Source organism: Nocardioides sp. NBC_00368, from assembly GCF_036090055.1.
Classification (GTDB): Bacteria; Actinomycetota; Actinomycetes; order Propionibacteriales; family Nocardioidaceae; genus Nocardioides.
This window is the reverse complement of the sequence record NZ_CP107970.1, coordinates 117844-343034: the sequence shown is the minus strand read 5'-3', so window position 1 is coordinate 343034 and position 225191 is coordinate 117844. Positions and strand designations below refer to the sequence as shown.

The 225191-nt window shown below is 69.7% G+C and carries 223 protein-coding genes, 1 tRNA gene, 1 other RNA gene and 2 riboswitches (2 of these 227 only partly in view); of the genes, 99 read left to right on the top strand and 126 right to left on the bottom strand.

What is annotated here, in order from left to right:
• The 3 genes from OG984_RS01625 to OG984_RS01615 all read left to right on the top strand — a co-directional run.
• Positions 1–22 carry the 3' portion of an AraC family transcriptional regulator gene (locus OG984_RS01625; protein ID WP_328529937.1) on the top strand. The gene continues 1004 nt to the left of window position 1, outside the view, so 22 of the gene's 1026 nt are visible here — the last part of the coding sequence; the start codon falls outside the window, past its left edge; its stop codon occupies positions 20–22.
• Between the two features lie 83 nt (positions 23–105).
• On the top strand, positions 106–1245 hold the full coding sequence (locus tag OG984_RS01620) for a hypothetical protein (RefSeq protein WP_328529936.1): 1140 nt from the start codon (positions 106–108) through the stop codon (positions 1243–1245).
• A complete protein-coding gene (locus OG984_RS01615) occupies positions 1242–2081 on the top strand; it encodes an SDR family NAD(P)-dependent oxidoreductase (protein WP_328529935.1) in 840 nt (279 codons plus the stop codon). The genes OG984_RS01620 and OG984_RS01615 overlap by 4 nt, the downstream gene beginning before the upstream one ends.
• Before the next feature lie 7 nt (positions 2082–2088).
• Here OG984_RS01615 and OG984_RS01610 read toward each other — a convergent pair whose 3' ends face one another.
• From OG984_RS01610 to OG984_RS01595, 4 genes are all read right to left on the bottom strand, one after another.
• Positions 2089–2700 (bottom strand): flavodoxin family protein, encoded by a 612-nt coding sequence (locus tag OG984_RS01610; RefSeq protein ID WP_328529934.1) that lies wholly within the window; start codon positions 2698–2700, stop codon positions 2089–2091.
• A 149-nt stretch (positions 2701–2849) separates the two neighbouring features.
• Positions 2850–3146, bottom strand: a complete 297-nt coding sequence (locus OG984_RS01605) for a muconolactone Delta-isomerase family protein (protein ID WP_328529933.1) — start codon at positions 3144–3146, stop codon at positions 2850–2852.
• Positions 3147–3161: 15 nt separating this feature from the next.
• Positions 3162–3779, bottom strand: coding sequence for an NAD(P)H:quinone oxidoreductase (wrbA, locus tag OG984_RS01600; RefSeq protein WP_328529932.1), 618 nt, complete (start codon positions 3777–3779; stop codon positions 3162–3164).
• 126 nt (positions 3780–3905) lie between these two features.
• The gene (locus tag OG984_RS01595; protein ID WP_328529931.1) at positions 3906–4526 is read right to left on the bottom strand and encodes a TetR/AcrR family transcriptional regulator; all 621 of its coding nucleotides are present in this window, start codon (positions 4524–4526) and stop codon (positions 3906–3908) included.
• A gap of 63 nt (positions 4527–4589) precedes the next feature.
• On the opposite strand from OG984_RS01595, the gene OG984_RS01590 reads away from it, so the two are divergent.
• Both OG984_RS01590 and OG984_RS01585 read left to right on the top strand, forming a co-directional pair.
• Entirely contained in the window at positions 4590–5300 is a 711-nt protein-coding gene (locus OG984_RS01590) for an SDR family NAD(P)-dependent oxidoreductase (RefSeq protein ID WP_328529930.1), read from the top strand.
• Positions 5301–5331: 31 nt separating this feature from the next.
• Positions 5332–5703 (top strand): SgcJ/EcaC family oxidoreductase, encoded by a 372-nt coding sequence (locus OG984_RS01585; protein ID WP_328529929.1) that lies wholly within the window; start codon positions 5332–5334, stop codon positions 5701–5703.
• A 5-nt stretch (positions 5704–5708) separates the two neighbouring features.
• Here the strand turns inward: OG984_RS01585 and OG984_RS01580 are convergent, their stop codons facing one another.
• Positions 5709–6191 carry a hypothetical protein gene (locus OG984_RS01580; protein ID WP_328529928.1) on the bottom strand — a complete coding sequence of 161 codons (483 nt, stop codon included), beginning with the start codon at positions 6189–6191 and terminating at the stop codon, positions 5709–5711.
• A 21-nt stretch (positions 6192–6212) separates the two neighbouring features.
• Positions 6213–7214 carry an NAD-dependent epimerase/dehydratase family protein gene (locus OG984_RS01575; protein WP_328532307.1) on the bottom strand — a complete coding sequence of 334 codons (1002 nt, stop codon included), beginning with the start codon at positions 7212–7214 and terminating at the stop codon, positions 6213–6215.
• A 140-nt stretch (positions 7215–7354) separates the two neighbouring features.
• On the opposite strand from OG984_RS01575, the gene OG984_RS01570 reads away from it, so the two are divergent.
• Positions 7355–8533, top strand: a complete 1179-nt coding sequence (locus OG984_RS01570; protein WP_328529927.1) for an alcohol dehydrogenase catalytic domain-containing protein — start codon at positions 7355–7357, stop codon at positions 8531–8533.
• Here the strand turns inward: OG984_RS01570 and OG984_RS01565 are convergent.
• From OG984_RS01565 to OG984_RS01555, 3 genes are read right to left on the bottom strand one after another with little or no spacing between them, the layout of a single operon-like run.
• Complete coding sequence (locus tag OG984_RS01565) at positions 8523–9863, bottom strand: NAD(P)/FAD-dependent oxidoreductase (RefSeq protein WP_328529926.1); 1341 nt, start codon at positions 9861–9863, stop codon at positions 8523–8525. The two genes, OG984_RS01570 and OG984_RS01565, sit on opposite strands and share 11 nt — an antisense overlap.
• Positions 9847–10596, bottom strand: a complete 750-nt coding sequence (locus OG984_RS01560) for a hypothetical protein (protein WP_328529925.1) — start codon at positions 10594–10596, stop codon at positions 9847–9849. Before OG984_RS01560 ends, OG984_RS01565 begins: the two co-directional genes overlap by 17 nt.
• A gap of 59 nt (positions 10597–10655) precedes the next feature.
• A complete protein-coding gene (locus OG984_RS01555; RefSeq protein ID WP_328529924.1) occupies positions 10656–12125 on the bottom strand; it encodes an MFS transporter in 1470 nt (489 codons plus the stop codon).
• Positions 12126–12320: 195 nt separating this feature from the next.
• Here OG984_RS01555 and OG984_RS01550 point away from each other — a divergent pair, with 195 nt between their 5' ends.
• Positions 12321–12929 carry a TetR/AcrR family transcriptional regulator gene (locus OG984_RS01550; protein WP_328529923.1) on the top strand — a complete coding sequence of 203 codons (609 nt, stop codon included), beginning with the start codon at positions 12321–12323 and terminating at the stop codon, positions 12927–12929.
• Positions 12930–12946: 17 nt separating this feature from the next.
• Here the strand turns inward: OG984_RS01550 and OG984_RS01545 are convergent, their stop codons facing one another.
• From OG984_RS01545 to OG984_RS01515, 7 genes are read right to left on the bottom strand one after another with little or no spacing between them, the layout of a single operon-like run.
• Complete coding sequence (locus tag OG984_RS01545) at positions 12947–14407, bottom strand: aldehyde dehydrogenase family protein (RefSeq protein WP_328529922.1); 1461 nt, start codon at positions 14405–14407, stop codon at positions 12947–12949.
• Between the two features lie 25 nt (positions 14408–14432).
• The gene (locus tag OG984_RS01540; protein WP_328529921.1) at positions 14433–15533 is read right to left on the bottom strand and encodes a Zn-dependent alcohol dehydrogenase; all 1101 of its coding nucleotides are present in this window, start codon (positions 15531–15533) and stop codon (positions 14433–14435) included.
• Entirely contained in the window at positions 15530–16312 is a 783-nt protein-coding gene (locus tag OG984_RS01535) for an enoyl-CoA hydratase/isomerase family protein (protein WP_328529920.1), read from the bottom strand. The genes OG984_RS01540 and OG984_RS01535 overlap by 4 nt, the downstream gene beginning before the upstream one ends.
• 2 nt (positions 16313–16314) lie before the next feature.
• Entirely contained in the window at positions 16315–17922 is a 1608-nt protein-coding gene (locus tag OG984_RS01530) for a class I adenylate-forming enzyme family protein (RefSeq protein WP_328529919.1), read from the bottom strand.
• Positions 17919–18731, bottom strand: a complete 813-nt coding sequence (locus tag OG984_RS01525; protein WP_328529918.1) for a gamma-glutamyl-gamma-aminobutyrate hydrolase family protein — start codon at positions 18729–18731, stop codon at positions 17919–17921. The genes OG984_RS01530 and OG984_RS01525 overlap by 4 nt, the downstream gene beginning before the upstream one ends.
• Positions 18728–20071: a glutamine synthetase family protein gene (locus OG984_RS01520; protein WP_328529917.1), complete on the bottom strand. Its 1344-nt coding sequence runs from the start codon at positions 20069–20071 to the stop codon at positions 18728–18730. Before OG984_RS01520 ends, OG984_RS01525 begins: the two co-directional genes overlap by 4 nt.
• Positions 20064–20714 carry a hypothetical protein gene (locus tag OG984_RS01515; protein ID WP_328529916.1) on the bottom strand — a complete coding sequence of 217 codons (651 nt, stop codon included), beginning with the start codon at positions 20712–20714 and terminating at the stop codon, positions 20064–20066. The genes OG984_RS01520 and OG984_RS01515 overlap by 8 nt, the downstream gene beginning before the upstream one ends.
• 226 nt (positions 20715–20940) lie before the next feature.
• Here OG984_RS01515 and OG984_RS01510 point away from each other — a divergent pair, with 226 nt between their 5' ends.
• The 8 genes from OG984_RS01510 to OG984_RS01475 all read left to right on the top strand — a co-directional run bounded on the left by OG984_RS01510 (position 20941) and on the right by OG984_RS01475 (position 30945).
• The gene (locus OG984_RS01510; protein WP_328529915.1) at positions 20941–22383 is read left to right on the top strand and encodes an APC family permease; all 1443 of its coding nucleotides are present in this window, start codon (positions 20941–20943) and stop codon (positions 22381–22383) included.
• Positions 22384–22398: 15 nt separating this feature from the next.
• Entirely contained in the window at positions 22399–23919 is a 1521-nt protein-coding gene (locus OG984_RS01505; protein WP_328529914.1) for a flavin-containing monooxygenase, read from the top strand.
• A complete protein-coding gene (locus OG984_RS01500; RefSeq protein WP_328529913.1) occupies positions 23916–24977 on the top strand; it encodes an alpha/beta hydrolase in 1062 nt (353 codons plus the stop codon). The genes OG984_RS01505 and OG984_RS01500 overlap by 4 nt, the downstream gene beginning before the upstream one ends.
• 4 nt (positions 24978–24981) lie before the next feature.
• Positions 24982–26337 carry a flavin monoamine oxidase family protein gene (locus OG984_RS01495; protein ID WP_328529912.1) on the top strand — a complete coding sequence of 452 codons (1356 nt, stop codon included), beginning with the start codon at positions 24982–24984 and terminating at the stop codon, positions 26335–26337.
• Between the two features lie 40 nt (positions 26338–26377).
• Positions 26378–27613, top strand: a complete 1236-nt coding sequence (locus tag OG984_RS01490) for an acyl-CoA dehydrogenase family protein (RefSeq protein WP_328529911.1) — start codon at positions 26378–26380, stop codon at positions 27611–27613.
• On the top strand, positions 27610–28434 hold the full coding sequence (locus OG984_RS01485; RefSeq protein WP_328529910.1) for an SDR family oxidoreductase: 825 nt from the start codon (positions 27610–27612) through the stop codon (positions 28432–28434). The genes OG984_RS01490 and OG984_RS01485 overlap by 4 nt, the downstream gene beginning before the upstream one ends.
• A 56-nt stretch (positions 28435–28490) precedes the next feature.
• Positions 28491–30107 carry a long-chain-fatty-acid--CoA ligase gene (locus OG984_RS01480; protein WP_328529909.1) on the top strand — a complete coding sequence of 539 codons (1617 nt, stop codon included), beginning with the start codon at positions 28491–28493 and terminating at the stop codon, positions 30105–30107.
• A 181-nt stretch (positions 30108–30288) separates the two neighbouring features.
• Positions 30289–30945 carry a GGDEF domain-containing protein gene (locus OG984_RS01475; protein WP_328529908.1) on the top strand — a complete coding sequence of 219 codons (657 nt, stop codon included), beginning with the start codon at positions 30289–30291 and terminating at the stop codon, positions 30943–30945.
• Positions 30946–31055: 110 nt separating this feature from the next.
• Here the strand turns inward: OG984_RS01475 and OG984_RS01470 are convergent, their stop codons facing one another.
• The 3 genes from OG984_RS01470 to OG984_RS01460 all read right to left on the bottom strand — a co-directional run bounded on the left by OG984_RS01470 (position 31056) and on the right by OG984_RS01460 (position 33230).
• On the bottom strand, positions 31056–31898 hold the full coding sequence (locus OG984_RS01470) for an SDR family oxidoreductase (protein ID WP_328529907.1): 843 nt from the start codon (positions 31896–31898) through the stop codon (positions 31056–31058).
• Complete coding sequence (locus OG984_RS01465) at positions 31895–32362, bottom strand: peroxiredoxin (protein WP_328529906.1); 468 nt, start codon at positions 32360–32362, stop codon at positions 31895–31897. Before OG984_RS01465 ends, OG984_RS01470 begins: the two co-directional genes overlap by 4 nt.
• Positions 32363–32474: 112 nt before the next feature.
• The gene (locus OG984_RS01460) at positions 32475–33230 is read right to left on the bottom strand and encodes a hypothetical protein (protein WP_328529905.1); all 756 of its coding nucleotides are present in this window, start codon (positions 33228–33230) and stop codon (positions 32475–32477) included.
• A gap of 221 nt (positions 33231–33451) precedes the next feature.
• On the opposite strand from OG984_RS01460, the gene OG984_RS01455 reads away from it, so the two are divergent.
• Both OG984_RS01455 and OG984_RS01450 read left to right on the top strand, forming a co-directional pair.
• The gene (locus OG984_RS01455) at positions 33452–34783 is read left to right on the top strand and encodes an MFS transporter (protein WP_328529904.1); all 1332 of its coding nucleotides are present in this window, start codon (positions 33452–33454) and stop codon (positions 34781–34783) included.
• Positions 34780–36210 (top strand): pyridoxal phosphate-dependent decarboxylase family protein, encoded by a 1431-nt coding sequence (locus tag OG984_RS01450; protein ID WP_328529903.1) that lies wholly within the window; start codon positions 34780–34782, stop codon positions 36208–36210. Before OG984_RS01455 ends, OG984_RS01450 begins: the two co-directional genes overlap by 4 nt.
• Here OG984_RS01450 and OG984_RS01445 read toward each other — a convergent pair.
• Genes OG984_RS01445 through OG984_RS01430 form a run of 4 tightly spaced genes read right to left on the bottom strand, consistent with a single transcriptional unit; the run spans position 36197 to position 37811 of the window.
• Positions 36197–36484: a DUF3618 domain-containing protein gene (locus OG984_RS01445; protein WP_328529902.1), complete on the bottom strand. Its 288-nt coding sequence runs from the start codon at positions 36482–36484 to the stop codon at positions 36197–36199. The genes OG984_RS01450 and OG984_RS01445 overlap by 14 nt on opposite strands.
• Positions 36481–36903, bottom strand: coding sequence for a phage holin family protein (locus tag OG984_RS01440; RefSeq protein WP_328529901.1), 423 nt, complete (start codon positions 36901–36903; stop codon positions 36481–36483). The genes OG984_RS01445 and OG984_RS01440 overlap by 4 nt, the downstream gene beginning before the upstream one ends.
• The gene (locus OG984_RS01435; protein ID WP_328529900.1) at positions 36900–37220 is read right to left on the bottom strand and encodes a hypothetical protein; all 321 of its coding nucleotides are present in this window, start codon (positions 37218–37220) and stop codon (positions 36900–36902) included. Before OG984_RS01435 ends, OG984_RS01440 begins: the two co-directional genes overlap by 4 nt.
• Positions 37221–37280: 60 nt before the next feature.
• Positions 37281–37811, bottom strand: a complete 531-nt coding sequence (locus OG984_RS01430) for a GNAT family N-acetyltransferase (RefSeq protein ID WP_328529899.1) — start codon at positions 37809–37811, stop codon at positions 37281–37283.
• A 64-nt stretch (positions 37812–37875) separates the two neighbouring features.
• Between OG984_RS01430 and OG984_RS01425 the strand changes: the two genes are divergently transcribed.
• Positions 37876–38337, top strand: coding sequence for a winged helix-turn-helix transcriptional regulator (locus tag OG984_RS01425; protein WP_008357627.1), 462 nt, complete (start codon positions 37876–37878; stop codon positions 38335–38337).
• On the opposite strand, the gene OG984_RS01420 is transcribed toward OG984_RS01425, so the two are convergent.
• From OG984_RS01420 to OG984_RS01395, 6 genes are all read right to left on the bottom strand, one after another.
• Positions 38334–38984: a TetR/AcrR family transcriptional regulator gene (locus tag OG984_RS01420; protein WP_328529898.1), complete on the bottom strand. Its 651-nt coding sequence runs from the start codon at positions 38982–38984 to the stop codon at positions 38334–38336. The two genes, OG984_RS01425 and OG984_RS01420, sit on opposite strands and share 4 nt — an antisense overlap.
• Complete coding sequence (locus OG984_RS01415) at positions 38984–39838, bottom strand: esterase/lipase family protein (RefSeq protein WP_328529897.1); 855 nt, start codon at positions 39836–39838, stop codon at positions 38984–38986. Before OG984_RS01415 ends, OG984_RS01420 begins: the two co-directional genes overlap by 1 nt.
• A gap of 75 nt (positions 39839–39913) precedes the next feature.
• Positions 39914–41383 (bottom strand): sodium:solute symporter, encoded by a 1470-nt coding sequence (locus OG984_RS01410; RefSeq protein WP_328529896.1) that lies wholly within the window; start codon positions 41381–41383, stop codon positions 39914–39916.
• Between the two features lie 13 nt (positions 41384–41396).
• Positions 41397–43022: a thiamine pyrophosphate-binding protein gene (locus OG984_RS01405; RefSeq protein ID WP_328529895.1), complete on the bottom strand. Its 1626-nt coding sequence runs from the start codon at positions 43020–43022 to the stop codon at positions 41397–41399.
• The gene (gene speB, locus OG984_RS01400; protein ID WP_328529894.1) at positions 43019–43966 is read right to left on the bottom strand and encodes an agmatinase; all 948 of its coding nucleotides are present in this window, start codon (positions 43964–43966) and stop codon (positions 43019–43021) included. Before speB (OG984_RS01400) ends, OG984_RS01405 begins: the two co-directional genes overlap by 4 nt.
• Positions 43967–44029: 63 nt before the next feature.
• Positions 44030–45613: a purine-cytosine permease family protein gene (locus OG984_RS01395; RefSeq protein ID WP_328529893.1), complete on the bottom strand. Its 1584-nt coding sequence runs from the start codon at positions 45611–45613 to the stop codon at positions 44030–44032.
• A 193-nt stretch (positions 45614–45806) separates the two neighbouring features.
• On the opposite strand from OG984_RS01395, the gene OG984_RS01390 reads away from it, so the two are divergent.
• A complete protein-coding gene (locus OG984_RS01390) occupies positions 45807–46760 on the top strand; it encodes an Lrp/AsnC family transcriptional regulator (RefSeq protein WP_328529892.1) in 954 nt (317 codons plus the stop codon).
• Here the strand turns inward: OG984_RS01390 and OG984_RS01385 are convergent.
• Both OG984_RS01385 and OG984_RS01380 read right to left on the bottom strand, forming a co-directional pair.
• Positions 46696–48186, bottom strand: a complete 1491-nt coding sequence (locus OG984_RS01385) for a glycoside hydrolase (protein ID WP_328529891.1) — start codon at positions 48184–48186, stop codon at positions 46696–46698. The genes OG984_RS01390 and OG984_RS01385 overlap by 65 nt on opposite strands.
• Positions 48186–49190 carry a LacI family DNA-binding transcriptional regulator gene (locus tag OG984_RS01380; RefSeq protein WP_328532306.1) on the bottom strand — a complete coding sequence of 335 codons (1005 nt, stop codon included), beginning with the start codon at positions 49188–49190 and terminating at the stop codon, positions 48186–48188. Before OG984_RS01380 ends, OG984_RS01385 begins: the two co-directional genes overlap by 1 nt.
• A gap of 182 nt (positions 49191–49372) precedes the next feature.
• Here OG984_RS01380 and OG984_RS01375 point away from each other — a divergent pair, with 182 nt between their 5' ends.
• Genes OG984_RS01375 through OG984_RS01360 form a run of 4 tightly spaced genes read left to right on the top strand, consistent with a single transcriptional unit; the run spans position 49373 to position 53969 of the window.
• Positions 49373–50764, top strand: a complete 1392-nt coding sequence (locus OG984_RS01375) for an ABC transporter substrate-binding protein (protein WP_328529890.1) — start codon at positions 49373–49375, stop codon at positions 50762–50764.
• Positions 50764–51726 carry a carbohydrate ABC transporter permease gene (locus OG984_RS01370; RefSeq protein WP_328529889.1) on the top strand — a complete coding sequence of 321 codons (963 nt, stop codon included), beginning with the start codon at positions 50764–50766 and terminating at the stop codon, positions 51724–51726. Before OG984_RS01375 ends, OG984_RS01370 begins: the two co-directional genes overlap by 1 nt.
• The gene (locus tag OG984_RS01365; protein WP_328529888.1) at positions 51723–52577 is read left to right on the top strand and encodes a carbohydrate ABC transporter permease; all 855 of its coding nucleotides are present in this window, start codon (positions 51723–51725) and stop codon (positions 52575–52577) included. The genes OG984_RS01370 and OG984_RS01365 overlap by 4 nt, the downstream gene beginning before the upstream one ends.
• Before the next feature lie 54 nt (positions 52578–52631).
• A complete protein-coding gene (locus OG984_RS01360) occupies positions 52632–53969 on the top strand; it encodes a glycoside hydrolase family 32 protein (RefSeq protein ID WP_328529887.1) in 1338 nt (445 codons plus the stop codon).
• Positions 53970–54027: 58 nt separating this feature from the next.
• Here OG984_RS01360 and OG984_RS01355 read toward each other — a convergent pair whose 3' ends face one another.
• Positions 54028–54948, bottom strand: coding sequence for a sulfite exporter TauE/SafE family protein (locus tag OG984_RS01355; RefSeq protein ID WP_328529886.1), 921 nt, complete (start codon positions 54946–54948; stop codon positions 54028–54030).
• Positions 54949–55640: 692 nt separating this feature from the next.
• Here OG984_RS01355 and OG984_RS01350 point away from each other — a divergent pair.
• The 5 genes from OG984_RS01350 to OG984_RS01330 all read left to right on the top strand — a co-directional run bounded on the left by OG984_RS01350 (position 55641) and on the right by OG984_RS01330 (position 60645).
• The gene (locus OG984_RS01350) at positions 55641–56933 is read left to right on the top strand and encodes an HNH endonuclease (protein ID WP_328529885.1); all 1293 of its coding nucleotides are present in this window, start codon (positions 55641–55643) and stop codon (positions 56931–56933) included.
• A 125-nt stretch (positions 56934–57058) separates the two neighbouring features.
• Positions 57059–57394 (top strand): DUF1048 domain-containing protein, encoded by a 336-nt coding sequence (locus tag OG984_RS01345; RefSeq protein WP_328529884.1) that lies wholly within the window; start codon positions 57059–57061, stop codon positions 57392–57394.
• A 323-nt stretch (positions 57395–57717) separates the two neighbouring features.
• On the top strand, positions 57718–58602 hold the full coding sequence (locus tag OG984_RS01340; protein ID WP_328529883.1) for a hypothetical protein: 885 nt from the start codon (positions 57718–57720) through the stop codon (positions 58600–58602).
• A 610-nt stretch (positions 58603–59212) separates the two neighbouring features.
• A complete protein-coding gene (locus tag OG984_RS01335; protein ID WP_328529882.1) occupies positions 59213–60100 on the top strand; it encodes a bile acid:sodium symporter family protein in 888 nt (295 codons plus the stop codon).
• A gap of 53 nt (positions 60101–60153) precedes the next feature.
• Positions 60154–60645 carry a hypothetical protein gene (locus OG984_RS01330; protein WP_328529881.1) on the top strand — a complete coding sequence of 164 codons (492 nt, stop codon included), beginning with the start codon at positions 60154–60156 and terminating at the stop codon, positions 60643–60645.
• Between the two features lie 48 nt (positions 60646–60693).
• On the opposite strand, the gene OG984_RS01325 is transcribed toward OG984_RS01330, so the two are convergent.
• From OG984_RS01325 to gabT, 4 genes are all read right to left on the bottom strand, one after another.
• Positions 60694–61959, bottom strand: coding sequence for a prolyl oligopeptidase family serine peptidase (locus tag OG984_RS01325; RefSeq protein ID WP_328529880.1), 1266 nt, complete (start codon positions 61957–61959; stop codon positions 60694–60696).
• A gap of 222 nt (positions 61960–62181) precedes the next feature.
• On the bottom strand, positions 62182–65634 hold the full coding sequence (locus OG984_RS01320) for an indolepyruvate ferredoxin oxidoreductase family protein (protein ID WP_328529879.1): 3453 nt from the start codon (positions 65632–65634) through the stop codon (positions 62182–62184).
• 165 nt (positions 65635–65799) lie between these two features.
• Complete coding sequence (locus tag OG984_RS01315; RefSeq protein ID WP_328529878.1) at positions 65800–67269, bottom strand: NAD-dependent succinate-semialdehyde dehydrogenase; 1470 nt, start codon at positions 67267–67269, stop codon at positions 65800–65802.
• A complete protein-coding gene (gene gabT, locus OG984_RS01310) occupies positions 67266–68603 on the bottom strand; it encodes a 4-aminobutyrate--2-oxoglutarate transaminase (RefSeq protein WP_328529877.1) in 1338 nt (445 codons plus the stop codon). The genes OG984_RS01315 and gabT overlap by 4 nt, the downstream gene beginning before the upstream one ends.
• Positions 68604–68674: 71 nt before the next feature.
• Here gabT and OG984_RS01305 point away from each other — a divergent pair, with 71 nt between their 5' ends.
• The gene (locus tag OG984_RS01305; protein ID WP_328532305.1) at positions 68675–69565 is read left to right on the top strand and encodes a LysR family transcriptional regulator; all 891 of its coding nucleotides are present in this window, start codon (positions 68675–68677) and stop codon (positions 69563–69565) included.
• On the opposite strand, the gene OG984_RS01300 is transcribed toward OG984_RS01305, so the two are convergent.
• The 4 genes from OG984_RS01300 to OG984_RS01285 all read right to left on the bottom strand — a co-directional run bounded on the left by OG984_RS01300 (position 69538) and on the right by OG984_RS01285 (position 74076).
• Entirely contained in the window at positions 69538–70134 is a 597-nt protein-coding gene (locus tag OG984_RS01300) for an adenylate kinase (protein WP_328529876.1), read from the bottom strand. The genes OG984_RS01305 and OG984_RS01300 overlap by 28 nt on opposite strands.
• 85 nt (positions 70135–70219) lie before the next feature.
• The gene (locus tag OG984_RS01295; protein WP_328529875.1) at positions 70220–71578 is read right to left on the bottom strand and encodes a flavin monoamine oxidase family protein; all 1359 of its coding nucleotides are present in this window, start codon (positions 71576–71578) and stop codon (positions 70220–70222) included.
• A gap of 1 nt (position 71579) precedes the next feature.
• On the bottom strand, positions 71580–72632 hold the full coding sequence (gene speB, locus OG984_RS01290) for an agmatinase (RefSeq protein ID WP_328529874.1): 1053 nt from the start codon (positions 72630–72632) through the stop codon (positions 71580–71582).
• Positions 72633–72687: 55 nt separating this feature from the next.
• Positions 72688–74076, bottom strand: a complete 1389-nt coding sequence (locus OG984_RS01285) for an APC family permease (RefSeq protein ID WP_328529873.1) — start codon at positions 74074–74076, stop codon at positions 72688–72690.
• A 146-nt stretch (positions 74077–74222) separates the two neighbouring features.
• Here OG984_RS01285 and OG984_RS01280 point away from each other — a divergent pair, with 146 nt between their 5' ends.
• Both OG984_RS01280 and OG984_RS01275 read left to right on the top strand, forming a co-directional pair.
• A complete protein-coding gene (locus tag OG984_RS01280) occupies positions 74223–74819 on the top strand; it encodes a TetR/AcrR family transcriptional regulator (RefSeq protein ID WP_328529872.1) in 597 nt (198 codons plus the stop codon).
• A gap of 5 nt (positions 74820–74824) precedes the next feature.
• The gene (locus tag OG984_RS01275; protein ID WP_328529871.1) at positions 74825–76090 is read left to right on the top strand and encodes an alpha-L-fucosidase; all 1266 of its coding nucleotides are present in this window, start codon (positions 74825–74827) and stop codon (positions 76088–76090) included.
• 10 nt (positions 76091–76100) lie between these two features.
• Here the strand turns inward: OG984_RS01275 and OG984_RS01270 are convergent, their stop codons facing one another.
• The 6 genes from OG984_RS01270 to OG984_RS01245 all read right to left on the bottom strand — a co-directional run bounded on the left by OG984_RS01270 (position 76101) and on the right by OG984_RS01245 (position 81988).
• Positions 76101–77015, bottom strand: a complete 915-nt coding sequence (locus tag OG984_RS01270; RefSeq protein WP_328529870.1) for an ABC transporter substrate-binding protein — start codon at positions 77013–77015, stop codon at positions 76101–76103.
• A 59-nt stretch (positions 77016–77074) separates the two neighbouring features.
• Positions 77075–77887 carry an ABC transporter ATP-binding protein gene (locus OG984_RS01265; RefSeq protein WP_328529869.1) on the bottom strand — a complete coding sequence of 271 codons (813 nt, stop codon included), beginning with the start codon at positions 77885–77887 and terminating at the stop codon, positions 77075–77077.
• The gene (locus OG984_RS01260; protein WP_328529868.1) at positions 77884–78942 is read right to left on the bottom strand and encodes a FecCD family ABC transporter permease; all 1059 of its coding nucleotides are present in this window, start codon (positions 78940–78942) and stop codon (positions 77884–77886) included. Before OG984_RS01260 ends, OG984_RS01265 begins: the two co-directional genes overlap by 4 nt.
• A complete protein-coding gene (locus OG984_RS01255) occupies positions 78939–80396 on the bottom strand; it encodes a FecCD family ABC transporter permease (RefSeq protein ID WP_328529867.1) in 1458 nt (485 codons plus the stop codon). Before OG984_RS01255 ends, OG984_RS01260 begins: the two co-directional genes overlap by 4 nt.
• A gap of 10 nt (positions 80397–80406) precedes the next feature.
• Positions 80407–81387: an ABC transporter substrate-binding protein gene (locus tag OG984_RS01250; protein ID WP_328529866.1), complete on the bottom strand. Its 981-nt coding sequence runs from the start codon at positions 81385–81387 to the stop codon at positions 80407–80409.
• 109 nt (positions 81388–81496) lie between these two features.
• On the bottom strand, positions 81497–81988 hold the full coding sequence (locus OG984_RS01245) for a MarR family winged helix-turn-helix transcriptional regulator (RefSeq protein WP_328529865.1): 492 nt from the start codon (positions 81986–81988) through the stop codon (positions 81497–81499).
• A 98-nt stretch (positions 81989–82086) separates the two neighbouring features.
• On the opposite strand from OG984_RS01245, the gene OG984_RS01240 reads away from it, so the two are divergent.
• On the top strand, positions 82087–82998 hold the full coding sequence (locus OG984_RS01240; RefSeq protein ID WP_328529864.1) for a dioxygenase family protein: 912 nt from the start codon (positions 82087–82089) through the stop codon (positions 82996–82998).
• Here the strand turns inward: OG984_RS01240 and OG984_RS01235 are convergent.
• The 4 genes from OG984_RS01235 to OG984_RS01220 all read right to left on the bottom strand — a co-directional run bounded on the left by OG984_RS01235 (position 82956) and on the right by OG984_RS01220 (position 87358).
• The gene (locus tag OG984_RS01235; protein WP_328529863.1) at positions 82956–84191 is read right to left on the bottom strand and encodes an AGE family epimerase/isomerase; all 1236 of its coding nucleotides are present in this window, start codon (positions 84189–84191) and stop codon (positions 82956–82958) included. The genes OG984_RS01240 and OG984_RS01235 overlap by 43 nt on opposite strands.
• 7 nt (positions 84192–84198) lie before the next feature.
• Positions 84199–85068 (bottom strand): carbohydrate ABC transporter permease, encoded by an 870-nt coding sequence (locus OG984_RS01230; protein WP_328529862.1) that lies wholly within the window; start codon positions 85066–85068, stop codon positions 84199–84201.
• Positions 85065–86003 (bottom strand): carbohydrate ABC transporter permease, encoded by a 939-nt coding sequence (locus OG984_RS01225; RefSeq protein WP_328529861.1) that lies wholly within the window; start codon positions 86001–86003, stop codon positions 85065–85067. Before OG984_RS01225 ends, OG984_RS01230 begins: the two co-directional genes overlap by 4 nt.
• An 83-nt stretch (positions 86004–86086) precedes the next feature.
• Positions 86087–87358 carry an ABC transporter substrate-binding protein gene (locus tag OG984_RS01220; protein WP_328529860.1) on the bottom strand — a complete coding sequence of 424 codons (1272 nt, stop codon included), beginning with the start codon at positions 87356–87358 and terminating at the stop codon, positions 86087–86089.
• A 165-nt stretch (positions 87359–87523) separates the two neighbouring features.
• On the opposite strand from OG984_RS01220, the gene OG984_RS01215 reads away from it, so the two are divergent.
• The 4 genes from OG984_RS01215 (at position 87524) to OG984_RS01200 (ending at position 93817) form a co-directional block, all read left to right on the top strand.
• Entirely contained in the window at positions 87524–88699 is a 1176-nt protein-coding gene (locus OG984_RS01215; RefSeq protein ID WP_328529859.1) for an ROK family transcriptional regulator, read from the top strand.
• Complete coding sequence (gene nemA / locus OG984_RS01210; RefSeq protein ID WP_328529858.1) at positions 88696–89814, top strand: N-ethylmaleimide reductase; 1119 nt, start codon at positions 88696–88698, stop codon at positions 89812–89814. The genes OG984_RS01215 and nemA overlap by 4 nt, the downstream gene beginning before the upstream one ends.
• A gap of 63 nt (positions 89815–89877) precedes the next feature.
• A complete protein-coding gene (locus OG984_RS01205) occupies positions 89878–92307 on the top strand; it encodes a GH92 family glycosyl hydrolase (protein ID WP_328529857.1) in 2430 nt (809 codons plus the stop codon).
• Positions 92308–92347: 40 nt separating this feature from the next.
• Positions 92348–93817 carry an NCS2 family permease gene (locus OG984_RS01200; RefSeq protein WP_442940942.1) on the top strand — a complete coding sequence of 490 codons (1470 nt, stop codon included), beginning with the start codon at positions 92348–92350 and terminating at the stop codon, positions 93815–93817.
• A gap of 23 nt (positions 93818–93840) precedes the next feature.
• Here the strand turns inward: OG984_RS01200 and OG984_RS01195 are convergent, their stop codons facing one another.
• The 13 genes from OG984_RS01195 to OG984_RS01135 all read right to left on the bottom strand — a co-directional run bounded on the left by OG984_RS01195 (position 93841) and on the right by OG984_RS01135 (position 104599).
• Positions 93841–94866: an Atu2307/SP_0267 family LLM class monooxygenase gene (locus OG984_RS01195; protein ID WP_328529855.1), complete on the bottom strand. Its 1026-nt coding sequence runs from the start codon at positions 94864–94866 to the stop codon at positions 93841–93843.
• A 12-nt stretch (positions 94867–94878) separates the two neighbouring features.
• Positions 94879–95631, bottom strand: coding sequence for an urease accessory protein UreD (locus OG984_RS01190; RefSeq protein ID WP_328529854.1), 753 nt, complete (start codon positions 95629–95631; stop codon positions 94879–94881).
• Positions 95606–96361: an urease accessory protein UreG gene (gene ureG / locus OG984_RS01185; RefSeq protein WP_328529853.1), complete on the bottom strand. Its 756-nt coding sequence runs from the start codon at positions 96359–96361 to the stop codon at positions 95606–95608. The genes OG984_RS01190 and ureG overlap by 26 nt, the downstream gene beginning before the upstream one ends.
• Entirely contained in the window at positions 96354–97016 is a 663-nt protein-coding gene (locus OG984_RS01180) for an urease accessory UreF family protein (protein ID WP_328529852.1), read from the bottom strand. The genes ureG and OG984_RS01180 overlap by 8 nt, the downstream gene beginning before the upstream one ends.
• 5 nt (positions 97017–97021) lie before the next feature.
• Complete coding sequence (locus OG984_RS01175) at positions 97022–98713, bottom strand: urease subunit alpha (protein ID WP_328529851.1); 1692 nt, start codon at positions 98711–98713, stop codon at positions 97022–97024.
• Positions 98714–98715: 2 nt separating this feature from the next.
• A complete protein-coding gene (gene ureB / locus OG984_RS01170; RefSeq protein WP_328529850.1) occupies positions 98716–99051 on the bottom strand; it encodes an urease subunit beta in 336 nt (111 codons plus the stop codon).
• A 9-nt stretch (positions 99052–99060) separates the two neighbouring features.
• Entirely contained in the window at positions 99061–99363 is a 303-nt protein-coding gene (locus tag OG984_RS01165) for an urease subunit gamma (RefSeq protein ID WP_328529849.1), read from the bottom strand.
• A gap of 12 nt (positions 99364–99375) precedes the next feature.
• Positions 99376–100053, bottom strand: a complete 678-nt coding sequence (locus OG984_RS01160; RefSeq protein WP_328529848.1) for an ATP-binding cassette domain-containing protein — start codon at positions 100051–100053, stop codon at positions 99376–99378.
• Positions 100053–100811 (bottom strand): urea ABC transporter ATP-binding protein UrtD, encoded by a 759-nt coding sequence (gene urtD / locus OG984_RS01155; protein ID WP_328529847.1) that lies wholly within the window; start codon positions 100809–100811, stop codon positions 100053–100055. The genes OG984_RS01160 and urtD overlap by 1 nt, the downstream gene beginning before the upstream one ends.
• Entirely contained in the window at positions 100808–101944 is a 1137-nt protein-coding gene (gene urtC / locus OG984_RS01150; RefSeq protein WP_328529846.1) for an urea ABC transporter permease subunit UrtC, read from the bottom strand. The genes urtD and urtC overlap by 4 nt, the downstream gene beginning before the upstream one ends.
• Positions 101941–102825, bottom strand: a complete 885-nt coding sequence (gene urtB / locus OG984_RS01145; RefSeq protein WP_328529845.1) for an urea ABC transporter permease subunit UrtB — start codon at positions 102823–102825, stop codon at positions 101941–101943. Before urtB ends, urtC begins: the two co-directional genes overlap by 4 nt.
• Positions 102826–102829: 4 nt before the next feature.
• Positions 102830–104071 (bottom strand): urea ABC transporter substrate-binding protein, encoded by a 1242-nt coding sequence (gene urtA, locus OG984_RS01140; protein WP_328529844.1) that lies wholly within the window; start codon positions 104069–104071, stop codon positions 102830–102832.
• A gap of 129 nt (positions 104072–104200) precedes the next feature.
• The gene (locus OG984_RS01135) at positions 104201–104599 is read right to left on the bottom strand and encodes a MarR family winged helix-turn-helix transcriptional regulator (protein ID WP_328529843.1); all 399 of its coding nucleotides are present in this window, start codon (positions 104597–104599) and stop codon (positions 104201–104203) included.
• Between the two features lie 95 nt (positions 104600–104694).
• On the opposite strand from OG984_RS01135, the gene OG984_RS01130 reads away from it, so the two are divergent.
• On the top strand, positions 104695–105813 hold the full coding sequence (locus tag OG984_RS01130; RefSeq protein ID WP_328529842.1) for a substrate-binding domain-containing protein: 1119 nt from the start codon (positions 104695–104697) through the stop codon (positions 105811–105813).
• Between the two features lie 31 nt (positions 105814–105844).
• On the opposite strand, the gene OG984_RS01125 is transcribed toward OG984_RS01130, so the two are convergent.
• Both OG984_RS01125 and OG984_RS01120 read right to left on the bottom strand, forming a co-directional pair.
• Positions 105845–107140: an HNH endonuclease gene (locus OG984_RS01125; RefSeq protein ID WP_328529841.1), complete on the bottom strand. Its 1296-nt coding sequence runs from the start codon at positions 107138–107140 to the stop codon at positions 105845–105847.
• A gap of 287 nt (positions 107141–107427) precedes the next feature.
• Positions 107428–107985, bottom strand: a complete 558-nt coding sequence (locus OG984_RS01120; protein ID WP_328529840.1) for a GNAT family N-acetyltransferase — start codon at positions 107983–107985, stop codon at positions 107428–107430.
• 387 nt (positions 107986–108372) lie between these two features.
• On the opposite strand from OG984_RS01120, the gene OG984_RS01115 reads away from it, so the two are divergent.
• Positions 108373–108543 (top strand): hypothetical protein, encoded by a 171-nt coding sequence (locus OG984_RS01115; protein ID WP_328529839.1) that lies wholly within the window; start codon positions 108373–108375, stop codon positions 108541–108543.
• Positions 108544–108576: 33 nt separating this feature from the next.
• On the opposite strand, the gene OG984_RS01110 is transcribed toward OG984_RS01115, so the two are convergent.
• Positions 108577–110280, bottom strand: coding sequence for a hypothetical protein (locus tag OG984_RS01110; protein WP_328529838.1), 1704 nt, complete (start codon positions 110278–110280; stop codon positions 108577–108579).
• Between the two features lie 268 nt (positions 110281–110548).
• Between OG984_RS01110 and OG984_RS01105 the strand changes: the two genes are divergently transcribed.
• A complete protein-coding gene (locus OG984_RS01105) occupies positions 110549–111253 on the top strand; it encodes an SGNH/GDSL hydrolase family protein (protein ID WP_328529837.1) in 705 nt (234 codons plus the stop codon).
• Here OG984_RS01105 and OG984_RS01100 read toward each other — a convergent pair.
• Genes OG984_RS01100 through OG984_RS01085 form a run of 4 tightly spaced genes read right to left on the bottom strand, consistent with a single transcriptional unit; the run spans position 111250 to position 115208 of the window.
• Positions 111250–111570 (bottom strand): DUF4387 domain-containing protein, encoded by a 321-nt coding sequence (locus tag OG984_RS01100; protein ID WP_328529836.1) that lies wholly within the window; start codon positions 111568–111570, stop codon positions 111250–111252. The genes OG984_RS01105 and OG984_RS01100 overlap by 4 nt on opposite strands.
• On the bottom strand, positions 111563–112957 hold the full coding sequence (locus tag OG984_RS01095) for an acyclic terpene utilization AtuA family protein (RefSeq protein WP_328529835.1): 1395 nt from the start codon (positions 112955–112957) through the stop codon (positions 111563–111565). Before OG984_RS01095 ends, OG984_RS01100 begins: the two co-directional genes overlap by 8 nt.
• Positions 112954–113916, bottom strand: a complete 963-nt coding sequence (locus OG984_RS01090; RefSeq protein ID WP_328529834.1) for a phosphoglycerate dehydrogenase — start codon at positions 113914–113916, stop codon at positions 112954–112956. Before OG984_RS01090 ends, OG984_RS01095 begins: the two co-directional genes overlap by 4 nt.
• Positions 113913–115208, bottom strand: coding sequence for an MFS transporter (locus tag OG984_RS01085; RefSeq protein ID WP_328529833.1), 1296 nt, complete (start codon positions 115206–115208; stop codon positions 113913–113915). Before OG984_RS01085 ends, OG984_RS01090 begins: the two co-directional genes overlap by 4 nt.
• Before the next feature lie 108 nt (positions 115209–115316).
• On the opposite strand from OG984_RS01085, the gene OG984_RS01080 reads away from it, so the two are divergent.
• The 4 genes from OG984_RS01080 (at position 115317) to OG984_RS01065 (ending at position 118625) form a co-directional block, all read left to right on the top strand.
• Positions 115317–116030, top strand: a complete 714-nt coding sequence (locus tag OG984_RS01080) for a GntR family transcriptional regulator (protein ID WP_328529832.1) — start codon at positions 115317–115319, stop codon at positions 116028–116030.
• Positions 116031–116951, top strand: a complete 921-nt coding sequence (locus OG984_RS01075; RefSeq protein ID WP_328529831.1) for an AEC family transporter — start codon at positions 116031–116033, stop codon at positions 116949–116951.
• Between the two features lie 191 nt (positions 116952–117142).
• Positions 117143–117550: a DUF1707 SHOCT-like domain-containing protein gene (locus tag OG984_RS01070; RefSeq protein WP_328529830.1), complete on the top strand. Its 408-nt coding sequence runs from the start codon at positions 117143–117145 to the stop codon at positions 117548–117550.
• Between the two features lie 94 nt (positions 117551–117644).
• Positions 117645–118625, top strand: a complete 981-nt coding sequence (locus OG984_RS01065) for an ABC transporter substrate-binding protein (RefSeq protein ID WP_328529829.1) — start codon at positions 117645–117647, stop codon at positions 118623–118625.
• A 40-nt stretch (positions 118626–118665) separates the two neighbouring features.
• Here the strand turns inward: OG984_RS01065 and OG984_RS01060 are convergent, their stop codons facing one another.
• Positions 118666–120288 (bottom strand): glycoside hydrolase family 13 protein, encoded by a 1623-nt coding sequence (locus OG984_RS01060; protein ID WP_328529828.1) that lies wholly within the window; start codon positions 120286–120288, stop codon positions 118666–118668.
• 324 nt (positions 120289–120612) lie between these two features.
• Between OG984_RS01060 and OG984_RS01055 the strand changes: the two genes are divergently transcribed.
• Positions 120613–120816, top strand: a complete 204-nt coding sequence (locus tag OG984_RS01055; RefSeq protein WP_008357755.1) for a cold-shock protein — start codon at positions 120613–120615, stop codon at positions 120814–120816.
• A gap of 71 nt (positions 120817–120887) precedes the next feature.
• Here OG984_RS01055 and OG984_RS01050 read toward each other — a convergent pair whose 3' ends face one another.
• Both OG984_RS01050 and OG984_RS01045 read right to left on the bottom strand, forming a co-directional pair.
• Positions 120888–121370: a YbaK/EbsC family protein gene (locus OG984_RS01050; protein ID WP_328529827.1), complete on the bottom strand. Its 483-nt coding sequence runs from the start codon at positions 121368–121370 to the stop codon at positions 120888–120890.
• Positions 121371–121379: 9 nt separating this feature from the next.
• Positions 121380–122078, bottom strand: a complete 699-nt coding sequence (locus OG984_RS01045; RefSeq protein WP_328529826.1) for a spermidine synthase — start codon at positions 122076–122078, stop codon at positions 121380–121382.
• 188 nt (positions 122079–122266) lie between these two features.
• On the opposite strand from OG984_RS01045, the gene OG984_RS01040 reads away from it, so the two are divergent.
• Entirely contained in the window at positions 122267–123505 is a 1239-nt protein-coding gene (locus OG984_RS01040; protein ID WP_328529825.1) for an MHYT domain-containing protein, read from the top strand.
• A gap of 45 nt (positions 123506–123550) precedes the next feature.
• Here the strand turns inward: OG984_RS01040 and OG984_RS01035 are convergent, their stop codons facing one another.
• The 6 genes from OG984_RS01035 to OG984_RS01010 form a co-directional block, all read right to left on the bottom strand.
• Positions 123551–126523, bottom strand: a complete 2973-nt coding sequence (locus OG984_RS01035; RefSeq protein ID WP_328529824.1) for a bifunctional [glutamine synthetase] adenylyltransferase/[glutamine synthetase]-adenylyl-L-tyrosine phosphorylase — start codon at positions 126521–126523, stop codon at positions 123551–123553.
• A 27-nt stretch (positions 126524–126550) separates the two neighbouring features.
• Complete coding sequence (locus OG984_RS01030; RefSeq protein ID WP_328529823.1) at positions 126551–127327, bottom strand: type 1 glutamine amidotransferase; 777 nt, start codon at positions 127325–127327, stop codon at positions 126551–126553.
• A gap of 112 nt (positions 127328–127439) precedes the next feature.
• On the bottom strand, positions 127440–128777 hold the full coding sequence (gene glnA, locus OG984_RS01025; RefSeq protein ID WP_328529822.1) for a type I glutamate--ammonia ligase: 1338 nt from the start codon (positions 128775–128777) through the stop codon (positions 127440–127442).
• Positions 128778–128826: 49 nt separating this feature from the next.
• Positions 128827–129018 carry a hypothetical protein gene (locus tag OG984_RS01020; protein WP_328529821.1) on the bottom strand — a complete coding sequence of 64 codons (192 nt, stop codon included), beginning with the start codon at positions 129016–129018 and terminating at the stop codon, positions 128827–128829.
• Positions 129019–129039: 21 nt separating this feature from the next.
• Positions 129040–129801, bottom strand: coding sequence for a hypothetical protein (locus OG984_RS01015; RefSeq protein WP_328529820.1), 762 nt, complete (start codon positions 129799–129801; stop codon positions 129040–129042).
• A 79-nt stretch (positions 129802–129880) separates the two neighbouring features.
• Positions 129881–130516, bottom strand: coding sequence for a SatD family protein (locus OG984_RS01010; RefSeq protein WP_328529819.1), 636 nt, complete (start codon positions 130514–130516; stop codon positions 129881–129883).
• Between the two features lie 164 nt (positions 130517–130680).
• Here OG984_RS01010 and OG984_RS01005 point away from each other — a divergent pair, with 164 nt between their 5' ends.
• Positions 130681–133266, top strand: a complete 2586-nt coding sequence (locus tag OG984_RS01005) for an alpha-glucuronidase family glycosyl hydrolase (protein ID WP_328529818.1) — start codon at positions 130681–130683, stop codon at positions 133264–133266.
• A 1-nt stretch (position 133267) separates the two neighbouring features.
• On the opposite strand, the gene OG984_RS01000 is transcribed toward OG984_RS01005, so the two are convergent.
• The 4 genes from OG984_RS01000 to OG984_RS00985 all read right to left on the bottom strand — a co-directional run bounded on the left by OG984_RS01000 (position 133268) and on the right by OG984_RS00985 (position 137712).
• Positions 133268–133882 (bottom strand): maleylpyruvate isomerase family mycothiol-dependent enzyme, encoded by a 615-nt coding sequence (locus OG984_RS01000; protein WP_328529817.1) that lies wholly within the window; start codon positions 133880–133882, stop codon positions 133268–133270.
• Between the two features lie 58 nt (positions 133883–133940).
• The gene (locus OG984_RS00995; RefSeq protein WP_328529816.1) at positions 133941–135965 is read right to left on the bottom strand and encodes an NAD(+) synthase; all 2025 of its coding nucleotides are present in this window, start codon (positions 135963–135965) and stop codon (positions 133941–133943) included.
• 65 nt (positions 135966–136030) lie between these two features.
• Positions 136031–137146, bottom strand: coding sequence for a 3-keto-disaccharide hydrolase (locus OG984_RS00990; RefSeq protein ID WP_328529815.1), 1116 nt, complete (start codon positions 137144–137146; stop codon positions 136031–136033).
• A gap of 92 nt (positions 137147–137238) precedes the next feature.
• Positions 137239–137712, bottom strand: a complete 474-nt coding sequence (locus OG984_RS00985; protein ID WP_328529814.1) for a GNAT family N-acetyltransferase — start codon at positions 137710–137712, stop codon at positions 137239–137241.
• A gap of 54 nt (positions 137713–137766) precedes the next feature.
• Here OG984_RS00985 and OG984_RS00980 point away from each other — a divergent pair, with 54 nt between their 5' ends.
• Together OG984_RS00980 and panB are read left to right on the top strand one after the other, a co-directional pair.
• Positions 137767–138303, top strand: coding sequence for a GNAT family N-acetyltransferase (locus OG984_RS00980; protein WP_328529813.1), 537 nt, complete (start codon positions 137767–137769; stop codon positions 138301–138303).
• A gap of 98 nt (positions 138304–138401) precedes the next feature.
• The gene (gene panB, locus OG984_RS00975; RefSeq protein WP_442940941.1) at positions 138402–139283 is read left to right on the top strand and encodes a 3-methyl-2-oxobutanoate hydroxymethyltransferase; all 882 of its coding nucleotides are present in this window, start codon (positions 138402–138404) and stop codon (positions 139281–139283) included.
• A gap of 336 nt (positions 139284–139619) precedes the next feature.
• Here the strand turns inward: panB and OG984_RS00970 are convergent, their stop codons facing one another.
• Positions 139620–140276: a potassium channel family protein gene (locus OG984_RS00970; RefSeq protein WP_328529811.1), complete on the bottom strand. Its 657-nt coding sequence runs from the start codon at positions 140274–140276 to the stop codon at positions 139620–139622.
• A gap of 43 nt (positions 140277–140319) precedes the next feature.
• Between OG984_RS00970 and OG984_RS00965 the strand changes: the two genes are divergently transcribed.
• Positions 140320–141537 carry a PQQ-dependent sugar dehydrogenase gene (locus OG984_RS00965; protein ID WP_328529810.1) on the top strand — a complete coding sequence of 406 codons (1218 nt, stop codon included), beginning with the start codon at positions 140320–140322 and terminating at the stop codon, positions 141535–141537.
• 20 nt (positions 141538–141557) lie between these two features.
• On the opposite strand, the gene OG984_RS00960 is transcribed toward OG984_RS00965, so the two are convergent.
• The gene (locus OG984_RS00960; protein ID WP_328529809.1) at positions 141558–141767 is read right to left on the bottom strand and encodes a hypothetical protein; all 210 of its coding nucleotides are present in this window, start codon (positions 141765–141767) and stop codon (positions 141558–141560) included.
• Between the two features lie 75 nt (positions 141768–141842).
• Between OG984_RS00960 and OG984_RS00955 the strand changes: the two genes are divergently transcribed.
• From OG984_RS00955 to OG984_RS00945, 3 genes are read left to right on the top strand one after another with little or no spacing between them, the layout of a single operon-like run.
• On the top strand, positions 141843–143339 hold the full coding sequence (locus OG984_RS00955) for a circularly permuted type 2 ATP-grasp protein (RefSeq protein ID WP_328529808.1): 1497 nt from the start codon (positions 141843–141845) through the stop codon (positions 143337–143339).
• Positions 143339–144268, top strand: coding sequence for an alpha-E domain-containing protein (locus tag OG984_RS00950; RefSeq protein WP_328529807.1), 930 nt, complete (start codon positions 143339–143341; stop codon positions 144266–144268). Before OG984_RS00955 ends, OG984_RS00950 begins: the two co-directional genes overlap by 1 nt.
• A 14-nt stretch (positions 144269–144282) precedes the next feature.
• Positions 144283–145026 carry a transglutaminase family protein gene (locus OG984_RS00945; RefSeq protein ID WP_328529806.1) on the top strand — a complete coding sequence of 248 codons (744 nt, stop codon included), beginning with the start codon at positions 144283–144285 and terminating at the stop codon, positions 145024–145026.
• 6 nt (positions 145027–145032) lie between these two features.
• Here the strand turns inward: OG984_RS00945 and OG984_RS00940 are convergent, their stop codons facing one another.
• Together OG984_RS00940 and OG984_RS00935 are read right to left on the bottom strand one after the other, a co-directional pair.
• Positions 145033–145344, bottom strand: a complete 312-nt coding sequence (locus tag OG984_RS00940; RefSeq protein WP_328529805.1) for a 4a-hydroxytetrahydrobiopterin dehydratase — start codon at positions 145342–145344, stop codon at positions 145033–145035.
• A gap of 23 nt (positions 145345–145367) precedes the next feature.
• Positions 145368–145793 (bottom strand): tetratricopeptide repeat protein, encoded by a 426-nt coding sequence (locus tag OG984_RS00935; RefSeq protein ID WP_328529804.1) that lies wholly within the window; start codon positions 145791–145793, stop codon positions 145368–145370.
• Between the two features lie 87 nt (positions 145794–145880).
• Between OG984_RS00935 and OG984_RS00930 the strand changes: the two genes are divergently transcribed.
• From OG984_RS00930 to egtD, 5 genes are all read left to right on the top strand, one after another.
• Positions 145881–146072 carry a DUF1918 domain-containing protein gene (locus tag OG984_RS00930; protein ID WP_196873524.1) on the top strand — a complete coding sequence of 64 codons (192 nt, stop codon included), beginning with the start codon at positions 145881–145883 and terminating at the stop codon, positions 146070–146072.
• A gap of 15 nt (positions 146073–146087) precedes the next feature.
• Positions 146088–146441, top strand: an RNA gene (gene rnpB, locus OG984_RS00925) — RNase P RNA component class A.
• A 159-nt stretch (positions 146442–146600) separates the two neighbouring features.
• The gene (gene egtB / locus OG984_RS00920) at positions 146601–147857 is read left to right on the top strand and encodes an ergothioneine biosynthesis protein EgtB (protein ID WP_328529803.1); all 1257 of its coding nucleotides are present in this window, start codon (positions 146601–146603) and stop codon (positions 147855–147857) included.
• The gene (locus tag OG984_RS00915; protein ID WP_328529802.1) at positions 147854–148324 is read left to right on the top strand and encodes a hypothetical protein; all 471 of its coding nucleotides are present in this window, start codon (positions 147854–147856) and stop codon (positions 148322–148324) included. Before egtB ends, OG984_RS00915 begins: the two co-directional genes overlap by 4 nt.
• On the top strand, positions 148321–149328 hold the full coding sequence (egtD, locus tag OG984_RS00910; protein ID WP_328529801.1) for an L-histidine N(alpha)-methyltransferase: 1008 nt from the start codon (positions 148321–148323) through the stop codon (positions 149326–149328). The genes OG984_RS00915 and egtD overlap by 4 nt, the downstream gene beginning before the upstream one ends.
• Before the next feature lie 100 nt (positions 149329–149428).
• Here egtD and OG984_RS00905 read toward each other — a convergent pair whose 3' ends face one another.
• From OG984_RS00905 to OG984_RS00880, 6 genes are read right to left on the bottom strand one after another with little or no spacing between them, the layout of a single operon-like run.
• Positions 149429–150013 carry a hypothetical protein gene (locus tag OG984_RS00905; protein WP_328529800.1) on the bottom strand — a complete coding sequence of 195 codons (585 nt, stop codon included), beginning with the start codon at positions 150011–150013 and terminating at the stop codon, positions 149429–149431.
• Positions 150010–150609, bottom strand: a complete 600-nt coding sequence (locus OG984_RS00900) for a DUF6286 domain-containing protein (protein ID WP_328529799.1) — start codon at positions 150607–150609, stop codon at positions 150010–150012. Before OG984_RS00900 ends, OG984_RS00905 begins: the two co-directional genes overlap by 4 nt.
• The gene (locus OG984_RS00895; RefSeq protein ID WP_328529798.1) at positions 150606–151016 is read right to left on the bottom strand and encodes an Asp23/Gls24 family envelope stress response protein; all 411 of its coding nucleotides are present in this window, start codon (positions 151014–151016) and stop codon (positions 150606–150608) included. The genes OG984_RS00900 and OG984_RS00895 overlap by 4 nt, the downstream gene beginning before the upstream one ends.
• Positions 151009–151185: a DUF2273 domain-containing protein gene (locus OG984_RS00890; protein ID WP_328529797.1), complete on the bottom strand. Its 177-nt coding sequence runs from the start codon at positions 151183–151185 to the stop codon at positions 151009–151011. Before OG984_RS00890 ends, OG984_RS00895 begins: the two co-directional genes overlap by 8 nt.
• Complete coding sequence (locus OG984_RS00885; protein ID WP_328529796.1) at positions 151182–151544, bottom strand: hypothetical protein; 363 nt, start codon at positions 151542–151544, stop codon at positions 151182–151184. The genes OG984_RS00890 and OG984_RS00885 overlap by 4 nt, the downstream gene beginning before the upstream one ends.
• 2 nt (positions 151545–151546) lie before the next feature.
• A complete protein-coding gene (locus OG984_RS00880; protein ID WP_328529795.1) occupies positions 151547–152026 on the bottom strand; it encodes an Asp23/Gls24 family envelope stress response protein in 480 nt (159 codons plus the stop codon).
• 180 nt (positions 152027–152206) lie between these two features.
• Here OG984_RS00880 and OG984_RS00875 point away from each other — a divergent pair, with 180 nt between their 5' ends.
• Together OG984_RS00875 and OG984_RS00870 are read left to right on the top strand one after the other, a co-directional pair.
• The gene (locus OG984_RS00875) at positions 152207–152794 is read left to right on the top strand and encodes an RNA polymerase sigma factor (protein WP_328529794.1); all 588 of its coding nucleotides are present in this window, start codon (positions 152207–152209) and stop codon (positions 152792–152794) included.
• Complete coding sequence (locus OG984_RS00870; protein ID WP_328529793.1) at positions 152785–153258, top strand: hypothetical protein; 474 nt, start codon at positions 152785–152787, stop codon at positions 153256–153258. The genes OG984_RS00875 and OG984_RS00870 overlap by 10 nt, the downstream gene beginning before the upstream one ends.
• An 11-nt stretch (positions 153259–153269) precedes the next feature.
• Here the strand turns inward: OG984_RS00870 and OG984_RS00865 are convergent, their stop codons facing one another.
• Positions 153270–154949 carry an alpha/beta hydrolase gene (locus OG984_RS00865; RefSeq protein WP_328529792.1) on the bottom strand — a complete coding sequence of 560 codons (1680 nt, stop codon included), beginning with the start codon at positions 154947–154949 and terminating at the stop codon, positions 153270–153272.
• Positions 154950–155132: 183 nt separating this feature from the next.
• Between OG984_RS00865 and OG984_RS00860 the strand changes: the two genes are divergently transcribed.
• Positions 155133–156131: a trypsin-like peptidase domain-containing protein gene (locus tag OG984_RS00860; protein ID WP_328529791.1), complete on the top strand. Its 999-nt coding sequence runs from the start codon at positions 155133–155135 to the stop codon at positions 156129–156131.
• A gap of 25 nt (positions 156132–156156) precedes the next feature.
• Here the strand turns inward: OG984_RS00860 and OG984_RS00855 are convergent, their stop codons facing one another.
• Positions 156157–156408 carry a hypothetical protein gene (locus OG984_RS00855; RefSeq protein ID WP_328529790.1) on the bottom strand — a complete coding sequence of 84 codons (252 nt, stop codon included), beginning with the start codon at positions 156406–156408 and terminating at the stop codon, positions 156157–156159.
• A 157-nt stretch (positions 156409–156565) separates the two neighbouring features.
• Between OG984_RS00855 and OG984_RS00850 the strand changes: the two genes are divergently transcribed.
• Both OG984_RS00850 and arcA read left to right on the top strand, forming a co-directional pair.
• Positions 156566–158020, top strand: coding sequence for a basic amino acid/polyamine antiporter (locus OG984_RS00850; RefSeq protein WP_328529789.1), 1455 nt, complete (start codon positions 156566–156568; stop codon positions 158018–158020).
• A 33-nt stretch (positions 158021–158053) separates the two neighbouring features.
• On the top strand, positions 158054–159304 hold the full coding sequence (gene arcA, locus OG984_RS00845) for an arginine deiminase (protein ID WP_328529788.1): 1251 nt from the start codon (positions 158054–158056) through the stop codon (positions 159302–159304).
• 42 nt (positions 159305–159346) lie between these two features.
• Here the strand turns inward: arcA and OG984_RS00840 are convergent, their stop codons facing one another.
• A complete protein-coding gene (locus OG984_RS00840) occupies positions 159347–159901 on the bottom strand; it encodes an LURP-one-related/scramblase family protein (protein ID WP_328529787.1) in 555 nt (184 codons plus the stop codon).
• 462 nt (positions 159902–160363) lie between these two features.
• Between OG984_RS00840 and OG984_RS00835 the strand changes: the two genes are divergently transcribed.
• A complete protein-coding gene (locus tag OG984_RS00835) occupies positions 160364–161686 on the top strand; it encodes an LPXTG cell wall anchor domain-containing protein (protein WP_328529786.1) in 1323 nt (440 codons plus the stop codon).
• Positions 161687–161764: 78 nt separating this feature from the next.
• Here the strand turns inward: OG984_RS00835 and OG984_RS00830 are convergent, their stop codons facing one another.
• The gene (locus OG984_RS00830; protein ID WP_328529785.1) at positions 161765–163234 is read right to left on the bottom strand and encodes a peptide MFS transporter; all 1470 of its coding nucleotides are present in this window, start codon (positions 163232–163234) and stop codon (positions 161765–161767) included.
• A gap of 70 nt (positions 163235–163304) precedes the next feature.
• Entirely contained in the window at positions 163305–164000 is a 696-nt protein-coding gene (locus tag OG984_RS00825; protein WP_328529784.1) for an SDR family NAD(P)-dependent oxidoreductase, read from the bottom strand.
• Positions 164001–164157: 157 nt separating this feature from the next.
• Here OG984_RS00825 and OG984_RS00820 point away from each other — a divergent pair, with 157 nt between their 5' ends.
• A complete protein-coding gene (locus tag OG984_RS00820; protein ID WP_328529783.1) occupies positions 164158–165012 on the top strand; it encodes a helix-turn-helix domain-containing protein in 855 nt (284 codons plus the stop codon).
• 9 nt (positions 165013–165021) lie between these two features.
• Here the strand turns inward: OG984_RS00820 and OG984_RS00815 are convergent, their stop codons facing one another.
• Positions 165022–165402, bottom strand: coding sequence for a winged helix-turn-helix transcriptional regulator (locus tag OG984_RS00815; RefSeq protein WP_328529782.1), 381 nt, complete (start codon positions 165400–165402; stop codon positions 165022–165024).
• Between the two features lie 85 nt (positions 165403–165487).
• On the opposite strand from OG984_RS00815, the gene OG984_RS00810 reads away from it, so the two are divergent.
• The 3 genes from OG984_RS00810 (at position 165488) to OG984_RS00800 (ending at position 167811) form a co-directional block, all read left to right on the top strand.
• Positions 165488–166372, top strand: a complete 885-nt coding sequence (locus tag OG984_RS00810) for an NAD(P)-dependent oxidoreductase (RefSeq protein WP_328529781.1) — start codon at positions 165488–165490, stop codon at positions 166370–166372.
• 159 nt (positions 166373–166531) lie between these two features.
• Positions 166532–167122, top strand: a complete 591-nt coding sequence (locus OG984_RS00805) for a DUF6980 family protein (RefSeq protein ID WP_328529780.1) — start codon at positions 166532–166534, stop codon at positions 167120–167122.
• Complete coding sequence (locus OG984_RS00800; protein WP_328529779.1) at positions 167119–167811, top strand: DUF3885 domain-containing protein; 693 nt, start codon at positions 167119–167121, stop codon at positions 167809–167811. The genes OG984_RS00805 and OG984_RS00800 overlap by 4 nt, the downstream gene beginning before the upstream one ends.
• Before the next feature lie 86 nt (positions 167812–167897).
• On the opposite strand, the gene OG984_RS00795 is transcribed toward OG984_RS00800, so the two are convergent.
• Positions 167898–168758, bottom strand: a complete 861-nt coding sequence (locus tag OG984_RS00795; RefSeq protein ID WP_328529778.1) for an alpha/beta hydrolase — start codon at positions 168756–168758, stop codon at positions 167898–167900.
• 355 nt (positions 168759–169113) lie between these two features.
• Entirely contained in the window at positions 169114–169524 is a 411-nt protein-coding gene (locus OG984_RS00790; protein ID WP_328529777.1) for a hypothetical protein, read from the bottom strand.
• A 101-nt stretch (positions 169525–169625) separates the two neighbouring features.
• On the opposite strand from OG984_RS00790, the gene OG984_RS00785 reads away from it, so the two are divergent.
• The 8 genes from OG984_RS00785 to OG984_RS00750 all read left to right on the top strand — a co-directional run bounded on the left by OG984_RS00785 (position 169626) and on the right by OG984_RS00750 (position 177565).
• Entirely contained in the window at positions 169626–170015 is a 390-nt protein-coding gene (locus tag OG984_RS00785; RefSeq protein WP_328529776.1) for a DUF7660 family protein, read from the top strand.
• A gap of 135 nt (positions 170016–170150) precedes the next feature.
• On the top strand, positions 170151–170531 hold the full coding sequence (locus OG984_RS00780; protein ID WP_328529775.1) for a hypothetical protein: 381 nt from the start codon (positions 170151–170153) through the stop codon (positions 170529–170531).
• Between the two features lie 140 nt (positions 170532–170671).
• A complete protein-coding gene (locus OG984_RS00775; RefSeq protein ID WP_328529774.1) occupies positions 170672–171253 on the top strand; it encodes a carboxymuconolactone decarboxylase family protein in 582 nt (193 codons plus the stop codon).
• Between the two features lie 176 nt (positions 171254–171429).
• The gene (locus tag OG984_RS00770; RefSeq protein WP_328529773.1) at positions 171430–173673 is read left to right on the top strand and encodes a hypothetical protein; all 2244 of its coding nucleotides are present in this window, start codon (positions 171430–171432) and stop codon (positions 173671–173673) included.
• 163 nt (positions 173674–173836) lie between these two features.
• Entirely contained in the window at positions 173837–174193 is a 357-nt protein-coding gene (locus OG984_RS00765; protein ID WP_328529772.1) for a hypothetical protein, read from the top strand.
• Positions 174190–174930, top strand: a complete 741-nt coding sequence (locus OG984_RS00760; RefSeq protein ID WP_328529771.1) for an HAD family hydrolase — start codon at positions 174190–174192, stop codon at positions 174928–174930. Before OG984_RS00765 ends, OG984_RS00760 begins: the two co-directional genes overlap by 4 nt.
• Complete coding sequence (locus OG984_RS00755; RefSeq protein ID WP_328529770.1) at positions 174911–175507, top strand: NUDIX hydrolase; 597 nt, start codon at positions 174911–174913, stop codon at positions 175505–175507. The genes OG984_RS00760 and OG984_RS00755 overlap by 20 nt, the downstream gene beginning before the upstream one ends.
• Positions 175508–175903: 396 nt before the next feature.
• Positions 175904–177565, top strand: coding sequence for an IS1634 family transposase (locus tag OG984_RS00750; RefSeq protein WP_328527560.1), 1662 nt, complete (start codon positions 175904–175906; stop codon positions 177563–177565).
• Here the strand turns inward: OG984_RS00750 and OG984_RS00745 are convergent.
• Complete coding sequence (locus OG984_RS00745) at positions 177516–178556, bottom strand: helix-turn-helix domain-containing protein (protein WP_328529769.1); 1041 nt, start codon at positions 178554–178556, stop codon at positions 177516–177518. The two genes, OG984_RS00750 and OG984_RS00745, sit on opposite strands and share 50 nt — an antisense overlap.
• Positions 178557–179014: 458 nt before the next feature.
• Here OG984_RS00745 and OG984_RS00740 point away from each other — a divergent pair, with 458 nt between their 5' ends.
• Complete coding sequence (locus OG984_RS00740) at positions 179015–179224, top strand: DUF397 domain-containing protein (RefSeq protein ID WP_328529768.1); 210 nt, start codon at positions 179015–179017, stop codon at positions 179222–179224.
• Positions 179225–179530: 306 nt separating this feature from the next.
• Here OG984_RS00740 and OG984_RS00735 read toward each other — a convergent pair whose 3' ends face one another.
• Together OG984_RS00735 and OG984_RS00730 are read right to left on the bottom strand one after the other, a co-directional pair.
• Entirely contained in the window at positions 179531–180145 is a 615-nt protein-coding gene (locus OG984_RS00735; RefSeq protein ID WP_328529767.1) for a hypothetical protein, read from the bottom strand.
• A gap of 159 nt (positions 180146–180304) precedes the next feature.
• Positions 180305–181183 carry an SDR family NAD(P)-dependent oxidoreductase gene (locus tag OG984_RS00730; RefSeq protein WP_328529766.1) on the bottom strand — a complete coding sequence of 293 codons (879 nt, stop codon included), beginning with the start codon at positions 181181–181183 and terminating at the stop codon, positions 180305–180307.
• A 136-nt stretch (positions 181184–181319) separates the two neighbouring features.
• Between OG984_RS00730 and OG984_RS00725 the strand changes: the two genes are divergently transcribed.
• Entirely contained in the window at positions 181320–181769 is a 450-nt protein-coding gene (locus OG984_RS00725) for a MarR family winged helix-turn-helix transcriptional regulator (protein ID WP_328529765.1), read from the top strand.
• 12 nt (positions 181770–181781) lie between these two features.
• Here OG984_RS00725 and OG984_RS00720 read toward each other — a convergent pair whose 3' ends face one another.
• Entirely contained in the window at positions 181782–182393 is a 612-nt protein-coding gene (locus OG984_RS00720) for a TetR/AcrR family transcriptional regulator (protein ID WP_328529764.1), read from the bottom strand.
• Between the two features lie 58 nt (positions 182394–182451).
• Between OG984_RS00720 and OG984_RS00715 the strand changes: the two genes are divergently transcribed.
• Entirely contained in the window at positions 182452–182937 is a 486-nt protein-coding gene (locus OG984_RS00715; RefSeq protein ID WP_328529763.1) for an FBP domain-containing protein, read from the top strand.
• A gap of 196 nt (positions 182938–183133) precedes the next feature.
• Here the strand turns inward: OG984_RS00715 and OG984_RS00710 are convergent, their stop codons facing one another.
• The 12 genes from OG984_RS00710 to gcvT form a co-directional block, all read right to left on the bottom strand.
• Entirely contained in the window at positions 183134–183760 is a 627-nt protein-coding gene (locus OG984_RS00710) for a hypothetical protein (RefSeq protein ID WP_328529762.1), read from the bottom strand.
• Between the two features lie 262 nt (positions 183761–184022).
• A tRNA-OTHER gene (locus OG984_RS00705) sits at positions 184023–184117 on the bottom strand.
• Positions 184118–184362: 245 nt separating this feature from the next.
• Positions 184363–184512, bottom strand: coding sequence for a hypothetical protein (locus tag OG984_RS00700; protein ID WP_328529761.1), 150 nt, complete (start codon positions 184510–184512; stop codon positions 184363–184365).
• Positions 184513–184586: 74 nt separating this feature from the next.
• Positions 184587–185234 (bottom strand): hypothetical protein, encoded by a 648-nt coding sequence (locus OG984_RS00695; protein ID WP_328529760.1) that lies wholly within the window; start codon positions 185232–185234, stop codon positions 184587–184589.
• Entirely contained in the window at positions 185231–186823 is a 1593-nt protein-coding gene (locus tag OG984_RS00690) for a phytoene desaturase family protein (protein WP_328529759.1), read from the bottom strand. The genes OG984_RS00695 and OG984_RS00690 overlap by 4 nt, the downstream gene beginning before the upstream one ends.
• A complete protein-coding gene (locus OG984_RS00685; RefSeq protein WP_196873494.1) occupies positions 186820–187254 on the bottom strand; it encodes an SRPBCC family protein in 435 nt (144 codons plus the stop codon). The genes OG984_RS00690 and OG984_RS00685 overlap by 4 nt, the downstream gene beginning before the upstream one ends.
• Complete coding sequence (locus tag OG984_RS00680) at positions 187251–188219, bottom strand: SDR family NAD(P)-dependent oxidoreductase (protein WP_328529758.1); 969 nt, start codon at positions 188217–188219, stop codon at positions 187251–187253. Before OG984_RS00680 ends, OG984_RS00685 begins: the two co-directional genes overlap by 4 nt.
• A gap of 84 nt (positions 188220–188303) precedes the next feature.
• Positions 188304–188864, bottom strand: a complete 561-nt coding sequence (locus OG984_RS00675; RefSeq protein ID WP_328529757.1) for a DUF6036 family nucleotidyltransferase — start codon at positions 188862–188864, stop codon at positions 188304–188306.
• Complete coding sequence (locus OG984_RS00670; RefSeq protein WP_328529756.1) at positions 188864–189391, bottom strand: helix-turn-helix domain-containing protein; 528 nt, start codon at positions 189389–189391, stop codon at positions 188864–188866. The genes OG984_RS00675 and OG984_RS00670 overlap by 1 nt, the downstream gene beginning before the upstream one ends.
• Positions 189392–189430: 39 nt before the next feature.
• On the bottom strand, positions 189431–190843 hold the full coding sequence (locus OG984_RS00665) for an L-serine ammonia-lyase (RefSeq protein WP_328532304.1): 1413 nt from the start codon (positions 190841–190843) through the stop codon (positions 189431–189433).
• Positions 190844–190874: 31 nt separating this feature from the next.
• Positions 190875–191246 (bottom strand): glycine cleavage system protein GcvH, encoded by a 372-nt coding sequence (gene gcvH, locus OG984_RS00660; RefSeq protein ID WP_328532303.1) that lies wholly within the window; start codon positions 191244–191246, stop codon positions 190875–190877.
• Positions 191247–191254: 8 nt separating this feature from the next.
• The gene (gene gcvT, locus OG984_RS00655; protein WP_328529755.1) at positions 191255–192358 is read right to left on the bottom strand and encodes a glycine cleavage system aminomethyltransferase GcvT; all 1104 of its coding nucleotides are present in this window, start codon (positions 192356–192358) and stop codon (positions 191255–191257) included.
• Positions 192359–192414: 56 nt separating this feature from the next.
• A riboswitch (glycine riboswitch) is annotated at positions 192415–192514 on the bottom strand.
• A 1-nt stretch (position 192515) separates the two neighbouring features.
• Positions 192516–192612, bottom strand: a riboswitch (glycine riboswitch).
• 114 nt (positions 192613–192726) lie between these two features.
• Here gcvT and OG984_RS00650 point away from each other — a divergent pair.
• A complete protein-coding gene (locus tag OG984_RS00650; protein ID WP_328529754.1) occupies positions 192727–193764 on the top strand; it encodes a CobW family GTP-binding protein in 1038 nt (345 codons plus the stop codon).
• On the opposite strand, the gene OG984_RS00645 is transcribed toward OG984_RS00650, so the two are convergent.
• From OG984_RS00645 to OG984_RS00635, 3 genes are all read right to left on the bottom strand, one after another.
• Entirely contained in the window at positions 193726–194544 is an 819-nt protein-coding gene (locus tag OG984_RS00645; protein WP_328529753.1) for a hypothetical protein, read from the bottom strand. The two genes, OG984_RS00650 and OG984_RS00645, sit on opposite strands and share 39 nt — an antisense overlap.
• A 31-nt stretch (positions 194545–194575) precedes the next feature.
• A complete protein-coding gene (locus tag OG984_RS00640) occupies positions 194576–195256 on the bottom strand; it encodes a Crp/Fnr family transcriptional regulator (RefSeq protein ID WP_328529752.1) in 681 nt (226 codons plus the stop codon).
• A gap of 142 nt (positions 195257–195398) precedes the next feature.
• Positions 195399–196424, bottom strand: coding sequence for a LacI family DNA-binding transcriptional regulator (locus OG984_RS00635; protein WP_328529751.1), 1026 nt, complete (start codon positions 196422–196424; stop codon positions 195399–195401).
• A 182-nt stretch (positions 196425–196606) separates the two neighbouring features.
• Here OG984_RS00635 and OG984_RS00630 point away from each other — a divergent pair, with 182 nt between their 5' ends.
• From OG984_RS00630 to OG984_RS00610, 5 genes are all read left to right on the top strand, one after another.
• Positions 196607–197914 carry an ABC transporter substrate-binding protein gene (locus OG984_RS00630; RefSeq protein WP_328529750.1) on the top strand — a complete coding sequence of 436 codons (1308 nt, stop codon included), beginning with the start codon at positions 196607–196609 and terminating at the stop codon, positions 197912–197914.
• A 2-nt stretch (positions 197915–197916) separates the two neighbouring features.
• A complete protein-coding gene (locus tag OG984_RS00625) occupies positions 197917–198873 on the top strand; it encodes a carbohydrate ABC transporter permease (RefSeq protein WP_328529749.1) in 957 nt (318 codons plus the stop codon).
• 3 nt (positions 198874–198876) lie between these two features.
• The gene (locus OG984_RS00620) at positions 198877–199728 is read left to right on the top strand and encodes a carbohydrate ABC transporter permease (protein WP_328529748.1); all 852 of its coding nucleotides are present in this window, start codon (positions 198877–198879) and stop codon (positions 199726–199728) included.
• Between the two features lie 35 nt (positions 199729–199763).
• Positions 199764–201401, top strand: a complete 1638-nt coding sequence (locus OG984_RS00615) for a glycoside hydrolase family 13 protein (RefSeq protein ID WP_328529747.1) — start codon at positions 199764–199766, stop codon at positions 201399–201401.
• Positions 201402–201464: 63 nt separating this feature from the next.
• Positions 201465–202433, top strand: coding sequence for an LLM class flavin-dependent oxidoreductase (locus tag OG984_RS00610; protein WP_328529746.1), 969 nt, complete (start codon positions 201465–201467; stop codon positions 202431–202433).
• Positions 202434–202437: 4 nt separating this feature from the next.
• On the opposite strand, the gene OG984_RS00605 is transcribed toward OG984_RS00610, so the two are convergent.
• Positions 202438–203424, bottom strand: a complete 987-nt coding sequence (locus tag OG984_RS00605; protein ID WP_328529745.1) for a sugar-binding transcriptional regulator — start codon at positions 203422–203424, stop codon at positions 202438–202440.
• Between the two features lie 163 nt (positions 203425–203587).
• Here OG984_RS00605 and OG984_RS00600 point away from each other — a divergent pair, with 163 nt between their 5' ends.
• The 9 genes from OG984_RS00600 to OG984_RS00560 all read left to right on the top strand — a co-directional run bounded on the left by OG984_RS00600 (position 203588) and on the right by OG984_RS00560 (position 213796).
• Complete coding sequence (locus tag OG984_RS00600) at positions 203588–204649, top strand: alcohol dehydrogenase catalytic domain-containing protein (protein WP_328532302.1); 1062 nt, start codon at positions 203588–203590, stop codon at positions 204647–204649.
• Entirely contained in the window at positions 204646–205491 is an 846-nt protein-coding gene (locus OG984_RS00595) for a triose-phosphate isomerase family protein (RefSeq protein WP_328529744.1), read from the top strand. The genes OG984_RS00600 and OG984_RS00595 overlap by 4 nt, the downstream gene beginning before the upstream one ends.
• Entirely contained in the window at positions 205488–206147 is a 660-nt protein-coding gene (locus OG984_RS00590; protein WP_328529743.1) for a DUF2291 family protein, read from the top strand. Before OG984_RS00595 ends, OG984_RS00590 begins: the two co-directional genes overlap by 4 nt.
• Positions 206144–207748, top strand: coding sequence for a sugar ABC transporter ATP-binding protein (locus tag OG984_RS00585; RefSeq protein WP_328529742.1), 1605 nt, complete (start codon positions 206144–206146; stop codon positions 207746–207748). The genes OG984_RS00590 and OG984_RS00585 overlap by 4 nt, the downstream gene beginning before the upstream one ends.
• Complete coding sequence (locus tag OG984_RS00580) at positions 207745–208884, top strand: ABC transporter permease (RefSeq protein ID WP_328529741.1); 1140 nt, start codon at positions 207745–207747, stop codon at positions 208882–208884. The genes OG984_RS00585 and OG984_RS00580 overlap by 4 nt, the downstream gene beginning before the upstream one ends.
• 68 nt (positions 208885–208952) lie before the next feature.
• Positions 208953–209918, top strand: a complete 966-nt coding sequence (locus OG984_RS00575; RefSeq protein WP_328529740.1) for a D-ribose ABC transporter substrate-binding protein — start codon at positions 208953–208955, stop codon at positions 209916–209918.
• A gap of 4 nt (positions 209919–209922) precedes the next feature.
• Entirely contained in the window at positions 209923–211674 is a 1752-nt protein-coding gene (locus OG984_RS00570; RefSeq protein ID WP_328529739.1) for a dihydroxyacetone kinase family protein, read from the top strand.
• On the top strand, positions 211671–212219 hold the full coding sequence (locus OG984_RS00565) for a ribose-5-phosphate isomerase (RefSeq protein ID WP_328529738.1): 549 nt from the start codon (positions 211671–211673) through the stop codon (positions 212217–212219). The genes OG984_RS00570 and OG984_RS00565 overlap by 4 nt, the downstream gene beginning before the upstream one ends.
• Before the next feature lie 80 nt (positions 212220–212299).
• Entirely contained in the window at positions 212300–213796 is a 1497-nt protein-coding gene (locus OG984_RS00560) for an FGGY-family carbohydrate kinase (RefSeq protein ID WP_328529737.1), read from the top strand.
• Here the strand turns inward: OG984_RS00560 and OG984_RS00555 are convergent.
• Positions 213783–214571, bottom strand: coding sequence for an IclR family transcriptional regulator (locus OG984_RS00555; RefSeq protein WP_328529736.1), 789 nt, complete (start codon positions 214569–214571; stop codon positions 213783–213785). The genes OG984_RS00560 and OG984_RS00555 overlap by 14 nt on opposite strands.
• Before the next feature lie 125 nt (positions 214572–214696).
• Between OG984_RS00555 and OG984_RS00550 the strand changes: the two genes are divergently transcribed.
• From OG984_RS00550 to OG984_RS00530, 5 genes are all read left to right on the top strand, one after another.
• On the top strand, positions 214697–215461 hold the full coding sequence (locus tag OG984_RS00550; RefSeq protein ID WP_008358026.1) for a CoA transferase subunit A: 765 nt from the start codon (positions 214697–214699) through the stop codon (positions 215459–215461).
• 1 nt (position 215462) lies between these two features.
• Positions 215463–216092 carry a 3-oxoacid CoA-transferase subunit B gene (locus OG984_RS00545; RefSeq protein ID WP_008358027.1) on the top strand — a complete coding sequence of 210 codons (630 nt, stop codon included), beginning with the start codon at positions 215463–215465 and terminating at the stop codon, positions 216090–216092.
• 86 nt (positions 216093–216178) lie between these two features.
• Positions 216179–216700: a cell division protein FtsQ gene (locus OG984_RS00540; RefSeq protein WP_328532301.1), complete on the top strand. Its 522-nt coding sequence runs from the start codon at positions 216179–216181 to the stop codon at positions 216698–216700.
• A 65-nt stretch (positions 216701–216765) separates the two neighbouring features.
• Complete coding sequence (locus OG984_RS00535; protein ID WP_328529735.1) at positions 216766–217476, top strand: YcnI family copper-binding membrane protein; 711 nt, start codon at positions 216766–216768, stop codon at positions 217474–217476.
• Positions 217473–219176: a copper resistance CopC/CopD family protein gene (locus OG984_RS00530; RefSeq protein WP_328529734.1), complete on the top strand. Its 1704-nt coding sequence runs from the start codon at positions 217473–217475 to the stop codon at positions 219174–219176. Before OG984_RS00535 ends, OG984_RS00530 begins: the two co-directional genes overlap by 4 nt.
• On the opposite strand, the gene OG984_RS00525 is transcribed toward OG984_RS00530, so the two are convergent.
• Together OG984_RS00525 and OG984_RS00520 are read right to left on the bottom strand one after the other, a co-directional pair.
• Entirely contained in the window at positions 219166–219993 is an 828-nt protein-coding gene (locus OG984_RS00525; protein ID WP_328529733.1) for a hypothetical protein, read from the bottom strand. The genes OG984_RS00530 and OG984_RS00525 overlap by 11 nt on opposite strands.
• A 24-nt stretch (positions 219994–220017) precedes the next feature.
• Positions 220018–221400, bottom strand: coding sequence for an FAD-binding oxidoreductase (locus tag OG984_RS00520; RefSeq protein WP_328529732.1), 1383 nt, complete (start codon positions 221398–221400; stop codon positions 220018–220020).
• Positions 221401–221601: 201 nt separating this feature from the next.
• Between OG984_RS00520 and OG984_RS00515 the strand changes: the two genes are divergently transcribed.
• Complete coding sequence (locus OG984_RS00515; protein WP_328529731.1) at positions 221602–222534, top strand: TerC family protein; 933 nt, start codon at positions 221602–221604, stop codon at positions 222532–222534.
• 24 nt (positions 222535–222558) lie between these two features.
• On the opposite strand, the gene OG984_RS00510 is transcribed toward OG984_RS00515, so the two are convergent.
• Positions 222559–224943 (bottom strand): ABC transporter permease, encoded by a 2385-nt coding sequence (locus tag OG984_RS00510; RefSeq protein ID WP_328529730.1) that lies wholly within the window; start codon positions 224941–224943, stop codon positions 222559–222561.
• A protein-coding gene (locus tag OG984_RS00505; protein WP_328529729.1) for an ABC transporter ATP-binding protein crosses the window boundary here: on the bottom strand, positions 224943–225191 show its 3' end. 462 nt of this gene lie beyond the right edge of the window; 249 of the gene's 711 nt are visible here — the last part of the coding sequence; the start codon falls outside the window, past its right edge — the gene reads right to left on this strand; it ends in the stop codon at positions 224943–224945. The genes OG984_RS00510 and OG984_RS00505 overlap by 1 nt, the downstream gene beginning before the upstream one ends.

Below are 225191 nucleotides of genomic sequence, written 5' to 3'. Positions count from 1 at the left end.
CGCGACAGCGGCGATCGGCTGACCGCCTCCCCTGTCGCGCTGGGACAAGTTCTTGCGTCACCAGCGCGTCACACTCGTCGAGTCACCGACGAGAAGGAGAGCATCATGACCGGCACCGACACGCGACCCGACAGCGGTGGCCTCGCCGCCATCGGAGCCCGCACGATCCCCGAGTTCGAGGGGGTGCACGACGTCTGGCCACGCGGTGCCCGGCTCGCTGCCGTGCGCGAGGCTGCGGCGGCGTACAAGACGCGCTTCAAGGCCCAGGGCCAGATCCATGCGGTGAAGTCGGTCGACATCGCCGCCGCGCCCTACCCGGTCCACTACGCCTTCCACGACGCCGTGTCGGTGCCGACGCTGCCGCTGATCTCCATGATCAATCGCATGATCGTGGTGCAGTACGCCGACTGGGACGGCCGCGCCCGCACACTCGTCTTCGAGCCGACGGTGCCGGACGGCTCCGCCGAGGCGCCGTTCTACCGCAACCTGCAGAGGCTGACGAACAGGCTTCCCGGCGGCCGCCTGATCGAGAAGGCCATCGTGAGGTACTACAACGAGCCCGGCGACGTGCTCGAGCAGCTCGGCCTCGCGCCCGAGGACATCGACTTCTGCACCTTCGACCACCTGCACGTGCAGGACCCACGGATGATCCTGGGATCGACCGCGGTGGTCGAGGGTGAGACCGAGCCGCGCGAACCCCTCTTCGCAGGCGCCCGCATGCTGGTCCACGCGCGGGAGCTCGCGACGCTGCAGTCGCTGCACCCGATGCAGTGGGCCTGGTACGTCGAGGGCGGCCTGGACGGCGTCGACCCGGACAAGTTCGTGACGTTCGACGGCGACATCGAGCTCGGCCCGGGTATCGCGCTGCTGTGGACGCCGGGTCATACCGACGGCAACCACTCCCTCGTGATCAACACTCCCGACGGCGTGTGGGTCTCCAGCGAGAACGGCATCTCCCTGGACAACTGGCAACCGGAGCTCTCCAAGATCCCCGGGGTGCGCCGCTACGCCGAGCAGCTCGGGCGGGAGATCTGCCCGAACGCCAACACCCTGGAGGACTCCCTGGACCAGTACGACTCGATGGTCAAAGAGAAGACGCTCGCCGACCCGTGCAAGGACGACCCCCGTTGGCTGCAGATCCTGCCGTCGACCGAGCTCGTCGCCTGGAAGCGGTTCTGGCCCGTCGTACCCACCTACCTCCACGGCGGGATCGAGTACGGCACGCTGAAGGGCAGCCGCTCGTGACCCGCCCAGCTTCCGGCGCCGTCGTCACCGGCGCGGGCCGAGGTCTCGGCAGGCAGATCGCCGGCCTGCTCGTCGAGCGTGGTCATACCGTGCTGGTCACCGACCTCGACGAGGCCGCCGCACGGACCGCCGCCGAGGAGCTCGGCCCCAACGCGATCCCGCGGGCGCTCGACGTACGCGACGCCGACGCGGTCGACGCCGCCCGGGACGCCCTGCTCACCCACGCCGACCGGCTCGACGTCTGGGTCAACAACGCCGGCGTGCTCGTGAGCGGCCCGGCCTGGACGCAGGCACCCGACACGCGCCGGCTGATGCTCGAGGTCAACGCCCTCGGCACGATCAACGGCACCGTCAGCGCGATCGACACCATGCGTACCGGGGCCGGCGGCCACATCGTCAACATCGTCTCGCTGGCCGGCATCACCGCGGTCCCCGGCGAAGCCGTCTACGCCGCCTCGAAGCACGCAGCCATCGGCTTCAGCCTCAGCACGCTCGCGGACCTGCGGCTCGCCGGCGTCGAGAACGTCGACATCTCCTGCGTCTGCCCCGACGGCATCTGGACCCCGATGCTCTACGACAAGCTCGACGACCCCGCGGCGGCACTCTCGTTCTCCGGCAGGCTGCTCCGGCCCGAGGAGGTCGTGGCCGCGGTCGGCGCTGTGCTCGACAAGCCACGGCCGGTCAAGACGGTGCCCGGGTGGCGCGGGATCCAGGCGCGTCTGGCCGATGCGATCCCCCGGCTCGGGCTGAGCGCGGCGCCCGTCGTCGTGGCGCAGGGACGCCGCGCCCAGAAGCGGCTCCTCGCCCGGGCGACGCGAGGCGAGGACGTGGGCTGAGGCAGCTTCACCCGCCTGCCGGATACGGCGAGCTGGCCAGCAGGCCCGCGAGGTGGGCCAGGTTGCGGGCCAGAGTCTTCGTGGTTCCGGCGGTCGCCTCCGGGGTCGGCGTCTTGTCCTTGTAATCCACGCCCTGCATTGCCTCGCCGACCCAGTACGTCGACCCGCCGGCGGGGATGGTGAAGCCGACGTCGCTGAGGGCCTGGCAGAGCTCGGCGGTGACGTGGTGGGCGCCGTCCTCGTTGCCCACGACGCCGATGCCGGCGACCTTGTCGTAGGTCAGCATCCGGCCGTCCTCGTCGGTCTCGCTGAGCTCCGCGTCGAGCCGCTCGAGCACCATCTTGCACACCGAGGACGGTTGGCCCAGCCAGATCGGGGTGACCAGCACGAGGGCGTCAGCGGCGAGCATCCGCTCGCGCAGCTCCGGCCAGGCATCACCGTCGCCCTCGTCGGTGCTCACCCCGAAGCGGACGTCATGGTCGACGACGCGGACCATCTCGCCCTTCATGTCATGGTCCATGAGCGCCGAGAGGATCTGGGATCCCAACAGCGCGGAGCTGGACTCGTCGGGCGAGCTCTTGAGGGTGCAGTTCAGGATCAGACAGGTCAGTGGCGTCATGCCAACCGGTAACCCGCGTGCATCACCCTCATGCCCTGACCACGGTGTGCACCACCCGCAGACGCCGTCGCCGCGCCTGCCTCGTCATCGCCGTCGTGGAGAACGGTGAGGGCGCGACGAGGTGCAGCGCGGCGACGGACGCGTCTGGTTCAGCGGCCGCGAGCGGCCGGGTCGTTCGGATGCGATGCCACCGCGGTGACGTCGAAGGTCATCCACGGGGACAGCGGCAAGGTCTCCAGGACGTCCGCCCGCAGGGCCGCCTCATCGGCGGCGACCCACAGGCCGATGCTCCGCATCTCGCCGATCGGGCGCCAGAGACGAACGAGGTGACCGCCCGCCGCCAGCTCCGCAGCCCGAACCGCCTCTGCGGTCCGACGTCGATCGACCTCGGCCTGCGGGGTCCCGTCAGGGATCACGGTCGTGATCTCAACGATGAATTCAGCCATCGGTCCACTCCTTCCTCAGGCTGCCTGTCCGGCCTTGAGGCGCCGGGCGATCTCGACCACACGCTGGGCCTGGTGCTTGGCCGAGGCCCGGGTGACGTCGCCGACCGGGTTGGCCCCCTGGGCGTCGACGTGCGAGGTTCCGTACGGGTTGCCGTCGTCGTACTTGACCGGGTCGGTGAAACCGGGCGCGACGAGGATCCCCCCGAAGTGGTGCACCGAGGTGTAGAGCGACTGCAGCGTCGTCTCCTGGCCGCCATGGAGGCTGGAGGACGACACGAAACCGCTGTAGACCTTGTCGACCAGCTTGCCCTCTGCCCACAGCCCACCGAGCGTGTCGATGAACTGCTTGAGCTGGGCGGAGACGTTCCCGAACCTCGTCGGCGTGCCGAAGAGGATGACGTCGGCCCAGGCGACGTCATCCGGCGACGCCTCCGGGACGTCGGAGGTGGTGGCGTGGTTCGCTGCCCACGCCGGATTCGACTCGATGGCGGAGACCGGAGCAAGCTCCGGAGCCTTGGTCAGGCGAACCTCGGCGCCGGTGGCCAGCACTCCCTTCTCGAGCTCGCGTGCAACCTCAGCCGTGGTGCCGGTCGAGGAGTAGTAGACGATCGTGACCTTCACGTTCTCAGACATGGGGTGAGTCCCTTCTCTTGAGGCCGGTTCATAGTTGACCGACCGTCTACTAAACACCGGAGAGACGCACCTATTCCCACCACGCTCCCTCGGCGGCAACCGAGCGAGGACCAGAGGGGCGACCCTTTACAGCGGCGCCGGCTGCCCGGCCGGCAGGGCAATGCCCATCAGTCGCAGGCTGTTGCCCCAGAGGGCGTCCAGCTCGCCGGGGTCGTTGAACAACTTGGCGAAGAGAACGAGTCCCTCGAGCTGAGCCACGATCGACTTCGCGGCCATCCGCGCGTCCACGAGCTCGATCTCGCCGTCGTCGACCGCCGCGGTCAGGTGCTCGGCGATGATCTGGACCTGCTCCTCGAAGATCTCCTGGAGCCTCGTCTGCAACGACGGGTTGATCGAGCTGACTTCGAGGGCGAGGTTGCCGAACAGGCACCCGGTGACCGCTCCGGTGCCGCGCAGCGCCGACGTCTGCATCTGTGCGGTTGCATCGAAGATCCCTCGAAGGCGCTCGAGAGCCGTGCCCGGCCTCGCCAGGATCGCCGTCCATTCGCCACGCTGCCACACCCAGTGGGCGTCGATGACAGCCAGCGCCAAGGCCTCCTTCGACGGGAAGAAGTAGTAGAACGAGCCCTTCTGCACCCCGGCACGGGCGGCGATCTCCGCCACGCCGACCGAGCTGTAGGCCCGCTCACTGAACAGCTCGGTGCCGGCGGCGACAAGCCGCTCGCGCGCATCTGAAGTCCGTCCCACGGTCTCGATTGTAGACCGATCGCCCAGCGGAATAGTTGACCGACCGTCTATGTTCCCAACGGCATGAGCACACGAAAGGTCGCCGTCATCACCGGCGCTTCACAGGGAATCGGAGCCGCGCTCGTCGCGGCCTATCAGGACCTCGGCTACGCCGTCGTCGCCAACTCTCGATCCATCGAGCCAGCCTCGTCCGAGACCATCCAGACCGTCGCCGGCGACATCGGCGATGCCACGGTCGCACGGCGCGTGATCGCCACGGCACTCGACCGGTTCGGCCGGGTCGACACGCTGGTCAACAATGCGGGCATCTTCGTCGCCAAGCCGTTCACCGACTACACCGTCGAGGACTACGAGGCGATCAAGAGCACCAACCTCGACGGCTTCTTCCACGTCACGCAGGCGGCGCTCGGACAGTTCCTCGAGCAGGGCGAGGGCGGCCATGTCGTCAGTGTGACCACGACGCTGGTCGAGAGCGCATCTGCAGCGGTGCCCTCGGTCCTGGCCTCACTCAGCAAGGGTGGGGTCGCGGCGGCGACCAAGTCGCTCGCCGTCGAGTACGCCGGCCGAGGCATCCGGGTGAACGCGGTCTCGCCCGGCATCATCAAGACACCCATGCACGCTCCGGAGACGCATGACTTCCTCGCTGCGCTCCACCCCATGGAGACGCTGGGCGAGGTCGAAGACGTGACCCGCGGCGTGCTCTACCTGGAGCAGTCCCCCTTCGTCACGGGCGAGTTCCTCCACATCGACGGCGGCCAGAGCGCCGGCCACTGACTCATCCCATCTCACCCGAAGGAGAACTTCCATGACCAACGAGACCATCAGTGTGGAGCAGGAGCTGCGCACCGTACTCGACCAGTGGGCCACTGCCATCGCCGAGCACCGACCGGCCGATGTCGCCGCCCTCTTCACCGAGAACGCCCTCTTCCAGGGCTTCGACCCCACCCCCGGCTTCGGGCGCGACTACATCAACGCCTACTACGCCAAGCAGCCGATCGGCCTCCGGGCGGAGTACGAGCTGCTCTCCACACGCGAGATCGCCCCGGACGTCGTCGCGGGATATGCCCGTGTGCTGTTCGTGCGGCCCGACGGGAACGTGACGGTCCACCTCACCGTGATCGCCCAACGTGGACGCAGCGGATGGGCGTTGAGCCACTACCACGTCTCCAGGATCTGACCCGGTCAGGCGTCGATGACCGCACGGGCCACGCGCAGGTGCAGGTCCTCGAGGCGGGCGAGCTGATCGTCGGCGCGACGCACGAGCTCGTCCAGCTGCTGTGGGTCCAGGCGTACGTCGTCCTCGCTGACCGCCCGCAGCAGCTGCCACCCGGCCCGCTTCCCGAACACCGCATCGCGCAGGGCTTCCAGCTCGAGCAGGTCCGAGAGCGGTGAGCGCCGCACCACGCGGCCGTTGGGCTTCAACCGGCCGGCGAGCTCCATGGCACGCCCCGTCGTGGCGGCGACGCGCGACGGGGCTGCCCCGGTCGCGACGATGATCTGACGCAAAGCCTCCCGATCGTCGTTCACCTCGATGGACAGCCGTCGTACCCGAGCGGCGACGTCAGGATCGGAGTGCGAGCGTCCGACACGCTGGAACAGCGCAGCCCCCGCGCTGGAACCAACCCAATGGTGCTGCAGGTAGGCGTGCAACATCTCGTCGTTCATCGGTGCTCCTTCTCGTGGCCGTCAGGGACGTAGCGGCGGGAGGTCGCTGCCGGCCTTCTCCGGGATCCCGGAGATGACCGCCTCGAGAGCGTCCACGGCCGAGTGGCGTGGCTGCCAGCCCAGCTCCAGCTCGGCGCGGGCGGTCGACATCAGCGGCAGCTGCATGACCGCGTCGAGCAGGTTGCCGGGGACCGGCGCCAGCCGGGCGTGCCAGGCCGTGTCCAGGCCGTGGCGGGCAAGATTCGGTGGGATCTCGACCGTCCGAGCATCCAGCAGCTCGCCGATCTGCTCGCGGCCGATGACACCGGCTCCGGCCAGGTTGAACGCGCCCGTCACGTCGGTGGTCGCCGCGGCGGCAAGGGCCCGGCCGACATCGCCGGCATGCACCGCCTGGAACCGCAGCCCGGCGGGCAGCGGGACCACGGGAATCCGCCGGCGGTCCACGAAGGCGGGCCGGAGCAGCGGGCCGCCGAAGATACGCCGCTGCTCGCTCGCCGCGGAGCGCTGGAAGACGAAGGCGGGCCGGACCCGGACCAGGCGGACCTCGGGATGGTTGCAGGCGAAGGCGTCCAGGGCACGCTCGACGTACGCCTTCTCCCGGCAGTACGCAGCGGCCGAGGCGCCGTCGGTCTCCCAGGTCTCGTCGACCGGGTCGTCGTGATGCGCCGGCGAGTAGGCCGCCACCGAGGAGACGCACACGAGCGCCGGCACTCCTGCCCGCGCCACGGCCTCGAGCACCCTGCGGGTTCCGACGGCGTTGGTGGCCCAGGTCTCCTCGGGACGATGGGTCGGCTGGAACTTCCAGGCGAGGTGGACCACCGCGTCGGCGCCCTCGACCAGCGGCTCCAGGTCGTCGGTAGAGACATCGGCCTGACGCCACTCGACGGACGCATGGACGTTGGACCGTGGGCCTCGCGGGGCTCGGCGCGCGACCCCCACGACCATGGCGGCGCCGTCTGCGGTCAGCGCCCGGATCGCGGCGGTGCCGAGGTTCCCCGACGCGCCGATGACGACCACCTTCATGTTGTCCACGCCCTCCCTGCGGCCTGATCTGCGATGTGCCCCACCGGTACCCACCTCCGCCGGGTTCAGCACTGCCCGACAGGCTGGACAGGCCGGATCGGGGTACCGCAGGGGTGACCCGAAACCGAGGAGGCACATCCATGAAGGCGGTCACCTGGCAAGGCAAGCGCGACATCCGAGTGGAGGAGGTCCCGGACCCGCACATCGTCGAGGACGACGACATCATCGTCGAGATCACCTCGACCGGACTGTGCGGTTCCGACCTCCACCTCTACGAGGTGCTCACCGGCTTCATGACGCCCGGCGACGTGGTCGGGCACGAGCCGATGGGCGTCGTCGCGGAGGCAGGCCCCGGGGTCAGCGAGGTGAGCGTCGGCGACCGGGTCGTGGTGCCGTTCAACATCAGCTGCGGCACGTGCTGGATGTGTCAGCACCGCCTGCACTCGCAGTGCGAGACCACCCAGAACCGAGACCAGGGCACCGGCGCCAGCCTCTTCGGCTACAGCTCGCTCTACGGCCAGGTCCCCGGCGGACAGGCGGAGTATCTGCGCGTTCCTTTCGGCAACCAGCTGCCGATCAAGGTGCCCGACGGTCCTCCCGACGACCGGTTCCTGTTCCTCTCCGACGTCCTGCCGACCGCCTGGCAGGCGCTGCAGTACGCCGATCCCGACCCGCACAGCACCGTGCTGGTGCTCGGAGCCGGTCCCATCGGCGACATGGCGAGCCGCTTCGCCCTCGCCGCCGGCCACCGGGTCATCAGCGTGGATCGAGTCCCCGAGCGCCTCGCCCGGGTGCGGCAGCGTGGGGCGGAGACGATCGCCCTCGAGTCCGGCGACATCGCCGAGCAGGTGCGCGACCTGACCGACGGACGCGGGGCCGACGCCGTGATCGACGCCGTGGGCATGGAGGCCCACGGCTCGCCGATCATCGAGGGGATGACCAAGATGGTGTCCCGGATGCCCGCAGCCGCCGGCCGTGCGGTGATGCAGACGGCCGGGGTCGACCGGATGGCCGCACTCCACACCGCCTTCGACGCCGTACGCCGCGGGGGCAACGTCTCCATCTCCGGCGTCTATGGCGGCGCGCTGGACCCGTTCCCGATGATGCAGCTCTTCGACAAGCAGGTCAGCATCCGGATGGGCCAGGCCAACGTACACGCCTGGACCGAGGACCTGCTGCCGTTCCTCGTGGGCGAGGACGACCCGCTCGGTGTCGACTCCTTCGCCACCCACCACCTCCCCCTCAGCGAGGCTCCGGAGACCTACAAGTCCTTCCAGGAGAAGGCCGACGGGATGGTCAAGGTCGTCTTCAACCCCTGACCCGGGCCTTGCGCCTGCTGCCGTTGACCATGTCGTTGAAGCGGTCCACGGCCCAGATCGTCCTGAGTCCGGCGCGGCTCATCATCATCGGTCGCGGGAACCGGGGCCTCTCCTGCCATACGGTGCGGAGGTCCTCGTGCAGCTCCCCGTCGACGATCGCGTCGGCGATGAGCGTCCCGATGTAGGGCGCCTGGGCCAGGCCATGACCGTTGCAGGCGATCGAGTAGTAGATGTCGTCCCGCATCCGGCCGGCGAGAGGAAGCCAGGACGAGGTGATCGCGATCCATCCGCCCCAGGCGCGGTCGATCGCGACGTCGGCCAACGACGGGAACCGGGTGGCGAATGCGCCGGCCAGCTCCTCGACCAGGCCGGGGTCCGGCACCTTCTCCGGGAGCGGGTAGCTCGTGCCGCGTTCGAGGCGGCGTACGCCGAAGACGATGGTGTTGCGCGGCGTCAGCCGGTAGTTCTCCATGATCGCGTGCTGCGTGACCAGACCCATGCCGCTGGTCCAGCCCAGCGCGGCCAGACGCTCGGGAGCGATCGGCTCGGTCTCCACCTCGATGACGTAGATGGGCACGGAGAGGTGCTTCGGGGTGATGTCCCACTCCCCCGCGAAGGCGTTCGTGGCCAGCACCACCCGGTCTGCCCGGAGCCTGCCGCGCGGGGTCGTCAGGACGACCCGGCCGCCCTCGCGGCGGACATCGGTGACCTTCGTCTGCTCGAAGACTCGCGCGGACGAGTCGAGCAGGACCTCGCGCATGCCGAGGCTGAACTCGCCGGGGTTCATCCTCCCTCCGACGACCTCCCGCATGCCGCCGACGAACCCGCGTGGGATCCCCAGCTCAGCAGCCGTGCCGACCTCCACGTGGCCGCCGGCTCGGGTGATGATCTTGGCGACCCGGCGAACCCGGCCCATCTGACCACGCGAGACCGCGGCGAACGCGTTGCCGGTGGCCTCGTACTCGCAGTCGATGTCGTGCTTGGCGATGAAGTCCTCGACATGGTGCGCGGCACGCTCGGCCAACCGCATCATCCCCGGCATCTTCTTGCGCGAGAGCAGGTCGAGCAGCTGGATGTCGCCGCCGGGGGCACCCGCCAGCTGGCCCGCGTTGCGCGAGCTGGCGCCGTGGCCGCAGAACTCGGCCTCCAGCAGGACCACGTCCTGGCCGCGCTCGGCGAGCCGCAACGCGGTCGACATGCCGTTGATGCCGCCGCCGATGACGGCGACCCGGCACTCCAGGTCGGCGTCCAGGGCCGGGCGTACGTCGGTGGGCGGGTCGACCCAGCCGCTGAAGGCCGCGTACTCGACGTTGTCAGTGGGCGCGGGCATGGGTCACCTCGCGCTGGTCGGTGCGCTCGTTGTGCTCGTGCAGTGCGCGATAGGCGAAGAGGTAGATGAACAGCTGCAGGCCCCACACCGTGAGCGCGAGCGCGTAGAACAGCGCACGGTCCTGCAGCGGGTCGACGGTGGCCGGGAACGGGAAGAAGTCGTAGCCCAGGGCGATGCCTGTCGCGGCCAGGCTGACCAGCAGGGTGGCGACGGCGACCTTCGTCGCGCCGATGTTCCACAGTCGCTTGGTGACGTACGCCAGGAAGACGAGCGTCAGCAGGTTCACGACGAGATAGATCGTCGCCGGGCCGGGGTAGAGGATGTGGTGGCCGGCGTCGTCGACGTGGTCCTGGAACTTCGGTTGCCCCAGGTAGAGCCCTGCGCCGATGCCGATGGCGAAGATCGCCACGTCGACCGCCTTGCTCGACCTGTGGCGGTGGGTCACCGCGAGGAATCCGACCACCAGCAACAGCGTGACGCCGACCGAGCGTGAGAAGGCATCGAGGAAGAAGGCGAACGAGTACTGCAGGCTGGCCTCGCCGGCCTTCTTGTCCTCGGGGAAGCGGAGCGCCCAGATCAGGAAGTTCACGCCTGAGGTGGCGATGATGAACCACTCGATGCCGAGCAGGTAGTTGCGGTACTGCCTGATGAACTTCCAGCCGGCCCAGTAACCGCCGGCGATCATGATCACGTCCCCGATCAGGAATGCCAGGGCGTAGATGTCGTCTCTCATGTCTGTCTTCTTTCACTCATGCGGACGTGCTTGTTCGATTCGGCTCATGCCGCTCCGGGCTAGGACCCGATGGCTCCGTGCCGCCGACGCGAGCGGGCGCTCGAGACCAGGACGGTCACGACGACGAGCAGGGCAAGAGCTCCGGAGATCCAGTAGCCGGTGCCGTAGAGGCCCTCGGCGGCGACCTCGAGCGTCGTGCCGGGCACCGGGACCATGGAGGCACTGAGGTCTGCGCTGACGAGCGCCGTGCCGAACGCGAAGCCGACCGCCATGAAGGTGCCGGCGACACCTGCTGCCATGCCGGCCTTCTCCTCGGGGACGGCGGCCTGGACCACCGTGAAGCCGGCTGCGTACCCGATGCTGCAGCCCAGCCCCATGACCGCGGCGCCGACCAGGTAGTGCCACTGCTGCTCGTGCATCATCGCCAGCCAGGCCAGGCCGGCGGCGCTGATCAGGGCGCCGAGGATGAAGACGGGCACACCGCGACCATTGGCCACCGGACGATCCACCACCGCGCCGCCGACCAGGAACGTCACCGCGAAGGGCACCATCAGCCAGCCGGTCTGGAGGGCGGAGAGCCCGAGGCCGTACGCGTCGACCGGTCGGAGCGCCTCGGGAACGATCTGAGCGTAGGTGCTGAGCAGGAGCAGGAACGCCGAGTTCACCGCCGCGAACAGCGCGATGCACAGGCAGGAGGCGGTGACCAGCGGCGTACGCATCAACGCCACGTCGAAGACGGCCGTCGACGACCGGCGCTGGGAGCGCGCCCAGGCGACGCCGCCGACGACACCGACCACCAGCGGGATGAGCGCTGCGTTGCCCCAGACCAGCCCCTGGGTCAGGGTCAGCAGGATCGCCGCGACCCAGCCGACCATCCACACCGTGCCGACCACGCCGAGCCGACCGGATCGCTCGGCCGGCGGGGCGTGCGGGACCATGAGGTACGTCGCGAGGGTGGTTGCTGCGCAGGCGGCGGTGAGAACGACGAAGAAGCTGCGCAGGGAGAGGTTCTCGACGATCAGGCCGCCGCCGATCATGCCGGCGACGATGCCGGCACCTGTGGCGATCACCAGAACGGCGACGCCGATGGTGATGCCGGACTCGCCGAGGTTGCGCCGGAGGAAGCCCAGCGGCAGCAGCTGGGCCGCGCAGCCGAAGCCCATCAGGGCACACCCGGCGAGGAGCGTCGGGTAGGAGTCGCCGACCGCCGGGACCGCCGCACCGACCGTGAGGAAGACGGACGCGGCGACGGAGGCGTTCCGGTCGCCGTGCAGATCGGCGAGGCGCGGCAGCAGGATGAAACCCGCTCCCCCACCGAGGGTCAGGGCGGTGTAGAGCCACGTCGTCTCGGCGACCGTGGCGAGCCCGTACTGCGCCTGGATCACCGGCAGGAGCGGCGGAAGGATGAAGATGACGGCGTTGGTCAGTACGACCATCAGCGCGCCGATGCCGATGAGCGGACCTCGGCCGGGTCGGCGTCCTGCTCTCGTCCGGCGGGCTGCTCCCGCTTCCTGGTTGGTCTGTGCCATGCGTCGTCTCCGATCCGGGGCGATGTGATCTGGCTCATACGCTAAGCCAGAGTTAGTCATATGATCAAGATCGATGACTTAGATGTTTGGCTAAGTTTTCACAGGCGAAACGTCTATGCCAAGCACTGATATAGTCGCCATGACTTAATCAAGCGCCCAACTAAGCTGGGCGTGCCCGCTCCTTGGGAGGACCTGATGGCACGGATCCCCGTCGCACAGCGACGTCGCGACTTCATCGAGGCCGCGGTCGAGGTCATCGCAGCCCACGGGATCGACGGCGCGACGACGCGGCGCATCGCCGAGCAGGCCAAGGCGAACGTGGCGATGCTGCACTACTGCTACGACTCGAAGGAGGACCTCTTTGCCGACGTCTACACCTTCGTGTCCGGCAAGTACCGCGAGGTCATCGAGGGCAGCGACCCGCACACAACGCTGCCCGAGGCAGCCCGGGAGATCTTGCGCGGCGTCATGGCGTGCTATCTCGAGTCCCCGAGCTTCACCGCCGCGACCTTCGAGCTCGTCAGCTGGGCCCGGCGTCAGCACGGCGACCGCGGCATCGAGGTGTACGACCAGGCCTTCGACACGGTGCGCAAGGCGCTGCGGGAGGCATCCGCCGCCGACCCTGTCACGCTGGAGGTGATCGACGAGGTCGCCTACGTCCTTGCCACCCTCGCCGACGGCTTCGGCGTCAACTGGCTGACCTACGGCGACGCCGCTGTCGCGCGGGCGCAGATGGAGATCAACTGCTCCGTCCTCGACACCTGGCTCACGACGCGGCTCGCGGCGGCGCCGGCCGAGGCCTGAGCGCCGCCGCGCCGGTGTCACAGCGGCAGGTCCGGGGAGTCCACACCGACGACCCGGTCGCCGCAGAAGACGCGCACGGACTCGGCCGGCCCGTGGCCGCCGATGCCGGCCGGGCCCCAGAAGCTCTGCGCCGAGTCGTCGCCGAGATCGGCGACCTTGGCGCCGTTGACCCGCACCTCCCCCGCCACGATGCGGGCACCGACGTCGATCGCGCGGTCGGTGTCGGTGCCGAACACGTACGCGTCGAGTCCGGAGGGATGGGCGTTCGCGATCCGCAGCGCCTCCTCCTGGGAATCCACGGCGTGCAGCGAGACGAGCGGACCGAACAGCTCGGCGGTCGCCCGGCGCGGGTCGGCACCAGAGGCGATCGTGGGTGAGAGGAAGTAGCCGCCCAGTTCTGGGAGAGCCGCCGGCTGATGGATCGACGCTCCGAGCTCACGCAGTCCCTCGATGCGGCTCCGGAGCGTCTGGAAGTGCGGCCCGTTGGAGATGGGTCCGACGTGGGTGTCCTCGTCCAGGGAGTGACCGACGGTGAGCTTGGAGACCCGCTCGGCCAGCGCGTCGAGCAGGGGGTCGACCAGGTTGCGGTGGGCGAGGATCTTGCCGGGCCCCTCACACCACTGACCGTTGAGCTTGGTCATCCCGTCGAGAATGCCGTCGGCGGTGACGTCGAGGTCGGCGTCGTCGAGCACGATCACCGGGTTGTTGCCACCGAGCTCGAGCTGCAGCACCTTGAAGTCCTCCGCCGCGGCACGGGCGATCGCGCGCCCCGCCCCGGGTCCGCCGGTGAACGAGACGATCTTGATCCTCGGATCGGCGGTGAGTCGCGCGCCGACCTCACCGGCGCCGTGGACCAGCTGCAGCGCACCGGACGGGAGACCCGCCTCCACGAAGCACTCGACCACGATCTGGGCGCTGCCCGGCGCGTGCTCCGAGGGTTTGAGGATCACCGGACATCCGGCCGCGACCGCGCTGACGACCTTCGCGGCCGGGATGAAGCTCGGCCCGTTCCAGGGGGTGAGGATCGCCGCCGGCCCCCACGGCACCTTGTAGAGGCGTACGTCCCGGCCACCGGCCTCCAGGGCGGTGACCCGCTGGATCTCGCGAAGGTCGGCCGCCGTGGCCCGGATGCGGAAGGGCAGGAAGGACGCCACCGTGCGGGTGGCACTGATGGGTGTGCCGCTGGTGAGCGCGTCGGTGCGCGCGATGTCCTCCGTCCGGCTCTCGAGGAGATCGGCGACACGCTCGAGCATCTCGGCCCGCTCGATCCGGGCCTCCTCGTCCCAGCGGCCGACGTCGTACGTCTGCTCCGCATGCCGCAGGGCGCGCTCGACGTCGTCGGGCGGGGTGGTGACGGTCCGGTGGACGGGCTCGAGGGTGTTGGGGTCGAGGTTCCAGGCGTCGACCGTGGCGCACTCGCTCCACTCGTCGGCGACGTAGTTGACCGGCTGGGCGATCGTGATCTCGTTGCTGGACATCAGGCTTCCTCTACGGATTCGTGGGTCAGGACTGGAGGTCGACGACGATGCGCGTGACGTCCCCGGACTTCATCGCCTCGAAGCCCTCGTTGATCTCGGCGAAGGGGACGACCCGGGTCACCATCTCGTCGAGCAGGAGGCGTCCCTGCTGGTAGAGCCGGGCGAACTGGGCGATGTCCTCGCGGGCCTGGCCCGATCCCATGTAGGAGCCGATCAGGCGCTTCTCGAGGAAGAAGAAGTCGTGCGCAGGGACACTGATCTCCGAGCCCGCCGGCGCGATGCCGACCAGGCAGGCGGTGCCCGTCGGGCGCACCAGGGCCAGGGCCGTCTGTGCCGTGCGCGCCGAGCCGACCGCCTCGAAGGCGTAGTCCACCCCGTCACCCAGCAGGCGGTGCAGCTCCTCGACCGTGTCACCCTCTCCGCCGTTGATCACATGGGTGGCACCGTACGTGCGCGCGGCCTTGAGCCGGTCCTCGTCGAGATCGATCGCGACGATGGCCGAGGCGCCGGCGAGCCGCGCCCCCTGGATGATGGCCGACCCCACGCCACCGCAGCCGATCACCGCGACGGTGCTGCCCGGCCGCACCTCCGCGCCACGGAACACCGCACCCACGCCCGTGACGATGCAGCAGGAGAGCAGGCAGCCGACGTGCAGCGGCACGTCCTCAGGCAACTTCACCAGCGCGTTCTCGCGGAGGAGGGCATGCCGGGAGAACGCGCCGACGGCGCCGAGCCTGTCGATGGGGTCACCGTCAGTGGTCTGGTAGGCCGACCGTGGACGCTGCCGGATCTCCTGGACGCGCTGGCACTGGGTCGACCTGCCGGCCGAGCAGTTGGCGCACAGGCCGCAGGAGGGGGTCAGCGCCCCCGTCACGCGATCACCAGGCCTCAGCTGGGTCACCGCCGAGCCGACCGCCTCGACGACGCCGGCCACCTCGTGCCCCACGACGACCGGAAGATGGTCCGGTGGCACCGTGCCGGTCATGTAGTGGAGGTCGCTGTGGCAAAGGCCGACGTTGGTGACCGCGACGCGCACCTCGTACGGCTCCGGGTCGTCCACCCGGATGGTGGTGAGCTCGAGCGGCTCGTTGATGGCGGTCAGAACCGCCGCCTGGGTCTCGATCATGCGGTCGTCTCCTTGTTGGTCCAGAAGCCGGCGACGCCGGCAGTGAGCAGTCCGCTCGCCCAGGCCTCGTGGGCGGCGTGGTCCTCGCGCTCGAAGGCGGCCTCGACCTCAGCGACCAGGGGCCGCAGCAGCGCGAGATGCAGCGCCGTGGTGTTCCCCTCGGGGGTCCACGCGTGCACGGTGTCGACGGCGCGCTCGAGGAGCTGGTCGGGCTCGACCACCTCGTCGAGCAGGCCGATCCGCAGGGCCTCCGCAGAAGAGACCCGCGGGGACCCCAGCACCATGCGCGTCGCGTGGTTGCCGACCAGCCGCCGGAGCAGCAGGCTGGTCGCGTTGGAGATGGTGAGGCCGCGGGCGTTCTCCGGCTGGAAGTACTCGGTCGCGGGCATGCCGATCCGGGTGTCGCAGCACAGCGTGATCTCGGAGGCACCGCCGACGGCGATGCCGTTGACCGCCGCGACCACAGGGACCCGGGTCTGCAGGATCGCGCGGGTGACGTCGTGGAAGCTCTCGAAGGCCTTGTGGACCTCGGCCTCGGTGGTCGGCGCCTGCTTCAGGTCCTCGCCGGCGGAGAAGGCACGGCCACGTCCGGTGAGGACGATGCCACGAACGGCCTCGCCGGTGCCGAGCTCCCGAATCAGGGCAGCCAGGCGCAGCCGCATGGCCACGGTGAGTGCGTTGAGCTTGTCGGGACGGTCGATCGTGAGGACCGCGACGTCGCGCACAACGGCGACGTCGATGCGGTCCTCACCCGTCGTAGGGCCGGTAGGGGTGGTCATGGTCAGCTCCTCGGTCGGGCGAAGTCGTAGGTGGTGCCGGGCTCGGCAGCGGCCCGGGCCTTGAGCGCGGGCTTGGAGACCCGCTCAGAGGGGGTGCGCGGGAAGTCGGCGACGAACTCGACGTAGCGGGGCACCTTGAACCGCGCGAGTTGAGCACCGGCGCTTTCGAGGAGGTCCTGGGCGGTGGCCCTGTCGTCCGGCACGCCCTCCCTGAGCTGGACGAAGGCCTTGACCTCCTCACCCATGAGCTCGTCGGGTACGGCGACGACGGCCGCAGCGACGATCCGATCGTCTCGTTCGAGAACCGCCTCGACCTCGGCACAGGCGATGTTCTCGCCGCCGCGCCGCACCATGTCCTTGATCCGGCCGACCAGCTGGATGCCGCCGTCGGGACGGCGGACGACGAGGTCGCCCGTGTGCAGCCACCCCTCACGCAGCACGTCGGCCGTGGCGTCGGGGCGATTCCAGTAGCCGTTCATCATCGGCACTCCCGAGATGACGAGCTCACCCGGCTCACCGGGCGGGACCTCCTCCCCCGGAGTGGCGGGATCCTCGACGCGTACCTGCTTGGACGGCACCGGTAGGCCCAGGCTCCCGCTGCCGACAGCGGCGGTGTCTGCGAACGGGCTGAACAGGTCGATCCCCGACTCGGTCATCCCGTAGACCTCACGCCACGGCGCACCCCACCGTTCCTCGAGCTGGGCATGGAGCGCGACCGGGATCCCCGAGCAGAGCACCATGCGGAGGTCGTTCTCCCGGTCCTCGGCCGTCGGCGGCTGCTTGAACAGCAGGGTCGGCATCGAGCCGAGGACGTAGAAGAAGGTCGCCTGGTGGCGGCGTACGTCACTCATGAAGGTCGACGCGGAGAAGCGCGGCAGCACCACGAGAGGAGCGCCGAGCGTCAGGGCGAGCGCCGTGTTCCACTGCGGGTCCATGTAGGAGAACGGTTGCGAGGTGAGGAGTACGTCCTCGGCCCCGAGACCGGTGGCGGCAGCGCAGATCCACCCCAGCCGGGCCCAGTAGTCGTGGCTGAGCATGCATGCCTTCGGAAAGCCGGTCGTGCCCGAGGTGTACTGCAGGTTCGCGAGGGTCTCCCCCACGACCGGGACACCCGGGGCCGTGACCGGGAACGGCTCCGACCCGTCGTCGGGGACCTCGACGATACGGACGCCGGTCAGGCCGGGCTCGTCCGCCAGCACCTCGGCGACCAGGCCGGCGCGCTCGGCATCGGTGAAGACGACCCGGGCCCCCGAGTCCGTCAGGACGAAGGCGAGGTCGGCACGCTGGTACCCACAGTTGATCGGGACCGCGACCGCCCCGGCCTTCAGCACCGCCAGCCAGGTCACCGGCCAGTGCACGACGTTCGGGAGCATGATCGCGACCCGGTCGCCCGGGCGGATGCCGTCGACCTCGATGAGCCGGTGGGCCAGCCTGGAGGTCCAGGCATCGATCTCGGCGTAGGTCCACGACCACTCGCCGAAACGAAGGAACTCCCGATCTCCCGAGTCCTGTGCGCGCTGCGCCAGGAGCTGGCTCAGCGTCGAGACGTCGGGATCGTCCATCATCCGTTCGGCCGGGACGGCGGGTCCGGCCGTGACACGCGTGCTCACCGGGGGCTCCTCTGCTCTTGCCCGACAGGTACCTGGCTCGTGAGCCGCTGCATCGCCTGCTCGACGATCCACATCAGCGCCGGGTCGTTGCTCTTCATCCATTCCGGGTGCCATTGCACGCCCAGGACCGGTTGCCCGGGCAGCTCGATCGCCTCGACGACCCCGTCAGAGGTACGTCCGGTCACGACCAACCCCGCACCGCATCTGGCGACGGCTTGGTGGTGCCAGGAGTTGGTGAGCGCGTCGGTGCTGAACAGGTCGGCAGCGACCGAGCCCTGCTCGAAGGTGACGACGTGGTCGACGGTCCCGTCGGTGGGCGCGATCTCGTCCGAGAGGTGGCTCACCGGGCCGTCTGCAAGATGGGGCACGAGGGTGCCGCCGAGGGCGACGTTGAGCACCTGCATCCCCCGGCACACACCGAGCACCGGGATCCCCCGCTCGATCGACGCGCGGACGAGCGCGATCTCGTACGCATCCCGCTCGGTGTCGTGCACCATCGGGTTCGTCCGCGGGTCGATGTCGCGCACCACCGAAGTGTCACCGCCCCAGCAGGCAGGGTGGACGTCCTGGCCTCCGGTGATCACGACGCCGGAGAGCCAGGCGCAGACCGCCTCGGCGTCGGTGTCGTACGACAGGTGCACTGGGAGTCCGCCGGCCTCGGCGATCCGGGTCGCGAAGTCGGACATGGAGGCGTCGATGCAGCGGTCGCCGTAGCGTGGGTCGGCTCCGGTCAGCACCGACAGCTGGAAACGGCGTCCGGTGATGCCGACCAACGGCCGCATCGCTTCGGCCTTGTCGCGCGCGCTCACGGGAACTCGAAGTATCGCTGGGACTCCCACGCGGAGAGCTCGACGAACGGATCGCCACCCTTGGTGTGGAACTCCATCCACTCCCATCGGCGCGAAGCGACCCAGAAGTCCACGAACTCGTCGCCGAGGTACTCCCGCAGCAGCGGATCGGCGTCGAGCGCGGCCCCGGCTTTCGACATGGTGTCGGGGATCCGGCGTACGCCACAGCTCTCGGGCAGACACCAGGCCATGTCCGTGACCTCCTCCGGCGGATCGATGCGTCGCTCGATGCCGGCGAGCACGCCCGCCAGCACGCCGGCCAGGGCGAGGTAGGGGTTCACGTCGGCGCCCGGCAGCCGGTACTCGAGCCGGGAGTACCTGGGGTGGCAGGTGATCGCACGCACCGCCGCGGTCTTGTTGTTGACTCCCCAGCTGACCGTGGTCGGCGGCCCGGTGAGATCGACGAGCCGGCGGTAGGAGGTGATCTGGGGGAACGCGATCGAGGTGTTGCCCTCCATGGTGGCGAGCAACCCGCCGACCGCGTGCCGCATCAGCGGCGATGGGCCGTCCTCGGCGAAGAACTGGTTCACGCCGTCGCTCTGGAGCGAGATGTTGATGTGCGCGCCCTGGCCGAAGCCCGCGGTGGGCTTGGCCATGAACGAGACGGTGTGACCCAGCTCGTGGGCCACCTCGCGCATCACCTGCCGGGTGCGGGCCCAGCTGTCGGCGAGCCGGACCGGGTCGGTCGGCGCGAGGTTGAGCTCGGTCTGGCCGGGCGCCGCCTCGTCGGTCCATGCCTCCCATCCGATACCGACGTGGTCGAGCCGCTCCACGACAGCCTCCATGTAGGCGACCCAGTCGCTCGACCGGGCGAGGTGGTACGTCGCCCCGGTGCTGCCGCCGAGCGGCGTGAGGTCGCGGTAGCCGCGCGCACGCGCCTCCTGGACCGACTCCTCGAAAAGGGTCGCCTCGATCTCGACGGCGACGGTGGCTGCGTACCCGTGGCCTGCCAGCCGGGTCACCAGCTTCCGCACGAGGTTGCGCGGACAGATCGGTACGGGCGTGCCGTCCTTGAGCCAGTAGTCCCCGATCACCGAGTCCAGGCCGGGCTTCCACTCCACGAGGGTCGACATGTCCGGGACCATCTGGATGTCGTAGATGTTGCCCCGCCAGTCCGGAAAGGCGTCGCCGAGGACGATCTCGTTGTTGAGGTCGATGGCGAACAGGATGTCGGCGAAGGCGAAGCCGGTCTTCTTGCCGGCCTCGAACTTCTGCGGCGAGACGTTCTTGCCCAGGAGGCTGCCCTCGTGGTTGGTGGCCTCGAGGCGTACGGCCTTGCGGGCTTGGGCGAGCTCAGACATCGAATCGGACCCTCCAGGAGGCTGCCGTCATGACGGACAGCTGGGACAAGGTGCCCTGAACCTGCACGCCGGCGGCCAGGGAGGCGAGGAAGTCGTCGGCGCCGCTGAAGACGCCGGCCAGGATGTCGGCGGGGCCTGCGATCCGATAGCTGGTCGGACCTGCGCCGAAGCGACCGTGCTCGGTGCCCTCGGGTGCGTCGGCTTCCACCACGAGAACGTCGGGGATGCCCGGGATGTCTCGGGTGACCTCCCAGAACCGGGCGGCAGCCTCGCGCCAGCCGGGCAGTGGCGGGCGCAGCGCTCGCAGCACGCGGGCCGCCAGCTCGACGTCGCCGGTCATCTCCTGCCTGGGCGCGAAGCGGGCGTCGAGGTCGACGACGACCGTCGCATCGGGCTCGGCGAGGGCGCCGGCGGTGACGCTCACGACGTCCGGCGCGAAGGCCAGCGTCGCCGCCTGCGGGGTGGCGTGGGAGCGAACCACCACGGTGCCCACAAGGCCTTCCGCCTCCTCCGGGGCGTGGACTGAGGCGTCGCGCAGGGTCCGCGCGAGGAGGCGGACGATCGGGATCGGATCGTCCTCGACGGCGATGCCAGCCGCCCTGAGGCCCGCGGGCGGCGCCTCGATCGTCGTGCTCTCAGTCATTCTTCGGCCCTCCGGGGTGGGGTTCTGATCGTTCTTAGTCATTTGACTGAATCGTTTGACCAACGATAGTGCGACCCAGATCACGGCTTGTCAACCGCCCCGTCCAGATCCGCGAAACCACCGAGACATCTCCCGGACACCTCTTGACGCGGCATGAGACCTGGCACACACTTAGTCATCCGACCCAATCAAATGACTAACTTTGCTTTCGCCAGAAGGGACAGCCATGACGACCAGCAGCCCAACCCCCGGCGGGCCGGTCGCACCGGTGGACGCTCCTCCGGTCGCCGGCCTCGACCGGGGCCACCTCAGCCGCAACCAGCTCGTCGGGCTGGCGCTGGCTTCGTACGTCCCGCCCGTCGGGCTGGCCTCGGTCCCGGCTCTGGTGTTGGTCACCGCCGGCAACGGCAGCTGGCTCGGGGCGCTGATCGCCGCTGTCGCGACGAGTCTCGTCGGCCTCTCGGTCATCACCTTCGCCCGGCGCTACGTCGTCACCGGATCGCTCTACTCCTACATCCCGCACGTCTTCGGCGCTTGGGCACGCATCCTGGTGGGTGCGACTCTCTTCCTCGGCTACGTCGCGCAGATCGGCGCGATCGCGTTCCTGGTCGGCCTCTTCTCCGGCAGCTTCCTGCTCTCCCTCGGCTTCGAGGCGAGCTTCGACATCGGCGTACAGATGCTGATCTACAGCGCCGCCGTGCTGATCGCCGGCACCATCGCCTACCGGGGTCTGGACACCTCGGTCCGCACCGCGGTCACGCTGGCCGTCGTCTCCGTGCCGCTGATGCTGGTCATCACCATGGCCGCGGCCGCGCGCGCGGGCCTCGACCTCGGTGCCCAACTGTCCCTCGAGGGAGCCACCCCGAGCGGCATCTTCCAAGGGGTCGCCGCCGGCGCCGTGTTTCTCGTCGGCTTCGAGAGCAGCACGGCGCTCGCCGCCGAGACCCGCGATGCCCGACGCTCCGTGCCGCTCGCCGTGATGTGCGTGCCGGTCGGCCTGGGTGCGCTGTACGTGGTGGCAACCCTGCTTCAGGTGCCCGCCCTCGTCGCCGCGAGCGACGCACTGGCGGCCGGCACCTCTCCCGCTGCCGCCCTGGCCGTCGAGGGCGGGCTCGGCAGCACGGTGGCCAGCGCGACCGACCTGGTGCTCGCGGTCGCGACGTTCGCGGCCCTCATCGGGTTCGTCAACTACGGCTCGCGCTTCGTCGCGACCCTCGCAGCCGACGGCCTCCTTCCCGCGCGCGCCGGCCGGATCCACTCACGCCACCGCAGCCCCGCGGCCGCCGTCGTCACGATCTGCGTCCTCGGGCTGGGGGCGATCCTGGTCATGGTCGCCCTCAACCCCGACAACATCGTCGGCGTCTACAACTCGGTCGCGACGCTCATCGTCTACTTCTGGGTCGTCCCCTACCTGCTCATCAGCGCGGGCGCGCTTCGGCTGCTCAGCCGCGAGGGACGGCTCGGTCCGATCGCCGTCGTCGGCGCGGCCCTGGGCGCGGCGGCCATGGCCTGGATGTACCTCAACGGGCTCGTCAATCCGCCCGCCCCGCCGCTCGACGCGATGTCGTACGTCGCGGTCGTGGCCGTCGCCGTGGTGTTCGTGGCGTTCCTCGCCGTCGACCGACTCGGCCGCCGCCGTCGTGCCGCCCATCAGCAGACCCATCACTGAGAAGGAAGTGCAGCAATGAACCAGACCATCGCGACGGAGTACGCCGACATCGTCGTCATCGGCGCCGGCCTCTCCGGCATCGGCGTGGCCAAGCACCTGACCGAGGCCTTTCCCGACAAGGACTTCCTCCTGCTCGAGGCCCGCGCCTCGGTCGGCGGCACCTGGGACCTCTTCCGGTATCCGGGCATCCGCTCGGACGACTCGGTGCACACCTACGGCTACGACTTCAAGCCGTGGCTGCACAAGGAGGCGATCGCCGGGGGCGACCTGATCCGTGAGTACATGGAGGAGACGGTCGACGAGTTCGGCCTCGACAAGATCCTTCGCCTCGGTCACAAGGTGACGGCCGCCGACTGGTCCAGCGAGGACGCGGAGTGGACCCTGCACGTGACCGTGACCGACGACGCGGGCAATGAGTCCGGGAAGGTCGTGCGGACCAAGTTCGTCTTCAGCGGCACGGGCTACTACAACCACGACGAGGGCTTCGAGCCGCGGTTCGAGGGCCGCGATGACTTCCGGGGCGACATCCTCCACCCGCAGCACTGGCCCGAGGACTACGACTACAGCGGCAAGCGCGTGGTGATCATCGGCAGCGGCGCGACCGCCGTGACGATGCTGCCCGCGATGCTGACCGGTGATGGCGCAGCCGCCCACGTCACCATGCTGCAGCGCACCCCGAGCTACGTCGCCTCGATGCCCAAGGTGGACAAGATCGCCCAGTGGCTCTTGAAGGTCTTCGGCAACAAGGTCGGCTACGCCCTCACCCGCTTCAAGAACATCTGGCGCGACCACCTCCTCGTGACGGTGCTCGTCAGGTACCCGCGATTCGGACGCAAGCTCCTGCGCAGCATGACCGCCAAGGAGCTGCCGAAGGGATTCGACGTCGACACCCACTTCGCGCCGCCTTATAACCCGTGGGAGCAGCGCCTGTGCGCTTGTCCCGACGGCGACTTCTTCAAGGCGATCCGCGACGGGAGCGCCGATGTCGTGACCGACCAGATCGAGCGGTTCGTCCCCGAGGGCATCGAGCTGGTGTCGGGCAAGAAGCTCGAGGCCGACATCATCGTCACGGCGACCGGACTGGTCATGCAGATGCTGGGCGGCATCCAGCCGACCGTGGACGGCGCCCCGGTCACGATGGCGGAGCGGGTGCTCTACCGCGGGTCCCTGATCTCCGGCGTGCCCAACTGGGCGATGATGCTCGGCTTCACGAAGGCGACCTGGACCCTGCGCATCCGCAACGTCGCCCGCCTCGCCATCGAGGTGATCCGCGAGATGGACGAGAAGGGCTACGACATCGCCCTGCCCGTCGCGCCGGAGGGCATGCCCACACAGGGCCTGTTCGACCTCTCGGCCGGTTACATGCAGCGGGCCCGGGCCGAGCTCCCGCGTCAGGGCACCGGCCTCCCGTGGCAGATGCACACGACCTTCGTCAAGGACAACCGACTCTTCAAGGGGAACCTGCTCCACGAGGACATCCACTTCTCCGAGAAGGCCTCGGCCCCGTATCTGACCAGCGTCGAGGTGGCCTCATGAGCGCAGAACACTTCACGTCGAGCCAGCGCTTCCAGAGAGCCTTCCTCGTCTTCCTGAGCCGTCTGCCCGCGAGCCTGCAGCGGATGCTGGCGCGACCGGCGATCAACACGTCGGGCGACAGCATGGCGCCCGACGTCGCCCTGTTGATGAAGCTCGGCGAGTCCGGGCCGGACTACAGCGACCTTCCTCCCGCCGAGGCCCGGGCCACGACGGAGCGCGACCTGATGCTCTTCGCGTCCCGTATCGAGCCCTGCGCCGTCGAGGAGGAGATCGCGGTCTCGGACGAGGTCCAGCTCACCCGCTACAGCAACGGCACCCCGTCGCGAGGGCTGATCCTCTTCTTCCACGGTGGTGGCTTCGTGATCGGCAGCCGCGCGAGCTACACCGCGCCGGCGCGCATGCTGGCGCACGGCACCGGGGCCGACGTCGTGTCGGTCGAGTACCGCCTGGCGCCGGACGCCCCGTTCCCGGCCGCGCAGGACGACGCGGTCGTGGCCTGGCGCCACGTCGTCGAGCACGCTGCGGCCTGGGGCGTGGACCCGCACCGCATCGTCGTCGCCGGTGAGAGCGCCGGTGGCAACATCGCCGCCGTCCTGTGCCAGCAGGTGCGCGGCGAGACGGTGCAGCCCATGGCCCAGGTGCTCATCCAGCCGGTGACAGACCTGGTGGAGCACCGACCCTCGCAGGACGAGTTCGCCGGATCGCCCGCCCTGTCTGCCAAGCAGGTCGCCTGGTTCGTCCAGAACTACCTGCCGGAGGGGACCGACCCTGCGGACCCGCGGGTCTCGCCGTACCGGGCCGCCAGCCTGGCCGGGCTTCCGCCAGCGATCGTCAACCTGGCCGGGTTCGACCCGCTCCACGACGACGGAACGGCATATGCGACCGCGCTGCTCGAGGCCGGCGTACCGGTCGAGGTCACGCGCGAGGCCGGTCTGGTGCACGGCTACATCTCCTACACCGCGGTCAGCCCGACCTGCCGGAAGGCAACCGAGCGACTCGTCGCCTCGGTCGCGGCGGCGCTCGACCGCGCCGAACACACCGCTACGAAAGCGAGCTGACGACATGTCCGCATCACCTGAGCTCCGCGAGGAGACCCATGAGGTCGTCGTGATCGGCGCCGGCATCGCCGGCCTGATGGCCGCGACCACGCTCGCCGACCATGACGTCGTCGTCCTCGAGGCGTCCGACCGTGCGGGCGGCCGCGTCGACACCGTCCGCAAGGGCGACTACTGGATCAACGTCGGCACCCAGTTCACCGAGGGCACAGGTCCGCTGATCGAAGCCCTCCACCGGCACCGGGTCCCGCTCGGGACCCTGGAGGGCAAGTCGGTCGCCCTGCACCTGGGCGGCAAGCAGGTCGACACCTCCAACCCCTTCGCCCTGATGTTCCGGTCGAAGATGACCTGGCCCGACCGCTGCGGTCTCGCCATGGTCGGTACGCGCATCCTGGCGAACGTGCCGTTCCTCGAGATGAGCGAGCACAACCGCTGGGCCAACCGCGTCCGCGCCAGGCTCGACCGCCGGCGCGCGGACTTCGTCCTGCGGGGCGTCTCCTCCGACCTCACCCGCGAGATGGTGCGGTCCTGGTCGGGTCAGTGGATGGGCTGCGAGCCCGAGGAGACCGCCGCCCGGCAGTTCGTCTTCTCCATGGGCATCCTGCTCACCGACCCGGAGAAGGTGCCGAACCTGACACTGCCGGAGGGCGGCAACCAGACGCTGACCGACATCCTCGCCGAGGACCTCGGCGACAGGATCCGGCTCAGCTCACCGGTGAACACCGTGGAGTGGACCGGTGACGGTGTGGTCGTCGACTACCAGGACGCGGACGGGCCCGCCCGCCTGCGGGCGCGCCGGGCGGTCGTGGCGGTGCCCGCGGACGTCGCGGTCAAGATCATGCCCGGGCTGCCGGCGGCGTACCGGAGAGCCTTCGAGTCGATCCACTACGGCCGCTACGTGGTGGTGGGCTTCTTCACCCACGAGGACGGCGAGCCACAGCGCTGGGACGACTTCCTCGCCGTCTCGACCCCGGGTCGCTCGTTCCAGGCGATCTTCAACCACGCCGCCGCCGTACGCCGCGGGGACGTCCGCAAGCCCGGCGGCGCGCTGGCGTGCTTCGCGGGCGGAGCCGAGGCCGACAAGCTCTTCGAGCTCACCGACGAGGAGATCGTCGCGCGGTTCACCGCGGACCTCCTCGCGGTCTACCCCGAGCTCGAGGGCAAGGTCGACGCGGGCATCCTCCGTCGGCATCCGCGGGTCGTGCCGTTCTGGGGACCCGGCGGCCGGGCGTCGCTCGAGACCCTCAAGCAGAACCTCGGGCCGGTCCATCTCGCCGGCGACTACGCCCTCGACATGCCCTCGCTGGCCGACGCCGCCGCCTCCGGCGAGCAGGCCGCGCACAAGGTGCTGGCGAGCCTCTAGACGACCTCCAGCCATCTCCGACGAACCACACCGAAAGACGATGATGCCCACCACCCAGAACCCCGTCCGCCAGGCGGACCGGCTCTACCGCGACCTGCTCTCCCCCTCCGAGACCCTCGAGGTCCGCGACCGCGTGCGGAAGATCGCCGCTGACGTGGTGGCGCCGGCCGCACGTCAGATCGCCAACGGCGACGAGCGCGTCGACGGCTTCCCCCGCGAGGTCTTCGACGGCCTCGCCGCCGCCGACCTCTTCCGGGTGCCCTTCTCCGCCGAGGTCGGCGGCGAGGGGCTGGAGCACCCCGTCACCGCGACGGCGGTGGCGATCGAGGAGCTCGCCTACCACTCCAGCAGCATCGCGGCCGTCTTCGACGTCCACTGCATCCTCGCGGGCAACGTGCTCACCCACGGCACGCCGGATCAGCAGCAGCGGTGGCTGCGACCGGTCGCCGACGGCAGCCTCGTCGGCGCCTTCGCGACCACCGAGCCCGCCGCCTCCTCCGACCTGAGCCCGCAGGCGGTGCAGACCGTCGCGGTCCGGCACGGCGACACCTGGGTGCTCAACGGTCGCAAGCGCTGGATCTCCAACTCCCCCGTCGCCGGGTTCATCGTCACCCTCGCCCGCACCGAGGACCGACTCTCGATGTTCATCGTCGACACCTCGCTGCCCGGCGTACGGGTGGGCGAGCCGGACCAGAAGATGGGCAACCGTGGCCAGCTCACCGCCGACGTCTGGTTCGAGGACGTCGAGCTGACCGACGACGACCTCCTCGGCGGCGCGCCCGGACAGGGCCTTCGCCACGCCCTCGCCACCCTGACCCTCGGCCGCATCGGCATCGCCGCGGCCGGTGTCGGGATGGCACAGGCGGCCTTCGACCACGCCGTCGGGCACCTCAAGTCGCGGGAGGCGTTCGGCCGCAAGCTGGGCGCCAACCAGCACTGGCAGTTCCTGATGGCCGAGCGCGCCACCGAGATCGAGAACGCCCGCACCCTCTACCTCAAGGCAGCGCTGCGCCGAGACGCCGGCGAGATCTTCCCCGAGCCGGAGGCCTCGATGGCCAAGTTCTACGGCAGCCGCCTCGCGGTCGACATGGCCCGCGACGCCATCCAGGCCTTCGGGGGCCTCGGCTTCGCCCGCGAGCTCAGCGCTGACGCGACACCGGGACCGGTCGAGGCGATCTACCGCGACAGCAAGATCGGCGAGATCTACGAGGGCACCAACGAGATCCTCAAGTGGGTCGTCGCCCGCACCATCTTCGGCAAGGAGATCACCGGATGAGCCTCGCCGGACGCACCCTGCTCATGTCGGGCGGCAGCCGTGGCATCGGTCTGGCGATCGCCGTCGCAGCCGCACGGCGCGGCGCCGATGTGGCCCTGCTGGCCAAGACCGACACCCCCGATCCCCGCCTGTCGGGCACCATCCACACCGCCGCCGCGGAGATCGAGGCCGCCGGAGGCGGCGCGCTCGCGGTCGTGGGCGACGTACGCGATGAGGGATCGGTCGAAGCGGCCGTCGCCAAGACCGTCGAGCGGTTCGGCGGCATCGACATCGTGGTCAACAACGCCTCCGCACTCGCCGTCGACGGCACCGACACCCTGACCATGAAGCGGTTCGACCTGATGACGGGCATCCAGCTGCGCGGCACCTATCTGCTGACCAGCAAGGCACTGCCGTACCTGCGCAAGGGCACCGACCCGCACATCCTCTCGCTCAGCCCGCCGCTCAACCTCTCCCCCGCCTGGCTCGGCGCCCACCCGGCGTACACGATGGCCAAGTACGGGATGACGCTGCTGACCCTCGGGTGGGCGGCGGAGCTCGCGGAGCACGGCGTAGCCGCCAACTGCCTGTGGCCGGAGACCTACATCGCCACCGACGCCGTGCGCAACATCCTCGGTGGCGACGCCGCCGTGGATCGGTCGCGCTCACCACAGATCGTGGCGGATGCCGCCATGGCGATCCTCGAGCGGCGGGCCGGCGAGTGCTCGGGCAACACGTTCCTCGACGTCGAGGTGCTCCGCGACGCCGGAGTCACCGACCTCTCGCCCTACGGCGGGACCGGCGACCTCGAGTACGACATCTTCGTCGACCGGCCGCACTGACTCGCGCCGCCCAGCATCGCCCCCGTCACCCACCCGAAGCCACCTAGGAAGTCACCATGCTGAATCTGTCGATCCTGCTCGAGGAATCGGCCCGCACGTATCCCGACCGCGACGCCCTGGTCCTGGGCGCCACGCGCCTGACGTACAGCCAGGTGGACGCCGCGGCCAACCAGGTCGCGAACCTGCTCGTGGAACGCGGGGTCGAGCCCGGCGACAAGGTCGCCCTGATGTGTCCGAACCTGCCGTACTTCTCGATCGTCTACTACGGCATCCTCAAGTCCGGCGCCGTGGTCGTCCCGCTGAACGTACTGCTCAAGGCACGCGAGGTCGCCTACCACCTCGACGACTCCGACGCGAAGGCGTTGTTCGCCTTCGAGGGCACCGCGGAGCTGCCCATCGGCAGCGAGGCCAAGGCCGGTTTCGATCAGGTCGACGCCTGTCGGGAGCTCTTCGTCATCACCGCCGACCCGGCCGCGTCCTCGCCGATCGCGGACACCTTCGCCCAGGCCGTGGCCGGCCGGCCGACCGCCTTCGAGACAGTGGCCACGGACGAGGACGACACCGCCGTGATCCTCTACACCTCCGGAACGACCGGGCAGCCGAAGGGTGCCGAGCTGCGGCACCGCAACATGCGTGACAACGCGCTGGCGAGCAAGGATCTGTTCGGCTGCGACGTGACCCGGCCGGACACCTACCTGTGCGTACTGCCGCTGTTCCACTCCTTCGGCCAGACGGTCATCCAGAACGGTGGCTTCGCCTTCGGCGGAACCGTCGTGATGCTGCCCCGGTTCGAGCCGGCTCCCGTGATCGAGACGATGCTGAGGGAGTCGGTGACCGTCTTCGCAGGAGTGCCGACGATGTACTGGGGGTTGCTCGGAGCCCTCGACAGCGGCACCGAGGTGAAGACCCTGGCGAAGAACCTCCGCATGGCTGTCTCCGGAGGCGCCGCGCTTCCGGTCGAGATCCACCGCGAGGTCGAGAAGCGGCTCGGCGTGACGGTCGCAGAGGGGTACGGCCTGTCCGAGACGTCCCCGGTGGCGTCGTTCGCACCGTACGGCGAGGCGCCGCGCCCCGGCTCCATCGGCAAGCCGATCCCCGGCGTCTCGATGAAGCTGATCGACCCGGCCACCTGGGCGGAGATCGAGTGGACCCCGGATGCGATCGGCGAGATCGCGATCAAGGGTCACAACGTGATGAAGGGATACCACCAGCGCGAGAAGGCGACCGCCGAGGTGATCGATCAGGACGGCTGGTTCCGCACCGGCGACCTCGCCCGACGCGACGAGGACGGCTTCTACTACATCGTCGACCGGTCCAAGGACCTCATCATCAGGGGCGGGTTCAACGTCTATCCCCGCGAGGTCGAAGAGATCCTCGTGACGCACCCGGACGTCGGCCTGGCCGCGGTCATCGGCGTACCGCACGAGAGCCACGGCGAGGAGATCAAGGCATTCGTGATCCTTCAGCCGGGTTCCACCCTCACCGCAGCCGACCTCGTCTCCTGGGCCAAGACCCAGATGGCCTCCTACAAGTACCCGCGCCTCGTCGAGTTCGTTCGCAGTCTGCCGATGACCGCCACCGGCAAGATCCTCAAGCGTGAGCTGGCGCGGACGAGCGCGACGGCTTCGACCGCAAGGTTCCGGGGTGGTGCTGCAACCCCCGTCGACTCATGACGCCAACACGACGGCAACGGCACCGAAACCATGCTCCAACGTCGTCGTAAACCGTGCTGCCGTCCGGTCAGAAGGACGCCAACCACAGCGATCTCATCGGTACGCTGCGACGCCGCTGGCGGGTGGTCGAGTGTCCCTTCCAGTCGGTCCTGACAACGACACGCGCGAGGGATGATGCCCGATGGCAAGGCTCCCGATCGCCTTGCTCGCAGCAACCGCCGGCGCAATCGGCTACGGACTCTGGCAGAGGCAGCGCCGACACCTCGAGACCCGCAAGATGAACGAGGCGAGAGAACGGACTCTCGAGTTCCAAGCCGAGGTCGGCAAGCTCATCGCGCAGGTCGAGGCTTCGCACCGCGACAGCCTCACCGGTCTCCTGACGCGCGATCGTTGGGGCGCGGAGGCCGCCGTACGGCTGGCCACAGGGGAGCCGCAAGCGATGCTGTTGATCGACCTCGATCGATTCAAGGATGTGAACTCGACGTTCGGGCATCTGGCCGGAAACGCAGTCCTCGCGGAGATCGGCAAGCGACTGCGGACGCGAGACGACGGCAGTCTCGCCGGTCGGTTCGGAGGCGACGAGTTCGTCGTTCTCCTCCCGTACGAGCCTGCGGCGGCAGATCTCGAGCAGTTCTCGGGGCAACTGTGCAAACCGATGATGATCACAACGCCCCTTGACCCGACTCCGAAGACGGTCATCCCGACGGCGTCTATCGGCGTCGCAGTGTGGTCCTCTGCGGCGCGCCCTGGGTTGCCTCTCCTGTTGGACCTCGCAGACCGTGCGATGCGTGAGGCCAAGAAGTCGGGCGGCTGCGTGACCATGACCCACGACGCCTGATCCGTCGTGAGTCCCGCCATTGGGGCCGGGCTTCGTGCCTGCACAACGTGCCATCCGTTGTCGAGACACCACCAGGAATGAGAACGTCGGGCCGACCCCGGCGCCTGGACCTACTCGCTCGCCGCGAGATAGTCGCGAAGCCCGAGGGGCTCCCGGCCGGTGAGCGTCGCGACCGCGCTGCTCACTCCGTCGAGCTCCCCGGCGGCGATCGCGGTGTAGGTGGAGACCCAGGCGTCGTACTGCCAGTCGGGCGCCTCCCATCGGCGACGCGAGGCGTAGGCCTCCTCGATCGTCTCGTCGTGGTAGCGCACCTCGTGCCCACGATGCTCGGCGAGGATGTCGGCGACCTCGCTCATCGTGAGCGCCTCGGGCCCGGTGAGGTCGTAGGTGAGTCCTCGGTGGCGCTGTGGGGCGGTGAGCGTCGCCACGGCGGAGCGCGCCACGTCGGCCCGGGCGACCGGTGCGAAGCGTCCATCGGCGGCCGGACCCCGGATGACGCCGTCCTCACCGACCAAGGAGGGGAGGAAGTCGAGGTAGAAGTTGTCGCGCAGCAGGGTGTAGCCCATCCCGCTCGCCTTGATCCGCTCCTCGGTCGCGAAGTGGTCGCGCGCGAGCGTGAAGACAGCATCCGGCGCGGCACCGAAGAAGGACGTGTAGACGATGTGCTCGACCCCGGCCGAGGCGGCGGCGTCGACGAAGGTGAGGTGCTGTTCCAGGCGGTCCGCCGACTCGGAGGCCGAGACCATGAGCACGGTCTGAACACCGTCGAGGGCCGCCAACGCAGCCTCTCTGTCGCCGTAGGTCACCGCGAACGCATCGGCTCCGGGGATCTCCGGAGCCCTGGCGGTGTCACGTACGAGAAGACGGAGGGTGGCGCCGGAGCCGCCCAGCGCCTGGGCGACGGCACCTCCGATGAAGCCGGTGGCGCCGGTGACGGCGATGGTGGTCGTCATTCCATGTCGTCCCTGAGCGCGGCAAGAGCCTCGTCGGCATGGATCTCCGCCTTGAGCATCCCCTCGACGACGGCCTTGATCCGGCCGTCGGCACCGATGGCGAAGGTCGTACGCTGCAGCGGGCCGAGCTTGCCGAGGATGCTGGGCTTGACGCCGTAGAGCCCGGCGACCGACCCGGTTGGGTCGGAGAGGACGGGGTAGTCGAGGTCGTGGTTGGCGGCGAACCCGGCCTGGGCCTCCACGCTGTCCTTGCTGATCCCGAGCCGTTGCGCGCCGAGCGCCTCGAACTCCCCCGCGAGATCGCGGAAGTGGCAGGCCTCCTTCGTGCACACCGGCGTCTCGGCGGCCGGGTAGAAGAACAGCACCACCGGACCCTTCTCGAGGAGCGGGGCGAGGGAGACGGACGTACCGTCCTGGGCGGGGAGCGTGAAGTCGGGCGCGAGGGCACCGGTCTCGAGCGGCATGGCGTCAACCTACTCGGCACCTCCACGCCCGCAGGCGGAGCCCGCCGACGACGGACCTGGGAGTCCCGAGGTCAACAGGTAACCCCAAGACTCCCAGGTCGCCCCGATCGAGCTAGCGGTTTCGGAGCCAGAACGTGCCCGAGGCGTCCGCGTACGTGTACGCGTCACCCGCGTAGTACAGGCGGTAGTTGCGCGAGCTCGGCGGGTCCCAGACGATCGCGACCGTGCCACGCCTGCCGGCCTGGCCCGAGGTCTTCGCCGACTTCACGGTGCGCCAGGCGCCGTCCTTCCTCACCTGCAGCTTGACGGTCTTGCCTACCTGCCGGACACCGTTGCGGGTGAGGGTGCCGGTGACCTTCCACGAGTGGTTGCCGTACGCGGACTTGCCGGTGTAGGCAATCTGCGACGCGAGGCGGGTGTTCGAAACGGTAAACCTCTTGGTGGCGGTCCGTTTCGTCTCGCCGAACGTCTCCCAGTCGAGGACGGTCACGATGGCCGTGGCGGTGTAGGTGCCGCGCCTGTCGGAGTAATGGCAGAAGAGGGAGCCGTCGAACGTGAAGGTGTAGGTGCCGTTGCCGCCGTCGCGGAAGTCGTAGTCGGAGTCGAACACCGACGTGTCAGGGGCGGTGATACGGAGCTCGACGTCGATCGCGCCGCCCTCGACGCCAAGGCCGCTCACCGGGACCGTGACCTTGTAATCCTTGCCGTAGTAGCAGCCCGTCCCGTAGGAGGGGAACTTGAACGAGGGCGCCGACACGGTGACGGTTCCGATCGTCGCGGCCGACGCTGCAGGCACGAGACCGGGGGTCGCGAACGAGGCGATGAGTAGTGCGGTGATGGCGATGAGTCCACCGAGAATTCTTCTCATAGGGAGCTCCGGCTTTCATGATGTTGGTTCGGGTCTCGCCGGCCCGAGGGGCGAGTGCGTCGACCGGCATCGGACCACCCATCGACCGTGAGCAGTTTCTTTACCTTGCTTGCCCCCATGGCGCGGTTCGGCAAAGACGTACCCAACGCGGGGTATGAGCCGTTCGGCCGAATTCCGGCGTTCCCAGGCGCCGAAAGGCGGGCCACGGCACTATGGCGGGCATGCCAGCCAGCCCGACGCTTCCGCTCGGGGTGCGCATCGGCTACGGCTCCGGGTCCGTGGCCACCGGGACGTTCGGCACGATCCCGGGTCTGATGCTGCTCCCCTACCTGACCGACAGCCTCGGGATCGCCGCGCTCGCGGCCGGGTTCATCGTGTTCGCGCCGAAGGCGTGGGACGTCGTGCTCAACCCGATCGCCGGCCGGATCAGTGACCGGACGGTGGATCCGCGGGGCCCGCGGCGGCCCTGGCTGCGTCGCGCCGGGATCGCGCTGGCGGTGACGTTCGCGTTGCTGTTCGCGGCACCGTCGATGGCGACCGGGCTCGAGGCGCTCTGGGTGCTGGCGATGTTCCTGGCCTGCGCGACGGCCTACGCGTTCTTCCAGGTTCCCTACGTCGCGATGCCCGCCGAGCTGACCGAGTCCTACGACGAGCGCACCCGGCTGATGACCTGGCGGGTCGCGATCCTTGCGCTGACCATCCTGCTCGCCGGCGCCACCGCGCCGATGATCCGTGACGCCGTCGGCGGTCGCGACGGCTACCGCGTCATGGGCGTCGTGATGGCGGTGCTCATCCTGATCGGGGTGCTCAGTGCGTACGCCGGCACGCGCCGGGCTCCGGTCCGCACCGTCCAGCCGGGCGCGGGCAGCCTGCGCGACCAGCTCCGGATCGTGGCGGCGGCGCCGGACTTCCGGCGGCTGCTCATCACGTTCGTGATCCAGGCCGTCGCCTTCGGCGCGATGCTCGCCGGGGTCGACTACCTGGCCGGCGACGTGCTCGGTCGCGCGGGCGCGGCGACGGTGCTGTTCGTCTGCTTCGTCGGTCCCGCGCTGCTGCTCACGCCCGCGTGGGCAGCCCTGGGCGCCAGGATCGGCAAGAAGGCCGGGTACGTCGCGGCGTCCCTCGTCCTCGCCGTCGGCGCTCTCCTCGCCGCGACCGCCCAGATCGCGCCGGTGGCCCTGGTCTACGCCGCGGTCGTGCTGGTCGGGGTCGGGTACGCCGGGTGCCAGGTCTTCCCGATGGCGATGCTCCCCGACGCGGCCGCCGTCGACGCCCGGCGCAGCGGCTCGAGCCGGATCGGCGTCTACACCGGCGTCTGGACGGCCGGTGAGACCCTGGGACTGGCACTGGGTCCCGGTGTCTTCGCCGTGGTGCTCGCGCTCGGGGGCTACCGCTCCTCGGTCGTCACCGACATCATTCAGCCCGAGTCGGCCCTGACGGCGATCACGCTCGGCTTCTCGGTGCTTCCGGCGGTCCTGGTCCTCCTCAGCCTGCTGTGGCTGCGGCGCTACTCGCTCACTGCCGACGACGTGGAAGGAACCGTGACCGTATGACCGACGCCCTGACCCGACTCCGCGAGATGCGGTCCGCCGACCTGCCCGTGCACGGAGGCCGCACACTGGCCTACGTCTACGACTCCGGCCTGCCCGACATCGACCGGATCGGCCGCGAGGCGGTCGCGGCCTACGCTGGCTCCAACGGCCTGGACCCGACCGCCTTCCCGAGCCTGCTCCGGATGGAGAACGAGGTGGTCGGGATGGCCGCCGACCTGCTCGACGCACCCGAGACCGTCGTCGGCACGGTCACCTCCGGCGGCACCGAGTCGGTGCTGCTGGCGGTGCAGACCGCACGTGACGCGCGACCGGACATCGAGCGGCCGCGGATGGTGCTGCCGACGACCGCGCACGCCGCGTTCCACAAGGCCGCGCACTACTTCGGGGTCGAGCCGGTGCTGGTGCCGGTCGGTCCCGACCTCCGGGCGGACCCGGCCGAGATGGCCGCCGCGATGGACGAGCGCACCGTGCTGGTGGTCGTCTCGGCCCCCTCCTACGCGCACGGGGTCGTCGATCCGGTCACCGCGATCGCGGCGGCCGCGGCCGAGCGCGGGATCCGCTGCCATGTCGACGCGTGCATCGGGGGTTGGGTGCTGCCCTATGCCGCACGGCTGGGGCGCGACGTACCGGCCTGGACGTTCGCGGTCGACGGTGTCACCTCGATCTCCGTCGACCTGCACAAGTACGCCTACGCCCCTAAGGGCACCTCGGTGCTGCTGCACCGCACCCGGGAGCTGCGGCGGCCTCAGTTCTTCGCCTCGGCCGCCTGGCCGGGCTACACCATGCTCAACTCCACGATGCAGTCGACGAAGTCGGGCGGTCCGCTGGCCGGCGCCTGGGCGGTGATGCGGTCGCTGGGCGATGCCGGTTACGAGCGGCTCGCCCGCGACGTCTTCGACGCGGTGGACCTGATCCGCGCCGGCGTCGGAGACATGAAGGAGCTCGCCGTGGTCAGCACGCCAGACTCCACGCTCCTCGCCCTCACCACCGACGAGACCTGCGACCCGTTCACGGTCTGCGACGAGATGGCGGCAAGGGGCTGGTACGTCCAGCCGCAGATGTCCTACGCCGGCTCCCCCGCCACGATCCACCTGTCCGTGAGCGCCGCGACGCTCCCCCACGTCGAGGACCTGCTCGAGGCTCTGGCCGAGGCGGTGGCGGCGGCGGTCGCCTCGGGTCCGGTCGCCGTCGACCCCGGGGTCGCGGCCTTCATCGAAGAGCTCGACCCGCTCGCCCTCTCCGAGGACGACTTCGACGGCCTGCTGCTCGCCGCCGGGCTCATCGGCGCCGACAGCGAGCAGGGCGACCTGGCCCTCCCGCAGCGGATGGCCGAGGTCAACGCGATGCTCGACCTGGCCACCCCTGCGCTGCGTGAGGCGCTGCTCGTCGCCTTCCTGGACCGGTTGACCCGGCCTAGCCGGACTTGAGCCGGCGCTTGCGGCGGGCCAGCATCAGGATCATGCCGACCACGACGGCGGCGATGATGCCGCCTCGGATCTGCACGTCCCGTGAGCGGGCCGCCACCTGCGTACGCTGCTTGACCTCGTGGGCCTTCTCCTTGCCGCGCGTCTTCACGTCCAGCCGAGCGGCGAGCTCGTCCAGGGTGTCGGCCAGCTCGTGACGCGTGGTGTCCAGATCGGCCTCCACGTCGGCGATCGTGTGGTCACCGGCCTCGACGGGCCGGGAGGTGTTGTGCGTCATGGCGTCCTCCTCACGATGCGGTCCTCGGCTCGGTGGTGCCGGACGGCCTCCACGTCTCGCCGGATGTTCTCGGTGGCGCGTTCGGGCTTCATCGGGACCCCCTCGGAGACCTGCTTCTTCCCGAACAGGGCGATGCCGCCGGCGATGGCCAGGAGCACGACTCCGACCAGCAGCGCGGCCAGCCAGGCGTCCATGACCAGTGCCAGGGCGAGGATCGCGGTGGCGATCAGTGCCCCGACGCCGTACAGCGCCACCAGTCCGGCGGCGCCGAACGCCCCGGCCCCCTTGCCGGTGTGCTTGGCCTTCTCGGTCAGCTCGAGCCGGGCGAGCTCCAACTCGCCGCGGACGAGGCTGGACATCTCCTCCGAGAGCCGTGAGACCAGCTCACCCATCGATGCGTCGGTGTGATGAACCGTCACGACTCCCACCCCTTCGGCATGGTCGTCACCGGGTCGGTGGTGGTGGGGTGCGGTCCTCCCGGCGTCGTCTGGGGTGTGGGGGTCGATGCCGAGGACGGTGTGGTGTCGCCGGGCATCTTGTCCTGGACGGTGTGCTTGGCGGACGCCGCCTTCTCCTTGGCCACGAATCCGGCACGGTGCGCCTTGTCCTGCACCCGCGGGTCGTGCCACAGCTCCTGTGCCTTGCCCACGATGGCGTCGTAGCGCTCGCGTCCCGCGCGGGCGCCGAGGACGTAGCCGATGCCGAAGGCAGTCATCAATGCTGGTTTCTTGAACATGTGCTCCTCCTCGTCGCGTACAACTGGCCGGTACCCACGCGACGCGAAGTTAGACAGGGCTCATGCACAGGGGGCGGAGGCTCCCGCTCGGAACGGCTCCTGATAGCTCCCGCGGACGTGGACGAGATCCCCCTGCGGCTCGAGGGCCGCGATGCCCAGGAGGGATCGCGCGACCTCCAGCATCCGGAGGTTGTCGGCCTGCACGTCGCCGGTGAGGACATCGATGCCGCGCCGGCTCGCCAGGCCGGCCAGCTCGCGCAGCATCCGCGCTCCCAGCCCCCGGCCCTGCCAGGCGTCCTCCACGAGCACCGCGACCTCCGCGGAGGCGGGGTCGTCGGCGCACCGGTGATAGCGGGCCACGGCGATCACCTCACCGTCGGCGACCGCGACCAGGGCCTCGTGGTCACGGTGGTCGACGTCGACCAGGTAGCGCCGCAGCTTGAGCGAGAGCCGCTGGATCGGGGCGTGGAATCGTCGGTAGATGGTCTCCTCGGACAGGCGCCCCCACATCCGCTCGAAGGCGGCCAGGTCCTCGGATCGCACCGGCCGCGTGGCAACCGCCGGCATCACGACAAGGCGTTCTGAGTTCATATTTCGAACTCTCCTCTCGGCACTCTGAGTTCGTCAAACGAATTCAGCGCCGTACGCTGGTGCCGTGATCACCGATGAGATCGACCGCACCCGATGCTCGGTCGCCGGCACCCTGGCGGTCGTCGGCGAGAAGTGGAGCCTGCTCGTGCTCCGCGAGGCCTTCTTGGGCGTACGCCGCTTCGCCGACCTCCAGCAGAACCTCGACGTCTCCCGCGCAGTGCTCACCGACCGGCTGAACACCTTGGTCGACCAGGGCGTCCTCGCCCGCGTGCCGTACCACGCCGAGGGGCAGCGACAGCGGCATGAGTACCGGCTGACCCAGAAGGGCCTGGACCTCTACCCGACACTGGTGGCCATGATGGAGTGGGGAGACCGCTACGTCGCCGACGCCCGCGGATCTGCCCTCACGCTCGAGCACCGCGACTGCGGAGGCGAGGTGCACCTGACGCTGACCTGCGAGGACGGCCACCGGCTCGGCGGCCCGCGAGAGGTGCGACCCGTCGCGCTTCCCGTCGCCTCTCGCTAGGGCGCCTCGCCCCGATCCACGGGGTCGGAGGTCAGCAGGACGAGCGCGAGCTGGGCCAGCTGGGCCTCGAGCGCCTCGCGGCTGGAACGAGGCTGGTGCAGCGCCCAGTCGTAGACGATGGCGGTCACCGCGCCCACCAGCGCCAGCGCGGCGAAGCGCCAGTCGCGGTCGACGATCTCGCCTCTGGCCACGGAGGCGGAGCACTCGGTGCGTACGACCTCGACGAGGGTCTCGCGATAGTCGAGGCGGAGCTTCTCGATCCGCGGGCTCGCACCCATGATCTCGACGAAGGCGATCCGGGCGACGCGGGTGTCCTCGAGCATCGGGTCGAGATAGGCCAGAACCGCTGCCTGCACCCGGCGCGAGATCGGCTCGCCGGCGGTCGCCTTCAGCGACTCCGCCACCCGCTCGTAGGAGTCGGCGGTGATCCGGTCGTAGAGGTCGACGAAGAGATCCTCCTTGCCGGGATAGATCTCGTAGAAGTGCCGCGTCGACACCTTCGAGGCGGCGCAGACCCCCGGGATCGTGGTCGCCGCATAGCCCTGGGTGCCGATGATCTCCGTGGCGGCCCCGAGGAGCCGTTGGCGCCGCTGGGCGTCACGCTCCTCTCGGGTCAGTCCGCCGTAGGAGCGCCCCTCCGGTGCCATCAGCCGGGCGACCCGACCGAGCAGGCGAACGTCGTGGCGTCGGCCGGGTCGAGCGCGTTCTTCACCAGGTGCCAGACGTTGGTGTCGTAGGCCTCGCCGATGTGACCGACCGGGTCGTAGGGACACACGTCCTGCACGTAGGTGTTGGTGACGCCCGGCTCGCGTACGAACGAGGTCTCGGTGGGCGTGACCAGCTCGTCGTACCTCGACTGGATGATCGTGTACGTCACGCCGGGCTGCGCGATCGGCCCGCTCGTCAGGGTGCGCACGGCGCTACCGTCGGTGACCAGCTGGGTGCAGGCGATGCACCCGAAGGCGGTCAGGACCTGCCCGGCGAGCTCGTCGGCGCCCAGCGTCATGCCGAGGCGGTAGAGGCCGGCGAAGGTCGTGCCGTGCGTGGGCGGCGCGATCGCGACGACCTTGTCGATCCGGTCGGAGATGCCCTGCGTCTTGGTGACGTAGAGCGTCTGGAACCCGCCCTCGGAGTGGCCGACCAGATCGACCTTCGCCGCGCCGGTCCGGGCCAGGACATCCTGCACGAAGGCCTTGATCTGCACCGCGGACCTGGCGATGTCACCCACCCCGCCGACGAACGGGCCGTACGCCCCGGCCCCGTAGGTCAGGCTGTAGGTGCAGTAGCCCTGCGCCGCGACGTCGGCCTGGAGGAGGTTGAGGTCCTCGTCCTTGTTCGCCCCCAGCCCGTGCAGGAAGACGACCGGGTTGGGGTGATCGGCCGATGGTCGGCAGGAGGCGTCGTTGACGCCTCCTGCCGCGTGCGCCGGCGCCGCGGCCAGCAGGGTCGTGGCCGTCGACAGCAGCACGGCAACACAGATGACAGCGGAGCGCAGAACCATGACAGACCACTCTCTCTCCCGGCGAACGGATAGACCGACCTTAGGACGAGGTCATCAATTTGACAATGCTCATTTTCAGATGGCGTCGACGGTCCTGGCCTGCGGCTTCTCGTCCGCGAGCCGGCTGGTCCACTCCCGCATCACCGCGGGGTCGGTCGGCCGGGTGAGCAGGCTGACCAGGACGTACGCGACGGCGCTGACGGCCAGCCCCGCGTAGACGGGCTCGTTGGCGAGCACGTCACCGACGACCGCCATCGTCCCCAGCGTGGCGAGGGTGCCGGCGGCCATCGCGACCACCGCGCCGGCCCCGGTCGCGCGGCGCCACAGGAACCCACCCAGGATCGGGACGAGCAGGCCACCGACGAGGATGTCGTAGGCGATGGTCAGCGCGGAGACGACGTCGGTCAGCAGGGAGGCGATGACCACGACGGCGATGCCGATGGCGACGACGTAGATCCGGTTGGCGAGCACGTCGTGCTCGGGGTCCTCGGCCTCGTCCTGGACCCGCGCCGGCGTACGCCCGACCAACCGGGCCAGGAGCGGCTGCACATCGGTGCGAGCCACCGTCGCGGTGGCGATCAGGGCGCCCGAGGCGGTCGACATCATCGCGGCCACCGCGGCGGCGAGAACCAGGCCGCTGATCCCCGCCGGGAGGATCGACTCGGCGATGGTGGCGTAGACGTCGTTGCGGTCCTCGACGGTGACGAAGGTGGAGGCCGCCGCCCCGATCAGCGCACCGGCCACGCCGTAGACCAGGCAGTAGACGCCGGACGCGGTGCCACCCCAACGGGCGACCTGCGGGGAGCGGGCGGTGAAGACGCGCTGCCAGATGTCCTGCCCGATCAGCATGCCGAAGGTGTAGACGACGATGTAGGTGATGACGGTGCCGGTGCCGATCGCGCCGAGGTCGAAGACCGAGTCGGCGGCGCGCGCCCTGATCCCGTCCAGGCCGCCGGCGTGGTTCCAGGTGAAGGGCAGGAGCAGGAAAAAGATGCCGATGGTCTGCAGCGTGAACTGCACCATGTCGGTCAGGGTGATCGACCACATCCCGCCGATGGTCGAGTAGAGCACCACGATCACGCCGCCGATCAGGACCGAGACGATGCGGTCGGTGCCGAAGAGCACGTTGAACACCGTCGCGTACGCCATCGTGGAGGTGACCGCGAGCATCAGCGTGTAGGCGACCATGACCAGACCCGAGGCGGCGGTCGCGCCGACGCCGTAGCGCAGCTTCAGCATCTGGGCCACGGTGTAGATCCGCAGGCGCTGGATCCGGCCGGCGAAGAACAGGCTCAGCGCGAGCACACCGAGGGCGATCGCGGCCACGAGCCACGCTCCGGAGATGCCGTACTCGTAGCCGAGCGCGACGCCGCCGACGGTCGAGGCGCCTCCGAGGACGAGTGCGGACATGGTGCCGGTGTAGAGCACCGGGCCGAGCCGGCGGCCGGCGACGAGGAAGTCGGCGCTGTCGCTGGTGCGGGACTTGCCCCACCAGCCGAAGGCGACCATGGCGGCGAGGTAGATGACGATGATCGTGAGATCCATGAGGGGCTCCTGCTTATGTGGGGGCGAACATGCGGAGGGTTGTCGGGAGGACCACGACTGCGGGGCCGCCGGTGGCGAAGGTGCCGGCGACGATCTGGCCGACGGTCTCGGGGGTCGCGGCATGCACAGCGATGCCGAACGCCTCGGCGAGGCGGACGAAGTCCGGCCGGGCGAGCTCGGTGGCGGTGGCGGCACCGAACGCGTCGGTCATGTACTCGCGCAGGATCCCGTAACCGCCGTCGTCGATCACCAGCCAGGTGACGTCGGCGTCGTGCTGGCGGGCGGTGGCGAGCTCGGCGATGGAGTACATCGCGCCGCCGTCCCCCGAGACCGCGAACGTACGCCGACCGGTCCCGACCGCGGCGCCGATCGCCGCCGGGAACCCGAGCCCGAGGCCGCCGGAGGCCTGGGCCGTGTGGAAGCCGCCGGAGCGCGGGTCCCAGGCCGACCACGCCCAGTACGCCGCGATGGTCATGTCCCAGAACGTGTCGGCGTCGTCGGGCACCGCCGCGCGCAGGTCGGCGAGCAGCCGCCGCTCCGCGGCGAGGTCCTGTTCGTCGAGCCGCTTCTCGACCCGGCCTCGCAGGGCGCGGGCGACCTCGGCGCCGGACCGCCTGCCCCCGGACGGTGGGCCGGCCTCGCCGAGCACGTCGGCGAGGTCGGCCAGGGCCGCGGCGGCGTCGGCGTGGACGCCGAGGACGTCGTGGTTGGAGCCGAGCACGCGGGCCTCGGCGTCGACCTGGATGACCCGGCCGCGCGGGGCGAAGGTGCCGTAGTTGCTGGTCACCTCGCCGAACGAGGTGCCGATCGCGAGCAGGACATCGGCGTCCTCCAGCAGGTCGGTGGTGTGCCGGTCCTCGATCCAGGCACCGGCGCTCAGCGGGTGCGCGAGCGGGATCGCCCCGTTGCCACCGGAGGTCGAGACCACCGGCGCGTCGAGGAGATCGGCGACGGCGAGCAGGGCCTGCGGGGCGCCGGCGGAGCGGCGTACGCCTCCTCCGGCGAGGATCACCGGGCGCTCGGCGGCGGCGAGCAGCCGGACCGCCTCGGCGGTGACCTCCGGCCGGGGCCGCCGGGGTGCGCGCACCTCGGCCTCCAGTCCCGTCACCGGCGGCACGGTGACCTCCTCGAGGAGGACGTCCTGCGGGATCTCGACCCAGACCGGACCGGCCGGCGCCTCCTGGGCGGTGGCCCACGCGTCGGCGAGGACCCCCGGGATGGCCGCCGCGTCCCGGACCACGACGGTCGACTTCGTGACGTTGCGCGCACTGGCCTGCTGGTCGTCCAGCTGGTGCAGGTAGCCCTTGCGGGCCCCGCCGAGCCCGTCGCGCGGGATCTGGCTGGTGATCATCAGGATCGGGACGCACGCGGCGTACGCCTCCTGGAGCGCGCCCAGCGCGGTGAGCGCCCCGGGCCCGGTGGAGCAGAACACGACCCCGACCTGGCCGGTCGTGCGGGCGTACCCGTCGGCGGCGAAGACCGAGTTGTTCTCCACCCGGGAGGAGACGAAGGTCAGGTCGCTGCGGCGGATGGCGTCGAAGAGGCCCAGGGCGTGCTGCCCCGGGATCCCGAAGACGTGGGTCGCGCCGAGCGCCGCCAGGCTCTCGACGGTGACGTCGCCGCCGTTGCGTCCGGTCATGCCTGCTCCGCGTGCCGCATCGCGAGCAGCGACACCAGGTCGTAGGCGACGTGCGAGGCGGCGACCCCGGTCAGCTCGGCGTGGTCGTACGCCGGAGCGACTTCGACCACGTCGGCGCCGATCAGGTTCAGGCCGGCGAAGCCGCGCAGGATCTCCAGCAGCTCCCGGGAGGTGAGCCCGCCGGCCTCGGGGGTGCCGGTGCCGGGTGCGTGCGCCGGGTCGAGGACGTCGATATCGACCGAGACGTAGACCGGACGGTTGCCGACCCGCTGCCGGAGCTTGTCGACGACCTCGTCGACGCCCTGGCGGAAGACGTCGGAGGAGGTGACGATCCCGAAGCCGAAGCGGCGGTCGTCCTCGAGGTCCTTCTTGCCGTAGAGCGGGCCGCGGGTGCCGACGTGGCTCAGCGCCTCGGTGTCGAGGATGCCCTCCTCGACCGCCCGTCGGAACGGGGTGCCGTGGGTGTACTCGGCGCCGAAGTAGGTGTCCCAGGTGTCCAGATGGGCATCGAAATGGATCAGCGCGACCGGGCCGTGCTGCTCGGCGGCGGCCCGCAGCAGCGGCAGCGCGATGGTGTGGTCACCGCCGATCGTCACCAGCCGGGCGCCGTCGGCGGTCAGGTCGAGCGCCGAGGCGTGGACGGTGTCGATCGCCTCGTCGATGTGGAACGGGTTGGCCGCGATGTCACCGGCGTCGACCACCTGGGCCGAGTCGAACGGAGCGACGTCCAGCGCCGGATTGTAGGGCCGCAGCAGGCGCGAGGACTCCCGCACGTGCGCCGGACCGAACCGGGCGCCCGGCCGGTAGGAGACGCCGGTGTCGAACGGAACCCCGACGACCGCGATGTCGGCGTGCTTCACCTGGTCGAGGCGGGGCAGGCGCGCGAACGTGGCGAAGCCGGCGTAGCGGGGGTTCTTGGAGGCGTCGATGGGCCCGATGGGCATGGGGTGGTTCTCCTTGGTGATGCGGATGGTGCGGATGGTGCGGATGGTGCGAGGTGGTCGGCCTCAGCCGATGACGGCGGCCGCAGGGGTGGGCCCGTCGTCGACCGAGGTCACCGGGGTGTTCGCCGGTGGGCCGGTCGGCACCAGCCGGGCTCCCTCGGGGCCGTAGGCGTCGCGCGGCTCGGGGAAGGCGAAGAGCAGGCCGAGGTAGAGCAGCGCACCGAGCCCCATACCGAGAGGGATCGAGACGTCGACGCCACCCGGGACGAGCGAGGCGAGCGGGCCGACGAACTGACCGGGCAGGTTCACGAAGGTCAGTGCGACCGCGGCCGCGATCAGCCAGGCGGCCAGGCCGCGCCAGTTCCAGCCATGGGCGAACCAGTAGCGGCCACCGCGCTGGCGGCGGTTGAAGACCTGCAGCGAGTCGGAGTCGTACCAGCCGCGCCGGACGTACCAGCCGATCATCATCACCATCATCCAGGGGACGGTGCAGCTGATGATCAGGACGGCGAAGGCGGAGATGCTGGAGACGACGTCGAAGACGAACCTGCCGATGAAGATGACCCCGATCGCGAAGACGCCGATCAGCACCGTGGACTGCACCCGGTTGAAGCGCGGGAAGACGCTGGAGAAGTCGAGCCCGGTCCCGTAGAGCGCCGTGGTGCCGGTCGACATGCCGCCGATGAGCGCGATCAGCGCGACCGGGGCGAAGTACCAGCCCGGAGCGATCGCGAGCAGCCCCGAGGCGTACGCGCCGCTCTCGAAGATCTCCGGCTCGCGGATGGCGATGATCGTCATCGTGACCAGGCCGAAGCAGAACGGTACGAGAGTGGCGATCTGCGCCAGGAAGGCGGCCGCCATCGAGGACCACCCGGACGTCTCGCGCGGGATGTAGCGGGCCCAGTCACCCAGGAACGCACCGAAGCTGACCGGGTTGGACATCACGATCAGCGCCGAGCCGACGAAGGCCGCCCAGAAGCCGGGCTGGCCGAACGCCCCCGAGCCGGAGCCGAACACGCCGGCGTAGCCCGGGTCGAAGTCGCCGGCGAAGGCGAGGATGCCGAGCAGGAAGAGCAGCGTCGCCGCGATGACGGCGATCTTGTTGACCAGCAGCATGAACCGGAAGCCATAGATGCACACGATCAGCACGAGCACCGCGAACAGCCCGTAGGCCAGCGCCAGGGTGAGGTCGTTCTCCGGCAGCCCGACCGCACGGTGGGCGCCGCCGACGAGTACGTCGCCAGAGCTCCACACCGAGATCGAGAAGAACGCGAGCGCGGTGAGCAGGGAGAGGAACGAGCCGACGATCCGGCCGTGCACGCCGAGGTGGGCCGAGGAGCTGACCGAGTTGCTGGTGCCGTTGCGCGGGCCGAACAGGGCCATCGGGGCGAGGACCACGGCGCCTAGCAGCAGGCCGAGCAGGGTGGCCATCAGGCCGTGGACGAAGGAGAGCCCGAACAGGATCGGGAAGCTGCCGAGCACCACGGTGGCGATGGTGTTGGCGCCGCCGAAGGTGAGCCGGAACAGGTCGAGCGGCCGGGCGCTGCGCTCGGGGTCGGGGATCGGCTCCACGCCGTGCTGCTCGACCTCGGTGACCCTGGGCGGGGTCAGCGTGCCTGATGGGATGGTGATCGGTTCCGTGGACACCGGGCCTCCTGGGTCTGTGGGTCGGCCGAGATCTGCGTCACTCTAAGAGCATCCCGAGAGCCTCGGCAATCGTTTCGTTCTTAACCTGGCCGTAATAGGTATCGATATACCGGTGAAGTCCGACAGATCCGTCATAATGGCACCAGATCCCTGGCCCAGAGGATCGATCCGACCTTGGAGACGCTCCCAAAAAATGTCGAACGAATTCACGTCCGCCGTCCTCGACGGCACCGATGAGGCGATCCTCGTCCTGCTCGAGGAGGACGGTCGCCTCACCCACCGTGAGATCGCCGCCCAGGTCGGCCTCTCCCGATCAGCGGCGGCCACCCGGGTCCAGCGGCTCCTGACGGAGGGCCACATCGACGTCCGGGGAGTCGTTCATCCCGCGGTCCTAGGCCACGACGTGCTCGCGCACGTCTCGGTCACGGTGAACGGCTCCGCGAGCCACGTCGCGCAGGCGGCGGCCGCGCGCGAGGACACGACGCTGGTCTCGATGACCAGCGGCCACCACGCCCTGGTCCTGGAGATCCGGGCGAAGGACATCGGCCGGATCGACGACGCCCTCGCGGAGGTGCGCGCGATCGACGGCATCGTCACCACCGAGACGCTGCTCTACACCGAGGTCATCCGCGACGTCGCCGCCCCGGTCGGCCCCGCACCCGCCGCCGGGTCGCTCGACGAGACCGACTACGCACTGCTGCGCGCGCTGCAGGCCAACGGTCGCGCGTCCTTCGTCGACCTCGCCGCGAGCGTGGGCCTCTCCCCCGCCGGCACCCGCCGGCGCGTGGTCCGCCTGTTCGACGGCAACGTCGTCCGGGTCGGCGCGGTCGTGCGCCACTCGGGCCAGGAGCGGCGTACGGCGACCGGGATCGGTCTCCGGCTCGACGGTGCCGCCCACCGCCCGATCGCCGAACAGCTCGCCACCCTCCCGTCGGTCACCTTCGTGGCCCGGACCCTGGGGCGCTACGACGCCCTGCTCACGGTCACCACCGCCACCTCCGGTGACCTCGTCGGCGTGCTCGACCACATCCGCGAGCTCGACGGCGTCCGCGAGGCCGAGACGTGGAGCCACCTCCGGTTCGTCAAGGAGACGTACGCATCCCTGCGTCTGGGCGAGGGCGCCGGATCTCCAGCCGTTCCAGGGTGATCTCCCCGTCGGTCACGAAGACGCCGACCCGCCCGGTGGTGAGGTCGTACATCCGCGCACTCATCGTGACGCTCCCGTCGAGCACCGCCGTGCACAGCGAGCCGTCGAGGAGAACGCGCACCGTGTGCCGACCGGGCGCGAGGTCGGCGAACCGCTCCAGCTCGACCGCGTGCGGTACGTCGCCCTGGATCTGCCACTGCTCGCCGCCGGTGCGGGTACGTGGCCAGCGGTCGAAGACCATCCGGCCCCGCTGCGGCTCGAGCCGGATCTCGTATCCCGACTCCTCGCTCGCCCGGAGCAGCAGCCCGCACGCCTGGGTGCCGGGCGCGATCTCGAGCTCTGCGGTGACCAGCGCCCGGGCGGATGTCTCCGGGCCGAGCCAGGCGCTGTGCCTGGTCCGGGCGCCGGCCCCGGGCACGGCGTCGGCGCCGTCGACGGGCTCCAGCGCCCCGGCGACATCGGCCACGTCGGGGAAGAGCGCCGCGGTCTGGTGCGGCAGGTCGAAGGTCAGGCTCCCGTCGGGCCGCTGGCCGGCCTCCAGGACGGCCATGTCCCCGGCCCACTGCCAGGCTCCGGAGTCGCTCTCGTGCTCACGCGAGGCGATCCAGCCGATGAAGTAGCGCCGCCCGTCGTGCTCGACGGTCTTGGCGGCGTAGAACGCACGACCCTCGACCGTGTCGTCGGCGGGCGCCAGCCACGGCCCCTCGGGCGAGGCCGCGATCCGGTAGCGCGTCTGGAACGCGTCGGAGAACTCCGAGTAGACCAGGTACCAGTGCTCCCCCATCCGGAACACGTCTGGGCACTCCTGGGTGATGAACCGGCGCGGGTCCCAGACCGGGGCATCCGGACGCCAGGTGACCAGGTCGTCGGAGGTCAGCGTGGCAACCACGCCGCGGCGGCGGTCCGGGCCGCCGTCGCGACGGGCCGCGAGCAGCATCTGCCAGGGCCCGTCCGGATCGGGCCGGTGGACGAACGGGTCTCGCCAGTCCTCGGGCAGATGACCGGGCGGCGCACCGAAGGACCACTCCGGGTGCCTCGTCCAGCGTGCCGGATCGCCCTCGCTGGTCGCGTGGCAGACGATCTGGAGGTCGCCGTCGGCGGAGCGTACGCGGGGGTTGTGGCCGGTGTAGAAGAGATGGAGTGTGCCGTCCTCGTCGGTGACGACGCTGCCGGTGTAGCAGTCGAAGTCCTCCGCGTCGGCACCACCCGAGGGCAGCACCACGCCGCGGTCCTCGAAGTGGACGAAGTCGGTGGTGGTCACCGCGGCCCAGGGCATCCCGGTCCGCCGCACGCCTTCGTCGTCGACAGCGGGGTCACGGCCGTCCAGGAGGTAGTAGAGCCACACGACCCCCTCGTGCGCGAACGGGATCACGTCGCCGACGTAGGCCCCCTCGGGACGGAAGTGGACCGTGGCCTCCTCCCCCATCAGGCACCTGCTCGCGGTGCGGCCAGGGAGTTGCGCACGACCAGCTCGCAGTCGACCAGGTGGCGGCCGGGGTCGGGGTCTCCGTCGGCGAGCATCAGTCGTCCGGCCAGCGCGCCCATCTCCAGGTGGGGCAGCCTGACCGTGGTCAGGGCAGGGTGCACCTGGTCGGCGATGTCGGGCTGGTCGTCGTAGCCGATGATGCTCACGTCGCGCGGACACTCCAGGCCCAGCGAATGGACGGCGAGCAGAGCGCCCACCGCCATCCGGTCGTTGCCGCAGACGAGGGCGGTCGGCGCGCTCTCGCGCAGGATGGCGAGCGCGAGCTGATAGCCGGAGCCGATCTGGTAGCCCCCGTACACCCGCCGCAGCTTGTTCGGGTCGAGACCGGCTCGGGTCGCCGCGTCGACGAAGCCACGCTCGCGTTCGTGACAGGCGTAGTCGTCGCGGAACCCACCGAGGAAGACCACGTCGCGGTGGCCCGCCTCGAACGCGGCGGTCGCCGCCAGCGCACCACCTGCGTACTCGTCGGCGAGCACGACGCAAGCCTGCTCGCCGTCGACGTGGGGCCAGCAGTTGACGTAGACCGAGCGGGTGTCGCGCGCCCCACGGCTGGCGCGGATCGGGTTCGCGCCGTGCGACGCGTAGATGACGCCGGCGACCCCCTGGGCCAGCAGATTGCTCACCGCGTCGTCGCGGGTCTCCGCCGTGCCGGCACGCTCGACGACGTAGCAGACGTAGCCGGAGGGCTGGACGGCCTGCTGGATGCCGAGCAGGATCTGACCCGCGTAGGGCTGCGACACGATCTGGTCGGTGATGACGCCGATCGTGTAGGGCCGGTTGGAGCGCAGCGACTGGGCGGCCCGGTTCGGACGGAAGTTCAGCTCGGCCGCGGCCTCCAGAACGCGAGCGCGGGTCTCCTCCGCGACCGAGACGTCGCGGCGGTCGTTGAGCACGAACGAGACGGTCGGCTGCGAGACCCCGGCTCGCTTCGCCACGTCCTTCATCGTCACCCTGCGTCCTTCGGGGCGCGGGCCGGCAGCTGACGTCACAGGATCCTCCACAAGCTCATGATGACACTTTACCAATACGTATTGCTATCACATTCTGCCGGTGTTACCGTCGTCACACCAATACGTATTGGGTGCCGGTCGAGCTGCCGCCACCCACACATGAGGAAGGGGCGAAGATGACCCACATCATCGGCGCCGGGATGGATCGTCGCGCACTGCTCAAGCTCGGTGGAGCCGGCATCGCCGCGCTCGGACTGGGACCGCTCTCAGCCTGTTCGGGCAGCGGCTCGGGATCCGACACGATCAAGATGCTCTACTTCGGCCAGCAGAGTGCCGCCACGGCCCTGCAGAAGAAGCTCCAGCCCCAGGTGACCAAGCTCGACAAGGCGATGAAGCTCGAGGTCACCGGCATCAACGGCACCGACTGGAACGACTTCCTCGCCAAGGTGCTCACCCAGATCGCCTCCGGTTCGGCGCCCGACCTCGTCAGCGTCGCGACCGAAGGTCTGCAGCTGATGGCCTCCAAGGAGCTCCTGGTCCCGCTGGACAGCTACGTGACCAAGGACCTCGACTCGCTGCAGAGCTACTTCGACGACATCCATCCGGCGCTGGTCGAGTCGATGATGTACGAGGGCCACCTCTACGAGCTCCCCGACAGCTTCAACGCCGGCAGCATGTTCTACAGCACCGACCTGCTGAAGAAGGCGGGCCTGGAGGCCCCGGCTGAGTCGTGGACGATGGACGACTTCCACACGTACGCCACGAAGATCGCCGCGACCGGACCGAAGGTCTACGCGTTCGACTGGGTGGTGCGGTTGTGGGGCAGCTGGACCTCGTTCCTCTACGCCAACGGCGGCAACCTCCTGGAGGAGGGCAAGTACACCGGTGGCGACTGGCTGTGGAAGAGCGCCTACAAGAACAACCCCGCCGCTGCCGCGGGCCGGGGCGGCGGCTGGAAGTGGGGCCAGCCGACGGCGAACTCGGCGGCCGCGGTCGAGGCGTTGGACTACCTCATCGACCTGCAGCGCTCCAACCTCTCGCCCTCCCCCGACGTCGGCGGTGGCGGCACCCTGCAAGGGCTGTTCTCCTCGGGCCGGATCGGGATGACCATCGGCGGCGGGTTCTGGGCAGGTGGTCTGCACAACGCCGGCATGAAGGACGGCAGCTTCGACGTACAGCGCTTCCCCACCTGGAAGAGCAACAAGTCGCTGTTCGGCGCCGGCGGCTACGGCATCTTCAACTCCTCGGAGAAGAAGGACCTCGCCTGGGAGATCGTGAAGATGATGGTCCAGCCCGAGAGCTTCGACATCATGTTCCCGGGCAACGTCACCACGCCGGGCCGCAAGTCGCTGATGACCGCCGAGCGGTATGCGAGCACCGGACCGGCCAACTGGTCGGTCTTCTACGACCAGCTCGACGGATCGGTCCCGATCTCGGCGCCGCCCTACTACAACGCGCTCGCGACCTCGCTCAACCAGCGCACCACCAAGGCGATCTCGTCCGGGAACGCGAAGGCGGCGCTCGACGGCATGCAGGCCGACTTCGAGAAGGCCGTGAAGGGCGTCTGATGTCGACGTTGGCTCCTCCCCGGAGCGGGCACTCGCGCCCGCCTCGTACCGATCCGGAGCGCCGTCCGCGCCGCGGCACCCGCCGGCTCGCCCGGCGGGAGGCGGGGTTCGGGTTCCTGATGATCTCGCCGGCGGTGCTGTTCGTCGCGGTGTTCACCCTGGCCCCGATGGTCGCCTCGGTCGCACTGTCGTTCTTCTCCTGGGACGTCATCACCCCGCCGAGGTTCGTCGGGCTCGACAACTTCGAGCGCATCGTCGGCGACGACGCGGTCGTGAGCTCGTTCGGGACCACCCTGCTGCTCGCGTTCGGGATCGTCGTCGTGCAGCTCGTGGTGGGACTCGGGCTCGCCGTCCTGGTGAACCAGCGCCGCCGGCCGGCCGCCAAGACGTTCTTCCGGACGACGTTCTACCTGCCCCTGCTCGCCTCGACGGCGGCCGTCTCGATCTTCATGGGCTACATGTTCGACATGAAGTTCGGGGTCATCAACTACTACCTGAACGCGGTCGGCCTGCCGTCGGTCCCCTGGCTGACGAGTACGTGGGGCGCGATCGTGACGATCATCCTGATCGCCGCCTGGCAGCAGGTCGGGTTCACGTTCGTGATGTTCGTGGCGGCGCTGACCTCACTGCCGACCGACGTCCTGGAGGCGGCCGCGATCGACGGCGCCGGGCCCGTCCGCACGCTGTTCGGGGTCAAGATCCCGCTGATCAGCCCGACGATCCTGTTCGCCGCCGTGGTCGCGATGATCAACGCCCTCCAGCTCTTCGACCAGCCGTTCATCATGACCAAGGGCGGGCCTGGCACGGCGACCACGACCGCGACGATCGTGATGTACCAGACCGGATTCCAGAACCTCCAGTTCGGCTACGCCTCGGCGATCGCGACCGTGCTGCTCGTGATCATCCTGGCCATCACCGGGCTCCAGTTCCTCGCCGCGCGAAAGTGGGCGTTCTACCGATGAGCAATCAACTGATCCTCAACGGCGGCGGGCTCGCCGGCCGGTTCTGGCGGGGCGTGGGCCTCGTCGTACTCCTGCTGGCGGCGGTCGTCGCCCTCGGTCCCCTGCTGTGGACGCTCACCACGTCGCTGCGTACTCCTGCCGAGGCGTTCACCAACCCGCCCAAGTGGCTGCCGGTGAACCCCGACTTCGGGAACTACTCGGCCGTCTTCCAGCAGGTGCCGATCGGCACCTTCCTTCTCAACAGCACGATCGTCACGATGCTGATCGTGGTCGGCCAGACGATCACCTGCACGCTGTCGGGCTACGCGTTCGCGATGATCCGGTTCCCGGGCCGCAACGCCATCTTCGGGATCTTCCTGGCCACGATGATGGTGCCGCTGCAGACGATCATCATCCCGGTCTTCGTGATCGTGAAGACGCTGGGCCTCACCGACAGTCTCGGCGCGCTGGTGATCCCGGCGCTGGGCAGCGCGTTCGGCACCTTCCTGATGCGGCAGTACTTCATGCAGATGCCGCTCGAGCTGGGCGAGGCGGCCCGGATCGACGGCGCCTCGCAGTTCCAGATCTTCACCATGGTGTACGCCCGGATGGCCGCACCCGCCGTGGCAACCCTGGCCATCCTCAACTTCTCGGCCTTCTGGGCGGAGTTCTACCGACCGCTGATCTTCCTGCAGTCGCAGGACACCTTCACCCTGCCGCTCGGCCTGGTCGGCCTGCAGGGAAACCTCGGCACCGGGTCGATCTCGGTGGTCCTCGCCGGCGTCGTGCTGGCGATGGTGCCCAGCGTCCTGCTCTTCGTGTTCGCCCAGCGCTACTTCATCGAAGGCGTCACCGCGGGTTCGTTCCGCTGACCCTTCTCCTCTCCCTCCTCGTCTCGCTTCACCGACCCCAGAAATGAGTGCGCCTTGCCCACGGACCACCTGCTTCCGCGATTCCACATCCGCCCGCCGCGCGGCTACCTCAACGACCCGAACGGACCGATCCAGGTCGGCGACACCACCCACCTCTACTTCCAGTACCGCCCCAGCACGGACACCGAGGTGCCGGTCGAGTGGGGCCACGCCAGCAGCACAGACCTCGTCAGGTGGCGGCTGCACCGGCCGGCGATGGCACCCGAGCCGGGTGGCCCCGACACCGACGGCTGCTGGTCCGGCAACACGATCCTCGAGGACGGGAACGTACGCGCCTTCTACTCCGGCCGCCGCAACGACCTGGAGTTCCAGCCCGTGATCACCTCCCTCTCCCGCGACGGCGGCGCGACCTTCGACGCCCCGCAGCTGATCGGGCTCGACCCCGAACCGGAGGAGGGCATCACGATGTTCCGCGATCCCTTCGCCTGGCAGGACGACGACGGCCTCCACCTCGTGGTCGGGGCGGCTGGCCCGGACCGGACGGCGTCGATCCGGCACTACCGCCGGACCGAGGCCGGCTGGACCTATGTCGGTGACCTGGCGTCCCTGCCCCGGCAGGACGTCGACGGCAACGACACCGGCGAGGGCTGGGAGTGCCCGCAGGTCTACCATCTCGGCGGGCGCGCCCTCGCCGTCGTGTCGTCCTGGTCGCATGCCGACGGCCCGGGGAACGTGCTCGCCTTCTTCGCCGACCAGCCCGAGCGCGCCGTCCGGGTCGACGACGGCCCGAGCTTCTACGCCGCCTCGGCGATGCGGACCAGCCCCTACGGTCCGCTGATGTTCGGCTGGATCACCGAGCGGCGCTCGCCGGACTGGTGGGACGAGGACGGCTGGGCCGGGACGATCTCGCTGGCCCGCACCGTCGCGCTCGGCCCCGACGGCGGGCTCCGGTTCGCGCCGGTGCCGACGGTCGACGGCCTACGCGCCGGCTCTGCCGTGGCGGTCGACGGTGGCGGTGTGGAGATCGGCGCTCAGGCCGAGATCTCGGTCCCGCACGTGAACGGCACGGTGCTTCTCGAGTTCGGCGAGGCAGAGTCGGTCGAGATCACGGTCGACACCGGCGCCGGGACGCTCGTCCTCGACGGGCGCCACGCCAGTCGCGACGATCGTGCCGAGCCCTGGCGGATCGTGGTCGACGATGCGTACGACACCTCTGCCGGGGCGCCGCCCGCGCTCCGGTTGTTCCTGGACGGCTCGGTCATCGAGGCGTTCACGAGTGCCGGCCGGGTGGCCACGGCGCGGGTCTACCCGACCCAGCCTCCACCGTGGCGGCTGGAGGCGCCTGCTGGTGCGCTGACCTGGCAGCTGCGCGGCGCCGCCGACGCGCGGTAGCGCCGCCGACGCGCGGTAGCGCGGCGGGCGCGCGGTGGCGCGGCGGGCGGCGGCCCTGTCAGGCGTTGGCGGACTCGGACGTGGGCTCGGACGTCGGCGCCGTCGTCGGCTCCGGTTCCTGGGCGTCGGTGAGCCTGCCGCCGGTCTTGCGCACGGCGATGGTGACGATGACGGCGGCGAGGGCGAAGAGGACGCCGTAGGCGGCGACGGACTCGGCGTCGAAGTTGCGCAGCAACGTACGTCCGTTGGTGATCAGGATGATGCTGCCGACCAGGCCGCCGAGGATGGGCAGCGAGAGGTGCTTGACGAGGTAGGCGGCGAACGGGGCCGCGATCACGCCACCGACGAGGAGGCCGCCGATGATCCGCCAGTCGAGCGCCTCCCCTGCCAGCCCGACCAGGAAGCCGACGCTCGCCGAGAGGGTGGTGACGAACTCGGCGGTGGAGACCGAGCCGATCACCTTGCGCGGGTGCAGGGTCCCGCTGGAGATCAGGGTCGGCGTGGTCACGGGGCCCCAGCCGCCGCCACCGGTGGCGTCGATGAAGCCGCCGAAGAGACCCAGCGGGGCGAGCAGGCCGAGGCCCGGGCGCCGGCCCGGGATGAAGACCGGCGGCTTGCCGAAGACGAAACGGGCGATGATGTAGACGCCCAGGAGGAGCAGGATCCCGGCCACCCAGGGCGTCGCGCTCTCCGTCGAGATGCTGGAGAGGACGGTCGCGCCGGTGAAGGCGCCGATCCCGCCGGGGACCGCGATCTTCGCCACGACCTTCCAGTCGACGTTGCCGAGCCGCCAGTGCGAGACGCCCGAGGCGAGCGTCGTGCCCACCTCGGCCAGATGCACCGATGCCGACGCGACCGCCGGCGCGACCCCGGTCGCGACCAGCAGCGTGCTCGAGGTGACGCCGTAAGCCATTCCCAGCGACCCGTCGACCGCCTGGGCCGCGAGACCGACGAGCGCGAAGATGATCAGCCGCTCCATGCGAACCTCCTGTGTAGGGTCGAAGATCGTGAGATAGTCATGTAACTCGATTTACTATAAATGGTCGAATCAACGGGGTTGGTGGTTGTCTCGGGGGTTGGTCCGGACAGGCCGGTTCAAGGCGCTTCGGTGGGCTGTTGCGTCTGCCTCGGGGGCCGCTCGCCGCGCTGGTCGACGCCGGAGCCGCTGGGCGGAGGCGTGTCGAGACCCGGCACACCGGTGGTCGAGCTTGTCGAGACCCGGCCCACCGGTGGTCGAGCTTGTCGAGACCCGGCCCACCGGTGGTCGAGCTTGTCGAGACCCGGCCCACCGGTGGTCGAGCTTGTCGAGACCCGGCCCACCGGTGGTCGAGCTTGTCGAGACCCGGCCCACCGGTGGTCGAGCTTGTCGAGACCACCCGTGAGGAAACCTCGCTTAGCGACTGCTTCTTCGATTCAGGGTTCGCCGCCGACCCTTGCTTTGAGTGTTTCTCGATCGCGCGCCGCGTCAAGGACGGGCTTCGCCCGCCGGCTTCGCCGGTGGCCTGCGGCCATCCTTGACCCGGCACCCGATCGAGAAAGATTTCGCCTATATCGGGGCGGCGGCGAGAGTGTGGCGCAGCACTCACGTGACTTGTTCGCAGACTGCTTAACTGGCTACTGACCAGCAAAAATAGGTGGCACTATGGTGCTCGATAGCATATAATAAGCACTATGTACGAGACCATCGACCGCCTCCTCGACGGGCCACCACCCGGTGCGCCCGAGGGTGAGCTGGTCGACTGGATCTCCCGCCTCGAAGCGGTCAAGTGCCGCGCCGAGGCGGTCCAGGCAGAGGTCTCGGTACGTCTCGAGGAAGCTGTTCGGGCACGACAGACCAAGGCCGGGGTTCCTGCCCGGAAGCTCGGCGAAGGGGTGGCCTCGCAGGTCGCGCTCGCGCGGCGGGTCTCACCAGCCAAGGGTGCGAAGCTGCTCGGGCTGGCGAAAATCCTCCTCACCGAGATGCCCCACACCTTCGCTCTGATGAAGGCCGGGGTGTTCTCGCAGTGGCAGGCCACCATCCTCGCCCGCGAGACCGCCTGCTTGTCCCTGGAAAACCGTCGGGTCATCGACCACGAACTCTGCGCCACCGGGACGAACGGTGAACCCGCCCGGGCGGTCTCGATGGGGCTACGGCAGCTCGAGAACGCCGCGAAGAAGCTTGCGATCAGCCTCGACCAGGCCTCCGTCGTTGCGCGCGCCGCGAACGCCGAGAAAGACCGGCGAGTCAGCGTCCGGCCGGCACCCGACACGATGACCTGGCTCGGCGCCCTGCTTCCGGTCAAGGACGGCGTCGCCGTGTTCGCCGCATTGGATCAGGCCGCCAATGCCGCCCGTGCCGCCGGGGACGAACGGACCCGGGGTCAGGTCATGGCCGACACCCTGGTCGACCGGGTCACCGGCCGCGCGGCCGGTGGGAAGCCGCGGATCGAGGTCAAGATCGTGATGACCGCCGACTCGCTCGCCAACACCAGCGACCAGCCTGCGTTGGTCGAGGGCTACGGCCCCGTTCCCGCCGGCTGGGCTCGGGAGGCGCTGGCTGAGGCCGAGGTGTTCGTGCGCCGTCTGTTCGCCGACCCCGCCGGGCACCTGGTCGCGATGGAAGCCCGCTCCCGCAAGGCCCCCGACGGCCTGGCCGAGTTCATCACCACCCGCGACGGCGGGATCTGTCGGACCGTCGGGTGTGACGCCCCCATCCGCAACATCGACCACATCCAACGCCACGCCGACGGTGGCGAAACCAGTGCCCAGAACCTCCAAGGTCTCTGCGAACGCTGCAATCAGGCCAAGGAAGCGATCGGCTGGCAGGCCAGACCCGGACCCGACGGCAGCATCACCACGATCACACCGACGGGCCACGTCTACACCAGCCCACCACCCGACACCTGGGCACCGGACCCACCACCCCTGTCCCGGGCAGAGTTCACGCTGCGCGACGTGCTCCTGGACCACACCCTCGCGGCCTGAGATTCCAAGCCGCCGAGAACTTTCTTCGGATCGGTGCTTGACCCTGACGCTACGTCAGCCCTGCACGCTTCTTCCACAGCCCCAAACCGAGGGCCCAGAACAAGCATCGAAGAAGGAGCACCACCATGAACAACATCCTCACCCGCCTCATCGGCGACAAGAAGGACTGGAAGCGCATGGAAGCCCGCGCCGCCGCACTCCCCGCCGACTACCGCACCGTCTACACGGAGATGAAGAACTACATGTGGCGCTTCACCACCAGCGACGGCATGGACATCGTCGCCATCCTGCGCGACATCCTGGATCTGTTCGACACCGAGGCCGCCGCCGGCCGCAGCGTCGTCGAGGTCACCGGGCCCGACCTGGCCGCGTTCTGCGACGCCAGGCTGCCCGAACAGCAGGACATCTACCGCGCCAAGCTGCGCGCGAACCTCAACAAGGTCGCCGACAAGCTCGCCTGAGCCCGGCGATGCTCACGACCAGCCGACTGGGTTCAAAGGCCGACATGTTCTCGCCGCGAGCCGGGCTGACCGTTTCGCGGCGGGGATATGTCGTCCAGCGGTGGCGTGATCCTGGTGCAACGCCACAGGGCGCAAGCCCGGCGACTCATCATTGACCGGTACACCGAACGCATCTGCGAAGCAGCACAGAGGATCAGCCGCTATGCGTTGGCGTGCTTCCTTGTCTGCAATTCTCGGAACATCTGGCCCATTCCAATGAACTTGCAGAGCTCTTCATTCATTTGACTCACATTGACCTTCGGGTCGGCGTAGCGTCATGACCTATGTCCGAGGAAACCTGGCATGAAGCACGCTTGATCCCGACCTCTGGAATCAGCGGCACGGAAGAACAAGAAAGACGAGCCACCTCCGCGGTCCTGGCAGTGATGAGCGTCGTGAAGGAGTTCGGAAAGGCCTTAGTTGGCCATCTCGGCGCACCAGCCGGACAGATCGAAACTTACATCGAGGTCCCATTCATGATTGGCGACAAACGCTGCTATCCAGATGGCCTCATTCGCGCAACCCGTGGAACGAAGTCTTGGACGGCACTGGTTGAAGTGAAGACAGGCAAGAACGAACTCCAACCAGAGCAATTGGAGAGCTACCTCGATATCGCGCGGGACGAGGGTTTCGATGCACTGATTACGATCAGCAACGAGATCCCGGGCATTGCTGGCCAACATCCCACCAAGGTGGACAAGCGCAAGCTGAAGAAAGTCGCGCTTCACCATTGGTCATGGTCCTACGTCCTCTCGACAGCCGTGATGCAGAAGGAACACCGAGGAGTTTCCGATCCCGAGCAGGCGTGGATACTGGGCGAGCTGATCCGGTACCTCGAGCACCCTCGCTCCGGAGCCATGGAGCTCGAGGACATGGGGGCGAACTGGGTCGCAGTTCGGGACGCAGTAATTGCCGGCACCCTTCGTGCATCTGACAAGAGCGCACCGGAGGTCGCGGCTCGGTTCGACGCGCTGCTTCAGTACGTCAGCCTTCGGCTCGGCCAGAAGCTCGGCACCGATGTGCTCCCGATCCTGACCAGAAAGGAGCAGGCAGATCCCGTCACTCCGCGCACAAGCGGTCCTCACGCGAATGGTCAACGGAGCCGAGCTCGCTGGATCAATCCGTATTCCGAACGCAGTTGGCCCGATCAACATTCTTGCCGATCTTAGAGCAGGGCGAGTCACTTGCTTCATCGACCTCGACGCACCTCGCGAAGGTCGCCCGACGACGCGGATCAACTGGATTGCCCGGCAACTCAAGCATGCTCCAGACTCAACGCGAGTCGAGTCGTTCGTCGCCAACTCCCGAGGCACGGGGGCGGCGGAGCTCCTAGGAAAGGTCCGGGAAGAACCGACCTGCCTCATCACAGATCCGAAGAAGGAGATCAGAACCTTCCGCGTTGCATTGTCAGCACCGATGGGCACCAAGCGCGGGCGTGGCCGCGGAGCTTTCATTGACTCGGTGATCGACCTCTTGGACACCTTCTACGGCGACGTTGTCCAGCACCTCAAAGCATGGTCGCCGGCAGCACCGAAGCTTCGCGAGCCAGCCCCGGTGCCAGATGAACGACCCGCGCTGACCTCGACGGCGATCTCCTCGCAAGACGGGCCCGAGACGGCCGCACCATCCGAGTCGCCCGTGCCCATGCCGTAACCAAAGACTTCATGGGTCGAGACGATTGTCCGGATATGGCTGTAGTCCGGGCCCTCGGCATGGTCCACTGTGACGCACGTCTCCTTGGCCGATCGCGGCGGCCGTCCCGCACATCGGAGGAACACAGTGAATGACTCGGCCCTGCTCTCGGTCGGCCTCCCCATCGCCCTGGCCATCATCATGTTCGGCCTGGGCCTGAGCCTGACGCCCGGCGACTTCCGCCGCGTCGTACGCACGCCGCGAGCCGTCGTGGTCGCGCTCACCCTTCAGATCCTGGTCCTGCCGCTGATCGCGTTCGGACTCGTGGTGGTCGCGGACGTGGACCCGCTGATCGCCGTCGGGGTCATGCTGCTGGCGGCCTCACCTGGTGGGACGACGGCGAACCTGTTCAGCCATCTGTTCCGCGGCGACGTCGCCCTCAACGTGACCCTCACGGCCGTCAACTCGGTGCTCGCGGCCGTCTCGATCCCGCTGATCACGAACGCGGCGATCGGCTACTTCGGCGCCGGAGACACGCTGGGGCTGCAGTTCGGCAAGGTCGTCCAGGTCATCGCGATCGTGCTGGTCCCGGTCGGGATCGGGATGCTGGTGCGGCAGCGGTCCGCCACCTTCGCCGCCCGAGCGGACCGTCCGGTCCGGATCTTCTCGATCGTGGTGCTGGTCATGGTCTCGGTCGGCGCGATCCTCGGTGAACGGGAGAACATCGCCGACTACCTCCGCGAGATCGGCGTGGTCGTGACATTGTTCTGCTGCGCGAGCCTCTCCCTGGGCTACCTCGGCGCGCGGGTGCTCCGGCTCAGCCAGGAGCAGGCGATCGCCACCTCGATGGAGGTGGGGATCCACAACACCACCATCGCCCTCACGATCGCGCTCAGCGTGCTCGACAACACGACCGTGGCCATCCCGGCCGCGGTCTACAGCATCGTGATGTACGTCCTCGCGACCGCCTTCGGCTTCCTGATCACCCGCTCGCGAGTGACCCGGCCGGCCGAGCCTCATGACGTCACGACCTGACGATCCCGCGTCCGCTAGGTTGCGTGTCGTCACCTGTCGATGAGGAGTCTCAGATGCCCACACCCGTCCTGCGCTCGGTTCAGATGCTGGCACTCGCCTTCATGAGCATGATCGTGGTGCTGGGGTTGGTCGTCTACCTCAGCGTCCCCGACGCCGACCTGGCACTGCCCTCGACGTACGTCATCGGCGGTCAGGTCGTGGCCGGGGTCGTCGTCGGCCTGATCCTGTCGACGATCGGGTTCCGGGTCGCCCCGATCACCCCGGGCACGGACCCGGAGAAGGCGAAGGGCGAGGCGCTGCAGAGGCACCAGATGTCGGTGATCCTCCGGCTCGTGCTCAGCGAGCTGGTCGCGCTCGTCTCTCTCGCCCTCGCGTTCGTCCTCACCGAGGGCCAGGTGATGACGTACGTCATCGGCGGGGTCATCTCGCTGGCACTGATGGCCTTGTTCGCCTACCCATCGGCCGGCAACATCCGCCGCGTGGAGGCCAGCCTCGACAGCGCAGGAGCGCAGTCGAGGCTGGCAGACACGTTCGGCGTGCTCTAGACGTCAGGTCGATCCCCTCGGCGGCGAGCTCGCCCGGGACACCGCCGGTCACCGCTTCGTCGTCGCCATCCACTCCCAGATGCTCCGGCCGTCGTGGCTCGGGTCGTTGCGCGCGACGTAGATCCACGACCAGTGGCCGGGGAAGGTGTTGCCGTCCCAGGTCACCCCGTCGTAGAGGCTCATGATCGAGCCGTCGATCCGCTCGTGGGCGTAGACGGTGTTCGCCTGCGGGTCCAGCGTGGTGTCGTCGGCTGAGGCGACCAACCAGGTCGGGGTTGTCATCGCCTCGAGCTCGGCGTCGGAGATGAAGTAGGTGCTCGACCCGTCGCGCGCGCCGATGCCACAGCAGATCGGCGTCGAGGTCGCGAACACCTCCGGATGCTCGGCGACCATCTTCAGCGACATGTAGCCACCGTTGGAGCAGCCGACCACGTGGATCCGTCGCCGGTCGATCCGGCGGGTGGCGACGACCTCCTCGATCGCTTCCATGACGAGCGGTGCGAATCGGTCACCGTCCAGCATCCAGGCGGACGTCGACTGCGGCGCGAGCACGTACGCTCCGCCGAAGTGAGACTGCGCCTCCGGTGTGGCGAACCCGAGCGCACCCCGGTTGGCACGCAGCTGTGTCTCGTTGTCGTAGTAGTCGTAGCCGTCGGTGAGCAGGCCGCCCTCACCGCCACCGTGCAGCCAGACGACGAGCGCCGCACCTTCGGGGCCGCCGGCCCCGGCAGGCGAGAACAACCGGTAGTTCAGGCCCGACGCGGTCGCGTGATGGCCGAACGCGTCGACTTCTGGGTCGGACAGCCGGCCCTGCCGGAAGGAGTCGATCACGATCCGACCACTTCCCCGGACGCCCTGCAGAGGCTCGACCTGGGTGACCGTGTAGTCGAGGTCCAGGAGGACGTTCCGCAAGTACGCCCCCATATAGCTCAGCGTGCCCCCGCCGGCGACGCCCCAGCCGTGCTCGAGCTCCAGGGTGACCTCGTCGCGGCGGGACCATCCTGCAGCTCTGACCACCCGGTCCTGCTCGTAGGCGATCTCGCCGGTCAGCGGGTTGGTGGCCGCGACGTGCACCGCGAACGTGTTCGCCGTGAGCGACGACCGCTCGGCACGGGCCAAGGCTGCCGACGAGATCCGCAGCGACGTCACCTGCTCTCCGCCGTCGAGCACCTCGGCGACCGGCGTCACCCATGCCCCGCCCCCGGCGCTCGAGGCGTTCACGGCGGCCCTGGCCGCGGGCGTGCCCAGCAGTGCCGAGGCCCCGGCTGCGGCACCGGAGACGAGAACGGAACGGCGGGTGATCGAGGTGCGCATAGGAGCTCCTTCGGCAGTGACCGGCCATGCGGTGTGAACGACATCACATCGGCACTGGACGCTAGTGACCTGCCGATGTGAACGTCAACATTTTCGTGCCGGTCAGGGGTCCGCGCGTCTCCTTCGGCAGGGCTGCGTCTCGGCCGGCAACATCCCCCGGACAGACGCCAGCCTCGACAGCGCCGGAGCGCGGTCGAGGCTGGCAGAGACGTTCGGCGTGCTCTAGACCGTCAGGTCGATCCCCTCGGCGGCGAGCGCCTCGCGGTAGGCCTCGACGTTGCGCATCTTCACGTTCTCGTAGCCCCGCACCATGTCCGGGAGCTCCGCGAGGCGGACGGCCCGGGCGTACGACTCCTCGGTGAGGTCCGCGGCCAGGCCGGTGACGAGCTCGGTGTAGTGCGCGAGGAGGGCGCGCTCGGTGCGGCGTACGTGGGCACGACCGAACGGGTCGAGGGCCGTGCCACGGAGGAACTTCATGGTCGCCAGGAGGCGGAGCATGAAGTGGGAGCGCGGGCCGAAGGTCATCTTGCGACCCTTCAGGAACGCCCCGAACACCGGCGGGGAGAGCTTGAAGCTGATCGTGCCCTGGACCTCGGCACGGACGCCGTCGAGGGCGGCCGGAGCGGTGAGCAGCCGGGCGACCTCGTACTCGTCCTTGTAGGCGGTGAGCTTGAACAGGTAGCGGGCGACCGCCTCGGAGAAGCGGGTGTCCTCGGTCACCGTGCGCTCGGCGTTCCAGATCCGGTCGACGACCTCGACGTAGTCGCGGGCGGTCTGCTGGTTCTGGAAGGCGACCAGCTTCGGGGCGCGGAACTCCGCGAGGCGGCGGACCTCACCGTCGAACTCGGCCTCGTCGAGGGCGGGGACGGCGATCTCCTCGACCGGAGCGGTGGCCGTTCCGGTGACCTTGGCGAACTCCTCCGGCGCGGCGACCGAGGCACGGCCCCAGCGGAACGCGGCGACGTTGGCGCTGACCGCGACACCGTTGATGCCGATGGCCTCCTCGATGGCCTCGGCCGGGATCGGGAGGGCGCCGGCCTGGTAGGCGGCGCCGACCAGCAGGAAGTTGGCCGCGGCGGTGTTGCCGAAGAGGGCGTCGGCGGCCGAGAGCGCGTCGAAGGCGCGCAGCGAGGACGTCGCGCCGTTCACCCGGGTGAGCAGCTCGTCGTCGGCCGGGTAGGCGATGTCCTTGTCGTAGACCATCGGGCCTGTCGGCGTCTTCGACGTCGACACGACCGCGCGGGTGCGTGACGGGTCGCCATAGGCGAGGTTCTTGCCCTCGGCGAGGGTGAGCAGGTCGAAGCCGAGCAGCGCGTCGGCCGAGCCCGGAGTGACCCGGTTGGAGGGATCGATCGCGCCCGGACCGAACCGCAGGTGGCCGGTCACCGGACCCGCCTTCTGGCTCATCCCGACCTGGTCGAGCGACTCGACGCCGTAGCCGGCGCGGAGCGCCGCGGTCGCCAGCACCTGGTTGACGGTGACGATGCCGGTGCCGCCGATGCCGGCCATGAAGACGCCGTAGGTGCGGTCGAGCTCGGCGTAGCCCGGGTCCGCGACCGTCGGCGGCTCCGGCGTCTTCTTCTTCGCGGTCTTGACCTTCGGGTCGGTCTCGACGGCCATGAACGAGGGGCACTCGCCCTCGACGCAGGTGTAGTCGGTGTTGCAGGAGGTCTGGTCGATGCGGGTCTTGCGGCCCAGCTCGGTCTCGACCGGCTGGACGGAGAGGCAGTTGGACTTCACGCCGCAGTCGCCGCAGCCCTCGCAGACGGCCTCGTTGATCACGATCCGGGTGTTGCGGGGCTCGAGCTTGCCGCGCTTGCGCTGGCGGCGCGCGTCGGCGGCACAGTGCTGGTCGTAGATCAGCACGGTCACCCCGGAGATCTCGCGCAGCTCGCGCTGGGCCTCGTCGAGGCGGTCGCGGTGCCAGAGGCGTACGCCTGCGGGGAAGTGAGCACGACGGTAGCGCTTCGGCTCGTCGGCGACCACGATGATCGCCTTGACGCCCTCGTTCATCAGCTTGTGGGTCAGCTGGGCCATCTCGACCTCGCCCTGGCGCTTCTGGGCACCGGTCATCGCGACGACGTCGTTGTGGAGCAGCTTGTAGGTGATGTTGACCCCCGCCGCGACGCACGCCTGGATGGCGAGCTGCGCGGAGTGGAAGAACGTGCCGTCACCGACGTTCTGGAAGGTGTGGCCGGCGTGGCTGTAGGGCGCCTGTCCGATCCACTGCGAGCCCTCGCCACCCATCTGGGTGATGCCGACGACCGCGCTGTCCTCGCGCTGCGAGGCGGTGACCAGGGTGTGGCAGCCGATGCCGCCGCCGCCCAGGCTCCCCTCCGGGAGCGCGGTGGAGCGGTTGTGCGGGCAGCCGGAGCAGAAGTACGGCGTGCGCGAGGTCGACAGCAGCGGCAGGTCGATCCGGGCCGGGCCGGCGGGCTTGAGGTCGGCGTACCCCTTCAGCGCACGGCGCAGCGGCGCGAGCAGGCGACCGGCGGTCAGCTCGCCGTCGAGCGGCACCAGCGGGACACCGGCGCGGTCCTTCTTGCCGATGATGACGGCGGCGGTGGGCTCGCCGTAGAGGATCTCGCGGATGCCCTGCTCGATGAAGGAGGTCTTGTCCTCGACGACGACGATCTCGTCGAGCCCCTCGGCGAAGGTCTCCACGATGGTCGGCTCGACCGGCCACATCATGCCCAGCCGCAGCACCCGGATGCCGGCGGCCATCAGCTCGTCGTGGCCGAGGCCGAGGTCCTTCAGACCCTGGCGCATCGAGTCGTAGCAGGAGCCGGAGGCGACGATGCCGATCTTGGCGTCGGGTGCCTTGACCTCGATCCGGTTGAGGTGGTTCTCCGCGGCGTACGCCTTGACGACGTTCATCCGGGGGCCGTAGAGCTTGGCCTCGGCGCCGACGATCCGGTCGGGGAAGAGCTCGATCTTGGTCGGCTCGTAGGTGTAGGGGACGCCGTCCCACTGCGTCTTCGGCATGACCGGGTCGAGGACGCCGATCTCCGGGTTGACCACCCAGGCGCCGTCGGCGACGTCGGCCACGATCTTGAGCGCGACGACACAGCCGGAGGCACGGGAGAGGGCGATGCCCTCCATCCCGTACTCGACGATCTCGGAAGCGTTGCGCGGGAACAGCACCGGGATGCCGAGGCTCGCCAGGGTCCGCTCGCTCACCGCAGGCACGGTCGAGGACTTCGCGGCCGGGTCGTCGCCGACCAGCATCAGCATGCCGCCGCTGGGGTGGGCCCCGTACATGTTGGCGTGGCGCATCGCGTCCAGCGCCCGGTCGACGCCGGGACCCTTGCCGTACCAGACGCCGGTGACGCCGTCGTAGCGCTCGGTGTCGAGGGTGACCGCGGACTGCGAGCCCCACACGGCGGTGGCGGCGAGCTCCTCGTTGAGGCCGGGAACGACGGTGATGTCGGCGTCGGCCATCTCCTTCGGCAGCCCCAGCAGGAGCTGGTCGAGACCGCCGAGCGGGCTGCCCGGGTAACCGGAGATGAAGGTGCCGGTCCGCAGGCCGCGGCGCTGGTCCAGTGCTCGCTGCTCGACGAGCATCCGCGCGATCGCCTGGATCCCGGTCAGCAGTACGGGGCCGGCCCCGACGCGGTAGCGGTCTGCCAGGTCGTAGGCCTCGAACGATGTCCCAGGCTCGAACACTGCGGTCATAGGGTGACTCCTCAATCTGCCGGGCGGCACTGGTGGTCCGTCTGGAGTGTTTGCCGGGACCGCCGGGGTGAGGCTGTCCCGAGGAACCACCCGCAGGGTGTGCGGGTGGCCTGGGTCACATCATCATGGATGGTGCCTACGTGATGCCAATCACCAGCGGCACCGTCACCAGGCGACGCTGAGGTACTGCGTCTCGAGATACTCCTCCAAACCGGCCCGAGCCCCCTCGCGCCCGATGCCGCTCTGCTTCACGCCACCGAACGGCGCCGACGGGTCGGAGACGAGGCCGCGGTTGACCCCGACCATCCCGGCGTCGATCCGCTCCGCCACGTGCAGCGCCTCGCCCAGCTCACCGTAGACGTACGCCGCCAGGCCGAACTCGGTGTCGTTGACGGCCGCCAGCAGCTCCTCGGTGTCGTTCCAGACCACGATCGGGGCCACCGGTCCGAAGATCTCCTCGCGCAGCAGCGGGGAGTCGGCAGGTACGCCGGTGAGGACCGTCGGCGCGTAGAAGTAGCCCTCCGAGGCGGGCACCTCGGCGCGGTGGGCGATCACGGCCCCTGCCGCCACGGCGGCGTCGACCAGGCCGGTGACGGTGGCGTACGCCTTCGCGGAGATGAGCGGGCCGATGTCGCTGCCCTGATCGGCGGGACCGACCTTCAGCGCCTCGACGGCGGCACCGAGACGCTTGGTGAACTCCGAAGCGACGTCGGCGTGGACGTAGAGCCGGTTGGCGGCGGTGCAGGCCTGTCCCCCGTTGCGGAACTTGGCGACCATGGCGCCCTCGACCGCGGCCTCGACATCCGCGGAGGACGTCACCACGAACGGCGCGTTGCCGCCGAGCTCCATCGAGGTGTTCACGACGCGGTCGGCGGCCTGGCGGAGCAGGACGCGGCCGACGCCGGTCGAGCCGGTGAAGGAGATCTTGCGGACCCGCGGGTCGGCGAGCCAGGTGCTGACGATGCCGGCGGCGTCCTGGCCGGGGACGACGTTGACGACGCCGTCGGGCACGCCCGCCTCGGCCATCAGCCGGGCGACCGCGAGCGCCGTCAGCGGCGTCTCGGAAGCCGGCTTGAGCACGACCGTGCAGCCTGCCGCGAGGGCGGGGGCGATCTTGCGGGTGGCCATCGCGGCCGGGAAGTTCCACGGCGTCACGAGCGCGGCCACGCCGACCGGCTTGTGGGTGACGATGGTGCGGGTGCCGCCGGCCGGCGAGGGACCGAAGTCGCCGTGCGGGCGGACGGCCTCCTCGGCGTACCAGCGGAAGAACTCGGCGGCGTAGCCGACCTCGCCGCGGGCGTCGGTGAGGGACTTGCCGTTCTCGAGCGCGATCAGGGCGGCCAGCTCGTCGGCGTCGCGCAGCATCAGGTCGCGTACGCGGCCGAGGAGGTCGCTGCGGGTGCGGGGCGGCAGCGCCGACCACGCGGGGAGCGCCGCGGCGGCCGCGTCGACGGCGGCCGTCGCGTCCTCGGTGGTGCCGTCGGCGACGTCGGCGACGTGCTCGCGGGTCGCGGGGTTCTCGACCGCGAAGACGCCGGCCGCGCCCGGACGCCACCGGCCGCCGACCAGCACGCCGCTGCCGGGCTCGAGGGCGTCGAGGTAGCCGGTCTTCACAGGCTCGGTGCTCGTGGTCACTTGGTCTCCTCCAGTGCGGTCGTGAGTACGTCCAGGGCGTCGTCGAGCAGCTCGTCGGAGATGCTCAGCGGCGGCAGGAAGCGGATGACGTTGCCCCAGGTGCCGCAGGTCAGGGTGATGACGCCCTGGCTGTGGGCGTAGGCGGCGACCGCCTTGGCGACCGCGCCGTCGGGGTCGCCGGTGGCCGGGTCGACGAACTCGGCGGCGATCATCGCTCCCCGGCCACGTACGTCACCGATGCGCGGGTCGTTCTTCTGCAGGTCGCGGAGTCTGCCCAGCAGGCGCGTCTCGATCTGGCGGGCCCGGGTGAGCAGGTCCTCGGCCTCGATGGTCTCGATCACGGCGAGCGCGGCGGCGCAGGCCAGCGGGTTGCCGCCGTAGGTGCCGCCCAGGCCGCCGGGGTGGACGGCGTCCATGACATCGGCGCGACCGGTCACCGCGGAGAGCGGCAGGCCGCCGGCGATGCCCTTGGCACTGACCACGAGGTCGGGGACGACGCCGTCGTGCTCGACGGCGAACCAGGTGCCGGTGCGGCCGAAGCCGGACTGCACCTCGTCGGCCACGAAGATCACGTCGTTGGCGCGGCACCACTCCGCCAGCGCGGCGAGGAAGCCGGGGGCCGGGACGATGAAGCCGCCCTCGCCCTGGACCGGCTCGATCACGACGGCCGCGAGGTTCTCGGCCCCGACCTGCGTCTCGATCAGGGAGGTCGCCCGGGCCGCGGCGAGCTTGCCGTCGATCTCGTCGGCGTCGCGGAACGGGTAGGACATCGGGGCCCGGTAGACCTCGCCGGCGAACGGCCCGAAGCCGTGCTTGTAGGGCATGTTCTTCGCGGTCATGGCCATGGTGAGGTTGGTGCGCCCGTGGTAGGCGTGGTCGAAGACCACGACGGCGTCCTTGCCGGTGAACGAGCGGGCGATCTTGACCGCGTTCTCGATGGCCTCGGAGCCGGAGTTGAACAGCGCGGTGCGCTTGTCGTGGTCGCCGGGGGTGAGCCGGGCGAGCTGCTCGGCGACGGCCACGTAGCCCTCGTAGGGCGTGACCATGAAGCAGGTGTGGGTGAAGGCGGCGACCTGCTCCGAGACCGCGTCGACGACCCGGGCGGCGCTGGAGCCGACGGTGGTCACCGCGATGCCGGAGCCGAGGTCGATGAAGCGATTGCCGTCGACGTCCTCGACGATCCCGCCTGCCGCGCGGGCGGCGAAGACGGGCATGGTGGTGGCCACGCCCTGGCTCACGGCCGCGACCTTGCGGGCCATGAGCTCCTGGGAGCGCGGGCCGGGCAGGGGCGTACGCAGGAGGCGGGACTGTTCGAGGGTGGAGAGCTCGGTCATGGGTTCAGCATGAGCCTCCGCGACACATGTCGTCCAAGACCTTTTGACTACTAGAATCATGTCTCGTGAGCATGGATCTGCGCCTGCTGCGCTACTTCGTCGCCACTGCCGACGCGGGCTCCGCGACCCGCGCCGCCGAGGTGCTGCACGTGACCCAGCCGGTCCTGTCCCGACAGCTGCGCCAGCTCGAGGCCGGCCTGGGCGTGCCGCTGTTCGCCCGGGAGGGGCGACGGCTGCGGCTCACCCGCACGGCCGAGGACCTCCTCCCCCGCGCCCGCGACCTGCTCGCGCACGCGGACGACCTCGAACGAGCCGTCGGCGTGCTCGCCTCCGGGCGGCTCGACGAGCTGCATCTCGCGGTCCCGTCCACGACGCTCACCGACGTGCTCGCGCCGTTCCTGGCGACCCTGGGACCCGACGACCCGGTCGCGATGGTCCGTGAGATCGACCCGCGCGGCGCGGCTGCCGCCGTCCGGGCCGGCGCAGACCTGGCGATCGTCACCCGGCCGCCGGGCCGGTCCCTGGCCTCCCACGCCCTCGCCGTGCTGCCGGTGTGGGCCTACGTCCGGCCCGACGACCCGTGGGCGGCGCGAGGCGCCGTGGACGTACGCGATCTGGTGACCCGACCGCTCGTGCTGCTCACCGAGGACCTGCGGCCCCGGCCCTTGCTGGACGCAGCGACCGAGGACGCCGCCGTGGGCTACGGCGACGTCCTCGAGGTGTCCAACGCCCAGGTCGCGCAGGCGCTCGCTGCGTCGGGCCGCGGGGTCGCGGTCGTCTCCGACGACCCGCGCTTCGGGCTCGTGCCGCTGCACATCGAGGCGCCGGCCGGGCGTGTCCGGATCAGGCTGTACGCGGCCTGGGACCCCCAGCACCATGCCGCCGAGGCCATCGCCGCCCTGGCCGAGCGCCTCTCGGCCTTCTGCGTCGAGCGCTACGGCGCCGAGGTCGCCGTCCGCTGAGCGGCCGCCGACGTCAGCACGGTCAGGATCCGCTCGGTGACCTCGTGGACCTGGCCGAGGCCGTCCACCCGTGCGAGCAGGTCGCGCTCGGCGTAGTGGTCGGCGAGCGGACCGGTCTCGGCGGCGTACACCTCGAGCCGCCGGCGGACCACCGACTCGGTGTCGTCGGCGCGACCCTGCTCCTGGGACCGGGCGAGCAGGCGGCCGACCAGCTCGTCGGTGTCGGCCTCGAGCAGCACCACCGCGTCGAGTCCGACGCCGACGCGGTCCAGGATCGCGTCGAGCTCGGCCACCTGCTGCGGCGTGCGCGGGTAGCCGTCGAGGAGGAAACCGTCGGCGCAGTCACCGCCGGCGAGCCGGTCGGCGACCATGGCGTTGGTGATCTCGTCCGGCACGTACTCGCCCGCGTCCATGTAGGCCTGTGCCGCCACCCCCAACGCGGTCTGCTCGGCGACGTTGGCCCGGAAGATGTCGCCGGTCGAGATCGCCGGTACGGCGAAGCGTTCGGCGATGACGGCAGCCTGGGTGCCCTTGCCGGCACCGGGCGGTCCCATGAGGAGGAGGCGCATACGGGGGTGGACCTTTCTCGAGGTTGGCGCGCTCATCCCCACGATGAGCGCGCCCGGTGTGACGCTAGGCCCGGCCCCGCTGCGATCACGTTGCAACCGTGAGGATGCGTCCCGCGATCTCGTCCCCGACACGTACGGCCCCGTCGACGTGCTGGAAGCCGTGACCGGCGACGTCGCTGCTGCCGAACTCGATCGGCCCGAGCGGCTCGCGCAGCACGGCGCCCCAGCGCGTCAGCCCGCCGAGGTCGAAGCTCGTCCCGTACGCACCGCCGGTCAGCTCCTGGTGCTGCCAGTCACTCTCGACGTAGGTGAGCGGCTGCAGCGCGGCGTCCCCGAAGTAGGACGCCAGCGACTCCAGCACGCGGCGACGCCGCTCCTCCTCGGAGAGCCGGCCGACGGCGTCGGCGCGCTCGTCGGAGACGAAGCCGACCAGGGTGCCCCTCGGCTCGCCCTCGGGGGTGTTGTCGTAGACCTCATGGACCAGCTGCCACGGCGCGAAGCCGGTGCCGCTGAGGCCGTCGGCACGCCAGAAGGGCGTGGCGTACTGCGCCTGGACCTTGATCACCAGACCGAAGGACTGGTGCTCGCGGGCGATCCGGTGCTCGGCGGGGAGCTCCGGGCTGAACCGGATCCGCTTGACCAGGGTCGGCGGGACCGCGAGGACCAGCCGGCGCGCGGCGTGGATCTCGGTGCCGACGTGGACGACGGCACCGTCCTCGTCCCACTCGATGTGCGTGACGTCCTGGCCGAGCCGGACCCGGTCTCCCAGCCGCTCCGCGAGGGCGAGCGGGACCCGCTGCAGGCCACCGACGACCCGGCGGTCCAGGATCACGTCGGCGTCGACCAGGTTGCTGAAGGACCCCGCGCTGGCGGCCATCTGCACCGCCTGGAGCGCGGAGAACGAGTGCGCGGGCTTCGTCAGCATCGCCGGCCCGATGTAGAGGGCGATGTTGTCGATGGCGACCGGGTCGTCGCACTGCTGCTCGAGCCAGGCACGGAAGGAGACGCTGTCGAGGTGGTCGGCGTCGTCGAGCTCCCACGGCCGGGCCGGGTCCATCGCGCCGGCCAGCGCGTCGAGCGTCTTGGTCAGCTGCGCGATCGCGGCCGAGGTGGACTCCCCGACCGGGAGCTCGTCACCGAAGCGGTGTGCGACACCAGTGCTGTCGACGTAGAGGGACTCCCCCTCGCGGAAGCGCGGGTAGGTCGGCAGCTCGAGCTCGTCGAGGATCCCGAGCAGGGCGTCCTGGTCCGGCGAGACCCACTGGCCGCCGATCTCGAAGTCGGCCTCGGCTCCGGGGGCGCCGTGCGCCTCGGTGCGCAGGCGGCCGCCGACGCGGTCGCGCGCCTCCAGGACGAGCACGTCCTGGCCCGCCTGGGCCAGTCGCCAGGCCGCGGTCAGGCCGGTCACGCCGGCGCCGACCACGATCACGTCGTGGGTGGTCATGTCAGTTCTCCTGGTTGTCGGTGTCGGTGGGGCGCCGGTCGGGGCGCTGGGCGAGCAGCGGGAGGCTCGGGTCCCAGCGGGTCCCGTCGGCCTGGTCGCGCTTGCGCCGGGCGATGCCCGAGAGCGCCTCGAGGACGACTCGGTTGGCGAGGAACGAGGTGATGTCGGCGTGGTCGTAGGGCGGCGAGACCTCGACCACGTCGATGCCGACCACGGGCAGCTCGTAGGCGATCCGGCGGACCGAGTCGAGCAGCTGGCGGGCGGTCAGTCCGCCCGGCTCGGGGGTGCCGGTGCCGGGGGCGTGCCCGGGGTCGCAGACGTCGATGTCGACCGAGAGGAAGACGCCGTCGCACTCGTCGGTGGCGATGGTGAAGGCCTCGGTCAGGCACTCCTCCAGGCCACGGTGCACGATCTCGGTCATCTCGTAGGAGCGCATGCCCTGCTCGGCCATCCAGTCCAGCGTCTCGGGCTCGGGCCAGTAGCCACGCAGCCCCATCTGCAGGAACCGGTCGCCGCGCAGCGCCCCGGACTCGATGAGCCGGCGCATCGGCTGGCCGTGGCCGATCAGCGAGCCGAACTCGATGTCCCCGGTGTCGGCGTGTGCGTCGAAGTGGATCATCGAGACGCGTCCCTGGCCGATGTGCTGGGCGACGCCGGCGGCGTCGGGCCAGGCGATCGTGTGGTCGCCGCCCAGCACCAGCGGGATGGCGCCGTTGCTCGTCACGGCGTGGACGGCCTCCTGCAGGTCGCGCACCGAGCGTTCGGCGTCGCCGGAGAACATCTCCACGTCACCCGCGTCCAGCACGCGGATGTCCTGCAGCGCGTCGACCCGCATCGCCAGCGACGGCCGTGAGCCGTCGTGAGCCAGGTAGCACGTCTGCCGGATGAACTGCGGGCCGAACCGGGTGCCCGACCGGTGCGACGTACCTCCGTCGAAGGGGGCACCGAGGATGACCACGTCGGCACCCTCGTACGTCGCGGGGTCGGCCCAGTCACACCGGTCGACACCCAGGAAGGTGATGTCGGGGCCGAACTGGGTTCCGTAGCGAGCCATGGCGTTCTTCTCTCTCGTTCGATTCGTCGGGTCGAGCCGGGTTCGGGTGATGTGCTCAGTCCTCGGTCGGGTCGACGACCAGGAACCGCTCGCCCGGCCGGCGGGCGAGGTAGACGTAGTAGTAGGCGAGGGCGGCGACCACGATGGCCACCGTGATCAGGATGTCGGTCCGCGCGGAGCCGGCCAGCGCGTAGCCGATCGCGCCGATCACGACCAGCGGCGGCAGCGGCCACAGCGGCATCCGCCAGCCTTCGGCGGCCGGGCCCTGCCGGCGGGCACGGAGTGCGGCGATCGCGACGACGACGTACATCGTGGAGATGACCACCGAGGTCACCCCGAGGAGCGCCTCGATCTCGACGGCGCCGGCGAGGATCGCTCCGGGGATGCCGATGACGAGGGTGGCCAGCCACGGGGTGGCGTAGCGGGGGTGCAGCTTGGTGAGCACCGCGTTGACCGGCGAAGGCCAGGAGCGGTCGCGCGCGGAAGCGTAGACGACCCGGGCGTTCTGCAGCACCATCACGATGACGGCGTTGAGGATCGCGATCGCGATGGCGACGTTGACCGCGACGGCGACGCGCTCACCGCCCCAGGCGGCGACCCACTGGGAGAAGTTGCCGGAGGCGAGGTCGCTCAGGTCGTCGACCGCCAGGACCGTGGTCACGGTCGGGACGAGGATGACCAGGCCGCCCAGGCCGAGGGTCCAGAAGACCACGCGGGCGACGTTGCGACGCGGGTCGACGATCTCCTCGGAGAGGTAGACGGTGGTGCCGAAGCCGCTGACCAGGAACGTGCTGACGGCGAGGCCGGAGACGAGGATCGCCAGGGTGAAGGGCTCCAGGCCGTTCTCGCCGATGACGTGCGGGGTCACCAGCTCGCCGGGTCCGCGCTGGACGTGGCCGAGGCCGAGCACGGTGACGACGACGGCGGCGACGATCTCGAGTGCGAGGAAGGTGCCGGTGACGACCGCGTTGGCCTTGATGTTGAGGATCGCGGTGGCGGTCGAGAGGAGCATCACGATCGCGCCGGTCGCCGCTCGCGGCAGCTCCACCAGGTCGGCCAGGTAGTCGGCGGTGCCGAGGGCGAAGATCGGCGGGATGAGCCAGAGCAGTACGCCCGCCAGGGAGAACGTCAGCCAGCCCATCGACTTGCCGAGCGTCTGGGTGACCATCGCGTACTCACCGCCGGAGCTGGCCGTACGGGTACCGAGCTCGGCGTAGCAAGCGGCGATGGCGACCGAGACCGCGAAGCCGGCCACGACGGCCAGCACCGCGCCGCTCCCCTGGGTCGCGAACAGCTCCGGGACGATGATGAAGAGGCTCGAGGCGGGCGTGATGCACGAGAGCACCAGCAGAACCGCCGCACCGGGTCCGAGCACCCGTGCGAGCCGGCGCCGCTCGTGCGTCGGCGCCACCTCTTCCGGGCTCACCTTCATGGATTCGATCATCGCGGTTCTCCTTGGGGATGAGGGTACAGCGAGTTTTGAACGCCGTACAAAACTTTGAACGGCATTCAAAGTGACCCACATCACCGCTAGAGTCAAGGGGTGGGACCGAAGATTTCACCCCGCGAGCACAAGGAGACACTGTCGAGGTGACGCGCACACGCTCCAACAGACGCCTGGAACGACCGCGCGAGCAGGTGCTCGCGACCACCCTCGAGATGGTGGCCGAGGAGGGGCTCGCCAAGGTGACGATGGCCTCGCTCGCAGCCCGGCTCGGCACCAGCGGCGGGCATCTCCTGTACTACTTCGGCACCCGCAACGGCCTGCTCCTGGAGACCCTGCGCTGGAGCGAGAACGAGTACGCCGCCCAGCGGGCCCCGATCCTGGAGAAGGTCGAGAAGGACCGCTCAGGAGGGATCGAGGCGCTGCTGTCCTTCGTCGACGTCTACCTCGCCCTCGACGAGCGCGACCCGCGTTGGCTCCTCTGGCTCGAGCTGTGGGCACGGGCGCCGTACGACGCCGAGCTCGCCGCGGCGCAGCGCGCGATGGACGACGAGTGGCACGCCGACCTGGTCCGGCTCTTCGCCGCCGCGCTCCCGCAGGTGCCCGACCGCGAGGCCGTCTCCGAGCGGCTGCGGGCGATGTGGGACGGCTTCAGCATCGGCATCGTCACCGGCGGCGGCACCACGCTGCGCGAGCGCGCCCTCGAGCACACCCGCGCCGCCGTCGCGGGACACGTGGGGTGAGGGACGTGCCGATCGCCTCCTGGTTCCCCGAGGCGCAGCTGGGGATCTTCGTCCACTGGGGCATCTACAGCGTCGACGGCGTCGCCGAGTCCTGGTCGTTCTACGACGGCCGGGTCCCCTACGCCGACTACATGGCCCAGATCGACCGCTTCACCGCCGCCGAGTTCGACGCCGACGCCTGGGCGGAGCTCTTCGAGCGGGCCGGGGCGACCTACGCCGTGCTCACCGCCAAGCACCACGACGGCGTCGCCCTCTACGACACCGCCGCCAACGACCTCTCCGTGGTCCGTCGCGCTCCCGCCGGGCGCGACCTCGTCGCCGAGTTCGTCGAGGCCGTACGCCGCCGGGGGCTCAAGGTCGGCATCTACTTCTCCCACCTCGACTGGACGCACCCGGACTACGCGACCGTGCGCCCGGCCGTGCAGCACCCCTCGGTCCAAGACAATCCCTACGCGGTCCCGCGCCCGGGCGAGGAGGAGCCCGAGCGCTGGGAGCGCTACCTCGAGTTCCACCGCGCCCAGATCCGCGAGCTGGTGACCCGCTTCGCACCGGACCTGCTCTGGTTCGACGGCGAGTGGGAGCGCGACGAGCGGCAGTGGCGGATGCGTGAGCTGCGGGCGGAGCTGCGCGAGCTCGCGCCGGAGATGGTCGTCAACGGCCGGATGCTGGGCCACGGCGACTACGTGACACCGGAACAGGGTGTTCCGGTGGAGCCGCCGGAGGGTCCGTGGGAGCTGTGCCTGACGATCAACGACTCCTGGGGCTGGCAGCCGCAGGACGACAACCACAAGTCACCGCGCCAGATCGTGCGCACCTTCGTGGAGACGATCGGCGGTGGTGGCAACCTGCTCCTCGACGTCGGCCCGCGCGAGGACGGCACGATCACGCCCGAGCAGACCGAGCGTCTCGAGGCGCTCGGCGACTGGGTCGCCCGCCACTCCCCCGCGGTCCGCGGCATCCGCCGCGGTCTCCCGCACGGCCATTTCTACGGTCCGACCGCCGTCTCCGACGACGGCCGGACCCTGTTCCTCTACGTCCTGGACCGGCCCAACGACTACGTCGTGGTCCGTGGCCTGCGCAACCAGGTCCTGAAGGCCTACGTCCTCGGGACCGGCACCGAGCTCGAGCACCAGCGCATCGGCGGGCTCCACGAGGTCCCCGGCTGGGAGTACGTCTTCACCACCGACGACGACCTCGACCCGCTGTGCACCGTGATCGCGCTCGAGCTCAACGGCGAGGTGTCGCTGCACCGGCCGCACGAGGACGGCTGAGGACTACACCTCAGCTGAGCTCCTTCTCGAACTGGGCGAGGATCTGCTGGGCGGCCTGGATGCCGATGCCGCTGAGCAGGTCGTCGTTGATGTCGTGGACCTGACCTGCCTCGACCGCGGGGATGCGCTGCCACAGCGGCCCGCCCAGCACCTTGGCCTTGTCGGTGTCACCCTCGGGGCCGTAGGTGCTGACGTAGACGTGGTCCGCGTCGGCGGTCGTGACCTGCTCGGGTGAGATCTCCAGGTAGGTGTCCTCGCCGACAGCCTGCTCGGGGACGGTCAGGCCCATGTCGTCGAGGATGACGCCGCTGAACGACTTGTCGGAGTAGAGCCGGATCTGGCCGGGGAGGAACCGGACGATCGAGAGGGTCTTGCCGGTGCCGACGGTCTCGCCGAGGGCGGCCGCGTCGCTCTCGAAGTCGGCGAGCATCTTCTTCGCCTCGGCGGTCTTGTTGAGCGCGTCGGCGTAGAGCAGGAAGTTGTCCTTCCAGGTGTCGCCGAGGTCGGGGGCGAGCACGGTCGGGGCGATCGCGTTCAGCTGCTCGTAGATCGCCTCGTGACGTACGGTGCTGGACAGGATGAGGTCGGGGTCGAGCCCCGCGATCTTCTCCAGGTTGGGCTCGGAGATGGTGCCCACCTCCTCGATCCCCTCGGTCTGGTCGCCGAGGTAGCTGAGGAAGTCGGTGGCCACGTCGACGCGTACGGCACCGACCGGCTTCACACCGAGTGCGAGGGCGTCGTCGAGCTCGCCGGTGTCCAGGACCACGACCCGCTTCGGAGCGACGGGGACGTCGGCCACACCCTTGGCGTGCTCGACCTCGCGGGTCTCGGCGGTGGCCTCCGAGTCCGAGGAGCTGCCGCCACAGGCGGTGAGGACGAGGGCGGCGGCGAGCATGGCGGCGACGCCGGACAGGTGCTTGCGCACGATGTTTCCTTTCATGGTGGAGTTCCCCCGGACGCCGGGGGCCGTTCAGCGCTGGAGCTTCAGTGCTGGACGGTGGGCGCCGAGCGGCGTACGCCGATCGGCACGATCATCGGGCGACCCGAGACCGGGTCGGCGAGCACCTGGCTGTCGAGCCCGAAGACGTCACGGAGCAGCTCGGCGGTGATGAGCTCCTCCGGCGGACCGGAGGTGACGATGCGCCCCTCGCGCATGACGATCAGGTGGTCGCTGTAGCGGACCGCGAGGTTGAGGTCGTGGAGGACCATCACGACGGTGCGGTCCAGGTCGGCGTGGAGCTTGTCGACGAGATCGAGCACCTCGACCTGGTGGGCCAGATCGAGGTACGTCGTGGGCTCGTCGAGCAGCAGGATGTCGGTCTCCTGCGCCAGCGCCATCGAGATCCACGCCCGCTGGCGCTGACCACCGGAGAGCTCGTCCACGGGGCGCGCCGCGAGCTCGTGCATCCCGGTCAGCCGCAGCGCCGCCTCCACCTCGGTCTCGTCGTCGCTGGACCACTGCCGCAGCCACGACTGGTGCGGGTGACGGCCCTTGGCCACGAGGTCGGCGACGGTCAGGCCCTCGGGGGCGGTCGGCGACTGCGGCAGCATGCCGAGCACCTTCGCCACCTCACGCGTACGCATCGAGGTGATCGCCTTGCCGTCGAGCAGCACCTGCCCGGACCTGGGCCTGAGCAGCCGCGCGACCGCGCGCAGGAAGGTCGACTTGCCGCAGCCGTTGGGGCCGATGATCGTGGTGACCTTGCCCGAGGGGATCTCGGTGGTGAGACCGTCGGCGACGACCCGGTCGCCATAGGCGAGCACCAGGTCCTCGGCCGTGATCTGGTGATCGCTCATCGCGACAGCCTCCGGTTGGTGCGGATGATCAGATACATCAGGAAGGGGCCTCCGATGGCGGTGGTGACGATCCCGACCGGGAGCTCGACGGGCAGCAGCACGCGCGCGACGTAGTCACTGCCGACGACGAGAGCGGCGCCGGTGAGCGCCGAGGCGAGCAGCGGCGGCCCGGCGGTGCGGGCGACGCGGAGCGCGACCTGGGGCGCGACGAAGGCGATGAACCCGATCGGGCCCGCCGCGGTGACGCACATGGCGGCCAGCAGGACCGAGGCGATCAGCAGCACGGACTGGCTCAGCTGCACCCGCACCCCGAGCGCACGAGCGGTGTCGTCGCCCAGCTTGAGCGCGGAGAGCTGGAAGGTCGAGGCCAGGGCGACCGCGCCGATGGCGCCGAGAGCGATCGCGGCGGGAAGCGCATCGCTCCAGCCCCGGCCGTTGAGCGACCCGTTGAGCCAGACCGTCGCCTCCTGGGCGTCCCAGATCTCGCCGACGACGAGCATCCAGTTGGTCAGCGCCAGGAGGATGCCGTTGACCGCCACCCCGATCAGCACGAGCCGGAAGCCCTCGATCCCCCGCCGCCAGGCGAGCAGGTAGATCACCATCCCGGTGAGCAGGCCGCCCGCCATCGCCGCCGCCGGCACCCCGATGGTGCCGCCCAGGAAGGCGGTGCCACCGAGGACGATCACGGCGACCGCGCCGGCGCTGGCGCCCGCGGTGATACCGAGCAGGTCGGGACTGGCGAGCGGGTTGCGGGTGATCGACTGCCAGATCGCCCCGGACATGCCGAAGCCGGCACCGACCAGGAGGCCGACCACGGAGCGTGGCAGGCGCAGGTCCCAGACGATGAAGTGCTCGGCGTCGGTCCCACCGCCGAGGATCACCGCGGCCGCGTCGGGCAGGCTGATCGGGTAGTCCCCCTGGCCGACGTTGAGGCACACCAGCAGGAAGACCAGCGCCAGCAGGCCCAGGTCGACCGCGACCAGGCGCGGCCGCCAGACCAGCGTCAGCGGGCCACGCCCGAAGCGCGGGCGCCCGGGCACGAGTGTCGTCGTCACAGGGTCACCAGCTTCCGGCGGCGTACGAGAGCGATGAAGAAGGGCGAGCCCACCAGCGCCAGCACGATGCCGACCTGCAGCTCGCCGGGTCGCGCGGCGACGCGGCCGAGGATGTCGCAGGTGATGAGCATGATGGCGCCGACCAGCGCCGAGCACGGCAGCAGCCACCGGTAGTCCGGGCCGGTGAAGGCGCGGGCGATGTGGGGTACGGCGAGGCCGATGAAGGCGATCGGGCCGCAGGCCGCGGTGGCCGCGCCGGCGAGCAGGGTGATCGCGGCGACACCGACGATCCGGTTGAGTGCGACGCTCGTGCCGAGGGAGCGGGCGACCTCCTCGCCGAGGCTGAGGACGTTCAGGCCGGGCGCGTTGACCAGGGCGAGCACGAAGCCGAGGGCGAAGAAGGGCAGCAGCGGCAGCAGGATCTCGAGTCCCCGGCCGGCGACGGAACCGACGATCCAGAAGCGGTACGCGTCGAGCGTCGTCTGGTCGAGCAGCACCACGGCCGAGGTGACGGCCGAGAGGAAGGCGGCCACCGCCGCACCGCCGAGGACGAGCGAGACCGGTGAGGGGCTGCCGCCACCGGCCGCGGAGAGCCCGAAGACCACGAGGCTGGTGATCAGCGCACCGGCGAGCGCGAACCAGATGTAGCCGACCGCGCTCGTCACGCCGAGGAACGTGATCGCCAGGACGACGGCACAGGCGGCACCGGCGCTGACGCCGAGGATGCCCGGGTCGGCGAGCGGGTTGCGGGTGTGCCCCTGGATGAGCCCGCCGGCGAGCCCGAGCGCGATGCCGGTGACGAGGCCGAGGAGGGTTCGAGGCGTACGCAGGTCGCGGACGATCAGGTCGGCCTCGGTCGGGATCGTGTCGTAGGGCGGGATCAGGCCGTGCCAGATCTCGCCGAAGCTCAGCGGCCGCGAACCGACGGCCACGCTCGCCAGGAGCAGGACGACGAGGAGGACCAGCAGCGCGAGCAGGCCGGTGACCCGGCGCAGCCGCAGCTTCGCCGGAGGGAGATCGACCTCGATGGCAGCGAAGCCCTCGTCCATGGCGGTCACCCGGCGCACGACCTGTCGCGGCGCGAACAGCAGGCTGCGGCGTACGCCGAGGGGCCGGCCGTCGTGGCCTCGGGCGATCAGCCCGAGCCAGGCCATGCCCGTCGAGGCTCCGCGTCGACCTTGGGCGAGGCCGCGGTTCCAGACGAGGACGGCCGCGGCGACGGCGAGTGCGAAGCCGCCGAAGACCACGCGGTCCACCGTGCCGCCGCCGTTGGCGTCGCGCAGCGAGTGGACGACCAGCGCGCCGACGGCCAGCGGCAGCGCCACCAGAGCCAGGTCGACGATCGCCGCTGCCGCACGGAGCCCGAGCGGCGCCGGCCCGCGCGGGACCTGCACCCTGGTGTGATCCGCGCGCGCCGAGACGGCCTCGCCCGAGGCGAGGTCACTGAGACGCACGACGTGCCCGTCAGCCCTGCTCGAGGACCTGGGCGGCCTCGAGCTGGTCGGCGTAGCCGCTGAGGACCTCGGCGTAGGCCTGGTAGCTGTAGGGCGCGGCGGGGTACCAGAGATCCTGCTGGCCGGCGGCGACGGCGGGCAGGCGCTTGAAGATGTCCTTCGTCTTCAGCTCGTCGAGGCCGCCGGTGTCGCGAGCATCGACCAGGAGCACGTCGGCGTGGTACTTGCTGATGTTCTCCAGGCTGACCGGCTCGAAGATGCCCTGCTCGTCAGGGGTCACCTCGGGGAACTTCACACCGAGCTCGGCGAGGTAGGCGAGGTCGGGGTGCTCGGGCGCGTTGGCGAAGTAGATCTCCTCGCCGTAGCTCGACACCGCGAGGACGGTGAGGTCGGGGTTCTTCTTCACCGCCGCCTCGATCCGGGCGACGGCGTCCTCGAACTCCGCCTTGGCCTCGTCGATCTCCGGATCGGCGCCGAGATCCTCGGCCAGCTCGTGGAACGCCTCGATCTGCTCGGTCACCGAGAGCCCGGTGAGCTGCATGGCGAGCGTCGGAGCGAGCTTGTCGACCTGCTTCTCGACCTCGCCGGCGTACCAGAGGGTCTTGCCGTCGAAGGTCATGTCGATCAGCAGGTCGGGGTTCATCGCGGCGTACTCCTCCACGTTGAACTCGCCGAAGGCCTTGCCCAGGACCTTCGTCTCGGAGACGTCGAGGTCGCCGGTCAGGTAGTTCGGCGGCTCGGGCAGGTCGCCGTAGACGCCGGCGACCCGGTAGCCGTTGTCCCACAGCGCCGCGGCGGCGCTCGCCTGGGCGACCACGGTCTTCGGGGTGCCCTCGACCTCGATCGTCTTGCCGCGGGCGTCCTCGTGCACGAAGCCGGATCCGGTGTCCTCCCCCTCGGAGGCGTCGGTGGAGGCACCGCACGCGGCGAGAGCAAGGGTGGCGGCGGCTGCGGCGGCCGCGAGTGGGGCCATGCGGAGGCGACGGTTCACGGCAGTTCCTTCAGTTTGGCTCAGGTCGTCGGTCGGCGCCGAGCCGCCAACCAAGGTTAGGGTAACCTAAACCGATTTCACCGTCGGACACCATCCCGGGAACCGAGCCTCACCCCGCCTCGGGGTCGAGCGGCGGCCTCTTCGCGCCGGTCGGATCGAGTCGCTCGAGCATGTTCCCGGCGATCTCGGAGAGCTGGTCGACCTGCTCGGGACTCAGCGCGTCGAAGACGTACTCCCGCACCGCGTCGACGTGACCGGGAGCCGAGGCGACCATCTTCTGGTGGCCGACCTCGGTGAGACGTACGTTGGTCGCCCGACGGTCGCCCGGACAGGTGAGTCGCTCGATGAGGCCACGGTCGGCCAGGCGCTTGACGACGTTGGAGAGCCGCGGCAGCGTCGCGTTGGTGTAGCCCGCCAGCTCGGTCATCCGCAGGGTCTGCTCGGGCGCCTCGGAGAGCATGGCCAGCACCCCGTAGTCGAAGTGGGTCATCCCGGCGTCGCGACGCAGCTGGGAGTCGAGAGCGCCCGGGAGCAGCTCGAGCACGGCGATCAGGCGCACCCATGCCGCCCGCTCCGCCGGCGACAGCCAGTTGCCCTCCACGCCCACGGAGTTTGCCGTAGAAAGTTGCACGGAACAAACACCGGTCGCCTAGAGTTAGTTCAAGCAACAACTATTGGCCTGAGCCGCAGGAGACCGCCATGACCACCGCACCCGAGAGCACGACCGCCGCCGCGGACGCCCGCCTCCCCGAGACGCATCCGTTCGCCCAGCACCTGCGCGCGGTCGAGGCTCGCGAGGCGGCCGACCCGCATCGTGTCTGGACGCCGGCGGACGGGCCGCTGCCGAGCCTCTATCTGTCCCACGGCGGCGGCCCGCTGCCGCTGCAGAGTCCCGAGTGGCTCGACCCGCTGCACGCCTGGGCCCGCTCGCTGCCGCGACCGAAGGCGATCCTGGTGATCTCCGCGCACTGGGAGTCGGCGCCGCTCTCGATCAGCGCGACCCGCCCCGACGAGCTGGTCTACGACTTCGGCGGCTTCGACCCGATCTACCACTCGGTGCGCTACGACACCCCGGACGCGAGCGAGCTCGCTCGCACCACCGCGGCGCTGATGCCCGACACCGAGACCGCCCATCAGCACACCCGTCGCGGCCTGGACCACGGCGCCTGGGTGCCGCTGAAGATCATGTACCCGGCCGCCGACATCCCGGTCGTGCAGCTCTCGCTGCCCACCGAGGACCCGGACAGGCTGCTCGCCCTCGGCGAGCGCCTGCGGCCGCTGCGCGAGGAGGGCGTGCTCGTGGTCGGCTCGGGCCACATGACCCACGGGCTCCCGTTCATCACCCGCGAGATGATGACCGAGAACAAGCCCGCCGGCTGGTCCTCCGACTTCGACTCCTGGGCCGCCGAGGCCCTGGACCGCGGCGACGTCGCCGAGCTGGCCCGGTTCCGCACCGCCGCCCCCGGGATGCCGTACGCCCACCCGACCGTCGAGCACTTCACCCCACTCTTCGTCACCCTGGGCGCGGCCACGGACCCGACGGCCCCGGTCACCACGACCCTGGACGGCTACGGCCTCGGGCTCTCGCGGCGCTCGTTCCAGGCGGCCTGAGCCTCGTCGCGCAGCTGCACCGACAGCACCGGGGCCAGCGGCATCCGGGCGAGCAGCAGGGCCTGGTAGGCGTGGTAGACGTCGGGCTTGCCGTGCCAGATCACGTGCGAGGGACGGTTGTGCTCGTCCAGCTCGTGGTGCCAGCTGCCGAGCTCGCGGTCGACGAGGTGGGTCTCGATGTAGGTCTCGAACCGCTCACCCCACTGCGCATAGACGGCCTCGCCGGTGCGGGTGTGCAGCGCGCCGGCCGCGGCCAGCGCCTCCGCGGCCACCCAGTGCAGCCGCAGCCGGGTGACCGGGGTGCCGTCCCACGAGGTGGTGTAGACGAAGCCGGTCTCGCCGTCGGCGGACCAGCCGACCTCGACCGCGCGCTCGAAGAGCGCCCGGGCGTCCTCGACCAGCCACGCCGGCGCGTCCGGCACGGTCGCCTCGAGGTGCAGCAGCAGCCGCGACCACTCCAGCAGATGTCCCGGGGTGCAGCCGAAGGGGCGGAACGGGTCGCCGGGACGGTCCGCGTTGTAGTCGAGCAGGGGCGACCAGTTCAGGTCGAAGTGCTCGGGCAGGTCGTAGCCGTGCGCGCGGGCGACGCCGTGGATCAGGTGCTCGGCGATCGCCAGCGCGCGCCGGTGCCAGGCGGTGTCGCCGGTGACGTCGCCCGCGGCCAGGAACGCCTCGACGGTGTGCATGCTCGAGTTGGCCCCACGGTAGGCCTCCCCCGTACGCAGGTCGCGCTCGAGGCTGTCGACCACCCGGCCGGAGTCGTCGAGGAAGTGCTGCTGCATCACGCCCAGCGCCTCGTCGAGCAGCGCGTCCGCGCCCGGCACCCCGGCCGCGACACCGCTGCTCGCGGCCAGGACGACGAAGGCATGGGCGTAGGCCTCCTTGAGGGTGCCGACCGGCTCTCCCTCCCCCGACACCGAGGCGAACCAGCCGCCGAACTCGGCGTCGCACAGCGCGCCGTTCAGCGCGCGGACGCCGTGCTCGGCGAGCTCGACCGCCGTGTCGCCCGGGAGATCCCCTCGCAGGTGAGCGAGCGCGAAGACATGGGTCATCCGGGCGGTGATCCAGGTGTGCACCGGCTCGGCCGGGTCCGGGCGGCCGGACTCGTCCAGCCACCAGAACCCGGCGGGCGAGGCCGCCGACGCCCGGGCGAACCCGGCCAGCCGGCGGCACTCGCCATCCGGATCGATCATCGGTCGATCATCCCTTGACCGAGCCTGCCATCAGGCCACCGACGAAGTAGCGGCCGAGCAGGATGTAGATGATCAGCGTCGGGACGGACGCGATCAGTGCACCCGCCATGCTGGCGGAGTAGTCCTGCAGCTGACCGCTCGCCAGGAAGTTGAGCGCGATCGTGACCGGCCCGTTGCGCGAGGTCGAGAAGAACAGCGCGAACAGGTAGTCGTTCCAGGCGGAGGTGAACTGCCACATCAGCACCACCACGAACGCCGGCGCCGAGATCGGCAGGATGATCGAGGCGTACGTCCGGAGCATGCCGGCGCCGTCGACCCGAGCGGCCTCGACGAGCTCGACCGGGACAGCGGCGTAGTAGTTGCGGAAGATCAGCGTGGTGATCGGCAGGCCGTAGACCACGTGCAGCACGATCAGGCTCGGCACGCCGTTCGGGACACCGAGGTTGCCCATCAGCTGGACCAGCGGCACCATCACCGCCTGGTAGGGGATGAACATCCCGAACAGGATCAGCGTGAACACCACGTCGGCGCCCGGGAAGCGCCACTTGGAGAGCACGAACCCGTTCATCGACCCGAGCACCGAGGAGATGATCGAGGCCGGGATGACCATCGCGAAGGTGCGCCCCAGCGCCGGCCCGAGCTGCTCCCAGGCACGCGACCAGCCGGCCGTCTCCCAGGACTCGGGAAGCTTCCAGGCGTTGGCGGGCGTCGCGTCGCCGAGCCCCTTGAAGCTGGTCACGAACAGGACGTACGCCGGGAGCAGGATGACCAGGGCGAAGACGATCAGCAGGACATACTTGACGGTGCGCCAGATTCCGCGCGAGCGCTCGCCCGGGATCCTGCTCGCGACGGCTGCCGGGATGGCATCGGTGGTCATCGGCGACGCTCCTGACGGTAGGTGGAGACGAGGTAGGGAACGATCAGGATGGCCACGATGACGAGGAGGATCGTCCCGATGGCGGCCGACTTGGCGTAGTCGCCACGGGTGAACTCGATCCACATCTGGGTGGCGGGCACCTGGGTCGTGTAGTTCGTCTGGCCCGCGATCGCCATGATCAGGTCGAAGACCTTCAGCGACATGTGGCCGATGATGATGATCGCGGAGAGGGCGACCGGGCTCAGCTGCGGGAAGATGACGTGGCGGTAGAGCTGCCACTCCGAGGCGCCGTCCATCCGGGCCGCCTCGCGCAGCTCCTCGGGGATCCCGCGGAAGCCGGCCAGGAAGAGCGCCATCACGTAGCCGCTCAGCTGCCAGATGGCGGGGACGGCGATCGCCAGGATGCCCCACCGCTCGTTGGTCCACCACGGGTTCTGCAGGAAGTCGAGGTGGAGGGTCCCGAAGAGCCGGTTCAGGCCGGAGGCACGGTCGCCCTCGGCGTTGTTGAGCAGCCAGCGCCACACCACACCGGAGGCGACGAACGAGACCGCCATCGGGAACAGGTAGATGGCCCGGAACAGCGACTCGCCGCGGGCCTTGCGCTCGAGCAGCCACGCCCACAGGAACCCCAGGCACAGGGTGCCGACGAGGAACGTCGCGGTGTAGAGCAGCAGGTTGCGCAGGGAGTAGATGAAGTCGTCGTCGGTGAACAGGTCGCGGTAGTTCTCCAGACCCGCGAAGCCCTGGGACGGACCGATGTTGTGGCGGTCCTGCAGGGAGGTGTGGATGTTGGACCCGATGAGGCCGTAGACGAAGACGCCGATGACGATGACGGTCGGCAGGATCAGGAGTACCGGGGCGACCCACCCGTGGCCGCCGATGCGGCCCCTTGCCCGTCTGGGTCGCCTGACGGCGCTGGGCACCGTGGAGGACATGTGTCCGTCCTTTCACAAAGGGCGGCCGAGGGGCTGCGACCCATGGGGGCAGCCGCAGTCCCTCGGCCCAGATGATGAATCGCTTACTCGGGCTTGTTGTCCTCGGCGGCCTCGACGAGGCCCTCCTGGAGCTCGGCGACGTCGTTGTTGCTGCCGAACTTCGCGACCGCGGCGGTGACGTCGGTCAGCCAGTTGACCGAGGTCGCGGCACCGTGGGCGAGCGAGGAGACGATCTCGTCCTCGCTCCACGACTTGATCGCGGTCTGCTGGTACTCACCGAAGTCGGCGGTGTCGGCCGTGGTGCTGGCCGGGATCGAGCCCTTCGCCTTGTTGAAGGCGACCTGGCCCTCGTCGCTGGCGATGGTCTCGAGCCAGGCCTCGGTGCCGGCGGCGTTCGGGCCGTCGACGGGCATCGTGAACGAGTCCGCGAGGAAGTCGAAGACGCCGTCGGTGCCCGGGACCGGGACCGCGGTGTAGTCGGTGTTGAGCGTCTTCTTCTGCTCCTGGAAGGCCGCCTCAGCCCAGTCACCCATCACGTTGTACGCGGCCTGGCCGTCGATGACCAGCTGGGTCGCGTCCGGCCAGTCGAGACCCTGGCGGTCGGTGTTGGTCAGCGAGAGGAGCGTGCTGTAGTCCTCGAGAGCGGCCTCGACCTCGCTGCCGCCCCAGTCGGTCGTGCCGTCCCAGAGCCCGTTGTACGCCTCGGCGCCCAGATCGGCGAGGAGCACGGTCTCGAGCAGGTGGACCTGGGTCCAGTCGGTCGCGATCGAGAGCGGGATGATGCCCTTGGCCTTGATCTTCTTCAGGTCGGCGATCCAGGCGTCGAGCGAGTCGTAGGTCTTGTTGGCCTCGATGCCGGCCTTCTCCAGGACTGCCGGGTTGGCCCACATCACGTTGGCGCGGTGGATGTTCGAGGGGACGGAGTAGATGCCGCCGTCCTGGGTGAGCCGCTCGAGGAGGCCCTCGGGGAACTGCTCGTTCCAGCCCTTCTCCTCGTAGAGGTCGGTGAGGTCCTCGATCTGGCCGGCGTTGATGTAGTCGGTCAGCTCAGCACCCGCGTGCGCCTGGAAGGTGGCCGGGGGCTCACCGTTCTGCAGGCGGGACTGAAGCACGTTCTTCGCGTCGCTACCGGCGCCACCGGCGACGGCCCCGTTGACGAACTTCAGGTCGGGGTTCTGCTCGTCGAACACCTTGACCAGGGCGTCGAGCCCGGCCTTCTCACTACCCTCGGCCCACCAGGTGAAGACCTCCACCTCATCGGTGCTGCCGCTCTCGCTGTCGCTCCCGCAAGCGGAGACCGCCAGCAGGCTCAGGGCGGCCAGGCCGGCGGCCAGGGCCTTACGCGTTGCGTTCATCTTTGTCCTCCGGTTGCGCGACCGCCACGTCGGTGTGATCTGGGTTACTCGCGGTCGCGTGCCGGGACAACGTACGCCTCTCCATTCTGTCGAGTCAACGCATAACGCAGGACGTTTTCAACCTGAGATCTGTCGCAAATCGACATAATCCCCTACAGTCACGGCATGACCACTCCGGAGTCGCGGTTGCGCGCCACCAATCGATCCCAGGTTCTGGACCTCCTGGGACGGTCGGCGCCGGTCAGCCGCGCCGAGCTCGCCCGGCGCACCGGGCTCTCCCGCAGCACGGTGTCGAGCATCGTCCAGGAGCTGCTCGCCTCCGAGCAGATCGTGGAGACCACCGGCGCGGGCCTGGCCCGTGGTGGCGGCCGCCCGCCCTCGCTCCTCACCGTCAGCGGCGCTCCCGGCACGCTCATCGGGGTCGACATCGGCCATCGTCACGTCCGGGTCGCGGTCGCCGACCTCGCCACGAATCCGCTGGTCGAGCAGGAGATCCGTCTCGACGTGGACAACTCCGCGGTCGAGACCATCGACCGCGCGGCGGCGCTCGTGCGCGACTGCCTGGCCCAGGCGGGTGTCGACCCGAGGAACGACCGGGTCCTCGGCGTGGGCATGGGGATCCCGGGCCCCGTCGACCCGCACAGCGGCATCGTGGTCTCCCCCATCCTCGGCAACTGGATGGACCTCGCCCCGGGCGAGGAGCTCGCCCGGCGCATCGGGCTGCCCGTCCAGATCGAGAACGACGCCAACCTCGGTGCCCTCGCCGAGATCGAGTACGGCGCGGCGCGCGACGTCGACGACGTCATCTACGTCAAGGCCTCGAGCGGCATCGGCGCCGGGCTGGTGCTCGCCGGCAAGCTCTACCGGGGCATCACCGGGATCGCCGGCGAGATCGGCCACGTACGTTTCGAGGACAACGGCCCGATCTGCCGGTGCGGCAACCGCGGCTGCCTGGAGAAGGCGTTCGGCGGCTCCCGGCTGGTCGAGCTGTTGCAGCCGGCCTACGACGAGACGCTCAGCGTCGAGCGGCTGCTCGAGCTCGCCCAGGAGGGCGACATCCGGGTCAACCGGATCCTCGACGACGCCGGCCGCGCCGTCGGCCGGGTGCTGGCCGACCTCTGCAACCACCTCAACCCGGCCCTGATCGTGGTGGGCGACACGATGCGCCACTCGGAGTCCTTCGTCCTCGGGATCAAGGACTCCATCGACCGTTTCACCCAGCCCGACACCGCCGCCGCGCTCGACGTCGTCCCGAGCGAGCTCGGCGACAAGGCGGGCGTGATGGGGGCGCTGGTGATCGCAGGCTCGGTCGCTCCGGCACCGGAGTCGGGAACAATATGAGCGAGCGCTCAGTTCAGCGCCACATGACCTCACTGTTCTCGCCGCTGAGCCTGGGTTCGACGACCCTCCCCAACCGCGTCCTGATGGCGCCGCTGACCCGAATGCGCGCCAGCCGCCCGGGCGACGTACCCAACCCGCTGATGGCCGACTACTACCGCCAGCGCGCCTCGGCAGGCCTCATCGTCTCCGAGGGGACCCAAATCTCGCCGCAGGGCAAGGGCTACATGGACACCCCCGGCATCTACTCGGCCGAGCAGGTCGAGGGCTGGCGTCACGTCACCGACACCGTCCACGAGGCGGGCGGCCGGATCGCGGCGCAGCTGTGGCACACCGGCCGGGTCTCCCACGAGTCCTTCCACGACGGCGACCTCCCGGTCAGCGCCTCCGCGCTCCCCTACCGCAACCGCACGACCGTACGCGGCGAGGACGGCACCCCGACCCGGGTCAACTGCCCCACGCCCCGTGCCCTGGAGACCGCCGAGATCGCGGACGTGATCGACGACTACCGTCGCGCCACCCGCAACGCCCGCGAGGCCGGCTTCGACCTGGTCGAGATCCACGCCGCCCACGGCTACCTGCTCCACCAGTTCGCCAGCGCGAGCAGCAACGAGCGCACCGACTCCTACGGCGGCTCCCTGGCCAACCGCGCCCGGCTCACCCTCGAGGTGCTCGACGCGGTCATCGCCGAGTGGGACGCCGAGCACGTCGCCATCCGGATCTCCCCGATCGGCTCGTTCAACGGCCTCGAGGACCCCGAGGGCGCCGAGATGGGCCTCTACCTGGCCGAGGAGATCGGCAAGCGCGACATCGCCTTCCTGCACCTGTCCGAGCCCGACTGGGCCGGTGGCCCGGAGCTGACCGACGACTACCGCAAGCAGCTGCGCGCCGCGCACCCCGGTCCGATCGTGGCCGCCGGCGCCTACACCTCGGAGAAGGCCGCGCGCCTGCTCGAGGCCGAGCTGATCGACGCCGCCGCGTTCGGACGCACCTTCATCGCCAACCCGGACCTGCCCCGACGCCTGGAGCAGAGCCTGCCACTCAACGAGCCCGACCTGGCGACCTTCTACGGCGGCGGCGAGGCCGGCTACACCGACTACCCCGAGTGGACCGCCTGAGTTCAACTGCTTCTCACCCGAACCCGCACGGCGGAGGGCCTTCTTCTGGAATCGTCCTCCGCCATGCGGGTTCTCGCGACTTGTGCCCTGTCCCTCGCGCTCCTCGGCAGCGCGCTCACCTCGCTCACCGCGGCTCAGGCCGCCGCACCCCCGGTCGGTGACCCGGTCGCGCTCGTCGACCCGCTGATCGGCTCGGCGAACGGCGGCAACACCTACCCCGGAGCGGTACGTCCCTTCGGGATGCTCTCCTTCAGCCCGACCTCCACGGCGGGCGACCAGACCAACACCGCCGCGTCGAACGGCTACTCCTACGACACCACCCGGCTGCGCGGCTTCTCGCTGACCCACGTCAACGGGGCCGGCTGTCACCCGGGCGCCGCCGGCGACGTGCCGATCTTCCCGCACACCGGTGCGATGACCGGGTCGCCGACCGCGGACGTGACCGATGCGACGTACGCCTCGGACTTCAGCCACGCCGACGAGCTGGCCGAGCCGGGGCGCTACCGGCTGGGACTGGCCAACGGGGCCGAGGTCGACACCGCGGTGACGACCCGGGCGGCGGTCAGCGATCTGACCTTCCCGGCCGACAAGCCCGCGAACCTGCTCTTCCGGACCTCCAACTCCCTCAACGGCAGCGAGACCGCGGTGACGCGGATCGACGAGGCGCGGCGGACGGTGAGCGGCTCGGTGCTCACCGGCGCGTTCTGCGGCCGGCGCGGCAACGGCGGCGGGAGCAACAAGCGCTCCTACTACCGCCTCTACTTCACCGCGCAGTTCGACCGCGCCTTCTCCGGCCACGGCACCTGGGTCAACGGCGAGCTCCAGCCGGGCTCGACCGAGGCGCGGGGTGGTGAGGGCTACGAGACCGGCGCGGCCCGCCAGGGGCAGGGCTCGGGCGGCTACGTCTCCTTCGACCCCAGCCGCGACCAGAGTGTGCGGATGCGGATCGGGATCTCCTACACCAGCCAGTCGGCCGCAGAGGCCAATCTCGCCGCCGAGATCGGCCGGCGCGACACCGTCTCGACGGTCGCCTCGGACGCTCGCGCGGAGTGGCGCCGGGCGCTCTCCTCGATCGAGGTCGCCGGCGGCACCTCGGCGGAGCGGACCGCGTTCTACACCGGGCTCTACCACTCCTACCTGCAGCCCAACGTCATCTCGGACGTGGCCGGCACCTACTGGGGCAGCGACCAGGAGGTGCACCGGATCGAGCGAGGCCAGCAGGCGCAGTACGGCAACTTCTCCGGGTGGGACCAGTACCGCGCCCACACCCAGCTGCTCGCCCTCCTGGAGCCGCGCGTGGCCGGCGACTTCGCCCGCTCGCTGCACGCCTACTCCCGCCAGCACGGCGGAGTCTGGGACCGCTGGATCCACCTGAGCGGCTGGACGCACGTGATGACCGGCGACCCTTCTGCCCCGACTCTGGCCGGGTTCTACGCCCTGGGCGTCCGCAACTTCGACGCCGCCGGCGCCTATCGGTCGCTCGTCCGTCAGGCGACGGTACCGCACCCCGACGGGCTCTCCAGCTACGGCTGCCCCGGGCAGTGCATCGGCCAGCGGCCGAACCTGGCCGACTACCTCGCCAAGGGGTATGCGCCCCAGGACACCTGCCGCTGCTGGGGCGGTGCCGCGGAGACCCTCGAGGACTCCGTCGCCGACTACTCGCTCGCCGACTGGGGCCGCCGGCTCGGCGCCCCCTCGGCCGAGACGGATGCGCTGATGGACCGGGCCGGCTGGTGGCAGCACACCTTCAACCCGGCCGCCACCGACCCCGCCACCGGGACGGCCGGCTACCAGCAGGCCCGCAACGCCGACGGGAGCTGGGTCGCCGGCTTCAGCCCGTCGACCCAGACCGGATTCGCGCAAGGGAGCAGCGCGACGTACACCTGGATGGTGCCGCACGACGTGGCCCGGCTGGCCGTGGCCGTCGGCGGGCGCGAGCGGGCGATCCAGCGGCTGGACTCGTTCTTCCACAAGGCCGACGGCTCCTGGCAGTACACCGGCGGCGACGCGTTGCGCTACGACCCGACCAACGAGCCCGGCATCCACGTGCCCTGGATGTACAACGCCCTCGGCGCACCCTGGAAGACCCAGGAGACGGTCCGCGCGATGGCCTCGCTCGCCTACGGCACGGGACCGCGGGGTCTGCCCGGCAACGACGACCTCGGCACGATGTCGGCGTGGTACGTCTTCTCGACGATGGGCATCTACCCGCAGGACCCCACCCGCGCCGAGATGCTCCTCTCCAGCCCGGTCTTCGAGCGCGTCACCATCCACCGCGGCAACGGCGTCGACATCGTCATCGAGTCACCGCAGGCGAGCGCCGAGAACATCTACGTCCGGGCGGTCACCCTCGACGGCAAGCCCCTCACCCGGTCCTGGCTGCCCGAGTCGGTGATGACCCGCGGCGGCACCGTCCGTATCGACGTCGGTGCCCAGCCCGACCGGGCCTGGGGCACCGCCGAGGCCGACCTGCCGGTCTACCACACCGACTGACCAGCGCCCTTCCCCGAGCGAGCGCCCCGCATCTGCGAAGATGCGGGGCGTGAGCACTTCGACCCCGGCACGTCCCCATGCTCTTGACCGGTTCTTCCAGATCAGCGCTCGCGGCTCGACGGTCGGGCGCGAGGTGCGGGGTGGTGTGGTCACCTTCTTCACGATGGCCTACATCGTCGCCCTCAACCCCCTGATCCTCGGGTTCGCGGAGGACATGAACGGCGACCTCCTGGGCGGCACGAGCGGCGACAACCTGGCCGCGATCGCGGCCGGGACCGCGCTGGTGGCGGGCGTGATGACGATCCTGATGGGCGTCGTCGCCAACTACCCGCTGGCGCTGGCGACCGGGCTCGGGCTCAACGCGTTCGTGGCGTTCTCGATCGCCGGGCAGATGACCTGGGCCGACGCGATGGGCCTGGTGGTGATCGAGGGTCTGGTGATCCTGGTGCTGGTGCTGACCGGGTTCCGGGAGGCCGTCTTCCACGCTGTCCCGCGCGAGCTCAAGACCGCGATCTCGGTCGGTATCGGCCTGTTCATCGCGGTGATCGGCTTCGTCGACGCCGGGTTCGTACGCCGCATCCCCGACGCCGCGAACACCACCGTTCCGGTGCAGCTGGGCCCGACCGGGCAGCTCGCGGGCTGGCCGGTGCTGGTCTTCGTGATCGGTCTCGTCCTGCTCATCACCCTGTGGGTGCGCAAGGTGCGCGGCTCGATCCTGATCTCGATCGCGGCGACCACGGCGCTGGCGATCATCGTCGAGGCCATCGCGGACCTCGGCAGGGGCAGCGCCGAGAACCCGACCGGCTGGGCGCTCAACGTGCCGGCGATCCCGGACAGGATCATCGACTGGCCCTCGTTCGCGACGCTGGGCGAGTTCAACCTGCTCGGCTCCTTCGAGAACGTCGGCATCGTGACCGCCGTGCTGCTGATCTTCACGCTCATGCTCGCCGACTTCTTCGACACGATGGGCACGATGACCGCGATCGGCTCCGAGGCCGGGCTGCTGCGGCCGGACGGCACCCCGCCGCGTACGCGCTCGATCCTGGTCGTCGACTCGCTGGCCGCTGCCGCCGGTGGCGCCGGTGGTGTCTCCTCCAACACCTCCTACGTCGAGTCCGCCTCGGGCGTCGGCGAGGGCGCCCGGACCGGTCTGGCTGCGGTGGTCACCGGTGTGCTGTTCCTGCTCACCACGTTCCTGGCTCCGCTGGTGACCGTGATCCCGTCGGAGGCGGCGGTGCCCGCCCTGGTGCTGGTCGGCTTCCTGATGATGCAGCAGGTCAAGGACATCAACTGGGCCGACCCGGACATCGCCCTCCCCGCGTTCCTGACGATCGCGCTGATGCCGTTCACCTACTCGATCTCGGTCGGCATCGGCGCGGGCTTCCTGGCCTACGTGCTCATCAAGATCGTCCGTGGCAAGGCGAAGACCGTGCACCCGCTGATGTGGCTGGTCGCGGTCATGTTCGCCGTCTACTTCGCGATCCACCCGATCTCGAGCTGGCTGGGCTGACGGGCTGGGCTGATCGGGTCAGATCAGCCCAGCATGTCCTTGACGAGCGGCACGACCCGGGTGCCGTAGAGCTCGATCGAGCCCATCAGGTCCTCGTGGCGCACCTGGCCCTGGTCGTACTTCAGGTCGAACCGGTCGACGCCGAGCACCTTGATGGTGCCGGCCAGCTTCCGGGCGACCGTCTCGGGCGAGCCGACGTAGAGGGACCCGCCCTCGATCTCGCGCTCGAAGTCGCCGGGCCGCGGCGGCGGCCAGCCGCGCTCGCGGCCGATCTGGGTGCGCATCGCCAGCCAGCCCTCGTAGACCGTCTCGCGGGCCTGCTCGTCGGTCTCGGCGATGAACCCGGGCGAGTGGACGGCGACGCGTTTCCGCGGCTCGCCGAACTCGTCCTGGGCGCGCTCGAAGAGGTCGATGTAGGGCGCGAACCGGTCGGCCGGTCCGCCGATGATGGCCAGGAAGAGGCCGAAGCCGTGACGGGCGGTGCGTACGACCGACTCCGGGCTGCCGCCGACGCCGACCCAGGCGGTCAGGCCGTTCTCGGTGCGCGGGAAGACCTCCTGGTCGGTGAGCGCCGCACGGGTGCGGCCCTCCCAGGTGACCTTCTCCTCCTTCAGGAGCGCGGCGAGCAGCTCGAGGCGCTCCTCGAAGAGCTCCTCGTAGTCGGCGAGGTCGAAGCCGAACAGCGGGAACGACTCGGTGAACGAGCCGCGCCCGGCGACGATCTCGGCACGGCCGTTCGAGACCGCGTCGAGGGTGGCGAACCGCTCGAAGACCCGCACCGGGTCGTCGGAGCTGAGCACGGTCACCGCGGAGCCGAGACGCAGCCGCTCGGTGCGGGAGGCGACCGCGGCGAGCACCATCTCCGGGCTGGAGACGGCGAAATCACGGCGGTGGTGCTCCCCCACCCCGAAGAAGTCGAGCCCGACCCGGTCGGCGAGCACGCCCTCCTCGACGATGTTGCGGATCACCTGCGCGTGGTGCTGCGGCTTGCCCTCGGCGTCGCGGGTGACCCCGCCGAAGGTATCCAGGCCGAACTCGATCTCAGTCACGCCGTTGAAACCTCAACCAGTCCTGGCGCATTCCCAGGGGTGTTCCGGGATCTCGTGGGTCTGGCTCGCCAGATGGCGCCACAGCGTCCCGCCGTGCTCGAGGTCGAGCCTGCCGTCCGGGCAGGCGTCGGGCGGTACCTCGCACCCGAGCGCCGTGACCGACGCGAGCACCCGGTGCGGCCCGAGGAGCCCGGGGGCCAGCGAGTCCGCGTCCAGGTCGAGGGATTCGACCAGGAACGGGCGACCGTCATGGTCGTAGGCCTCCCAGGTGGTGCTCGCCCGACCCGGGCGCTCGCCGTGGCGGCCGAGGACCAGGGTCTCGCGGAGGGCGAGCCTCGCACCGTGAGCGAGGGTGACCCGGGTGTCACGGGTGACATCCGCACCGGCGGAGACGACGAACGGCTCGCCGGCCCAGACCAGGCCGGCGCCCGCCGCGAGGGTGATCCGGACCGACCAGGACGCGTGGCCGCCGTCCATGTCGTACGCCACCGTCCCGGCTGGCTCGACCAGGGTCAGGCGCGCGCCCTCCCCCACCTCGACCTCGATCGTGACGTGGTCGCCGGCCAGCAGCATCGCGCCGTCGGGGACCAGCGAGATCCGCGCCGACCGGTCGTCGCTGGCGATCAGCATCGGGCGCAGCGCCGGCGCGGTCGCCGGGCCGGCGACCTCGGTCTGCACCCGCACCCGGCCGCCGTCGACCGCCCCGACCCGCACCCGGGTCAGGGAGCCGTTGGCCAGCTCAGGCGTGCTGATGGTCGTGGACATGCTCGGCGTCGTGCTCGTGGGCGTGGCTGGTCCCGTCGGCGTGGAAGTGCGGCGCCATCGGACCCGGGTCGGCGGGGACGAGGGACCCGCCACGGTGTCGGGTCAGCTCCGACCTCACCCAGGCGATCAGCTCCTCGACGGAGGCCGGGTCGGTGCGGGAGAGGGCGATGACCGGACGGCCCTCGCGCACCGACCCCGCGTCGGAGACCATCGCGGCCGGGTCGACACCGACGTACGGGGCCAGGTCGGTCTTGTTGACCACCAGCAGGTCGGCGCGCTCGATGCCGGGGCCACCCTTGCGGGCGACGTCGCCGCCGCCGGCGACGTCGATCAGGAAGATCTGGGTGTCGACCAGGGCCGGGGAGAACGTCGCGGTGAGGTTGTCGCCGCCCGACTCGACCAGGACCACGTCCAGCGGCGCGAACTCCTCCTCGAGCTCCTCGACGGCGATCAGGTTGGCGGTGACGTCGTCACGGATCGCGGTGTGCGGGCAGGCGCCCGTCTCGACGGCCCGGATGCGGGCCGGGTCGAGCACACCGGCGGAGCGGAGGAAGCGGGCGTCCTCGTCTGTGTAGATGTCGTTGGTGACCACGCCGATCTCCAGGTCGGCGGAGAGCTCGCGGCACAGCAGCGCGATCAGCGAGCTCTTGCCGGTCCCGACGGGGCCGCACACCCCGACGCGCAGTCCCCTGCCGTTCGTCGTCCCATCCTTCTTCACAGTTTCAGGCACTGAACAACCTCCTGGTCGTGTCGGCGTGGGCGAGGGCCCACAGGTCGAGCTGGGGCGCGCTGGGCGCCGGGATCTGGTGAGGGTCGGTGAGCGGCGCGACCTCGGCGGCGACCCGCTCGGCCTCGGGGAGCAGGTCGTGCACCCACGAGGTGGCGTCGAGCGGGTCGAGGGGCAGCAGCTTGAGGGCTGCCGAGGCGACGGTCTGCAGGTCGTCGTACGCCACCAGCCGGCCCAGCGACGCCGGCGCGAGGCCACCCTCGGCGGCCGCCGCGGCCAGGACGAGCGGACGGCACGGCCGCTCGAGAGCGGCCACCTCGGCGACGTGCGCCGAGTCCGGGAACAGCCGCCTGACCAGCCGCAACAGCGCCCGACCGAGGGTGCGCGAGGTGTCCCGCATCGGCGCCGCCGGGGTGCGGGCCGCCCAGGCGTCCAGGACCGCCTCCAAGGGCAGACCGGCGCGCAGCCGGTGCAGCGCCACCGCGGCCGTCCCGGCCTCGACCCGTACGACGCTGGCCAGTCGCGACCGCATGAAGACCGGCACCTGCTCGGCGGTGAGGCCGGAGCGTACGGCCGCCTCCAGCTGGCCCGACTGGGTGTGGCCGGCGACCGGGAGGCGGGCGTCGGCCAGCAGCATCATGAGCAGGTTCTCGGACATCGCGCTCAGAACATCGAGTAGAGCTGCGTCAGCGGCAGCTCGGTCGCGGGGGCGGGCTCGATCAGCTCGCCGTCGACGTGGATGCGGAACGTCTCCGGCTCGACCCGGATGTCCGGGGTCGCGGAGTTGTTGATCATCTGCGCCTTCCCGATCTCCCGGGTCGGCTCGATGCCGACGAGGCGGCGGCGCAGGCCGAGCCGCTCGGCCAGCCCGGCGTCGAGAGCCGCCGGGGAGACGAACGAGATCGCGTGGTCAGCGCCCGGCCCGACCAGCGTCGGCCGCATGAGCACCGGCTGCGGGGTCGGGATCGAGGCGTTCGGGTCGCCGAGAGCGCCCCAGACCAGGACGCCGGCCTTCATCACGACCTCGGGACGGATGCCGAAGAACCGCGGGTCCCACAGGACCAGGTCGGCCATCTTGCCGGGCTCCACGGAGCCCACCTCGGCGGCGATCCCGTGAGCGATCGCGGGGTTGATCGTGTACTTCGCGACGTACCTCTTCGCTCGGATGTTGTCCGCGGCACCGCCCAGCGAGCCGAGCCGGGCCTTCATCGCGTGGGCGACCTGCCAGGTGCGGCAGATGACCTCGCCGACGCGGCCCATCGCCTGGGCGTCGGAGGAGGTGACCGACAGTGCTCCGAGATCGTGGAGCACGTCCTCGGCGGCGATCGTGGTCGCCCGGATCCGGGACTCGGCGAAGGCCAGGTCCTCGGGCACCCGCGGGTTGAGGTGGTGGCAGACCATCAGCATGTCGAGGTGCTCGGCGACGGTGTTGACGGTGTGCGGCAGGGTCGGGTTGGTCGAGCCCGGGATGACGTAGGGCAGCGAGGCGACCGAGAGGATGTCGGGCGCGTGCCCTCCCCCGGCGCCCTCGGCGTGGAAGGCGTGGATCGAGCGGCCGGCGATCGCCGCCACGGTCGACTCCAGGTAGCCCGCCTCGTTGAGCGAGTCGGAGTGCAGCGCCACCTGCAGGCCGTGCTCGTCGGCGGCCTTGAGAGCGGCATCGATCGCTGCCGGGGTCGAGCCCCAGTCCTCGTGGACCTTGTAGGCGGCGGCGCCCGCCAGCGCCTGCTCGGCCAGCCCGGCGGCAGAGACGGTGTTGCCCTTGCCCATCAGCAGGAGGTTGACCGGCAGGTCGTCGAGGGCCCGGTGGATGGTCTCGAGGTGCCACGGCCCGGGGGTGACCGTGGTGGCCTTGGAGCCCTCCGAGGGCCCGGTGCCCCCGCCTCCGATCGTGGTGATCCCGGTCGAGATCGCCTCGACGATCTGGGACCGGGAGAGGAGATGTACGTGGATGTCGATCGCCCCGGCGGTGAGGATCTTTCCCTCGCCGCTGACCACGTCGGTGCCCGGCCCGATGACCAGGTCGGGGTGGACGCCGTCGGCGATGTCGGGGTTGCCGGAGCGGCCCAGGGCGACGATCCGGCCGCCGCGGATCCCCACGTCGGCCCGGACGATGCCCCAGTGGTCGAGCACGAGAGCGTTGGTGATCACCGTGTCGAGAGCACCCTCCGCCCGAGGCACCGTGGACTGGTTCATCGACTCACGGATCGACTTGCCACCGCCGAAGACCGACTCCTCGCCGCCGGCGGTCAGGTCGTCCTCGACCTCGATCCACAGATCGGTGTCACCGAGCCGCACCTGGTCGCCGGTGGTGGGGCCGTAGAGCGCGGCGTACTCGGTCCTGCTGATCTCCACCGTCACGCCTCCTTGGTCTGGCTGTGCTTGATCTGCAGGCCGGGCACGCGACGCGCGCCCTTGAGCGCGACGATCGCGACCTCGCGGGACGCCCCCGGCTCGAACCTGCGCGAGGTGCCGGCGGGGATGTCGAGCCGGAACCCTTCGGCGGCCTCCCGGTCGAAGGAGAGAGCCGAGTTCACCTCGGGGAGGTGGATGTGGGAGCCGATCTGGACCGGCCGGTCACCGGTGTTGAGGACGACCAGGGTGCGCCGCTCCGACTCGCCCCGATCGGCGTTGAGGTGGATGGTGCCCTCGGCGACGCGTACGGCTCCGGGTCCTCTGGACTGCACAGACATGGGGCCGCCTCAGGCGATGGGCTGGTGGATGGTGACGAGCTTGCGCCCGTCGGGGAAGGTCGCCTCGACCTGCACCTCGACGAGCATGTCGACCACGTCGGGCATGACCTGCTCGCGGTTCAGCACGGCACGCCCCTGCGTCATCAGGTCGGAGACCGAGGCGCCCTCGCGGGCCCGCTCGATCACCCAGGTGGACAGCAGCGCGACCGACTCGGGGTAGTTGAGCAGCACCCCTCGGGCCAGGCGGTCACGCGCGACCATCCCGGCCACGGACAGCAGCAGCTTCTCGGTGTCGGACGGGGTCAGATGCATCTGTGGATCCTTCTAGACGGCCAGCTGGGATCGGACGTGCTCGTGGGCCCCGGAGCCGCCGTCACCGCGGGCGGTGATCCGGCCGGACTCGAGGATGTAATAGGCAGAGGCCGTACGCAGCGCGAACCCGACATGCTGCTCGACCAGCAGCACGGTGAGGTCGCCGCGCCCGGTGAGCTCGGAGATCACCCGCTCGATCTCGGCGACCACGTTGGGCTGGATGCCCTCGGTCGGCTCGTCGAGGATGAGCAGCCTCGGCCTGGTCAGCAGCGTACGCGCGATCGAGAGCTGCTGGCGCTGACCGCCGGAGAGCAGCCCGGCGCGTCGCCCGAGAAGCTCCTTGAGGGCCGGGAACAGGTCGAGCATCTCGCTGATCCCGGCCCGGTCGCCGACCAGCTGGAGGTTCTCCAGCGCCGTCATGTCGCCGAAGCTCTGCTGCCCCTGCGGGACGTAGCCCAGACCGCGCTTGACGCGTGCGCTCGGCCGCAGCACGGTGACGTCCTCGCCGTCGAGCAGCACCCGGCCGCTCTTCGGCCGGACGAGTCCGGCCGCAGCCTTGAGCAGCGTCGTCTTGCCGGCGCCGTTGTGCCCCATCAGCGCCACCGCGGCGCCGGTCGGGACCTCGAGGCTGACCTCGTGGAGCACCGTGGTGCGGCCGTAGCCGCCGGTGACCGACTCGATCCTCAGCATCAGGCGTCCTCCTCCGTGGTTTCGGTGACCGCGGCGACGGTGTCTCCCAGGTAGACCCGCTGCACCTCGGCGTCCTCGCGGATCTCGGCGGCGGTGCCCTCGGCGATCACCTTCCCGGCGTGCAGGACGGTGACGACGTCGGCGAACCGGCGGACGAAGTCCATGTCGTGCTCGATCACCACGACGGTGCGCCCCGGGCTGATCCGGCGGAGCAGCTCACCGGTCTCCTCGCGTTCCTCGGCCGACATCCCGGCGACGGGCTCGTCGAGCAGCATCACCGACGAGTCCTGCACCAGGAGCATGCCGATCTCCAGCCACTGCTTCTGCCCGTGCGAGAGCACCCCGGCCTGCCGCTCCGCCAGCTCGGTGAGCCCCACCGTCTCCAGCACCTCGGCGACCCGCTCGGGCGTACCCCGCCGCGGCAGCATCAACCGCCACCGCGCCCGGTGCACGCCCGCGGCGATGTCGAGGTTCTGCAGCACGCTCAGCTCCTCGAAGACCGTCGCGGTCTGGAACGTACGTCCCACCCCGAGGCGGGTGATCCGGTGCGATGCCAGCGAGAGCAGATCGCGTGTGCGATAACGCGCTTCACCACTCCCCTTCGCCAGGCCGGTCAGGGCGTCGACCAGGGTCGTCTTTCCGGCTCCGTTGGGGCCGATCAGGAAGTGCAGCCGGCCGGGCTCGAGGGTCAGGGACACCCCGTCGATCGCGACGAACCCGTCGAACTCGACCCGCAGGTCGCTCACCGTCAGGGTCATCGTGCTGCCGCCTCCTCGGATGCTGACCGAGCAACCTCGGTCGGCGCCTGCTTCCCTCGTGGAACTCCGCGAGGAGAGTGATCGCTCGCCGAGTCACCTCGGTGAGCATTCAGCCGGCCGACCAGCCCCAACAGCTGCGCCAGCCCACCCGGCAACAGCAGGATGACGAGCACGAACAGCGCTCCCTGGAAGTAGGACCACGACCCCGGGAACGCCTCGGAGAGCGAGGTCTCGGCATAGCCGACCAGGAGCGCGCCGACGGCGGGGCCGAGCAGCGAGGCCCGCCCGCCCAGCGCGACCCCGGCGAGCAGCCCGATGGAGGCGACCACGCCGACGTCGTCGGGCGAGACGATCCCGGCGATCGGCACGAAGAGCGCGCCGCCGATCGAGGCCAGGACGGCCGCGATGACGTACGCCGCCAGCTTCACGTTGGCCGGGTCGGTGCCGAGGAAGCGGACCCGCTCCTCGCCGTCGCGGACGGCAACCAGCAGCTCGCCGAAGCGGGTGCGGTAGAGCCAGGCCATCGCCAGGATCGAGACCAGCAGGATCCCGGCGGCGATGAAGTAGAGCATCCGCTTGTTGGCCGGGTCGAACAGGGCGTACCCGAAGAAACCCTGGAAGTTGTTGAGCCCGTTGGCGCCGCCGGTGGTCTTGACCTGACCGACGAGCAGGATCGCGAAGGCGGCGGCCAGTGCCTGCGACAGGATGGCGAAGTACGCCCCCTTGATCCGTCGCTTGAACACGGCGAGGCCCAGCAGGCCCGCGACGAGTGCCGGCAGGACGAGGATGACGGCGAGCGCGAGAGCGCCGCTGCGCAGCGGCTCCCACCAGCCCGGCACCGTGGCGTCGCCGTAGAGCGCCATGAAGTCCGGCACCCCGCCCGGGCCGGCGTCGGCGAGCTTGAGGTGCATCGCCATCGCGTAGGCGCCGATGCCGAAGTAGAGCCCCTGCCCGAGCACCAGCATCCCGCCACGGCCCCAGGCCAGGCCGATGCCGACCGCGGCGATGGCGTAGCAGCAGTACTTGGCCAGCAGACCGAGCCGGAAGTCCGACAGCACGGCCGGGGCGAGGACGAGCAGGGCGACCGCGAGCAGCAGCCAGCCGACGTACGGATAGAGCTTCTTCATGCTCATGCCAGGCTCCTGGTCCGGACCGAGAGGATGCCCTGCGGACGCAACTGCAGGAACGCGACGATCGCGAGGAAGACGATCACCTGGGCGACCGACCCGGTCAGGGCGTGGGCGAGGAAGGCCTGGAGGAGACCGATCCCGAGAGCCGCCACGATGGTGCCCTTGAGGTGCCCGATGCCACCGACCACGACCACCAGGAACGCCTGCACGATGTAGGACGTGCCGAGGTTGGGGCCGGTCGAGCCGAGCAGCGTGAGCGCCACCCCGGCGACGCCGGCCAGGCCGGAGCCGATGAAGAAGGTGGCCTGGTCGGTGCGGCGGGTCGAGATGCCGATGGTCTCGGCGAGGTCCCGGTTGCCGACGGTCGCCCGGATCTGCCGCCCGAGCGCGGTGAACCGGAGCACGGCCAGCAGCGCCGCCACGCAGAGCCCGGCGAGGATCAGGATGAAGAGCCTGGTCAGCGGGAAGTCGTAGCCGAGGATCGGGATCGAGCCGTCGAGCCAGCCCGGCGCGGGTACCTCCTTGGCCGGAGCCCCGAAGATGTCGCGCGCGACCTGTTGCAGGACGAGCCCGACGCCGTAGGTGACCAGCAGCGTGTCCAGCGGACGGGCGTACATCCACCGCAGCACGCTCGCCTCGAGCGCCAGCCCGAGCAGGCCGCCGATCACGAACCCCGCGGGGAGCGCGATCAGCAGGCTCAGCTCGGTGCTGGCGACGATCGTCGAGACGACGTAGGCGGTGTACGCGCCGGCCATGATGAACTCGCCGTGGGCCATGTTGATCACACCCATCTGACCGAAGGTCAGGGTGAGCCCGAGAGCGATGAGGAGCAGGACCGCACCGGCGGAGACGCCGGTGAAGACCTGGGCGAGCAGCGCGTCCAACGGACTAGTTCTTCCACCAGTCGTAGGACTTCAGGTAGGGGTCCGGCTCGATCGGCTCGTCGCTGGACCAGACCGCGTCGATCAGGCCCTCGGAGTTCACCTGCCCGATGAGCGCGGTCTTGGCGATGTGGTGGTTCTCGCCGTTCACCTCGACAGTGCCTTCGGGCGCGTCGTAGGTGACGCCGTCGGAGGCGTCGATGACGTCCTCGACCGCGAACGAGTCCGCCTTCTCGACCATGCCCTTCCACAGGTGCAGCGAGGTGTAGGCCGCCTCCATCGGGTCGGAGGTGACCGCCTTGGCGCCGTTGGCCGCCTTGAAGTCGGTGACGAACTTCTGGTTCGCCGGGCTGTCGATGGTCTGGTAGTAGTTCCAGGCCGTGTACTGCCCCTCGAGGTTGCCCACGCCGACGCCCGGGACCTCCTCCTCGGCGATCGAGACCGAGAGTACCGGCATCGCCGAGGCGGTCAGGCCCTTGCCCTTGTACTCCTTGAAGAAGGCCACGTTGGAGTCGCCGTTGAGGGTGTTGAAGACCGCGTCCGCGCCGGCGGCCTTGACCTTGTCGACGACCGTGCCGAAGTCGGTCGAGCCCAGGGGCTGGTACTCCTCACCGAGGACCTCGATGCCGTTGGCTGCTGCGTACTGCTTGATGATCTTGTTGGCCGTGCGCGGGAAGACGTAGTCGGAGCCGACCAGGAAGATCGACTCGATCTTCTTCTCCTGCTTGAGGAAGTCGAGAGCGGGGATGATCTGCTGGTTGGTGGTCGCGCCGGTGTAGAAGATGTTGTGCGAGGACTCCAGGCCCTCGTACTGGACCGGGTAGAAGAGCAGCGCGTCGTTGCCCTCGAAGACCGGCAGCATCGCCTTGCGCGAGCTGGAGGTCCAGCCGCCGAAGACGGCCGCGACGCAGTCGTCCTGGATCAGCTTGGTCGCCTTCTCGGCGAAGACGGTCGGCTCGGACTGGCCGTCCTCGCTGACGATCTCGAGCTTCTTGCCGAGCACTCCGCCGTCGGCGTTGATCTCCTCGGCGGCCATGGACAGGGACTTGAAGACGGTCGTCTCGCTGATCGCCATCGTGCCGGACAGGGAGTTGAGGAAGCCGATCTTGACGGTGTCGCCGCTGGTGTCGACGCAGCTCTCGCTGGTCGCCGCGTCACCGGTCTTCGCGCCGCCGCACGCGGTCGCGGTCATGCCCAGGGCGAGCACCGAGCTGGCCGCGAGGACGCGGCTCGAGAATTTCGTACGCACGGGATGGGGGTCCTTCCATCGGACAATTGCTCTCGAATGGAAGGAATCTAGGGACGGGTTGTTTCGCCGATGTGTCAGGCCCGGCGACGATTTGTTTCCAGACGGAAACGTCTTCTCAGGCCGTCGGGCTCAGTCGAGCCGGTCGAAGGCGGCCTTGAGGTCGCGGACGACTTCGGCGACGGGCTCGGCCTGCTGCCGGGAACGGATCTCGCGGGCGACCGAGGCGCCCACCGGTGAGAGTGCGACGACCGCGCGACGCTTGTCCTCGGCGTGCACCTTGCGCAGCACCAGCCCGCGCTCGGCGAGCCGGTCGACGTGGCGGGTCAGCGTGCCTGCCGGGAGCGCGGCGCCGTCGGCCAGCCGCGACATCGTCTGGCCGGGCTCGTCGAGCAGCACGCTGAGGATGCGCCACTGCTCCGCGGTGAGGTCGAAGTCGGCGTACGCCTCGGCGAGCGCGCGTTCGATCCGGCGCTGCGCCCGGGCGAGCAGCACGGCCAGATCCGTGCCGGCCGTCTCGGCAACCTCCATGAGTCCTCCCCAAGATCGCTGTCTGCCGTACCCTAACCACCCAACGGCTCAATGGTGAGTCATCAGGACAACATTCCGTTCGGGAGCAGGTGTCGATGACCCCACCGTCGTTCACCCCGTCCTCCCATGCCCTCCTGGGTCTCGCACCCCGCCCGCACGGGGCGGTCTCGATCGCCTTCGTGGTGCCGATGCAGGGCCCGACCGGCATCTACGGTCCCGGCTGCCTGGCCTGCGGCGAGCTGGCAGCCGACGAGCTCAACACCGGAGGTGGGATCGCCGGCCGACCGGTCGAACTGGTGGCGGTCGACGCCGGGCGCACACCTGAGGAGGTGGCCGCCGAGGTGGCCCGGCTCGTCGAGCTCGGCCGGGTCGACGCCATCGCCGGCTGGCACATCTCCGCCGTACGCCAGGCGATCACCGCCCGCGTCGGCGGCCGAGCCCTCTACGCCTTCGCCGCCATGCACGAGGGCGGCGACGACACCCCAGGCGTCTTCATGATCGGCGAGCGCCCGGTCAACCAGCTGCTCCCCGCCGCCGCCTGGATGCGGGCCAACCACGGCGTCTCCCGCTGGGCCGTGGTCGGCAACGACTACGTCTTCCCGCGGGTCACCGGATCGACGGCGCGCGCGGCACTGCACGGCTCGCCCTCGCAGGTCGTGAGCGAGACGTACGTCCCGTTGGGGACGCGCGACTTCGCCGGCGTGCTGCGCGGGCTCGAGGGCAGCGAGCAGGACGGCGTGATCATGCTGCTGATGGGGCAGGACGCAGTGCACTTCAACCGCCAGTTCGCCGCCGCCGGGCTGAGCTCCTCGCTGACCCGGCTGAGCCCCGCGGTCGAGGAGAACACCCTGCTCGCCGGCGGTGTCGGCGCCAACGCCAACGTCTTCGCCGCCGCTGCCTACTTCGATGGCCTCACCACCCCCGAGTCGGCCGGACTGGCCGAGCGCTACTACCGCCGCTTCGGCGAGTACGCGCCCTCCCTCAACGCGGTCGGCGAGTCCTGCTACGAGTCGCTGATGTTCCTGCGCCAGGTCGGTGACGCCTGCGGCTCCCTCGAGGTCGAGCCCGCGCTGCACCTCGCCGAACGCCACAGCTACTCCAGCCCCCGCGGCCTCATGCGCATGCACGGCAACCTCGTCGACCAGGACGTCTACATCGCCGCCGCCGACGGCCTCCGCTTCGAGATCCAGGAGCAGATCGCGTACGCGTCCTAGTGTGCCTCGCGCGCCTGATCGCCATCGTGCGTCAGGCGGCGAAGGCATGGTCGAGCAGTACGTCGCGCAGCGTGAACTCTGCCCGGGACAGGGGCGGTGGGGCTTGGCCCCAGGTGTCGGGTGGTGGGCTGGTGTAGGTGTGGCCGGTGGGTGTGATGGTGGTGATGCTGCCGTCGGGCCCTGGTCTGGCCTGCCAGCCGATCGCTTCCTTGGCTTGATTGCACCGTTCGCACAGCCCTTGGAGGTTCTCGGCGCTGGTTTCGCCACCGTCGGCGTGGCGTTGGATGTGGTCGATGTTGCGGATCGGGGCGTCGCAGCCGACGGTTCGGCAGGTCCCGCCGTCACGAGTGGTGATGAACTCGGCCAGCCCGTCGGGTGCCTTCCTTGACCGGGATTCCATCGCCACCAGTTGACCGGCAGGATCGGTGAACAACCGGCGCACGAACACCTCGGCGTCGCTGAGGGCGTCGCGGGCCCAGCCGGCAGGGACGGGGCCGTAGCCCTCCACCCGGGCGGGCTGATCACTGGCGCTCGCGAGGGCGTCGGCGGTCATGACGATCTTGACCTCGATCCGCGGCTTCGCCCCGGCGCTGCTGCGGCCGGTGACCCGGTCGACCAGGGTGTCTGCCATGACCTGACCCCGACTTCGCTCGTCCCCGGCGGCACGGGCGGCGTTGGCGGCCTGGTCGAGTGCGGCGAACACGGCGACCCCGTCCTTGACCGGGAGTAGCGCTCCGAGCCAGGTCATGGTGTCCGGTGCCGGTCGGAGGCTGACCCGGCGGTCTTTGGTCGCGTTGGCGGCTCGGCTGACGACGGCTGCTTGGTCGAGGGTGATGGCGAGTTTCTTGGCGGCGTTCTCGAGCTGCCGTAGCCCCATCGCCACCGCCCGGGCGGGTTCACCTGCGGGCCCGGTCGCGCACAGTTCGTAGTCGATGACGCGGCGGTCCTCCAATGAGAGGCACGCGGTCTCGCGGGCCAGGATCGTGGCCTGCCACTGCGAGAACGACCCTGCCTTCATCAACGCGAAGGTGTGCGGCATCTCGGTGATCAGGATCTTCGCCAGCCCGAGCAACTTGGCACCCCGATCGGGCGAGACCCGTCGCGCCAGCGCGATCTGGGAGGCCACGCCTTCACCGAGCTTGCGGGCAGGGACCCCGGCCTCGGCCTGCCGGACGCGGGCAGCCTCCTCGAGGCGTACCGACGCTTCTGCCTGGACGGCCTCGGCGGTGCACTTGACCTCTTCGAGGCGAGCGATCCAATCAACCAGCTCCCGCTCGGACGCACCCGGAGGTGGCCCGTCAAGGAGGCGGTCGATCGTCTCGTACATGTGCTTTATTATATGCGACCGATCACCATATAGCCACTCATTTCTGCTGGTCAAAGGCCAGTTACGCAGTCCGCGAACAAGTCACGTGAGTGCTGCGCCACACTCTCGCCGCCGCCCCGATATAGGCGAAATCTTTCTCGATCGGGTGCCGGGTCAAGGATGGCCGAAGGCCACCGCGAAGCGGCGCCCGAAGGGCGTCCTTGACGCGGCGCGCGATCGAGAAACACTAGAGAACGGGTCGGCGGCGAAACCCTGAAACGAAGAAACAGTCGCTAAGCGAGGTTTCCTCACGGATGGTCTCGACAAGCTCGACCACCGGTGTGCCACGCCTCGACACCCACAGAGAACGAGAGCCACGTATCGACCACTCCCCCAACCCCCACGGTCTCAGACCACGACCGATCACACCCCGCGGTGACCCGCTCCCAGAACCGCGCTGCGGCACGATTTTGCTCCTGATAGGCGACCTTCCACTCCCCCGGCGCATCAGAGACGACAGCCCGAGCGAACTGGAGCCCGAGCCCACCTCGGCGGGCACCGGCGACGACGAAGAAGCTGTTCAGGACGCGTACGGGCTGATCGGCGTCCCGGACGAGCGCGAACCCGATCGGATGGACACCAGCGGTGAGGATCCAGGTGCGCCAGCCGGGATCGGAGCGGAGGGAGGCGTCGAGGCGCTCGGTGCGGAAGGTGCCGTCGGCGAACGGGAGGGTCGAGCTGAAGCCCGACATGTCGTGGCGGAAGAGCAGCCAGAGATGGCGGAGGGCGAGATGGTCCTCGGGCCGAGCGAGGCGGGCGATGACGGGGTGCGGGATGTCGTCGAGGTCGGTGTGAAGAGTGGTCATACGCGAAAGCCTCGAAGCGCGGTGCGCTCCGAGGCCTGATGACATTCTCTCATGGCCCGCGGGGCGGGGTCCCGAAAAATCGACGGCGGCCGATCGAGGCGGGTCACTAGAGTCGTCCGCGATGATCACCGAGGCCGGTTCGGGTGACGAAAGCCTGACGTTGATCCACCCGGACGCCGACCACACGGAGGCGGAAGCCGCGCTCCTCGAGGCGGGATGGAGACGATGCGGAGCAGGCGACTGGGCCGTCGCGCTGAGCTCGCCGGACGGACGCACAGCGGCCCGGATCAGCCCGTTCGATCCGGCCGGGGCCTACAACACGGCCTTCTACCGCGATGCGGAACCGACCGGTCAGGTGCCGGCACGGCGGCGACGAATCCCGATCTCGTGGCCGCACGGGTCCCGGAGAGCGAGCGGCGATTCATCGCCGAGATCCCGCTCGCCACGACGGGCGGGCGGGAGGACGATCAGATGCGCGCGATCGCCGCAGCCCTCGACGGGGCGGACGCCCGCAGGCGCGCTCGGCAGTCACGACGTACGGCGCCTCGGCCTGGGTGATCGCTCACCCGGGCCGAGGCGCCGCCAGCAGGGTCAGGCGATGTGGAAGTCGCTCACGTTGACGTCCACGGCCTCGACGTCGATGTCGAAGTAGTCCTCGACCGCCTCGATCACCTGGGTACGGATGGCGACGGCGTTGGCCTTGGCCGGGGTGCCGTACGCGATCACGTAGGACACGGTGATCTTGGCGACGCCGCCGGCGATGTCGACCACGGTGCCCTCGTCGTCGATCGCGTGCACGCCCTCGACCTTGGCCGCGATGTGGTGGACCAGGCGCTCGACGAGACCCTCGCTCACCGTCGACTTGCCGCGCTGCTCACGAGCGACGCGGAGCACACCGGTCAGCGTCGACTCGGCGCTCGGCTCGGCCTCGACGATCGGCTCCGGCGCGAAGCCCGGTGCGGGCGCCTCGGTCTCCTCGACGGTCGCGTCGGAGTCCTCGGCGCCGACCTCCACCTCGGTCGCCTCGCCGGTCTCGGGAGCCACGAGGACATCCTCGGTCTCCGGCTGGTCCTCGTCCTCGACGACGTAGACGGACTCCGCGTCGGCCTCGACAGGCTCGGTGACGTCGACGGGCTCGATGACGTCGACGGTCTCGGTGACGTCGGCGGCCTCCTCGGCAGCCTCCTCGACGGGCTCCTCGGCGGGCTCGACCGGAGCCTCGGCGACCTCGCCCGACTCGGTCAGGTCAGCCGGCTCGAACGCCTCCTCGGCCTCGGCGTCGCTCAGCTCGTCCACTGCCTCGACGACGGCCTCCTCAGCGACCTCCTCAGCTACCTCCTCGGCTACCTCCTCGACTACCTCCGCGTCCGGCTCGACCGCTCCGGCGATGTCAGTCGACTCGGTGACCTCCACGACCTCCACCTCGGAGGTCTCGCCGTCCTCCGTCGCCACCACGGCGGCCTCGATCTCGTCCGCCCCCTCGATCACGGCCTCCTCGGCGAGCAGTTCACCCTCCGGCTCGACGACGGTCTCCGCGGTCTCGGTTGCGGCGTCCTCGGAACCGTTCTCGACGACCTCGGCCGCCTCGGCGTCGGACTCGTCGGAAACGATCGCGCCGGCGACGAAGGTGTCCTCGGCGTCGACCTCGACCTCGGTCGCCTCGCCCGTCTCGATCGCCTCGGGAGCCTCCTCGATCGCACCCTCAGCTGCCACGTCGGTCTCGACCGGCGCCTCCTCAACGATGGCCTCCTCGACAGCGGTCTCCTCGACGGCGGTCTCGGCAACCGTCTCCTCGACAGCGTCCTCCTCGACCTCGTCGCTGGTCTCGGCAACGGGGGCTTCGGCGTCGGCGCCCTCGAGCGGCGCCTCGTACGTGCCCTCGGTCTCGACCACCTCGGTCGCGACCTCGTCGGTGGCCTCGGTCTCGGTCGCGACGGTCTCGGCCGGGGCGACCTCGCCGACGACCTCGCTACCGACCTCGACGGCGAGCTCGGCCACCTTGGCTGCCGGGGACTCCTCGACGTCGGTGACGACGTGCTCGGGGTCGGAGAGCGGGTCGATCGCCGGAACCTCGGCGATCGGCTCGATCACGGCCTCGGCGACAGGCTCGGCGACCGGCTCGGCGACCGGCTCGGCGACCGGCGCCGCGGGAGGCTCGGTGACGTACGCGCTGGCCTCGGGGGCGGCCAGATTCTCGCCGTAGACAGGGGCGGAGGCGGCGATCGACTCGCCCTCCCCGGCCTTTGGCTGCTCGTTCTTGTGACGGTTGAAGATGCCGCTGATGAAGTCGGACATGGCGTCGCATTCCTTCGAGTGGAGGGAGGGGATTCGGTCGAGCGCTCACAGCTGGGCGTGATGCTAGGGCTGGCACGCGGTGAGTCGGGTCACGTGCCTTGGATTCCCATGTCTTGTACCCCAACGGTGACCGGGATGAGGAGCGTCTGTGTCAAACCTTCCGGGGAGATTCGCCCACCGTTCAGCCAACGTCGGAGACCCGCCGGAGCACGCGCTGTAGAACGACGGAAGAGCACGTACGTCACGACATCTCGAGCCGGGAGAGACGATGAATCCACTGCTGCTCCCACTGGTCGCCGCGCAGGCCGCGTACGTCCACCGGACCATCGGCAAGGAGCCCCGTCCGGAGGGTCCGACGAAGGGTCTCGTGCCGGGCCCGGCGACCGAGGAAGGAGCCGTCCCGCTGCGTCTGCTGGTGATCGGCGACTCGTCCGCGTCGGGCCGCGGCGCGCCGACGCACGACCTCGCCTTCGCCGGGTCGATGGCACGTGCGATCGCGACGCGGACCGAGCGTCCGGTCGAGTGGCGGGCGCTGGGAAAGTACGGCGCGACCAGCGAGCGGATCCGGCACGGCGTCCTCACGAAGGTCGCCGGCCAGTGGGATCTCGCGGTGCTCCTCGTCGGCGTCAACGACATCCTCGCGCGCCGCTCGGTCGAGGCCTGGACGCAGGATCTGACCGCGATCGTCGAGACCCTCCAGGAGCACGCCGCCCACACCGTGCTCCCCGGGATCCCGGAGTTCGGCGCGTTCCCGTCGCTCCCCCGGACCCTGCGGCGCTACCTCGCCGAGCGCGGGAAGGCGCTCGACGTGGCAGCGCGGCTGGTCTGCGCAGGGCGTACGTCGGTGCAGTGGGTCAGCTCGGCCGACCTCGGCCCCGCCGAGCCGTCCTTCTTCGCCGCCGACGGGTTCCACGCCTCACCGGCGGGCTATGAGCGGTGGGCGCAGGCGATCTGCGACCACGTCGATCTCTAGGTCACCGGGACCACGAGCTGGGCCAGCGGCACGTGGTGCTGCCCGGCGTGGACGTCGCGGTCGCGCAGCGAGCCCTGCGAGACCGGGCGCGGATAGGAGATCTTGACGACGTTGAGCGACGGGATCCGGAAGATCTGGACCGCCCCGGGATCGACCCGGTAGAGATCGGCGACGACGCCCTCGTGGAGGAAGGTCTCGTCGGCGGCGATCCGGTAGCCGTCGGCATCGCGCATGAACAGCTCCATCGTGATCCAGAACGGCCCGGCGTTCTTGGAGCGGACCTCGATCGCGAGGTCTCCCAGGGTGGTCTCAGGCATCGTGCTCGTCTCCCATGTCGTCATCGATCTCGGTGCGGAACATCGCGGTCGGGGTGAGGCTGTCCACGGCGTGGTTGAGCACGAACTCGTACGCAGCACCCCGCTCGACCTCGGCCGGCGACCCGGGGAACGCCAGGCTGGGCAGGTAGTCCATGTCCTGCGCCGGCAGGTGCAGCATCAACGGGTTGGCGACCTTGGCCACGGCGGTGGCCAGCGCCTGGTCGGCGGCGCGGACGAGGAGCATCACGCCGACCTCGCGCGGCGGCTCGGTGGCCGGGTCGAGATCCCCGAGGACGGCGTTGTAGCCGTAGAGACGCAGGTCGTAGTCGTAGTCGTCCCTGGTCAGGCCCAGGGTCTGCTCGACCCGTTGGGTGAACACGGCGTGCATCAGCGTGGCCCAGCCCTCGATGTCCTTCAGGATCAGCGGGTCCCGGATCGCTGAGAAGGACATCGTCTCGTAACCGGTGATCCGGGCGCCCTCGAGCTTGATCGTGTGCTGCTCGGCGTGGTGGAACAGCGAGCCCTCGACCCGCACGCGGCGCTCGTCGAGCGCGGTGTAGACGGCGTCGCGGACATCCAGGGTGCCGTCCGGCTCTCTCATCAGATACGGGTTGGCGGTCTCGTACAGCATGTGGGCGGCCACCGAGATCGGCGTGCACGCGGCGCTCTCGTCGAGCGGCTCGATGGTGAACCCGGTGCGGTCGACGGTCGCGAAGACCCCGCCCGCGCGTGGATTGGTCGTGCACTGACCGCCGCACTCGACGATCTTGGCCGCGTGCCAGCTGGGCCCGGCGGGCATCCCCTTCAGCAGCGCGTACGCAGCCGCGTTGGCCGTGTCGGTCGCCCGCCCGGCCAGCACCACCTGAGCTCCGGCGGAGAGTGCCTCGGCGATCGGCTCGTGGCCCATCATCGCGACGATGTGGGTGCAGTCCTCGAGGGTCGCCCCGTCGAGGTCGCCCAGCGGTGGGAGCGGATGGATCCGCCCGGCCTCGAGCGGCTCCTTCAGCTCGGCCGCGCGCTGCTCGCTGTAGATCCTGGCGACCTTCATCGACAGGCCCTCCTCGGCGAGCAGGTCGGCGACGATGCCGGCGACCCAGTCGACGCCGTCGTCGGTGCCGCTGGTGCCGCAGGAGCCGACGACGAGCGGGATCCCGGCCCCCGAGGCGGCACGGAGCAGGATGCGTAGATCCCGGGCGACCGCCGCGGCGGTGGTCTTCGGCTTCGAGGCGCCCAGGTAGTAGGGGCCGGAGTCGGTGGAGCCGCCGTCGACGGCGATCACGTCGGCGCCCAGGGCGATCCCGCGCGTGATCGTCGACTCCGGGAATCCGGCGCCGAGCATCCCGCTGGGCACCAGGATGCTGACGGAGTCAGCGTTGTCGCTGGTCATCTGTTGTCTCTCTTCTCGATCAGGTGGGCGTTGACAGCGTGTTGCGGGCGGCCGGCCAGCGCGTCGAGGAGCTCACGGGCTCCCTCGATGCCGGCGGCCCGACGGGCCTCGGCGGTCTGCCCGGCGAGGTGGGAGTGGACGTAGATCCCGGGCACCCCGCGCAGCGGGCTCTCGGCCGGGAGCGGCTCCTCGCCGACCACGTCGAGCGCGGCCCCCGCGATCCGACCCTCCCGTACGGCGGCGGCGAGCGCGTCCTCGTCGACGATCGCGCCCCGGGCGGTGTTCACGAGCACCGCGCCGGGCTTCATCAGCGCGAACGCGGCGCCGTCGAGCAGCCCGCGGGTCCGCGGGGTGAGTGCGGTGTGGACCGACACGAAGTCGGCCTCGGCCAGCAGCTCGGGCAGCTCCACGAAGCCGACATCGGCGTCGGCGCGCTCGGCGGCCGGGACACCCGTCGTGCACAGCACGCGCATCCCGAACGCCCGGGCCAGCGGCATCACCGCGCGGGCGGCCGCGCCGTAGCCGATCAGTCCCAGGGTCGAGCCGCGCAGCTCGCGGCCGTCCCCGCGCGGCCAGCCGCCGGCGGCGACGCCGGCCGCGCTCTCGACCAAGCGCCGGGCGGAGGCGAGGAGCAGCCCCATCGTGTACTCGGCGACGGCGTTGGCGTTGATCCCGGGCAGGTTGCTGACCGTGATCCCGGCGCGCGCGGCCGCCTCGACATCGATCGCGTCGTAGCCGACCCCGGTGCGTACGACCGCTCGCAGACGGTCCGCGGAGGCGAGGACCTCGGCGGTCAACCGGTCGTGGCCGACCAGGGCGCCCTCGACCCCGGCCAGGTCCGCGACCAGGTCCCCGGACGGGTAGCGGGTCTGATGACCCCGGGAGCGGAGGAGCTCGTCGACCTCGTCGCCGGGACGCAGGTAGTCGGTCGTGATCAGGATCCGGGGCACGGCGATCACACCACCTTCTCGGCGTCGCTGCGCCGCTGGAGCCGGTCGATCCGCACCACGATGACGACCGCGACCGCGGCGACGACGGCGATGTCGAGCAGCATCGTCGGCCAGCCCAGCACGTCCACGGCCCCGCCGATCAGCGCCGGCCCGAGGAAGGCGCCGGCCTGCCAGCCCACCGCATAGAGCGCCGCGTACGTCCCGAAGACCCGTGCCGAGGGCGCCAGGTTCCACAGCACGACGACGGCGTTGACCAGGAACGCCGAGGCACCGGCCGCGCCGATGCAGAAGGCCACGACGGTGCCGGTCGGGGTCTGCACCAGGGTGCCGAGAAGCATGGCGGCCGCGAAGACCGCCATCCCGGCGATCATGGTGCGCAGCCGGCCGAAGCGCTCGGCGAACAGGGCCGTCGGATAGGCGGCGAGCAGGAACGCGACCCCGCTCGGCAGGGTGAGCCCGCCGGCGTCACCGCGCGACATCCCGAGAGTCTCCATGCCGTAGGGCGTGACCAGCGCACGCGAGCCGGCCCAGGCGCTGCCGAAGACCAGGATCGCCACGATCAGCAGCAGCCGGCTGCGGTCGGGGTCGCGCACGATCTCGCGGACGGTGTCGCGGATGCGCGCCTGTCCGACGGCGGTCGACTCCTCTGCAGCGACCTCGGCCGCGTCCTCGGCCACCGCTGCCCGGTAGCCGGGCGAGGAGCTGTCCCGGATCGAGAGGCACAGCACGGTGACCGAGACGAGGGTGATCAGCGCGACGACGGCGAAGGCGAGCGCCGGGTGGTCGTCGACCAGCAGGATGCTGACCAGCGCGGCCACGATCACGGTGAGGCTGGAGGCGATCTTGACCGCGGCGTTGGCCCGGCTGCGGCGTTCCGGAGCGATGAAGTCCGGAACCAGCGCCTCTCCGATCGGCTTGAACGAGTTCGACACCAGCGCGAACGCGACGATCACGACGATCAGCAGCGGCAGTGCGTCCGCGGTGTGCGGCAGGATCACGAACAACAGCGCCGCGAGCGGCATCCCGACGGCGAGGTAGGGCATCCGCCGTCCCCAGCGTGTCCGCGTCCGGTCGGACCGGTTGGCCATCCACGGCTGGATGAAGATGCCGAGCAGGTTGTCCATGCCCATGATGAAGCCGACCAGGGCGGCGCTGGCCAGGTGCTCGCGCAGCAGCGGCGGCACCTGACTGTCGTAGAAGTTCCACATCGACTCCTGGGCGAAGACCGCCAGCGCGACGAGGAGGGTGATCCGGCGAGGCCCGAGCTGCCGTGGTGCTGCGGTGGGGATGGTGGTGCTCACGTGAGGGACCTCCGTGATCTCTGGTCTGTGGCGGCGCTCACAGTAGTTTTGCTACAGCAAAACAGTCAAGAGGTGGCACCGCTGGAAAAGTGTCCTAGTATCAGGACCATGTCGCTCTCCTCCCCCGAGACCACCCCGGAGACCACGACCATCGCCGAGCGCGTCTACCAGGCGTTACGCAGCCAGATCGGCTCCGGTGAGCTCGAGCCGGGCGCCAAGGTGACCGAGCGCGGGATGGCCGAGCGTCTCGGCGTCAGTCCGACCCCGGTCCGCGAGGCGATCCGGCGGCTCGAGCTCGACGGCCTCGTGGAGCGGGTGGGGCCGCGTACGACCCTGGTGGCCCGGATCGAGGAGGACGCCAGTCACGACCTGGCCGAGGTGGAGGTCGCGCTGCGTGGCCTGGCCGCCCGGTTCGCCGCGAGACACGCCACCGACGAGGAGCTCGACGAGCTCGACCTGCTGCTCGACGAGGCCGACGACCTGGTGATCCTGATCCGGGCACGCCACCGCGACGGCCGGCCGGTCGACAAGCACGCCGACCGCTTCCTCGACGTGCTCGGCCGGTTCAACGAGCAGGTCAACGCCGCGGCCCACAACCCGGTTCTCGTACGCCTCCTGGAGCAGTCCCGCTCGCTGACCCGGTCGCGCCAGCGGGAGATCTCCCGGGCGCACCTGCTCGCCGGCGACGAGTTCGGCGCCGACCGCTACGCCGAGCACCGCGCCCTCGTGCTCGCCCTGCGCGCCCGCGACGCCGTCGAGGCCGAGCGCATCGTCACCGAGCACGCCGCCCGCGGACTCCTCGACCTGCGCCGCGAGCAGTAGATGGCGGGAGTCTTCACCGGCTTCGCCACGATCAGTGTCCTCATCGCTCTCGGCGCCCTGCTCGCCCAGCTGAAGATCCTCGACCAGCACGGCCAGCGCACCCTCTCGACACTCGCGTTCTACGTCGCCAGCCCCGCCCTGCTGATCACGGTGATGGACGACAGCGATCTCGGCTTCGTCTTCTCCGGCAACCTGGTCGCCGTCGCCGGCGCGGTGCTGGTCTCGGGCACGCTGATCGTCGTCGTCGCACGCCTGCGCCGCCGCGACCTGGGCACCACGGTGGTCGCGACGCTGTGCGGCTGCTACGCCAACGCCGGCAACCTCGGCCTCCCGATCGCGTCGTACGTCCTGGGCGACCCGGTCCTGGTCGCACCCACGCTGCTGCTGCAGATGCTCGTGCTCCAGCCGCTCGCGCTGGTGATCCTCGACGCCGACGCGAGCACGACGAGGCTCTCGTTCTGGGCGGTCCTGCGCCGCCCGCTGACCAACCCGATCACGGTGGCCTCCCTGATCGGGGTGGCGCTCTCGGTCACCGACCTCGACCTGCCGACTCCGGTCTCCGACCCGCTGGACCTGGTCGCCGGGATGGCGGTTCCGTCGATGCTGATCGCCTACGGGGTCGCGCTCCGGCTCGGCCCGCTGCCCGGGCGCGGGGTGCCGCCGCTGGACCTGGCCGCCGTCGTCGCGACGAAGCAGGTGGTGCAGCCGGTGGCGGCGTACGTCATCGGGCGGTTCCTGCTCGGGCTCGACGCCGAGGCGCTGCTGGCGGTGACGGTGCTCTCCGCACTGCCGACCGCCCAGAACGTGTTCGTGGTCGCGCAGCGCTACAACCGGGCGGTGCTGCTGGCCCGCGACGTCATCTTCGTCAGCACTCTGGCCACCGTGCCGGCGATCCTGCTGGTCGTCGTGCTGCTGACCTGAGGCCTCGAGCCCCGACGAAAGTCCCTTGCGACCACATCCCTTCAGGCGTACCCTCGCGATATATCGGGACACTACGCCGACAGTCGATGCAGCTTTCACAAGGGAGACGACATGAGCGAGCGCAAGCGAGCGACAACAAGCCTCAGGCCGCCGCGTCCGTATGACGGCGCTTGCGCTACGGAGGCGGCGGCATGAGCAACCTCGACAACCTGCGGGTGAGCGAGGCCGATCGGGAGGAGGCGTCGGCGAGGCTCGCCGAGCACTACTCGACCGGCCGGCTCTCCGACGACGACTACTACGAGCGCCTCGACGCGGTCTGGTCCGCGCGCGTCCGCGCCGACCTGGAGATGCTCTTCACCGACCTGCCGAAGAGTGCACCGCAGCCGCCACAGGTCGTCCACCGCCCGCGCCGAGGCGGGCCGCGTCCCTTCCCGCTGATCGCCTGCTTCCTGCTCGTGGCGATCGGGCTGATGGTGATGGGCGTGCCGTGGTGGGTCTTCGCCGCGACCGCGGTCGGCGCGCTCGTCTTCCGCAACGGCCGCCACCACGGGCACCACCACGGGCACCACCACCGGCATTCCCATCGTTCCGTGCACTGAATCCGGTATTTCATGGTCTCGCCCCGGGCTCATCACTAGGTTGTGCCGCGGTCGCTGCGGCGGCCGCCACCCCACAGCCCACGAGGAGTCCCCCATGAACCGCTCCCCTGCCCCCACCGTGCGCCCCGGCCTGGCAGCCGCCCTCGTTCTCGCCCTGCCGCTCGCGCTCGGCGCCTGCGGCGGTGGCGACTCCGCCGACGACGCCGCCGACGGCACCACCGAGATCACGGTCGGCGTGATCCCGATCGTCGACGTCGCCCCCATCTATCTGGGGGTGGAGAAGGGCTTCTTCAAGGAGGAGGGCCTCGACGTCACGCTCGAGCTCGCCCAGGGTGGCGCGGCGATCATCCCCGCGGTGGCCAGCAGCCAGTACCAGTTCGGCTTCTCCAACACGACCTCCCTGCTCCTGGCCCAGACCCAGGACGTGCCGGTCGAGGTCGTCACCGCCGGGGTGAACGCGACCGAGGACCCGGCCGCCGACATGGCCGGTGTCCTGGTCGCGGCCGAGAGCGACATCGAGTCGCCCAAGGACCTGGAGGGCAAGAAGGTCGCGGTCAACACCCTCAAGAACATCAACACGACCACCACCAACGAGCTCGTCCGTCAGGACGGCGGCGACCCGACCACGATCGAGTACGTCGAGCTGGCCTTCCCCGAGATCGGCCCGGCCGTCGAGAAGGGTGACGTCGACGCCGGCCAGGTCGTCGAGCCGTTCCTCACCATCGGCACCCAGGCCGGGATGACCGACCTCGGCTCCAACTTCGTCGCCGCCGACCCGGGTCTCGCGGTCGCGGAGTACTTCACCTCGACGGCCTACGCCGACTCCGACGCCGACACCGTGGAGGCCTTCACCGCCGCGATGAACGAGTCGCTCGACTACGCCCAGCAGCACCCGGGCGAGGTCAAGAAGATCCTGCCGACCTACACCGACATCGATGCATCAGTCCTCGCCGAGCTCAACATGCCGCGGTGGACCTCCGAGATCGACACCGAGTCGGTCCAGAAGCTGGCAGACCTCTCCGAGGCCGACGGCCTGTTCGAGAAGGACCCGGACATCGACGCCCTGCTTCCATGAGCGTCGCCGACCCCGAGCCGATCGCCGTCTGGGTTCTCGATCACCCGACCGCGGGTGCAAGGATCCAGACCGCTGAGTCGGTGGGCAGGTCACCCACGACCGGGTCGCCGCTGTACATCACGATCTCTCCCTCGGGCAGCGGCGTCGGCTCCATCCCGCAGTTGAGGATGACGATCAGGTCGCTCCGCGTGTCCTCGGTTCCGCCGACTCCACCCCGCCGGAACGAGACGACACCCTCTGGCGCGTCGAGGATCTCCACCTCCTCGTCGGCTCCGAGCGCGAAGGTACGCCGCGCCGCCAGCGCCGCCCGGTAGAACTCCAGCGTCGAGTCGCGGACGCCGTTCTGGGCGGCCACGGTGAGGTCCACCCACTCGGCGGGCTGCGGAAGCCACGGCTGCGTCGGCAGGTCCTCGTCGGGCACGATGCTGAACCCGAAGGGCGGCTCGAACCCGCTCCACGGCAGCGGCACCCGGCAGCCGTCGCGACCACCCTCACCGGTCTCCGACCAGGGGTCCTCCTGGTACTCGGGCGGCAGGTAGACCTGGGGCAGACCCAGCTCCTCGCCCTGGTAGAGGTAGGCAGACCCGGGCAGCGCCAGCATCGTCAGCGTCGCGGCCCTCGCCCGGTGGAGCGCCTGCAGGCCGTCGCCGTAGCGCGAGCGGTGGCGGACGACGTCGTGGTTGGAGAGGACCCAGGTCGGCGCCGCCCGCGACGGACCGAGCGCCTTCAGCGTCGACTCGATGACCTCGGTGAAGGCCTCGGCGGACCAGGGCGCCTGCAGCCAGGAGAAGTTGAACGCCTGGTTGAACTCGTCGGCACGTACGTAGCGCCGCAGCTCGGCCGGGCCCGGCGTCCAGGCCTCGGCGACCATCATCCGGTCACCGTCGAAGGAGTCGATCAGCTTGCGCCAGGCGCGGTAGATCTCGTGGACCTCTGGGTTGTCCCACATCGGCGCGTCGGTGACCCCGCGCTGGTACATCACCGCGGCGTCGGAGGTGAGCGCGAGCCCCTCGGGGACCACCTGGTCGCGCAGGTCCTTGAAGAGCCCGTGGGCGATGTCGACCCGGAAGCCGTCGACGCCACGGTCGAGCCAGAAGGTGAGGATCTTGGTGAACTCCTCGACCACCTCGGGGTTGTGCCAGTTGAGGTCGGGCTGGTCGTCGTCGAAGAGGTGCAGGTACCACTGCCCGTCCGCGACCCGGGTCCAGGCCGGACCCCCGAAGACCGAGCGCCAGTTGGTGGGAGGCTCCTCGCCCGCCTCGCCGCGGCCGTCTCGGAAGATGTAGCGGTCGCGAGCCGGCGAGTCGGGCGCTTCCCCGAGCGCCTCGACGAACCAGGGGTGCGCCGAGGACGTGTGGTTGGGCACCAGGTCGACGATCACCTTCAGCGCGAGCTCGTGCGCCCGCGCGATCAGTCGGTCCGCGTCCTCGAGCGTGCCGAAGATGGGGTCGACGTCGCAGTAGTCGGCTACGTCATAGCCATGGTCGTTCTGCGGCGAGGTGTAGAACGGGCAGATCCAGATCGCGTCGACACCCAGCGCGGCGAGATAGTCGAGATGATCGGTGATGCCAGGCAGATCCCCGAGGCCGTCGCCGTTCGAGTCCGCGAAAGAACGCGGGTAGATCTGATACGCGACTGCTTCGCGCCACCATGGCTGGTCCACGCATGCCCCTATCTCGTTCGGTAGATCGCCGGTACCCCGATCTTGTCGATGCAATGCTCGGGGCTGTCAAACCAGGTCACCAATACGACACCTGTTTCCGGGTGGATCCCGCGATGGAAACGCCGAAAATTCGGGGATATCCGAAGTCGGCTCGTGGCATGTAGGCTTACCGGCGTTGAAGGAGGCGTCCCCACACGCTTCGCGGTTGCTCTCGGTGACCGTTCGTGCAGCACTTGGTCTTCCGCAGAAGCAGAAATCAGTACTCGTGGATTCAACGCCCAAAGGGCGGCACGGAGTCGCCCTGTGTACACAAGGATTAGATTCATGACTCAGGGAACCGTGAAGTGGTTCAACGGCGACAAGGGCTTCGGCTTCATCGCCCAGGACAACGGGGGCGACGACGTCTTCGTGCACTTCTCCGCGATCCAGACCCAGGGCTACAAGACCCTGGACGAGAACCAGCGCGTCGAGTTCGACGTCACCCAGGGCCCGAAGGGCCCGCAGGCCGAGAACGTCCGTCCGGTCTGACTCTGGCTTCCACGGCAGCCCCGCTCCTGCTTCGGCAGGGCGGGGCTGTCCCCCTTTTGGGAGCGGTCCGGTCAGTCGGTCTCGGGAAGCTTGGTGACGTCGACCCAGCCGCGCGCCTCGCTGATCGTCTCCAGATCGCCCAGCGTGAGCGCGATGGTCGTGTTGGCGCCGCCCGCGGCGGGGTAGACCACATCGAAGCGCTTGAGCGAGGCGTCGAGCCAGACCTCGGCCGACGTCGGGTTGCCGAACGGGCACACGCCGCCGATCGCATGCCCCGTCATCGGTTCCACGTCCTCGGCCGCGAGCATCCGCGCCTTGGTGCCGAAGTGGGCCTTGAACTTCGCATTGGCGATCTTGGCGTCGCCGGCGGCGACGACGAGGATCGCCGCGGTGCGGTCCTCGGTGTAGAGGCTGATCGTCTTGGCGATCTCCGCCGGGGATACGCCGAGCGCCACCGCGGCGAGCTCGACGGTCGCCTTCGACTCCTGCGACTCGATGATGTCCCCACCACGTCCGAATCGGTCCAGATGGGTGCGGGCGAGCTCGATCGACATGCTCGCAGCCTAACGGCGCGTCCCGCCGCCGAAGGAGTCGGCGACGGCTCGGCCGGTGAAGATGCGGTACTCCATCGGTGCCGGCGACCCGAACGGAGACTCGGGCGTCGCGCCGCACACGATCACCAGGTTGCCGGACCGGCGACCCTTCAGCGTCGCCGGCTCGACGCCGACGACCACGTCGCCGAGGTCCTTGGCCACCGCCACGAAGTCACGCACCCGGGCGAACGGCGCCCGGTCGACGAGGTTGGCGACGAAGATTCCGGACGGCGCGAGCACGCGGCGTACGTCCTCGACGAAGGCGGCGGAGGTGAGCTCCGCAGGGGTGAGTCCGCCGTCGAAGGCGTCGAGGATCACCATGTCGGCGAAGTCGTCGCGTACGCCGCTGATGCCCGCCTTGCCGTCGACGGGACGCACCTTGATCCCGCTGCGCGGCGGGAGCGGCGCCTCGCTGCGTACGCGCTCGATGATCTCGACCGACGGCTCGAGGACGATCTGCGCGGAGCGCGGCCGGGTGGCGTGCACGTAGCGCGGGAGCGTCATCGCGGCACCTCCCACATGCACGATCCGCACTGGCCCTGGCGGCATCCGGTCGATAACATCGCCGACACGCCTCATGTAGTCGAAGACGAGGCGGGTCGGGTCCCCCATGTCGACGGCCGACTGCTGCATGTCGTCGAGCTCGAGCACATATACATCACCGGGCATAGCGCAGACACCCTACCCCTGCATGGAAATGGGGGACCTGTTCCTCTATTGTGACCTGCGCGACAGCGGAACTATGGCCCGTTACGGATGCATCCCGGATACCCCTAGGGGCATCCATCATGTTTCCATATCTACCCCGCCGATCCCCCACACCCCGTCCGGCGAGGAACGAGAGGAAGTCGAAGCGCGTGACAACCATTGAAGAGGTCACCATCGGGGCGTTCAGCCAGCCCCTGGTCGGGATGTCATTCATCATCTCGGTTCTCGGATCATGGGTCGGGCTGACCTGTGCGAGCCGCGCACTCCGGCCGGGCGCGGGCTCGAGCTCCTGGCTCTGGCTCTTCGGCGCGGCGGCCTCGATCGGCGGCGGCGCGATCTGGTCCATGCACTTCATCGGCATGCTGGCCTTCGACAGCCACGTGGCGTACGCCCTCGACATCGGCACCACCCTGATCTCGCTCGCGGTCGCCATCATCGCCGCGATGGTCGGCATGCTCATCGCCACCGCGATGCGAGGCAAGATGGGCTACATCGTCGGTGGCCTGGTGACCGGCGCCGGCGTCGGTGCGATGCACTACACCGGCATGTACGCCATGGACATGAGCGCCAAGATGGCCTGGAAGCCGGGGGTCGTGGCCCTCTCCATCGTCATCGCGCTGGCCGCCTCGGCGCTCGCCCTCTTCTTCGCCTTCAACATCACCACGCGGCTGATGCGCGTGGGCGCGGCCTTCATCATGGGCGTCGGCGTGTGCGTGATGCACTACACCGGCATGCTCGCCCTCGAGATCCACAGCTCCCCCGACGACAAGCTCGGCCACGTCAGCGGCGCCGACCCGGTCTACCTGGCGATGCCGATCTTCGCGATCTCGGCGGGCATGCTGATCGTCATCGGCTTCGGCACCATGTTCGCCGGCATCAACGACGACCTCGACGACCCCTGGACCCCCGACCAGCGCAGGATGTCCGACTCCGGCGCCCACGCCATGCTTCCGCAGCATCCGGGCATGGGGCAGTCGCCCTTCGCCGGTCAGCCCGGTCAGCTCGGTCAGCTCGGTCATTCCGGCCAGCACGCTCGGTTCGGCCAGCAGCCCGACCCGCAGCAGCCGCTGCAGCCGCTCCCGACGCGCCAGCCGGCGGCCTCCGGCAGCCCGCAGGCGGGCCATCCCGCGGGCGAGGGCATCGGCAACATGTTCGCCCAGCGCCCTCAGCGTCCGACCCAGCTGCGGCCGCAGAACGGACGCTGGACGCCGCGGCCGTACGCACAGCAGCCCGCCAACGGCAACGGAGCCCCGGAGCAGCAGCCGGACTTCTTCAAGCCCCAGGGTGGTCGGCCCGACGAGGCCGGCAACGAGCCGCCGGCCCAGCCGCAGCAGCCCCGGCCCCAGCGCACCCCGGGCTGGCTGCCGCCGCGCAACAACAACCTGTAGAGCGCCGCGGGGGTAGGGGCGAGCGCCCCCACCCCCGCGGTCTGCTCATTCCCAGAAGACGCGCTCGACCACGCCGTGGGCGAGCCGGGTCATCCGCAGGTAGTCGTTGACCAACTCGTCGGTGGCACCGGCCGGATAGCCGAGGATGGCCGCGACGGCGTGCTGCTCCACGGGCCCGGCGGGCAGCGAGTCCGCCGGTCGGCCGCGGGCGAGCGTGACCGCGTTGCGCACCCGACTGACCATCCGCCAGGCCTCGATGAGGGTCTGGGCGTCGTCGGCGTCGATCAGCGAGGCGTCACGGGCGGCCTGCAGCGCCTCGACCGTGCGGGGCGTGCGCAGCCCGGGGACGGCGTACGCATGCCGCATCTGCAGCAGCTGCGCCGTCCACTCGATGTCGGCGAGCCCGCCGCGGCCGAGCTTGAGATGGGTGTTGGGGTCGGCCCCGCGCGGCAGCCGCTCGTGGTCGACGCGGCCCTTGATCCGGCGCACCTCGATGATCTCGTCCTCGCTCAGACCGCCCTCGGGGTAGCGCAGCGGATCGATCATCTCGGTGAACGCCTCTCGCACCTGCGGGTCGCCGACGACCGCGTCGGCACGCAGCAGCGCCTGCGACTCCCAGATGCCCGACCACTTCGCGTAGTAGGAGGCGTACGCAGGCAGCGTCCGCACCAACGCACCCTGCCGCCCCTCGGGGCGCAGGTCGGCGTCGATCTCCAGGGGCGGGTCGGCACCGGGAAGGGCGAGCAGCCGACGCAGGTCGGCGATGACCTTGAGCGCGAACTGGGTCGCCTCGCCCTGATCGGCGCCCTCGACGGGCTGGTGGACGAAGAGCACGTCGGCGTCGGAGGCGTAGGAGAGCTCGAAGCCGCCGTAGCGGCCCATCGCGATGATCGCGATCCGGGTGGGCGCCTCCCCCAGCTCGCGGCGGGCGACCTCCTCGGCCACGACCGTGCGCAGCGAGGCCTCCAAGGTGGCGTCGGTCAGCCGGGACAGGGCAGCGCCGACGGTGTCGATCTCGGCCTCGCCGAGGAGCTCGGCGGCGGAGATCCGGAACAGCTCGCGACGGCGGATGGCCCGGATGTGGCGTACGGCCTCCTCGGCGGAGGTGGTGGTGCGCCGGCGCGCGGCGCGGGCGACCATCTCGTCGGTCAGCGCCTCCGCGGACAGCGGGGTCAGGTCGTGGCCGAGCAGGCGCAGCGCCTCGGGCTCCCGCTCGAGCAGCGCGGTGGTGTAGCGCGAGGTGGACAGGATCGTGGCGAAGTACTGGGCGACGCTGCCCTCGTCGCGCAGCGAGCGGAGATACCAGGGCGTGGCGCCGAGCGCGTCGGAGATCCGGCGGAACCCGAAGAGCCCGGCGTCGGGGTCGGAGCCCTCGGAGAGCCACTGCAGCATCACCGGCAGCAGCGCACGCTGCAGCGCGGCACGCCGCGAGACGCCCGTGGTGAGCGCCTCCAGGTGCCGCAGCGCGGCCTTCGGGTCGGCGTAGCCCAGCGCGGTCAGCCGCTCCTCGGCGGCCTTCGCGGACAGATGGGCCTGACCGGACGGAATCCGGGCGACGGCGTCGAGGAGCGGGCGGTAGAAGAGCTTCTCGTGGAGGCGGCGTACCTCGATCCGCTGGTGGCTCCACTCCTTCTCCAGCCGCACCACCGGGTCGCGCAGGTAACCGAGCGAGCGCGCCAGCCAGCGCAGGGACTCCTCGTCGTCGGGAACGACGTGGGTGCGCCGGAGCCGGTGGAGCTGGAGCCGGTGCTCCATCCGCCGCAGGAACGCGTAGGCCTCGTGCATCGCCTCGCCGTCCTCGCGACCGACGTAGCCGGCCCGGGTCAGCGCCGCCAGCGCGGAGAGCGTGGTGGGCTGGCGGATCCCGGTGTCGGTGCGGCCGTGGACGAGCTGCAGCAGCTGTACGGCGAACTCGACGTCGCGCAGCCCGCCGGCGCCGAGCTTGAGCTCGCGGTCGGCCTCCCTGGACGGGATGTGGGCGATGACCCGGCGCCGCATCTTCTGGGTGTCGGAGACGAAGCCGTCGCGATCGGCTGCCTTCCACACGAACGGGTTGACGGCGTCGACATAGGCTCGGCCGAGCTCGAGGTCGCCGGCGGCCGGACGGGCCTTGAGGAGCGCCTGGAACTCCCAGGTGCTCGCCCAGCGCTCGTAGTAGCCGACGTGGCCGGTGATCGTGCGCGAGAGTGCGCCCGCCTTGCCCTCGGGGCGCAGCGCGGCGTCGACCGGCCAGATGGTGCCTTCGCCGGTGTGGGCGGAGCAGACCTGGATCAGGTTGCTGGCCAGCTGGGTGGCGACCCGCAGCGAGACGTCGTCGCCGACACCGTCGGCGGCCTCGTGGACGAAGATCACGTCGACGTCGGAGACGTAGTTGAGCTCGTGGCCCCCGCACTTGCCCATCGCGACGACCGCCAGGCGGACCCTGCCGGCATCGGCCCCCACCCGCGCGCGGGCAACCGCCAGGGCCGCCTCGAGCGTCGCACAGGCCAGGTCGGAGAGCTCGGCGGCGACATCGTCGACAGGGAGCTGGTGGGCCAGGTCGCGGGCGGCGAGCCGGAGCAGCCAGCGGCGGTACTCGACCCGGAGCGCGTCGACCGCCTCCGCGTCCGCGACCGTGGCCACCGGGCTCTCGTCACCCGGCTGCGCACCGACCGCCTCGAGCAGCGATGCCCGGAAGACGTACGCCGCGGGCCTGGTCGTGCCGAGCGTCGGGTCGGCCAGCTCCCGCCAGTGAGCGGGATGGCGGGCCAGATGATCGGCCAGCGCCGGCGAGGCGCCGAGCACCGAGACCAGCCGCATCGCGGTGCCCTCGTCGTCGGCGAGCTCCTCGACGAAGCTGTCCCCCTCGGACTCGGTGAGCGTGACCAGGCCGGTGAGCGCGGCGTCGGGGTCGGCAGCCTGACCGAGGATCGCCAGCAGCTCCTGGGTGCCCGGGCCGAGAGCTGCCAGATCCCCCAGGGCGGTGTCCGGATCGTTGAACCCGAGCCGGAGCAGCTCGCCCTTGCCTGGCAACGTCATGACCCCGATTCTGTCACCCGGGCCGGGTCAGGCGCTCCAGGGCCTAGGGGTCGGGATGACACCGCCACGGGTGCCACCCGGGGCGACGGCGGCGGCACGCTCGCGGACCAGGCGGGCGAACCCGAAGGCCAGCGGCTGCCAGGTCTTGATCAGCTCGTTCTCGGCGAAGGTGGCGGTCGCGACCACGTCGTCGACGCTGCGCCCGATCTGCTCGAGCTCCTCGACGGACTCGTTCGCCCAGACGGCGACCGCGGCGGCGTCGACCTCGGGGTGGAACTGCACGCCCCACACCGTCGGGGCGAACCGCGCCGCCTGGACCTGCCCGTCGATCGAGCTGGCCAGCTTCACGGTGCCCTCGGGCAGCTCACCGACGACGTCGCGGTGCCAGTGCATGGCGCGGTCGTCGCCGGCCAGCAGACGCATCAGCGGGTCGAAGAGCACCTCGGGCTCCCAGGTCACCTGGTGGACGCCCACGGTGAGCCCGAACGGGCTGCGCTCCACGGTGCCACCCAGCGCCATCGCCGCGAGCTGGTGTCCCAGGCAGATCCCGAGCGTCGGGATGCCGGCCTCGGCGGCCTGGGCGATCCGCTCGCGGGTGACCTGCAGCCAGGGGTGCTCGGCGTCGGAGTCGGCGTCCATCGAGCCGCCCATGACGAGCAGCCCCGAGTAGGAGGCGTCCAGCGACGAGAGCGGCGGGATCGGGTCGGCGTACGCCCGCGAGACGTCGACACACATGCCCGCCTCAGCCAGCCAATGACCGAACAACGCCGGCGGAACTGTCTCCTCGTGCTGGATCACAAGCACTCGGGGAAGACTCAACGACATCACTCCCACTCTCCCGTTCGATCCAGTGTGGCAGCACCGGATCGGAAGTGTGGAATCGGGCTTGAGTTTCCTCGACAACCAGTTTGCTGCCTCAGATGACGGGGAGCATCCGGGAGCGCTCGTACGCGGTCACCTGCTCGCGGTAGGCGGCCCACTCGGCGCGCTTGTTGCGCAGGAAGAAGTCGAAGACGTGCTCGCCGAGGGTCTCGGCGAGCAGCTCGGAGTCCTCCGCCATCCCGATCGCCTCGTCGAGGTTCTCCGGCAACGGGTCGATGCCGAGACTCTTGCGCTCGCGCTCGGTCAGCGCCCACACGTCGTCCTCGGCCTCACGCGGCAGCTCGTAGCCCTCCTCGATGCCCTTCATGCCCGCCGCCAGGATCACGGCGAAGGCCAGGTAGGGGTTGCAGGCGGCGTCGAGGCTGCGCACCTCGATGCGGGTCGACTGCCCCTTCAACGGCTTGTACATCGGCACCCGAACCAGCGCCGAGCGGTTGTTGTGGCCCCAGGCGACGTGAGCCGGCGCCTCTCCCCCGCCGATCAGCCGCTTGTAGGAGTTGACCCACTGGTTGGTGACCGCGGTGATCTCGGGGGCGTGCCGGAGCACGCCGCCGATGAAGCTGCGGCCCGTCTTGGAGAGCTGGTATTCGGCCCCCGGCTCGTAGAAGGCGTTGGCGTCGCCCTCGAACAGGCTGAGGTGGGTGTGCATGCCCGAGCCCGGGTGCTCGGTGAACGGCTTCGGCATGAAGCTCGCCCAGATGCCCTGGCTCAGCGCGACCTCACGGATGACCGTGCGGAAGGTCATGATGTTGTCGGCCGTGCTCAGCGCGTCGGCGTAGCGCAGGTCGATCTCGTTCTGGCCCGGACCGCCCTCGTGGTGGCTGTATTCGACGCTGATGCCCATGGCTTCGAGCATCGTGATCGCCTCACGCCGGAAGTCGGCACCCATCGACTGGGCGGTGTGGTCGAAGTAGCCGCTGGAGTCGACCGGGGTCGGCTCGCTGCCGTCGCGCGGGTTGTCCTTGAAGAGGTAGAACTCGATCTCGGGATGCGTGTAGAAGGTGAAGCCCTTCTCCGCGGCGTTGGACAGGGTGCGCTTCAGCACGTAGCGCGGGTCCGCGTAGGACGGTGACCCGTCGGGCATCACGATGTCGCAGAACATCCTGCCCGTGGACGGGCCGTCCGTACGCCACGGCAGGATCTGGAACGTGCTCGGATCCGGCAGGGCCAGCATGTCGGCCTCGGTCACCCGGGCGAACCCCTCGATCGCGCTGCCGTCGAAGCCGATGCCCTCCGCGAAGGCGCTCTCCAGCTCGGCCGGCGCCACCGCGACCGACTTCAGATAGCCGAGCACGTCGGTGAACCACAGCCGCACGAAACGTACGTCTCGCTCTTCGAGTGCCCGGAGCACGAAGTCCTGTTGCTTGCCCATGCGTGAACACTAACGGTCCGACGTTACGGCTGGGACCTCCGCGCCAGCGTCAGCGGCCGGGACCCTTGAAGATCGAGATCACGAGCGCCACGCCGAACCCGGCCAGCGCCGCGCCGATGACCGACCAGGCGGTGCTCGTGCCGCCTCCGCCGAGATAGCCCATGCCGGTCAGCGCCAGCGCTCCACCGGCCACGAGGAGCACCGCGGCCACCACGAGTCCGAGAGCCTTACCCACAGTCATGACACCGAATCTAGTCCCGGGCTAGGTGATGACGAGGGCGAGGGTCACCAGCGAGGTCATCCAGGACACGAAGCTGCCGACCAGGAAGTATTCGGTCACGTCGTTGATGCTCGGCCCTTCGCCGTCACCGCTGTTCTCACCGCGGAACGACTGCAGCTCCGGCCAGCGGATCAGGCTCTTGGCCGCCACCACCAGGCCGGCGGCGGCGAGGCTGCCGGTGAGGCCGAGGCCGAAGATCGTCAGCCGCTCGAGCGGGCCGAGGAGCCTGCCGCCCTTGAGATTGTTGCCGTCGACCCCGTCGAGCGGGTTGGCCACCTTGGCGACGTCGAGGACGAGCTGCACCACGACGTTGCCGGTCGAGATCTGGACCAGCAGGCCACCGAAGGCGAGCAGCACGGCCTCGGGGCGCGCCGCCTCGACCCAGGCCCAGGGAGCACCGTCCGCCCAGGCGGCGACCGGTCCGGCGACCTCGCCTGCCACCGGCGCCAGCAGGATGCCGAGGAAGATCGTCCCGCTCAGCAGGGCCAGAGGCACGCCGGGGTGAGGATTCCTCTCCGCCCCCTGAGGCTGGTGGGCCAGGAAGCCCCACAGCACCGCGATCCCGGCGATGACGATCACGGCCGCCAGGTCGCCTCCGAAGAGGGCCGAGAGCAGGCCGAAGGCGATCACCACCGCGGCCCCGATCGCCTCGGGGACCCAGCGGATCCGCCGGATCGGGTCGACGAGCGCGTGCGCGAAGTCGACGGTGCCGATCCCGATCAGGAGCAGCGCGATCCAGCTCATGCCGCCGCCTCCGTAGCGCGAGCGCCAGGATACGGACGCGGCGGCATGATGACCCGATCGCTCGCTCGCTGGCGCTCGCTCATCGCACCTCCCCCAACAGCTCGTCGGCGCGCACGATCACGGCGATGCCGTCGCGGCGCACCCGCTGGGAGACCGCGGAGGGGGTGATGTCGAGCTCGGCGGCCATCGCCTTCTGAGACATGCCGGAGAGCATGCCAGAAAGCACCGACACCGAGGAGTCATCCAGCCGGGAGAACAGCTCGTCGCGCGCGATCAGAGCGGCGTTGACCGCGGCGGGAGCGGGACCGCCCGCGCCGGCCACCGGCTGGTACCAGGTCCGTACGCTGCGCGAGGCCGCCTTGTTCTCAGCGGCCTCCGCCGCCTCGATCGCCGCCCGCGCCGACCACCAGCCCGGTCCGTCCTCGACCCTCGGCTCCTCGCGGAGCACCCGCGTCTCGCCCCAGCTGATGCCGTGGCGTACGTCGACGACGGTGGCCAGCGCGATCCGCACGCGGAACGCGGCCCGGATGGCGGTGCCCACGGTCTCGAACGCTCCCTGGAACTCGTCGCCGACCGTGATCCGCAGGGGCGTGACCGGCTGCCACTCGCTGTTGATCGTCTCGATGGCGTCCGAGAACGCCTCGTGGACCTGGGCGCGGTCGGGCTTGTGCCGCGAGCCGACGAGGTCGCCGATCACAGTTGCTACAGCTGCCATGTATGAAGGTTATACCTTCACTCCCGATAAATTAAGGCATTTGCTTTAGATATCGGTTTCGAAAGGTGAGAACTTAACCGCTAACCGCCGCTCGCCGGGCGCCAACTCGTATGATCTTCGTCACACTCGTCCGACAGGTATCCCCCAACCCCTACGGAGCGACGATGCGCGTACTCCCCATCCGGCCGGCACGTCCGCTGGCACTTCTCACCGTTCTCGCCCTGGCTCTCACCATGCTCGCGGTCGCCTCGGCGTCCCCCGCGAAGGCTGCCGGCGGCCCTGCCCCTTATCCCGATGACTACGACGGCTCCCAGATGTGGCTGGGCTACCGGCCCGTCGAGGACGAGCGGCGGCTGGCGGAGTACCGATCGCTGGCCAGCTCGATCGTCGTCGAGAACGCCACCGCCGACCCCGTCCACCGGCACACCGACGATCTGGGGATCGAGCCTGGCGGAAGCGAGAAGCTGGTCACCTCGAGCCTGGAGGCGGCTCGCGAGGAGCTGATCCGCGGGCTCGGCGGCATGCTTGGCACCGACATCCCCGTCGCCGAGGACGTCTCCCCCGGCGCGGTCGTCGTCGGCACCCCGACCTCATCCCAGGTCGTACGCAGCGAGATCCCGGCCCGCGACCTCGGCCGTCTGGGGTCCGAGGGCTATCTGATCCGTTCGGTCGGCGGCCACACCGTCATCGCAGGCAACACCGAGGTGGCCGCACTGTACGGAACCTACGGCTTCCTCCGGCTGATGCAGACCGGCAGGCCGATCAGCCGGGTGAACGACGTCGAGGTGCCCAGGGTCCAGGACCGGTGGATCGACAACTGGGACGTCGAGCGGCTCTACGCCGGCAACGCCGACACCGCGAAGGGCCCCAACACCGGCGGGCTGGCCGGCGAGGACGGCTCGATCTTCAACTTCGCGGCGACCGGCGAGAGCGCCGACAGGAACCTGCCGGTGATCCTGGACCGCTACGTGACCGTGGCCCGGGCGCTGGCGTCGGTCGGGATCAACGGCTTCAACATCAACAACGTCAACGCCAGGAACGCCTACATCACCCCGGAGTACATCGAGCAGGAGGCGGCGCTGGCCGACGCCCTGCGGCCCTACGGGATCAAGCTCGCCCTCTCGATCCGTTACGACGCACCGACCGACCAGCGATTCGCCCCGGACACGCTCACCCGTGACCAGCTCGACCCGACCCAGGCGCCGTTCCGGGACTGGTGGACCCGCAGGGCCACCATGATCAAGGAGGCGATCCCGGACTTCGCCGGGTTCACCGTCAAGGCCAACTCCGAGGGGCAGCCCGGCCCGCAGGACTTCGGGTTCGACCACGGCGACGGCGCCAACGGCATGGCCGCGGCCGTCGAGCCGCTGGGGATGCAGATCAAGTGGCGTACGTTCGTCTACAACGCCGACGTCGACGAGGACCGGCTGAAGCGCGCCTACCTCGAGTTCGGGCCGATCGACGACGAGGTGCAGCCGGACGGGTCCCGCGGACGGATCGCCGACAACGTCTTCCTGCAGACGAAGAACGGGCCGTTGGACTTCCAGGCGCGCGAGCCGGTCAACCCGATGTTCGGGCGGATGGAGAACACCAATCAGGCCATCGAGCTGCAGATCACGCAGGAATACACCGGTCAGTCGACGATGCTCGCCTACCTCGGCCCGATGTGGCAGGAGGTGTTCAACGCCGACACCGGTGCGACCGACGAGTCCGGCCGGCTGCTGCCGAAGCGGAAGGTCGGGCACATCGTCGACGGCACCGCCCAGGGCCAGGAGCGGACCGCGATCGTCGGCGTCGGCAACCTCGGCAACGCCGACAACCTCACCGGTCACCACTTCTCCCAGTCCAACCTGTTCGCCTTCGGACGGATGGCGTGGGACTGGACCCTGGACTCGCGCGGGATCGCGGATGACTGGACCCGGATGACCTGGAGCGGTGACAGCAGGACCGTCAACAAGATCGTCGCGATGATGATGGGTTCGTGGGAGTCGGTGGTCAGCTACCAGACCCCGCTCGGCATCGGCCACCAGTTCGGCGCCGACATCCACTACGAGCCGGGACCGGAGGAGACTCTGGGCCGCCCGGACTGGAGCCCGACCTACTACAACCGGGCCGACTCCGTCGGGCTCGGCTACGACCGCTCGGCAGGCGGCAGCGGCTACTCGGGGCAGTACTTCCCCACGCTGGCCGAGCGCTTCGACGACATCGAGACGACCCCGGAGAACCTGCTCATGTGGTTCCACCACGTCCCGTGGGGCCACGAGATGGACAGCGGCCGGCCGTTCTGGGACGAGCTGGTCTACCGCTACCAGATGGGCGTCCAGTACGTCACCTGGATGCGCCGCACCTGGGACTCCCTCGAGCCCTCTCTCGATGCACGACGGTTCGGCGAGGTGAAGGCCAAGCTCGCCCGGCACGAGGCCGACGCCGAGATGTGGCGCGACGAGTGCGTCTCCTACTGGCAGACCTTCTCCGGCCGCGAGATGCCCACCGACGACGGACCGACCTCCATCGCGGTCGAGATCGACGGGAGGACGTACGACGGCTTCGACCTGTCGCTGGACGAGTACACGCTCGACGTGCCCGACGGGACCTCGCCGAGGATCACCGAGGTCGAGACGGCCGATCCCCGGGCGACGTATGACATCGTCGAGCAGGCCGACGGGATCCCGGGCCGGGCGGTCGTCGAGGTCGAGACGGAAGGCTTCTTCGGCCCGCTGCTGAAGAGGTACGTCCTGAAGCTCGAGTGAGTCACCAGCGCCCGGGTCCGGTGAGCTCGCCTGGTTCTGTCGAACGGCCCGACAGGGCCAGCGCGAGCGCGATCGCGCTGCCACGGACCTCGGGACCGGTCCCGATCGCCACGTCGGCGTCGGTGGCCACGAGGCGCACGCGTTGGGCTCGCTCCTTGCCGCCGCCCCACTTCTGCGAGGTGTCGGCCAGGTAGCGCAGCGCCGTGACGACGTGCTCGACCGGGTAATCGCGCCGGATCCCGAGCGGCCGCCGGATGTCCTCGCCGTGCGCGAACTCCTCGACGAGGCGGGTGGCGAGCGGGGCAGGTGGGGTCGCCGTTCGGCCGGCGACGCGACGGAACGACGCCAAGGTCGCGGCCGGATCCTCGGCCCGCTCCCGGTCGACGCCGGTCTGGTTGTCCCGGTCGAAGTCGCCGCGGGCGGCGATCATGCGGCGTACGAACCCCAGCCGGGTGGTCGTGGCGACATCGATCATGTGGGCGAGCACGTCGTGGACGGTCCAGCCCGTGCACAGCGACGGGGTCGTCCAGCGTGCCGGGGCGAGGGTCTCGAGATCGCGGATCAGCGCCTCGCGCTCGGTGTGCACCACGGACCAGATCGCGCTCTTGGACGACATGGTCCCGGACGCTACCGCCACTCCGCCCTCGCCGCCCCAGCATAAAGCGACGGCCACCTCACTCCACGGGAACCCGGGCCTCGATCTCGGCGAGCCAGGCCGCCGGCGAGGCGTCCGAGGGCATCCGCCAGTCGCCGCGGGGCGACATGGTGCCGCCGTTGGAGACCTTGGGACCGTTGGGCAGCGCCGAACGCTTGAACTGGTTGGCGAAGAAGCGCTTCACGAAGACCTCGAGCCAGGACCGGATCTCCTTCATCTCGTACGCCGCCCGCTTCCCCTCCGGGAAGCCCGGGGGCCACTCGCCGGCCTCGACGTCGTGCCAGGCGTTCCACGCCAGGAAGGCGATCTTGGAGGGCGTGAAGCCGTTGCGGACGGTGTGGAAGAGGGTGAAGTCCTGCAGGGCGTACGGACCGATCTTCTGCTCCGTCGACTGCAGCTCCTCCCCCGGCACGAGCTCGGGCGAGATCTCCTGGTCGAGGATCGCCTGGAGCACCTCGTCGGCGGTGCCGTCGAACTGCTCGGTGGTGATCACCCAGCGGATCAGGTGCTGGATCAGGGTCTTCGGCACGCCGGCGTTGACGTTGTAGTGCGACATCTGGTCGCCGACGCCGTAGGTCGCCCAGCCGAGCGCCAGCTCGGAGAGGTCTCCGGTGCCGAGCACGATGCCGCCGCGCTGGTTGGCGATGCGGAAGAGGAAGTCCGTACGCAGCCCCGCCTGGACGTTCTCGAACGTGACGTCGTAGACCGGCTCACCGTTGCCGGCCGGGTGGCCGATCTCCTTGAGCATCTGGGTGGCGGTGGGCCGGATGTCGAGCGTCTCGTAGGTCGTCCCGAGCGCCTCCATCAGATGGATCGCGTTGGACTTGGTGTCGTCGGACGTGGCGAACCCGGGCATCGTGAACGCCAGGATGTCGCTCGCCGGACGGCCGAGCCGCTCCATCGCCTTCGCGGCGACGATCAGCGCGTGGGTCGAGTCGAGCCCGCCGGAGACGCCGATGACGATCTTCGTGTCCGGGCCGATCGACTGCAGCCGCTTCTCCAGCCCGGAGACCTGGATGTTGTAGGCCTCGTAGCAGTCCAGCGCGAGCTTCTCCGGGTCGTCGGGGACGAACGGGAACCGGTCGACCTTGCGCCGCAGCCCGTCGCCGGTGAGCGGCGGGGCGAGCTCGAACTCGATCTCGGAGTGATATCCGCCCTCTGCCCGACGGTTGTCGTCGAAAGTGCTCTGCCGGATCCGCTCCGCGCGGATCCGTTCCAGATCGACGTCGACCACGGTCCTTCTGGCGCTGTCGGGGAACCGCTCGGTCTCCCCCAGCAACTCGCCGAGCTCGTACACCATCGTCTGCCCGTCCCACGACAGGTCGGTCGTCGATTCGCCCGGCCCTGCGGCGGTGTAGACGTACGCTGCCGCGCACCGCGCGCTCGCCGACTGCACCAGCAGGCGGCGCGCTTCGGAGCGCCCCACGGTGACCGGGCTCGCCGAGAGGTTGAGCAGGACGGTCGCCCCGGCCAGTGCCGCCTTCGCGCTCGGCGGCACCGGGACCCACATGTCCTCGCAGATCTCGACGTGGAAGACGAGATCCTTGACGTCGGTGCAGCGGAAGAGCAGGCCATTGCTGAGCGGCACCTCCTCGCCACCGAGCATGATGGTGCCGTCTGCATCGTCGCCGGTGCTGTACCAGCGCTTCTCGTAGAACTCCCGGTAGTTGGGGAGGTAGGACTTGGGCACCACGCCCAGCACCTCGCCGCCGTGGATCACGACCGCGGTGTTGAGCACCCGGTCGCCGTGGCGCAGCGGGGCGCCGACGACGATCACCGGCAGCAGCTCCTCGGAGGCCACCACGATCGCACTGATCGCGGCATGGACCGCGTCGAGGAGGGTCCGCTGCAGGACGAGGTCGTCGATCGAGTAGCCCGAGAGGCACAGCTCCGGGAAGAGCGCGACCGCCACGCCCTCCTCGCTGCACTCACGGGCCTGCGCGATCACCTCGCGCGCGTTGGCCGCCGGGTCGGCGACGGAGATCGGGATGGTGCACGCCGCGACCCGCGCGAAGCCATGGGAGTAGGCGGAGTAGAAGTCCACACCTGGGAGTCTAGGCGCGACCGGCTACCCGGCCACGCGATGCCCGTCGCCGGCCGCGTACGACCTCAGGACAGCTCGCGGATCCGGATGTTCCGGTAGGACACCACGTCCGGGGTGCTGCCGTGCGCCTGCACCCCGACATGGCCGGTCAGGCCCCGGCTGCTGGAGTCGGGGTCGTTCGGACGACCGGGGAACGGCAGCCCGGGCAGGTTCTCGAACTCGTTGATCACCACGCCGTTGCGGATCACGGTGTAGTGCTGCCCTACGACGCGGATCTCGAGATCGTTCCAGGTGCCCTTCGGGGTCGGTCGCGCCTCGGCCAGGGTGAGGTCGGCGAAGCCGTAGATCGACCCGGTCTTGCGGGGGTCGTTGCTGCCACTCTCGGGCGAGTCGTTGACCTGGATCTCGTGGCCACAGTTGACCGCGATCCAGGAGAGGTTTCCGGTCTCGCTGCCGTTGAACGTGGTCGGGCAGCCGTCGACCGGGCCCCACAGCTCGGGGAAGCGCACCTGGACGCCGCTGTTTCCGCGGGCCTCTCCGGGTGCGTCGTCGCGGAACTGCAGGCGCAGGGAGAAGTCGCCGTACTCCCGCTCGGGGTACCACAGTGTCCCGAAGCCGCCGCCCGCTCCGGCGCGGCTGCGGATGGTGCCGTCGGGCAGCAGGTCGAACCCGCCGTCACCGGCGTAGGCCCACGTGGCGAAGGATGCGGCCGAGCCGTCGAAGATCTGGTCGTATCCCTCGACCTTCCCCACCTCCGAGCGGGCCGCGGCGGACTGCAGCCGGCTCGCCTCGGCCCGGGTCACCTCACCGGTGGCGACCAGGCCGGCGGTGACGCTGCGCACGTGCGTCACGAAGGCGCCGTGCGTCGGCCACGTCCGCTCGTCGTCGATGACGTCGTTGACGGTGCAGCCGGAGCGCAGGGTGCTGTTGTCGACACCGGTGTCGAGATCGAGGAAGACCACGCTCGGGCGGGCATCGGGTGCCGGGCAGCTCGCGGCCGTCGCGGTCGCCTCGGCCGAAGTCGCGGTGGCGGCTGCGACCGGACCACCCAGGCACAGGGCGGTGATCCCGAGGACGGCCGACCCGACGGCGAGTCGGGTCCGGGTGCGGCGTGCGGGGAGGAGGTGAGACATCGAGACTCCGAACGTCGGGACGCCGAAGGGGGATGTGATGGGCGTCACGCAGGATGCTAGTGGCGACTGCGTCCGACTTTCAACCGTTTCCGAACGACTTTCGCGGACTGCCTGCGAAAGTCCCTGGTGGACGGCCGAACTCAGCCCGGCGAGCGCTCCATCACGATCTCCTCCGGACCACCGTCGATGGGGCTGGGAACGGTGTCGGCCGCCTCGACGAAACCGAGCCGCTCGTAGACGGCGTGGGCGCGGTCGTTGCCGACGAGGTGGGTGAGGCGCACGGGCAGGTCGCCGGCGCGGGCGATCACCTCGCCCAGCAGCGCGCTACCGGCGCCGGATCCTTGGACCTCGGGGAGGACATAGAGCTTCCAGAGCATCAGATGGTCCTCGAAGAGCGAGTAGGAGGCCATCGCGATGACTCGGTCGTCGACCTCGGCGACGAGCACCGTGCCGGCCCTGATCCCGGGGAGCACCGCGTCCGGCGCCCACCACTTGTTGATGCCGTCCTCGACGTACGCCTGTCCGGTGATCGGCGGGTACGTCGCTCGCCAGGTCGTCACGCCGACGTGGATCACCGCGTCGGGGTCCTCCGTCGTCGCCTCTCGCACCCGCATGGACGTGACGATAACCAGGAGCGCCGGGGCTGTCGTTCGGTTTAGCGTCGGAGCGTGCTGATCCGACGTGAACGTCCCGAGGACGTGGCCGACATCCGGGCGGTCACCGCCGCCGCCTTCTCCGGGGTGGAGCACTCCGCCCCACCGATCGAGCCCGACGGCGCGCCAGGGGAGGCGACGCTGGTGGGGTGGCTGCGCGAGGACCCGGGCTGGATCCCGGAGCTCTCGCTGGTCGCGGAGGTGGACGCCGAGGTCGTCGGCCACGTCGTGGCGACTCGCGGCGACCTCGCCGGCCGGCCCGCGCTCGGTCTCGGACCGGTGAGCGTCTGCCCCGCACGTCAGCGCGACGGAGTCGGGTCGGCACTGATGCACGCCGTCCTCGGCGGCGCCGACGCGATGGGCGAGCCGGTCGTGGTGCTCCTCGGCTCACCGGACTACTACGGACGCTTCGGCTTCGTGCCCGCCTCGTCCCTCGGCATCGAGGCGCCCGATCCGGCGTGGGGCGACTACTTCCAGGCACGGCCGCTGGCGGCGTACGAACCGGGTCTTCGGGGCCAGTTCAGCTATGCCGCTCCGTTCGACAGGCTGTGATCACCACCACAGCGCCATCAGGTTCATCTGGACCTACGCTGGAGGTAGTCCGTGGACTCCATCAGGGAGCTGCGAGATGACACCAGAAAGGCTCGATGATGAGCACGAACCCCTCTGCCGAGGAGACCGCGCCCTACGGGAACGGTGCCGCCGCCAGCACGACTGCCGGCGCGCCGGCCAAGCCCGTACGCAAGGTGCGCACGCATCATCTTCGCGAGATGAAGCAGCGTGGCGACAAGATCACGATGCTCACCTCCTACGACATGTACACCGCCCAGATCTTCGACGAGGCCGGGGTCGACCTGCTGCTCGTCGGTGACTCCGCCTCCAACAACGTCCTCGGCAACGAGACGTCGCTTCCGGTGACCGTGGACGAGCTGCTGCCGCTGACCCGCGCGGTATCGCGCAGCGCGAAGCGGGCGATGGTCGTCGGCGACCTCCCCTTCGGCTCCTACCAGGCCTCGCCCGAGCAGGGCTACCTGACCGCGGTGCGGTTCATGAAGGAGGGCGGCGCCCACTGCGTGAAGCTCGAGGGCGGCGCCGAGATGGCCCCGGTGATCAAGAAGCTGACCGAGGGCGGCGTCCCGGTCATCGCCCACATCGGCTTCACCCCGCAGTCCGAGCACGTTCTCGGCGGCTACCGCGTCCAGGGCCGCGGCGACACCTCCGACCGGATCATCGACGACGCCAAGGCCGTTCAGGAGGCGGGCGCGTTCGCGGTCGTCATGGAGATGGTCCCCGGCGAGGTCGCCGCGCAGATCACCAAGGAGCTCGACATCCCCACGATCGGCATCGGCGCCGGCCCCGACTGCGACGGCCAGGTGCTGGTCTGGCAGGACGCCTTCGGCATGCGCGGCGGCAAGATGGCCCGCTTCGTGAAGCAGTACGCCGACGTGAAGTCGGTCCTCTCCGACGGCGCCGAGGCCTACATCTCCGACGTCAAGGGCTCGACCTTCCCCGGCCCCGAGCACACCTTCTGAGGCTCTTCCGACGAAGTGGTCAATCTGGGCCGTCCGCCGGCTCTTCGCCGGGCCCATTTTGACCACTTCTCGGGTCCTGCTCCCACAGGGAGCCTCGCCACAGGCCGTACCAGGCGTCCAGGCGGGTGGGATCGTAGGTCCGGCCGAGCGCCTCGTCGGCCTCCCGCAGGATCATCGCGGCACGGAAACCTGACGTCCGGCGCCACCTACCCATGGCGAACGTAGCCCGCGTCCGCCAGACGCGAGTCGCGACGGCGGTCGCGGGCGTACTGCCCACGGTCTCGGGGCGCATTCCCGCCGACCTGTGGACAACCCGCTTCGCGACGTGGTCGGGTCCTAGACCTCGCTGCGGCGAGCCCTGGCGGCCGCCAGCCCGACGAGGCGGGCGACGACCAGGGCGACGTAGAAGACTCCGGCGACCTGCTCGATCATGACGACCGAGCGGGCGTGAGGGAGCACGGGGACGATGTCGGAGAGACCGACGGAGGTCAGGGTGGTGAACGAGAGGTAGAGCAGGTCGAACCACTGCCGGTGGTCGCCGAACGAGCCGGGCCAGATCACCTGCACCGCGGCGTAGAGGTAGGCGAAGGCCCAGGCCACCACCGTGAACGCGGCTCCGGTCGCGAAGAGCTCGTCGCGGGTCACCACGTCGTCGTGGAAGAGATAGCGGATCATCGCGTAGGAGACGAACAGGTAGAACGGCACGTGGAAGAAGGCCGAGGTCAGCACGACCCAGCCCTCGTTGGGCGCGACCGACTCCCACACGGCGAAGATCGTCGCCGGACCACCGAAGAGGCAGGCGGCCCAGGAGAAGGCGGGGGTGAGACGTACGGCCGCGACCGCCGCCAGCAGAAGCAGCAGCTGGAGGACGCCGAGGCCAGCTCGGCCGGCCGTGGACCCGTCGAGGAACGGGTAGGCCAGGATCGCCACGACCTGGCCGAGGAGGAGCACGGCGGAGGGGTGGTCACGCATCGCCCTGATCACGTTCGTCACAACAGCCCACCCTAGGGCCCCTCGGGCCAGTACCGTCGGCACCATGCGCGCTGCCCTAGCCCTCGCCTCCGTGGTCGCTCTCGGGCTCTCGACCGCCGCCTGCTCCGGGGATCCCTCCCCGGCCACCACCCCGCCGCCGCTGAACCCGTCGGGTTCGGCCAGTGCGCCGCCGAGCGCCTCCTCGTCCGCTCCCCCGGCCGTGCTGCCGACCTCCGGCCGGGTGCCCGAGCTCGACGTCGAGGTGGCGGGCGAGGGGCTGGACCACCCGTGGGACGTCGCCGACCTCGGCGAGGACCGGTTCCTGGTCACCGAGCGCGACCGGGCGGTCCTGTCCCTGATCGAGAACGGGGAGCGGCGCGAGATCTCGCTCGAGGACAACGACATCTGGGTCTCCGGCGAGACCGGCCTGATGGGCCTGGAGGTCGATCCCGGCTTCGCCGAGAACCGGCGCATCTACACCTGTCAGGGGTGGAACGGAGGCGAGGACGTACGCGTCATCTCCTGGACCCTCGACGCCGGACTGACCCGGGCCACCCAGGAGCGGACCCTGATCGACGGCTTCCCCACGAGCTCCGGGAGACACGGTGGCTGTCGGCTGCTGATCAGCGCCGACGGTGCGCTGTGGGTCGGCACCGGCGACGCCGCGAACGAGGAGAACCCGCGCAGCCTCGACTCCCTGGGCGGGAAGACGCTCCGCCTCGACCCGGAGACCGGAGACCCCTGGCCGGGCAACCCGTGGGGCGGTGACGAGGGGCCACGACGATTCATCACGAGCTTCGGCCACCGCAACGTGCAGGGGCTGGCGCAGCGTGCCGACGGCACCGTCTGGTCGGTCGAGCACGGCCCCGACCGCGACGACGAGATCAACGAGATCACGCTCGGCGGCGACTACGGCTGGAACCCGGGCTCCGGCTACGACGAGTCGGTGCCGATGACCGACCAGGATCTGCCCGGGGAGCAGATCGAGGCGGCCTGGAGCTCCGGCAACCCGACCGTCGCGACGGGTGGCGGCACCTTCATCCCGGTGCAGAAGCGCTGGGGTGCCTTCGGCGGGGCGCTCGCGGTCGCCGTGCTCAAGGACCAGGAGCTGCGGGTCGTCTCCTTCGACGAGTCCGGGAAGCTGACCGACGACCGGTCGCCCGAGGTCATGCACGACTATGGGCGGCTGCGTACGGTCTCGCTGGCCGCCGACGGGGACCTCCTCGTCACCACCGACAACGGCGGCGGCGAGGACGTCCTGCTTCGGGTCACCCCGCGCTGAGGGTCACCCGAAGCCGAGGATCACCTGTCCTCGTTGCCCGCGTCGCCTTCCCAGGCCTTGTCCTCCTTGTCCCAGCGCTCGTTGTTCTCCTGGACCTTCTGCAGGGCCAGGGAGGCCTCGGCGTGGGAGGCGTAGGGACCGAGACGATCCTTGGCCTTGCAGCCCTCGTACGGCTCGACGGTCTGGTGCTTGAGGCAGTAGTAGAACTCGCCCGCGTGCTCGTCGCTCATGTGGCCAACCTACCGTTGTGCGAGATGTTCGCGTGGGCAACAGCGCTGTTACACGGATTTCAGTAGGTTGCCACCATGAGCCAGATGTTCGACGCCTACGAGACTCGAGATCCGGCCTTCGACGAGATGTTCTCCGGCAGCGAGCTGCGGCCTCCCTACCAGCGGCTCGGCGACTCCCTGCGCAGGCTCAGCGCCTCCGAGCTGATCAGCCGGGTCGAGGCGATGCAGGCCAGCTATCTCGACCAGGGCGTCACCTTCGACATCGGCGGCGAGGAGCGGGCCTTCCCCCTCGACATCGTCCCGCGGGTCATCGAGCGCGACACCTGGACCACGATCGACAAGGGCGTCCAGCAGCGTGTCAAGGCGCTGGAGCTGTTCCTCGCCGATGTCTACGACGAGGGCAAGGTCTTCGACGACGGGGTGATCCCGCGCGAGGTGATCACGACCTCCAGCCACTATCACCGCGCCGCCGCGGGGGTGCACCCGCCCAACGGCGTACGTGTGCAGGTCTCCGGCATCGACCTGGTCCGGGACAACGCCGGCGAGTTCCGCGTGCTGGAGGACAACGTGCGCGTCCCCTCAGGCGTCTCGTACGTCATGACCAACCGCCGCGCGATCTCGGCCGCGCTCCCGGAGGCGATCGCCGAGCACCGGATCCGGCCGGTGGCCAACTACCCGCAGAAGCTCCTGGCAGCGCTGCGCGCGGCCGCTCCGGCCGGTGTTGCCGACCCGACGGTGGTCGTGCTGACACCGGGTGTCTACAACGGCGCCTACTTCGAGCACGCGCTGCTGGCCCGGACGATGGGCGTCGAGCTCGTCGAGGGGCGCGACCTGGTCTGCCGCAACGGGCAGGTGCTGATGCGTACGACCAAGGGGCTGGCCCCGGTCCACGTGATCTACCGGCGCATCGACGACGAGTTCCTCGATCCGGTGCACTTCCGGCCCGACTCGATGCTCGGCTGCGTCGGGCTGATCGACGCCGCCCGGATGGGCAACGTGACCCTGGCCAACGCGGTCGGCAACGGGGTCGCCGACGACAAGCTCGTCTACACCTACATGCCCGACATCATCCGCTACTACCTGGCGGAGGATCCGATCATCAAGAACGTCGACACCTGGCGGATGGGCGACGCGTCCTCGCGCGAGGAGGTCCTCGACCGGCTCGACGAGCTGGTGCTCAAGCCGGTCGACGGCTCGGGCGGCAAGGGCATCGTGATCGGACCGGCGGCCTCGGCACGCGAGCTGGAGGTGCTGCGCGGCAAGATCCTGGAGGACCCCCGCTCCTGGATCGCGCAGCCGGTGGTGCAGCTCTCGACGGTCCCGACCTTCATCGACGAGCAGCTCGGGGCGCGGCATGTGGACCTGAGGCCGTTCGCGGTCAATGATGGCGACAAGGTCTGGGTTCTTCCCGGTGGCCTGACTCGGGTGGCGCTCGCCGAAGGCGAGCTGATCGTGAACAGCTCCCGTGGCGGCGGCTCGAAGGACACCTGGGTGCTCGCCGGACCGACGTCGTCCCGGCCGACCGGCCGGGGTCAGAGTCAGGGTCAGTCTCAAGCGCAGGGGGTTGCGTGATGCTGAGTCGCATCGCCGAGTCGATGTTCTGGATCGGACGCTATGTCGAGCGCGCCGAGGACACCGCACGGATACTCGACGTGCAGACCCAGCACATCCTCGAGGACGCCGCCACCGACGAGGAGACGGCCTGCCGCTCGCTGCTCGCGGTGATGGGCGTCGAGATCCCGCCCACCGAGAAGGTCGGCCTGCCGCAGATCCTGGACATGCTGGCGTACGACACCACCGCACCGACCTCGATGGCCTATGCGCTCGGGGCAGCCCGGGAGTCGGCCCGCGGGGCCCGGGAGACGCTCTCGGTGCCGCTGTGGGAGGCGCTGAACACCACCTACCGGGCGATCCCGGCCGGGCAGTTCAAGCACATGCGCGCGCCCTTCATCTTCGGCTGGGTACGCGACCGGGTGGCCCAGATCAACGGCACCGCCGACGCCACAATGATGCGCGACGAGTCCTGGCAGTTCCTGATGCTGGGGCGCTACGTCGAGCGCGCCGACATGACCTCGCGGCTGGTCGCGACCACGTCGCTGACCTCGGCCGGCGGGGCGTCGCAGTGGAACTCGACGCTGCGTGCCTGTGGTGCGTACGACGCGTTCCTGCGGGTCAACAAGGGGGTCGAGACCGAGCAGGCGGCGGCCGAGTTCCTGCTGCTGGACCGGATCTTCCCGCGCTCGGTGGTGCACGCGCTGCAGCGGGCTGAAGGGGCACTGGACACGCTGGAGGGCACGACCCGGCGAGCCGGCTTCTCCGACGAGGCCCACCGGCTGATCGGCCGGATGCGGGCGTCGCTGGAGTACCGCTCGCTCCACGACCTCCTGGCGGACCTGCCCGCCGAGATGGAGCGGCTCCAGGTCACCTGCGCGGAGGCCACCGAGGCGGTCACCAAGCGCTACTTCGCCGGTGCCGAGGCGCTGGCCTGGCAGCCGGTCTGAGGAGTCTGATCGAGATGAGCATGCAGTTCCGGATCGTGCACACCACGACGTTCAGCTACGACGGCCCGGCGGTCGCCTCCTACAACCAGGCGCGGCTGACCCCGCTGACCACGCCCAACCAGATCGTGGTCCATCACCGGCTCGACGTCTCGCCCAAGCCGTGGACGTACGAGTACAAGGACTACTTCGGCAACGAGGTCACCGCCATCGAGGTGCTCGAGGCGCACCGGGCCCTGAAGGTCTCCGCGACCAGCACCGTCCAGGTCTCCCGCGAGCCGGGCGCCGCGCCGGTGCTCACCTGGGAGGAGGCCGCGCTGCCCGGGGTCGCGGACCGGTTCGTCGAGTTCCTGGGCCTGCCCGCACACGTGGCGCCCGACGAGGAGCTCGCCACGGCGGCCAAGGGCATTGCGTCCTCGGCGGCGCTTCCCGGCGAGGCTGCGTTCGAGATCGCCAGAGCGGTCGCTTCTGCCGCACCGTCCGATGCCGCCCACCAGCTGCTCGGTGCGCTGCGGACCGTCGGGATCCCGGCGCGCTACGTCTCCGGCTACGTCTACCCCGGCGGCGCGCACTCCTGGGTGGAGTGGTGGGACAACGGATGGCACGGGATCGACCCGGCCACCGGCACCGAACCCGGCGACACCTACGTCGGTGTGGCCACGGGGCGCGACCACACCGACGTCAAGCCGCTGGGCGGGATCTACTCGGGTCCCGCCGAGCCGGCCGTCGAGGTCAGCGTCGAGATGACGCGGCTGGCCTGAGCTGGCTCAGAGCGAGGACTCCGCCGCGAGCGCGTTGATCACCTTCGCCAGGGCGAGGTCACGGCTGGTGACCCCGCCGGCGTCGTGGCTGGTGAGCCGGATCTCGACATAGGGGTAACGCAGGTCGATGTCGGGGTGGTGGTTGGCCTCCTCGGCCTTCGCCCCGATCGCGTTGACCAGGGAGAGACCGGTGATGAAGTCACCGGTCTCCACGCGGGCGACGATGCTGTCGGCATCGCCGGAGGAGTCGAACGTCCAGCCCTCGAGCTGCTCCTGGGCGACCTGCTCGGCGGTGAGAGTCGTGGTGTCAGGTTCCATGCCACCACCCTCTCACCCCACGCTCACTCCTCGCGCTGGGCCAGCCGGTTGCGTACGCGGTAGACGGCTGCGTGATGGTCGTAGTCGTCGCTCATCACGGCCGCCAGGCGCAGCGGGCCGAGGGCATCCTCGAGGCGGTCCTGGCGCTCCAGCACGCGGCCGAGCGAGTGCTGGCTCCAGGCGTCGCTCGGGTCGCGCTCGACCAGCCAGCGCAGCTCGGCCTCGGCCTTGGCGAGCTGGGCCCGGAGCATGTAGGCCCACGCCCGCATGCTCCGCAGCCCGATGTTGTCGGGGTCGTCGGCGAGCGCCGGCTCCAGGATCTCCAGCGCCTCCACGGGGAAGCGCCGCGAGAGCAGGTCGTGAGCCGTCCGGTAGGCCACCTCGTGCGAGGTCTGGCTCGGAAAGACGACAGCCGGGGCTACGTACTCGAAGTCTTCGTTCTCTGTCATCACACCCTCCGAACGTGATACCCCACCACGGTATTCCACCACGCCAGCGATGGGAGCACCATGGTGACGGTTAGGAGGTGAACGCGCATGCACGCATCAGTCGGTGACCACCTCGTCGTCATGGGCCAGCACGTCGGCGACCACGTTCGGGAGGCCGAGATCATCGAGGTCAGCCACCCCGACGGCAGCCCGCCCTACCTCGTACGCTGGAGCGACAGCGACCACGAGTCGCTCGTCTTCCCCGGTCCGGATGCCCACATCGAGCCCGCCTCGCACTAGACTTTTACACGCGGACGGGCTGGCCGGGCGATCGCGTCGTTCCTTCGGGGGCGTCGAGGAAAGTCCGGGCTCCACAGGACAGGGTGGTGGCTAACGGCCACCCGGGGTGACCCGCGGGACAGTGCCACAGAGAACAGACCGCCTCTACCCTCCAGGTAGCGGTAAGGGTGAAACGGTGGGGTAAGAGCCCACCAGTCCTCGTGGTGACACGAGGAGCTAGGTAAACCCCACCCGGAGCAAGACCAGACAGCATGCGCTCGAGGGCTGTCCGCCCGAGCATGCGGGTAGGTTGCTAGAGGCCATCGGCAACGATGGTCCGAGATGGATGGTCGCCGATCACAGAACCCGGCTTACAGGCCAGCCCGTTCGCTCTCACCGGCACCGCCTGCCGTCGGGCTGCGTCGTGCTGTGCCGACACCCGGAGTTCGGATCGCGGGTTGGGCGACCAGGCAGAGTAGTTCGTAGCAAGCGGCGCGATCGCCGTGCTGCTGCTTGGTACTCCCCGCACGACCCGACAGGAGACGTGAGATGGACCCGACCACCGCGATCGCCCGCTTCGACGAAGTCCGAGCCGACACCGAACGCCTCGCAGCACCCCTCTCACCCGAGGACCAGACGGTCCAGTCGATGCCGGATGTCTCCCCCACCAAATGGCATCGCGCGCACGTGACCTGGTTCTTCGAGACCTTCGTGCTGGCCGAGAACGAGGCCGGCTTCACACCGTTCCAGGACCAGTACTGGTTCCTCTTCAACAGTTACTACGAGCAGGTCGGGCCACGGTACGCGCGGCCGATGCGTGGCGTGATCAGCCGCCCCGGCGCGTACGAGGTGGGCGACTACCGGCGCAACGTCGACGACCGGATCAGGGACCTGCTCGACAGCATGGACGAGGGCACCTTCGCCAAGCTCGCCCCGACCATCGAGCTCGGCTTCCACCATGAGCAGCAGCACCAGGAGCTGCTGCTCATGGACATCAAGCACGTGCTGTCGCTCAACCCGTTGCAGCCGACGTACGCCGGGAGCCCGGTCGCGGGCGCCGGGACCGACCGGCTGGGGTGGGTCGACATCGAGGGCGGCCTGGTCGAGATCGGCTCGGAAGGCGGTGGGTTCTGCTTCGACAACGAGCTGCCACGCCACCAGCAGTGGCTGGAGCCCTACCGGCTCGCCGACCGGTTGATCACCAACGGCGAGTGGCTGGAGTTCATCGCCGACGGTGGCTACCGGCGTCCCGAGCTGTGGCTCTCGGACGGGTGGGCACGGGTCAACGCCGAAGGCTGGGACGCACCCTTCTACTGGCGAGAGGCCGACGGGGTGTGGTTCGAGCACACCCTGCACGGCACCACGCCGCTCGACCCGGGGCTGCCGGTCTGCCACCTGAGCCACTACGAGGCCGACGCGTACGCCACCTGGGCCGGCAAGCGCCTCCCCACCGAGGCCGAGTGGGAGCACGCTGCCCGGACCTACGAGGTGTCCGGCAACCTCGCCGACCGGGACAGCTTCCACCCACGTGCGGCGGGCCCCGCGACCGGCGGCCTGCGACAGCTCTTCGGAGACTGCTGGGAGTGGACCTCCTCGGCCTACCTGCCCTACCCGGGCTTCCATCCCGCCGCCGGCGCCATCGGTGAGTACAACGGCAAGTTCATGTCGAGCCAGATGGTGCTCCGCGGCGGCTGCGCGCTCACCCCGCCGGGACACACCCGGGCCTCCTACCGCAACTTCTTCCCGCCTGGCGCACGCTGGCCCGTCACCGGGCTCCGGCTGGCCGACGACGGGCGCCGTGCGTGACCTGGTCGGCTGCGATCACCTGTGCCCATCGCGGCATCCTCGGACCGCCCCGGACGCACGCCGAGTGGGCCTGCCCGCGCGACGACTGCCCGGCCCCGGTGCGGCTCGGTTCCTGGGCCGCCTCGGTCAGCGGCACCCTCGATGCCTCGTGGACGCTCATCCTCGACAAGGCGCAGCAGGAGCGCCTGCCGGTCGGCTCCGCCCTGATCCGGATCGCCAACGAGATGGAAATCGGCGGCTTCTCGGTTCTCCTCAGTGACGGGGACGACCTCGCCCTGCTGACCGGTGACGAGGGCGGCCACCTGACCGAGCCGGCCGCCTGGGAGTACGTCGTCACCGACCATCCGCTCCCAGACTCTCCATCCACCTCGATCCCGCCGCGCACCGTCGGCGTGCTCAGCCCCTGCGGACCCACCTGGTGGCGGCTCGACATGCCCCACCGCAACCCGAAGGAGAACCTCGCGTGACCCTCGACATCGACGGCCGGACCGGCACCAGCGCACCAGCCCGGAGCAGGATCACCACCCTGCTGACCGCCGAGGACCTGCGGCAGAGCCTCGCCGAGGACGCCCGCACCGGCTTGAGCGCGTCGCCGAAATGGCTTCCACCGAAGTACTTCTACGACCAGCGTGGTTCGGAGCTGTTCGAGGAGATCACCCGGCTGCCCGAGTACTACCCGACGCGCACCGAGCGGGCGCTGCTGACCGAGTATTCGCAGGAGATCGCCGAGGACTCCGACGCCGAGGTGCTCGTCGAGCTCGGGTCCGGCTCCTCGGAGAAGACCCGGCTGCTGCTCGATGCGCTGACCCGGACCGGCCGGCTGACGACGTACGTCCCGGTCGACGTGAGCGCCAGCGCGCTCACCCAGGCGATGGACGCACTGGCCGAGGAGAGGCCGGGGCTCGAGCTGGAGGGTGCCGTCGCCGACTTCGACCAGCATCTCGGGCAGCTGCCGGCCCCGGGACGACGGCTGATCGCGCTCCTCGGCAGCACCCTGGGCAACTACGACCGTCCGGGGCGAGCTCGGTTCCTGCGTTCGGTGGCCGCGGCCATGCAGCCGGGTGAGGGCCTGCTGCTCGGGCTGGACCTGGTCAAGGACCCCGGCCAGCTGGTCGCGGCCTACGACGATGCGGCCGGCGTGACCGCCGAGTTCAACCTGAACGCGCTGCACGTCCTCAACCGGAGTCTGCGTGCCGACTTCGACACCGACAGCTTCCGGCACCTGGCGCGCTGGAACACCGAGGAGGAACGGATCGAGATGCGACTCGTCGCGCAGGAGTCCGCCCGCGTGGAGCTGAATGAGCTCGACCTCGTCATCAAGTTCGACGAGGGCGAGGAGCTCCTCACCGAGCTGTCCTGCAAGTTCCGCCGAGACAGCGCCGCTGACGAGCTCACCGCGGCGGGCTTCGGCGACCTCCGCTGGTGGACCGATCCGGACGAGGCGTACGCGCTCGTGCTGGCCAAGCGCTGAGCGCTGCTCGTCGACAAGTCCGCTCGATGCCCCTGGCGACGGCGCGACCTCGCCCCCGCGCGGGGTCGCGACGTCATCAGGGGCATCGAGCGGATGGCGGTCACTGCACGCGTACGTGCGACTGCTGCCGGCCCCGTCCTCGCCGTGGCGGGTCGATGAGGACCCGGCAGGTGATCGAGTCGTCGGGGAACGCCGCGGCGACGTCCCGGGCGCAGGTCTCGGCGGCGTCGGCGACCGGCGCGACCGCGGCGGCGGGGTCGATGCGACCCCGCAGCAGGATCACCGGCCGCGACCGGATGGTGACCACCGTGCCGGTGACCCCGGTCAGCGGCGCGAGGCTCTCCAGCCTGGTGGCGGCCGCATCCGCGATCGAGCGGAGGTCGGCCTGGACGCGCCCGGTCTGGTCGCTCGCGTCGAGTCGCAGCGTCGAGGGTCCGCGCCGGCCCAGGTGCGACAGCAGCCACACCAGGCCGATCAGGCCGAGCAGGACGCCCGCCGCGGCGAACGCCCACGGGAACCAGTCGGACGTGACGACGTCACTCGCCGGACCGGTGGACAGCTCGGCCGGGTAGCTCCGGAGGACCCACTGGTAGTGCCAGTCGACGATCAGCAGACCCAGGGCGATCACGAGCACCGCCACGAGCAGGGTCATCACACGGTCGTACCTGATCACGCGGGGAGTCATCGGGGCACCTCCGTGGCTCGCACCTTGATGCGGGTTCCGGTCAGTCGGCCGACCTCGTCGTCGAGGACGGCTCTCACGTGCTCGGTCACGGCGGCAGCCTCCTGGGGACCATCGGGGGTGTTGCGCGCGGCGACGACGACGTCCACGACGACGCGACGCCGGGAGCTGCGCGAGGAGTCGGCCGACATCACCCCGGGGAGCCGGTCGGCGGTCTCCTGGGCGACGGCCGCGACGGCGCCGGGCTCGAGCCACAGATCGGCATCGCCCGCAACCCGCAGGTGCGTACGCCGCCCGGGCCGGAGCGCGAGCCAGAGCATCAGCAGCCCGACGAGGGCGATCCCTCCGCCGGCCGCCGCCAGTCCGACCGACGGGCCGATCCCGTCGAGGCCGGCGACCAGGTCGGGGACGACCGGAGACCCGGCTGCCCACCCCTGGCTGACCAGGAGCTCACGGACCGCGAGCACGGCGACCCCGATCAGGACCAGGGCGAGCACGATGGCGGTGGGAACCACCACCGGTGCTCGGCGCGGCTGAGCGCGTGGCGCCGCGGGGCGGGCGACCTGTTCGGCCGGTGGTTCGATCGTGTGCGTGCTCATTCCACCCTCCTGCCGGTGTCCTCGGCGGCCGACGGGTCGACCGCGTGCACGGTGACGTCCACACTGCGGATCTCGATGCCCGAGAGCCGGAACGCCTCGTGGCGTACGGCGTCCCGGGCTGCCGTGGCGATGCGGGACACGTCGCCGGGCCAGGCCATCGCGACGTCGAGCTTCACCCGGACGGCGCGCCCCTCGGCCGTGATGTCGGCCTTCGGGAACGCCGACCCGGTGACACGGCCGAGGGCGCTGCGATGCGCCACCGTGCCCGGGACCTTCAGAGCGACGCGCTCGATGATCCGCTGGAGGGCCTTGTTGCGGACGTCCAGGGTCCCGTGGTCCTCCGCCGGGTCGGCGGTCTCGGTGTCTGCGTCGACGAGGTGCATCGGACGCAGCGGGGCCTCAACCACGGCGTCCTCGCAGCAGACTGCGGACGTCGAGCTCACCGTCGACGTGGCCGCCGATGAGGTAGCCGGCACCGCCGAGCACGATGGCCAGCAGCAGGCCGACCAGTCCACCGGTGACGATGGCGATCGTGAGCAACAGTCCGGCGAGCAGGCCGAGTGTCGAGTTGGTCATGACGTTTCTCCTTCTGAGGGTCGCAGCGGCGCCGCGGCCGAGCCGGTGCGGTCGGGCGGGAGGATGTCCTCCACCGTGACGTCCACGGGGCCCGACACGTACGGCCGGACGGCGTCGCGGATGGCGTCGGTGGTGGCGAGGACCGGTGCGCCCCAGTGGAGAACCACATGGATCGCGCAGCCGGGCTCGCGCATCCTCACCCCGTTGACCCGGCGTCCGGGAAGGTAGGTGGCCACCTCCCCCGCGACGCCGGCGTGCAGGTCGTGGACGCCGGGCACCGCGAGCACGGCGGCCGCGACGACATCCACGACCTCCGGCTCAGCGCCGTCGTGGCCCTGTGGGTCGGCGTCGGCGGTCACGGTCACTCCACCCGCCGGGCGGCATCCTGGTCGGAGTCGCCGGTCTCGTCCTCGAGGTAGACGTCGTGCACGGTGATGTTGACCTCGGTGACCTCGAGGCCGGTCATCCGCTCCACCGACGCCTTCACGTTGCGACGGATCGCGCTGGCGAGGTCGGGGATCGAGGTGCCGTACTCGGCGACGATGTCGAGGTCGGCGGCTGCCTGCCGCTCCCCCACCTCGACCGCGACGCCCTGGCCGAGGTTCGTACGCGAACCGGGGATCCGCTCGCGGATCGCCCCTGCCGCACGCGCCGCGCCGCCACCGAGGTCGTGCACGCCGCTGATCTCTCGAGCAGCGATGCCCGCGATCTTCGAGACCACGGTGTCGGCGATCGACGTACGCCCGTACTCGCTCACCAGCGCACCCGATTCGCTGCGCTCCACCTGACCCCCGGCGCCGTTGGTCGTCGAGCTCGTGCCGCCGGACTTCGTCTGCGTCATGAGAAGAACCTTCCTGATCGTGTTCGGTCTTGCTGACGCCGGTTGGTCGCGACGTCCCTTCGATATGTCACAGAGATTGTGGTGTGTTCTGGATCACATCTCTTTGCTTGGAGGTGGTAGAACATCCTTCGTATCGCAAAGCCGTCCTTGCCTGGGCGGTAGAAGAGAAACTCGGGGGCGATGTCGGAACCGCAGGCGACAGCTGAGCCGTCGGCGACTGCTGAGCCGTCGGCGACGGACGAGGCCTTGGTGCGCGCGGCACGTCTGGGCGACCAGGAGGCGTTCCGGGAGATCGTCGATCGTCACGGCCCCGCGATGTATCGCTACGCCCTTCGGCTGGTCGGCGACGCCACGGATGCCGCCGAAGCGACCCAGGAGGCGTTCGTCTCGGCCTGGCGGAGCCTGTCCGGCTTCCAGGGACGCTCCTCCCTGCGTACGTGGCTGATCCGTCTCGTCCACCGCCGCGCGGCCGATCTCCAGCGCCATAGACGGGCGACCCCGATCGACGACGGGCTGATGTCCAGGCTGACCCCGCCCGCGACGGACAACCCGTTGCAGACCGTGCTGGACGCCGAGCTGCTGGAGGCGCTGCAGCTAGCATTGAATGAACTACCGTGGCATCAAAGGGCGACCTGGCTGCTGCGGGAGGTCGAAGAGATGAGTTACGAGGAGATCTCCATCGCCCTGGCCATGCCGATCGGCGCCGTCCGCGGACACCTCTACCGCGGCCGTCGCACACTCGCGGAGAGGATGGCACGATGGCGCTAGATCCCAGCCCCCTCGGCCGCGCCGTCCGCGCCGCCCGAGCCGATGAGCCCGCCGGCTGGGTCGACCTGGCCGAGTCGATCATGGCGCGCGTGCGCCGGGTCGTCGTCCCCTCCGAGCCGATCCTGACCTTCACCGAGCCGGGCACGTCGGCGCGCGACGATCAGGGCTCCGAGACCTTCGTCTCCGCCCGCGTCGTGAGCGCCGCGCTGCGCCGGCTCCTCCAGGAGCACCCGACCCACGCGCCCGACAACATCGAGCTGCACGTCGACGAGGGCCGCCTGACCGGCATCGAGATCCGCCTCGTCGCCAGGTACGGCGTCGAGCTCCACCCGCTCGCCGACACCCTGCGCCCGCAGATCCTCGAGATCGTCACCGACCTTCTCGGGCCTGCGTCCGGCATCGACCTCTCAGCGATCGAGATCGAGTACGTCGACGTCACCCGCGGGGATCCGAACCGGACCTGAGCGGTGGCCGGTCACCTCAGCCACTTCCGGTCGCCGATCACCTCGACGAGCTCGACCGTCCGCTGATCGGTCCATCCCGGAGGCGGCAGGATCGCCGCCCAGGCGTGCACCGGCGCCGTACCGAACTGGTGGCCCTGCCCGGCCGGGACAGAGTTGGCGGAGAACTGGTCGACGCCGAGCTGCAGCATCGTCACCCCGGGGATCCAGCGTACGTTCGGAGAGACGTCGCGGCCGCGCTCCTCCGCCAACCAGTCCGGGCGCTCCAGCGCCACCTCCGGCGACCACCAGGTGATCGGGTCGTTCGCGTGCTGGAGATAGCCGATCCGGGTGCCCTCCCAGGCGCCGGGCAGCTTCCAGTCCTCGGGCCGGTCGGCGAACCGGACGATCTCGCCGTCGTCGAGCACCGGCAGCACCTGAGGGGTCTCCGGCTCACGCTCGTCGGTGAACCGGTTCCACAGCCGGTTGTCGGCGGTCGGGCCCACGAACAGGGCGCCGTCGGTGCGGGTCGCGAGATCCTGGGCGCCGCTGAAGGCGGCCTCGCCACCGAAGCTGCCCAGGCTCTCCCCGCTCACGACCAACAAGGGGCGATCGGCCTCGGGGATCTCCAGCCAGCGGCCGTAGACGGCGTCGAAGAGGGCGAGACCGGCGTCCTGGGCCCGCTGCCGGTCCAGGATGAACGACATCCAGCTCGGCAGGTAGGAGTACTGGAGGCTGACCGTCGCGGTGTCGCCGCCCCACATGAACTCCAGCGCCTGGGCCTGGTTCTCGTTGACCCAGCCCCGGCCGGTGCCGGTCACCACGTTGATCACCGCGCGGTCGAAACCGCCGAGCGCCTCGAGCTCCGCGACCGCGTCCAGCGCCTCGTCACGGATGTCGACGCCTTCCGGTCCGGACCCGATGTACGCACGCACGGGCTGCAGCGCAGGCTCGTCGGTGAACGCGCCGATGTCGGCGGCGGTCGGGGCGCTCGCGACGAAGACCCGCCCCTGGCGGCCCAGGTCGTCCCAGTCCTGCGACGAGGCCGGACCGGACGTGAGCTCGGGCGTCGTGGGCGCGGGTACGTCGGTGCTGAACTCCTCGTTGATCGCGGCGAAGCTGGCGTCGAGTGCTCCCAGCAGCCGACCGCCGCCGACTCCGATCGCCAGCTCGTAGATCAGGACCGCGGCGATCAGTCCGCCGATCACGGTCGACGCGGCAGCGGGCAGGAAGCGACCCAGGAATCGTCCGATCGACCGCCCCAGCGCCTTGCAGCCACGTGCGAGCTCGAGCAGCAGCGCGAACAGGACCGCGGTGATCAGCACGGTGAGCACCAGGTGCAGGACGCCCACCCGGTCGACCTCGACCAGGTCGCGGACCTCGTTCTCCCACCGCAGCGAGAGCCCCAGCATGATCAGGGTGCCGACGCCACCCGCGACGGCGAGGACCCGCCAGGCGATCACCCGCGCCCGGCCGGTGAGCCGTCCACCGCAGCTGCGGACCAGCCAGCCGGCCAGCGCGCCGGCACCATAGCCGGCGAGCATGCACAGGGCGGTGAGCAACGCCTGGAAGAGCGCGGTGCGCGGCATCAGCGACGGGGTCAGCGATGCCCAGAGCAGCACCACCGTGCCGGCCGACGCGGCGAACGGCGCTCGCAGCTGCCCCCGCAGCACGTCGACCGCGCGGGCGACCCGTTGGCGCCGTACGTCGCTCATCGTCTTCACCCTAGCCCCGGATCGCCGGCGCCGACTCCCCTTCGCGGACGAAACCCCTGGTGAGGACGGGGCTCCGGCCGGGCGTGACGTCGTATCAGAGCCGTCCGCTGCGCGCTCCTGAGGATAAGGCTCCGGTCGTCGTCCTGGACGGTCCAGGACCTGGAGCCGACAGGGGGAAAGAACATGGACAACGAAGATCTGTTCATGGCGCAGTCGGATGCCGTGCCCGAGGAGCTCACGGCCGTCGCCGAGTCGAAGGCGTCGGTCGAGGACGTGCTGCTCGGCATGGAGAACGTGGTCGGTGTCGGGGTCGGCCTCAAGATCACCAACGGCGAGCAGACCGAGACGCCGAGCGTCATGGTCCTGGTCAGCCAGAAGATGCCGACCGAGCTGGTCGGCGACGCGGACACCGTCCCGGACACGGTGGACGGCACGCCGACCGATGTGCTCGAGGTGGGGCATCTGTTCGCCGGCGGCAGCCAGCAGCTCATGGAGACCCAGGAGGTCGACGCCCAGACCCTGGCGCTCCGGATCCGCCCGGCTCGACCGGGGTTCAGCGTGGGGCACTACAAGATCACCGCCGGGACGATCGGCGCGGGCGCGTACGACCTGAGGACCTTCCCGGGGATCCCGCCGCGCTACTACATCCTCAGCAACAACCACGTGCTCGCGAACTCCAACGATGCGAACATCGGCGACCCGATCCTGCAGCCCGGCCCGTTCGACGGTGGAACGGCACCGACGGACGTGATCGGCCGGCTGGCCCGGTTCGTGCCGATCAGGTTCGACGGGTCCTGCAACTACGTGGACGCCGCGATCGCGGAGGTGCCCTTCCACGTGATCGACCGCGACGTCTACTGGAACGGCTACCCGGCCACCGCCGCCAAGGCCGCGACCGTCGGCATGCTCCTCAAGAAGACCGGCCGCACCACGAACTTCACCACCGGCCGGGTCACTGCCGTCGCGGCGACCGTGAACGTCAACTACGGTGCCGGCAAGGTCGCGAAGTTCTGCAACCAGATCATCACGACCAACATGTCAGCCGGCGGCGACTCCGGCTCGATGGTGCTCGACCTGCAGAACAACCCGGTCGGGCTGCTCTTCGCGGGCTCGAGCGTGGCGACGATCCTGAACCCGATCGCGCTGGTCCAGCTCTCCCTCCAGGTGCGTGTCTGGCCGTGATCGACCCGGGAACCCGGAGATGTCGTCAGTCCTCGGTCCTGAAGGCGTCTCCGGTGTCCACCCGCACCGGCAGCCCCTCGCACTCCTCCGGCAGCGACCGCACCGCTGCCGAGGTCGGGTCCAGGGCGTAGACCACTACCGCCGGTCCGCCGTCCTCGGCGGCACCGATCGCGACCCCCGCGATGCCCTCGCCGATCCACTTCTCGGCGACCATCAGCGCGCGCCGGGATCGCTCATCGAGGGACGGGATCTCACCGTATAGGTCGTCGTCGCTCATAGCCCCAGGCTACGCCGGGGCCCACATCCGATGGCCCGGATGCGCGTGTAAAACCCGGATGAATGGCCCTGTCACGGGCGCTTCGAGAACTGTAAAGATGCGAACTGTTGCTGTCGACAACAACTGGCCTCAACTGCCGAGGAAACCAGGAGCCAGCATGGGTTCTGACGCTGCCGCCACCGAGGCGACCGCCGCCGCGAAGATGAGTCTCCCCACCCTCACCGCGATGGTCGTGGGTGGGATGGTCGGCGCCGGCGTCTTCTCCCTGCCGGCCCGGTTCGGGGTGGCCACCGGCATTCTCGGCTCGCTGATCGCCTGGGCGATCGCGGGCGCCGGCATGCTCATGCTGGCGTTCGTCTTCCAGACTCTCGCGATCCGCAAGCCCGAGCTCGACTCCGGGGTCTTCATCTACGCCAAGGCCGGTTTCGGCGACTACGCGGGCTTCAACTCCGCGATCGGATTCTGGGCCAGCTCGGTGGCAGGCAACACCTTCTACTGGGTCTTCATCGGTGCCACGATCGGCGCCTTCTTCGAGGGGTTCGGCGACGGTGACACCGTGCTCGCCGTCGCGCTCTCGACCGTGGGCGTGTGGCTCTTCCACTACCTGATCGCACGCGGCGTACGAGACGCGGCGGTGATCAACCGGATCGTCACGGTCTTCAAGATCCTGCCGATCCTGGTGTTCATCGTGGTGCTCTTCATCTCCTTCGACGCCGGCGTCTTCGCCGACAACTGGATCGCCACCGGCTACGGCGATCTCGGCAACCTCGACGAGCAGATCCGCAACACCATGCTGATCACGACCTTCGTCTTCATCGGCATCGAGGGCGCCAGCGTCTACTCCCGTTACGCCAAGAGGCGCGAGGACGTCGGGAAGGCCACCGTGCTGGGCTTCCTCAGCGTGCTGTCGATCTTCGCGCTCGTCACCCTCTCCAGCTACTCCGTCGTCCCCCAGCCCGAGCTCGCCGAGACCAGGCAGCCGTCGATGGTCGGCGTCTTCGAGTCGGTGGTCGGCGACTGGGGCGAGGTGTTCATCAGCGTCGCGGTGATCGTGTCGGTGCTGGGCGCCTACCTCGCCTGGACGCTGATGGCCGCTGAGGTGATGTACGTCCCGGCGCGCGCGGACGACATGCCGGCCTTCCTCGGCCAGGAGAACCGGAACGGCACCCCGATCACCGCGCTCGTGGTGACGTCGCTGGGTGTCCAGGGACTCCTCGCGCTCACCCTGTTCGTCAGCGACGCGCTCAACTTCATGCTCGACCTGGCGACGAGCCTGGCGATCCTGCCCTACCTGCTGGCGGCGGCGTACGCGCTCAAGCTCGGGCTGACTGGCGAGGCGTACGAGGAGGTGCCGGCGGGCGTGCGCCGCCGGGAGACGATCGTGGCCGGCATCGCGACGGCCTACACGATCTTCCTCTTCGACGCGGCCGGGCTGAAGTTCGTCCTGCTGATGACTCTGATCCTCGCGCCCGCGTCGCTGCTCTACATCAAGGCCCGGAGCGAACGTGGCCGAAGGATCTTCAGCCCCACCGAGATCGCCCTGTTCGCCGCGATCCTCGTCGGCGCGGCGATCGGCGTCGTCGGCCTGTGGTCCGGCCGGGTATCCCTCTGATCCCGGCATCCCTCTTCAACAGAAAGGCATCCCATGTCCGAGCAGGAGCCCGCGTACGGCGTCCACTCCGAGGTCGGCAGGCTCAGGAAGGTGCTCGTCTGCGCACCCGGCCTCGCCCATCGCCGGCTCACCCCCAGTAACAACGACGAGCTGCTCTTCGACGACGTGATGTGGGTCGAGAACGCCCAGCGCGACCATGCCGACTTCGTGAACAAGCTGACCCAGCGTGGTGTCGAGGTCGTGGAGCTGCATGACCTGCTGGCACAGACGCTCGCGGTCACCGGGGCCAAGGACTGGATCCTCGACCGCAAGATCGTGCCGAACCAGGTCGGCCTCGGGCTGGTCGACGACACCCGCACCTACCTCGAGTCGGTCTCGGACCGGCAGCTGGCCGAGTTCCTCATCGGCGGCCTCGCGACCAGCGATCTGCCCGACGACTTCCGCTCGGCGTACGTCGCTCTTGCGCGGGAGTCGACCGGTGCCCGGGAGTATCTGATGCCGCCGCTGCCGAACACGCTCTACACCCGCGACACGACCTGCTGGCTGTACGGCGGGCTCACCATGAACCCGCTCTACTGGCCGGCCCGCAAGGACGAGACGCTCCTCTACAAGGCGATCTACCAGCACCACCCCGAGTACGTCGGCTCCCCCGTGTGGTGGGGCGACCCCGAGCAGGAGTGGGGTCAGGCCAGCTTCGAGGGCGGCGACGTGATGCCGGTCGGCAACGGCGTCGTGCTCGTCGGCATGAGCGAGCGCACCTCTCGGCAGGCGATCACCCAGGTTGCCAAGGCCCTCTTCGAGCAGGGCGCCGCGGAGAAGGTGATCGTCGCCGGGATGCCGAAGCTGCGGGCCGCCATGCATCTCGACACCGTCTTCACCTTCGTCGACCGCGACATCGTCACCCTCTACCCGACGATCATGGATGCGGTGCACACCTTCACCCTGGTGCCCTCCGAGACCGCGCCCGGGGTCGAGGTGATCGACCACGACGACGCGGCCTTCGTCGATGTCGTCGCCAAGGCGCTCGGGCTTTCCGAGATCCGCGTGATCGACACCGGCGGGGACGTCTACCAGTCCGAGCGGCAGCAGTGGGACAGCGGCAACAACGCGGTCGCGCTCGAGCCCGGCGTGGTGTTCACCTACGACCGCAACACTCTCACCAACACGCTGCTGCGCAAGGCAGGGATCGAGGTCATCACCATCGTGGGCGCCGAGCTCGGCCGGGGCCGCGGCGGCGGGCACTGCATGACCTGCCCCATCATCCGCGATCCTGTGGACTTCTGAGCCCCGCTCCGGATGCCCCGCGTGGCGCGCGACGGGCCACGTTCACTTCGCGGGGTGGACCATCGCATCGACCGCGACGGTCACGGCCAGGATGAGCGCTGTGTCCTCGCCCGGCGCGACCTCGACACCGTAGGTGTCCCGGACCCGGAACCACTTCTTGGAGACCTCGGCGATCTTGCGTCCGTCGTCCTCGATGTCGTACTCGTGGTCGGCGATGCTGCCCTGGACGGTCCAGTCGTCCCCGTGCGTGCGATCGACCTTCCAGCGATCCCGCAGCGGCGAGATGAGCGTCTTGTGCACGAGCGCGAGCTTCTCGCCGTCGGCGTCCTCGATCGCCATCGAGTCCCGGATGTGCAGGACCCGGGTCTGGATGCGGCAGAGCTTGGTGCCGTGGGCGTCCTCGAGATCGAAGGTGTCCCGCAACCGCAGGGCCTTGCCGTCGACGCGGAAGACCCGGTCGCCGTCCTCGTTCTCGATCCAGTAGTCGTCGCCGATGGACACCAGCTTCTGGCGCATCTGGAAGCGGTTGGCGCTTCCGCCGCGCCCGAACGCCTCACGTTCCGCTTCGCGCCTCTCACGTCGGTCTCGCCAACCCATCGTTGTCTCCCTTCGCAGGACCGTCCCAGGGTCGGCCAGGGCGACGGGGCGCGGATCACACGTTCCGGGTGAGCACTGCGGCGTGACGGCCGGCAACTGCCACATCTGCGAGCGCACGAACATCTACTCCTACCGGTCGGGGCCCTGAGAGCAGTCGCCGCGAATACCGCCCGATCTGGTCTCACGCCGAGTCAGGCGCAAGAGGGTCGAAAGTCCCGTCCAGCCCAATATTGGGTAAGCAAAGAAAAATCCCACAACCCGCTGAGACGCCGGGAGACCCTCTTCTCACAGGCCTCGCCGAGGCGGCCCCCGCGCCGCACTTGCTCCTCGGTTTCAAGGGGTCCCCACGATCCACCCGAGATCGGCCCAGGCCGAGCGCGACAGGCACCCCTGTCCGCCCGGTCCCGGGTGCCTCAGCCCTGCCTGCTCACCACAGGCACGAACCCATGAAAGAACCAACCGATGAACATGCACAGCTCCACCAAGATCGGCCTCGCGGCTGTCGCCGTTGCCGGCGTCGCCACGGTCGTGGCAGCCCCTGGAGCTCAGGCCGCGCAGGACTGCAAGACGACCACCGTGACCTCCCAGGTCAAGGTCGCCGACGAGAAGAAGACGACCACGGTCACGCCTGCGGTCACGCACGTGGAGCACACCGACGCGGTGACCCACGAGGAGTCCCGTTTCTCGACGGTGGTCAAGGGTGAGAGTCACGAGGCCGTCACCGAGGACCGGTTCCGCAACTCGGTCTACACCCGGACCTACACGCCCGGCACCGACGCGGTGACCGACACCATCGGGCACCCGGCTGAGACCCACACGGTCGAGCATCCGGCCGAGACCCACACGGTCGAGCACCCGGCCGAGACGCACGTCGTCCACCACGAGGCCGTCACCCACGAGGAGACTCGCGTCAGGGACCGTGGCTACGCCTACAGGCAGAAGGAGACCGGCAAGGTCCGCTACCTGAACACACCGGACTGGAACGGCGAGGACGAACACGGCGACAAGGGCTGGGTCCGCTTCGCCGAGGGCGACCTGACCGAGACCGTCACCGTCGTGGACGAGGAGGCTTGGGACGAGACGGTCGTGGACAAGGAGGCCTGGACCGAGACCATCGTCGACAAGGAGGCCTGGACCGAGACCATCGTCGACAAAGAGGCCTGGACCGAGACCATCGTGGTCGAAGAGGCCACTCCTGCCGTCTTCGGCCCGTGGCAGTGGGACCACTTCACCACCTGGACCACCACCTCGGGCACCCCGGCCGATGAGGACGGCCAGGACGGCGTGGACAACCCGCTGAACCTGTCCCAGATCGGCGAGCAGTACGAGCAGACCGTGATCACGAAGGAGGCCTACACCGACCCCGACGTCACCCTCTACTTCGTCGAGGACGGTGAGCCGACCACGAACCTGGCCGACGCATCCTGGACCGCCGACGAGCCTGAGGGCTGGGATCTGGTCGACACCCGCACGGTGGAGGACAGCCCGGCATCGGACGTCACCGTGGTGGACTCGCCTGCCTCGTCGGTCACGGTCGTCGTCCCGGCTGTCTACGAGACCCAGACCAACACTTCGGAGAAATGCGCGGCGGTCGTCAAGGACGCCGGCACCAAGGCCGTTAGCACCAAGGCCGACTCTGAGGTCCCGACGCGGATCGATGCCGGCCTGGCCGGGAACCTGCCGAACACGGGCGGTCCGAACGGAGCGCTTCTCGCCGTCGGCGGGCTGCTCGCCGGCATCGGGGGCGTCGGGACCTTCCTCACCCGTCGCCGGAAGGACGCCTGACCGGCGAGGTGGCCGCTGTCCCGGGCGAACGAATTTTCGTTCGCCCGGGACACCCTTCGGACGCGTACGCCGCAGAGGTCAGTGCACGCCGGCCATCAGCTTGCGGATGGGCCGGTTGCCGATGAGCAGCAGGACACCGACGACGACCGAGGCGAGGCCGACCCACCAGAAGAACCCGCTGTCGTTCGAGACGTCGTAGAACTCGGCCAGGCGGCCGGACATCGCGGTGCCGAGGGCGATGGAGAGGAAGAAGAGCGCCATCATCTGGGTCTGGAACCGAGCCGGGGCGAGCTTGGTGGCCAGCGAGAGACCGACCGGGGAGAGCAGCAGCTCGGCGAGGGTGAAGAGCAGCAGGATGAACGCGAGGCCGATCAGCGGCACCGAGTGAGCACCGCTCGGCATCAGCAGGAACGCCCAGAACGCCAGTCCCATCAGGATCGTGCCGAGACCGAACTTCACGGGCGTCGACGGCTGACGGGAGCCGAGCTTGGTCCACAGGGCGGCGAAGACGCCGGCGAGCAGGATGATGAAGACCGGGTTGATCGAGTTGACCCACGAGACCGGCATCTCCCAGCCGAAGATGTCGCGGTCCAGGCGCTGGTCGGAGTAGACCACCATGACGGTGAACTGCTGCTGGTAGAGCGACCAGAAGACGGCGCTGGCGATGAAGAGCGGGACCATCGCCCACACTCGGCTCCGCTCGATGGCGGTGACGTGGTTGCTCAGCAGGATGACGGCGAAGAGCGCGACCGCAGCGACCGCGCTGATGCCGATCACGATGTTGGCCAGGCGCGGAGCGGTGATCACGCCGGTCGGGCAGAGCACCACGATGACCGCCACCGCGGCGACGGCGATCCCGATCCAGCGGCCGCGCTCGGCGGCGGGAAGCGGGTTGGGTACGACGCGGCTGGCCGCGGGAAGCCGGCCCCTGCCCAGCGTGTACTGGATCAGACCGAGGATCATCCCGACCGCGGCGAGACCGAAGCCGAAGTGGAAGCCCCACTGCTTCTGCAGCAGACCGGTCAGCAGCGGGCCGACCAGGGCGCCGAGGTTGATGCCCAGGTAGAAGAGGGAGAAGCCGGCGTCGCGGCGCTCGTCATCGGCGGCGTACAGGGTGCCGACCAGGGAGGACGCGTTGGCCTTCACGCCGCCCGAGCCGAGCGCGATCAGGACCAGCCCGACGCCGACACCGGCGATGCCCGGGATCAGCGCGAGGCCGAGGTGGCCGAGGACGACGAGGCAGGCGGAGTAGAAGAGCGTACGCTCCGCGCCGAGCAGGCGGTCGGCGATCCAGGCCGCGATGATGGTCGAGAGGTAGACCGCGCCGCCGTACGCACCGACGATCCCGAGCGCGACCGTCTCGCTGATCCCGAGGCCGCCCTGAGCCGCGGAGTAGTAGAGGTAGATCGCCAGGATGCCCTGCATGCCGTAGAAGCTGAACCGCTCCCACAGCTCGACACCGAACAGGTTGGCGAGGACGCGTGGCTGGCCGAGGAAAGACCGCTCGCCGGGATCGCCGGCGGTGGTCTCACTTTTTAGTTGGCTCATTACCTCAGGTTCACAAGGCTCCGCTCCCCCGCCCAAATCGCGAACGGCCGATAACGGCCGGATGTGACCACTACCACGCGAGCTCGCCGTCCTTGTCCTGGAGCGTCCCGGTGGGGACGTCGAGGTCCAGGGTGGCGAGGCGTACGACGATCTTCGCGCTCTCCGCGGGCGGTCCGGCGATGTCGTCGATGCCGAAGCCAGCGGTCATTTCGGTGGCCGTGGGACCGGGCTCGACGGCGTTGAACCTGATGTCGGCGTACGCCTTGGCGTACTGGACCGTCAGCATGCTGGCGGCGGCCTTGGACGCGGCGTACAGCGGCAGGATCAGCCCCTGCTCGACCCGGCCGGGGGTGGTGTTGGCCCAGAACGAGCCCATGCTGCTGGACACGTTGACCACGCGCGGGTTCTCCGAGCGGCGCAGCAGCGGCAGGGCGGCCTCGGTGACGCGGACGATCCCGACGGCGTTGACGTCGAAGACCCGCAGCGCGGTCGGGCCGTCGAGCGGGTCGGCGACGAGGAGGCCGGCGTTGTTCACGAGTACGTCGAGGTGCCCCTCGGCCTCCTCGATGGTCGCCAGCGCGGCGATGACGGAGACGTCGTCGGTGACATCGAGTTGTACGAAGTGGGCGCCGATCTCGGCGGCCGCCTTCTCTCCCCGCTCGACGTCTCGTGCGCCGAGGTAGACGTCGTAGCCGGCCTCGGTGAGCTGGCGGGCGGTCTCGAAGCCGATGCCCTTGTTGGCGCCGGTGATGAGTGCGACGGTCATGTGCGTCTCTTCCCTTTCTGAAGGCGGCCCGATCGGGCCGTCTTCGACGCTAGGTGGGCCCGCACCGACCGCCCAGAGTCCTGGTCAGACCGGGGCCTGACAGGACCCCCTCTGTCCGCTCGGGGCCGACCTAGGCTGGAGGCATGAGGTTTCACGGATGAGCGAGGCGACGAACCCGCTGGGCGCGTTCCTCCAGGCCAGGCGGGCGCTGGTGACGCCGGAGGCGGCGGGCATCCCCGCCGTGGGCGTACGTCGCGTCCCAGGGCTCCGCCGCGAAGAGGTCGCCATGCTGGCCGGGATCAGCGCGGACTACTACCTGCGCCTGGAGCGCGGCCGCGACCGCAACCCGTCGGCGCAGGTGCTCGACTCGATCGCCCGCGTGCTCCAGCTCGACGACGACCACACCGCCCACATGATGTCGCTGGTCGCGGAGGGCCCCCGCCGGCGGCGGCCGCGGCGGCGTAAGGAGACCGTCCCGCCCGGGGCGCTCAAGCTGCTCGAGTCGCTGGTGCAGCCCGCGTTCATCGAGGGGCGCTACTTCGACATCCTGGCCTCCAACGCTCTTGCTCGAGCGCTCTCGCCGCGGCTCGCGCCTGGTGGCAACCAGCTGAAGGATCAGTTCCTCGACCCGGGCCAGCAGTCGTTCCACCCGGACTGGGAGCCGATGACGGAGTGCTTCGTCGGCAACCTGCGCCAGGCGGTGGGCACCGACATCGACGACCCGCGGTTCATCGAGCTCATCGGCGAGCTCTCCCTGGGCAGCGCACGTTTCCGACAGCTGTGGGCACGCCACGACGTACGCGGCCAGATCGGCACCCCGGTCCGGATGAACCATCCTCAGGTCGGCGAGATCACCCTCAACCGGGAGCGACTGGCCATCAACGGCACCGACGACCTGGTGCTCGTCGTCTACCACCCCGACGCCGGCTCCCCCGACGCGGACAAGCTGGCGCTGCTGGCCTCCGCGGGACTGCCCACGCGGTCCGTCGAGTCGGAGGCCCGGTCGTCCTGACGCCGGCCGTTACGGCCGCGGCAGCAGGCCCGCATCGCGGTGCTCGACCAGCTCGGTGCGCTCGCGGGCGATGCGGTCCATGCCCCAGCGGCCGAGCGGCCCGAGCGCGGCGTTGAGGCTGCGGCCGTGCTCGGTCAGCGAGTACTCCACCCGCGGCGGCACCTCGGCGAACACCTCACGGTGCACCAGCCCGTCCTGCTCCATCTCCCGCAGGTGCTGGGTCAGCATCTTCTCGCTGACACCGGGCAGGCCTCTGCGGAGCTCCGCGAAGCGGCGTACGCCATAGTTGTCGAGCTCCCACAGGATCAGCCCCTTCCACTTGCCGCTGACCACGTCGAGCGCGGCGTCGATGCCGCAGATGTAGGGACCGATCCGGGTCGATCTCGTCACGGGACTCCTCACTCACCTTTTGGTAAGTACCCCAGTAAATAGTGGGTACTCCCGCCATCGTACGCAAAGCCCCAGGATTGTCGTCATGAATCAATCTCTCACCCCCGTCACCGTCATCGGCCTGGGCCCCATGGGTCAGGCGATGGTCCACAGCCTGCTCGCCACCGGGCATCCGGTGACCGTATGGAACCGCACCGCTTCGCGAGCCGACGAGGTCGTCGCCGCCGGCGCCCAGCTGGCGGACTCGCCGGCGAAGGCCGTCGCGGCCAGCGACCTGGTCATCCTCAGTCTGACCGACTACCAGGCGATGTACGACGTGCTCGACTCCGCCACGTCCGAGCTGAAGGGACGCACGATCGTCAACCTCAGCTCGGAGTCCCCGGACGGGACGCGTCGGGGAGCGGAGTGGGCCGCCTCGCACGGCGCCCACTTTCTCACCGGCGGCGTGATGGTCCCGGCCCCGATGGTCGGGACACCCGATGCGTACGTCTACATCAGTGGCCCTGCCGACGTGCTGTCGCCGAACGAGGACGCGCTGGGTCGGATCGGGTCCGTCCGCTACCTGGGTGAGGACCCAGGGCTCGCGCAGCTGATGTACCAGGCCAACCTGGACATCTTCCTCACCTCCCTCTCCTCGCTGCTCCACGCCGTGGCGCTGCTGGAGACGGGCGGCATCAAGCCGTCCGCGGCCATCCCGGAGCTGATGCAGACCCTCGCCGGCATCCCGCCGATGCTCGCCGCCGGCGAGGACCTCGGCGCCCAGCTCGACGCCGGCAAGCACCCCGGCCACCTGAGCACCGTCACGATGATGGGCGCCACCGCCGACCACCTCGTCGAGGCCAGCGAGGCCGCCGGCATCGATGTCGACCTCCCCCGCGCCGTCCAGGCCCACTACTCCTGGGCCCGCTCGCGCGGGTACGGCGCCGAGAACTGGTCGCGGATCATCGACGCCATCCGGCCGTACGTCTGAGGTTCATCTGTTGCGGGGACGGCCTTCCGCGAGGAGGCCGCCCCGGCGACAACCGCCGAGAGGTCACGTACGTCGGCCGAGACGTCACTCGCAGAAGCCGAGACGTCTCCGGGCGAAACCGGGGCGCGGAGCGACAGCACCATGCGTCAAGATCTCCCGGTGCCCACCATCGCCAGCCTCCTGCCGAGGATCACCCCCGTCGTTCTTCGGCTGCGGCCGCGGGACCTGTGCTGCACTGAACTCGCCGAGCATCTCGACTTCGAGTGCCACCTTCACCGAGATCCACTCGACTGCGCCGACGCGGTCATCTTTCGCGACAGCTGCGGCCGGATAGGCCTTCCCATCCACGATGGCGGCTCGAGCTACATCGCAATTCGACACTGTCCCTGGTGTGGAAGTCGACTCAGGAGACAACCCAGCGCGCCGGCACCCGTCTCGGAGCGACCGCACGTCCGAGAGATCTCGTGCCTGGTTCGCGATCCCGAGCACGTGCGCCAATTTCTAGAGCGAGTCTCAGACTGGACCGGCGGCGTCCTCACCGACAGTGCCTGGCACACGGTCCGGGCGGGCATGGAAGGACTCGGCAGCGAGTCCGACAAGCAGATCGGCTACCGAATGGACGGATGGACCACGATCACGGCGTACGTCGCTGAAGCACCGGGCACCGAGCACATCCGACTTCAGTTCGTCGGCGAGATCGATGACATCCTCGCCACTCGGATCGACACATTGATCGAGGTCCTGGCGTGAGTCGCCCACTCGTCCGCCTCCTGTGCACGATCTGGACCGAAGCATCCATCCGCTGGACGTCGACCCTCTGGTACTTGCGGGCCTTCGGTCGATGGGCAACTGGCAGCCATGGCGCGTTCCGGCACCCAGCCCACACAGCGGAGGCACGTGAGCTTACGGCCGCATGGGAAAGCACGTGGCCCGGATCTGAGCCGCGCGGCTTCCTGATCAGAGAGCACCGCGACCGGTTCGTGCGCTTCCACAGTCTCCCGGGCTCCAAACGCTATGCAGACAACGCCGAGGAGTGCGCCGAGATACTCCGTCGGCATCACGCAGTCATCACCTGGATCTCAGATGACGCTCCGGTCGAAGATCTGGTCGTGATCGCCGCTGATTGGGGACCACGTGATCTCGTATCCGGATGGTCAAGGCGGCACCTTCCCGCAGCGTGGCCGTGGAGACAGTTCCGCGACGCCGACAACGACGGGATTGTCACCTACTTCTGGGTCGCATCACGCCTCAGCAACTCAGACCTCGATGCCGTCCTCACCGCGGTCGCCGACGACAAGGGCAGCGCGATCGTGACCGACACCCGGGCCTCCTGGCTCTATTGTCCGTACGACGGTGGAGCTGATGTCGTCCTCCCATCGGCTCTTGCCCGCGACGCCCTTCGGGATCAGTTTCCCCACTGGCTACCAACTGCGTGCTGAACTGCCGCCGAGGCGGTCTCGAGGAGGCCACCCCTCACGACAGATGTTTCGCCGATGCGAACCATCTGTCCCCGACCGTGCGGCAGTCAGGAATGAGCCGTGAGCCAGTCGATCACGTCGGCGGTGATCGCATCGCGGTTGGTCTCGTTGAAGATCTCGTGGCGCGCCCCGGGGTAGAGCGTCACCGTCACATCCTTCAGTCCGGTCTCGCGATAGCGCTGCCCCAGCAGCTCGACCAGGGCGCCACCTCCGGCAAGCGGGTCGGCGTCGCCGGAGACGACGAGAATCGGCAGATCGGGGCGGATCCGACTGATGGCTGCCGGGTCCGCCAGACGCTCGGCACCGGCGAACAGCTGAGGCACGGCGGTGTCGGGCAGATCGAACCCGGACAACGGGTCTGCGACGTACGCATCGACCTCGGCCTCGTCGCGCGAGAGCCACTCGTACCCGGTCCGATGCTCGAACCCGGCGTTGAACGCCTCCAGCCCGACCGGGCCCTCGGCGCTCGAGAGTGCCCCAGCGAGTACGTCGAGGGTGGTCGAGCCCGACAGCACCACACCGTCGTACAGATCGGACCGGTCCAAGATCACCGTCTGCGCCGCGAAGGACCCCATCGAGTGCGCGACCAGGAACACCGGGATCCCGGGGAACTCCTCGCGCAGTGAAGCACCCATGGCCGCCACGTCGGCCACGAGCGCCTCAAACTCGAAGTGACCGAGCTGGTCAGCCGACGCGACGGACCCGCCGTGACCGCGGTGGTCGACCGCCCGCACGACGTACCCAGCCCCGACGAGAGCCCGAGCGAGCCGGTCGTAACGCTGGCCATGCTCGGCAATGCCGTGGGCGATCTGGACCACGCCCCGAGGAGCGGACAGCTCCGCTCCCCATGTCCGGGTTGCGAGCACTGTGTCGTCGGTCGGCGAGACGAATGTGGCTGTGGTGGGCATGGGTCCTCCTGGTGACGGGGTGTCCATGCTGCCACTCCTGCGGCGGTCCCGGCAGGTCATCCAGCCCAGCTGCGACGCTGCCGCTTCGGACCACCGACGCCATCCGGCCGTACGTCTGAGGTGCGACCTGATCGGCCTAGCCGACTGCTCGGGTTGCTGAGTTTCTGGGAGTTCTGGGCATCGCCATACGCAAGGAGATCTGGCGACGCATCATGACCTCTCCACGTCGACGACCGAGCTGAGATCACATGGGTGTCTCGATCACAACAGCGGAGCTCATGGATCGGCTGCCAGGTCCCACAGACTGGCGGCGAGACCCACTTGTCCGCGAACTACTCGATCTGCAGTGACACCGTCACGGTCGGGTAGTCAGCCATTCAGGCAGATCTCCAAGCTCCGGAACCCGGGCATGGCGTTGCTCGCCCCACGCGAACGACGTCTCACACACCCAATCCTCGACGCGCGAACCCAGTTCCCAGAGGGCTTGGACAAGCACGGACGGATCATGAAGATCCTCCGAACGCCCCAACCGCCACGCTGCACTCTCGTTCGTGAGCCGGTATTCGGCGTGCGCCCACACGTACTCGTGTCCATCGTCGGGATAGGTCCAATGCGGTTCCGTTGGGTCCCTTAACGAGCTCTCGAACTCCGTACCGATCACGACGTGCACCATGACGTCGGGGATCTCGTGCTCGACAAGCGCGCTGTGAATGAGCGGCCGAACGACCTGGTCACGAAGCTTGCTCACGAATGAGGTCCGGCTCATGGCATGCCTCCTTCGGACGGATGGACTCGGGACAGTCATCGTCACGTACGTCTTCCGGGAGGTGCTACTCGATTTGTCGGATCAGATGACATCCTTCGTCCATGGCCCAGATCTGCCGACGCTGCGGTAGAGCGGCGAAGTCGAGCGCGACGAACTTTGAAATCTTCGAGCAGATGCACTACGTCTGCTTTCACTACGAGTTCGAACACGGCGACGTTGACGTTGACGAAGAGTGCAGTGCGGGCGGCTGTCCGTCAGCCTCGATCGGCGGCGGACGGGAAGCCGTCGTCGGGACCGCGCGCGAACTCGCGATGGAATCAGCGTCCGGCACCCCCTGGCGTAACGCTGAGCTGCACGAGTACCTCGAAGCCTTCGCCGCGTGGCTGGACGATTCTGGCGGCATCTACGCAGAGAACGGCAACATGCGCGTTGTCGGCAATGGCTGGGAGGTTGTGCGACGCGGTCTCCGCGCCGCCACGCGGTACGAATGACCGCGGCCCAATAACTCCGTTGACTCCGGCCCAGCCGCCAGCAAGGGTTCCCGCCATGACCACCGTCGTGCTCATCAAGGTCACCGCGGAGCACCTGTGACCGCTCTGAGATTGCCCGCAGACGTCGCTCGCTTCATGCAGGATCTCGCGGTCGAACAGGTATGGCTGACGGTCCTCCAGCCCAGCGAAGCCGCGACGTACGACGACGTCGCCCGCATCGTCGGCATCGAGCCGCTCGGAAAAGCGTGGACCGAGATCAGCCGGGCAGAGGCGCGAACACTCCTCACCAGACTCCTCCATCGGAGTCTCGTCTATCAGGCGGAACTCATGCCCCTTCACCGCGCCAACTGGCTCGCGGGCGACTTCATCGATGCCTTTGGTCTGTACGGCGGACGCTTCGCCACGAACGGCGCCGACCATAGATGGACGCCGGCCACCGACTACATCATGGACCGCGGGCTGGTCGTCATGAGCGAGATCGGCTCCGGGATCTTTTGGGTCGCTGACGAAGACTGACACGGCCGCTGACCGCCGACGTGCGCTTCCGGTGCCACCTCGGCTGACCCTTGCTCACTGGCGAGGGGGCCTATCCCCAACACCGGGGACGTGAAGCACGAGATCGACACAAGCAAACAAGCCGCCGATGTTCTGGGTGCGTGACTTTCTTGGAGGAACCTGCGCCGAGCGCCGGCCAGGAGAGGCTGTACGCCGAGGACCTCGCCGACGACGGCTATGTCTGGGACCTCACTCGGGTGTGGGCACATCAGCCGGAGATGAAGGAGCAGCTCCAGCGACTGTTCGACGCCGCGGCCGATGCTGCAGGACTGACACCGCGCGACAAGGCTGTGATCGTGCTCGCCCAGGCGGCGGCTGTCGGTGATTCCTACTGTGCCGTCGCATGGGGCAAACGGCTGACCGACTGGGCCGACCCAAAGATCGCGATCGCCGCACTCACCGCCGACGACGAACCGTTCAGCGAACGCGAACAAGCGCTGTCCTCCTGGGCACGCACCGTGGCCCGCTCCCCCGGCACCAGCGCACCGCAAGACATCCAGCGTCTGCGCGACTCTGGGTTCAAGGAACCCCAGATAGTGGCCCTGACCATCTACGCGGGGTTGCGCACCGCCTTCTCGAGCATCAACAGCGCTCTCGGCGCCCGCCCGGACGCCGCCCTCGCGGACGCCCTCGATCCGGACGTACGCACCGCCATCACCTGGGGACGAGCGCCCGGACAATGACCATGATCACCCGCCCCACACCGCCCAGAAGGGACGCAAGACTCAGTTGTTTCGATAGCCGGGCAGAGGGAGTGTCGTCGGAGCTGTGAACGGTCACCTCCTACACCCATCGCAACTAGGTCACCTTGTCGGCGTTTGATGCCAGACTGGGGCCAGTCCCGACCTAGGAGGGCAAGTTGACGAGTTACGAGGGCTTTCGGCACGCGCTGACGTCGATTGAGGGAACCCAATGGCGCCTGTTCGAGCGGCTGGCAAACGTATTCCTTGCGGACGAGTTCCCCAGCCTCCGGCCCATGGCAGCGCCAGGCGGCGACGAAGGGATGGACGCGTGCCTCTTTCGCCCGGTGGATGACGACGACGTGGTTCTGCAATTTTCGCTCCGCAAGGACTGGGACCGGAAGGTTAAGGAGACCTGCCGGCGGCTGAAGGGCACGGCGCCGGACGTCTCCGTGCTCATTTACGCGACCAACCAAGCCATTGGCGCAGCAGCCAACGAGTTGAAGAAGGTCATCCGCAGGGACTACCGCATTTTCTTGGACATCAGGGACCAGGAGTGGTTCCTCACATCACGCAACCGGAGCGCCGCTGTGCAGGCAGAGGCGGAACAGTTCATGCAGCCCTTCGATGTGGGTGGGAGCGGAACACGGACCGCCCTCGAGCGTCAAGCGCAAGCACTGGATGATTTGGAGGCCAAAGCCGCATTCGTGTACCTCGGACTGCAATGGCAGGACGATACCCGAGACAAGGGTCTAACGAAGGTCTGCTTCGAGGCAGTGGTCCGAGCGGTGCTGCGAGAAACGGACCCCGAACACCGGATGACGAGGCACGACGTCAAGAGCCACGTCGCGAAACTGCTTCCAGGCCAGCACACGGCGACGCGCGACCAAGCCGTCGACGCAGCACTTAGGCGTCTGTCGAAGGTTTACATACGTCATCACCAAAAGATTGACGAATTCTGCTTGACCTGGGAGGAGCGCAAGCGACTGGCTGAGCGCCTTGCCGATGTTGAGACACTCGACGGCACATTGGATCGCGAAGTCCGAGCAATGGTCGTCCGCTTCGCCGAAGAGGATGGGGCAGAGCTCACCGATGAAGGAATTCAAGAGGCAGTCGCGCGCTCACGTTCGGTACTGGAACGGGTGCTCCTAGACAGGGGAGAGCTCTTCGCCGAGGCCGTCATCAAGGAGCGTCAGGACGTTATTGCTCGGTTCGAGGACGTGGAGGCGGTTGTCTACACCGACTTCGCTGTGAACCCCAGCAAGACACTCGTCGAGCCGCGAGTCGTCGCTGCGGTTGTCATCTCGCTCATGATTGATCCCCCAGAAGACGTCAGGGGCTACCTTCGCAGCCTGGCGGACACTTACACGCTCTTCGCCTTCATGCGCGAGACGCCCGATGTGCAGTCCGCCATCGTCAAAATCTTCTCGGAAGGTGACATTTGGCTGGACGCATCGGTGGTCCTTCCGTTGTTCGCGGAGGATCTGCTCGACTCTGCGTCACGCACACACGGACTGATGCTGCGCGCCGTTTGGGAGGCTGGCCTCCGTCTCTATGTCACGCCTGGCGTCGTCGAAGAGGTCGCGACTCACATCGCTAGGTCGCGCGGCTACTACGCCGCCCTGTCCCGGGGTGATGCATACGGCCCAGAGCCGTTCCTGCTTTCGGTCTTCAAATTGAGCGGCAGGAGCACGCAGGACTTCGAAAGCTGGTTGGAGACGTTTTGCGGTCGCGCGCGCCAGTTCGACGACATCGCCGACTACCTCGAAGAAGAGTTCAACATCCACGTTCAGTCACTTCAGGAGTTCGTCGATCGTGCAGCCGAGGACCTCGTCGCGCAGGTGGGCGAGATCTGGCACGAGGCGCGCGACCGCAAAGACGATCGACGTGAGAAGGCAGGTCTTCCTCGCATGGACGCCGGCACCCGTGCCCTGCTGGTCGGGCATGACGTCGAAAATTACGTGGGCGTGCAGATGCGACGGGAAGCACGCGGCGAGAGGCGGTCAGCGTTTGGGTTCAAGTCTTGGTGGCTAACGCTCGACGGCACGGCGTTCAGGGTCGCCGCTGAGCTTGCAGACCGGCTTGAACGACGGCCGCCGCCGAGCCCGGCTATCAGCCCTGACTTCATGCTGCACTACCTGGGTGTGGGCCCAGCGCGTGCTCGGCTCTCGCGGAAGACCGAGGAGACGCTGCCTCTGATGCTGAACATGCGGATTCTCGATGTGGTGCCGAAAGACTTGCTGGATCTGTCAGATGCGCTGCGCAAGGAACTTGTCGACCTTCCGCCCCGGGTCATCCGGAGGAAGATCCGCGACACTCTCGATGAGGCGCGTCTCCTCATGGGCGAGCGCGCCCAAGCGGGCGAGGAGGGTCTCACGGAAGATGTTAAGCGGCGCCTCATTGCAGAAGCGCGCAATCGCTGAGCGACCAACTCAACGCGTGGTGCCTCAGCCTGCTGCTTGTTGGGCCAGATCTAGGCTATCCACGCCACTGACCGCGGTGCGTCCCTTCGCCGCGAACGGGTCAGGCCGCTCTGGGCGAGAGAAACACGTGGGCCAAACGGTCGCGATCTCCTACCTTTGCAGGGTGATCGAGTACGGCAGAAGAACACGACGACTCCCCGCTCCACCGCGGGTCGTCTGGGCCGACTTGGCCCACCCCAAGCGCGAAGGCACCCGCTCCTGGCTCGCGCTCCTGCCCGATGAGGTCGAGCCCGAAGTCTTCGACACGGATCCACCGAAGCACCTCATCTGGTCCTCACTCTGGCCGAGTCGACCCGACGACCACGTCGTGTTCGAGCTCGCAGATCATCACGGCGAGTCGGCGCTGACATTCATCCTTCTCAGTGCCGGCGACCCGCCCGATGACAGCAAGACCGGGCACATCCGCAAGAGAATGAGCCAGCTGCTGTTCGCCGATCTGCGCTACTCGTACGGCCAATGAACCCCGGCGGCCCTCCGGCGCGTCACTCCGCCGCCTATGACACAGGTGATGTGGAAGGATCCCGGTCCATGATTCGGGCGGTGGTGTTCGATGTCGGCGAGTGCCTGGTTGACGAGACCCGCGAGTACGGGACCTGGGCGGACTGGCTGGGGGTGCCACGGCATACGTTCTCGGCGGTGTTTGGAGCGGTGATCGCCCGCGGGATGGACTATCGCGAGGCGTTCCAGGTGTTCCAGCCGGGGTTCGATCTGACCGAGGAGCGGAGGAAGCGGGAAGCGGCCGGGCAGGCGGAGCGGTTTGGGGAGGATGATGTCTATCCCGACGTACGTCCTGCTTTGAAAGCGCTGCGCGAGGACGGACTGTGGTTGGGGTTGGCGGGGAACCAGACGGTGAGCGCGGGGCGGATCCTGCGGGAGCTGGACTTTCCGGTGGACATGGTCGCGACCTCCGATGACTGGGGTGTGAGCAAGCCGGATCTGGGGTTCTTCGAACATGTCATCGAGGCGGCTCCGTACGCGGCGGAGGAGATCCTTTACGTCGGGGACCGGCTCGACAACGACATCCGGCCGGCCGCTAAGTCCGGGATGGCGACGGCGCTGATCCGCCGGGGTCCGTGGGGCGTGATCCAGGAGCACGACCCGGCGGCAGACGAGATCGCGACGCTCCGGATCTCCTCACTCACCGAGCTTCCCAAGTGGATCGCGGCCATCAACGAGAGTGGACCGCACGGCCGCTAAGTTGATCACCATGGCCGAGCGCAGCGCGACCCAGTGGATCATCCATGACGAGAAGATCGTCGACGACAAGCTGAGGATGGTGCTCAGTCGGGCGAGCGTGGAGCTTCCTGACGGGACGCACTTTGATCAGTGGGTGATGCGGATTCCCGCAGCCGTGCTGGTGCTCATGGTCGATGACTCCGAGCGCGTGCTGATGATGTGGCGGCATCGGTTCATCCATGACCGATGGGTGTGGGAACTGCCGGGCGGATATCTCGATGACGGCGAAGAATTGCACGTCGCCGCTCTGCGTGAGGCAGAGGAGGAGACCGGATGGAGACCACGCACCATCGAGAAGTTCCTCGAGTTCCAGCCGTTGGTCGGGACCGTGGACCAGCCGAACATCATCTACCTCGCGCGAGGAGCCACAGACACCGGCGCGGCTCCTGACCTCAACGAGACCGACACGGTCCGCTGGATCCCGCTGGACGAGATCGAGGGATTGATCGCCGGCGGCAAGATCATCGGGGCTGGCTCGGTCGCGCCGCTGTACAAGCTGCTCCTGGCTCGCACTGAAGGCAAGCTTCAGCTGCCCTGACTAGGCAGTGACTCCGAGCCTGGATGCGAGCGCGCGTGACTCACGCTCATTGAGCCGACCGCCATGCGTCACTAGCTCGGACGCCAGCGACCGCGCCAATGGGTGGCTACGCATTGACTCCTCGCTGATGCCGGTGCCGGTGCGGAGCGCACCGAGACTGCCGATCCAGTCTCGCTGTTGGGCGTAGGCCCGGGACAGTTCGAGCCATAGCCGGGCCCGCCTATCCATCGAAGGCACCGCGTCAGGGTCGATAGCGTTCGCTACGTCGAGCGCTCCCCCAGACCTGACTTGGCTCACCGGTCGGGGATGGGCGGGACGAGATGTCGCTGACCTGCGGGTATGGATGACGCTTAGTACGTTTTCACGCACTAAGCGGGCGCGGTCTAGGGTCGCGGGGTGGCGTTCATTCGGCGGGTGAGGACCGGGTCGGGTGCCACCGCGGTCCAGATCGCTGAATACGCCGGCGGGCGTCAGCGGATCGTGAAGCACCTTGGTTCGGCGCACACTGATGCCGAGCTCGGGCTCCTGCTTGAACAGGCACGCAGCCTGCTGGCCGATCCCGGACAGGACGCTCTCGACCTGGATGTCGCGCCCACGCCGCGGGTCGCGGAACTCGTGTCCGAACCGGTTGCACAGGGCGTCCTCGACCCGGTTCCACGGCCGGTGAGGGCGCGGCGTGATGAACCCGGTCGGGTCGTGAGCACTGACTCCCGACTCCTGCACGAGACCCTCGCGACGGTCTTCGACAGTTTGGGGTTCAACATCCTCGACGATCCGGTCTTCCGCGACCTGGTGATCGCCCGGATCGTAGAGCCGACCTCACTGCTTGACACCGGGCGCGTGTTGAAGGACCTGGGCCGAACCCCAGCCAGCTACGCGACGATGAAGCGCACCCTGAGCCGCGCACACGCCAAGACCAAGCCCGCGACGACGGGCGGCGCGAAGAAGGGCAGCAGCTACCGCGACCAGATCGCGACCGCCTGCTTCGCTCACGCCGCCACCCGCGGCGACATCAGCCTGATCCTCTACGACGTCACCACTCTTTACTTCGAGGCAGAGAAGGAAGACGAACTGCGCAAGGTCGGCTACTCCAAGGAACGCCGCGTCGACCCCCAGATCGTCGTGGGCCTGCTGGTCGACCGACGCGGGTTCCCGCTCGAGATCGGCTGCTTCGAGGGCAACAAGGCCGAGACGCTCACGCTGATCCCGATCGTGAAGCAGTTCCAGACCCGGCACGGGCTGGCTGACATCGTGATCGTCGCCGACGCCGGGATGCTGGCAGCCACGAATCTGCGCGACCTGGACGAGGCTGACCTGCGGTTCATCGTGGGATCGCGAGTGACCAAGGCACCCAACGATCTGGAGTCCCACTTCCGCTGGCACGGCGACGCCTTCACCGACGCCCAAGTCATCGACACCATCACCCCACGCACCGGGCACAAGATCGAGAACGACCCGAAGCAGAAGGCCGAACCGGTCTGGGACCCCGAGCACCATCCCGGCTCGTGGCGAGCGGTGTGGGCCTACTCGACCAAGCGCGCAGTGCGCGACAACCGGACGCTGACCCTGCAGGAGAACAAGGCCAAAGCCGTCGTCGCGGGCGAGAAGGCCGCCCGCACGCCCCGGTTCGTCAAGACCCGCAACGGCGCTGCCGAGCTTGACGAGGCATCGCTGGCCCGAGCCCGGCGACTGGTCGGGCTGAAGGGCTACGTCACCAACATCCCCGCCACGGTGATGCCCGCCGGCGAGGTCATCGCCAGCTACCACGCCCTATGGCAGGTCGAGCAGTCCTTCCGGATGTCCAAGACCGACCTCCGCGCCCGGCCGATGTTCCACCACACCCGCGACGCGATCGAGGCCCACCTCACCATCGTGTTCACCGCGCTCGCGGTCAGCCGCGAGGTCCAAGCCCGGACCGGGCTCGCCATCCGCAACGTCGTTCGCCAACTACGGCCACTGCGGTCCGCGACCATCGCGATCAACGGCACCCAGCAGACCTTCGCCCCCATCATCCCCGAACCACAGCAAGCCATCCTCGACGCGCTCGAGCACGCCTAACCTCACGCACTAACCACTTGAGCCAACTCAGGCCAGACTTGCGTAGGTCGACCTGCACTGACACGGCGCTGATGTCGGTGTTTGCCACACCGAACAGAGTCCACGGGTGAGCGGAGCCCCCAGGCATCGCGCGCGCCATTGTCATTGCCTGGTCGATCCCGCGGAGCGCGTCACCCTCCCGACCGATACGGGCGGCTGTGATCGCCCCGTGCAACTGGCAGGCACCCCACATTGCTTGGGCGTCCTCGTTGTCGTCCAGGTGTGGCTCAAGCAGTGCCACGGCATCCGACGCGAGCCTGTAGGCATCTTCCTCGCGGCCTGTCGAGCGCCAGACATTGCCGAGCACCCACGACGCCGACGCGAGCGTTACGGGGTCATCAGCGATCTCGGCGGCAGCCATGCAACGGTCAGCGGCAAGCCAAAGCAATGGCGCATCAGCAACCCATGCCAGAACCTGCTCGGCCAATGCGTAGGCACCGGAGAGTGCGGCGGCAGCGTCTCGGCGCTCTTGTCCCTCTAGGGTCCGCAACGCACGTCGTCCATCAGTGATCAGCTCGGGGAGCATTGCCCCCGCGTCAGCGCGGGGAGTCTTCGAGGTGTGCCAAAGCTTCCATGCGCGCTCGACGCGCGCGACAAGTTCATCGGGGTCGATGGGTGAAGGGAGAGGACGAAGATCCACGCCTTCGATGGCCTCACGAATGGCAGGCACGACGGGATGTCCGGCACGGCGGGAGACGCCAACCAGCAACTGGTGCTCGCCTGTGATCTCAGTCAAGTCGCGTACGCCGAGGGCCTGTCCGATCTTGAGCAGCATCTCAAGGCCAGGAGGATGCTGGAGCCGGCCCTTCTCAACATCGCGGAGCCAGTCCTCAGATCGACCGACGAGACCAGCGATGACCGCCCGGGTGCGCCCGGTGCGGGTGCGGATGTTCTGGATGCGCCCGCCAATGACGCGTGCGGCGAGTTCGTCGGGGTTCTGCGGATTCGGCATGGGCCTTGCCTTCATCACGAGATTGGGACCGCTTCCAGGATAGGGCGCGGCGGTGGCGTCTCACCACCAATGTGACCAGGGGGAATCCCCCCACCTGAGGCGGTGGGTTGCCCCCACCTGCGCGTGCCCCGCACGTCCAACAGGCTTGTTTCACCCCGGGGCGCTGCCGGTTGGGATTGCCTCCTTCAAACCATTGGTGGGCCTGCGGCGTTCCGGGTGCCAGCACTTTGTCTACGAGACAGGACTACCGGGATGGACCAGGACCCGACTACATGCGGCACATGCGGATTGCGCTGGCCAAGAGAGGAGAAGCATCCGCCGTGCCTGAGGTTGCCTCCCGAGGAGCGCAGGAAGCTTGCGGCATTGGGTTCCTACAGACCCGTCAATGAGGCCGCAGACAGTCACGCAAGCGGTGCGGGGACCGTCTCCCCGGAGCAGAACCTTCGAAAGGTACGCGCATGACCGCACTCCCCGAGTTCGAGTTCCGCACTTCAACCGCGTGCTCCTATGACAACAGCGACCCTCGGTGCGTGGAGGTCGCGACCAACCGGCCGGGCACGGTGGCTGTCCGCAGCTCCATCACCGGCAAGACTGTCGAGTTCACGACGGCCGAGTGGACAGACTTCCTGACCGGTGCCAAGGTGGGGGAATTCGACGTCGAGCCGTAGGGAGTTGCGCTATGGACCAGTGCCCGCAGTGCAGCGGCAACGTTGAGGTAGACCCAGAGCACCCTGGCGTGCTGCGTTGTATGTCCTGCTGGCGGTCCTGGTTCTCACCTAAAGCGCGTACGTGCCCTGGTCACCGACCCATCCTGAACGCGGGCCTGCGCAGTCTGGCAGGTGCCAGAGACCTACGCCGCAATTGACTCAATTGCAGCCGCGTCGGACACCCTCAGGGGTGTCCGATGGCGTTGCCAGGGCGACGTACTGCGGGAGGCAGTCCACAGGTGCCGACGTCGCCGCTTGCGAAAAGACTCAGTCGGTGATGTCGCCGGAATAGCCGTACGTCGTGTCGTGCCAGGTGCCGTTGGCTGCACTGGTGGCGTGGAACTCGGACCACGTGATGTTGGCGTTGGTGATGGGCGAGAAGTACATGGCGGGCGATGGCCGCGGGCCGGTGCAGGTGCCGTCGGACTGGCACTGCCAGTCGAAGTCGGCGACGTGGCCGCTGAGCGGATACTGCGGGTTGAACTCGCCGGTCAGCCGGAGGATCCGCAGGCCGTAGAAGGTGCCGGTGAGGCCTTCGCTGATCGTTCCGGTGCCGCCGGGGCTGACGCCCGCGAAGCTGGTCCAGGTGCCGTTGTACTCGATGCGGAAGCAGTAGTGCTTCTGACCGATCTTCCACACCTGGACATGCTGGAGGTAGGAGTCGAGGGCCCAGACATGGCCGTCGCTGGCGAAGTCCGCGACGTTCGTGTTGCCGATGGTCACGTCGTACAGCGTCGGTCTGTTCGTCGGGCACGAGTCCAGGTCGGTGGGAACCGCAGCGGCATGGGGACTGCCGGCGACCAGCAGGCCGACGCAGAGAGTCAGCGCTACGAGAATCCGGCGCACAGCGCCGGTCCCTCCTCCTACCTTCGACATCTTCATGACGCCTCCTGGCGAGCTGCTGCCGAAGACTCTGGATGCCGAGATCGGCCGGTCAGCTACTTCGAAGTATGCGCCTGGCTGCCCATGATGCGGATCATCGTTCCGGGGGAAAGATTCGCCCGGATCCGCCGCGGCGTCTTGTGTCCTTGAGTCCGCTGGTCACGCTGGACTCTCCGAAAGCCCTGCCAGCAGGTGCTCAGTCGACTCCCAGAGCTCGTCTTGTGTCGATGTGTCGGTGGCCGGGTCGGCGGGAGTGAGCTCGCGCCGACTCTTCTCCGTCACGTACAGCCCGGTTCGACCGTCGTAGCGCGCCGCGGTGGCGAGGTCGACGATGAGGCCAGCGCCGCGTGCGGGGTCCCCGATGCGCAGGGTTCGGAGCACGCGCTCGAGGCCGGCGGCGAACGGAAGCTCTCGGCCGAGACCGGTGACGTTGAAGCCCGGATCCACGCAGTTGGCGGTCACGGTCGTGTCGGCGAGGCGACGGGCGAGGGCCAAGGTGAACATGATGTCGAGGAGCTTGCTCTGCCCGTAGCGCTCCGAAGATCCTCGGGCCGTGAACGGGCTGGTGTCCGTCAGGACCTCCGGGATGCGAAAGTCTCCGTGCCTGCGTGATGCTTCGGAGGCGACGTTCACCACGCGGCCGGCAGGTGACCGCAGGAGTGACGGCAGGAGCTCGCGAGTCAGTACGAACGGCGCGAGGTAATTGACGGCCACCATCTCCGGGAGCCCGTCGACGGTCAACCGTGTCTCGAAGGCGTGCAGGCCCGCGTTGTTGATCAGTACGTCGATGCGGTCGTGTCGTGATCGGATCTCCTCCCCCGCCCTGCGCACGTCGCCGGGTCGCGCGAGGTCGGCCGGGACTACCTCGGCCTCGACGGGCACCGACTCGCGCAACGACGAGATCGTCTGCTCGGCCCTCTGCGCGCTCCGCGCCACCAGGATCAAGCGAGCACCCTCGGCAGCGAGCGACGCCGCGGCCAGAGCTCCGAGGCCGCTCGTGGCCCCGGTGACGACGATCGTCGACGCTGTCGCCGTCATGCGGCACCGCCGGCGGAGACGTACTCGAAACGCTTGTCGAACATGACGCACCTCCTCGGCCTCGCGACCGATATAGTGGGAATATACCCATCACTATACGCACTAGTGGACATATACCCACTACTTAGGAGACTGCGTGAATCCCGCCACCCAGCAGCTCGGCCTCGAGATCAACGCGCTCCTCGGTGCATCGCGGGCACTCACCGAGCGCTCCGCCGCCGCGTTCCACGAGGACCTGCGACCGGCGGCCTTCCACATCGCCCGTTGGCTCTATGCCTATGGGCCGGCCAAGCCGAGCGACGTGGCCGAGGCGGTGGCGATGGACCGCAGCTCCACCAGCGCGCTTCTCAAACGGATGGCGTCCCTCGACCTGACGCAGAGCAGCCGCACGCCGGAGGACGGGCGCTCCATGCTCGTCTCGTTGACGCCGACCGGACGCGCTCAGGTCGAGCGCGCGCTTGCTCTGCGCCAGGGCGAACTGGAGCAGCGCGTCGAGGGTTGGTCCCCGTCGGATCTGGACGCGCTCGTGTCGCTCCTCGGCCGGTTCAACCACCCACAGCATCCGTCGGACGACTCGAACAGCTGATGCCCCGAGTCACTAGTCGCGCGGCGACCTAGCAAGCCGCGTGAGGGTGCGGTCCAGGTCGTCGAGGGCTTCGGGCCAGGTGGTCTCGCTCGGTGGCTCGCTGTGGGCGAAGGTGCCGGCGAGCTCGAGGGTGATGTAGCCGTGGATGAGGCTGGACATCAGGCGGACGGCGTACGTCTCGTTGGTCTCGGCGATGCCATAGCTGCGGACCACGGCGAGGGCGAGGTCGGCGTTGCGGCGGCCGGCGGCGATTGCGGCGTCGACGGAGGGTGGGGCCGACTCGGCGCCCGGGGCGGGTGGGATGCGTTGGCGGGTGGTGGCGTCGTAGCGGCCGGGTGAGCGGCGGGCGAAGTCGCGGATGGCATTGGCGTAGGCGATGAGGAGGTCGCGGGACTCCCCCGCAGACATGGCAGCGCTCGTGGCGTCGGCGAGCTCGTCGAGGACGTACGCGGCGACGGCGGTGCGGAGGTCGGTGGCTCCGGTGATGTGGGAGTAGAGGGTCGGCGACCTGACGCCGAGGTGGCGGGCGAGGACCGAGATCGTGACGGCGTCGAAGCCGAGCTCGTCGGCGAGGTCGGCGGCGGCCGCGATCACGGCGGTCCGGTTCAGGCCTGGACGACCCATCAACACCCTCCGAATAGCGAGTTGCCTAACAGTTGTAGGAAATCCTAGCCTGATGAGCATGAAGCCGCTGACCGAGACCGACGTACGTGCATCGTTCGTCAACCTCACCAAGGGTGCGACCAAGCGCCTCAATCTCCCCGCTGACCTGGCCGAACGGCCATGGGACGACCTCGACTACCTCGGCTGGCAGGACCCGAAGGCGCCGCAGAACCACTATCTCGTCACCGAGCACGACGGCAGGCTCTGCGGCGTGGCCCTCCGGGCTTCACGCGAGACGCGGGGGCCGCGGAAGACGATGTGTGCGCTGTGCACGACGGTCGGTGACGTCGCGCTGCTGGTCGCCTCGCGCGCCGGTCGCTCCGGGCAGGACGGCAACTCGGTCGGCACCTACATCTGCGCCGACCTCGACTGCTCCCTCAAGGCGCGCAACAAGCGCGGGCTCGACTCTCCGGTCATCCACGAGACCCTCAGCGTCGAGCAGAAGGTCGACCGGCTGCTCCGAAACCTCGACTCGTTTGTCGCGAGGGTGCTCCGGACTGCTTGACAACCGCGTGTACACAGATTCGATCAGCGGCTCCCCCGCCGACGCACTGCTCGCGGGTCGGGACGCTGATTCCGTGCCGTAACCCACGAGCACCGATCGAGCCGCCTCTCTTCCCCGATTCCACTCGGGCCAGCGTTCAGATCCGCCTTGCACCAGTGTCTGTCCGCAACTGATTACGGACGGAACCAACAACTACCTAAAGCCCAAGTACCCGCTTGGCTTCTTTCGGGGTCGCCCTCAATAGGGTTGCGACCTCAGCCTCGATCGGAATCCCCCCGGCGTCGAGTCTCGACATACCGGCTGACTGGGCGACCTGAAGGACAGAAGCCAGCGTCCGATCTGGCCCCTTACCCCAAACGTTGGACAACCGCGTAGCCACGTCTTGCTCAACGTAGCCACGCAGAACATCTATGAGGTAACGACCTGGCGAGATGGTGTCGAGCACCGCCGCGTCAACATTCTCGACGAACCTCTGAGCCGCCCGAACCAGAGCAGTGGTCTCTTTGAAACTCGGAACTTTACGGTCTGTCGACCGTTTAAGACTCTCGACGGTGCGCTCAACGTCCAAGCCCTGGTAATCCTTGTGAATTTCCTCAGCAGACTTGGAAAGCCTGTTCCGAGTAGCCTGCGGCACCTGGTTTGAGGCGCCCTCGTGCACAACACGATTTCGCCAAACGATGGCGATATGAACAAGGTCTCTCTCTGGGCCGCATCTGGCCCCAAAAATCTCCGCCGTTGCATCCAACTTCGGGATCAATCCATCAGCTGATTCAGCCCGTTCCCAGGCGTCGTGATCGAACTCGAGACCTGGTGTCGACTTCAACGATGAACGGTAGGCACTGAGGGCGTCCACCAGCCACGTCAACATTGCCTTATGGGCAAATTCACGGCTTCGTCGGGCGGAGGCGACCGGGTCCTTTGGATTCCAGGAGGTCGAGAATTCGGGGCTGAGGGTCGCCTCGCCGGAGGCAACAGCATCCAGGCCCACCTGAATCGTGACAAGGAAGTGATTGTTACTACCCGTTTGCGTCTTGAATCTCCTGCGGGCAGGAGTCAACGAGATTCCAAGGGGTAGACGATCCACGTGCACCCGGCCCGACTCGAACGGGCACCTCCCGCTTTGAGAGGCGCCGAGGGCGCGTATGAAGGCGGGCGTCTTATCCGAGCTGACCTCGAATGCGCACTAAGGGTAACCGACATGCGCCTGTGGATCGCAGCAATTTAGCCAGCAAGACACGCAGGGCCACGCAGACGCGGGATGCCAACCTTTCGGGCCACGGGCGGCTCGATCGGCGTCCTCACAGGGTCTGGCGGCTGAGTCTCGCGACAATCCGGGGATCGACTGCGTGCCGACGACGATCACCTCAGGGTGGCCGATGATCTGACACGTCGTACGGATCGCATGCTCGAGCTGATCGCGACGCACTAGCTGACCCCGGCCATTCCCTCGAGGATCTGGTCGCGACCGCACTCGTTGAGCAGGCCGCCCATGGGCGCGCGCATCCACGAGCGGCGTTCCGAGCGCGTTAGGCCGGGCATGACGGGGCGACGTACGACGTCGAGACGCCAGCCCATGCACGACAGCAGGCGGTCGAACTGATCGTCACTCGGGTCGACCTTTCCGGAGAGAAACTGGCAAGTGCTCGGGTCTACCGGGTTCGCGACTGACGCGCTGTCTGATAGGCGGGCGCTCGTAGGCGGCGGTGCCATGCGTAGATCTCGAGCCCGGGCGGTGTCGAGCGGGTCGGGTCGAAGGAGAGCATCAGGTCGCGGTCGGACTCCACGGTCAGCTCGAGCGTCGCGAACGACGTCCAGTCCGTCCCGGGCCGTGCCCACACCAGCTGCCACGTGGCCTCGCCGACGAGCTGCGCTCCGAGCCATACCGGACCGGTGGGCGTGCGGTACGGGAGCAGCGTGCTGAAGAAGCCGTCGGGCAGATGGGTCCTGGGAGCCAGCAGGAAACGGGTCCATCGACCGTGACCGGTGGTGGCGAGCAGGAGGTCGGCGTGTTCGCCAGGCGAGGTGGGAACGCGCAGGGCGAGCCCGTTGACGTCGGGCACCGGCTCCGGCAGGCCCACCGCGCGGGAGAGTCGTACCACCACCTCGTCCGCCCCGCCTTCATCGAGGAACGCTGCGCCCGTGGTGGCTCCCGGGTGCCGCCGCAGCACGGCCAGGTGCACCGTGCCGTGCGGGTGCAGGGGCTTGTCGGCGGGTCGCAGGTGGGCGAGTACGCCGACAGCGGTCTGCAGCAAGCGGCCGCCCGCTCGCGCCATCGGGCCTGTGACGGTGGGATTCACGCGGTTGCCTTTCCCCATCGAAAGCGGTCGTGCAGGAGGGCGGCACGGGCCGCGTTGCTGCCGGCTGCGCCGTGCACGCCTCCGCCGGGGTGGGCGGAGGCGGACCCGAGGAACAGTCCGGTGATGCCGGTCTCTGCCCGCCCCAGGCCCGGGACCGGTCGAAAGACCAGCTGTTGGTGGAGCTGGGACGTGCCGCCGCCGATCGCCCCGCCGATGAGGTTGGCGTCGAGAGCTTCGAACTCATGGGGCCCGAGGACGCGTCGTGCGGCGACGGCGCTGCCGAAGCCGGGCGCCAGGCGCTCGATGCGCGCCTGCATGCGGTCGGCGAAACGCTCGCACTCCTCCTCGTCCCATCGCCCGCGCAGCCCGTCAGGCCCCGCATCACGCCGCACCGTCTGCGGCACGTGCGTGTACGCCCACACCGACTCCGTACCGGCCGGCGAGCGGCCCGGGTCGGTGGTGGTCATCTGACCCGCCAGGAGGAACGGAGCATCGGGGATGACGCCGGTATACACCTGAGACAACGACTGGCTCATCTGCTCCACCGAGTCGGCGACGTGGAAGGTGCCCGGCGCGTACGCGGGTTCGGTGAGCCATGGGATGGGCTTGTTCAGGGCCCAGTCGACCTTGACCGTGCCCGGGTCCAGCTGGAAGTTCGCCATGCCGGCGGCGACGCGTCGCGGCACGTCTGCGGGGTCGAGCAGCCGGTCGTACAGATGGGGTGCCGCGACGGCGGCGATCACGGCCCGGCCGACCTTGATCCGGTCGCCCTCACGGGTACGGACCTCGGTGACGCGGCCGTCCTCGACGCCGAGGCGGGTGACCTCGGCACCGCAGCGTACGTCGCCACCACGATCTCGGAAGCGGCGCTCCAGCGCGGCGGCGAGCATGCCGGCACCGCCCTCCGGTACGGGGAAGCCGACGGTCTGGCCCAGCATGGCGAGCAGGAGCCCCATCATGCCGGAGCCGGGCGAGTCCAACGGGATGTCGGCATGCCCGGCGTTGCCGGCCAGGAGCAGACGCGCACCTTCGCCACCGAAGCGGTTGCGGGCGAGGTCTCCGGCCGGGGTGAGCAGCGTACGCACGGCCGCCAGGCCTCCTGCACGACGAAGGGCGTTGAGCAGCTGAGCCCCCGGCCGCAGGGGTGGGAACGGGGTCAGCAGGGCGTGCACGAGGGGTTCGCCGATGTGGTCCCAGAGACCGCAGAGCTCCAGCCACGCGTCGCCGTCGCCGGCATGCTGGGCATCGAGCAGCTCTGCGGTGACGTGTCGGTCGCGGTGCAGCAGCGCCCAACTGCCGTCCTGCATGGGGTGCCCCAGGACTGCGGGTGCATGCGTCCACCGCAGCCCGTAGTCGTCCAGGCCGAGACCGCGGATCGTGGGTGAGGCGGCCGCGAGCGGATAGAACGCGCTGAAGGTGTCATGGACGAAGCCCGGCTGGACGTCCTCGGAGCTGCGGACCGCTCCACCTGTGGTGGGCTGAGCCTCGAGCACCAGCACCGACCAGCCCTTGTCGACGAGCAGGTTGGCCGCGACCAGGCCGTTGGGTCCGGACCCGACGACGACCGCGTCGTAGGACGCATCACTCATGGGCGGCGTTCGACGATGAAGGCCAAGCGCCGGAGAGCCTCCACGTTTCGCCACTTGAGAAGCGGATCCTGCACAGGCCTTGGGATCAGAGCGCCCGGGCCGGCGACGGCCTGCTCTCGAATCGAGATCTCGGTGTCCTCGCCTGCCGGCTCCACCGTGATCTCGACATGCGCGGCGCCTACGGGCCAACCGCGCGCACGGAGCAACAGCCTGCTCCCGGGATCGCACTCGAGCACCTCGGTGCTGTCGTCGAGCAGCAGCGGCCAGACGCCGACCGAGTGGTGCAGCTGAGAGCCGACGTTCGGCCAGTCCTTGTCGGCATCACGCAGTCGAGACGCGCCGACCACCCAGAGCGGGTAGAGCCAACCGTCCGAAAGGACCTCCCACACGTGCTCGGGTGAGGCGTGGACCAGCCTGTGATTTGTGCTCATGGAGACGTCCTCGGCGGCTCGGGGTCACTGGACCTAGCGGTACCCCTCCCCCGGCGCGTTATGCGGACGGCCAGGTTGCGTACGACTCCCAGGGCGGCGTTCCCGCGGCCGCCGCGCATGGCGTTCTCGCCTCTCATGCTGGTCAGGACGTTGCCCGGATGTGGGTCCACCGGGCGGGTCAGGTCGGTGAGCAGGAAGCCGAGGATCGGCGCGACCACCCGGTCGTGGAGGAGAGGCACCGCATGCCCCAGCCGTATCACCTCGCCGGCCATGCTCAGCTGTGGCCGGCCACGGCCGCGGTCGGCGCGGCGCAGGATCTGTCGGGCTGTCCGTTGGGGGCTCGAGACCGGAGGCGGAGGCCGGCCCTCATGACCGATGACACTCGCGGCATGGCGATAGATCGGGGTGTCCACGCCCGCGGGCGCGACGTACACGATCGCGACGTCAGGTCGGTCGCGGTTCTCCAGGCGCAGCTGATAGGCCAGCGCGCGTACGCCCCACTTGCTGATGACGTAGGGGCTCATCGAGGGCGCCGTGATGTGGCCGAGCGCTGAACCGACCAGGACCAGCGTTCCGCTGCCCTGGCTGCGCAGCACCGGCACCACATGACGCGCCACGTTGACCGACCCGAGGAGGTTGGTACGCAGCACCCCCTCGAAGAGATCGGACGGCAAAGACTCCGTGCGACCCATCGCGACCACTCCCGCGCAGTGGATGACCGTGTCGAGCCGCCCGTGCCGGTCGAGCACCGCCCCGACACAGTCCCGCACCGCATCGTCGTCTCCCACATCGAGCGGCAGCACCATGGTCGATGCGGCACCCAGCCGCACACACTCACGAGCAGCGGCGTCCAGCGACTCACGACCCCGGGCGACCAGCACGAGGTGGTCGCCGCGGGTCGCGGCCAGGCGCGCGACAGCCAGACCGATCCCGCTGGACGCTCCGGTGACAAGGGTGATCGCCATACTCCGACGTGGTACCCGTGGACGACGACTTCATGCGACGATGCTCTGCGGCTCAACAGTGCATCGCTGGGTCATGCAGCCTGGTCAGAGCACCTCGAGCCACGCCGCGGCACGTTCCGTTGCTGCCCGATCCTTGACCGGCACTGTGCCCAGTCGCTCAGCAATGAGCTTCCGATCGACCATGCCCGCACGAATGAGTGCCGCCACGAAGTTCTGGTCCTTCTCACGGAACGCACAGAGCTTGGCGACGCAGAGGTCCTCCTTGTCGAGACACCAGCCCGTGAAGACGGGCTCCCCTCCGGGCGCAGCAGTGTTCGCGTTCCGCACCTTCACGAGTCGATCGCGCCAGCCGTCCGGCAGCACAGATGTGCTCAGGTCGACACCGTCGATGCTGAACCCGTGCAGTTCTTCGAACGGCGAGAACTCTCCAGCGATGCCCTCGATGACGTCGGCGAGGCGGGCGGTCTCGTCGTTGTCGTCAGCGATGGGCAGGATGTCGACCTCGATCGACATCGTCGCATCGGGCGGCAACTGAGTCTCGTCGAACGATCCGAGGATGGACTGCGAGCCGACGACGATCACCTCAGGGTGGCCGATGATCTGGCATGCCGTACGGATGGCGTGCTCGAGCTGATCGCGACGCATCAGCTGGCCTCGGCCAGTTGCTCGAGGACCTGAACGCGGTCACGCTCGCTGAGCAGGCCGCCCATGGGCGAGACTTCGCGCATCTCGATGGAGTCGCGGTCGAGGCCGGTCATGACACGCTGCAGGCCGCGTACGTCCTCGTTGTCGATGAGCAAGGTCCAGCGCTCGAGGTTCCGCTCGTGCGGTTGTCCGTTGACGTTGTGACGGAGGTGGTCGAGGCGGCGCTCGATCCTCGGCCTCCACTCACGCAGCGTCGTCGGGGTCAGGTCGCCTGACAGGCGGCGATGAAGCATCCACGAGCGGCGCTCGGAGCGGGTCAGGTCGGGCGTGACGGGGCGGCGTACGACCTCGAGACGCCGGCCCATGCAGGACAGCAATCGGTCGAGCTGTTCGTCGCTCAGGTCGACCTTCCCGGAGAGGAACTGGCTGATGCTCGGCTGATGGACACCGCTGGTGCGAGACAGCGTCGACTGGGTGGTGCCCGTCTCGAGCATCACCTCGCGCAGGATCTCACCACGTGACGACATGACCCAAGTATAGCAAGCGGTACTATGAGCGGCCCCGGCTCAGCACTCGATGACGTTGACCGCGAGACCCCCGCGAGAGGTCTCCTTGTATTTCACCTTCATGTCCGCCCCGGTCTCGCGCATCGTCTTCAGCGCCTTGTCGAGACTGACCTTGTGGGAGCCGTCGCCGTTGAGGGCGAGGCGCGCGGCGTTGATCGCCTTCACGCTGGCGATGGCGTTGCGCTCGATGCACGGGATCTGCACCAGCCCGCCGACCGGGTCGCAGGTGAGACCGAGGTTGTGCTCGATCCCGACCTCGGCGGCGTTCTCGACCTGCTCCGGGGTCCCGCCGAGCACCTCGCACAGCGCGCCGGCCGCCATCGCGCAGGCCGAGCCGACCTCGCCCTGGCAGCCGACCTCGGCGCCGGAGATCGAGGCGTTCGTCTTGCACAGGATCCCGATCGCGGCCGCGGTGAGCAGGAACCGGACGATGCCGTCCTCGATCGCGGCCTCGTCCAGCCCGGCCTCGGGCGTCACGAAACGTACCCAGTAGTGCAGGACGGCGGGCACGATGCCGGCCGCGCCGTTGGTGGGAGCGGTGACGACCCGGCCGCCCGAGGCGTTCTCCTCGTTGACCGCCAGGGCGAACAGGTTGACCCAGTCCATCACCCGGAAGGGGTCCGTGGCCCCGGCCCCGGAGGCCAGGTCGCGGTAGAGCAGCGGCGCCCGGCGCGGGACCCGCAGACCACCAGGAAGTACGCCGTCGGTGACCGGGTCACGGTCACAGCCGGCCTGCACGCAGGCCGCCATCACCTGCCAGATCTCGAGAAGGCCCGCGCGGACCTCGTCCTGTGTACGCCAGGTCAGCTCGTTGGCGCGCATGAGGTCGGAGACCCGGAACCCCTCGCGCTCGCAGATGTCGAGCAGCTCGGCACCGGTGGCGAACGGGAAGCGTACGGGCGAGCGGTCGGCGACCACCCGCGCGGCGCCCGAGGCGTGCTCGTCGACCACGAAGCCGCCGCCGACGGAGTAGTAGGTCCGCTCGCGCAGCACCTCCCCCGTAGCGGCGTACGCGGTGAACACCATGCCGTTGGGATGGCCCGGCAGGCTGGCACGGCGGTGCATGACCAGGTCGGTGCCGCCGTCGAAGCGGATCGGACCATGACCGCCGAGCGACAGCTCCCCGGACTCGCGGATGGCCGCCACCCGTCCGGACGACGCGCGCGTGTCCACCGTGGCCGGTTCCTCGCCCTCGAGGCCGAGCAGCACCGCGCCCTCCGAGCCGTGGCCGTGCCCGGTCGCGCCGAGCGAACCGAAGAGCTCGGCCTTCACCCGCGCCACCTCGCCCAGCCTTCCGTCAGCGACGAGACCGTCGACGAAGGTCTTGGCGGCGCGCATCGGGCCGACGGTGTGCGAGGACGACGGGCCGATCCCGATCGAGTAGAGGTCGAAGGCGCTCAGTGCCGTCGCCACGGCCGCGGAGCCGGCGACCTCGGCGGTCATGTCACTCCTCGATCAGGGCGTCGTAGGCCGCGGCGTCGAGCAGCTCGGGGGCGCCCGAGACGCGCATCTCGAAGAGCCAGCCGGCGCCGAACGGGTCGCTGTTGATCAGCGCCGGGTCCTCGACGACGGCGGCGTTGACCTCCAGGATCTCGCCGTCGGCGGGCGCGAAGATGTCGCTGACCGACTTCGTCGACTCCAGCTCGCCGCAGCTCTCTCCCCCGGTGATCTTGGTGCCGACCTCGGGCAGCTCGACGAAGACGATGTCGCCCAGCGCCTCGGTGGCGAAGGCGGTGACGCCGATGCGGGCGACGTCGCCGCGGGTCTCGAGCCACTCGTGCTCGGCGGTGTAGGACAGGTGGGTCGGGTTGGTCATGGCGGTGCTCATTTCTTGGAGTAGAAGGGAAGGTCGACGATCTCGGCGTCCTCGCGGCTGCCGCGGACGTCGACCTGGACCTTGGTGCCAGCGGCGGCGAGATCGGGCCGGACGTACGCCATCGCGATCGGGTGGCCGAGGGTCGGCGACGGGGAGCCGCTGGTGACGACGCCGATCTCGTCGCCGGTGGCCGGGTCGACGACGGCGTAGCCGGCCCGCGGGGACCGGCGCCCGGTGGCCACCAGGCCGACGAGCATGCTCCGCGGGCCTTCGTCGCGACGCGTCGCCAGCGCCGCCTCCCCCACGAAGCCGTCGGGCTTGTCGAAGGAGACGACCCGGCCGAGGCCGGCCTCGAAGGGGGTCGTGTCGCGGTTCAGCTCGTGGCCGTAGAGCGGCATGCCCGCCTCGAGCCGGAGGGTGTCGCGGCAGGCGAGTCCGGCGGGCTGCAGCCCGTGCGGCGTACCGGCCTCGGTGAGAGCCTCCCAGATCGCGACGGCCGACGAGGGCGCGCAGTAGATCTCGAAGCCGTCCTCGCCGGTGTAGCCGGTGCGCGCGAGCAGGACGTCGGCCCCGGCGACGGTGCCGGCGTCGATGGCGTAATAGCGCAGGGAGTGGACGTCCAGGTCGGTCAGGGCCGCGACGATCGCCGCCGAGGCGGGGCCCTGGACCGCGATCAGCGCCCACTCCGCGGAGGCGTCGTGGACCGCGGCATCGAACCCCTGGGAACGCTCGGCCAGAGCCGGGGCGACCACGTGGACGTTGCTGGCGTTGGCGACGACCAGGTAGCGCTCCTGCTCGAGCCGGTAGACGACCAGGTCGTCGATGATGCCGCCGTCCTCGGCGCAGATCATCGAGTAGCGGGCGCGGCCGATGCCGATCGCCGACGGGCGACCGACCAGGGCGTGGTCGAGGGCTCGCCCGGCCTCGGGGCCGGTCACCTCGATCTCGCCCATGTGGCTGAGGTCGAAAAGCCCGGCGGCGGTGCGGACCGCGTGGTGCTCGGCGGTCTCCGAGCCGTAGCGCACCGGCATGTCCCAGCCGGCGAAGTCGGTGAACGAGGCGCCGAGCGCCTGGTGGATCTGGTGCAGAGGGGTAGGGACAGATGAGCTCATGTGTGCGGGAGGCTCCCTGGTGGTGGGTGCCCAAAGCGGCACCCGTGGACGGGTGACCTCCCCGCTCTGTCATCGCTACCTGAGAGCTTCACCGCCCGACGGGGGCGGTTTGCACCGTGGGTGCAGGATCGTCGGATCCTGACTTTCCAGAGGTCGCCTCACCACAGCGGTCATTTGGGCCTGAGAGATTCTGGGGAGGTTTGCTCCTTCGGCGCCTCACCCGGGATGGGCGAGGACTCTCCCGCTGCAGTTCGAACGGCGGATGTGAAGTTGTGCGGCAAACCTAGGTCTGGCCTCCCCGGCCGTCAAGATCTCGGCACCGCGACCCACTAACGGGAACTGTTCTCACCACCTTCTACGATGGCTCGGTGCCACCGACCAACGCCAGCACCCGGGTCCCCGTGGTCATCCTCACCGGCCATCTCGGTTCCGGGAAGACCACGCTGCTCAACCATCTGCTGCGCCAGCCCGGCGCTCGGGTAGGCGTGGTCGTCAACGACTTCGGCGACATCAACGTCGACGCCGGGCTCGTCACCGGCCAGGTCGACGAGCCGGCCTCGATCGCCGGCGGCTGCCTGTGCTGCCTGCCCGACGCCGGCGGCCTCGACGACGCCCTGGAGAAGCTGACCCACCCGCGGCTCGCGCTCGACGTCGTCATCGTCGAGGCCAGCGGGCTCGCCGAGCCCGGCACCTTGGCCAAGCTGGTGCGGTTCAGCGGCGTCGAGCGGGTACGCCGCGGTGGACTCATCGAGGTCGTCGACGCCTCCTCCTACTTCGACACCCTCGACGACGGCCGGGGCCCGGCACCGGTCCGGTTCGCGGCCGCCTCCCTGGTCGTCGTCAACAAGACCGACCTGGTGCCGTCCGCCGAGCGGGAGGAGACCCTGGCGCGGATCGAAGCGCGGGTGCGGGAGCACAATCCCGAGGTCCATGTGGCGTACGCAGTGGGCGGCCGCATCGACCCGCGGCTCGTCTACGACGCCGCCGTCCCCGAGGACCCGCCCGACGAGCTGCCGATCGCCGCGCTGATGCGCGAGGCGGCCTCCGACCACCACGCGCACCAGCACGCCGGGTCGGTGACCGTGACGACCCCAGGCACCATCGAGCCCGCCCGGCTGCTCGACCTTCTCGAGGACCCGCCCCCTACGGCGTACCGGATCAAGGGGACCGTCGCCGTCGCGACCGGACAGGGACCTCGCAGCTACCACGTGAACCTGGTCGGACGCAGCGCCCATGTCGCCGCAGCCAGGCGGACACCGGACGCGACGAGCGAGCTCGTGGCCATCGGCCTCGACCTCGAGACCGACTCGGTCCGCCAGCACCTCACCGACGCCCTCACCGAGGCCGAGCGGCCGAGCACCGAGGGCCTACGCCGGCTCCGGCAGCTGGTCCGCGTCAGTCTCTGACTCCGAGGTCCATCCTCGGACGCGGTGGACGGTCGCCGTCTTCGGGTGCGATCCGGACGGAGGCCCGACCTCGAAGAGGTCGATCATCAGGAACAGCGGGTACGTCGGCGCATGCGGCACGCGTCGTACGACGAGGCCCTCACAGCCGATGACGGTCTCGCGCCCGTCCCAGATCGCTGTCCAGGTGTGCGCCCGGGTCGCGTCGAACGGGACGGTGACCTCTGCCATGTCGGAGCTCAGGCGCGGATCGTGGTGCGCCTTGAGCCCGGAACGGGCGACCGTGGTCGCGCCGATCGCGTCCGCATCGATCTCGAAGATGCAGATCTCGCCGGAGTCCTCATCGGCCAGATGCTCGGTGCCGATCAGCCATGCCGCGAGCATGCAGCCGTCGTCCCGGCTCGCGGCGACGGTCACGTCCACGCGACCACGAGCGGGCGCGAACAGGAGCCGTTGCGGCGTCTCGGTCCGGACCAGGAGCCCGTCCTCCCGGTGACGGTGCGTACCTCGTGCGGAGCCGACCGGTCCCGAGTACGTCCCGGTCTGCAGGTTCGAGACCCGCAGGGGCGCGTCCTCGGGTCGCCAGTCGAGCTGGTCGGCCTCGATCCGCAGCTCGAGCGCACCGGGGACGAGCCGGTAGCGAGCCTCGGACCGCTCCGGCGTCGTCCAGTGCGGCAGATAGTGCGGGATCCACCGCTGCTCGGACAGCCCGCCGGAGAAGTCCTCGTCGAGATCCGGCCGCCGGGCCGGCGGCGGAGGCAGCTCATCGAGCGGCGAGACCATGCTCGATGGTCTCACCCCCGAGGAGCAGAGGTCACCCGGCTCGGCGGACGATCCGCTCCATGTCGGTGATGACCACCGAACGCGACTCCAGCCTGACCCAGCCCTTGGCCGCGAAGTCGGCGAGCGCCTTGTTGACCGTCTCCCGGGCCGCGCCCACGAGCTGGGCGAGCTCCTCCTGGGTCAGGTCGTGGCGTACGTGGACGCCCTCCTCGGTCTCCTCACCGAACCGCTCGGCGAGGTCGAGCAGCGCCTTGGCGACCCGGCGGGGAGCATCGGCGAAGACCAGGTCGCCGATCACGTCGTTGGCCCGGCGCAGCCGACCCGACAGCAGGGCGAGCAGCCCACGGGTGACGCTGGGGCGCCCGTCGAGCAGGCCCAGCAGGTCGTCGTGCGAGAGCGAGGCGAGCTCCACCTCGTCGGTGACGGCCGTGACCGTCGAGGAGCGCCGACCGGGGTCGAAGAGCGACAGCTCACCGAAGACCTGGCCCGGCCCCAGGATCGCCAGCAGGTTGTCCTGTCCGTTGGCCGCGGCGCGGCTCAGCTTCACCTTGCCGTCCACCACGGCGTAGAGCCGGTCCGCGGGGTCTCCCTCGTGGAACAGAACCTCGCCACGTCCGAGGCGTGCCTGGCCCATCGTCGCGAGCAGCGCCGTCATCGCCTCGTCGTCCAGCTCGCTGAAAAGCGGTGCGTGCCGAAGCACGTCTTGATCCATTACCCAGCCGCTCCTGTCGTCATTTTGCCGAAGCCCTCAGCGTACCGAGATCGAGGCCCTCAACCCCGGTTGTGTGTCCCGCATCGCACGCCTGTCGGGTGCGTTCTTCGCCACACCCGGAGCCCCACGCACGACCATGCGATCAGGCGGGCCGAGGAGCTGCAGTGGTTCGCCGCACCACCAACTGCGTGTCGACCGTGACGGACCGCGCCGTGCCTTCCTCCTGGCGCAGCAGGCCGAGGAGCATCTGGGCGGTCAGGACGCCCTGCTGGCGGGCGTCCTGCCTGATCGTGGTCAGGTGCAGCAGGCTTGCGTGGGGATGGTCGTCGATGCCGATGATGGAGATGTCCTCGGGGATCCGCAGACCGGCGTCACGGATGGTGCGCATGGCGCCGAATGCGACTTCGTCGGAGTGGGCATAGACGGCGGTCGGGAGCTCGGAGGAGGAGAGCAGCTGGGCCATCGCCGCGGCGCCCTCCTCGCCACCCCAGTCGGTGGTGACCACGAGCGACGGGTCAGGCTCGATCCCTGCGTCCGCCAGGGCGAGATGGTAGGCGCGGCTCCTCCCGGACGGTTGGCGGGGCTGGTCGGGGTCTATCGCCTCGATCATGGCGACCCGCTGATGGCCGAGCCCGAGCAGATGACCCATCGCCTGCCCGCCGGCTCTGAGGTCGTCGATGCAGACATGCGGATAGACCTCGTGCTGACCGCCGGCCGCGACGACCTGGACGCCGAGCATCAGCTCGAGGCTCTGGCGCTCGGTCTCCTCGACCGGGAAGCCCACGACGATGACGGCATCGACCTTGCGCCGGGCAGGCAACCGCTCGAAGAAGGACCTGCGGTCCTCGAGGTTGCCGACGTGGTAGAGCAGCACGTCGAGCTGCGACTCGCGCAGCACCGACTCGACGCCTTCGAGGATCGCACCGAAGAACCAGCGTGAGAGATGTGGCGCCACGACCGCGACTCGGCCCGTGGAGCCCTTCTTGAGTCTCGAGGCATCGGGCGAGACGACGTAGGCGTGCTTCTTCGCGACGTCCAGCACCTTCTGCCGTGTGACGGGAGAGACGTTGGGTCCGCCGCTGAGCGCTCGCGACGCTGTCCCGAGGCCCACCCCCGCGATCCGGGCGATGTCGGCCAACGTCAACTCGCGCGGCTGCTCAGACTCCATGTCGAGCATGATACGCGACCGACTGGCAACGTTTCCAGGACGTCACTCCACGCCATCAGAGCGGGTCCTCCTGGCCTTGACAAAGCCTCGTGACTGGGATCACAGTTGTGACTGGAAACGATTCCAGCACACGGTAGACAGGAGTACCCATGAGGCCGATGCGGAGACTGAGGACCCTGGGGGTGGCAGCTGCGATGGTCGCGGCGGCGTCGATGTCGGCGTGCGCTGGCCCGGGCGGTGGGGCGCCGGCGGCGGAGGTGAGTCCGACGAGCGTACGAACCGACGTCGGCGAGCAGGAGGCGACGGTCACCCTCTTCACCGCAGCCGGGCTCGAGGACTATCAGCAAGCACTGGCCGACGCCTTCATGAAGGAGCATCCGGCCATCACGGTCGACCTGCAGGTCGAGGCCGACAACAACTACAACACCGTTCTGCCCAGATTGCTCGCCTCCGACAGCCCGCCGGACCTCGCCCTCGTCGGGGATCTCAGCGGCGCGGTCCGCGACGGGCTGGTCACCAACCTGGATGCCTACGACGAGGCGTACGGGTGGAGAGAGAAGGTGCCGGCCAGCGTCTTGGACGCCGGGCGCGTGCAGGACGGCGAGATCGGCTCCGGGCCCCTCTACGTCGGCGGTGGCGCCGCCGGTCCGCTGACCGGGGTGTTCTACAACCGGGACCTGGCGAAGAAGGTCGGAATGAAGACGATCCCGAAGACCCTCGATGAGTGGGAAGCAGTGATGGCTGAGGCCAAGTCGATGGGCATCACGCCGATCGTCGCGTCCAATGCCGACGGTCTCGTCGGGCACCTGTACAACCTGCTGCTGGGCGACTACATGGGGCCGCAGTCCGTTCTGGACGTGGCGTGGCGCAAGCCCGGTGCCTCTCTCGACACGACGGAGGCGACCGAGGCGACCGCCCGCCTGCAGAAGTGGGCGGACTCCGGCTACTTCAACAAGGACGTCAACGCGATCAACCAGGACGCGTCGTACGGCCGGTTCGCCGCGGGTAAGGGCTTGTTCATGGTCCAGGGCTCCTGGATGACTCAGTCGCTGCCGACATCCTTCGACGGCGACTACGGCGTCTTCCCGCTCCCACCTCGCGAGGCCGGCGGCCCGCCCATCAGCATGACCGCGAACACCCTTGCGTTCTCCATCGCCGCGCGTTCGGACCGCAAGGACTCGGCCGCCCTGTTCCTGGACTTCCTCACCTCACCCGAGGCTGCCGAAGTGGCCACCGAGAACGGTTACCCGGCCGCGAACGCCACCGACCAGGACCCGCTGACGCTGGACGCCGACGTCGAGAGCCAGATCCAGGCCGGGTACGCCGCCGTGACCGCGGCCGACGGGTTCTTCACCTGGATCCAGAACTCGGTCCCCGCGGTGAACATCGACCTCCCGGCGCAGCTGCAGCTCCTCCTCAGTGGCAAGGCCGAGCCCGAGGACGTGGTCGAGCACCTCCAGAAGTCCTACCAGAGCGGCCTGCAGGACTGATCATGACCGACGTCAGCACATCCACCCCGACAACGCCTCCACTGAGAATCTCGGAGCCGGGACCGCGGCGATCTCTCCCCCGCCCGCGGATCCGTTCAGCGGCCCGGCGCTGGAGCGGCTGGCTCTTCGCCCTGCCCGCCCTGGCCTTCTACGGATTCTTCAACCTTCGAGCGGTCATCCAGTCGGTCTGGTACTCGCTCTACGACTGGAACGGCATCGGCCCATCCACCTGGGTCGGCCTGGACAACTACGTCGCCATCCTCACCGACTCCGAGCTGCTCGAACCGTTGCTCCACGCGCTCGTGCTGATCCTGTTCTTCACCGTCCTCCCGGTGTGCTTCGGCCTGGTCGCCGCCGCGACCATGCAGTCGATCCAGGGCCGGTTCGCCGGGGCGCTGGCGCGCACCGTGCTGTTCCTCCCCCAGATCATCCCGGGTGCCGCGGCAGGCGTGGCCTGGACCTGGATGTACGCCGACAACGGCGTCGTCAACCAGCTCATGCGCCTGGTCGGCCTCGGTGGGTACACCCGGGCCTGGCTGGGTGACTTCGACTGGGCGCTGGTGGCGGTCGGGTTCATCGGCACCTGGCTGTCGACCGGGTTCTGCACGCTCCTGCTCATGTCGGGTGTGGGAAAGATCGGGCCCCAGCTGTACGAAGCCGCGCGTCTGGACGGAGCCGGAGCGATCGCACGCTTCCGCCACATCACCGTCCCCGGACTCAAGCAGGAGATCGGCGTGTGCACCACGGTGACGATCATCAGCGCGCTCGCCAGCTTCGACGTGGTCTACCTGGCCACCCATGGCGGCCCCGGCGGCGCCACCATGGTCCCCGGGGTCAAGGTCTACGACCTCGCCTTCAGCGAGAGCCGCCTCGGTGACGCCTCCGCCCTCGCCGTGGTCCTGGCGCTGCTCATCGTCGCCATCGTCCTGCCGCTCCAACGTCTCTTCCGAGAGGACTGACCCGTGGCTGTCATATCGCCGTCCCTCATTCGCACACCGGCTCTGCGCCGCCGAGCCCCCGGAGTCGCGCTGATCCTCATCGCAGGCGTCTACTCCATCGTCCCGCTGGTCAGCATGTTCTCGGCAGCTCTGGCGCCGCAAGGAACGATCCCCGGTGGTCTGTCGTGGCCGTCCGATCCGCAATGGCACAACTTCCTCGACGCCTGGACCGTCGCCAACGTGACCACGCTGCTGAAGTCCAGCGTCCTGATCGTGCTCGGCGTGGTGCCGCTCTCCGTGCTCATCGCGACGATGGCGGCGTACGCCATCACTGTCCTCAGGATCCCGTTGGGCCGGGCGTTCTACCTCCTCCTGCTGCTCACGCTCACCCTCCCCTACGAGATCGTGATCGTCCCGCTCTACCAACAGGTCAACCAGCTGGGCCTGCTCGACAGCCAACTCGGTCTCATCCTGCCTCTGGTCGGACTCAACATGCCGTTCGCCGTGTTCTGGATGCGAGCGCATTTCCTGAACGCCCCGGCGGAACTGACCGAGGCCGCCTCGCTCGACGGCGCCGGACCCTGGAGAGCACTCACGCGTGTCCACCTGCCGCTGGCCACGCCGGCCGTGACCTCCCTGGTGCTGCTGATGTTCCTGTCGACCTGGAACACCTTCCTGCTCGCCCTGGTCCTGGTCAACGACCCCGACAAGCGCACGATGGCCGGTGCGCTGCAGGCGTTCCAGTCGAAGTACAGCACCGACATCGTGCTGCTCAACGCAGGCGCCCTGCTCCTGATGGCGCCCACGATCCTCGTTTTCCTGCTGCTCCAGGGCCAGTTCACCAAGGCCCTCCTCCAGGGAGCCACCAAGGGATGACCATCCGCCACCTCGACCACGCAAGGACCGCTGCCATGAACTCCGACTGGTGGGCTGACGCCGCCGTTTATCAGATCTATCCCAGAAGCTTCGCCGACTCGGGCGACGACGGCCTGGGCGACCTCCGCGGCGTCACGTCCCGCGTCCCCTACCTGAGCTCGCTCGGCATCGACGCAGTATGGCTGAGCCCGTTCTACCCGTCGGCTCTCGCCGACGGCGGCTACGACGTCGACGACTATCGAGACGTGGATCCGCGACTGGGCACCCTGGACGACTTCGACGAGATGGTCGACGCGCTCCACGGCGCCGGGATCAAGGTGATCATCGACCTCGTCCCCAACCACACCTCCGACCGGCACGCCTGGTTCACCGAGGCCCTGGCCGCCCCCAAGGGATCGCCGGCTCGTGACCGGTACATCTTTCGCGACGGCACCGGACCAGGCGGAGCCAACCCACCGTCGGACTGGCAGTCGATCTTCGGCGGGTCAGCCTGGGCTCGGGTGCCGGACGGGCAGTGGTATCTGCACATGTTCGCGCCTGAGCAGCCCGACCTGAACTGGGACAACCCCGAGGTGCGTGCCGACTTCCTCACCACGCTGCGGTTCTGGGCCGACCGTGGTGTCGATGGATTCCGCATCGATGTCGCCCACGGCCTCACGAAAGACCTGAGCGAGCCGTTCACGCCCACGGCGGGGCTCCCCGACCTGGCCGACGCCGAGGGCTCCCATCCGTTGTGGGACCGCGACGAGGTTCACGACATCTACGCTGAATGGCGTCGCATCTTCGACGAGTACGACTCGCCGCGGATGGCGGTGGCCGAGGCCTGCGTGGCGCCGGCGCGTAGGCATCGATACGTACGCGCCGACGGGCTCCATCAGGCCTTCAATTTCGATCTCCTCGAGGCCGCCTGGGACGCCGAGGAGTTCCGGGCCCGCATCGACCGGCAGGTCGCCGACACCGAGAGAGTCGGTGCCTCCGCCACCTGGGTCCTGTCGAACCACGACGTCGTACGGCACGCGACTCGCTACGGACTGCCCGGAGCCGAGGACGATCCGCGGGCGACAGCCGCCGCCTGGCTGCTCAGCGACGGCACCATGCCACCCCTCGACCGCGACCTCGGGCTTCGACGTGCCCGGGCCGCAACCCTGCTCACCTTGGCTCTGCCCGGCTCGGTCTATCTGTACCAGGGCGAAGAGCTCGGCCTCCACGAGGTCGGAGACCTGCCGACGGAACTCATCCACGATCCCGAGTTCCGCCGGTCCGGTGGCTCACGGAAGGGACGCGACGGCTGTCGCGTACCGATTCCATGGACCCGGGATCAGCCGTCGTTCGGGTTCTCGCGCGGGACCGCGCATCTTCCACAGCCCGATTGGTTCGCCGAGAGCTCCGTCGCCGCCGAGGAGACCGATCCCCACTCCACGCTCGAGATGTACCGGCGTGCGTTGGCGCTCCGGTCGAAGCTGCGAGGCCGTGGCTTCGCATGGCACGACGAGAACCGACCCGAGGTGCTCCACTTCTCCCGGCCCCAGGGCTGGGACTGCATCACCAACTTCGGGTCGCAACCGGTGCCGCTGCCCGAAGGAACCGTCCTCTTCGCCAGCTCACCGACCGACGGTCATCTGCTGGCGCCGGACACGACGGTGTGGTTCCTCAGCGACGAGACATCGGCCTGATTGCCGGATCGTGCCGGGAAGGGGCGGGGGACCAGTGTGGTTGAAGCCAGTGTGAGGCTCTCCATGCTGGACCGCTCCCGTACGCGGACGGGCTATCCCGAAGGCGCGGCGCTGACCCACACCATCGAGCGGGCGGTGGCCGCCGAGCGGCTCGGCTACCACCGGTTCTGGGTCGCCGAGCACCACGCGGTGCCGGGGATCGCGTCGGGGTCGCCGCCGGTGCTGCTCGGAGCGCTCGGCGCGCACACCTCCACGATCCGGCTCGGCTCGGGTGGAGTGATGCTTCCGCACCACCAGCCGCTGGTCGTCGCCGAGCAGTTCCTCATGCTCGACGCCCTCTACCCCGGCCGCATCGACCTGGGGCTGGGGCGCACGCTGGGCTTCACCGCACCCGTACGCCGCGCGCTGCGGCAGGATCTCGACCACCCGGACACGTTCGCCGAGGACATCGAGGAGCTGCGGGACTACCTCGCCCGCACCGCCGCGGTCACCGCGCGGCCGGCGGCCGCGCACCAGATCCCGATGTTCGTGCTCGCGACCGGGCGCGGGGTCGCGCTCGCCTCGAAGCTCGGGCTGCCGGTCGTCGTGGGCGGTCCGGTGCTGTACAGCCCGCGGCTGGACGAGGTCCTCGGGGTGTACCGACAGGACTTCCGGCCCTCCTCGCGAGGTCCCGAGCCGTCGGTGATCGTCTCCGTCGACGTGCTCGTCGCCGACACCGACGCCGAGGCGGCCGAGCTCGCCCTGCCGGAGGCGTGGGCGATGGCCCGGTCGCGGCAGACCGGCGAGTTCGGTCCGCTCGAGCCGGTCGCGGCGATCCGGTCGCAGACATGGTCGAACCAGGTCCGTGAGCGGGTCGAGGCGCATCTCGCCCGGACCACCGCGGGATCTGCCGAGACCGTCCGGCGTCGTCTCGACCGGCTGGCCGAGGCCACCGGAGCCGACGAGCTTCTCGCCTTCACCTCGACCTACGACCGCGACGCCCAGCTCGCCTCCGACGCCGCGCTCGCCCAGATCATGACCGCCCGGGTGTAGGCGCTCAGCCCAGCCGGTCGAGCATCCGGGCCGCGGTGTCCTCGTCGGTGATCAGGGTGTCGAACCAGCCGGCCCGCGCGCCCGCGATGATGCTCGGCACCTTCGTCGGACCGACGGCCATCGCGATGGTGTGCGGGATCGCCCTGAGCTCCTCGTAGGTCGTGGCGATCAGGGACTCCTCGGGATAGGGCAGCGGCCGCCCGTCCTCGTCGAAGAACCTGGTGCAGATGTCGCCCGCGGCCTCACGCAGCCACGGGGCGTCGCGCGGCACGTAGCCGGGCAGCGACTCCCGGGTCAGCGGCGGCGCGCCGATGCCGAGCACGGCGACCCTCGCCTGGCCCCACAGGTCGAGTACGCGACGCGTGCTCGGGTCCTGGAGGAGCAGCCGGTGCAGGTCGGCTCCCGGCTGCGCGGGGGCGTAGAGGAAGACCGGGCGGCCGTCGAGCTGCTCGGCGAACATCCGGGTGATCTCGTTGGTCTGGTACCACGCCTCGGGTTCATCCTGTCCCCCGACGGTCGGCGTCACCACGACGCCGGGGAAGGACGGCAGCGCCTCCTGGCTGACCTCCCACACGGTGCGACCGGAGGAGACCAGCAGCACGTCGCCGGCCTTCAACCCGATTTCCGTCAGAGCCTCCCCGAGCCTCGCGGCGAGCGCCGCGCCGGTGAGCGATCGGTGGAACCCACGCGCGACGAACACCCGGGCGAGGCCCAGGGCCTCGCACAGCCGCTCCTCCATCTCGGAGGCACGCCGGGTCGCGGGATCGACCACCTCGATCCGGACGATGCCCGTGCGGCGGGCCTCGGAGAGCACGCGGCTGACCGTCGCGCGGCTGATGCCGAGCTGCTGCGCGACCTGCGCCTGGGTCGCCTCCTTGAGGTAGTAGAGCGTCGCCGCCGCATGCATGACCTCAGGGGTGAAGCGTGTGCTGGCCGTCCCAGCGGCCTCCAGGATCGGCTGCTGGCCGTGCGCTCCGGCTGTGTTCTCCACGGCACCACTCTTCCACAGCCGCGCCCACGGGTTCGAACATTCGTGAAAATCTGTTCTGGACATTTGTTCGCGACCTGTGGGACGGTGGATGAGTTCGAGTGATCAACGTCACTAACCGGAGGTCCCCATGACACAGGCAACTTCAGAGCTCGACCGGCGGACGATGCAGGCGGTCGTCTGTCACGGGCCCGAGGACTACCGCTTCGAGGAGGTCCCGGTCCCTGTCCCGGGGCCTGGCGAGGCGCTGATCCGGGTCGAGGCCGTCGGCATCTGCGCGAGCGACTTGAAGTGCTACCACGGCGCCGCGAAGTTCTGGGGTGACGAGAACCGCCCTGCCTGGGCCGAGACCGAGGTCATCCCCGGCCACGAGTTCACCGGCGAGGTGGTCGCGCTCGACGAGGAGGCGCGCACACGGTGGGGCGTCGATGTCGGCGACCGGGTCGTCGCCGAGCAGATCGTGCCGTGCGGAGAGTGCCGCTACTGCCGTCGCGGCGAGTACTGGATGTGCGGGCCCCACGACATGTTCGGGTTCAAGCGCAGCACCCCGGGCGCGATGGCCGAGTACATGGTCTTCTCCCCCGCCTCCTTGGTGCACCGGATCAGCAAGGACCTCCCTCCGGCGCACGCGGCGTTCGCCGAGCCGCTGTCCTGCTCCCTGCACGCCGTGGAGCGGGCCCAGATCAGCTTCGACGACGTCGTGGTGGTCGCCGGCTGCGGTCCGATCGGCCTCGGCATGATCGCCGGCGCCGCCGCCAAGTCGCCGGCACGGGTGGTCGCCCTCGACATGGCACCCGACAAGCTGGACCTGGCCACCAAGTGCGGCGCGACCGACATCGTCAACATCGCCGAGCAGGACCCCGTCGAGTTCGTCCGCTCGATCACCGGGGGCTACGGCGCCGACGTCTACCTCGAGGGCACCGGGCACCCCTCCGCGGTGCTCCAGGGGCTCAACGTGCTCCGCAAGCTCGGGACGTACGTGGAGTACGGGGTCTTCGGCTCCGAGGTGACCGTCGACTGGAGCATCATCAGTGACGACAAGGAGCTCGACGTACGCGGCGCCCACCTCGGCCCGAACTGCTGGCCGGCCGCGATCCGGATGCTCGAGTCGGGTGTGCTCCCGCTGGACGAGATCTGCACCCACCAGCTGCCGCTGGCCCGGTTCCAGGACGGCCTCGACCTGGTCGCACGCGGCACCGAGTCGATCAAGGTCTCACTGATCCCGTGACCGCCGTGGCCCCCTTCTGGCTCGGCACGAGCTGGAAGATGACGAAGACCCTGGGCGAGGCCGGGGCGTACGCCGACGACCTCCGGTCGGCGGTCGAGGCGGGGAGCGTGCCGCCCGAGGTCCGGCTCTTCGTCCTGCCTGCCGCCACCGCCCTGGCCTCTGTCCGCGACCGCCTGGCCGGCACCGGCGTGGCCCTCGGCTCCCAGAACGCGCATCCGGGCCCCGACGGCGCCGTCACCGGCGAGGTGTCCATGAGCATGGTGCGCGACGCCGGCGCGAGCATGGTCGAGATCGGGCACGCGGATCGCCGCACCCTGTTCGGCGAGACCGACGACATGATCGCCGACAAGGTCGCGGCCGCCGTCTCCGCCGGGCTGCGGCCCCTCGTCTGCGTGGGCGAGACCAGTGCCGAGCGCGCCGGCGGCGCGACCCAGGACGTGCTCGCCCGGCAGGTGCGCCATGCACTCAGCCGGCTCGGGACCTCGCGGCCGATCGAGCTGCTGGTGGCGTACGAACCGCACTGGGCCATCGGGGACGGCGGTCGCGCCGCCACGCCCGGCGAGGTCGCCGAGGGGCTGGCGGTCGTACGCCGTGTCCTCGCGGAGGACCTCGCCGATACGCCGGCCGCTGTCCTCTACGGCGGCAGCGTCCACGCGGGCAACGCCGCCGACCTGGTGACGGGTCTGGACGTGGACGGGCTCTTCGTCGGACGCGCCGCCTGGACGGCGCCGGGCCTCCTCGACCTCGCCCGCCGTTGCGCCGACGCGCTTCGCCGGCGAACCCTCCGTCAGCCGAGAAACCCCGACCTCGTGTCCGCGATCGTTCGAAAGGACCCAAGATGACACGACACCGCCGCCTCACCCCCTTCCGCATCGGCGGAGCGGTGGCTCTCGCCGCGCTCCTCGTGGCGATGACCCTCAGCACCCGCTTCGTCACCCCCGACGAGCTCGCCTCGATCGGCCCGGAGAAGTTCGACCCGGCCCAGACCGCCGAGGACCTCTTCGCCGAGGCGAACGAGACCATCCCCGATGCGGCGACGCCGCTTCCCGAGCTCCTCACCGGGCTCCAGAAGGATGTCGCCGGGACCGCCGACGACCTCGAGGCCTCCAGGCCGAACGACACCACCTACCTGTTCCCCGTACGCGGCACCGCGACCGTCGTCGCGAGCCAGCAGCAGGCCGTCGAGATCACCGTCGCAGGAGTCCCCGCGACGACCCCGCTCAGCCTCGCCTCCGGACCGGCCGCCAACGGTGCCGTCCTGCGCGACGCCCTCGGCTTCACGTTCGGCGACGCCTCCAACCAGACCACCTACCAACAGGTCGGCGACGAGCTGAAGGCGCTCGTCCGCGAGCAGATCGACCAGGGCACGGGCGGGCAGATCGCTCCGGGCACGAAGCTCGACTTCACCGGCATCGTCAGCGTCACCGACACCGGCATGCCGCAGCCTGCTGCCAAGCCCGTCCAGATCCAGCCCCTGACCGTCGAGGTCGCGCGATGAGCGCGCCGGCCACCGAGACCGTGCCCGCAGGCTCGACAGAGATCGGCCAGGTGGTGCTGCGTGCCGTCGGGATCTCCAAGACGTACGGCGTCACCAAGGCCCTCAAGGGCGTCGACTTCGAGGTGCGCGCCGGGCAGGTCACCGTGCTCTTCGGCGAGAACGGCGCCGGGAAGTCGACGCTCATGAAGATCCTGTCGGGCGTCGAGCAGCCCACCGGCGGACAGCTCGTCCTGAACGACCAGCCCATCACCCTGGAGAACACGGTCGACGCGGTGGAACGAGGCATCTCGATCATCCACCAGGAGACGAACCTCTGCCCCAATCTGAACGTGCGGGACAACATCTTCCTCGGTCGCGAGCTGCGCACCCGGACGGGCGGGATCGACTACGGCCACGAGGCCGAGGTCACCTCGCGGCTGATGCGCCAGCTCGAGGAGGAGATCGCGCCCCAGACACTGGTCGCGGATCTCCGGATGGGTCAGCAGCAGATCGTCGAGATCGCCCGGGCGCTGGCCGCCGAGACCCGGATCCTGATCATGGACGAGCCGACCTCGGCCCTCAGCGCGAGCGAGGTCGAGGTGCTCTTCCGGGTCATCCGCGAGCTCACCGCGAACGGCGTCGCGATCGTCTACATCTCCCACCATCTCGAGGAGGCGATCAGCATCGCCGACCACGCCGTGGTGCTGCGAGACGGCGAGCTGGTGGCGCACGAGCCGGCAGGCGGGATCGACCTGCCCTGGGTGGTGCACCAGATGACCGGCCGGCAGGCGGAGTACGACTTCCGCGACGAGCCCCGCGACTTCGGTGAGGTCGCGCTCTCGGTCCGGAACCTCACCGTCACGGACCTCGCCACCGGACGGATCGTGGTCGACGACGTCTCCATCGACGTACGCGCCGGCGAGATCGTCTGTCTCTACGGTCTGATGGGCGCCGGCCGCACCGAGCTGATGGAGACATTGGCCGGCCGCGACCCGATGACCGCCGGTGAGGTGCTGCTGAACGGCGAGAGTATCGCCGGACTGAGCGTCGGCGAGCGCATCTCCCGGGGCCTCGGGCTCGTCCCCGAGGACCGGCAGCGCGACGGCGTCGTCCAGCTGCTCAGCGTCGGCAGCAACCTCTCGCTCGCCGGTCTGCGCTCGGTGGTCCGCAAGGGCCTGATCTCCCGGACCGCGGAGTCCGGACGCATCCGGCGCGGGATGGACGAGGTCACCGTCAAGGCCGCCGGGCCGGACACCCCGATCACCTCGCTGTCGGGCGGCAACCAGCAGAAGGTCGTGATCGGAAAGCTGCTGATGACCGACCCGACCGTGCTGCTCCTCGACGAGCCCACCCGCGGCATCGACGTCGGGGCCAAGGGCGAGATCTTCGCCCTGCTCTTCAAGGAGGCCCAGAAGGGCCTCGGAGTCCTCTACGTCACCTCGGAGATCGGTGAGGCGATGACCGCCTCCCATCGCATCGTGGTGATGCACAAGGGCCGCATCGTGCGCGAGTTCGACCCGCGTACGAGCACGCGCGCCGAGGTCATGGCCGCGTCCGGCGAGTCAGCCAGCTCGACAACCAGCACCCCGACCACCGACCAAGCCATCGGAGGCACGCAATGACCGCAACGAACGCATCCGCCGAGGCGACGCCCCGCCCCCAGAGCCCGGCAGGCGGCCTCGCCTCCCGGCTTCGCTCGATCACGCTCAGCAGCGCCCTGATGGAGGGCCGGGCCCTGCTCGCCCTGGTCCTCATCATCGCGGTGTTCGCGATGCTCAGCGACAACTACCTCGACCCCGGAAACCTGGTGACGATCACCAAGCAGGTCGCGTTCAACGCGATCCTGGCGCTCGGGATGCTGATGGTCATCCTCAACGGCGGCATCGACCTCTCGGTCGGCTCGACCGTGGGGCTGACCGGCGCCGTGGCCGGCAACCTCTTCCGCGGGCTCGACCTGCCGCTGACCCAGGCGATCATGTTCCCGCAGGTCTGGGTCATCGTCGTGATCTCGGTGGGAGTCGGTGCCCTGGTCGGCTATGCCAACGGACTGCTGATCTCGCGGCTCCGCCTCGCTCCGTTCATCGTCACGCTGGGCATGCTCTACGTGGGTCGAGGACTGACCGAGGTGCTCCTCAACGGTCAGAACATCACCAACGAGCTCCGCGGCCAGGAGGGCCTCGGCAACACCGGCTTCTTCGAGGTCTTCGCCAGCCGCCCCCTCGGGCTGCCGATCTCCGCCTGGGTGATGATCGCGCTGGCGATCCTGGCCTCGATCCTGCTGGTGCGCTCGCCGTTCGGCCGGTGGCTGTACGCCAGCGGCAGCAACGAGCGCGCGGCCGAGCTCTCCGGCGTACCGGTCACCCGGGTCAAGACGCGGATCTACGTGATCGCGGGCACCTGCGCCGGCATCGTCGGTCTTCTCCAGATCGCCAACATCAGCTCGGCGACCGCCGACCTGGGCCAGTTCTACGAGCTCAACGCGATCGCCGCGGTCGTCATCGGCGGCGCGGCTCTCTCGGGAGGCCGCGGCACCGTCCGCGGCACCATCATCGGCGCCTTCGTGATCGGGTTCCTCGCCAACGGCCTGGTCATCGTGGGCGTCTCGCCGTTCTGGCAGCAGGTCATCACCGGCGCGGTGATCATCCTCGCCGTCGCCGTCGACCGGATCCAGCAGATCGCCCAGAACCGCGGGGCCGCGCGGCGCGCCGCGGCCGAGGTCCGCTCCAAGGCACCTGCCGCCGCGAGCACGTCCGCATGAACGCCGTCATCCACCGTTCCAACCCCCAGGACGCGGCAGGTCCGCGACCGATCGAGAGGACACCCACCATGAAGCGAATTCTCGCCGGCATCGCCGCCACCGGGCTCACCCTGAGCCTGGCCGCGTGCGGCTCGGAAGCCACCGACGACGAGGGCGGCAAGGGCGGCGGCACCATCGCCATCATCACCGTCGACCCCTCCAACCCCTACTGGAAGGCCGAGGTCGACACCGCGAAGAAGGCCGCCACCGACCTGGGCTACGACTCCTACACCGCCGCCCACAACAACGACCCGGACGAACAGAACACCCTGATCGAGACCGCCGTCAACGACGACGTCGACGGGATCCTGCTCGACCCCGCCGGGGCCGACGAGTCGATCGCCGCGGTGCAGAAGGTCGTCGACGCCGACATCCCGATCGTGCTGATCAACGCCGAGATCTCCGAGACCGGGCTCGCGGCCTCCCAGATCGTCTCCAACAACGCCCAGGGGGCCACCGTCGGCGCCGAGGCCTGGGCCGCCTCGATGAACTACAAGGGGACGTACGTCGAGCTGTTCGGCAACCCCAGCGACAACAACGCCCAGGTCCGCTCCGACGGGTACGAGCAGGTCCTCGGCCAGTACCCGGACCTGAAGAAGGTCGGCGAGGAGATCGCCAACTGGGACCGCCAGGAGGGCCAGGAGAAGATGGAGGCGCTGCTCGCCAAGAACCCCGACATCACCGGGGTGATCTCGGGCAACGACGAGATGGCGCTCGGTGCGGTCAACGCGCTCAAGGCCAAGGGCAAGCTCGACCAGGTGAAGGTCCTCGGCTTCGACGGCAGCCAGGACGCCGTCGACGCGGTGCGGTCCGGCGAGCTGGTGGCAACCGTGGTCCAGCCGATCGTCGAGGGCACCAACAGCGCGATCGAGCAGCTCGACAGCGTCATCAAGTCCGGGGAGACCGGCGCGGCCGAGGAGAAGCAGGCCCTCGACTGCGTCCTGGTCACCAAGGACAACGTCGACTCCGTCGAGAACTTCGTCATCAGCGAGTGACCCGATGACCCACATCTACAACGATCCCGACACCTTCAAGAGCGACGTGCTCACCGGCTTCGCCTCGGCACATCCGCGGTACGTCGAACGAGTCTCCGACGCCTCCGGGTTCATCCGGGCCGGTGGACCCCTGGCCGGCAAGGTCTCGCTCGTCATCGGCGGCGGGTCGGGCCACTATCCCTCCTACAACGGGGTCGTCGGCCCGGGTTTCGCCGACGGCGCCGTGCTCGGCGACATCTTCGCCTCTCCGTCCGCCGAGCAGGTCTACCGCATCGCCCGCGCCGCGCACGGCGGCGCGGGGGTGGTGCTGGCCTTCGGCAACTACGCCGGCGACCGGCTCAACTTCGGCGTGGCGGCCGATCGGCTGCGCGCGGAGGGTGTGGACGTACGCGTCGTGTGGGTGACCGACGACGTGGCCTCCGCACCACCCGGCGCGGAGGCGGACCGCCGCGGCATCGCCGGGACCTTCACCGTCTACAAGATGGCGGGCGCCGCGGCCGAGGAGGGCAAGGACCTGGACGAGGTCGAGCGGCTCATGCGGCGCGCCAACGCGGCGACGTACTCCTTCGGGGTGGCGTTCGATGGCTGCACCCTGCCAGGAGCGAGCGATGCCCTCTTCCACGTGCAGGACGGGCAGGTGGACTTCGGCCTCGGGATCCACGGGGAGCCCGGCATCAGCACCACCGACTGGATCCCCGCCACGCGGCTGGCCGAGCAGCTCGTCGAGCGAGTGCTCGCCGAGCGTCCGGCCTCGGCCGACGGCCGGGCCGCCGTCCTCCTCAACGGCCTCGGGGCGACGAAGTACGAGGAGCTCTACGTGCTCTGGAGCGAGGTCGAGCCCCGGTTGCGCGCCGCCGGCCTCGACCTGGTCGACCCGGAGGTCGGCGAGCTGGTCACCAGCCTCGACATGGCGGGCTGCTCGCTCACCGTGACCTGGCTCGACGACGAGCTCGACCCGCTGTGGCGCGCTCCTGCCGACACCCCGGCCTACCGCCGGGGCCAGGCCGTGGCCGGCGGACGGTTCACGGAGCGTGCGGTGTCGGTCGGCGCCGAGGCGGAGGAGGCGCAGGAGGCGGCGAGCCAAGCCTCGCGCCGGCACGCTGCCGTCGCGCGCGACCTCATCGCCACCCTCGCCGCGACCGTCGAGGAGCACAAGGAACGGCTCGGCGAGATCGACGCCGTCGCCGGCGACGGCGACCACGGCATCGGCATGAGCCGCGGTTCCAGAGCCGCCCTCGAGGCGGCGGAGTCGGCCGTGTGTTCCGGCGGCGGAGTCGGCTCGGTGCTCAGCGCGGCGGGGGCCGCGTTCGGTGACCGCGCCGGCGGCACCAGCGGCATCCTGTGGGGCCTGCTCCTCGACACCGTCGGTGAAGGCCTCGGCAACCAGGAGCCGGTCACCCTCCCCCGGCTCGCCGAGGCCGTCCGCGCGGCGACGACCCGCGTGCAGACGTTCGGCCGTGCCGAGCTCGGCGACAAGACGATGCTCGACGCGCTCTGTCCTTTCGCCGACGCGCTCGAACAGGCCGCCGACACCGCACTCACCCTCCCCGAGGCGTGGCGGGCGGCGGCGGAGAGCTGCGCGAAGGCCGCCGAGGCGACCGCCCCGATGGTGCCGAAGGTGGGGCGGGCGCGGCCGCTCGCCGACCGCAGCGTCGGCACCCCCGACCCCGGTGCCGTCTCGCTCGCCCTGATCGTCGCCGCGATCGGCGAGCGGCTCGACCAGACCTGCCAGACCATCCACGAGGAGTCCTCATGACCGAGTCATCCCGGATCAAGTCAGCCCGGACCGAGCCGGCACAGACCGCGGAGGCAGCCGGCGGGCTGCGGATCGCCGTCGGCTGCGACGACGCCGGCGTCTCCTACCGCGACATCCTGAAGGCCGACCTGGAGGCCGACCCACGGGTCGCCGTGGTGGTCGATGTCGGCGTCACGACCGACGAGCACACCGCCTACCCCCACGTCGCGGCCTCTGCGGCACAGCTCGTCGCCAACGGCAGCGTCGATCGCGCGCTGCTCGTGTGCGGCACCGGGCTCGGCGTCGCCATCAGCGCCAACAAGGTCCCCGGCGTACGCGCCGTCACGGCGCACGACAGCTTCTCGGTCGAGCGGGCGGTGCTCAGCAACAACGCCCAGGTCCTGTGCATGGGCCAGCGGGTCGTCGGGATCGAGCTCGCCCGCCGCCTCGCCAAGGAGTGGCTGGGCTACGAGTTCGACCCCCAGTCGGCCTCGGCCGCGAAGGTCGCGGCCATCGGTGAGTACGAGCAGGGCACCACGGAGCAGGAACAGCCCTCGAGCTGTTGAGGCCCCGGCGGCCACTAGGATCGACCGATCACGCCGTCGAGGCTGTCGGACACGGCTGTCCGGCGCGACTGGGAGGGTATATGGCTGCCTTGGTCGTGGGGGTCGATGTCGGCACCGGAAGCAGCAAGGGCGTGCTGGCCACCGCCGAGGGCATCGTGATCGCCAAGACGATGCGCCGTCACCAGATGTCGCTGCCCAGGGCCGGGCATGCCGAGATGGACGCCGAGACCATCTGGTGGGACGAGGTGGTCTCGATCTGTCGCGAGCTGGCCCTGCACGCCCGCGGTCACACGATCGCCGGGCTCTGCGTCAGCGGTATCGGCCCGTGCGTCCTGGTCACCGACGACGGCCTCACCCCGCTCCGGCCGGGGATCCTCTACGGCATCGACAGCCGGGCGTCGGCCGAGATCGAGGAGCTCACCGAGCGGTTCGGGGCCGACGCCATCCTCGACCGGGCCGGTAGCGCGCTCAGCTCCCAGGCGGTCGGCCCCAAGCTGCTCTGGCTGCGGCGCCACGAGCCCGACGTGTGGGCACGGACCCGCCGCTGGTTCGGCTCCAGCTCGTACGTCGTCGCCCGGCTCACCGGCGAGTACATCCTCGATCACCACACCGCCAGCCAGTGCGCCCCGCTCTACGACCTCGCGGCCCAGGACTGGGCGAGCGACTGGGTTGAGGAGATTCTCGGCGATCTCCGGATGCCCCGGCTCGCCTGGTCCGGGGAGGTGGTCGGGACGTTGCGGGCCGACGCGGCCGCGGCGACCGGGCTGCCCGCCGGCACGCCGGTGATGGCCGGGTCCGTCGATGCCTGGACCGAGGCGTTCAGCTGCGGCGTGCGGCAGCCGGGCGACCTGATGCTGATGTACGGCTCCACGATGTTCTTCGTACAGATCGGCCGCGACCTGAAGGCCTGTCCCCCGTTGTGGACCGCCCAGAGCGTGCAGCCGGACGTGATGACGCTCGCGGGCGGGATGGCGACCTCGGGGAGTCTGCTCTCCTGGGTCCAGGAGCTCACCGGGAAGGTCGACATCGCCACCCTCGCCAAGGAGGCCGAGCTCACCCCGCCCGGCGCGGAGGGGCTCGTCGTGCTGCCCTACTTCGCCGGCGAGCGCACCCCGCTCTTCGACCCGCAGGCACGCGGCGTCGTCGCCGGGCTGTCGCTGCGTCACGGCCGCGGGCACCTGTACCGAGCCGTCTACGAGGGGATCGCCTACGGCGTACGGCAGATCCTCGAGCTCCTCGAGGTCGCCGGCGGCCCCGCCTCCCGCGTGGTCACCGTCGGCGGGGGCACCCGGAGCGGGCCGTGGAGCCAGATCGTCAGCGACGTGACCGGGATCCGCCAGCTCGTGCCCGAGCAGACCATCGGGGCCTCCTACGGAGACGCCCTCCTGGCGGCGATCGGCTCCGGCCTCGTGCCACCCGACACGGACTGGACCAGGATCGTCGGCGAGGTCGTGCCCAACCCCGACAACCGGGCCGTCTACGACGAGCTCTACGGCACCTTCACCGAGCTGTATCCCGCCACCCGCGACCAGGTCCACCACCTGGCTCGGATGCAGGAGGCCCTCACCCGGAGGTAGCCTTCGCCGTCAGGGTGTGGGCGGCCTCCAGGAGGAGACGGCCGAGCTCGGCCTGGCGGGGTGGCGCGAGGCGGGCCTCGATGCCGGTGATGCTCAGCGCCCCGTAGGGCTGCCCGTGGGCGTCGAAGACCGCGGCGCCCAGACCCCAGCTGCCGACCACGATCAGGCCCGGGTTGACCGCGAAGCCGCGCTCGCGGGTCGCGGCGATGCGCTTCCGCAGAGCGGACGCGGAGTGCTCCTCGCCGTAGACGGGGACGAGGTCGGTGCGGGCCAGGTAGGCCTCGCGGCGCGACTCGGGCATGAGCGCCAGGATCGCCAGGCCGGCCGAGGCGACGCCGAGGGGGAACCGGATGCCCTCGTGGAGCACGTGCGACCGGATCGGGAAGCTGCCGTCCTCGCGCAGGACACAGACGGTCTCGTCGCCGCGCCGGATGGAGAAGAACGCGCTCTCCCCCGTCTCCCGGGCGATGCGCAGCACGGCCGCGCGGGCCGCCGGGGTGATGTCGTGGCGGGTGGTCGCGGCGGCACCGAGGAGGAAGCACTCCGGCCCGAGGTGCCACGCGCCGGTGCTGTTGTCGCGCTCGACCAGCCCCTCCTCCTGCAGGGTGCTCAGCAGCCGGTGGGCGGTCGGGCGCGGGATGGCGGCGGTCGTCGCGAGCTGGGTGGTCGTCGCGCCCTCCGGCTCGCGCGCGGCGAGCAGCCGCAGCAGGTGCGCGCTGCGACGGATCACGCTGGGCTGAATGCCGGGCTGGTTCGCGCCGGGACCGGGTTCCATGAGACGTACGATAGACGTCCATTCAGTGAACGCATCTGCGGCAGCGGGGTCGGTCAACGAAAGATCAAGCGTGAACTCGCGATCATCTATTGACCGAGCGACCCGCCCGCCCTTGACTGATCATCATGGACAAGGTCATCTCCTCAGCCGCCGAGGCGGTCGCGGACATCCCGAACGGAGCGACCCTCACGGTCGGCGGCTTCGGGTTGTGCGGCATCCCCTCGGTGCTCATCAACGCAATCCTCGAGGCCGGTGTGACCGACCTCGAGGTGGTCTCCAACAACGCGGGCGTCGACGACTGGGGCCTGGGCCTGCTGCTCGGCGCCGGGCGCCTGCGCCGGGTCGTCGCGTCGTACGTCGGTGAGAACAAGGAGTTCGCGCGGCAGTACCTCTCCGGCGACCTCGAGGTCGAGCTGACCCCGCAGGGCACGCTGGCCGAGCGGATGCGCGCGGGCGGCTCCGGCATCGCGGCGTTCTACACCCGCACCGGCGTCGGCACGCAGGTGGCGCAGGGCGGGCTGCCGTGGAAGTACGACGACGCCGGCAACGTCATCAAGACCTCGCCCGAGAAGCCGGTGATGACCTTCGAGACCCGCAACGGCGAGCAGGAGTTCGTGCTCGAGGAGGCGATCGTCGCCGACTTCGGCATCGTCCGCGCTTGGAAGGGCGACCGCCACGGCAACCTCCTGTTCAAGGACTCCGCCCGCAACTTCAACCCGCTGGCCGCGATGGCCGGGCAGATCACGATCGCGGAGGTCGAGGAGCTCGTCGAGCCCGGCGAGATCCCGCCGAACGACGTCCACCTCCCCGGGGTCTACGTCCACCGCGTCGTCCCCCTGACCCCCGAACAGGCCGCCGACAAGCGCATCGAGAAGAGGACGGTCCGCTGACATGGCATGGACACGTGAAGAGATGGCCGCCCGCGCCGCCGCGGAGCTGTCCGACGGCGACTACGTCAACCTCGGGATCGGGCTGCCGACGCTGGTGCCCAACTACGTCCCCGACGACGTCGAGCTGGTGCTGCAGAGCGAGAACGGCATCCTCGGCACCGGCGCCTACCCGACCGAGGACGCCGTCGACCCGGACCTGATCAACGCGGGCAAGGAGACGGTCACCGTCCGCAAGGGCGCGAGCTTCTTCGACTCCGCCACCAGCTTCGGGATGATCCGATCCGGCAAGATCGACGCCGCGATCCTCGGGGCCATGCAGGTCTCGAAGGGCGGCGACCTCGCCAACTGGATGATCCCCGGCAAGATGGTCAAGGGCATGGGCGGCGCGATGGACCTCGTCCACGGCGCCAAGAAGGTCGTCGTGCTGATGGAGCACGTCGCCCGCGACGGCTCCTACAAGATCGTCGAGGAGTGCTCGCTGCCCTACACCGGCCTCGGTGTCGTGCAGCGCATCATCACCGACCTGTGCGTCCTCGACATCACTCCCGAGGGCCTGCGCCTCGTCGAGCTCGCCCCGGGCGTCACCCTGAACGAGGTCGAGGAGAAGACCGAGCCGCCGATCCTGCGCTGAGGGCCGAGAGGTCAGCCGCGTCGGCCGAGACGTCACGGGTGTGACGTCTCGGCCGACGTACGTGACGGCTCGGCATGTCTGCGACAATGTCCGGCGTGGATCTGAGGGTGGTGCGGCCGACGCGCGGGAGCGTATGGCTGGCGCTGCTCGCGGCGGTGGAGATCACCACCGGGTCCAGCCTGGCCCACCTGGCCGGCGGCGGGGAGCTGCCGGACGCGTTGTGGCTGGTGGCGACGGGGTTCGCTGCCTTCGGCGCAGGCGTCGTGGTGCTGCAGCGCCGAGTCGGGATCGTCCTGGGCGCGGTGCTCGCCGGAGCGGCTCAGCTGGGGATGCACGAGGCCTTCGAGGCGTACGCAGCCCCTGCCGCTCACGCGCACAACAGCGGCACGGGCGACACCTCGATGCTGGTCGCGCACGCCGCGGCCGCGGTGCTCACCGTCGTGGTGTGGCTGCTGCACCGCCGGGCCTGGCAGGTCATCTCCCGGGCGCTCACGTCGCCGCGGATCCCGATCCCCCTCCGTCTTCTCCCCCTGACGCAGACGATCGTTCTGCGCAACCACCTGTGGACGTACGTCGCTGCCGGCCGCGGGCCGCCGGTCCTCGCCTGAGGACCCGACCCGACACCTGGGCACCCACGCCCGACCATGCAGACACTCCACAGAAAGCACCAACCATGTCTCGACGTACCCTCGCGCGCCTCGGCGCGCCCACGCTCGCTGCCGCGGCCATCACGTTCCTGGTCGCCGCTCCCGCCTCCGCGCACGTCACGGTCACCCCGACCGAGACCGCGGCCGGCGCCTACACCGTGCTGACCTTCAGCAACGGCCACGGCTGCGAAGGCTCGCCGACCAAGCAGATCACGATCCAGGTTCCCGAGGGGATCAACGACGTGACGCCCACGCGGCAGCCGTTCTACGACGTGAAGGTGGTCACCGAGAAGCTCGCCGAGCCGATCGAGGACGCCCACGGCAACAAGGTCACCGAGCGCGACTCGACCGTCGTCTACACCGCCAAGACGCCACTGCCCGACGGTCAGCGGGACGCATTCGAGGTCTCCCTGCAGCTGCCCGAGGAGGAGGGCACGCTCGCCTTCCCGGTCATCCAGACCTGTGTGAAGGGCGAGACCGCCTGGATCGAGGAGGCTCCCGAGGGCGCCACGGAGGAGCCGGAGAACCCGGCGCCGTCCTTCGAGGTCACCGCAGCCGAGTCCGAGGACGGCCACGGCCACGACGCCGACGAGTCCGCCGAGAAGGCCGAGCCGGCCGCTGCCATGGAGACCGAGGACGACGACAGCAACCTGTGGGGCGGTGTCGGCGCGGGCGCCGGCATCCTCGGCCTGATCGCGGGCACGACCGCCCTCGCGCTGGGGCGTCGTAAGGCGTGAGTGCTTCCCTGACGCGCCGGCCGGGCCCCGACCATCGGGGCCTGGGCCGGCGCGGCCTGGGCCGGCTGCTGGTGGTGCTTGCTGCCGCTGCGTACGCCGTCCTGCTCAGCATCTCCCCCGCCCAGGCGCACGCGTCGCTGATCGGCACCGACCCCGAGGAGGGGGCGGTCCTCGAACAAGCACCGGAGACGATCACCTTCACCTTCGACGAGGCGGTGACGCTGCCTCCGGCGGGTGTGACGGTCTACGACGCGAAGGGTCAGGAGGTGACCTCCGAGGCGACCGCGAGCGGCACCGAGATGAAGGTCTCCCTCGCGAAGGCGAGCAGCCTCGGCGACGGCACCTACGTCGTCGCCTGGCGGGCCGTCTCCGCCGACGGCCACCCGATCTCCGGCTCGCTGACCTTCGCGGTCGGCGCCCCGAGCCTCAGCGTCGCCCCGCCGCCGTCCACGGAGCCGTCCAAGGCGACGGCGGTGATCCACGGCGTCCTCCAGTTCCTCCAGTACGCAGCGTTGCTGCTGGTCGTGGGCCTGGTCTGGTTCCGCGGGGTGATCATCGGTGAGCACCGTGTCCCGGACCGCGCCATCACCCGGGTCCAGCGCGTCCAGATCCTCGCCGGCATGGTCGCCGTCGTCGCACTCGTGGCCCTGGCCCCGGCCAGCGGGGCGCTGCAGAGCGAGAGCGGACCGGGCGCGATGCTGACCTTCGACGCCTGGTCGCCGGCCTCGGTCGGCAAGGAGTGGCTCAGCGCGCTGGTGGGGATCGTGGGCATCGCGGCCACGCTCGCGCTGCGCGAGCGGCCACGCCTGGCCGCGGCCACCGCAGTGGTCGCGATCTGCGCCCCGGCGCTGGTGGGCCACTCCCGCGCGGCCGTTCCCGCCTGGCTGGTCACGGCCACCGACGTCGTCCACCTCGTCGCCGGCGCGCTCTGGCTCGGTGGTCTGGTCGGACTCGCGCTGACCCTGCCCCTGATCACCCGGCGCGGCACGGTCGCGGCCGAGATCGTCACCCGCTTCTCCACCCTCGCCGCCGCGTCCCTGGCCGCTCTCGCCCTCTCCGGCGTGCTCATGGGCTGGCGGATCCTCGGCTCCTGGGACAACCTGCTCAACAGCACCTACGGCACCCTGCTGATGACCAAGATTGCCCTGGTCGTCGCGGTCGCGGTGATGGCGGCCGGCAACCGGCTGCTGGTCCTCCCCCGCGTGCGTCAGGCCGCCGGCCACGACGACACCGTCGAGGCCGGGTCGATGCTGCGCCGGGCGGTGCTGATGGAGGCGGGCGTGCTCGTCGTCGTCCTCGGCGTCACCGGCTTCCTGGTCGACCAGCCGCCGCAGGCCGGCGCGGGGTCGGCCGGGGCGGGCACGGCCACGGTGGCGCAGACCAACACCCAGGCCGCGGAGCTCGGCGACGACCACCGGGTCTACGCGACCCTGACCCCCGCGGGCCCGGGCCCGAACGTGCTCCGGCTGCAGATCCAGGACACGGCCGGCGAGCCGGTCGAGGCGGCCGCGATCCCGACCGCGAAGCTGCGCTCGGGTGACGTCGACCTGGGCAGTCTCGCCCTGCGGTCGGTCGGCGCCGGCACCTGGGAGGCCGACGTCGTGCTGCCCAAGGGTGGCACCTGGGAGGCGACCGTCGGACTGCGGCTGGGTGAGTTCGAGAGCCCGCTGGGCGTGCTGAAGTTCCCCGTCAGACAGTGACCGGGAGCCGGAGCGTGTGGATCATCCCGTCCACGCGCGCCTGCACGAAGAAGACGTAGTCACCCGCCTTCGGCGGCTTCACGTGGATGCCGAGGCGGGTGCCGTCCTCGCCGTTCTCGGGACCACCGAGCGGGTGCAGGTGGATCACCTCGCCGGTCTCACGGCTGAAGGCGGTCACGTGGGCGTAGACCCCGAGGTAGGTGCCGAGGTTGACCGGCCTGCCGGCCGGGTCGGAGAGCAGGACACCGATCTCCTGGTCGATCCCGGGCTTCGGGGTCTCCTCCAGCGCGGCGATGACGGTGCCGTCGTCGGACCCCGGTACCTCCACCTCGGCCGCGCCCGCGACCTTCGCCGTCGTGCCGAGCATCGCCTGGTCCCCCTTGCCGTCGGGAGTCCGAGCGGCGAACTCGACGACCACCCGGTAGGTGCCGCCGGCCGGCAGGGTCAGGTCGCCGGACCAGGCACCGGGTTCGCCCTCGGTCGGGTGCAGGTGACGGAAGACCTCCAGGTCGTCGCGGACGACGTAGAGGTGGAGGTCCTTGGTCTGCTCCTCGATGTAGTCGGTGACCGGGTCGCCGTCCTTGGTGATCGTGAAGCTCACCGTGCCCGGCGTGCCCGCCTCGGCGGGCAGGCGGACGTCACCGAGCGTGTAGCCGCCCGCGGTCGCGACGGTGCCGTCGGCGCCCTCGATCTCGGTCACGACGGTCGCCTCGCTCGGCGTCGAGGTGGGGTCGGCCGCCTCCGGTTCGCCGCCGCAGGCGATCAGGGTGACCGCAAGACCGAGACCGAGAACGACAGCAGCAATTCCGACACGCACGGGTAAAGGGTGTCATGCGACTGGTCAGAACCCGACACCCGGATTGAGAATCCCCAGCGGGTCCAGGGCCGCCTTGATCCGGTGCTGGACGTCGATCGAGCCGGCGCCGACCTCGGGCTCGAGCCACCTGCGCTTGAGCCGGCCGACGCCGTGCTCGCCGGTGGTGGTGCCACCGAGCTCGAGGGCGAGCCCGAAGATCTCGTCCCCGGCGAGGGTCTCCGCCGGCGGCATGGCGCCGGGGACGTCGCCGGGCGCAGGGTTCCAGCCGATGACCGGGTGCAGGTTGCCGTCGCCGGCGTGGGCGAGGGTGTAGAGGCGTACGCCGTGCCTGTCCGCGATCTCGGAGATCCGCTCGACCGCCTCGGCGAGCCGGGACCGGGGCACGCAGATGTCCTCGATGAAGAAGGCGCCCTCCGCCTCGATGGCCGGCAGGACCTGACGACGGGTCGCGACGAGGCGGTCGGAGGACTCCTCGTCGACACCCTGCTCGATCCAGGTCGCCTCCTTGCCGAGGACCGCCGCGATCGCCTCGATCTCGGACTCCGCCGCGGGCCCGTCGGCCTGGGCGATCACCAGGGCATCACCGCGGGAGGCGTAGGAGGTGCCCGCGAACCGGTCGATCGCCTCGAGGCAGCGCCGGTCGATGAGCTCCAGCATCGACGGCACCCGACGGGCGGCGGCGATCTCGGCGCAGGCGCGAGCGGCCGCTGCCACCGAGGCGTACGCAGCAGAAGCCGTCAGCGTGGAGACCGGCCGTGGCCGGAGCCGCAGGGTCGCGCCGACGACGATGCCCAGGGTGCCCTCGGAGCCGACGAAGAGGGCGGTGAGGTCGAGCCCGGCGACGCCCTTCATGGTGCGGCGGCCAGTGTGGATCAGGGTGCCGTCGGCGAGCACGACGTCGAGGCCCAGGACCGCCTCCCGGGTGACGCCGTACTTCACGCACCGCAGCCCGCCGGCGTTGGTCGCGACGTTGCCGCCGATCGAGCAGATCGCCGCGGAGGCCGGATCGGGTGCGAACCTCAGCCCCACCTCGGCGGCGGCCGCGTCGAGCCGCGCGGTGAGCACACCGGGCTCGACGACCGCGAGCTCGTCGACCGGGTCGAGCTCGAGGATCCGGTCCATCGCGGAGAGGTCGACGACGAGGTGGCCGGTGCCGGCGACCGCTCCCCCGGCCAGCCCCGTGCCGGTGCCGCGCGGGACGACCGGCACCCGGTGCGCCGAGGCAACCCGCATCGCCGCCTGGACGTCAGCGACGCTATGGGCTCTCACCACCGCCGTCGGGAGACCGTCCGCGACCGATCCGGACCGGTCGGTCGAGGCCGCCAGCAGCGAGAGCTCGTCGGTCACCACCTCGGAGACGCTGGCGGAGAGGTCGTCGAGCAGGGCAGGCTGTGACTCCGTCGTCATCGCGCCATTGTGTCGTCCGGCCGTCGTCCTTGGCCACGATTTGCACACTCGTTCGGCGCTACCGATACGCTTCACCCCGAGGGGAGTACCTCACCAAGCTCATTCCGGTCAGTACGTCGGTGCCGACACCGTCCCGGAATGGCGCCCCGATCCGGGGTGAGGGAGACCTCAGACGTTCATCGACACGCCTGAGGAACCCGCATGCTCGATACCATCGCCACGCCCACTTTGTGGGCCGTCACCATCGCCGCCGTCGTGGTGCTGATCGCCCTCGACTTCGTCCTGACCCGCAAGCCCCACGACGTCTCCATGAAGGAGGCCATCGGCTGGTCGGTCTTCTACGTCGCGCTCCCGCTCGCCTTCGGCGTCTGGGTCTGGAACGCCCACGGCAGCCAGACCGGATTCGAGTACTACACCGGCTACATCGTCGAGAAGTCGCTCAGCGTCGACAACCTGTTCGTGTTCATGCTGCTGCTCGCGGCCTTCGCGGTGCCACGCCACCTGCAGCAGAAGGTGCTGCTCTTCGGCATCGTCGGCGCGCTCGTGCTGCGCGGCATCTTCATCGCGCTGGGCGCCGCCGCACTGTCCCAGTGGGACATCGTCTTCCTGATCTTCGGCGCGATCCTGCTGGTCACCGCCGTGAAGCTCTTCGTCGAGGCGCTCCAGGGCCACGACCAGAAGGTCGACCCCGAGGAGATGCTGGCCGTACGCATCGGCCGCAAGATCGGCCTGAAGCCGATGGCCATCGTGGTGCTCGCTATCTTCGCCACCGACATCATCTTCGCGGTCGACTCGGTGCCGGCGGTCTACGGCATCACCGGCGACCCCTACCTGGTCTTCGCCACCAACGCGTTCGCCCTGCTCGGCCTGCGAGCCCTCTACTTCGTGCTCGAGGGCGCGCTGTCCAAGCTGGTCCACCTCTCCTACGGTCTGGCCGCGATCCTCGCCTTCATCGGCGTGAAGCTCGGCCTGCACTGGGCCCACGGCCACTGGGACGGCGTCCCGGTCGTGCCGACCTGGCTCTCCCTGGTGATCATCGTCGGCATCCTCGCCGTCACGGTCACCACCAGCCTGATCGCCTCCGCGCGCTCCACCGCTCCCGAGGAGGAGCAGCAGGAGCACGCGGAGGTCTGATCGACCGAGCGGTCCCGACCGGGGTCAGTCCAGCGCGAGTCCCTCCGCCGGGCTGACCCTGGTCGCCCGCTTGGAGGGCACCACGCAGGAGACCAGGCCCGCCACGCCGGCGACGATCACGACGCCGATCAGCTGCAGCACCGGCGGGTCGAAGCTGGCGTCGGGCAGCATGTCGCCGATGAGGATCTCGCTGCCGCCCCAGGCGAAGAAGACGCCCAGCGCGGTGCCGACCACGGCGGCGACCGCGGAGAGCAGCACCGCCTCGGCGGCCAACGTCCGTCGCAGCTGACGCTTGGTCAGGCCCAGGGCCCGCAGCAGCGCGTGCTCACGACCACGCTCGAGCACCGAGAGGCCCAGCGTGTTGGCGATGCCAGCCAGCGCGATCAGCACCGAGATCGCGAGCAGCCCGATCACGGCCCAGGTGAACACGTCCAGCTGGAGCTCGACCCAGGCCCGCTGACCCTTGCCGTTGATCAGCTCGGCGTCCGGAGCGAGCACCCCGAGCGCCCCGGCCAGGTCCTCCGGGTCGGCTCCGGCATCGGCCCGGACCCAGACGGCGTACGTCTGCGGGTCGGCGGTCAGCGCGCGCAGCGTGGCGGCGGAGATCTGCGGCGCACCGTCGATCTCGCGTACGTCCAGGGTCACGGTGGCCTTCCGGTCACCGACGACCAGCTCGATCTTCTCCCCCGAGGCCTCGAAGGAGTCCTCCACGAAGGCCGAGGCGGCGACCGGCGAGAGCACCATCGTGCCCGGCTTCACGCTGAGGTCCTTCAGCGCGATGTCGCCCGCGGGCGGGGCCACGACCGGCACCGGGACGGGCTTGCCGTCGGCCTCGACCGAGGCCAGCGCACCTGGAACGGCGACCGCGTCCGCGACGCCCGGGACCGCCTTCGCGTCTCCGAGGACCGAGTCGGCCAGCGGCTCGGACTCCGCCTGCAGCGCGATGTCGATCGGGTGCTGCGCGGCCATCTCGTCCAAGGTGGCGGCCCGGATGGTGTTCATCCCGGTGAGTACGCCGGTGGTGAGCGTGACGCCGACCAGGAGCGATGCGGCGGTGGCCGCGGTGCGCTTCGGGTTGCGTCCGGCGTTGGCCGCGGCCAACTTCGCCGGCGATCCGGCGACCCGTGCCAGGGCCGACCCGGCCAGCCGTACCAGACCGGGCACCAGCGCCGGTCCGAGGAGCATCACGCCGATGAACGTGACCCCGCATCCGACCAGCACGATCAGCATCCCGGTCTGCGCGTCGTCCCAGCCGACGGCCAGGAAGATGATCGCGATGCCGGCCAGCGTCGCGAGCCCGCCCAGCCCGAGCCGGAACATGCCGGCGCCGCGTACGTCGAAGCCCTCCTGGGGACGCAGCGCGGCCAGCGGGCTGAGCCGCATCAGGCGGCGGGTGGGCAGCCAGGAGGCGACCAGCGTGGTGAGGGTGCCGAGGACGAAGGCGCTGAGGAGCCACGGCCACTCCAGGGAGACGTCGCCCAGCGGCGCGGTCTCGGCGAGCTGCCGCACCACCGCGACGATCCCCCAGCCGAGGACGGCGCCCACGACCAGGCCGAGCAGCGAGGCGAGCAGGCCGAGCGCGAGCGCCTCGCGGCGTACCGACCTCAGGACCTGGCGCTTCGTCGCGCCCATCGCCCGCAGCAGCGCGAAGTCGCGCATCCGCTGGGCGAACAGGATCGAGAAGGTGTTGGTGATCACCAGCACGGAGACGAACAGGGCGATGAAGGCGAAGATCAGGACCATGTACGCGACGATGTTGACCTCCTTGTTGAGCTGGGTCTGCAGCTCGGTGAGGTAGTCGTCGGTGTCCAGCCACTTGTCGGCCGTGTCGCCGGTGCCGGCGGTCATCACGGCCTGGACGTACTGGTCGTTCCAGCCCTGCATCTCGGGCCAGGTGACGTAGATCGGCGAGGACCACATCGACGGAGCGTCCACCAGGCCGACCACGGTCGTCTCGACCGCCGTCTTCCCGCTGCCGACCTTCAGCGTGTCGCCGATGGCGACCTTGTTGGTCTTGGCGGCGTTGGCGTCGACGACGGCCTCGCCGGCACGGGTCGGGAACCGGCCCTCCTCGAGCTCCTGCCACTGCCAGCGCTTCTCGGTGGAGACCGCGCCGACCATGATGTCCTGGCCGAGCATGGTCGTGTCGGTGCGGACCGGCTGCATCGACATCGCCAGCGCCCAGCCGCCCTTCTCGACGTACTTCTCGGTGACCTCCTCGGAGGGGAGGTCGACCGCGCCCACCGCGTTCCGGAACGGCGCGTCGATGCCCGCGAAGAGGCCTGACTTCGTCGCCGAGGTCAGCGCGTTGGTGACCACGATCAGCGCGACCGCGGCGACGACCGCCACGACGGCCGCGGCGTATCGGCGGGCGTAGGTTCGCAGGGATGCGAACAACACCGTCCGCATCAGCGCGTCACCCCTTCGATGTGTCCGTCCTTCACGGTGACGATCTCGTCGGCGTACGCAGCCGCGGAGGCCTCGTGGGTCACCATGACCACGGTCTGGCCGAGCTCGCGGACGCTGCGGCGGAGATGGTCGAGCACCTCGGCCGAGGTCTCGGAGTCGAGGTTTCCGGTGGGCTCGTCGGCGAACAGGATCGTGGGCTGGGTGACCAGCGCGCGGGCGATCGCCACCCGCTGCTGCTGGCCGCCGGA

Coding starts and splice junctions, on each gene's coding strand:
- OG984_RS01205 (WP_328529857.1), top strand. CDS start 89,878: ATGCGGGTTCTCGCGACTTGTGCCCTGTCCCTCGCGCTCCTCGGCAGC.
- OG984_RS00735 (WP_328529767.1), bottom strand. CDS start 180,145: ATGAAGATGTCGAAGGTAGGAGGAGGGACCGGCGCTGTGCGCCGGATT.
- OG984_RS00580 (WP_328529741.1), top strand. CDS start 207,745: ATGACCGCAACGAACGCATCCGCCGAGGCGACGCCCCGCCCCCAGAGC.
- OG984_RS01405 (WP_328529895.1), bottom strand. CDS start 43,022: ATGACCGGACGCAACGGCGGCGACGTCACCGTCGAGAGCCTGGCGGCG.
- OG984_RS00585 (WP_328529742.1), top strand. CDS start 206,144: ATGAGCGCGCCGGCCACCGAGACCGTGCCCGCAGGCTCGACAGAGATC.
- OG984_RS01135 (WP_328529843.1), bottom strand. CDS start 104,599: ATGGAGGTTGCCGAGACGGCCGGCACGGATCTGGCCGTGCTGCTCGCC.
- OG984_RS01385 (WP_328529891.1), bottom strand. CDS start 48,186: ATGGGGGAGGAGGCCACGGTCCACTTCCGTCCCGAGGGGGCCTACGTC.
- gabT (WP_328529877.1), bottom strand. CDS start 68,603: ATGACCGAGCTCTCCACCCTCGAACAGTCCCGCCTCCTGCGTACGCCC.
- OG984_RS00780 (WP_328529775.1), top strand. CDS start 170,151: ATGCAGGATCTCGCGGTCGAACAGGTATGGCTGACGGTCCTCCAGCCC.
- OG984_RS00890 (WP_328529797.1), bottom strand. CDS start 151,185: ATGACCAACTCGACACTCGGCCTGCTCGCCGGACTGTTGCTCACGATC.
- arcA (WP_328529788.1), top strand. CDS start 158,054: ATGTCCGAGCAGGAGCCCGCGTACGGCGTCCACTCCGAGGTCGGCAGG.
- OG984_RS01190 (WP_328529854.1), bottom strand. CDS start 95,631: ATGTCCACGACCATCAGCACGCCTGAGCTGGCCAACGGCTCCCTGACC.
- OG984_RS01065 (WP_328529829.1), top strand. CDS start 117,645: ATGAACCGCTCCCCTGCCCCCACCGTGCGCCCCGGCCTGGCAGCCGCC.
- OG984_RS00700 (WP_328529761.1), bottom strand. CDS start 184,512: ATGGGCTGGCGTCTCGACGTCGTACGTCGCCCCGTCATGCCCGGCCTA.
- OG984_RS00740 (WP_328529768.1), top strand. CDS start 179,015: ATGACCGCACTCCCCGAGTTCGAGTTCCGCACTTCAACCGCGTGCTCC.
- OG984_RS01010 (WP_328529819.1), bottom strand. CDS start 130,516: ATGGCAGCTGTAGCAACTGTGATCGGCGACCTCGTCGGCTCGCGGCAC.
- OG984_RS01365 (WP_328529888.1), top strand. CDS start 51,723: ATGAGCAATCAACTGATCCTCAACGGCGGCGGGCTCGCCGGCCGGTTC.
- OG984_RS00870 (WP_328529793.1), top strand. CDS start 152,785: ATGGCGCTAGATCCCAGCCCCCTCGGCCGCGCCGTCCGCGCCGCCCGA.
- OG984_RS01540 (WP_328529921.1), bottom strand. CDS start 15,533: ATGATCGAGACCCAGGCGGCGGTTCTGACCGCCATCAACGAGCCGCTC.
- OG984_RS01230 (WP_328529862.1), bottom strand. CDS start 85,068: ATGACCACCGATGCCATCCCGGCAGCCGTCGCGAGCAGGATCCCGGGC.
- gcvH (WP_328532303.1), bottom strand. CDS start 191,246: ATGACCAACCCGACCCACCTGTCCTACACCGCCGAGCACGAGTGGCTC.
- OG984_RS01585 (WP_328529929.1), top strand. CDS start 5,332: ATGACCAACGAGACCATCAGTGTGGAGCAGGAGCTGCGCACCGTACTC.
- OG984_RS01005 (WP_328529818.1), top strand. CDS start 130,681: ATGCGCGTACTCCCCATCCGGCCGGCACGTCCGCTGGCACTTCTCACC.
- OG984_RS01605 (WP_328529933.1), bottom strand. CDS start 3,146: ATGGCTGAATTCATCGTTGAGATCACGACCGTGATCCCTGACGGGACC.
- nemA (WP_328529858.1), top strand. CDS start 88,696: ATGAGCGAGCGCTCAGTTCAGCGCCACATGACCTCACTGTTCTCGCCG.
- OG984_RS01305 (WP_328532305.1), top strand. CDS start 68,675: ATGGATCTGCGCCTGCTGCGCTACTTCGTCGCCACTGCCGACGCGGGC.
- OG984_RS00570 (WP_328529739.1), top strand. CDS start 209,923: ATGACCCACATCTACAACGATCCCGACACCTTCAAGAGCGACGTGCTC.
- OG984_RS00820 (WP_328529783.1), top strand. CDS start 164,158: ATGAGCGAGGCGACGAACCCGCTGGGCGCGTTCCTCCAGGCCAGGCGG.
- OG984_RS01500 (WP_328529913.1), top strand. CDS start 23,916: ATGAGCGCAGAACACTTCACGTCGAGCCAGCGCTTCCAGAGAGCCTTC.
- OG984_RS00565 (WP_328529738.1), top strand. CDS start 211,671: ATGACCGAGTCATCCCGGATCAAGTCAGCCCGGACCGAGCCGGCACAG.
- wrbA (WP_328529932.1), bottom strand. CDS start 3,779: ATGTCTGAGAACGTGAAGGTCACGATCGTCTACTACTCCTCGACCGGC.
- OG984_RS00875 (WP_328529794.1), top strand. CDS start 152,207: ATGTCGGAACCGCAGGCGACAGCTGAGCCGTCGGCGACTGCTGAGCCG.
- OG984_RS01505 (WP_328529914.1), top strand. CDS start 22,399: ATGAACCAGACCATCGCGACGGAGTACGCCGACATCGTCGTCATCGGC.
- OG984_RS01160 (WP_328529848.1), bottom strand. CDS start 100,053: ATGCTGAGGATCGAGTCGGTCACCGGCGGCTACGGCCGCACCACGGTG.
- OG984_RS01445 (WP_328529902.1), bottom strand. CDS start 36,484: ATGACGCACAACACCTCCCGGCCCGTCGAGGCCGGTGACCACACGATC.
- panB (WP_442940941.1), top strand. CDS start 138,402: ATGAGCACGAACCCCTCTGCCGAGGAGACCGCGCCCTACGGGAACGGT.
- OG984_RS00720 (WP_328529764.1), bottom strand. CDS start 182,393: ATGGGTCGTCCAGGCCTGAACCGGACCGCCGTGATCGCGGCCGCCGCC.
- OG984_RS00835 (WP_328529786.1), top strand. CDS start 160,364: ATGAACATGCACAGCTCCACCAAGATCGGCCTCGCGGCTGTCGCCGTT.
- OG984_RS00545 (WP_008358027.1), top strand. CDS start 215,463: ATGGCATGGACACGTGAAGAGATGGCCGCCCGCGCCGCCGCGGAGCTG.
- OG984_RS00790 (WP_328529777.1), bottom strand. CDS start 169,524: ATGAGCCGGACCTCATTCGTGAGCAAGCTTCGTGACCAGGTCGTTCGG.
- OG984_RS01510 (WP_328529915.1), top strand. CDS start 20,941: ATGACGACCAGCAGCCCAACCCCCGGCGGGCCGGTCGCACCGGTGGAC.
- glnA (WP_328529822.1), bottom strand. CDS start 128,777: ATGGGCAAGCAACAGGACTTCGTGCTCCGGGCACTCGAAGAGCGAGAC.
- OG984_RS00540 (WP_328532301.1), top strand. CDS start 216,179: ATGTCCGGCGTGGATCTGAGGGTGGTGCGGCCGACGCGCGGGAGCGTA.
- OG984_RS01520 (WP_328529917.1), bottom strand. CDS start 20,071: ATGTCTGAGCTCGCCCAAGCCCGCAAGGCCGTACGCCTCGAGGCCACC.
- OG984_RS01265 (WP_328529869.1), bottom strand. CDS start 77,887: ATGAGCGATCACCAGATCACGGCCGAGGACCTGGTGCTCGCCTATGGC.
- OG984_RS00600 (WP_328532302.1), top strand. CDS start 203,588: ATGCAGGCGGTCGTCTGTCACGGGCCCGAGGACTACCGCTTCGAGGAG.
- OG984_RS01435 (WP_328529900.1), bottom strand. CDS start 37,220: ATGTTCAAGAAACCAGCATTGATGACTGCCTTCGGCATCGGCTACGTC.
- OG984_RS00575 (WP_328529740.1), top strand. CDS start 208,953: ATGAAGCGAATTCTCGCCGGCATCGCCGCCACCGGGCTCACCCTGAGC.
- OG984_RS01475 (WP_328529908.1), top strand. CDS start 30,289: ATGGCAAGGCTCCCGATCGCCTTGCTCGCAGCAACCGCCGGCGCAATC.
- OG984_RS01580 (WP_328529928.1), bottom strand. CDS start 6,191: ATGAACGACGAGATGTTGCACGCCTACCTGCAGCACCATTGGGTTGGT.
- egtB (WP_328529803.1), top strand. CDS start 146,601: ATGGACCCGACCACCGCGATCGCCCGCTTCGACGAAGTCCGAGCCGAC.
- OG984_RS01220 (WP_328529860.1), bottom strand. CDS start 87,358: ATGAACGCAACGCGTAAGGCCCTGGCCGCCGGCCTGGCCGCCCTGAGC.
- OG984_RS00730 (WP_328529766.1), bottom strand. CDS start 181,183: ATGACGGCGACAGCGTCGACGATCGTCGTCACCGGGGCCACGAGCGGC.
- OG984_RS00935 (WP_328529804.1), bottom strand. CDS start 145,793: ATGACAGAGAACGAAGACTTCGAGTACGTAGCCCCGGCTGTCGTCTTT.
- OG984_RS01105 (WP_328529837.1), top strand. CDS start 110,549: ATGAATCCACTGCTGCTCCCACTGGTCGCCGCGCAGGCCGCGTACGTC.
- ureB (WP_328529850.1), bottom strand. CDS start 99,051: ATGTCTGTGCAGTCCAGAGGACCCGGAGCCGTACGCGTCGCCGAGGGC.
- OG984_RS01420 (WP_328529898.1), bottom strand. CDS start 38,984: ATGGCACCGGAGGGGCGCTCCTACGGCGGACTGACCCGAGAGGAGCGT.
- OG984_RS00960 (WP_328529809.1), bottom strand. CDS start 141,767: ATGAGCGACGAGCACGCGGGCGAGTTCTACTACTGCCTCAAGCACCAG.
- OG984_RS01340 (WP_328529883.1), top strand. CDS start 57,718: ATGTCCGAGGAAACCTGGCATGAAGCACGCTTGATCCCGACCTCTGGA.
- OG984_RS00590 (WP_328529743.1), top strand. CDS start 205,488: ATGACACGACACCGCCGCCTCACCCCCTTCCGCATCGGCGGAGCGGTG.
- OG984_RS01570 (WP_328529927.1), top strand. CDS start 7,355: ATGAAGGCGGTCACCTGGCAAGGCAAGCGCGACATCCGAGTGGAGGAG.
- OG984_RS00855 (WP_328529790.1), bottom strand. CDS start 156,408: ATGAGCGACGACGACCTATACGGTGAGATCCCGTCCCTCGATGAGCGA.
- OG984_RS01460 (WP_328529905.1), bottom strand. CDS start 33,230: ATGAGAAGAATTCTCGGTGGACTCATCGCCATCACCGCACTACTCATC.
- OG984_RS00810 (WP_328529781.1), top strand. CDS start 165,488: ATGAATCAATCTCTCACCCCCGTCACCGTCATCGGCCTGGGCCCCATG.
- OG984_RS01560 (WP_328529925.1), bottom strand. CDS start 10,596: ATGAGAGACGACATCTACGCCCTGGCATTCCTGATCGGGGACGTGATC.
- OG984_RS00965 (WP_328529810.1), top strand. CDS start 140,320: ATGCGCGCTGCCCTAGCCCTCGCCTCCGTGGTCGCTCTCGGGCTCTCG.
- OG984_RS01555 (WP_328529924.1), bottom strand. CDS start 12,125: ATGGCACAGACCAACCAGGAAGCGGGAGCAGCCCGCCGGACGAGAGCA.
- OG984_RS00685 (WP_196873494.1), bottom strand. CDS start 187,254: ATGAGCACAAATCACAGGCTGGTCCACGCCTCACCCGAGCACGTGTGG.
- OG984_RS01235 (WP_328529863.1), bottom strand. CDS start 84,191: ATGATCGATCCGGATGGCGAGTGCCGCCGGCTGGCCGGGTTCGCCCGG.
- OG984_RS01495 (WP_328529912.1), top strand. CDS start 24,982: ATGTCCGCATCACCTGAGCTCCGCGAGGAGACCCATGAGGTCGTCGTG.
- OG984_RS00880 (WP_328529795.1), bottom strand. CDS start 152,026: ATGACGCAGACGAAGTCCGGCGGCACGAGCTCGACGACCAACGGCGCC.
- OG984_RS01550 (WP_328529923.1), top strand. CDS start 12,321: ATGGCACGGATCCCCGTCGCACAGCGACGTCGCGACTTCATCGAGGCC.
- OG984_RS00860 (WP_328529791.1), top strand. CDS start 155,133: ATGGACAACGAAGATCTGTTCATGGCGCAGTCGGATGCCGTGCCCGAG.
- OG984_RS01100 (WP_328529836.1), bottom strand. CDS start 111,570: ATGCCTGAGACCACCCTGGGAGACCTCGCGATCGAGGTCCGCTCCAAG.
- OG984_RS00950 (WP_328529807.1), top strand. CDS start 143,339: ATGCTGAGTCGCATCGCCGAGTCGATGTTCTGGATCGGACGCTATGTC.
- OG984_RS01240 (WP_328529864.1), top strand. CDS start 82,087: ATGACCACCGCACCCGAGAGCACGACCGCCGCCGCGGACGCCCGCCTC.
- OG984_RS01450 (WP_328529903.1), top strand. CDS start 34,780: ATGACCGACGCCCTGACCCGACTCCGCGAGATGCGGTCCGCCGACCTG.
- OG984_RS00830 (WP_328529785.1), bottom strand. CDS start 163,234: ATGAGCCAACTAAAAAGTGAGACCACCGCCGGCGATCCCGGCGAGCGG.
- OG984_RS01330 (WP_328529881.1), top strand. CDS start 60,154: ATGCCCACACCCGTCCTGCGCTCGGTTCAGATGCTGGCACTCGCCTTC.
- speB (WP_328529874.1), bottom strand. CDS start 72,632: ATGGCTCGCTACGGAACCCAGTTCGGCCCCGACATCACCTTCCTGGGT.
- OG984_RS00615 (WP_328529747.1), top strand. CDS start 199,764: ATGAACTCCGACTGGTGGGCTGACGCCGCCGTTTATCAGATCTATCCC.
- OG984_RS01345 (WP_328529884.1), top strand. CDS start 57,059: ATGAACAACATCCTCACCCGCCTCATCGGCGACAAGAAGGACTGGAAG.
- OG984_RS01515 (WP_328529916.1), bottom strand. CDS start 20,714: ATGACTGAGAGCACGACGATCGAGGCGCCGCCCGCGGGCCTCAGGGCG.
- OG984_RS00550 (WP_008358026.1), top strand. CDS start 214,697: ATGGACAAGGTCATCTCCTCAGCCGCCGAGGCGGTCGCGGACATCCCG.
- OG984_RS01225 (WP_328529861.1), bottom strand. CDS start 86,003: ATGTCCTCCACGGTGCCCAGCGCCGTCAGGCGACCCAGACGGGCAAGG.
- OG984_RS01125 (WP_328529841.1), bottom strand. CDS start 107,140: ATGTACGAGACGATCGACCGCCTCCTTGACGGGCCACCTCCGGGTGCG.
- OG984_RS00850 (WP_328529789.1), top strand. CDS start 156,566: ATGGGTTCTGACGCTGCCGCCACCGAGGCGACCGCCGCCGCGAAGATG.
- OG984_RS01300 (WP_328529876.1), bottom strand. CDS start 70,134: ATGCGCCTCCTCCTCATGGGACCGCCCGGTGCCGGCAAGGGCACCCAG.
- OG984_RS01565 (WP_328529926.1), bottom strand. CDS start 9,863: ATGCCCGCGCCCACTGACAACGTCGAGTACGCGGCCTTCAGCGGCTGG.
- urtD (WP_328529847.1), bottom strand. CDS start 100,811: ATGACCCTGACGGTGAGCGACCTGCGGGTCGAGTTCGACGGGTTCGTC.
- OG984_RS01375 (WP_328529890.1), top strand. CDS start 49,373: ATGACCCACATCATCGGCGCCGGGATGGATCGTCGCGCACTGCTCAAG.
- OG984_RS01415 (WP_328529897.1), bottom strand. CDS start 39,838: ATGGTTCTGCGCTCCGCTGTCATCTGTGTTGCCGTGCTGCTGTCGACG.
- OG984_RS00670 (WP_328529756.1), bottom strand. CDS start 189,391: ATGTCGTCACGTGGTGAGATCCTGCGCGAGGTGATGCTCGAGACGGGC.
- OG984_RS00840 (WP_328529787.1), bottom strand. CDS start 159,901: ATGGGTTGGCGAGACCGACGTGAGAGGCGCGAAGCGGAACGTGAGGCG.
- OG984_RS01380 (WP_328532306.1), bottom strand. CDS start 49,190: ATGAAGGACGTGGCGAAGCGAGCCGGGGTCTCGCAGCCGACCGTCTCG.
- OG984_RS01545 (WP_328529922.1), bottom strand. CDS start 14,407: ATGTCCAGCAACGAGATCACGATCGCCCAGCCGGTCAACTACGTCGCC.
- OG984_RS01045 (WP_328529826.1), bottom strand. CDS start 122,078: ATGCCCGGTGATGTATATGTGCTCGAGCTCGACGACATGCAGCAGTCG.
- OG984_RS01590 (WP_328529930.1), top strand. CDS start 4,590: ATGAGCACACGAAAGGTCGCCGTCATCACCGGCGCTTCACAGGGAATC.
- OG984_RS01095 (WP_328529835.1), bottom strand. CDS start 112,957: ATGACCAGCGACAACGCTGACTCCGTCAGCATCCTGGTGCCCAGCGGG.
- OG984_RS00985 (WP_328529814.1), bottom strand. CDS start 137,712: ATGCGGGTGCGAGAGGCGACGACGGAGGACCCCGACGCGGTGATCCAC.
- OG984_RS01370 (WP_328529889.1), top strand. CDS start 50,764: ATGTCGACGTTGGCTCCTCCCCGGAGCGGGCACTCGCGCCCGCCTCGT.
- OG984_RS01000 (WP_328529817.1), bottom strand. CDS start 133,882: ATGTCGTCCAAGAGCGCGATCTGGTCCGTGGTGCACACCGAGCGCGAG.
- OG984_RS01200 (WP_442940942.1), top strand. CDS start 92,348: ATGCGGGGCGTGAGCACTTCGACCCCGGCACGTCCCCATGCTCTTGAC.
- OG984_RS00625 (WP_328529749.1), top strand. CDS start 197,917: ATGACCGACGTCAGCACATCCACCCCGACAACGCCTCCACTGAGAATC.
- OG984_RS00510 (WP_328529730.1), bottom strand. CDS start 224,943: ATGCGGACGGTGTTGTTCGCATCCCTGCGAACCTACGCCCGCCGATAC.
- OG984_RS01390 (WP_328529892.1), top strand. CDS start 45,807: ATGTCGAACGAATTCACGTCCGCCGTCCTCGACGGCACCGATGAGGCG.
- OG984_RS00555 (WP_328529736.1), bottom strand. CDS start 214,571: ATGGAACCCGGTCCCGGCGCGAACCAGCCCGGCATTCAGCCCAGCGTG.
- OG984_RS00945 (WP_328529806.1), top strand. CDS start 144,283: ATGAGCATGCAGTTCCGGATCGTGCACACCACGACGTTCAGCTACGAC.
- OG984_RS01295 (WP_328529875.1), bottom strand. CDS start 71,578: ATGACCACCCACGACGTGATCGTGGTCGGCGCCGGCGTGACCGGCCTG.
- OG984_RS01470 (WP_328529907.1), bottom strand. CDS start 31,898: ATGACGACCACCATCGCCGTCACCGGCGCCACCGGCTTCATCGGAGGT.
- OG984_RS00635 (WP_328529751.1), bottom strand. CDS start 196,424: ATGGAGTCTGAGCAGCCGCGCGAGTTGACGTTGGCCGACATCGCCCGG.
- OG984_RS00520 (WP_328529732.1), bottom strand. CDS start 221,400: ATGACGACGGAGTCACAGCCTGCCCTGCTCGACGACCTCTCCGCCAGC.
- OG984_RS01430 (WP_328529899.1), bottom strand. CDS start 37,811: ATGAACTCAGAACGCCTTGTCGTGATGCCGGCGGTTGCCACGCGGCCG.
- OG984_RS00535 (WP_328529735.1), top strand. CDS start 216,766: ATGTCTCGACGTACCCTCGCGCGCCTCGGCGCGCCCACGCTCGCTGCC.
- OG984_RS01120 (WP_328529840.1), bottom strand. CDS start 107,985: ATGACCACTCTTCACACCGACCTCGACGACATCCCGCACCCCGTCATC.
- OG984_RS00905 (WP_328529800.1), bottom strand. CDS start 150,013: ATGACTCCCCGCGTGATCAGGTACGACCGTGTGATGACCCTGCTCGTG.
- OG984_RS01490 (WP_328529911.1), top strand. CDS start 26,378: ATGATGCCCACCACCCAGAACCCCGTCCGCCAGGCGGACCGGCTCTAC.
- OG984_RS01465 (WP_328529906.1), bottom strand. CDS start 32,362: ATGCCGCTCGAGACCGGTGCCCTCGCGCCCGACTTCACGCTCCCCGCC.
- OG984_RS01620 (WP_328529936.1), top strand. CDS start 106: ATGACCGGCACCGACACGCGACCCGACAGCGGTGGCCTCGCCGCCATC.
- OG984_RS01575 (WP_328532307.1), bottom strand. CDS start 7,214: ATGAAGGTGGTCGTCATCGGCGCGTCGGGGAACCTCGGCACCGCCGCG.
- OG984_RS00560 (WP_328529737.1), top strand. CDS start 212,300: ATGGCTGCCTTGGTCGTGGGGGTCGATGTCGGCACCGGAAGCAGCAAG.
- OG984_RS01180 (WP_328529852.1), bottom strand. CDS start 97,016: ATGTCCGAGAACCTGCTCATGATGCTGCTGGCCGACGCCCGCCTCCCG.
- OG984_RS01455 (WP_328529904.1), top strand. CDS start 33,452: ATGCCAGCCAGCCCGACGCTTCCGCTCGGGGTGCGCATCGGCTACGGC.
- OG984_RS01350 (WP_328529885.1), top strand. CDS start 55,641: ATGTACGAGACCATCGACCGCCTCCTCGACGGGCCACCACCCGGTGCG.
- OG984_RS00515 (WP_328529731.1), top strand. CDS start 221,602: ATGCTCGATACCATCGCCACGCCCACTTTGTGGGCCGTCACCATCGCC.
- OG984_RS00760 (WP_328529771.1), top strand. CDS start 174,190: ATGAACCCCGGCGGCCCTCCGGCGCGTCACTCCGCCGCCTATGACACA.
- OG984_RS01355 (WP_328529886.1), bottom strand. CDS start 54,948: ATGGAGCGGCTGATCATCTTCGCGCTCGTCGGTCTCGCGGCCCAGGCG.
- OG984_RS00795 (WP_328529778.1), bottom strand. CDS start 168,758: ATGCCCACCACAGCCACATTCGTCTCGCCGACCGACGACACAGTGCTC.
- OG984_RS01480 (WP_328529909.1), top strand. CDS start 28,491: ATGCTGAATCTGTCGATCCTGCTCGAGGAATCGGCCCGCACGTATCCC.
- OG984_RS00715 (WP_328529763.1), top strand. CDS start 182,452: ATGAAGCCGCTGACCGAGACCGACGTACGTGCATCGTTCGTCAACCTC.
- OG984_RS01055 (WP_008357755.1), top strand. CDS start 120,613: ATGACTCAGGGAACCGTGAAGTGGTTCAACGGCGACAAGGGCTTCGGC.
- OG984_RS01075 (WP_328529831.1), top strand. CDS start 116,031: ATGGCGGGAGTCTTCACCGGCTTCGCCACGATCAGTGTCCTCATCGCT.
- OG984_RS01020 (WP_328529821.1), bottom strand. CDS start 129,018: ATGACTGTGGGTAAGGCTCTCGGACTCGTGGTGGCCGCGGTGCTCCTC.
- OG984_RS01215 (WP_328529859.1), top strand. CDS start 87,524: ATGACCACTCCGGAGTCGCGGTTGCGCGCCACCAATCGATCCCAGGTT.
- OG984_RS01535 (WP_328529920.1), bottom strand. CDS start 16,312: ATGACCACCCCTACCGGCCCTACGACGGGTGAGGACCGCATCGACGTC.
- OG984_RS00680 (WP_328529758.1), bottom strand. CDS start 188,219: ATGGCGATCACCCTTGTCACCGGAGCGTCCAGCGGGATCGGTCTGGCT.
- OG984_RS01285 (WP_328529873.1), bottom strand. CDS start 74,076: ATGATCGAATCCATGAAGGTGAGCCCGGAAGAGGTGGCGCCGACGCAC.
- OG984_RS00675 (WP_328529757.1), bottom strand. CDS start 188,864: ATGCGTCGCGATCAGCTCGAGCACGCCATCCGTACGGCATGCCAGATC.
- OG984_RS01410 (WP_328529896.1), bottom strand. CDS start 41,383: ATGGATCTCACGATCATCGTCATCTACCTCGCCGCCATGGTCGCCTTC.
- OG984_RS01070 (WP_328529830.1), top strand. CDS start 117,143: ATGAGCAACCTCGACAACCTGCGGGTGAGCGAGGCCGATCGGGAGGAG.
- gcvT (WP_328529755.1), bottom strand. CDS start 192,358: ATGAGCTCATCTGTCCCTACCCCTCTGCACCAGATCCACCAGGCGCTC.
- OG984_RS01320 (WP_328529879.1), bottom strand. CDS start 65,634: ATGACCGCAGTGTTCGAGCCTGGGACATCGTTCGAGGCCTACGACCTG.
- OG984_RS00865 (WP_328529792.1), bottom strand. CDS start 154,949: ATGAGCGACGTACGGCGCCAACGGGTCGCCCGCGCGGTCGACGTGCTG.
- OG984_RS01050 (WP_328529827.1), bottom strand. CDS start 121,370: ATGTCGATCGAGCTCGCCCGCACCCATCTGGACCGATTCGGACGTGGT.
- OG984_RS00900 (WP_328529799.1), bottom strand. CDS start 150,609: ATGAGCACGCACACGATCGAACCACCGGCCGAACAGGTCGCCCGCCCC.
- OG984_RS01130 (WP_328529842.1), top strand. CDS start 104,695: ATGACCCCACCGTCGTTCACCCCGTCCTCCCATGCCCTCCTGGGTCTC.
- OG984_RS00940 (WP_328529805.1), bottom strand. CDS start 145,344: ATGGAACCTGACACCACGACTCTCACCGCCGAGCAGGTCGCCCAGGAG.
- OG984_RS01485 (WP_328529910.1), top strand. CDS start 27,610: ATGAGCCTCGCCGGACGCACCCTGCTCATGTCGGGCGGCAGCCGTGGC.
- OG984_RS01080 (WP_328529832.1), top strand. CDS start 115,317: ATGTCGCTCTCCTCCCCCGAGACCACCCCGGAGACCACGACCATCGCC.
- speB (WP_328529894.1), bottom strand. CDS start 43,966: ATGCCCATCGGGCCCATCGACGCCTCCAAGAACCCCCGCTACGCCGGC.
- OG984_RS00785 (WP_328529776.1), top strand. CDS start 169,626: ATGGCCCAGATCTGCCGACGCTGCGGTAGAGCGGCGAAGTCGAGCGCG.
- OG984_RS01110 (WP_328529838.1), bottom strand. CDS start 110,280: ATGTCCGACTTCATCAGCGGCATCTTCAACCGTCACAAGAACGAGCAG.
- OG984_RS00745 (WP_328529769.1), bottom strand. CDS start 178,556: ATGCCGAATCCGCAGAACCCCGACGAACTCGCCGCACGCGTCATTGGC.
- urtC (WP_328529846.1), bottom strand. CDS start 101,944: ATGAGCATGAAGAAGCTCTATCCGTACGTCGGCTGGCTGCTGCTCGCG.
- OG984_RS00930 (WP_196873524.1), top strand. CDS start 145,881: ATGCACGCATCAGTCGGTGACCACCTCGTCGTCATGGGCCAGCACGTC.
- OG984_RS00645 (WP_328529753.1), bottom strand. CDS start 194,544: ATGGTCTCGCCGCTCGATGAGCTGCCTCCGCCGCCGGCCCGGCGGCCG.
- OG984_RS01165 (WP_328529849.1), bottom strand. CDS start 99,363: ATGCATCTGACCCCGTCCGACACCGAGAAGCTGCTGCTGTCCGTGGCC.
- OG984_RS01035 (WP_328529824.1), bottom strand. CDS start 126,523: ATGACGTTGCCAGGCAAGGGCGAGCTGCTCCGGCTCGGGTTCAACGAT.
- OG984_RS00610 (WP_328529746.1), top strand. CDS start 201,465: ATGCTGGACCGCTCCCGTACGCGGACGGGCTATCCCGAAGGCGCGGCG.
- OG984_RS01325 (WP_328529880.1), bottom strand. CDS start 61,959: ATGCGCACCTCGATCACCCGCCGTTCCGTTCTCGTCTCCGGTGCCGCA.
- OG984_RS00825 (WP_328529784.1), bottom strand. CDS start 164,000: ATGACCGTCGCACTCATCACCGGCGCCAACAAGGGCATCGGCTTCGAG.
- OG984_RS01015 (WP_328529820.1), bottom strand. CDS start 129,801: ATGAGCTGGATCGCGCTGCTCCTGATCGGGATCGGCACCGTCGACTTC.
- OG984_RS00640 (WP_328529752.1), bottom strand. CDS start 195,256: ATGGATCAAGACGTGCTTCGGCACGCACCGCTTTTCAGCGAGCTGGAC.
- OG984_RS01610 (WP_328529934.1), bottom strand. CDS start 2,700: ATGACGCCACTGACCTGTCTGATCCTGAACTGCACCCTCAAGAGCTCG.
- OG984_RS00955 (WP_328529808.1), top strand. CDS start 141,843: ATGAGCCAGATGTTCGACGCCTACGAGACTCGAGATCCGGCCTTCGAC.
- OG984_RS00690 (WP_328529759.1), bottom strand. CDS start 186,823: ATGAGTGATGCGTCCTACGACGCGGTCGTCGTCGGGTCCGGACCCAAC.